Origin of the sequence: Pseudomonas sp. BP8, assembly GCF_017875955.1 — a bacterium.
Classification (GTDB): Bacteria; Pseudomonadota; Gammaproteobacteria; order Pseudomonadales; family Pseudomonadaceae; genus Aquipseudomonas.
This window is the reverse complement of record NZ_JAGINK010000001.1, coordinates 4,406,485-4,634,386: the sequence shown is the minus strand read 5'-3', so window position 1 is coordinate 4,634,386 and position 227,902 is coordinate 4,406,485. Positions and strand designations below refer to the sequence as shown.

Genomic DNA, 227,902 nt, shown 5'->3' with positions numbered 1-227,902 from the left:
GCCGAGTACGGCCTGATCGACTCGGTATACGACAAGCGGCAACTGGTCTCCTGATCCCAGGGGCCAGAGCAGGTGGGTGCCGAAAGCGCCCACCTGCGGACTTGAAAAAGCCCGCAATTGCCTTCATCTTGTGTTTCAAGCCTACCGGATTGGATCGATCGAATGACTGACACCCGTAACGGCGAGGACAGCGGCAAATTGCTCTATTGCTCCTTCTGCGGCAAAAGCCAGCACGAAGTGCGCAAATTGATTGCCGGGCCCTCGGTATTTATCTGCGACGAGTGCGTCGACCTGTGCAACGACATCATCCGTGAGGAGGTGCAGGAAGCCCAGGCCGAGAGCAACGCGCACAAATTGCCTTCGCCGAAAGAAATCAGCGGCATCCTGGACCAGTACGTCATCGGTCAGGAACGCGCGAAGAAGGTGCTCTCGGTAGCGGTGTACAACCACTACAAGCGCCTGAATCAGCGTGACAAGAAGGGCGACGAAGTCGAACTCGGCAAGAGCAACATCCTCCTGATCGGGCCAACTGGCTCGGGCAAGACCCTGCTCGCCGAAACCCTTGCACGCTTGTTGAACGTTCCGTTCACCATTGCCGACGCCACCACCCTGACCGAAGCCGGTTATGTCGGTGAGGACGTCGAGAACATCATTCAGAAACTGCTGCAAAAGTGCGACTACGACGTGGAAAAGGCCCAGATGGGCATTGTCTACATCGACGAGATCGACAAGATTTCGCGCAAGTCGGACAACCCGTCGATCACCCGTGACGTTTCGGGCGAAGGCGTGCAGCAGGCACTGTTGAAGCTGATCGAAGGCACCGTGGCTTCTGTGCCGCCGCAAGGTGGCCGCAAGCACCCGCAACAGGAATTCCTGCAGGTAGATACCCGCAATATCCTGTTCATCTGCGGTGGCGCGTTCTCTGGCCTCGAGAAGGTCATCCAGAACCGCTCCACCCGTGGCGGGATCGGCTTCAGTGCTGAAGTGCGCAGCAAGGAAGAAGGCAAGAAGGTCGGTGAATCCCTGCGTGAAGTCGAGCCTGACGATCTGGTCAAGTTCGGTCTGATCCCGGAGTTCGTTGGCCGTCTGCCGGTGCTGGCGACCCTCGACGAGCTCGACGAGGCTGCTCTGATGCAGATCCTCACCGAGCCGAAAAACGCCCTGACCAAGCAGTATGCCAAGCTGTTCGAGATGGAAAGCGTCGACCTCGAGTTCCGCAGTGATGCGCTCAAGGCCGTTGCACGCAAGGCTCTGGAGCGCAAGACCGGCGCCCGTGGCCTGCGTTCGATCCTCGAGGGCGTGCTGCTCGACACCATGTACGAAATTCCTTCGCAGAAGGAAGTCAGCAAGGTGGTGATCGACGAGAGCGTCATCGAAGGCACTTCGCAGCCGCTGCTCATTTACGAGAACAGCGAGCCGCAAGCCAAAGCCGCACCAGACGCCTGATTCGGGCTAACGGTGTGTAAAAAGAAAGGGGCCTACGGGCCCCTTTCTGCTTTTCCTGCTTCAACGCTTGTAATTTGCCAGGGCTGCCCCCACATTAGGTCCAAGCATAATTTCCACCGGTTTCCGGCCATAAAGGCCGCTGTAGAGGCGAAATCATGAAGACCACCCTCGACTTGCCTCTTTTGCCATTGCGCGATGTCGTCGTTTATCCGCACATGGTCATCCCGCTGTTTGTGGGGCGCGAAAAATCCATCGAGGCCCTTGAGGCCGCGATGACGGGCGAAAAGCAGATCCTTCTGCTCGCCCAGAAAAACCCGGCCGACGATGACCCAGGCGAAGACGCCCTGTATCGCGTCGGCACCATTGCCACCGTCCTGCAGCTGCTGAAACTGCCCGATGGTACCGTCAAGGTACTGGTCGAAGGCGAGCAGCGTGGTGCGGTCGAGCGCTTTACCGAAGTCGATGGGCACGTCCGTGCCGAAGTTAGCCTGATCGATGAAACCGACGCGCCAGAGCGCGAGTCGGAGGTCTTCGTGCGCAGCTTGCTGTCGCAGTTCGAGCAGTATGTGCAGTTGGGCAAGAAAGTCCCCGCTGAAGTGCTGTCCTCGCTCAACAGCATCGAAGAGCCAGGCCGCCTGGTCGACACCATGGCCGCGCACATGGCGCTGAAGATCGAGCAGAAGCAAGAGATTCTCGAGATCGTCGACCTGCAGACGCGCGTCGAGCACGTATTGGCCCTGCTGGATGCCGAAATCGACCTGCTGCAGGTCGAGAAGCGCATCCGTGGCCGGGTCAAGAAGCAGATGGAGCGCAGCCAGCGCGAGTACTACCTGAATGAGCAGATGAAGGCCATTCAGAAGGAGCTCGGTGACGGTGACGAGGGCCATAACGAAGTCGAAGAGCTGAAAAAGCGCATCGACGCCGCTGGCCTGCCCAAGGATGCCCTGACCAAGGCCCAGGCCGAGCTGAACAAGCTCAAGCAGATGTCGCCGATGTCTGCCGAGGCTACCGTGGTGCGCACCTACCTCGACTGGCTGGTGCAGGTGCCGTGGAAGGCTCAGAGCAAGGTGCGCCTTGATCTGGCCAAGGCCGAGGAAATCCTCGATGCCGACCACTATGGCCTGGAAGAGGTCAAGGAGCGCATCCTTGAGTACCTCGCCGTGCAGAAGCGCGTGAAGAAGATCCGTGGTCCGGTGCTGTGCCTGGTTGGCCCGCCTGGCGTGGGTAAAACCTCGCTGGCCGAGTCGATCGCTACTGCCACCAACCGTAAATTCGTGCGTATGGCCTTGGGTGGCGTACGCGATGAAGCCGAGATCCGTGGTCACCGCCGCACCTACATTGGCTCGATGCCTGGACGTCTGATCCAGAAGATGACCAAGGTTGGTGTACGCAACCCGCTGTTCCTGCTCGACGAAATCGACAAGATGGGCAGCGACATGCGTGGCGACCCAGCGTCGGCGCTGCTTGAAGTGCTCGACCCTGAGCAGAACCACAACTTCAACGACCATTACCTGGAAGTCGACTACGACCTTTCCGATGTGATGTTCCTGTGCACCTCGAACTCGATGAACATTCCGCCGGCGCTGCTCGACCGTATGGAAGTCATCCGCCTGCCGGGTTACACCGAGGACGAGAAGATCAACATCGCGGTCAAGTACCTGGTACCCAAGCAGGTCAAGGCCAACGGTTTGAAAAAGGATGAGCTCGAGGTCGACGTCAGCGCGATCCGCGACATCATCCGCTATTACACCCGCGAAGCCGGTGTGCGTGGCTTGGAGCGGCAGATTGCCAAGGTCTGCCGCAAGGTGGTCAAGGAACATACCGGGCAGAAACTGGTCAAGGTGAAAGTGGCCGGCGAACAGCTCGAGCAGTTGCTCGGCGTACGCAAGTTCCGCTATGGCCTGGCTGAGCAGCAGGACCAGATCGGCCAGGTGACTGGGTTGGCCTGGACGCAGGTGGGCGGCGAACTGCTGACCATTGAAGCGGTGGTTATCCCCGGCAAGGGGCAGTTGATCAAGACCGGTTCGCTCGGTGATGTCATGGTCGAGTCGATCACTGCCGCGCAGACTGTGGTCCGTAGCCGCGCGCGCAGCCTGGGGATTGCCAACGATTTCCACGAGAAGCGTGACGTGCATATCCACATGCCTGAAGGGGCCACGCCGAAGGATGGTCCGAGTGCCGGTATTGGCATGTGCACGGCGCTGGTTTCGGCGCTGACCCAGATCCCGGTGCGTGCAGATGTTGCGATGACCGGCGAAATCACCCTGCGGGGGCAGGTTCTGGCGATTGGTGGTTTGAAGGAAAAACTGCTCGCGGCACACCGTGGCGGGATCAAGACGGTGATCATTCCGGAAGAGAATGTTCGCGATTTGAAGGAGATTCCGGAAAATATCAAACAGGATCTTCAGATCAAACCGGTCAAATGGATTGACGAAGTCCTCCAAATTGCGCTGCAATACGCCCCGGAGCCCTTGCCAGATGTGGCTCCGGAGATTGTCGCGAAGGATGAAAAGCGCGACAGCGATGCCAAGGAAAGAATCAGCACGCACTAATACGTATCTCGCTGGGGGGCTTTCCTTGACAGTTTTTTCGGGCCCTTGTTATAAAGCGGCACGCCAGTGTCAACAGGCCACCCAGCGCTCGTTTTACACGCATTCATTACATACTTAGAAACAAACTCAAATAGAGATAAGGGGACTTCGAGTGAACAAGTCGGAACTGATTGACGCTATCGCCGCATCTGCTGACATTTCCAAAGCCACCGCCGGTAAGGCGCTGGACGCCGTCATCGAATCCGTGACCGGTGCCCTGAAGCAAGGCGACGACGTGGTACTGGTAGGCTTCGGTACTTTCTCCGTCAAGGAGCGCGCTGAGCGCACCGGCCGTAACCCACAGACTGGCAACGCGATCAAGATCGCCGCTGCCAAGGTTCCAGGCTTCAAAGCTGGTAAAGGCCTGAAAGACGCCGTCAACTAAGTCGTCTCTTCAGCCGACCCGGGCCATGCCAGGGTCGACCGCGTGACAGGCGGCGCAAACGTTGCCGCCCGACACGCTCGCTTCGAGAAGGCGCATCTTCGGATGCGCCTTTCTTCTATCAGGACTCTACCCACGCTCCGCGGTTGACGACGCAGTGGTACAACCGTTTCTGGGGGACGCATGCTGCAGAATATCAGGGACAATTCACAGGGTTGGATTGCCAAGACCATCATCGGCCTTATCGTCGTACTGATGGCGTTGACTGGCTTCGAGGCCATTTTTCAGGCCGCCAGCCATAGCCAGGACGCCGCCAAGGTAAACGGCCAGACCATCAGCCAGAACGAGCTGAGTCAAGCCGTCGACATGCAGCGCCGCCAGCTGATGCAACAGCTGGGCAAGGATTTCGATCCTGCCTTGCTCGACGAGAAGATGCTGCGCGAAGCCGCGCTGAAGGGGCTGATCGATCGCAAACTGCTGTTGCAGGGTGCTGAAGACGCCAAGTTCGCGTTCTCCGAAGCTGCACTGGATCAAGTGATCCTGCAGACGCCGGAGTTCCAGGTCGATGGCAAGTTTGACGCCAACCGTTTCGACCAGGTCATTCGCCAAATGGGCTATGGCCGCTTGCAGTTCCGCGACATGCTTGCCGAAGAGATGCTTATCGGCCAGCTGCGCACCGGCCTTGCCGGTAGCAGCTTTGTCACCGACAAGCAGGTCGACGCCTTCGCTCGCCTGGAGAAGCAGACCCGCGATTTCGCTTCGCTGACCTTCAAGGCCAACCCGGCTGCAGTAAAAGTCAGCGACGAAGAGGTCAAGGCGCACTATGACCAGCACGCCAAGGAGTTCATGACACCGGATCAGGTGGTCATCGACTACATCGAGCTGAAGAAGTCGGCATTCTTTGATCAGGTCAAGGTCGACGACGACGCGCTCAAGGCGCTGTACGAGAAAGAAATCGCCAACCTGGCCGAGCAGCGCCATGCCGCGCACATCCTCATCGATGTCAACGACAAGGTCACTGATGCTCAAGCCAAGGCGCGCATCGAAGAGATCCAGCAACGCCTGAACAAGGGTGAGGACTTCGCCACGCTGGCGAAGGAATTCTCCCAGGATCCGGGTTCGGCCAACACCGGCGGTGACCTCGGCTTTGCCGGCCCTGGCGTCTATGACCCAGCCTTTGAGGACGCCCTGTACGCGCTGAACAAGGACCAGGTTTCGCAGCCGGTACGCACCGAGTTCGGCTATCACCTGATCAAGCTGCTGGGCGTCGAGGCACCTGAAGTGCCGAGCTTTGCCAGCCTGAAAGACAAGCTCACCCGCGAGCTGAAAACCCAGCAGGTCGAGCAGCGCTTTGTCGAAGTGACCAAGCAACTCGAAGATGCTGCGTTCGAAGCGTCCGATCTGGTCCAGCCGGCGCAGGACCTGGGCTTGAAAGTGCAGACCTCGGCGCCGTTCGGTCGCGAAGGTGGCGATGGCATCACCGCCAACCGTTCGGTAGTCCAGGCCGCGTTCAGCGAAGAAGTGATCGACGAAGGCTCGAACAGCAACGCCATCGAGCTCGATCCGGAAACCGTGATCGTCCTGCGTGCCAAGGAGCACCGCAAGCCGGAGCAACTGCCGCTGGAAGCGGTGGCACAACGCATCAGCGAGCACCTGGCCAAAGACAAGGCGACTGCCGAACTCAAAGCCAAGGCGGACAAGCTGATTGCTGGCCTGCGTGACGGTTCGATCAAGCCGGATGCCAGCCACGATGGCCAGAGCTGGAAGGTCCAGGAAGCGGTCACCCGTAACCAGGAAGGCATCGAGCCGGTCGAACTGCAGGCGGTGTTCCGCCTGGCCAAGCCAGAGAGCAAGGACAAGCCGGAATTCGGCAGTGTGGTTCTGGCCGATGGCAGCCTGGTGCTGGTGCAGCTCAAAGGCGTCAACGAAGGCGCTGCGGCCACTGACGAGGAGAAGCAGCAGATTCGTCGCTACCTCGCCTCGCGTGCTGGCCAGCAGGACTTCGCGGCTTACCGCAAGCAGCTGGAAGCCACTGCCGAGATCACTCGTTACTGAGTTGAGCTTGGATAATAAAACAGGCCGCTTATGCGGCCTGTGTTGTTTCTGCAATTGCTGTGGTCAGTGCTGGCCTCTTCGCCGGCGGCACGCTCTCTCAACTAACGCTAACTCACTGATTTGACCTGATCCTGTAGGAGCGGGCTTGCCCCGCGAAACCGGTGCCATACACCGCGGGGGCTGGACCGGCCTCTTCGCGGGGCAAGCCCGCTCCTGCAGGGTTCAGCTACAGCATGAGTTCTATGAGGCCTTAACGCCGCTTACCCTCATGGTTATCCAGCGTATCCCGCGCAATCTCCCGCCCCAGGGCAATCAGCTCCGGCGCTTTGTAAAACTCGAAGAACTGGCAGACCCGCTTGGGTACGTTGATCAATACATCTGGCGGGTACCCGGCGATCTTGTACTGGGCCAGCGACGTCTGCATCACCTCGAAACTCTGGTTGATCAGGTCCAGCAATGACGCCGGGCCAACGTTGTCGATGATGAACGAGCCTGTCGCCGACTTTGGCGCGCCGCTGCTTTCGGGTGCTGCTGCCGGCTGTTGGCCTTCTGGGTTGGCCGCTTCGCTGAGCCAGGGGTTGGGCGCTGCCAGGCCATCCCCAGAGATTTCCTGCTCGATGCGGATCATCTGTTCGGCCGGCTTGCGGCGAAACGGCAAGCGTGAGCCTACCGAGTTCATCAGCGCATCAAAGCGTTTCTTGAATGCCGCCGGACGCTCGATCACCGGCAGTTGGTAGTGGTTCTGGTTGGTGGCGTTGAGGTTGACCGCGATGATCAGGTCGCAGTGGCTGGAAACCACCGGGACGATCGGCAAAGGGTTGAGAATGCCGCCGTCTACCAGCATGCGATTGCCTTGTACCACAGGCGTGAACAAGCTGGGGATCGCTGCCGAAGCGCGCATGGCCTGGTGCAGGCAGCCTTCCTGGAACCAGATTTCCTGCTGGTTGGTGAGGTCGGTGGCGACCGCCGTGTAAGGGATGCGCAGTTGCTCGATGTTGATCTCGCCGACAATCTTGCGAATCTGGCCAAACACCTTGTCGCCACGAATCGCACCGAGGCGGAAGCTGACATCGACAAGGCGCAGCACATCGAGATAATCCAGGCTCTCGATCCAGTTGCGATATTCATCCAGCTTGCCTGCGGCATAGATCCCGCCGACCACGGCGCCCATCGAGCAGCCGGCAATACAGGCAATTTCATAGCCGCGCCGTTCTATTTCCTCGATCACACCGATGTGTGCATACCCCCGTGCTCCGCCTGAGCCCAACACCAATGCGACACGTTTGCTCATGATATTCCCCCACGACTGTGCAACCATGCGTCAACAATGCACCTAATACGGCCTGTGCTTCAATGGCAGTCGCGCTGGACTACCCTGAAGAGGGCACTTTTCCAGTGTCTGCGCGTCGAACTGCCAATCTCACATTCACTTTGAGGTAATAACGATGAAAGCCTGGATCTGCCTTCCACTGATTGCCTTGGCCCTGGCTGGCTGTGCGGGCAAGACGGCCTACCGTGACAGCTGCGCGACCCAGCTGGATAGCGCCTGGAAGGAATTGGACCTGGCCAAGGCCGAGGGTTTCGCTGGCACGGTGAGTTATTCCAAGGCGCTCTCGCTACTCACGGGCGCCAAGACCCAGCAGCAGTTCGAGGGCTTCGAAGGCTGTAGCAAGAAAGCCCAGAAAGCGCGCTTCTACATTCGTGAATCCCGCGCTGGGCGTTGAACAAGGAGTGCAGCATGTCCGCCATGCTTGATCATGTGGTCGTCCAAAGCCTGACCCTGCAGGTGCGTTTGCTGGCCTGTCGCGAGCGCCTGGCCGCTGATGTCGATAGCGAAGCCCTGCACGACCTGCGTACCACCACTCGGCGCTTGCGCAGCCTCTTGCGACCGTTGCGTGGCCTGCCTGCAGTCGAACAGCTGGAGCAGGCGGCCAAGGCTCTCGGCGATCTGACCACGCCGCTGCGTGACCGTGAGGTGCTGGCTGCGCAATTGATCGAGCGCGGCGAGCAGCAGGCTGGCCAGCAACGTCTGCGGGGCAGGGCGCAGACCTTTGCCAAGGTCGCAGCCAGCGCCGAGCTGACTCGCATGCTGGCGATCGTCGATGCCTTTCCGCTGTTCTTGCGCGCCGCTGAGCGCGAAGGGTTGAGTGATGGCCTGGGCAAGCGCATCGACAAGCGCCTGAGCAAGCAGTGGCGCAAGCTTGAAGAGGGCCTGAAAGATCCGGCCCATGATCGTCATAGTCTGCGCCTGTTGATCAAGCGGGTGCGTTACGGCGATGAGGCCTATCCGCAACTCGATCATGCCGGGCGCAGGCTGCAGCGGCTGCTCAAGCGCGCCCAGGGCGATCTGGGTGATTGGCATGATCGTCTGCAATGGTTGCTGCAGGTGCCACAAAATCCCGACCTGAGCGCCTGTGCTGCTGCCTGGGAGCAGGAGCTGCACCAGGCGGAGCAGAAGTCCGACATTACCCTGAACAACCTGCAAGAGGCGCTGGCGCGCCGATAGCCCCTGCAAATGGCCGATATGCGGGCTGCCGTGCAAGCGACCTGTGGTTAACATCAGGGTCAGAGTGCTCAGCTCAGGTGTCGAGGAATCCATGAACTTCACGCAATTGCTCACAGCCCTGCGGGCGTGTCCCGAGTCTGTTACCGTCCCGGCCAGTTGGGGCCAGGGCCGCGCTGCCTTCGGCGGCCTGATGGCGGCCATGGTCTATGAAGCCATGCGCATGAAGCTGAGCGATGATCGCCCGGTCCGCTCGCTGGCGATTACCTTCGTCGGCCCCGCCGCGCCCGATGTGCCGATCAGCTTTGAAGTCGAAGTGCTGCGCGAAGGCAAGGCGGTCAGCACGTTGCTTGGCCGTGCCGTGCAGCAAGGGCAGGTGGTGACGTTGGTACAGGGCAGCTTTGGTGCAGGGCGGCCCTCGGCGGTCGATGTTGCCGCCCAGCCGGCGCTGGACATGAAACCGCTCGATCAGGCCTCTGCGGAGCTGCCCTACATCAAAGGGGTGACGCCGGAGTTCATGCGCCATGTCGCCCTGCGCTGGACCATCGGTGGGTTACCGTTCACGGGCAACAGCTCGCGGCACATGGGTGGCTGGGTACGCCTGCGAGATGTCGCTGAAGAGCCGCTCACCGAAGCACACCTGCTGGCCCTGGTCGATGCCTGGCCGCCCAGCCTGATGCCTTTCCTCAAGCAGCCTGCCGCCGGCAGTACCCTGACCTGGACCATTGAGTTCATCCAGCCTACGCCGCGCCTGAGCACCCTCGACTGGTGCCGGTATTGTGTCGAGACCGAGTATGCGCGCGATGGCTACGGGCATGCTTCGGCCGCTCTGTGGACGGCCGAAGGTGAGTTGTTGGCACTGAGCCGTCAGACGGTGACGGTGTTCGCCTAACGGTGGTGTTTGTGGCGCTCGCGCCAGGCACGCCACCAGGCGCCGCTGAGGACAAACCGCGGGAAGGTAATGAACTGCTCGGTGAGCAGCCGTTGCATGGCGTCCTTGCGGTTGGCGAAGGGTTCTGGCTGTTCGGCTTCCAGGCGATGGCCCTGGCGTTGCAGGCCGAGGCCGGCGATCAGGGCAATCACACCCACCGCAACCTGGCTCAGGTCGAGGGCAAACAGCCCGGAGAGCACCAGCAGGATGCCAATGATGAACAACGGCACGGCGATCAGGTGCAAGACCAGATTGGCCGGATGGCGGTGATTGTTGTGGTAGCCGCGCCATTGCCAGGCGGGCAGGTTGGGCAGGCGTTTGCTCATTGGACAATCCTCTCGGTCATGTCCAAAGCTTAGTGCGGCCCACGCCAGGCGGCCAATCGAGGCAGGCTATGAGCACTATAGCTTGAGCTGGCCGATGGCTTTGTTGAGTTCACCGGCGAGGGTGGCCAGCTGGTTGCTGGTGGTCGCCGAGCCCACGGTCTGCTGCACCGTCTGTTCGGTCACGTCGCGTATGCTCACTACCGCTCGGTTCATCTCTTCGGCGACCTGGCTCTGCTGCTCGGCGGCGACGGCAATCTGTGTGTTGCTTTCGCGCATCTGGGCCACGGCGCTGGTGATCTGTGCCAGGGATTCGCCAGCCTCCTGGGCCTGCCTGACGCAGTCGTCGGCCTTGAGCGAACTCTCCTGCATGAACTCGACCGCATCGCGCGTGCCCGCCTGCAGCGCCGAGACCATTTCGGTAATCTCATCGGTTGAGGCCTGCACCCGTTTGGCCAGGTTGCGTACCTCATCGGCGACCACCGCGAAACCGCGCCCCAGATCGCCAGCGCGGGCAGCTTCGATGGCGGCATTGAGGGCGAGCAGGTTGGTCTGCTCGGCAATACTGTGGATCACCCCGACCACGCTGTTGATCTTCTGGCTGTCCTCGGCCAGCTGGCGGATCATTTCGGCGGTTTGCTGAACGCCGCTGGAAAGCCCGCAGATCGAACTCTGCACCCGGCTGACCACGGCCTGACCACTGCTGGCCAGGGTATCTGCGGTTTGCGAAAGGTCGCGAGTGGCACCCGCGTGCTGGGCGATGTGGTGAACGGTGGCAGACATCTCGTTGATGGCGGTTGCGGCCTGATCGGTTTCGCTTTGCTGGCCGATCATGCCGTGGCGAACCTCGTTCATGCTGGCCGCCAGGCATGCCGCCCCCGAGTCGAGCTGGGCAGCCGTGCTGGCGGCGGTGCTGACCACGCGATGATAAGTGCCCTGCATGGCGTTGAACGCAGCCGCCATCTGGCCGACCTCATCGCCGCAGGCCAGTGGCACACGGGCTGACAGGTCGCCGGTCTTTTCCACGTGGAGCATCACGTCCTTGAGGGTGTTGAGCTGGGCGAGCAGGAAGCGGATCAGCAGTTGCGAGGCGCCGAGCATGGCCAGCATGAGAATCAGTACGCACGCAGCATAGTTGCCAAAACGCTCGAAGAACACTTCGCGCAGGCTTGGCGACTGGGCCACCACGGCTACCTGCTGCTCACCGTGGCGCACGACCTGAGCACCCAGCAAGGGGTGCTCGCCGAGCATCCAGGCATGGGGTAGATCAACCCAGCCTTGGGCGTCGCGCAGTTCCGCCAAGGGTTGCCCGGCATAGCTAGGCGTCTGGCCGGTTTGCCAACTGATTGCATTGGCTTGTTTGGGCAGGGCTTGCCCGGCGGGCCAGGCCGCGATCAGTTGCGCCTGCGCTTGAGCTGCGGCCCGTGCGCCGTCGGCACGTGCCTGTTGCTCGAGGCTGACGGCATATAGCACCAGCAACAGCGTGGTCACAAAGGCCACGGCGTTGACCGCCCAGAACTTGTACTTCAAGGAGATATTGCTAAGCCAGGCACCCATGGAAGGTCTTCTCTGAATTGAGCGGAAACAGTATTGGCAAGGTGCCATCATTGTGTCCGTTTGCTTCAGAGTGATTCTTGATATGCGTCAAGAAATCCAGGTGAGAACAGGCCTGGCCTGATGCAACATCGCCTCAAGGCAAATCAAAGAACCTGCGCGCGCACTCAGTGGTATGCCTGGCGGTTTGCTCCAGCGCCTCTCCCCGGTGCAGCGCCACCTCGCGCAATACCTCAGGCAAGAACGCCGGCTCGTTGCGGCCACTTTTCGGCTTTGGCCGCAAGCTGCGCGGCAGCAGGTAGGGTGCGTCACTCTCGAGCATCAACCGGCCTTCGGGAATGTTGCGCACCAGCGGGTGCAGGTGGGTGCCACGTCGCTCGTCGCAGATCCAGCCGGTGATGCCGATATGCAGGTCCAGGTCCAGATAGGCGAACAGCGCATCGCGCTCGCCCGTGAAGCAATGCACCACGGCGGCAGGGAGGTGGTCGCGATAGTCCTTGAGAATGGCCAGCAGGCGCTCGCTGGCATCCCGCTCATGGAGAAACACCGGCAGGCGCAGTTCGGCGGCCAGGGCCAGCTGTGCCTCTAGCGCCTGCTCTTGCAGCGGGCGAGGGGAGAAGTCGCGGTTGAAGTCCAGGCCGCACTCGCCCACTGCCTTGACCCGTGGTTGTTCAAGCAGCTGACGCAGCCGTCGTTCGCTGTCGGCATCCCAACTCTTGGCATCGTGAGGATGCACGCCGCCGGTGGCGAACAAGCGCTGGCCCGCCTCGTCGAGCTGCAGGCACAACTCCAGCGCCTGCTCGCTGACCTCCAGGCTGGTGCCCGTGAGGACCATCTGCACCACGCCCGCCTGCACGGCACGCTCGACAATGTCGGCCTGCTTGTCGTGGAAGCTGCTGTTGGTCAGGTTGACGCCAATATCGATCAGTTGCATGGTGCTACCTCGTGCCGCGGGGCGGCCAGCATAGCAAAAACTGCTAATTTCGCGAAAAAGCCAAGAACTTCAAACGTTTGCCATGGTCTTTTGAGGTCATTTGTCACCGCCATACAGGCGCCTGCCCACTGTTCTCGGACACGTCTTCGCATGCTGCGACCGTTGTTGACCCTGTTGTTGATATTCGGCCTGGTCCTGGCAGGGCCGGCTAGCGCACGCTTGCCCGGTCCGCAACAGGCGGCAACCAGCAGCCAGCCGCGTGATCTTGCGCAAATTCGCAGTACCAAGGTGTTGCGGGTGTTGGTCAATCAGAGTCGCAACAGCTCCGGCGAGATCAAGGGCGAGCCGGTGGGGGTCGAATATCATCGGTTGCGAGCACTTGAACACTACCTCAATGGCCGTGAGCGACAAGGGCAAATTATCAAGGTAAAGCTTATTCCGCGGGCCAAAGAGCAGTTGCTCGGTGCCTTGCGACGGGGCGAGGGCGACCTTGCCGCGCCGGGCGAACTGCTCGATCCGAGCCTGGTGCGCGAGGTAAGCAGCAGCGCACCGGTAGTCGACCAGGTGTCCTTGGTGCTGGTCGGGCGCAAAGGTGGGCGAAGCTTCAGCCGCGTCGAACAGTTGTCTGGGCGTACGGTCGCGCTGACCACCGCCAGTGGCGCCGGGGCGGTGATCCAGGTGCTCAACCAGCAGCTGGCCTTGCGTAAGCGTGCGCCGATCAAGGTGGAATGGGTCGACCCGACGCTGGCTGTCGAAGATGTGCTGGAAATGGTCCAGGCGGGCATCTATCAGCTGACCGTGGTGGAGCGGCCGATCGCCCAGCGCTGGGCTCGAGTGATGCCGCGCCTGTCGGTCAACACACGCCTGCGCCTGGGGCAGCCGCAGGCCGTGCGTTGGTATGTGGGGCGTGACGCGAGCATGCTGCTGGCCACGGTTGACCGTTTTCTCGCCGGCTATCGCGCCCCGGAGAACCAGGACGCCGCCTTCGAGCGCATTTATCGACGCCAGTACCGCGTGCATGACCCGTTGGCCCGACAAGACAGGCAGCGCTTGCAAGCGGTGCGAGCGGTGCTTCAGAAGCACGGCCAGGCGCAGCAGATCGACTGGCTGAACCTCGCTGCGCTAGCGTTCAAGGAGTCCACCCTCAACCCCGCCGCACGCGGTATGGGCGGCGCCCATGGGCTGATGCAGATCACTCCGGCGGCGGCGCAGCGGGTCGGAGTCAGCAATACCGCGACGGTGGATGGCAACGTCCAGGCCAGTGCGCGTTACCTGGCGCTGATCCGGCGCAAGTTCTTTGCCAGTGCGCAATTGAATGAGCGCGAGCGCATGGCGTTTATCCTGGCGGCTTACAACCTCGGGCCGGAACGGGTCCAGGCGATGCGCGCGGAGGCGCGTCGGCGTGGGCTCAACGGTAATCAGTGGTTCTTCCAGACCGAGCGCATCGCCATGGAGCAGGTGGGGATGGGTCCGGTCAACTTCGTCAACAGCGTCAACAAGTACTTCCTGGCATTCAACCGCGAGCGCACTGCGCTGGAGCGGGTGGTGAAACGCTGACCAATCAGTATCATCGATAGTAAGTACGCATTTTTTGCGATTTTACTATTTATTATTTTGATTAAGATGGCGGTCATACCCACTCAACACTGAATTGCTCAAGGAAGTCTCAACATGAACAGCACCTCCCTCAACGCCCTGTTCGCCACCCGTGCTGGCGCTGGCCTGAGCGTCATTCGCATCCTGGTTGGCGTGATCTTCATGGCTCACGGTGCGCAAAAGCTGTTCGGCCTGTTTGGCGGCTACGGCCTGGAAGGCACTGGTCAATGGATGGAAAGCATCGGCCTGGCGCCGGGCTACCTGATGGCACTGTTGTCGGGGAGCGCGGAGTTCTTCGGTGGCCTGGCCCTGGTGATCGGCCTGCTGGTTCGCCCTGCAGCACTGGCGCTGACGGCGACCCTGGTGGTGGCGATCTTCTCGGTACACATTGGCAACGGCCTGTTCATGTCCAACAACGGCTATGAATTTGCCTTGGCGCTGCTGGCCGGTACCGTGGCGGTATTGATCGAAGGCGCAGGTCGCTTCTCGCTGGACCGCTTGATTGCCCGCTGACACCGGGTTGCAACGCAAAAACGGCAAGCTGCTAGTAGCGACTACTTGCAGCTTGCCGTTTGACGCTCTAGGATAACGCTTGCGCCGATTTAAACAGCTACTTGCGGGGCGCAGGAGAGGCCTTGCTGGCCATCCGAAATACCGCTAAAGCGCTGGTTCGGTGACGCCTCCCACCGCTGCCCAGCGGGATTTGCGAGGCGGAGATATCTCCATGAGTTGTCCACGTACCAGTGTCTGCCTGACCCCCCTGCCTGTCGACCAGGCTTCTCGCACGCCGCGCATCCTGCTCGGCGGCCAGCACCAGCCCACCTTGTTGCGTCACCTCGACGGCCTGTCACGACGCAAAGGCCAGGCCCGTGCCTTCCTTATCCAGTTTGCCGACAGCTGCGGTTTGCTTGATCAATACGCGACTGATCGGTTTGATCTTGCGGTAATCCAGGCGCCTGCCGCCGGCGAGGCTGCCGAAGTTATCGGTCATCTCACCCGCATTGCCCGCCAAGGCCTGATTACCCGTGCGTGAGCGGCGTGTCGCGCTGAGGAGAACGCTGTTTGAGCACCAACATCATCACTGCCGAAGGGCATCAGGCGCTGAAGCAGGAGCTTGACCATCTGTGGCGCGTCTATCGCCCTGAAATCACCCAGAAGGTGGCCTGGGCCGCCTCGTTGGGGGATCGTAGCGAGAACGCCGATTACCAGTACAACAAGAAGCTGTTGCGCGAGATCGACCGCCGCGTGCGCTATTTGCGCAAGCGGCTGGAGGACGTCAAGGTCGTGGCCTACTCGCCGCAGCAGGAAGGCCGGGTGTTCTTTGGCGCCTGGGTCGAGATCGACAACGACGCGGGCGAGGTGTTGAAGTTTCGCGTTGTCGGCTATGACGAGATTTATGGGCGTAACGATTACATCTCGATCGACTCGCCCATGGCACGCGCCCTGCTCAAGAAAGAGGAGGGCGATGAGGTCGTGGTGCAGACGCCGACTGGCGAGGCGACCTGGTATATCGCCCGGATCCATTATGGTCAGGAGCAGGATGTGGGGTGAGGCCCTTGCAGGCGCCTCTATCCCTCGCGCAACACCGCCAGCGGGCTCGCATTCAGCGCGCGCCGTGTGCCAAACACCCCAGCCCCGCCGATCAGCACCGCACCGATCACCGGCAGCAGCAACAGCCACGGATGCGGGCTCCACTGCAAGTCAAACGCATACCGATACAGCGCCCAGCTGATCAGCTCGCAGCCCAGTGCCGCCAGCAGCCCGCTGGTCACCCCGAGCAAGCCAAACTCGATACGCCGTGCACGCACCAGCAACGGCCGCCCCGCACCCAGTGCGCGTAACAGCGCCCCTTGGCGAATGCGCTCGTCCAGCGTCGCCTGCAATCCGGCGAACAGCACCGCCAGCCCCGCCGCCAGAACAAACAGCAGTACATACTCGACCGCCACGGTCACTTGGGCGAGGATGCTGCGCAATTGCGCCAGCAGTGCGTCGACCTGAAGAATGGTCGCCGCCGGGAACGCCCGCGACAGGGCAATCACTTGTTGGTCATGCCCCGGTGCCAGGTAGAAGCTGGTCAGGTAGGTGGTTGGCAAGCCCTGCAGGGTGCCGGGTTGGAAAATCATGTAGAAGTTGGGCTGGAAGCTGTCCCAGTGCACCGTGCGCAAACTGCTCACCCGCGCCTGGCGCTGCTGACCGCCGATATCGAAGTCGAGCAGGTCGCCCAGCTTGAGGTTCAGGCTGGTCGCAAGCTCCGACTCCACCGACACCCCCGGTACAGCGTCGCTCGGCGGGTTGGGCTGCCACCAGCTACCGGCTACCAGCGCATTACCCTGCGGCAGGTCGGCGGCCCAGGTCAGGCTGAGGTCACGCTGGACGGCGCGTTCCCCGGTCGATTCCTTGCTGACCAGTTGGCGCACCGGCTCCTGGTTGATGTGGGTCAGCCGTCCTGGAATCACCGGGTACAGCGGTGCCGAGGTGGCGTTGGCTTCGCGCAGGTGCTGGGCGAAGGATTCGCGATCGTCCGGCAGGATGTTCAGGGCGAAATGATTGGGTGCATCCTTTGGCAACTGCGCCTGCCAATTGTCCAGCAGTTCGGCGCGCAGCAGTGCGACCAGGCCCATTGCCAGCAGAATCAGGCCGAATGCCAGCGCTTGGCCTGCAGCCGCCAGTGGATGCCGCAATAATTGGCCAAGGCCCAGTCGCCAGGTCAGCGGCGCGCCGGCCAGCAAACGGCGCAGACTGCGCAAGCCGAGCAGGAGCAGGCCGCCGAGTAGCAGGGCGGCAATCAAGCCGCCGCCGAGCAGGGCGAAGGTCAGGAGCAGATCAAGGCTCAGCCGCCACATGATCAGGCCCAGCGCGAACAGTGCGGCGCCGTAGACCAGCCAGCTGCTGGGCGGCACTGGAAGAAGGTCGCGGCGCAGGACCCGCAGCGGTGGCACTCGGCCGAGCGCGGCGAGTGGGGGCAGGGCAAAGCCGGCCAGCGCCACCAGGCCGGTGCCGATTCCGGCCAGTGCAGGGATGATGCCGCCCGGCGGAACGGTGCTGGGCATCAGGCCGTGGAGCAAACGGAACAGGCCCAGTTGCGCCAACCAGCCAAGCACCGCGCCTGCCATTGCCGCGACCAGGCCGAGTACGGCCAGTTGCACGCAGTACATGCCCAAGGCTTCGCGCCGGGACAGACCCAGGCAGCGCAGCAACGCGCTGGCATCCAGGCGGCGGGCCGCGTAGCGGCTGGCCGACAGCGCTACGGCAACGCCGGCCAGGAGCACGGCAACCAGGCTCGCCATGTTCAGGTAGCGTTCGGCCTTGCCCAGGGCGCCGCCGATCTGCCGGTTGCCGTCGCGGGTATCGCGCAGGCGCTGGCTGGCGGCGAGGTCCTTTTCCACCGTCTGCCGGTACTGGGCCAGTGTCTCAGGTTCACCGCGCCAGAGGTCGCGATAGGTGACGCGGCTGCCCGGCTGGATCACGCCGGTCGCTTGCAGGTCGTCAAGGTTGATCAGCACGCGCGGTGTGAGGCTGTAGAAATTATTGGCGCGGTCCGGTTCATAGGTCAGTAGCCGGCTCATGCGCAGGGTCTTCATGCCGACATCGATGCTGTCACCGATCGACAGCCCCAGTGCCACCAGCAGGCGTGGTTCGACCCAGGCCTCGCCCGCTGCCGGCCCGCCGCCGGGGGTTTCTTCGGCATAAGGCGCGCCCGCGCTGCGCAGCTCGCCGCGCAGTGGATAGGCAGCGTCGGCCGCCTTGATGCTCGACAGCTGGATGCCCGCGTCGCCGCCCACCACGCTGGTGAACTCGACCACCCGTGCATGGCGCAGGCCTAGCGCGGAGCCTGCGCTGATCTGCTCGTCGCGGGCGGGTGAGTTGCCCTGCAGCACAAGGTCGGCGCCAAGGAATTCGCTGGCGCGCAGTTGCATGGCGCCATTCAGGCGGGCGCCAAAATAGCCGATCGCGGTGCTCGCGGCGACCGCTACCAGCAAGGCGAAGAACAGCACGCGTACTTCACTGGCGCGGGCGTCGCGCAGCAGTTGGCGCAGCGCCAGGGTGCACAGGCGCAACAACGGCAATCGGGTCATCAGGGCTCCAGAGGCGCCACCAGGCGGCCAGCGTCCAGGCGGATCAGGCGACGACAGCGCTTGGCCAGGCGTTCGTCATGGGTCACCAGCACCAGGGTGGTGCCGCGTTCCTTGTTCAGGTCAAACAATAAGTCGCTGATTCGCTCGCCGGTGTGGCTGTCGAGATTGCCCGTGGGCTCGTCGGCAAACAGCACCGCTGGCTGGGCCGCAAAGGCGCGGGCGATGGCTACCCGTTGCTGCTCGCCGCCCGACAGCTGGCGCGGAGTGTGCGTCAGGCGTTTGCCCAGGCCAACCCGTTCGAGCAGGGTCCGGGCGTGCTCGCGGGCATCGCGGCGGCCCTCCAGCTCCAGCGGCAGCATGACGTTTTCCAGTGCATTGAGGCTATCGAGCAGTTGGAAAGACTGGAATACGAAGCCGACATGTTCGGCACGCACTTTGGCCCGCTGGTCTTCGTCGAGTGGGCCGAGGTCGTTGCCGGCGAGGATCACGTTGCCGGCGCTGGGGCGGTCAAGGCCGGCGAGCAGGCCGAGCAAGGTCGACTTGCCCGAGCCCGATGCACCGACAATGGCCAGGCTGTCGCCTTGCTCGAGATCGAGTGACAGTGCGTGAAGGATGGTCAGATCGCCTTCCGCGCTGGGGACCACTTTGCTAAGGTTCTGCGCAACGAGAATGCTTGGGCTCATGGAGAATCCGATGCGAGTGTGGTGGTTGAGTACCGGTCTGGCCCTGTATTGCCTGGCCCAGAGCGCAGTAGCGGGAACACTGCTGATTGTTGGCGATAGTATCAGCGCCGGTTTTGGCCTGGATACCCGCCAGGGGTGGGTTTCGTTGTTGCAGCAACGCATGCAGGACGAGGGTTTCGACGACCAGGTGATCAATGCCTCGATCAGTGGCGACACCACTGCAGGAGGCCAGGCGCGCCTGCCTGCGCTGCTTGCAGCGCATAAGCCGAGTGTCGTGGTGCTCGAGTTGGGTGGCAATGACGGCCTGCGTGGGCAGCCTCCGGAGCAATTGCAACAAAATCTTGCCTCCATGATAGAGCGCTCCCGTGCCGCCGGGGCCAAGGTGCTGTTGCTCGGCATGCGCCTGCCGCCCAACTATGGCGTGCGTTATACCACTGCGTTCGCCCAGGTCTATGAGCAGTTGGCAGCCCGCGAGAAGGTCGCGCTGGTGCCGTTTTTCCTCGAGGGTGTGGGCGGGGTGCCGGAGCTGATGCAGGCCGATGGCATCCACCCGGCCCAGGGTGCGCAGCAGCAACTGCTGGAAAATGCCTGGCCGGCGATAAAACCCTTGCTGTGACGCTTTTAACGGGGGCTGCTTTCGGATAATGTTGCGCCCCCCGTTTCGAGACCCCCCGATGCCGCGTCCTGCCTGGTCCCTGTATGCCTATCAACTGATCGAGCCCGATGAACAGCTCGACTTGTTCGCGTGTCAGGAAGTCCGCGTCCACCTGGTAGCCCGCCAACTTGAGCTGGGGGCGCCCGTCGATCGTACCTTGTGCGGTGGGTTGCTGCCCGCGCAGCCACGCTGGACCAGCGTGCCACGCACGATCAATCGCGACCGTCGGCTGTGCACGCTGTGCCGGGCGATCCTCGACGCCCAGCGCCGTGGCACCCGGCCGATCTGGCCGCAGCTCTAGCGGCGCGGGCCCTGGCTGCGCGTCAGGGCGGACCGGCGGGGCGGAACTACGGCTGCCTTTCATCATCTGAAACGCATGCAACTGGGCGATGCCTCCCGCTCATGCCGAGGGGGGTGTACAATTGATCCTCTTGACCCATCTTTCGAAGGATTTACCGGATGTTGCCGCGCATTCCCGCCGTCACCCGTAGCCTGTCCCTGGCCGCCCTGTTGGTAGCGGGCCCAGCCTGCGCGCTGGAACTGCCGTTGCCACCGCCCGGTGAAGACGTGGTTGGTCAGGTGCAGACCATCAAGGCCAAGTACGAAGACACTTTCGCCGACATCGGTACTGCCAACGACCTGGGCTACCTGGAGATGATCGCCGCCAACCCGGGTGTCGACCCGTGGCTGCCGGGTGCCGGTACCGAGATCATCCTGCCGACGCGCTACGTGTTGCCGCCAGGCCCGCGTGAGGGTGTCGTGATCAACCTGGCCGAGTATCGCCTGTACTACTTCCCGAAAGGGCAGAACGTGGTGCATACGTTCCCGCTGGGCATTGGTCGCGAGGGCTGGGGTTCGCCCATTGCCAATACCAAGATCATCGCCAAGACGCCCAACCCGACCTGGACGCCACCGGCTTCGATCCGGGCAGAGCATGCCGCCGACGGTGACATCCTGCCTACCGTGGTGCCGGCGGGCCCGGATAACCCGTTGGGGCCGTTCAAGTTCACCTTGGGTGTGCCCGGTTACCTGATCCACGGCTCCAACAAGAAGTTCGGCATTGGCATGCGCACCAGCCACGGCTGCTTCCGGATGCTCAACAACAACGTGCTGGAGTTGTCCAAGATGGTGCCGGTGGGGACGCCGGTGCGCATCATCAACGAGCCGTACAAGTTTGGCCTGAGTGCCGGCAAGGTCTATCTCGAAGCGCATACGCCACTGGACGATCATGGCGATCCGTCGGTGGTGGACAAACACACCGCGGTCATCAACGCCTTGCTCAAGCGTGAAGACCTGGCTAACAACCTGCGCATGAACTGGGACATGGTGCGGGATGTGGTGGCTGCCGAAGATGGCATGCCGGTGGAAATCGCCGTACCTGTCAGTGGCGAAGCGGGTGCGCCGATGGTCAGCAGTATCCCGGACGAACTGCAGTAAGTTCTGTGTCGTAACCTAAAGGCCTGCCAATGTGCAGGTCTTTTTGCATTTTGAATGGCGCTGTTTTGACCATGATGCAGGCATAAAAAAAGCCGACCCACTAGTGGATCGGCTTCTCAACAATCCGTGAGGATTATTACTTGCGGCTGGCTTTGTCCAGCATACGCAGAGCGCGCTCATTGGCTTCGTCAGCAGTTTGCTGAGCCTTCTGAGCGGCAGCCAGAGCGTCGTCAGCCTTACGGTAGGCTTCATCGGCACGGGCTTGGGCGCGAGCTGCTGCGTCTTCGGTAGCAGTCAGGCGAGCTTCGGTTTCTTTGGAGACGCTGCTGCAACCGGTAGCCAGAACTGCGGCCAGAGCCAGAGCAGAGAATTTCAGAACGTTGTTCATCGTGTTCCCCTTCAAGGACTTTCTATTAAATAGCCATCTCTCGGAAAAGAGAAACTGGCCGGCGTACATAGTACCCATTACTTGTAGTAAGTAAACTGACAGAGCGCAAGAACTGCAAAAAAAATGTCAACGCCGCGGCCAGCGTCACGCGTTAGCGGGGTTTTCTGAACTTTGGTTGCAGCGAACGCAAGCGATTGTACTCACGGAACTTTTTGTTGAACTAAAGGTGACTTGCACGGTCTTTCAGCGTCTTAGCAGAAGAACATCCGGTTGCTCTTGCGAGTCTGCGAATGGTGCTGGTCAAAAGCATGGCTTTAGGAATTTTTGCCTAGCAAGCTCTTGAGCAATCCTGCGTGCGGCGCCTACTATTTGAGGGTGCCCAAAATGCAGAACGACCAGGTTGCCTTGTGGTCCAAGGGGGCATGAGGGGGCGTAGAGTTTCTCCGCCGGATACATCATCGGTTAAGGTAAGGGTCTGCCCAGAAGACCTGCGAGGAGTAGTGATGAGCGAAGCGCTGACCATCCACCATGACCAGGCCGGTCATCAGTTCGAGACCAACGTGGACGGTCATCGTGCCTATCTGACGTACATGGACCTGGGCAAGCAGACGCTGGATATCTACCGCACCTTCGTGCCGAACGCCTTGCGTGGCCGGGGCATCGCCGCTGCACTTACCGAGAAGGCCCTGCGCTATGCCGATGAGATGGGCTATACGGTGATCCCGTCTTGCTCCTACGTCGAGCGCTACATGGAGCGTCAGCAGCGCCATTCAAGCAAGGCGTGAATCAGCCCGCCTGAAAGCAGGCCGTACAGGCAAAAAAACGCCGGGCAAGTTGCCCGGCGTTTTTGTGTCTGGCCTCAGCCGCGTGGGCGCTGGGGCAAGACGTCCTTGAGCTTGTTATGCATGCTGCGCACGGCTTTTTCGGTCGCGCTCCAGTCGATGCACGAGTCGGTGACCGAGACGCCGTACTGCAGGTCAGCGAGGTCTTTCGGGATCGCCTGGCAGCCCCAGTTCAGATGGCTTTCGACCATCAGGCCGATAATCGACTGGTTGCCTTCGAGGATCTGGTTGGCGACGTTCTCCATGACCAGCGGCTGCAAGGCCGGGTCCTTGTTGGAGTTGGCGTGGCTGCAGTCAACCATGATATTGGCCTTGATCTTGGCCTTGGCCAGGTCTTGCTCGCAGAGGGCGACGCTGACCGAATCATAATTGGGCTTGCCGTTGCCACCGCGCAGCACCACGTGACCGTAGGCATTGCCCTTGGTGGTGACGATGGACACGCCGCCTTCCTGGTTGATGCCGAGGAAACGGTGCGGTTTGGACACTGACTGCAGGGCGTTGATCGCCACGGTCAGGCCGCCGTCCGTGCCATTCTTGAAACCGACCGCCGAGGACAGGCCCGAGGCCATTTCGCGGTGAGTCTGCGACTCGGTGGTGCGAGCGCCGATGGCCGACCAACTGATCAGGTCCTGCAGGTATTGTGGGGAGATCGGGTCGAGCGCTTCAGTAGCGGTCGGCAGGCCCATTTCAGCCAAGTCCAGGAGCAACTTGCGGCCGATGTGCAGGCCGTCCTGAATCTTGAACGAGTCATCCAGGTACGGATCGTTGATCAGGCCTTTCCAGCCGACGGTGGTGCGCGGTTTTTCGAAGTACACGCGCATCACCAGGTACAGGGTGTCGGAAACTTCTGCCGCCAGCACTTTGAGTCGCTCTGCGTACTCGTGGGCTGCCTTGATGTCGTGGATCGAGCAGGGGCCGATGACGACGAACAGTCGATGGTCCTTGCCGTCGAGAATGTTGCGCACCACTTCGCGACCGGCAGTCACGGTCTGCAGGGCTTTGGCGCTGAGGGGGAGCTCCTTCTTGAGCTGATCGGGGGTGATCAAGGTCTCGTTGGAAGCAACGTTAAGGTCATCGATCGGTAAATCAGCCATCGTGTTACTCGTCAGGTCACGGGTGCCGGCCGCCAGCAATCCCCGTGCGGCCCAGCAGCAGATTGTTCGCAGCGGGGAGGCCGAACCTTAGCGCGTTACAGGGGGCGCGACAATGGGCTGACCCTTGTCTGCACGGGGTTTTTACCCGCAGAAGAGATTTTCAGGCTTGTGCTGCGCGCAGGCTGGCTTCGGAAAACTCGGCGGCGTGCAGGCCTACCCACTCTGCGGCAAGGGTGTCGGTCGCATGCTGGTCGAGCTCGGCCTGTGCGTGCTCAAGGCAATAGTGGCGGATCTGACAGACCTGCTCGCCCATACGGGCGCCGAACAGCGCCTGGGCATCGATGAAGGTCACGCCGATCCGGTAGCCTTCATCGAGCCTGCGGCACCAGGCGACATAGCCCGGGTAGCGCGCATCACTGCCCAGTGACGGAATCAACACCTCGATCGCCATGCCTCTGCGGTACGCGCGCGGGTGGTTGCAGGCGATACCGCCGAGCCCCTGGGTGTGCAGGTGGCGACGAAACAGGCTGGGAAACGGTCGCAGAGTCAGTTCGACCGGGATGTCGTCAGGGTGAGCCAGGTATCCGCACATACTCGACTCCGTGTCGATTATTTGACCTTATTGGCCTGAGTATAGAGACGGTTCGCAAAGCGGCTGATTTACGTGTAAAAAAATCGGACGAAAGTACATGTCCTTGAACCAGTATCCGCGGTGGGCGGGCGGCTGCTTGTCGCCAGGTTTCTCCTGCCCGGGCGCCTGTTTGGCAGCACGCCGGACGGCACGGCGACCCGGCGCGGCGCTGCTAAGCTGAACCTTGCTCTGCCGTCGCGGCAGTCGAGGAGGTCGAATGATCCGTTCCATGCTGTATGCCACCGACCTCGGTGTCTACGCACCCTTTGTCATGCAACACGCGCTGGCCTTGGCGCGGACCTTCAATGCAGAGCTGTATGTGATCCACGCGGTTGAGCCCATGGGGCAGTTTGCCGAATCGCTGCTGCAGAGTTACCTCGATGAACAGACCCTGGATCAGTTGCACAGCCAGGGCGTGAATACGGTGATGGCCAACATCGAGCAGAAAGTCCTTGAAAGCTTTCGTGACGAATTGGGCGAGGAGGCCGACCTGGCGGTGATTCGCGCGGTGCGGGTGCGCCAGGGTGATCCGGCGCAGGTGATTCTCGAGCAGGCGCAGCGGCTGAGTGTCGACCTGCTGATCTTTGGCAGCCATACCCATGGCGCCGGGGTCGATGTGCCGATCGGGCGCACGGCGGTGCGGCTGTTGCAGCTGTCGCCGGTGCCGGTGTACATGGTGCCGTTGGCGCAGCATCTTGGTCGTAGGAAAGTGTGAAGCTGGCAGTAGGCCATTCCCGACTGATGTAACAAAATAGTTCTAGATTTATTGCCAAAACCACTAATATAGTTATATATCGTCGCTGCTAGCTGCTGCTGACCTACTGCTGAACCGAGGGAAACCTATGAAGCTTCAACAACTGCGCTACATCTGGGAAGTGGCGCACCACGACCTCAACGTCTCCGCGACAGCGCAGAGCCTCTATACCTCCCAGCCAGGGATCAGCAAACAGATTCGCCTGCTCGAAGACGAGTTGGGCGTCGAGGTTTTCGCGCGTAGCGGCAAGCACCTGACCCGTGTCACTCCGGCCGGTGAGCGTATCATCAACACGGCTGGCGAGATTCTGCGCAAGGTTGAAAGCATCAAGCAGATCGCCCAGGAATTCTCCAACGAGAAGAAGGGCACCCTGTCGATTGCCACTACCCACACCCAGGCGCGTTACGCCTTGCCGCCGGTGATCAGCAGCTTCATCAAGCAGTACCCGGAAGTCTCCCTGCACATGCACCAGGGTTCGCCCATGCAGATTGCCGAGATGGCTGCCGATGGCACCGTCGATTTCGCCATTGCCACTGAAGCGCTGGAGCTGTTCGGCGACCTGATCATGATGCCGTGCTACAAGTGGAACCGCTGTGTGGTGGTGCCGCAGGGTCACCCGCTGGCCAAGCTGCCGAAGCTGACCCTTGAAGCCGTTGCCGAATACCCGATCGTGACCTATGTGTTTGGTTTCACTGGCCGCTCGAAGCTGGATGAAGCGTTCAATCATCGTGGCCTGACGCCAAAAGTGGTGTTCACCGCAGCTGACGCCGACGTCATCAAGACCTACGTGCGCTTGGGTCTGGGGGTTGGTATCGTCGCGGGCATGGCGGTCGACGCCAAGCTCGACAGCGACTTGGTGGCGCTGGATGCTAGTGAACTGTTTGAGGCGAGCGTGACCAAGATTGGCTTCCGTCGTGGCACCTTCCTGCGTGGCTTCATGTGCGATTTCATCGAGAAGTTCGCGCCGCACCTGACCCGTGAAGTGATGGCCAAGGCTATTCAGTGCCATAACAAGCAAGAGCTTGAAGAGCTGTTCCATGGGGTTGAGTTGCCAGTGCACTGATCACCTGACAGCCCTGAACAAAACCGGCCGAGTGCCGGTTTTTTTGTGGTTTTTTGTGGGGTGCTGGGAGAGATGAGCTGTTGGCTTGGCTGGCTGGTTTAGGAATTGTGGGCTTATCCATTTGATGTGGTGGAGCTGATGGCCCCTTCCGCCCTTACGGTGGGTCACTTTTTTTCTTGGAAAAAAGTAACCCAAAACCGCTTGCTCCTGCATCCGGCCCTCCGCTTCGCTGCGGGTTCCCTCGCTCCGGTCTTGCTCCGGGAGGACCGCGCTGTACGGCCCCTCCTGGGCCTCAGCGCTTTCCGGCCATCCATGGCCTCCACCTCCCTGCGCAAGACCTGCGCTCGGCCTCCTGAAGTGGCCAAGTTACGGGTGGTGTCTGGGCTGGCGTTGTTTTTGATAGTGGCGTGGGTGGTGGATATTCGGGCCTCTTCGCGGGGCAAGCCCGCTCCTACAGGTATCGCGCCGAATTTAAAATTTGCTCAATCCCTGTAGGAGCGGGCTTGCCCCGCGAAGAGGCCGGTACTGCCAATGCAAATCGCAGGGCGCAGCCCTGCCAGCCACCCCACAAATCCGCTGGTAGATAAACAAAGCGAGAGCGCAGCGATTCGCCTGCCGTTGCCCTGGCTGTTGATCTTCTCTTGCTCTTGATCTACCAGCGACTTCAGGAGCAAGACCGGAGCGAGGGAACCCCGCAGCGCAGCGGAGGGGCCGGATGCAGGAGCAAGCGGTTTTTGGTTACTTTTTTCCAAGAAAAAAAGTGACCCGCCGTAAGGGCGGAAGGGGCCCGAAAAGCCACCCCATCAAATGGATAAGCCCCCCAACCTACAAGCCCCAGCCCCAACACCCCATGAAGACCCGTTTTCGTTTACGTAGCTTCAGCGGCACCCAGTCAGCCCATCAACAATACGCAGGTGATAATCCCGGCCAGCATCAGCATTGCGTTAATCACGTACATAGCGACACCGCCAAGTCGACCACGCCAAGCCAGCCTTGCCATGAGCAGCCCACAGCACCACACCAGCAGGCTGAAGCCGACCACGAACACTACCCAGCGAAAATCCTGCGCCACCCTGTCAGCCCCCATGCACAGCGCCAGTGCGGCCATGGCCAATCCGCGTTCAGCCATGCTCCGCCGTACTTGGCGCATGATCGCCGCCTGCAGTTGCCCTGCAGCAGGAAGCCCCGGCAGCACGTACAGGTCGGCCCAGGCCGCACGACGCTGGGCATGTAGCTGAGCCAAGGCCCTGGAGGGCTGTAACACGACGAAGACCATGCAGAACACCTGGCTGGCGAATAGAAAACCATCGTCGTAAGTAGGCCCGAGCCACAGGACACATGCGCAGGTAGCCAGCACCCACAGGTGGAACAGCGCCCAGCCGCGCCAACCGTAGATCTGCCGTAGGGTCTGGCAACTACGTCCCAGTACGGCCGCCATATTGTCGAGCCGTCGCTGATCACGACACGCTTCGGCTGGCTGCTGCCCAGCGTGATCGGCTTGCCGCCAGACGGTTGATTCCGTTCGCTGAAAGGTCGCGCCTGCCGGCATCCAGGTTGTGTTGCGCGGGCGCCTGGCATGAGCGAACCACAGCCACGCCGTCATCAGCCATACCAGTGTACCGAGCGCAGCGCTGGCCAGTGGGTCGGCGACGATCGGCCAGCCGTAGCCCATCAGCATCGCTGGTACAAAGCCCAGCACGATCGGCATGCTCATCATCAATGCGCCAGTCGCCGCCCCGAGCCAGAGCGCAGCCACCAGTTGCAGCGGATCGCTTTCGGGTGGCCAGACCAGCAGGCAGATCCACGGCAATACCATGCTCAGCCCAAGGTGCAGCAGCAGAGCCGGCGCCAAGGTTCGAACGACGCCGGGTGCCCGCAGGCGAATCAGCCTGTCGGCGGTAGCGCACAGCCGCGGCGCGTGCATCAACCACCACAGCAGCGCCGCCATGCTCCAGGCCACCGGCCAGGCCAGTGAGCCCTCGCGCAGCGGCCCGAGGTTGCTGAACAAGCTGGCGGCGTACAGCGTCGCGGCCTGCACCAAAACCCCCAGGCCGAACAGCCAGGGCGACAGCAGCAGTGGGCTCAGGGCTATACCGTTCATGCCGTGAGCTCCACAAACAGATCTTCCAGCGACAGCGGCTGGGGCGTCGACGGTAAGGGCAGGGGGCATTGGGCCGGGTCGATCACCAGGGTCCATCCTCCGCTACTCAGCAGGCGCCGTGCTTTCTCTCCCGGCAAAGGTTCGGCGGGCAGTGGCTGCGCCGCGGGCCAGTGCAGGCGGCGCAGGTTCTCTTTCAGGCTGTCCAGTTCGCCTTGCAGGCGCAGACGACCACCGTGCAGCAATGCCACGTGGGAGGCCACCCGCTCCAGGTCGGAGAGGATGTGTGTCGAAAACACCACAGTGCCGCCGTGCTCGCCAGACAACTCGACGATCTCCTGCAGCAGTTCACGGCGCGCGGTAGGGTCCAGGGCGGCGGCGGGCTCGTCGAGTACCAGCAAGCGTGGGCGCGATGCCAGCGCGCGGATAATGGCCAATTGCTGGCGCTGCCCGGGCGAAAGTCGATTGATCGTTTGCTTGCGGTCCAACGCCCAGCGTACCAGCAAGCGTTCGACCAGGTGCGCATCCCAGGTCGGATACAGCCTGGCGAACAGCTCTAGCCAGGGCCCGATCTTGAGCCACTCGAGGGTGTCCAGGCGTTGCGGAACGTAGGCCAGCTGCATCTTGTCCGCATCATCCAGACCGGTAGCCGGCTTGGCGAAAATCCGCGCCTGGCCGGCATCAGGCCGCTGCAGCCCCAGCAGGCATTCGATCAAGGTGCTTTTGCCGGCGCCATTGCGGCCGAGCAGGCCGAGCACGGTGCCGGCCTCGACGCGCAGCGAGACCTCGTCGAGCGCTTTGTAGGCCTTGAACTGGCGGGTCAGCCCGCAGGCTTCGAGCGGGGCAGGGGTGTCAATCATTTCGATCCTTCGAGGGGGTGGAGTCGGTCATCAATGGCGCCAGGGCGTCGACCAGTTGAGCAAGTTCGATATCCAGTTCGCGGGCTTGGCGAGCGAGGTCGCGCAATGCCGGGGCGAGGCTGTCGAGGCGTGTCTGCAGCGTGCTCGCGCCCGGCTTGCCAGCCGCGACCTGCATGCCTTTGCCGCGCAGGCGTTCTAGCAGGCCCTGGGCTTCGAGCAGGGCGTAGGCTTTGGAAACGGTCATCGGGTTGATGGTGTGCGCTGCGGCAACCTCGCGCACCGAGGGCAACAGGGTGCCGGGCGGGCACTGTCCGGCACTGATCAGGCGGGTCAGCTGGCCGACGATCTGGCGATAGATGGGCTCAGGCGAGGCGGGCTCGATATGTAAGGTAAGGGCATCCATGTGTATTAGTGTAGCGATACACTTAGGCGCTCAGGCAAGGCCTTTCTGCTCGCGCATAAAAAAACCGGCCGTTGGGCCGGTTTTGCACGCCTGCGAATCAGGCCTTGGAGATCAGGTTGCCGGCATGTAAGCCACATTCCTTCTGCGTCGATTCCTCCCACCACCAGCGCCCTTCGCGCTCGTGCTGGTTGGGCAGCACCGGCCGGGTGCAAGGCTCGCAGCCAATGCTGATGAAGCCACGCTCGTGCAGGCTGTTGTAAGGCAGTTCGAGCATGCGGATGTAGCCCCAGACTTCTGCGCTGGACATCTGCGCCAGCGGGTTGAACTTGTACAACGGGTGCTCAGGGGTAGAGAACGCCGTGTCGAGTTCAAGTGCTGCTACCTGGCTGCGTGTGCCAGGGCTCTGGTCGCGGCGCTGGCCGGTGGCCCAGGCGCTGACGCTGGACAGTTTGCGCCGCAGTGGCTCGATTTTGCGGATGCCGCAGCACTCGCCGTGGCCATCTTTGTAGAAACTGAACAGGCCCTTTTCCTGGACGAACGGATCGAGCTTGGTGCGATCCGGGCTGAGGATCTCGATTGGCAGCTTGTACTGCTCGCGAACCTGGTCGATGAAGCGGTAGGTCTCCGGGTGCAGGCGGCCGGTGTCGAGGCTGAATACCTTGACCTGCTTGTTGAGTTTCCAGGCCATGTCCACCAGCACCACATCTTCGGCGCCGCTGAAGGAGATCCACAGGTCGTCGCCGAAGTGTTCGAAGGCGAGTTTGAGAATGTCCTGTGGGGACTTGTTGGCATAAGTCGCGGCCAGGGCGGCGACGTCGAAGGCTTGGCTCATCAGGCGGTTTCCATCGTGTGTATGGCGCTGTGCGCTCGTAATGGGCAAATGGTAACAAATAATGGCGGGATAGACGCTCTGCGAAATGGCTGGCGCGGATCAGAGCCCCTGCAGCGTTTCCATCAGTACTCGCACCTTGGCTATCGATTCTTCATATTCCGCCTCCCAGTTCGAGTCCGCCACTACCGCACCGCCGCCCCAGCAGCTGGCTTGGCCGTCCTTGATCAGCAAGCTACGGATGGCGATCGAGCTGTCCATCTCGCCGCGTACATCGATGTACAGCAGCGAGCCGCAGTACAGCGTCCGGCGCGTCGGCTCCAGTTCGTCGATGATCTGCATGGCGCGGATCTTCGGCGCCCCAGTGATCGAGCCGCCGGGGAAGCTGTCACCGATCAGGTCGAGGGCGTCCTTGTCGGCCGCCAGACGGCCGGTGACGCTGCTGACCAGGTGATGCACGTTGGGGTAGCTCTCCAGGCTGAACAGCTCCGGGACTTTTACCGAACCGATCTCGCAGGTGCGGCCCAGGTCGTTGCGCAGGAGGTCGACGATCATCAGGTTTTCCGAGCGGTCCTTGGCGCTGGCGCGCAGCTCGGCAGCGTTGCGGGCGTCCTGCTCGGGGTCGCTGGAGCGTGGGCGGGTGCCCTTGATCGGCCGGGTTTCCACCTGGCCCTGGCTGACGCGGATGAAGCGCTCGGGCGAAAAGCTCAGCAGCGCACTGCCATCGGCCAGTTGCTGGTAGCCGGAAAACGGCGTCGGGCAGGCCTTGCGCAGGGCTTGGTAGGCGCGCCATGGATCACCCTGGCAGGGCGCACGAAAGCGCTGCGTGAGGTTGATCTGGTAGCAGTCGCCGGCCTGGATGTACTGCTGCACCTGGTCGAATGCGCTGCGGTACTGGGTGGGGCTGAGGTCGCCGTGCATCGGCGCGAGCAGGTGGAAATCACCGCTGTCATCGGCCGTCGGCGCTTCGAACAGGCTGCGTAGGCGCTGCTGTTCGCTGGCCGCCAAGCTTGGGTGGAACACCAGTTGGCTGGTGCGCAACTGATGGTCGCTGACCATCGCCCAGGCATACACGCCGAGCTGGGCGTCGGCCAGGCCGAGGTCGTCCTGGGCGAGGCTGGGCAGTTGCTCCAGACGCCGGCCAAAGTCGTAGCTGAGGTAGCCGATCAGGCCGCCGGCGAACGGTAGCTCGAGGCCAGCGGGGAGTTCGGCGCGGCCGAGTTGGGCCAGGGCGCTGCGCAGGCGTTGCAGATAGTGGCGGCCGTCTTCGTCAGGCGCGGCTTGCAGGTGCTCGAGCGGCCAGGCGCTGAGCAGGTCGAAGCGGCCGCGCTCGGCGCCGGGGCGGGCACTGTCGAGCAGGACCGCCCCCGGCGCCGAGCGCACGCGGGCGAAGTAGGCTGCGGGGTCGGCTTGGTAGGGCAGAGGGTGGAGCGTACAGGTCGGCATGCGAGTGGATGGCGATGAAAAGCGAGGAGGGGATTGTAATGGGCTGTGGGAAAAGGGCCTAGCACTGGGTGCGACATTGAAAGGTCTGTTTGCCGTGTTGGGGCTGCAGAGCAGCCCCAGGAACTCACCGCGGATGCACGTGCCCGAACAAACCTTGAGAAACCCGCACACGCTGCTCGGCGTCCTCGGTCAGTCCATCCTTGGCCAAAGCCTCCAGATGCGCCTCGATGGCATGGGTACGCTGGGTCAGGCCGCAGTCGTTGGCGATCTGGATGTTCAGCCCCGGGCGCGCATTGAGCTCGAGGATCAGCGGCCCCTTCTCCTGGTCGAGGACCATGTCCACACCGATGTAGCCCAGCCCACACAACTCATAACAGCCAGCGGCCAGCTTCATGAAACCGTCCCAGTTGGGCAGTTGCACGCCGTCGACCGAGTTGGTGGTGTCCGGGTGCTTGCTGATGATGTTGTTCAGCCAGGTCCCGCGCAAGGTAACGCCGGTCGCCAGATCGACACCGACGCCGATGGCGCCCTGGTGCAGGTTGGCCTTGCCGCCCGACTGGCGGGTCGGCAGGCGCAGCATGGCCATCACCGGGTAGCCCATCAGGACGATGATGCGGATGTCGGGCACGCCTTCGTAGCTGATGCTCTTGAAGATTTGGTCCGGGGTCACCCGGTACTCGATCAGCGCGCGGTCACGGTGGCCACCCAGCGAGTACAGGCCGGTGAGGATGCTCGACACCTGGTGCTCGATCTCTTCATGGCTGATGATCTTGCCCGAGACGGTGCGATAGCGGTCTTCGAAGCGGTCGGCGATCACCAGGATGCCGTCACCGCCAGCGCCCTGCGCCGGCTTGATGACGAAATCGCTGCGCCCGCCAATGATCTCGTGAAGCTTGTCGATCTGCTTCTCGGTCTCGATCACCCCGTACATTTCCGGCACATGAATGCCGGCTTCGATCGCGCGCTCCTTGGTGATGATCTTGTCGTCGACGATCGGGTACAGGTTGCGCTTGTTGTACTTGAGGACGTAGTCCGCATTGCGCCGGTTGATACCCATGATGCCCCGGGCCTCCAGGGCTTTCCACGTCTTGATCAGGCCAAACATCAGGCGTCAGCCTTCTTCAGGAATGCCTTGAAGCGCACGAGCTCGGTCAGGCGGTAGCCGCGGTAGCGACCCATCGCCAGCATGAAGCCCACCAGCACCAGCAGTACCGCCGGGAAGGTAAAGACGAAGTAGACCAGCTCCGGCACCATCATCAGCAAGTGCGCCAGGGAGGCGGCGAACAGGGTGCCGATGGCGACTTTCATGGCATGGCCACCGCCACGTTCTTCCCAGGTGATCGACAGGCGTTCGATGGTCATGGTCAGGATCACCATCGGGAACAGCGCCACCGACAGCCCGCGCTCAAGGCCAAGCTTGTGGCTGAACAGGCTGATCGCGGCGATCAGCACCACGACGAAGGTCAGCACCACCGACAGGCGCGGCAGCATCTGCAACTTCAGGTGTTCGAGGTAGGAGCGCAGTGACAGCCCCAGCGCCGTGATCACGGTAAACAGAATGATGCCAAAGCCCAGTTGCGTCTCGCGGAAGGCGAGGGCGATCAGCACCGGCGTGAAGGTACCCAGGGTCTGAATGCCGATCAGGTTGCGCAGGACCAGAATCACCAGCACGCCGATCGGGATCATCACCATGATCATGAAGGTCTGCTGGGTCTGCAGCGGCAGGCCGTACAGGGAGTATTCGAGGAAGTCGGCGTCGGTATTCTCGTCGGTCAGCTTGGCCAGGCGGATGGCGTTCATCTCGCTGTTGTTCATGCTGAAGGTGACGTTGGCTTTCTTGCCGCCATCGACGGTGATCAGGTTGTCATCACCGGTCCACCACAGCAGGCGGTCGCTGGGCAGGCCCTGCTCGCCGGTGTCCGGGTTGAAGTACAGCCAGTCGTTGCCGTTGAAGCTGCGCAGCCACAGCTCTGGGGACTGCGGGGTGTCGGCAACCAGGCGAATGGTGTGCACTTTTTCCATCGGCACGTGGGCGATGGACAGCAGCAGGTCAATGACCTTGGCTTTGTTCAGGGCCGAGGTATCGCCGGCCAGCAGCAGCTTGACGTTGTCGTCGTTGAGGTTGTTGACCCGCTTGATGGTCTCGCCGACAAAGGTCTCGACGTCTGCCGAGTGCTGGCGGATCGGCGCCATCAGGGCTTCGGCGGCAATCTTCTCGGGGCCTTCGACCGCCAGGCTGTCGCGGAAGGTCGGGCCTTTGACGGTGGTTTTTTCATTGCTGTAGCGCTTGGTCAGCACCAGGCGGTAGTAGAGCGTCTGGTTACCGCTGGCGCGGCGCGCCGACCAGGTCACCTTGCGGTTGCCGTCGGTGCGGTTGACGCTCACCCCATAGTTGTTGGAGATGAAGCTCTCGTTCAGGCTGACATAGTCACGGCTCAGCGGCGGCACGAACATCTGCACCTTGACCGGGTCCTTGGCACTGGCGACGAACTCGACCTTGGCGTCGATGTTCCACAGGTCGTCGGTTTCGTCTTCGGTGACCGGGATGCCGAGGAAGAAGATCTGATAGGCCGTGACCGCCACGCCCAGCAACACCAGGACGGTGATGAGGACTTTGAGGTGAAGGGTAAGAGAGCGCATCGGGGTTACTCTGCTTTAGGAGCGTCGGTGGCACAGGCAGGTTTGCCGGCCGCGTATTTGAGGCTTGGATCGACCAGCGCGTCGAAGTCTTTCAAGGCCTCGGAGCCGATCAGCAGCGGGAACTGGAACGCGCTGCGGTCGGTGAGGTTGACTTCGATGGTGCGCAGGGCCCGGCCCATGCAAATGTTCAGTTCGATAACCGGCCGTGCGGTATAGGCCTTGCCTGCTTCAGCGTCATAGTCGCCGGCACGGCGCTTGATCTTGCTGACCCGGGCCAGCGGCCGTTCGATCGGGTGCGAATGCGCGGCATCGATGGCCAGGTAGAAACGTACCCAGCTTTCGCCATTGCGCTTGAAGCGCTTGATGTCGCGGGCACTCAGCGAGGCGGTCTTGGCGCCGGTATCGAGCTTGGCCGCGACCTCCAGGTCGAGATCGTTGAGGCGGGCGTATTCGTTCAGGCCGTACACGGACTTCTCGGCCGCCTGGCCAAGGGCCGGCAGCAGGGCAAGGCAGAGCAACAATAAAACGGGTGTGAGTCTCATAAATCCTGGCGCGGTGCTGTGCTGGGTTCAGGGCAAGGCGACTGGCCAAGCATCCTCGTTAATCTGTCGACACATTGAGTGGCTGACAGACTCACTGTTCATGCTCCCTCGGGAAGCGCGGCATTCTATCACGCCGATGTGTTGACGCCAGCGCGTCGCACTCTGACATCAAGCGCGCCCGGTAAGTTCGTTATTAGACAATTGTCGACAATGTTGATTTTGTCTTTGACTCAAAGCCTTCGTTTAGCTAGTTTTGCCACTATGGAAACGCAAGGTGTCGACAATATGCTTGAGCTAACCCAGGCCCCCGCTGTGGTTTCGGAAGAATCGGAAACGCTTTCCGAGAATGTCTTCCGGCGCATCCAGGCGGCTATCGTCAAAGGTGACATCGCGCCGGGTAGCAAGATCTCCGAGCCCGAGCTGGCGCGGACCTATGGCATCAGCCGCGGGCCGCTGCGCGAAGCGATTCATCGCCTCGAGGGTCAGCGCCTGTTGGTACGGGTGCCGCACGTCGGCGCGCGGGTGGTTTCCCTCAGCCAGGCCGAGCTGATCGAGCTGTACGAGATCCGCGAATCTCTGGAAGGCATGGCCTGCCGACTGGCTGCCGAGCGCATGAGTGTCGCCGAGATCGACGAGCTGCGCCGGGTGCTCGACACCCATGAGCGCGACGCGGCGTTTCAGGCCGGCCTCGGCTACTACCAGCAAGAAGGCGACTTCGACTTCCATTACCGGATCATCCAGGGCAGCGGCAACCAGACCCTGGTCCAGATGCTCTGTGGCGAGCTGTACCAGCTAGTACGCATGTACCGCATCCAGTTCTCCGCCACCCCCAACCGTCCGCATCAGGCGTTTGCCGAACACCATCGGATTCTCGATGCCATTGCCGAACGCGATGGCGAACTGGCCGAACTCCTGATGCGCCGCCACATCGGCGCATCCAAGCGCAATATCGCGCGCCACTATCAAGGCGCTGACAACAATAGCCCACGAGGTGAGTCATGACTGTGAAGAGCACGCCCGGCCAACGTTTCCGCGACGCGGTTGCCGCCGAACATCCGTTGCAGGTAGTCGGCGCGATCAACGCCAACCACGCGCTGCTGGCGCAACGCGCCGGCTTCAAGGCCATCTACCTGTCCGGTGGCGGTGTAGCGGCCGGCTCGCTGGGGCTGCCTGACCTGGGCATCAGTGGCCTGGACGACGTGCTCACCGACGTGCGGCGGATTACCGATGTATGCGATGTACCGCTGCTGGTGGATGTCGACACCGGTTTCGGCGCCTCTGCGTTCAACGTCGCGCGCACGGTACGTTCGATGAACAAATTCGGCGCGGCAGCGATCCATATCGAAGACCAGGTCGGTGCCAAGCGCTGCGGCCACCGCCCGAACAAGGAGATCGTCACCCAACAGGAGATGGTCGATCGCATCAAGGCGGCGGTCGACGCTCGCCTGGATGACAGTTTCGTGATCATGGCGCGCACCGACGCCCTTGCGGTAGAAGGCCTGAACGCTGCACTGGACCGCGCTGCCGCGTGCATCGAGGCCGGCGCCGACATGATCTTCCCGGAGGCGATTACCGAATTGCAGATGTACAAGACTTTTGCTGACCGGGTACAGGCGCCGATTCTTGCCAATATCACCGAGTTCGGCGCAACGCCGCTGTACACCACCGAAGAGCTGGCCTCGGTCGACGTGTCGCTGGTGCTGTACCCACTGTCGGCGTTCCGCGCGATGAACAAGGCGGCGGAAAACGTCTACACCGCGCTGCGCCGTGACGGCACCCAGAAAAACGTGGTCGACACCATGCAGACGCGCATGGAGCTCTACGATGCAATCGGCTATCACGCTTTCGAGCAGAGCCTCGACGCGCTGTTTGCCCAGCAGAAGGGATGAGGTAAGCCTGTTGTGGCCTCTTCGCTACAGGATGTATGAGCGCCGCTAACCCTGTAGGAGCGGGCTTGCCCCGCGAAGAGGCCACAACAGGCAACAACGATTAGCCAGCGATTCCATAACAAGTTCAATAAAGGAGAAACACAATGGCCGAAGCAAAAGTACTCAGTGGCGCAGGCCTGCGTGGCCAGGTGGCCGGCCAGACTGCCCTGTCGACCGTCGGCCAGGCCGGCGCCGGCCTGACCTACCGCGGTTATGACGTGCGCGACCTGGCCAAAGACGCCGAGTTCGAAGAAGTCGCCTTCCTGCTGCTCTACGGCGAACTGCCGACCCAGGCCGAGCTGGACGACTACAAGCGCAAGCTCAAAGGCCTGCGCGACCTGCCGCAAGCGCTCAAGGAAGTCCTCGAACGTATCCCCCGCGATGCCCACCCGATGGATGTGATGCGTACCGGCTGCTCAGTCCTCGGCACCCTTGAGCCCGAACTGACCTTCGACGCCCAGCGCGACAAGACTGACCGCCTGCTGGCGCTGTTCCCGGCGATCATGTGCTACTGGTATCGCTTCAGTCACCACGGTGTGCGCATCGAGTGCAGCACGGACCAGGACACCTTGGGCGGGCATTTCCTGCAGCTGCTGCATGGCAAGCCGCCGAGCGAGCTGCACGTCAAGGTGATGAACGTTTCGCTGATCCTGTATGCCGAACACGAGTTCAATGCGTCGACCTTCACCGCGCGGGTCTGCGCGTCGACCCTGTCCGACCTGTACTCCTGCGTAACCGCTGCCATCGGCTCGCTGCGCGGCCCGTTGCATGGCGGCGCCAACGAAGCGGCGATGGAGCTGATCGAACGCTTCCAGAGCCCGCAGGACGCCACTGCCGAGTTGCTCAGGATGCTTGAGCGCAAGGACAAGATCATGGGCTTTGGCCATGCGATCTACAAAGAGTCCGACCCGCGCAACGAGGTGATCAAGGGCTGGTCCAAGCAGCTCGCCGACGAGGTCGGTGACACCGTGCTGTATCCGGTGTCCGAAGCCATCGACAAGACCATGTGGGAGCAGAAGCGTCTGTTCCCCAACGCCGACTTCTACCATGCCTCGGCGTATCACTTCATGGGCATCCCGACCAAGCTGTTTACGCCGATCTTCGTCTGCTCACGCCTGACTGGCTGGGCGGCGCATGTGTTCGAGCAGCGCGAGAACAACCGCATCATCCGCCCGAGCGCCGAGTACGTCGGTGTCGAACAGCGCCGGTTCGTGCCGATCGAGCAGCGCTGAGCCAAGGCCTTCATCCGATCCTGTAGGAGAGCGGGCTTGCCCCGCGAAAGCGTCAGCACAACCACCTCTGTTGTCAGGGCTGACGCCTTCGCGGGTCAAGCCCGCTCCTACAGGGATGGTGCGAGCCTTCAAAAACCGTGACCGAGCCTGACTAATAATATGAACACAGCCTTCCGCAAGCCCCTGCCAGGCTCAGCCCTGGACTACTTCGACACCCGCGCCGCGGTCGAGGCGCTCAAGCCCGGCGCCTATGACGGCCTGCCGTACACCTCCCGCGTGCTCGCCGAAAACCTCGTGCGCCGCTGTGATCCGGCCACCCTCAATGCCTCGCTCGAGCAGTTGATCGAGCGCAAGCGCGACCTCGACTTCCCGTGGTTTCCGGCCCGCGTGGTCTGCCATGACATCCTTGGCCAGACCGCACTGGTCGACCTCGCCGGCCTGCGCGATGCGATTGCCGACAAAGGCGGCGACCCGGCCCAGGTCAACCCGGTGGTGCCGGTGCAGTTGATTGTCGACCACTCGCTGGCGGTCGAGTGCGGTGGTTTCGACCCGCAGGCATTCGACAAGAACCGCGCTATCGAAGACCGCCGCAACGAAGACCGTTTCCACTTCATCAACTGGACCAAGAAAGCCTTCAAGAACGTCGACGTGATCCAGCCCGGCAACGGCATCATGCACCAGATCAACCTGGAGAAAATGTCGCCGGTAATCCACAGCGACCACGGCGTGGCCTACCCGGACACCTGCGTCGGCACTGACAGCCACACCCCGCATGTCGACGCGCTGGGGGTGATCGCCATCGGCGTCGGCGGCCTCGAAGCCGAGAACGTCATGCTCGGCCGCGCCTCGTGGATGCGCTTGCCGGAGATCGTTGGCGTCGAGCTGACCGGCCGGTTGCAGCCGAACATCACCGCCACCGACCTGGTACTGGCCCTGACCGAGTTCCTTCGTCAGCAGAAAGTGGTCGGTGCCTACCTTGAGTTTCACGGTGAGGGCGCTCGGGCGCTGACCCTCGGTGACCGCGCGACCATCTCCAACATGGCCCCTGAATACGGCGCCACGGCGGCGATGTTTGCCATCGACCAACAGACCATCGACTACCTGCGCCTGACCGGCCGTGAAGAACAGCAGGTCAAGCTGGTCGAGACCTACGCCAAGGTCGCCGGCCTGTGGGCCGACAGCCTGGTCAACGCCGAATACGAGCGTGGGCTGAGCTTCGACCTGTCGAGCGTGGTGCGCAACATGGCCGGCCCGTCCAACCCGCATGCCCGCGTCGCCACCAGCGACCTCGCTGCCAAGGGTATCGCCGGTGCCTGGGAGGATGTCCCAGGGCAAATGCCTGACGGTGCGGTAATCATTGCCGCCATCACCAGTTGCACCAACACCAGCAACCCGCGCAACGTGATTGCCGCCGGGTTGATGGCGCGTAATGCCAACCGCCTGGGCCTGACTCGCAAGCCGTGGGTCAAGTCGTCGCTGGCGCCGGGCTCCAAGGCGGTCAAGCTGTACTTGCAGGAGGCCGGCCTGGAGCAGGAGCTCGAGCAACTGGGCTTCGGCATCGTCGCCTTCGCCTGCACCACCTGCAATGGCATGTCGGGCGCGCTCGATCCGCAGATCCAGCAGGAAATCATCGACCGCGATCTGTACGCCACTGCCGTGCTCTCGGGCAACCGCAACTTCGATGGGCGCATCCACCCCTACGCCAAGCAGGCCTTCCTGGCTTCGCCACCGCTGGTGGTGGCCTACGCCATCGCCGGGACCATCCGCTTCGACATCGAGAAGGATGTGCTCGGCGTGGTCGATGGCAAGGAGATCCGCCTCAAGGACATCTGGCCGAGCGATGAAGAGATCGACGCAGTGGTGCGTGCGGCGGTCAAGCCGGAGCAGTTCCGTCAGGTCTATATCCCGATGTTCGCCATCGAAGAAGACCGCGGGCCCAAGGTTGCGCCGCTGTATGACTGGCGCCCGATGAGCACCTACATCCGTCGCCCGCCGTACTGGGAAGGCGCCCTGGCCGGTGAACGCACCTTGCGTGGCATGCGCCCGCTGGCGGTGCTGCCGGACAACATCACCACCGATCACCTGTCACCGTCGAATGCGATCATGCTCGACAGTGCCGCCGGTGAATACCTGGCGAAGATGGGCCTGCCCGAGGAGGACTTCAATTCCTATGCGACCCACCGCGGCGATCACCTCACCGCGCAGCGCGCCACCTTTGCCAACCCCAAGCTGTTCAATGAAATGGTGCGCAAGGACGACGGCAGCGTGAAGCAGGGTTCGCTGACCCGGCTTGAGCCGGAGGGCAAGGTGACGCGTATGTGGGAGGCGATCGAGACCTACATGGAGCGCAAGCAGCCACTGATCATTGTTGCCGGTGCCGATTACGGCCAAGGCTCGTCGCGTGACTGGGCGGCCAAGGGCGTACGTCTGGCCGGGGTCGAGGCAATCGTTGCCGAAGGCTTCGAGCGTATTCACCGCACCAACCTGGTGGGCATGGGTGTGTTGCCGCTGGAGTTCAAGCCCGGCACCGACCGCAACACGCTCGGCCTGGATGGCAGCGAGTCCTATGACGTAGTCGGCAAGCGCACGCCGCGGGCAACCTTGACCCTGGTAGTGACCCGGCGTGATGGCGAACAGCTCGAGGTGCCGGTGACCTGCCGGCTGGATACGGCTGAAGAAGTGTCGATCTACGAGGCGGGCGGCGTGTTGCAGCGCTTTGCCCAGGACTTCCTCGAAGCGACCGCGTAAGCCACGGGGGCCGCAAAGCGGCCCCAGGGTTCCGGCAACGACAGATCAATCAGGACACCACCTCAATGGCACATGCAGCGCAAATCAGAATCCCCGCCACCTACCTGCGTGGCGGCACCAGCAAAGGCGTGTTCTTCCGCCTGCAAGACCTCCCCGAGCGCGCCCAGCAACCCGGCCCGGCACGCGACGCTCTGTTGTTGCGCGTGATCGGCAGCCCCGACCCCTACGGCAAGCAGATCGACGGCATGGGCGGCGCGACCTCCAGTACCAGCAAAACCGTGATCGTTGCCCCCAGCACCCGCCCCGAACACGACGTCGACTACCTGTTCGGCCAAGTCTCGATCGACAAGGCCTTCGTCGACTGGAGCGGCAACTGCGGCAACCTGTCGGCCGCCGTCGGCTCGTTCGCCATCAGCAGCGGTCTGGTCGACGCCGCGCGCATCCCGCGCAATGGCATTGCCACCGTGCGCATCTGGCAGGCCAACATCGCCAAGACCATCATTGCCCACGTGCCGATCAGCGACGGTGAAGTGCAGGAAACCGGTGATTTCGAGCTGGACGGGGTGACCTTCCCCGCCGCCGAAGTGCAATTGGAGTTTCTCGACCCGGCGGCTGATGAAGACGGCGAGGGCGGGGCGATGTTCCCCACGGGCAATCTGGTCGATGAGCTGGAAGTACCCGGGGTCGGCACGTTCAAGGCGACGCTGATCAATGCCGGTATTCCGACCATCTTCGTCAACGCTGCCGATATCGGTTACACCGGCAGCGAGCTGCAGGACGCGATCAACGGCGATGCCGCAGCCTTGGCGCGGTTCGAGACCCTCCGCGCCTACGGTGCCCTGCGCATGGGCCTGATCGAGCACATCGACGCCGCTGCCCAGCGTCAGCACACGCCCAAGGTCGCCTTCGTCGCGCCGCCGCTGGCCTACACTGCGTCAAGCGGCAAGGCCGTGGCTGCGGACGATATCGACCTGCTGGTGCGCGCATTGTCCATGGGCAAACTGCACCACGCCATGATGGGTACCGCCGCGGTGGCCATCGGCACTGCGGCGGCGATCCCCGGCACCCTGGTCAACCTCGCCGCCGGTGGCACGCAGCGTGCTGCGGTGCGCTTCGGGCATCCGTCCGGCACCTTGCGGGTCGGCGCCCAGGCGCAGCAGGTGAACGGCGAATGGCGCGTGACCAAAGCAATCATGAGCCGCAGCGCTCGCGTGCTGATGGAGGGCTGGGTGCGAGTGCCCGGCGACGCCTTCTAGCACGTGGCTGGCGCTCGGCTTTTTCAATCGATCCTCTGCCACAGGAAGTATGAGAGATGAGTGCCAACGTTGACCTGAACGACCGTCCGGACTACGACCGGGTGCTGCAAACCATTGCCGACTACGTGCTCGACTATCAGGTCGGCTCGGCCGAGGCGCTGGATACTGCGCGCAATTGCCTGATCGACACTTTGGGTTGCGGCTTGCTGGCGCTGCGTTTTCCGGAATGCACCAAGCACCTCGGGCCGCTGGTGGAGGGCACCGTGGTACCGCACGGCGCGCGGGTGCCGGGGACTTCCTACCGGCTCGATCCGGTCAAGGCGGCCTGGGACATCGGCTGCATCGTGCGTTGGCTGGATTACAACGACACCTGGCTGGCGGCTGAATGGGGGCACCCCTCAGACAACCTCGGCGGGATTCTGGCCGTGGCGGATCATCTTTCGCAGCGCCGAGTGGCGCTCGGTGAGCAGCCGTTGAGCATGCGCGATGTGCTCGAAGCGATGGTCATGGCCCATGAGATCCAGGGCGTGCTGGCCTTGGAAAACTCGTTCAATCGGGTGGGGCTGGATCACGTGCTGTTGGTCAAGGTGGCATCGACGGCGGTGTGCGCCAAGTTGATGGGGGCCAACCGCGAGCAGCTGCTCTCGGCCCTGTCGCACGCCTTTGTCGATGGCCAGGCGTTGCGCACCTATCGCCATGCACCCAACGCCGGCTCGCGCAAATCGTGGGCAGCCGGTGATGCGTCGAGTCGCGGTGTGCGCCTGGCGGACATCGCCTTGCGCGGTGAGATGGGCATACCAGGGGTGCTCACGGCGCCGCAGTGGGGCTTCTATGACGTGCTGTTCAGCCACACCAACAAGGACTTGGCGCTCAAGCCCGACGCGCAGCGCGGGTTCAGCCTGCCGCAGGCGTTTGCTAGCTATGTGATGGAGAACGTCCTGTTCAAGATCAGCTTCCCCGCCGAGTTCCATGCGCAGACCGCCTGTGAAGCGGCGGTGGTGTTGCATCCGAAAGTGCGCAACCGCTTGCACGAGATCGAGCGCATTGTCATCACCACCCATGAGTCGGCGATCCGCATCATCTCCAAGGTCGGCCCGCTGGCCAATGCCGCCGACCGCGATCACTGCCTGCAGTACATGACGGCCGTGCCGCTGATTTTCGGCAACCTGGTGGCGGAGCACTACGAAGACAGCTTCCACGCCGCCCATCCGACCATCGACCGCCTGCGCGAGAAGATGGAGATTGTCGAAGAGCCGCGTTTCAGCCGCGAGTACCTCGAAGCCGACAAGCGCTCGATTGCCAATGCCGTACAGGTGTTCTTCAACGATGGCAGCAGCACCGAGCAGATCACAGTGGAGTACCCGATTGGTCATCGGCGCCGGCGTGCCGAAGGGATTCCATTGCTGGAAGAGAAATTCAAGGCCAACCTCGCCACGCGCTTTGCCGGGCAACGCTGTGCCGAGATTTTTGAGCTGTGCAAGGCACAGGCGCGCCTGGAGGCGACGCCGGTGCACACGTTCGTTGATCTGTTCGTGATCTGAGTCGGTGGCCCGGCTGTCGGGGTGTTCATGCCGGCTTGCCCCGCGAACCCGCGAAGAGGCCGCTGCTGATTCACCTCAGCGAACGATCGCCGCGCGGCTCTGCTCGCCATTCACCAAGCGCATGACCCCCAGCGGATTGGCGTCCTGCAATGCTGGCGGCAGCAGCTCATCGGGGTAATTCTGCAAGCATACCGGCCGCAGGAAGCGCTCGATCGCCAAACTGCCCACCGAGGTGCCACGCGCGTCCGAGGTGGCCGGGTAAGGCCCGCCATGGACCATGGCGTCGCACACCTCGACCCCGGTCGGGTAGCCATTGAGCAACACCCGGCCGACCTTTTCCTGCAGCAGCTCACTCAGCCAGCCAGCGCTGGCAAGCTCCTCGCTTTCGCCAATCAGCGTGGCCGTCAGCTGCCCGCGCAGCGCCCTGATAGCCGCGGCCAGTTGCCCCTGGTCCTCCACTTCGATGAGCACGGTTGCCGGCCCGAACACCTCTTCCTGCAACAAAGGATCGCCACTCAGCAGCACGCTCACATCCGCCTTGAACAGCTGCGGTTGCGCCTGTCGGTCGCCCTGCGTGGCGCCCGCCAGGTGGGTCACGCCGGGGTGGCTGTGCAGGTGCTCGAGGCCGCTGCGGTAACTGGCCAGGGTGCCGTAGTTAAGCATGGTTTGCGCTGCCTGCTCAGCCATCTGCGCCTGGAACAGCTCGATGAAGTCGGCAAATGCCGCCGAGCGCATGCCGATGATCAAGCCCGGATTGGTACAGAACTGGCCACAACCCAGCGTCACCGACGCGGCCAACTCCCGCGCCAGGGTTGCGCCGCGTGCCTGCAATGCCTCGGGCAGCAGGATCACCGGATTGATACTGGACATCTCGGCAAATACCGGGATTGGCTGTGTGCGTTCGGCGGCCATGCGGCCAAGGGCCGTACCGCCTTTGAGCGAGCCGGTGAAGCCTACCGCCTGGATCGCCGGATGCTTGACCAGCCACTCACCGACACCGCCGCCATAGACCATGTTGAACACGCCGTCCGGCATGCCGCAGCGGGCCGCGGCGCGCAGGATTGCATCGGCGACCGCTTCAGCGGTGGCCATGTGCCCGCTGTGGGCCTTGAACACCACCGGGCAGCCGGCCGCCAGGGCCGAGGCGGTGTCGCCGCCGGCGGTGGAGAAGGCTAGCGGGAAATTGCTCGCGCCAAACACTGCCACCGGGCCTACGCCAATGCGGTACTGGCGCAGGTCAGGGCGCGCCAGCGGCTGGCGCTCGGGCAGCGCACGGTCGATTCGCGCACCGTAAAAATCACCCCGGCGCAGCACGTGGGCAAACAGGCGCATCTGGCCGCTGGTGCGGGCCCGCTCGCCCTGAATGCGGCCGCTGGGCAGGGCAGTCTCGCGGCACACGGTGGCGACGAAGTCATCGCCCAAGGCGTCGAGTTCGTCGGCAATCGCTTCGAGAAAGGCGGCGCGCTGCTCGGCAGGCAGATTGCGGTAAGCCGGGAAAGCCGCCGCTGCAGCGTTGCCAGCGGCGTCGACTTCAGCCTCCGTGGCTTGGCTGAACACGCCCGGCAAGGGCTCGCCGGTAGTGGCGTCGAGGCTCTTGAGCAGCAGGCTGCCTTGGGCCGAGCGCTGGCCGCCGATGTAGTTGTGACCGAGGATGCGGGTCATGCAGGCTCCTGTAACGAAAAGACAAGGGAATCAGGTAATGGCGCCGATCTGCCACGGCACGAACTCGTTCTGGCCGTAGCCGTGCTGTTCACTCTTGCTGCGCTCGCCGGAGGCGATGCTCAGCATCATTCGGTAGATATGTTCGCCGCGCTCTTCGATGGTCATGCTGCCATCGGCGATGCCGCCGCAGTTGACGTCCATGTCTTCTTCCTGGGTTTCCCACAGGCGGGTGTTGGTCGCCAGCTTGATCGATGGCGATGGCGCGCAGCCGTAGGCCGAGCCGCGGCCGGTGGTAAAGGCGATCAGGTTGGCGCCGCCGGCGACCTGGCCGGTGGCGGAAATCGGGTCGTAGCCGGGGGTGTCCATGAACACCAGGCCGTGAGCGCGCACCGGTTCGGCATACTGGTAAACATCTACCAGGTCAGAGGAGCCGGCCTTGGCTACCGCACCGAGTGACTTCTCGAGGATGGTGGTCAGGCCGCCGGCCTTGTTGCCGGCCGAGGGGTTGTTGTTCAGCTCGGCGTCCATCCGTTGGCAGTAGGCTTCCCACCAGCGAATCCGGGCGAGCAGTTTTTCGCCGACCTGCTGGCTCACCGCACGGCGCGTCAGCAGGTGCTCGGCACCGTAGATTTCAGGCGTTTCCGAGAGGATCGCCGTGCCGCCTGCAGCGACCAGGCGGTCCACCGCGTTGCCCAGTGCCGGGTTGGCAGTGATCCCCGAGTAGCCGTCCGAGCCGCCGCACTGCAGGCCTACCGTGAGGTGGCTGACGCTGACCGGCTGGCGCTCGACCTGGTTGGCTTCGGCCAGCAGCGACTTGACCTGGGCAATGCCGCTGGCAATGGTCTTCGAGGTGCCGCCGGTGCCCTGGATGGTGAAGGTGCGCAGCGCATGGCTGCTTTCCAGGCCCTGGGCGGCGAGCAGGTCGGGTATCTGGTTGGTTTCGCAGCCCAGGCCGATCAGCAGCACCGAGGCGAAATTGGCGTGCACGGCGTAGCCGCCGAGGGTGCGGCGCAGCATTGCCAGCGCCTCGCCAGCGGGATCGACCGCGCAGCCGACGCCGTGGGTCAGGGCGACCACGCCGTCGACGTTGGGGTAAGGCGCCAGGGCTCCTGTTTGTTGTTATGGGGGCGGTTGCTGATCACTTTAAATTTCCCCCGCATTGCTGCCTAATGAGAGCTGTTCACCCCGTGATAACTTTTAGTGATCCCCTATGCTGCCACCCTTGAATTCAATGGTTTCACGCCTGCGGTTGCGCCAGTTACGCCTGCTGATCAGCCTTGATGAGCTGGGCTCGATCCACAAGGCCGCCGAGGCCATGTCGATCACTCAGCCAGGGGCGACCAAGGCGCTCAACGAGATCGAGTCGACCTTTGGTGCCGTGCTGTTCGAACGCACCAGCAAGGGCCTTGAGGCGAATGACCTTGGGCGCTGTGTGGTGCGTTATGCGCGCCTGATCGGCAATGACCTGGCGCACCTGCGCGAAGAGATGCTGGGGATTCTCCAGGGACATGGCGGGCGCCTGTCGGTGGGGACGATCATGGGCGCCGTGCCGATCCTGGTCGAGGGTTTGGCGCGATTGCGCGAGAGCCAGCCGGACCTTTCGGTATCGGTCGTGGAAGACACCAGTGATCGCTTGCTTACCCTGCTTGATCAGGGCCGCCTGGACCTGGTGATCTGTCGGACCAGCGTCAGCCCGCGCCCGGCGGCGTACGAGAGCCGGGTCAAGCATCAGGAGCAATTGGTGTTGGTGGCCAACCCGGCGCATCCGCTGGCCGGCAGTGAGTCGTTGAGCCTGGCCCAGTTGGCTGATTCGCGGTGGGTGGTGTTCCCGGTGAACATGCCAATGCGGCTGACGTTGGAGCGGGAGTTTCGTGAGGCGGGGTTGAGTTTTCCGCAGTACCCGATCGAAACGTCTTCGACCTTCACTACGTTGTCGCTGTTGCTCCAGGACGCGGGGTTGCTGGCGGTGATGCCGTGGGATGTGGCAAAGGTCGCGCTTGAGCATGGCATGCTGGTGCGTTTGCCCTTGCAGCTGAAGTCGCGCAGCGAGCCGTATGAGGTGGTGACGCGGTTGGGGGTGGAGTTGAGTGTGCCGGCGCAGGTGTTGGTTGAGATATTGATGGAGTAGTGATTTTGAAGCGGGTCTGGGGCATCGCTGATGGGATGAAATCACCCGGTTAAATCAATTTGCCAAGTGCGCAAGAAGTTGCGCACTTCAAAGTCGAAAATCGCCGCTTTTTTCGGCTACAGGCCACGTAACTCAGGGCCTTCAGGCCAGTGCGCAACTTCTTGCGCAGTACTGCGCAAGAAGTTGCGCACTTTTCGAGGGTTTTTCAGCCCAATCGCCCCCTCCCGTACCCCTTGAAATCCTCAAAGCCCCGTTCTAGAGGGGTTTTTGGTTTGATGGCATGGACCTTGTAGAACGATAACGTGACCAGCGGGTGTTTTACCCGCCTGGCGACTCTATTTTTCCAGCAAGGAGCGCATCCATGGCTACGCCCGCTTACATGTCCGATACCGGTACCAAACAAGGCTTGATCACCGCCGCTGCCTTCGTGAACTTGGCTTTATGAGGGCAATGCCATGTTTGCATCCGCCAATACCGCACATTTTGAGCTGTTGATCCCCACGGTACGCAATGACTTCAAGGTACTGGCGTTTGCCGGCCGCGAAGCCATCAGCAGCCTGTATGCAATCGAGATTGAGCTGGTCAGCGAGTATCCCGATTTCGATCCGGAAAGCCTGCTCAGCCAACCGGCGTTTCTGCGCTTCGGGCTCAAGGGCGAAGGCCTGCATGGGCGCATTGAAAACGTACTCGTGGGGGAGGCCGGTAAACGTCTGACCCGCTATCACCTGAGCCTTGTGCCGGCGTTGCATTACCTGCAGTTCAGCTACAACCAGCGCATTTTCCAGCAGATGACGGTGCCGCAGATCGTCGCTCAAGTACTCAAGGGCCACGGGATTCAGGCCGACGCCTTCAGGTTTCATGTGAGTACCAGCCCCGAGCGCGAATACTGCACGCAATATGCAGAAAGCGACTTTGCCTTCGTCCAGCGGCTGTGCAGCGAAGACGGCATTGCCTGGCATCACCAACACAGCCCGGATGGCCATCAACTGGTCTTTACCGATGATCAGACCTTCTTTCCCAGACTCGGTGCAACGCCGTACCAGCAAGGCCGTGGCCTGGTGGCTGATCATCCGGTGGTCAGGCAGTTTTCCCAGCGTTTGAGTACGCGAACCAGCGCAGTCATGCGCCGGGACTACGACTTCAAACGCCCAGGCCTGTTGCCTGAGAGCCAGTTCAGCGCCGAGTACCGCCCGGCGCTCGAAGACTATCGCTACCCGGCACCGCTCACCACTGAACAGCGCGGCAAGCAACTCGCCCGCCACGCGCTGGAGCGACACCGCACTGACTATCAGTTAGCCGAGGGCCACAGCGATCAGCCGACGTTGCGCAGCGGTCACTTTCTTGAACTGGTCGAGCATCCGCGCAAGGCGTGCAACGACTTGTGGCTGTTGTTCAGCGTCATGCATGAAGGCAAGCAGCCGCAGGTGCTTGAAGAGTCGGTCACCAGCGACAGTGATTCCTCGGACGGCTTTATCCAAGGCTATCGCAACACCTTCACTGCCATCCCCTGGGATGTGTTCTACCGCCCGCCGCTGGTCACCCGTGAATCGCCGCTGGTGAGCCAGACAGCCAGGGTGACTGGCCCCGCGGGGGAAGAGATCTTCTGCGATGAATACGGGCGGGTAAAAGTCGAATTCCACTGGGACCGCGCCGAGCTGGGCAGCGACAAAAGCAGTTGTTGGCTGCGGGTCGCATCGAGTTGGGCAGGGCAGAGTTACGGTGCGGTCACCATTCCGCGGGTCGGTATGGAAGTGCTGGTGACCTTCCTCGAAGGCAATCCCGACAAGCCGATGATTACCGGTTGCGTGCGAAACACGCTGATGCCCGCGCCGTACCCCTTGCCGGACCACAAGACCCGAACCGTACTGCGCAGTCACAGTTCGCCGCACACCGGTGGCTACAACGAACTGTCGATTGAAGACCGGGCGGGGCAGGAGCTGATCTATCTTCGCGCGCAGCGCGATATGGAGCAGCGGGTCGAGCATGACAGTCGGCTGCAGGTGGGTAACGAGCGTCACGAAACCATCAAGGGCAACAGCATTGCGGTGCTTGAGGCGCAAGACCAGCGCTCTGTCGGTGCTGACCGTAAGGTGGAACTCAAAGCCAACGACTATCTGCAGGTAGCTCAAAGCAGTCATACCCGAGTCGGCCAACTACTGGCCGTCGAGGCTGGCCAGCAGGTGCACCTGAAGGCGGGCGCCAATCTGGTTCTCGACGCCGGTGTGGGTATCACGTTGAAAGCGGGCGGGCAGCACATCGTCATTGGCCCAGGCGGGATTTTCAGCAGTACTGATATTCAGATCGGCGGCGCGCCCGCAACAGGTACCGCTGCCGCGCCGGTCATGCCAGGAATGCTTGAGGGGCTATCAGCACCCACTGCACTGCCTATCCCCAGTACAGCGTTCTACCAGCAGCAAGCAGTGGCGGGTGTGCTCTTGCCCACCCCGTGCTGCCAGCTCGATGCATCAGGTCATTGCCCAATCCATCACCCCGGTACCAAGCCATGATCCAATCCATTTCCTCGCCCTTTCAGGTGCCGGTAACCCCGGGTGCCTTGTGCGTAATTCTCGACGCGAGTTTTGCTCCGCACTTGCAGACGTCTGTCGATCAGGCAATCAGCTACGGTGCAGAGCGCTGTGTGTCTCTATTCGAAAACACCCCCTACACCGCCTTGCAAAGCGCAGGGCCATTCGCCTTGCTATGCGCCGTGCCGGGTGCATTGACGGAGTACGCCTGCGGCCTGCTTGAACGGGCAGATGCCGGGTGCGTGGCCTACTTGAAGGATGACCAGTCCTTCGACCGGGCGGTTGAACATTGGCGCAGTCTGCTCACCGTCAGTACCGATGAAACACCGGCCCAGATGATGCGGTTTTTCGAACCACGCTGGCTGGAGCCGTTGCTATGCAGCCTTGATGAAGCCGAGCTGTTGCAGTTCATGGGCCCACTCACCGACATGGTTTGGCGAAATGAGCTGGGTTGGCGCCATTTGGCTCATCCGCACCCTGGATCAGAGGTCAAGACTCAAGCCACCGGCTGCTTGCACCTGAGCCACGAGCGTCAGGACGGTATGCAACTGCAGCGCTTGAAGGTACTGGCAGGCCGGTTCACCCAGGACTATCACGGCGTTCTGTCAATGGATGATCCGCTGGAGTTTGTCTATCGGCAGCTGATTGCTGCACAGCAAGCCGGATACCTGCAGGTGGCTGAGCAGGAGCGCTGGTTGCGCGTGTCGCTGAGCAAGGGCGATGACTTCTGGCATCGCTCCCCCTCTGCCGAATTACTCGCCCGCGATGACCTGAGTCTTGGCGACAAGCTGATTGAGCTCGAAGGTCTCTGAATGACAAGGACGATGATAGATGAACAGCACCTACACGGTTAAATCTGGCGACACCCTGGGGGAAATTGCCCTGCGGCATGGCGCTAAGGAATCAGAGATCACGGCCCTTAACCCGATCATCATCAACCCCGACCATATCAGGGTCGGTTGGGAGTTGAAGCTTCCCAGTGCCGCGCTCAACGCCGAACTGCCACCACCGATGCATGCAGACACTACCAGCTCGATCGCCCTCAAAGGTCAGGCTCAATGCGACGAAGAACTGGTCGATGTAGCCCACATTACCGGTGAGCCTCACTTCTATGTGTTGACCGACAAGCAGTCCAAATCACTGAAGCAAGAGATCAACGCGGTTCAGAGGCTGATGGATGATTTTCATCAGAGGCTGGCCAAGGCCTTGCCCATCACTCAGTGCAACAAGCCGCAAGACCCCCTGGCCATCTGTGCTTGTGCAGGTTGCCTCAAAGAAGCGTGGGCGGTTAAGGCTGAGGGCGCGGGGTTATTGATGCGCAAGACCCTCCCACCGCCCAGCAAGACAGCCCCCCTGACGACTGATAAAGACCTGCAGGGGCAACTCGCGTCCTTGCAGCAAGCACGTGACTGGTATCAGCGCTATACACCCAGCATTGCTGGAACAACGCGATTTGAAAGTAACTGGAAATCCTTGCAGAACAAAAAAGTTCTGGAGCTGGATACGGAAATCGGCAAATTGCGTGCGCAACTGGCAGCCCAGAAAAAACCCGAACCAGAGGACAGCTCGACGAATGCCAACAGCGCAGCACCCGCTTCGAAGCATGGTTGGGTGCGCGGCTTTGAGCGTCAGAAGGGCAAACAAACCAGATCTGGTATTGATATCGTTGAAATCATCCTGTTCAGCGACCCCACTCGGCGCCATTACATCTCGATCCCGTACCGCAATACCACAACGTGGAAAATTCGGACTTCCACGCGCGTCATGGCCGGTAAGCCATTCGGTAAACAACTGGCGACAGACCTGATAAAGGACATCAAGGAGGCGGTCAGCGCTGGGCGCAAAGCCGGGCCTCTGGGCAATCTCGAATTCAAACTCACTTCCTGGACCAGTAAGGATGACAACCTGCTCAATGCGCTGCATGGAGAGGTGCAGTGGACCTCAAATCAGAGCGATGCAGCGCCATATGCAGTATCCGCAGAAGCGCATTCAATGCGTTTTGCTGCTAATACCAGTGCTGGCGTAAACAACTGGAACCCCAGGGAAGGCAGCGTTGATATCGGGGGCAAAGGCAGCGCAGCGCTATCGATGGCCGAGGCTTCGGCGACGCTGAACCAGTTTTTCCCTGACCAAGGTGGGTATGTCGCGAACATGTCCTATCGCAATGCCGTGGGGCAAGAAGTGCTGCATCCACTGGGCGTGTTTCGCATGAGCGGAAAGTTGGAGTTGTCCTGTTTCGTTGGCGTTAGAGGGCAGGTTGAGGCCGGTGTTAAAACACAATATAAACCTTCTGAGACCCCGGCAGGCGCTACTGCATTGCTAGGTACTCCGACTATGGAAGTTGGGCCTAGCGGCAACATCGGTTTGAAGGGGGATATTTTTGCCGGGGCCCAGGCCGGAGGTGTCCTGAGCGGCGCATTGGAGTGGGTTGAACCGGATAAGCAAGGGGCGGGCGATGCCGTTTTGAGCCAAGCCAATGCAGGGAGTAGTTGGGTAAAACTGGCCGAGATCAAGGCTGAAGGGAATGTGGCGTTGGGCATTGGAGGCGCTGCGGAGGCCGGGATCAGTATTTCTCGCGACCGACTGGCATTTAATTGCAGGGCTTCCGTGGTTTTGGGCCCTGGAGCTGGTGGTGGATTCGGCGCGGTGGTGGACCTGCAGCAGGTCGGGAAACTGACTCTATTGTTTTGCAATGCGTTGGCGGCTGTGGACTACAGGTACCTGTTAGGCGTGACGGGGGAAGCTTTTGACTATATCGTCTCAGGCTTGTTCCAGGTGGCAACATCGCCTGCTAAACAGGCTATGGCAGGTTTTGAGGCGGGGCAGGAGGCGATGAGCTCGTGGTGGAAAAAACGGAAAGCTTCCAAGGCCGAGGCACATAATTTGGCCAACTATATCGTTATCCATAAATCTGAAAAAGTCATCGTTGTTAACGGCCAGCGTTTACCTTTTGGTTTGCTGCCGCCCGAAACGCTTGGTCCAATGGTCTATATTTTGACTGAGGCTTTTGTCGGTAGTTTTAATGAGCTGCAAGAACAGGCTTTGGTGATCCTATTGTCCGAAATACGCCACTGGCGACAATTTATAAAAATGCTCGAGCACTGCTCGCCTAAAGCGGAAAAGGTTAATGCTATGGGGAGTTTGGAGCGGATTAATACTTTATTGGATGGCTATCAGCAAGGTCAGTTTAATAGATTTATTGAAAGTTTGGCTGTTTATCCGTCAGCTGCTTCTACTAGATTGGCTTGGAGTTGCAGTAACGCTTGGCGCAAGGAAAAAGTGCTTTTGGCTGCTCGCAATAGCGGCAGGTATGATGGCTTGAGTTAGGTTTGGTGTTAGGTTTTTTAGATAAGGGCGCCGGTGGGCGCCTTTATCAGTGGTGTACTTTATAAGGGTTCTTGGTATTGAATTGCGCAACGAAAGCTACTCTCCGGCGAATAATATTTTCTGACGGGGTCGCTAGGAAAACGCATTACGGTACTGGCTGACAGTAATGGGCTTTCACCAATATTGGCGCCCCTGCGCGCTTTCTGCGTTCCAGTCTCTGGCCCTTGTGGATTTACGATAGGGGAGTGACGGTAGTAGTCTTCGCCGAACCAGTCGTTGACCCAGTCCGCAGCATTCCCCGAAAGGTTATAAAGTCCCAAGGGGTTAGGTAGGAAAGCATCCACAGGGAATGTATTCCGTTCATTAGGGTGAGGAAAGTTACGTCCGTAGTTTAAGCTACCATTGTCAGTGGGGAAAGCAAGGTGTTGGCCACGGTTGCGGGCTGCATATTCCCATTGCGCTTCTGTCGGTAGGTCGACAGGATAACCACTTAGTTGACCCAGCCAGCCGCAATAATCTTTGGCTTCTTGCCAGCTCTTGGTGGAAGTAGGTATATTTGGCCGGTAACGATGCTGTAAGTCTGGGCGATTTCGATGTTCCAAGCCGAATAATGGCTTTTCTTGCGCGGTGAAAAATAAATCAAAATCTGCCAGGGTTGTTTGGAATTTCGAAATATAATAGCTGCTCAGTCTGACAGGGTGAACGAAGTCATCATCGCCAAACATGGTGATGTTCCCCATCCGGTCCGGGTCTACACCGCAGGGCCAGTCGCATAGATCTGTGGGGTCATCATCATATGGCCAGCCGAAATCTCCCATCTGAAATTCACCGCCCTCGACAAAGACCATATTGTCTAGCGACTGCACGACAGTCTTCAGGATTTTTGCTCGTACCTCGGAGGAAAGGTGTGGGTAATTGTTCTCCACTGTTTTGAATATTTGGTTGACTTTCTCGGGTGATAATTTCTGGCTTATGGGGAAAGAGTGTGAGTTTCCCTGGCATGCTGTCATTAAAAATATAGTGCAAAGACCTATCGGTATTTGTTTAGTCACTGAAGTGTCCTTGTGTATTTTGGTGTGACCGCTAATGGGTATTGTTTAGCTGGTGGATGCTTGTAGTAAGGGCTCCGCTAGGAGCTTTGCCATTGGTGTACTTTATAAAGTTTCTTGGGATTGAATTGCGCAGCGAAAGCTTGTTCCAGGAAAGTAACCAGATCTGATCGGGTCGGTAGGGAAGCGCATTACGGTACTGGCTGACAGTAATGGGTCCTCACCTACATTGGCTCCTCTACGCGCTTTCTGTGTTCCCGTCTCCGGCCCCTGTGGATTTAAGATGGGTGAGTGACGGTAGTAATCTTTGCCAAACCAATCGTTGACCCAGTCCGCAGCATTCCCCGAAAGGTTGTAAAGACCCAAGGGGTTGGGTAGAAACGCATCCACGGGAAACGTATTCAGTTCATCAGGGTGTGGAAAGTTACGTCCATAGTTCAAGCTACCATTATCAGTCGGGAACGCCAGGTATTGGCCACGGTTGCGGGCGGCATATTCCCATTGCGCTTCTGTCGGTAGATCGACAGGGTAACCACTTAGCTGGGCCAGCCAGCCGCAATAATCCTTAGCTTCTTGCCAAGTTTTAGTTGGGGCAGGTAGATTTGGGCGATAAAGGAATTGCAGGTCTTCGCGCTTGCGATCTTCTGCGTCGAATACGGGTTGGCCTTGGCTCGTAAAAAATAAATCAATTTCTGCCAGCTGAACTTGGTACTTAGACAGGTGATAGCTGCTAAGCTCAACAGGATGAACGAAGTCATCATCCCCGAACATTGTAAGCCTACCCATTCGATCGGACTCTACCCTGCAGGGCCAGTCACACATATTTGTGGGGTCATCATCATACGGCCATCCAAAGTCCCCCATCTGAAACTCACCGCCCTCGACAAAGACCATGTTGTCCAGCGACTGCACGACAGTCTTCAGGATATTGGCACGTATTTCAGAGGAGAGGTGCGGGTAATTTTTCCCAATGGTGCCAAGTATTTGTTCGACTTTCTCCGGTGGCAGTTTCTGGCTTTTGGGCAATGGATAGGAGGGTCCTTGGCAACCTGCCATTAACCAAAATGTGCAAAGAGCTATTGTTATATTTTTTGTCACTGAAATATCCTTGTACGTGCTCGGCGAGATCTCCAAGCCTATCATTCCAACGCCGCCAGATGGTCAGTCCCCGACGTGATTACCAAGGAGTTAATATTAAATATTCGTGGCCTTCAAGAGAATAAACGTTGCGTTTGTGCTTCGGGTTTATAAACAGAAGCGTCCTGCTTTTTTTTCGGATATGTCTGATAGGTATCTTCTTCCCGATCGTGTGAGTATCGGGCTTTTCATCAGGAAGCTGTGCTCTCTGCAGCAAAGAAAAGTCGAAAAATTTTCTTCTTTCTCAGGTGTGGGTGGTGATTAATGATATCGCGTGAATTATCTGTCAAATCTCGGCACATACAATTGCGCACGTTTTTTGCGGTTGTAGGTGCCGTATTTTTTATTACGGCTGTATTGCTGCATGTTCAGCGAGAAGCTGAAAAGCACGGTATGGTGGAAACCATTGGGACGCTAATCGCTTTTTCATACGAGGATTGGGGTGAAGGCTTCAGAAGTAGAAATAAGTGTCCGCGCATACAGTTTTATACACAAGCTAACGTACTTGTAACCGTAGAGGGAAAACAATGCACCACTTCGTCACAGAATAAAATAGGAGATAAAGTTGCAGTTTTCTATTTGCCAGAATCTCCCGAGCACGCATTGCTGGTCGTTACCGCTGATGAATGGTTCTACGTTGTGCTGTCAATTGGATTAGGCGTGATGATGTGGATTTTCATGCTGTGCACGCCTGTGCCTGGCGAGAAAACGGAAATGAGTGAGAGGGGTTTGATTTTCTCGCTTGCAGGCATTGCCTTGGTACTAGGAGGGGTGGGTTATTGGGTGCTGCAGGATCACAAGGATAAACAGGCGAGAATGACCGAATTTACGACAGGTACTGTGATTTCTGGGGGGTCTTCTAAGCACTGTGCGTTGATCGAATTTCAGGCTGCGGATCAGCAATCCTATGACGTCAGTGCCTCCGTGTGCAGTAGCGGCTATGATCGTGGTGATAGAGTGGCTGTACGCTACGATCCGGCTAATCCTCGACATGCCATGCTTGATACCTATTGGGATGGCATGTTTCTGCCCATGATATTTTTTTCGATCAGTTTTATCTTCGTAGTGACGGTGTTGGGATTGCTCCCATGGGGCGGGCCATTTACCCGAGATACCTTCATAGACGGTTAGGCTAAAAATGCTGATTCTACTGATCAGCTGTTGCCAGGAAAACGAGCAGTAGGCGCGTGGCGATTTGCCTGCCGTTGCCGTGGCTTTACCAGCGATAACCCAAAAAAAACCCGGCATTTCTGCCGGGTTTTTTTCATCAGCTAGAAGCTCAACGCTCCTACCTGATCTTACGCCTGAACAACCGGAATCTTGGCGCTTTCCGCCGCTTCACGGAACTCGGCGATCTGGTCGAAGCTCAGGTAGCGGTAAACGTCGGCAGCCATGCTGTCGATGTCCTTGGCGTACACCAGATACTCTTCAACAGTCGGCAGCTTGCCGAGGATCGAAGCAACCGCCGCCAGCTCAGCCGAAGCCAGGTAAACGTTGGTGGCATCGCCCAGACGGTTCGGGAAGTTACGGGTCGAAGTGGAGACCACGGTCGAACCGGTCTGCACACGTGCCTGGTTACCCATGCACAGCGAGCAGCCTGGCATTTCCATGCGCGCGCCAGCCTTGCCGTAGATGCCGTAGTAGCCTTCTTCGGTCAGCTGATGGGCGTCCATCTTGGTTGGCGGAGCCAGCCACAGACGGGTCGGAATACCACCCTTGACCTTCTCCAGCAGCTTGCCGGCAGCGCGGAAGTGACCGATGTTGGTCATGCACGAACCGATGAACACTTCGTCGATCTTCTCGCCCTGTACCGAAGACAGCAGGCGTGCGTCGTCCGGGTCGTTCGGCGCGCAGAGCACAGGCTCCTTGACGTCGGCCAGGTCGATTTCGATGATCTCGGCGTACTCGGCGTCGGCATCGGCAGCCAGCAGCTCTGGATTGGCCAGCCAGGCTTCCATGGCTTGCGCACGGCGCTCCATGGTCCGTGCATCGCCGTAGCCTTCGCTGATCATCCAGCGCAGCAGGGTGATGTTCGACTGCAGGTATTCGGCAACCGCTTTTTCCGGCAGTTTGATGGTGCAACCGGCAGCGGAACGCTCGGCCGAGGCGTCGGACAGTTCGAAGGCTTGCTCGACAGTCAGCTCGTCCAGGCCTTCGATCTCGAGGATGCGGCCGGAGAAGGCGTTTTTCTTGCCCTTCTTCTCGACGGTCAGCAGGCCGTTCTGGATGGCGTAGTAAGGGATGGCATGGACCAGGTCACGCAGGGTGATGCCCGGTTGCAGTTTGCCCTTGAAGCGCACCAGGACCGACTCCGGCATGTCCAGCGGCATGACGCCGGTGGCAGCGGCGAAGGCCACCAGGCCGGAACCGGCCGGGAACGAGATGCCGATCGGGAAGCGGGTGTGCGAGTCGCCACCGGTGCCGACGGTGTCAGGCAGCAGCATGCGGTTCAGCCAGCTGTGGATGATGCCGTCGCCAGGACGCAGGGACACGCCGCCACGGGTGCGGATGAAGTCCGGCAAGGTGTGGTGGGTAGTGACGTCGATCGGCTTTGGATAGGCCGCGGTGTGGCAGAACGACTGCATTACCAGGTCAGCGGAGAAGCCCAGGCAAGCCAGGTCTTTCAGCTCGTCGCGGGTCATCGGGCCGGTGGTGTCTTGCGAACCCACAGTGGTCATCTTCGGCTCGCAGTAGGCACCTGGGCGCACGCCCTGGCCTTCTGCCAGACCGCAGGCGCGGCCGACCATTTTCTGTGCCAGGGTGAAGCCTTTGCCGGTATCGACCGGAGCTTCAGGCAGCTTGAACAGGTCGGCTGGACCCAGGCCCAGCTCGGCGCGGGCCTTGTCGGTCAGGCCGCGACCCACGATCAGCGGGATACGGCCGCCAGCGCGGACTTCGTCGAGCAGCACTTCGGTCTTCAGGGCGAAGGTGGTGACCAGCTCGTCGCTGTCGTGACGGCGTACTTCACCTTTGTACGGGTAGACGTCGATGACGTCGCCCATGCCCAGGTTGGTGCAGTCGAATTCGATCGGCAGGGCGCCGGCGTCTTCCATGGTGTTGTAGAAGATCGGGGCGATCTTGGTACCGAAGCAGAAACCACCGGCGCGCTTGTTCGGCACGTTCGGGATGTCGTCACCGAAGAACCACAGCACCGAGTTGGTGGCGGATTTACGCGACGAACCGGTACCGACCACGTCACCGACGTAGGCGACCGGGAAGCCTTTGGCACGGACCGCTTCGATTTGCTTGAGCGGGCCGACCGAACCGGGTTGCTCAGGCTCGATGCCGTCACGGGCCATCTTCAGCATGGCCAGGGCGTGCAGGGGGATGTCAGGGCGCGACCAGGCATCCGGGGCAGGCGAGAGGTCATCGGTGTTGGTTTCGCCAGGCACCTTGAACACGGTCAGGGTGTACTTCTCGGCGATCGGCGGACGCTTGGTGAACCACTCACCGGCGGCCCAGGATTCCAGTACGGCCTTGGCGTGGGCGTTGCCCGCCTTGGCTTTTTCGGCCACGTCGTGGAAGGCATCGAACATCAGCAGCGTGTGCTTGAGCTGTTCGGCCGCGACGGCGCCCAGTTCGGCGTCGTCCAGCAGCGCGACCAAGGTCTCGATGTTGTAGCCACCCTGCATGGTGCCCAGCAGCTCTGCGGCATGCTTGCGGTCGATCAGCGGGGATTGCGCTTCGCCTTTGGCGATAGCGGAGAGGAAACCGGCCTTGACGTAGGCGGCTTCGTCAACACCTGGTGGTACGCGATCGGTGATCAGTTCTACGAGGAAGGCTTCTTCGCCGGCCGGCGGATTCTTCAGCAGCTCGACCAGGCCTGCAGTCTGTTCGGCGTTCAGCGGCTGGGGCACGATACCCAGGGCGGCACGCTCTTCGATGTGTTTGCGGTAGGCTTCAAGCACAGTTATTACCCTCATCAGTGGTCCCTAAAGGGAGTCCGGGACGCTCATCCAGGATTTACAGCACCCATGCGCAATACGGCTTTTTGAGCCGCCCAGCCAGGGTTGCAGGAAATCCTTGTAGAAGCTGCTTTCAAAGTTTTACGCCTGTAGAACGGAGCGCTGATGAGGGGTTGGCGCGGTCATGCGAGGGGTGCATGGCCCGGGCCAACGCCGTTCTACCGGATTAACTGTGCTCGTGACGCTTTGAAAACAGCTTCCAACGGACATTGTTGCCTTGAAAAGGCGAAGTGATTCTACGGTAAAACCCGGACGAAAGTAAGGCTGCCCGTGCGACTTTAACGAGTGACCCTGGTTAGACAAAGGGCTAACATGGGGCCGTGTGCCACCGCCAAGCCGTTGTTTTTCCATGTCCAACCAGTCAATTAAAACCCCTTGTGTCGGGCTCTGCTCCACGGTCTACGGGGACCTTGTGTGCCGCGGCTGCAAGCGTTTCCATCACGAAGTGATTCACTGGAACGGCTACAGCGACGAGGAAAAGCGCGCCGTCTGGCTGCGGCTCGAGCAGTTGCTGGTGCAGGTGATGATGGCCAAGCTTGAAGTGTTCGACAAAGAGCGCCTGCGCCAGCAACTGGAGCAACGCTCGATCCGCTTCGTCGTGCAGCAGTCCGAATACTGTTGGGCATATCAGTTGATCGCCCGTGGCGCGCGGCTGATCCGCGACCTCGAAGCGTACGGCATGGTGCTGCTACCGGAATTTCGCGACTGGGATCTGCCGCAGTTGCGTGATGCCATCGATCGGGAGTTCTTCCTGTTGTCAGAGGCGCACTACCAGCGTTACATCGCTCCGGCCTTCCTCAGGCAGGCACTGGAGTAGGGGTTTCCCCCTGCCTGCCGCACCCGGCCACGTCTAGTGTTGATCGCTCTACGAAACTGACCAGGAGTGTCAGCATGAGCGACTACATTTATAACTCGCGGTTCAGCTTCTTGGCCCGCTGCTGGTGGCAAGGCTCCGGCAAGCGCATCGAGCCGCAGGCATGGGACAGTGCCACCGAGCACCTCGCACCGATCTGGGTACAGTTCAACGGCAATGATCGCTGGAACCGTTATCTGCTCGCCGAGCCCGACGGCGTGCTGGAAAAATCGCTATCGCCCCTTGATTACGACAATCCAAAGCATACGTACTGCGAGTTGTTCTGGTTTGGCGCCTACCAGCGAGGGTCGTACCAGCACGGTGAGCAGTGTTATTACGAGATCAGGCCAGTAGACAGAGCCTGGATGCGCCACCCCTGGGTGGTCGACTACAACTCCAGCTTTCTCTCGGGCTATGTGGGCATCTGGGGTGCCGATGAAAAGGCGGCTGCCTTGCGCAAACCGGCAGGTTCCCGACTGTGGACGCTCAATGGGTTGGACCATGAAGCGCTGAAACGAGGCACCCGGCGGTGCAATCTGGAGTGGGTCAGCGCCAGTGGCAGCAAGGTCAGGCGCTACCAGACCGACGGCATCTCCGCGCTCAATATCATCAGTGGCGAAGAAGGCCTGCTGGCGTTGGAAGTGCTGGCCATCCCTTATGAATTTGGCGAGATCTAGGCGCTGGCTGAAGCCTCCACGCGCACGCTGATAAGCGCCGCTGGAGGCCCAGGCCGGTCGGCTCAGTCGCCGGTGTATTCACAGCCGCTGGTGCAGGTCTCATGGATACGCACCTTCGACAGCTCCGGAATCAGCGGCTTGACCTGTTCCCAGATCCACTTGGCGATAACTTCGCTGGTCGGGTTTTCCAGGCCAGGGATGTCGTTCAGGTAGTTGTGGTCGAGCTGCTCGTAGAGTGGCTTGAAGATCGCCTTGATCTCGGAAAAGTCGCGGATCCAGCCGGTATGCGGATCGAGCGGGCCGGTCAGGTGCAGGGCGACCTTGAACGAATGACCGTGTAGTCGACCGCATTTGTGCCCAGCAGGCACGTGAGGCAGGCGGTGGGCCGATTCGAAGGTGAATTCCTTGAAGATTTCCACGTTGTAGAGACTCTTGAAAAAAATACTGGCGCAGATTCTACCAGCATGCCCGCTACAAGGGTTGCAGGCGTTCGTGTAGCCGCCCGGTGGCGATCAGTTCGAGCAGTTCATCACCCAGCCGCTGGCTCTCGGCGATGGCCTTGTACCAATAGCGCTTGCGGCTGGCCGCGTCGCCCATGAAACGCTTGAAGTCATTGCGGTCGGGTAGCTTGCCGTAGGGCAGGGTAGCCAGGTACTGCGGTGAGGGAGTCATCAGCAGCACGTTGTGCAAGCGGGTGGCATCACCCTTGCGCCAGGGCAGCGCTTTGTCGAACCAGCCGGGGATGACCTTGTCAGTGAAGTGCGGGTAGATCACCAGGTCGTCGCCGCGGTAAGGCAGGTCGAGGTGATAGTCGAGCAGGCCACCGTCGCGGTAGGTGCCGCTGCCGGCGCCAGGGATGTCGCGCACGCCTTGCATGACCATCGGGATCGAGCCAGAGGCGAGCAGGGCATGGCGCAGGTTGGCCTGGTCCAGGGGCAGGTAGCGTGAAGGGAAGTCGGTGAGGGTATCCAGCGGCGGCGCGGTGCGGCTGTCGTGCAGGATGATCCGTTCGAAATGCCGGCCAAGGCGCGCGCGTCCCAGCAGGTTGCTGGCGATGACCGACGACAGGCCGAGGCCGAGCCGGCCGCGGTGGTCGTCAGCGAGCAGGCCGTGGCTTTTGACCACCATGATGTTCAGCCGGTAGTGCGGGTTGGCGAGAATCTGTCCGTCCTGGCCTTGCAGCAGGTCGTCGAGCATGCGTTGGCAGCTTTGGCTGATCTCGGCCGGGGTGGCGCCCTTGGCAAAGTCCTGCTCGGTGTACAGCTCGCCCAGCCGGCGCAGGCCAGCCACAGGGTCGTCGAGGCAAGCACTGGCAAAGCGCCAGGCGCCGATCGAGGCGCCGATCAGCGCCCGCGGGCGGGGCGCCGAGGGCAACCATTCGCCGAACAGCGCCAAGTCCAGGCCTTGGATACCCAGCGGTTTTGGCCCGCCGGCAGCACCGGGCACCACGCCCACGTCAGCCGCCTGCAAGCCTCGTTCACGAATCTGGCGCAGGGCCCGCTGGCCGGCCTTGAAGGTCAGCGCGGGGGACTTGATATGGATAGCGCTCATGCACAACCTCGCAGGTAACAAGCGGATCATTATAGGGAACCGGTCGCGAATCGGCTGCGCTATCATGGCGCCAGTGTTTTCAGGTTGAGTTAAGGACCGCCGGGTAATCTTAACTCCGTAGACAACTTGAACATCTCGATGGAGAGAACCTCATGAAAACTTTGACTGCCCTGTTCACTGCCGCTGCCCTGGCTGTTGGTGCGAACGTTGCCCTTGCCGATGTTCCGGCTCACGAAATCAGCGGCCTGGAAAAAGCCGGCACCGTTCAGTCCCTGCAGAAGCTGGCAGAAGCGGCCAAGGCAAAACACCCGGGTTCGACCATCACCGATTCTGAGCTTGAGAATGAGTACGGCCGTTACATCTTCAAGGTCGAACTGCGTGATGCGCAAAACGTCGAATGGGACGTCGACCTGGACGCCAAGACCGGTGAAGTGCTGAAGGACAAACAGGACACCTGATGAACCCGCTACCGCGAAAGGCGCGCTACCTGGCCCTTGCGCTGATGACTGTCTGCTCGCTGGCGGTTGCCCGTGACCTCGACCAGGATGAAGCCCTCGAGCTGCGGCAAAAGGGCGTCATCCTCCCGCTCGAACAATTGCTGGACTCGGCCCTGGGGCGTTACCCCGGGGCACGTCTGCTGGAGGCGGAGCTGGAAGAAAAACACGGCCGCTACGAATACGAAGTCGAGCTGCTGACCCCTGCCGGGGTGGTGCGCGAGATCAAGCTGGATGCACGCAGCGGCGTGCTGCTCAAAGACGAGGAAGACGACTGAATGCGCTTGTTGCTTGTCGAGGACAATGTTCCCCTGGCCGACGAACTGACCGCCGCCCTGCAACGCCAGGGCTATGCCGTGGACTGGTTGGCCGATGGCCGCGACGCGGCGTACCAGGGCCGCAGCGAGCCTTATGATCTGATCATCCTCGACCTTGGCCTGCCCGGGCTGCCGGGGCTCGACGTGCTCGCCCAGTGGCGCGCGGCGGGGCTTGCCACGCCGGTGCTGATCCTCACTGCGCGCGGCTCGTGGGCCGAGCGTATCGAAGGGCTGAAGGCCGGCGCCGACGACTACCTGAGCAAACCCTTTCACCCCGAAGAACTGCAGTTGCGCATCCAGGCGCTGCTGCGCCGCGCCCGCGGCCTGGCCAACCAGCCCACGCTGGAGGCCGCGGGTCTGCACCTGGATGAAAGCCGGCAATGCGTCAGCCGTGAAGGCGTCGACATCCAGCTGACTGCTGCCGAGTTTCGCCTGTTGCGCTACTTCATGCTGCACCCAGGTCAGGTGTTGTCGAAAAGCCATCTGGCCGAGCACCTGTATGACGGTGAGACCGAGCGCGATTCGAACGTGCTCGAAGTGCACGTCAATCACCTGCGGCGCAAGCTGGGGCGCAGCGTTATCGAGACGCGCCGTGGCCAAGGCTACGTCTACGCCGGGAACGCTCAGTGAGGTCGATTCAGGCGCGCCTGAGCCTGGGCCTGGTGGCGGTGCTGGTGGTGGTCGGCTTGGCCCTGGCGCAGTTGTCGCTGTGGTTGTTTGAGGTAGGCCTGCAGCGTTACCTGGAAGCCGGCCTGCGCAAGGAGAGCGAGAACCTGCTGGTGGCCCTGGTGCGCGGCCCCAGCGGTTTGCAGCTGGATGAGCGGCGCGTGTCGGCGGCCTATCAGCGACCGTTTTCCGGATATTACTTTCGCATCGATTTCGATCAGGGCACCTGGCGCTCGCGCTCGCTGTGGGACCTGGACATGCCCAAGCCCGCCAAGCCCGGCCTTGAAGACACCCACGAACTGGGGCCCGAAGGCCAGCAACTGCTAGCCTTGCGCGCCGATTACCGGCGTCTGGGTCAGGACATTTCGATCAGCGTTGCCCAGGATTACTCGCCGGTGCGCCAGGGCTTTCAGCGCATGCAGCAGATTGGCCTGGGCATGGGCCTGGTGGCGCTGGTGCTGATCCTGGTGCTGCAGCGCATCACCGTGACCCGCTCGCTGCGCCCGCTGGAGCGTGCCCGCCAGCAGATCGCCCAGCTCCAGCAAGGCCAGCGCTCACAGCTGGATGCCCAGGTGCCCAGCGAACTGCAGCCGCTGGTCGACCAGGTCAACCACCTGCTGGCCCATACCGAAGACAGCTTGCGGCGGTCGCGTAATGCCTTGGGCAATCTTGGGCACGCGTTAAAAACACCGTTGGCGGTGTTGATCAGCCTGGCCTCCAGCGAGCGTCTCGACGACCTGCCTGAAGTGCGCACGCAGATGCGTGAGCAACTGGAGCAGATCCAGCAGCGCCTGAGCCGAGAGCTCAATCGCGCACGGCTGGCCGGTGATGCCTTGCCCGGGGCGCAGTTCGACTGTGACGCCGAGTTGCCGGCACTGCTCGGGACCCTGGGCATGATCCACGGTGACGGGCTGCTGCTTGAGCGCGATGTGCCGGCTGGGCTGTTGTTGCCGTGGGATCGCGAGGATCTGCTGGAACTGCTCGGTAATCTGCTCGACAACGCCTGCAAATGGGCGGACAGCGAGGTGCGCCTGGGGATTGCGCCGACAGCTGAAGGTTACCAGCTGTGGGTCGACGACGATGGCCCGGGGATTCCACAGGGTAACCGCTTGCAGGTGCTTGAGCGCGGCTCGAGGCTGGATGAGCAGGTCGATGGCCACGGGCTTGGCTTGGGCATCGTCCGCGATATCGTCGACGCCTGGGGCGGGCGGCTCGACTTGCTGGAAAGCCCGTTGGGCGGCTTGCGCGTGAGCATCGAATTGCCGCGCAAGGGGCGCTGAGCTGGCAGGCTGGACCGGTCTCTTCGCGGGACAAGCCCACGCATGGAATTAACGTTTACGACATCCTGTAGGAGCGGGCTTGCCCCGCGAAGAGGCCAGTCCAGCCACCGTGGTGCGTGGCACCGGCTTTGCCGGTTTCGCGGGACAAGCCCGCTCCTACAGGTTATGCGCCGCGAGTTCGAGACCCCCCCCAAACAGCAAAAATATTGCAGTCCAGGCGCAGTTTTTTGAATTGGCACCAAAATAGTGCGCCCGGCACAATTGCCCGCGAAACTTCCCAGTTTCCATCTCCACGGACGGAACTCCTTTGCGCTATTGCGTCTGCAATACAGGGCCCAGGCCATTACCTGCTGGGCTTTCTTTTTAAAAAAACCATAACCCATCAACCCTCCAGAACACGACCCACTGCCCGATGTCTGCCTCGCGTCCCGAAAGTCGATTGCAGCGCCTGTTACCGGCGCCCCTGAATATCCCTGCCAAAGAATGGCTGCGCGCCGGAATCGGTGCACTGCTTGGCCTGTTCCTGGCCGGCTGGCTGTGCAGCATGGCCTATGGGCCGTCGATCGCCCTGCATCTGCTCGGCCCGCTGGCCGCCACCGCAGTGCTGGTGTTTGCCGTGCACGGCGGGCCGCTGGCGCAGCCGTGGCCGGTGCTCGGCAGTTACGCCGTGGCTGGCGCGCTGGGCCTGGCGCTGCGCCACGGCTTTGGCAGTGAACTGTGGGTCGCCGCCAGTGCGCTGGGGATCTCCCTGCTGCTGATGTGCCTGCTGCGTTGCCTGCACCCGCCAGGCGGCGGTGTCGCCGTCAGCGCGGTGCTGGCCGACCCCGGGCTGGTCGCGCTGGGCGATCACCTGCTCGAGCCGATCCTGCTCAACGTGCTGATCCTGATCGGCGTGGCGGTGCTCTACCACCGCCTGACCGGTGTGCGTTATCCCAAGGCAGCACTGCCGCGCAAGGATCTGCACCACACCCAAGATCCGCTACCGAGCGCGCGGGTCGGGATCAGCAGCGCCGACCTCGACCAGGCCCTGGAAGAGATCGGCGAGTATGTCGACGTCAGTCGCGATGAGCTCGAGCGGATCATTCTGGCCACCGAACAGCATGCCTTGCAGCGCAGCCTGGGAGGCATCACGGCCGCCTCGGTGATGTCGCGCGATATTCAGTTTGCCAGCCCGCAGACGACCCTCGACCAGGCCTGGAAGATGCTTGCCAGCCATCACCTGAAGACCCTGCCGGTACTCGACGGTGGACGCCTGGTGGGCATCGTCAGCCTCAGCGATCTGCTCGCCCCGGCGATGGCCCGTGGGCGCTTCAGTTGGCGCCACCGCAAACCGGTGCTGATGGAGCAGGTGATGAGCCGTCAAGTGATCAGCGTCAGCAGCCAGCATCCGCTGGAGCGGCTGTTGCCGCTGCTGAGCGAAGATGGCCTGCACTGCCTGCCGGTGCTTGATGGCGACAGCTTGGTGGGGGTGATTACCCAGACCGACCTTATTGCCGGCCTCAAACGGCACCTGCTCAATGCCGTCGCACGGCCTTCAGATCAGCGGGTCCCAGCGTTGTGACCAGTCGCTGGCGCCGGCTGCCACCAGCTGGCGGAGGATGCCGAAGGCCTCCTGCAGCGCCGCACTGTCGCGTTTGCGCGCATACACCAGGAAGGTTGGGTAGGTGAACTCGGGCGCTTGCGGCACGCGCTCGAAGACCCCGCTGTCCAGATAGGCCTGGACCACCCGAGTGCGGAAGTAGCCGCTGCCGCCCTGATCAAGAATGAACTGCAAGGCCAGCGGCCCAAGATTGAAACTCAGCGCCGCCCGCGCGCAGTCGGGCAGGGCGGCATCGTGCTGACGCCGGAAGGCTTCGCCCCAGTCGATATAGACGTACGGCTCGGGGCGATCGACGCGGCGGATGCGGATCAGTTTTTCTTCCATCAACTGCTCGACCTGTACGCCCGGGCCGTAGCTCGGCTGATAGACCAGCGCGGCATCCAGCAAGCCCATTTCGACCTTGCGCAGCAACGACTCGCCGTCACTCACTTCGCTGCGAATCGCATGGCTGGGCAGCTCGCGGTGCAGGGCGCTGACCCAGTCGAGCAGCATCGGGTTGCCCAGGCTTACCTCGGCGCCGATGTGCAGCAGTTGCTGGCAACCCTGTGGTAGCGGCAGGTCGCGGCGGGCCGCCTCCCAGGTCTGCACCAGCTGGTTGGCGTAAGTGACGAACGCCTCGCCATCGCTGGTCAGGCTGGCACCGTTGCGGCTGCGCACGAACAACTGACAACCCAGTTGCTGCTCCAGGCGCTGCACCCGCGCAGTGATCGCGGTCTGCGAAACAAACAAGCGCTCGGCAGCGGCGACCAGGCTGCCGCAGCGGACAATTTCCAGGAAGGTACGGGCCTGATCGATGTCCATGGCTGAGCTCGTTGATTGAAGTGGCGGCTATTCTAGAGCCTTCGCGCGGGCTTGGGGTGTTCAGGCTTGGCCAATCGCCATTCGACGCCAGGCGTTCGCTGTGCGCAGCCAGTGCGATTTTGCAGGTCGGTTGTGGACTTTAGTCCCATGGCAGCGGCGGGGCGACGGTCCATACTGGAGGCTCGCCCTTCAATAACAACAAGTACCGGGTTGCGACCGCCATGACTTATCAGCACAGCTACGCACGCTCCATTGCCGACCCTGAGGCCTTCTGGGCTGAGCAGGCCGACCACCTGGCCTGGCAGCGCAAGCCGCGCCTGACCCTGCAGAACAACCCCGACGGCAGCCACCGCTGGTTTGCCGACGGTCGCCTGAACAGCTGCTACCTGGCCCTCGACCACCAGATCGAACAGGGCCGTGGCGAGCAGACTGCGCTGATCTACGACTCGCCGGTAACCGTCGCTCAGCAGGCCTTCAGCTACCTGCAGCTAAGAGATGAGGTGGCGCGCCTCGCTGGCCTGTTGCGCGAGTTGGGCGTGCGCAAGGGCGACGGGGTGATCATCTACATGCCGATGGTGCCGCAGGCGGCGATGGCCATGCTTGCCTGCGCGCGGATCGGCGCGGTGCATTCGGTGGTCTTCGGTGGCTTTGCCGCCAACGAGCTGGCGCTGCGCATCGACGATGCCCGGCCAACACTGTTGCTGACTGCCTCGTGCGGGCTGGAATTCGAGCGGGTGATCGAGTACAAGCCGCTGGTCGATCGTGCCCTGCAACTGGCCAGGCATCAGCCCCGCCAGGTGCTCGTGCTGCAGCGCCCGCAGGCCCTTGCCACCTTGCAGCCCGGTCGCGACCTGGACTGGCAGCAGGCGCTGCAGAACGCCCAGCCGGTGGCACCGGTCGAGCTGGATGCCGGCGATCCGCTGTACATCATGTACACCTCCGGTACCACCGGCAAACCCAAGGGCATCGTTCGCGAAAACGGCGGCAATGCGGTCGCCCTGAGCTTCGCCATGCGCCATATCTACGGAATGCAGGCAGGTGATGTCTGGTGGGGGATTTCTGATGTGGGCTGGGTTGTCGGCCATTCGCTGATCGTCTACGGACCCTTGATGAGCGGCTGTACCACGGTGTTCTACGAAGGCAAGCCGATCCGGACGCCGGACGCTTCGGCCTACTGGCGGGTGATCGAACAGTACCGGGTCAATGCGCTGTTCTGTGCGCCCACCGCCATGCGCGCGATTCGCAAGGAAGACCCGGACGGCCGCCTGATTGCTGGCCATGACCTGAGCTCGTTGCGCCAGTTGTTCCTGGCGGGGGAGAAGCTCGACTCCAGTACCCATGAGTGGCTGGAGCGGGTCACCGGTAAACCGGTGCATGACCATTGGTGGCAGACCGAGACCGGCTGGCCGGTGACCGCACCTTGCGTCGGCCTTGAAGGCAGCGCAGCGCGCCCCGGCTCGAGCAACCGTGCCGTGCCGGGTTACCACGTGCAGGTGCTCGATGACGAGGGTCGTGTGCTGGGGCCGAACCAACAGGGCGCGATCGTCATCGCCTTGCCTTTGCCGCCCGGCTGCAGCCAGACCTTGTGGGGCGATCACCCGCGTTATCTGCAGGCTTACCTGCAGACCTACCCTGGCTATTACCACACCGGTGATGGCGGTTATCTGGATGACGACGGGTTTGTCTACATCATGGGTCGCACCGATGATGTGATCAACGTTTCCGGCCATCGCCTCTCGACCGGTGAGATGGAGGATCTGGTCGCCCGCCACCCGGCGGTGGCCGAGTGCGCGGTGATTGGCGTGCACGACGATATCAAGGGCCAGGTGCCGCTGGCGCTGGTGGTGCTCAAAGATGGCGAGGTAGTAGCCGAGCAGCAGTTGCAGCAGGAGCTGGTGGCCAGTGTGCGCGAGCAGATTGGCGCGTTGGCGTGCTTCAGCCAGGTGCGTCGGGTCAAGCGCTTGCCCAAGACCCGTTCCGGCAAGACCTTGCGTGCCGTGCTGCGCAAGATCGCCGATGGGGTAGCGTATGTGCCGCCTTCGACCTTGGATGATCCGGCGGTGCTGGGTGAGATCGAGGCGGTGCTGGCGGATTTGCCCAGGGCAGGGTGAGGGGCTGACTCAACAAGCGCTCGGTCCGATCTGATGCAGTTGCCCCAGTCGGCTGCGACTGCGCATCAGGTCGGCAAGCGCGCCGCCGAGGCTGACTTCCAGCGACTGACGGGCGATCACCACCAGCTCGCAATCCTGGTCGTACAGCACATCGACCAGATTGACGAAGCGCTGCTGCGCCGCCAGCGAGCACTCGGCCAGATCGTCAAGGCCGTCAATGATCCAGCGCTGATAACGTCCGGCCAGTTGCAGGTAGTCCACCACTGCGGTGGGCTGCTCGCACAGGTCAGCAAAACTGAACATCACCTGCCGTGCCGCGCTGGCCTGCGCCCGCAGTGGACGATTGTTCACCTCCAGCACCACCGGCTCGGCGGCCGGCAGTGCCAGTGCCCGGCGCTGCTCGGCGTCGCCCGGCCAGACATAGTGGCCTTGGGTAAAACGCTGGTGTGCGCGGTTGGCCGGCAGGCTGCGAAAGTCGGTGTCGCCAGCCACTTGCAGAACCTGCATGCGGCCGTTGATCAAACGGATCACCGGCAGGAAGCGCTGGTGATACAGCGGGTTGGGCAGCAGCCCTTCGGGCGCATAGTTGGAGGTCAGCACAAGCAGCACGCCGCGATCGAACAACGCCGTGAACAGCCGCGTGAGCAGCATGGCATCGCCAATATCGTGCACATGGAACTCATCGAAGCAGAGCACCTGGCAGGTGCCGATCAGCTCATCGAGCGTTGCCGCCAACGCGTCGTCCAAGGCGCGGTGGCGGTGCATGCCCTGGTGCAGTCGGGCAAAGAAGTCATGAAAGTGCAGGCGACGTTTGGCCTCTAGCGGCAGTGCCTGGAAAAAACCATCAAGCAACCAACTCTTGCCTCGGCCAACCGAGCCGTGCAGGTAGAGGCTGCGCGCCTGGCCCTGATCGAGCAGCGCCAACTGCTCGGCCATGCTGGCGATGACCTGCCGCTGGCCAGCGCTCAGGGTATAGCCACGCTCGGCAGCCTTGGCGTGGAAATAACTCAGCAGTTCGCTGTCGGCAGTCAGCTCGCCGCGCAGGCGTTGGCGCAGTTGGCGCAGCGGCGCAGGTATCCAGGCAGGCAAGACTCAAGCTCCTCGGTGGATAGGGCAGGGCGCAGCGTGCGCGAGGGTGACCATTTTGACCACTAGGTAAATGCGCAGGCAACCTTTGCCCTTTGCGATAGCGCCAATAATGGGCGGCTACCGCCCAGCGGCTAGGCCTTGAGCTCGAGCTGCCGCTCGATCATGTACTTGACCGCGAGCCGGCGCTCCTTGAGACGATGCAGGTCGTCATCGCTGGCGATGCCGGCCGAGATCGCCTCGGCGGCCAGCACCTGGTTGTCGATGTCGACGTAGTCATCGAGCAGGCGGTCCAGCTTGGGGTCATGCTGGCGGCGTTGCTGGATGATTTCTCGCGGGTAGTGCAGGTCCTGATAGAGGTCGTGGGAAACTGGCATGGTGCCCTCCTGGGCATGTTTTAAATGGCTCAAGAGGTTGGAAGGGCGAGTGCGGAAGGGGTTGTAGCGGGGCGACAGGCGGTTGTGGTTTGTCTGTTTCGGCCCCTTCGTGAGGAAGCCAATACCGGCCCCCGCGGACTAACCTGCTGTTTTTTTGAGATTTTTTTAAAAAAAAGCTTTGCAGGTTCAAGGTTTGTTGTTAAAGTGCCGCGCATTCCTCGACAGCAATCAAAACTGTCACTCACGAGGGATTGTCAGAACGACAGGTGCACAGCACTCGTCGCATCCGATACAGGGGCGTCGCCAAGCGGTAAGGCAGCAGGTTTTGATCCTGCCATGCGTTGGTTCGAATCCAGCCGCCCCTGCCATTTTCCTTCCTCGTTTCACCCGCGCTTAACCTTCAAATACTCCCCACTCGCTGAACTGCACTGAGCTGAAACGGCCGAGCTTCCTGCTCAGACCGCTCCCAGCAAATCGTTCAATGCCTGCGCCAATACCTGGGCCTGCACCGGTTTCTGGATCACCAGGCTGTCCGCCAGCTCCAGTCCCTGCAACTCGGCGTAACCGGTCAGGATCACCACCGGCAACTGCGGAAAGCGTGTGCGTGCTGCCAAGGCCAGCTGGGCGCCGTTGAATTCGGGCATGGCGAAGTCTGTCAGCAGCAAATCGATATCGTCGTCGAGCAGGGCCAGCGCTTGTTCTCCGCTGTGTGCCTGGCGCACCTGATAACCCTGCAGGCGCAGCACATCGCCAATCATGTCGCGCACCAGATGGTCATCGTCGACCAGTAGTACGGTACGGTCGCGACCAGCAGCCGGCAGCGTCTGCGGCGGGCTCGAGGGCGCTGTATCAAGGTCATGCGCATGCTTGTCTGCAGGCAGGTAGACCGACACCTGCGTGCCGCGCGCCGGCGCCGTGTCGATGCGCACACCGCCACCGGACTGCTTGGCAAAGCCGAACACCTGGGCCAGGCCCAGGCCGGAACCCTTGCCGATATCCTTGGTGGTGAAGAACGGCTCGAACACTTTGCCTACCACGTCCTCACTCATGCCACAGCCGGTGTCGCGGATCGACAGCATGACGTACTCGCCGGGTTCCGGGTCTTCCGGGCGCTGCGGGCGTTCGATGACTTCGGTATTGCGCGTCGACAAGGTCAGCTGGCCACCGTCGGGCATGGCGTCGCGGGCATTGATCGCCAGGTTGAGAATGATCATCTCGGTCTGGGTCGGGTCGGTCAGTGCCCGCCACAGGCTGTCGTCCAGGTCCAGGCGCACCGAAATATTGCCACCCAGGGTCCGGCGCAGCAGCTCCTCGAGCCCGGCCAGGGTCGAGTTGAGGTTCAGTGGCACCGGCTCCAGGCGTTGCCGGCGAGAGAACGCCAGCAGCTGCGAGGTCAGTTTGGCGCCGCGCTCACCGGCTTCGCGAATGTGCTGCAGGCGGCTGCGGGCCTTGTCGAAATTGCCCTTGTCCAGATCGCGTTCAAGAAAACTCGAGCCGGTCAGGATCACCGTCAGCAGGTTGTTGAAGTCATGCGCCACGCCTGCCGTGAGCTGGCCGACGGCCTCCAGGCGCTGCATCTGCTGCAGCGCGGCCTCGATGCGTTCACGTTCGTCGATCTGGTCGCGCAGGCGCGCGTTGGCATCGGCCAGGCCCATGGCCGACTCGCGCTCGCTGGTGATGTCGCGGGCGACTACGTAGAGCAGGGTATCTTCCGGTACCACCACCCACGACAGCCAGCGCTGCTGACCGCTTGCATGCTGGATGCGGCCGACGAAGCGGGCACTGGTGCGGCCATGGTCGAGGGCGCTCACCTCGGCAATAAACGCCGTTTGGTCCTGTTCAGGCAGTAATTGCAGGAGCGAGGTCTGCACCAGCCGCTCGCGAGAGATACCCAGCGTGGCTTCCCAGGCCGGGTTGAGCGCAACAGGGGAGAGGTCCTTGTGCAGTACGGCGAGCAAGTCCTGCGACAGCTCCCACGCTCTATCGCGTTCACGGGTGCGCAACTCGACCCGCTCGCCAAGCATCTCGTTGAGCTGCTTGAGGGCCTGGGTGGCCTGGCGCTGCTGGTGGATGTCCTGCAATACGCCGGAAAAGCGCACGCACTGTTCGTCGACGAACTGCGCCTGACCGCTGCTGAGCAGCCAGCGTGGCTCCAGGCCCAGCGGCTGCGGGATGCGGAACTCGACCCGGTAGCGGCCGTCACTGGTCGGCTGCATGGCATGGTTGACTGCCTCGCGGACCAGCTCGACATCTTCGGGATAGATCCCGTCAAAGAAGATGTCCATGCTCATTTCAGTGTCGGTGGGCACGCCGAACAGGGTCTTGCAGCGGTCGTCCCAGAGCAACACGCCATCCTCGGGGTGCAAATCCCAGGTGCCCATGCCGGCCGCATCGATGGCGATGCGTGCGCGTGCCTCGACTTCAGCCAGGGCCTCTTCAGCACGCCGACGACGCTGGCGCTCGTGCACCTCGGTCAAGGCCCGGCGTACCGCCTTGGGCAACAACGGCAGGTTTTTCTTCAGCACATAATCGGTAGCCCCGAGGCGGATCATCTCCACCGCGTGCTCTTCGCCATAGATGCCGGAGAGGAAGATGAACGGCACGTCCGCAGCCAGGCGCTGGGCAATCGCCAGCACCTCGGTGCCGGATGAACCGGGCAGCACGCAGTCGCACAGGATCAGGTCAAAACTGCCCTCGCGCAGCGCGTGCTCCACGCCGATATGGTCGAACACCAGCTGCGACTGGATCTGCAGGCCGCTGCGCTCCAGGCGCAGCAAGGTTAGCTCGGCATCCATCGAGCTGTCTTCGACCATCAGCAGCCGCAGTGGGCTCGGCAGCATTGGCGCCAGGCTCAATTGTTGCCGCGCCGGTTCAGGCGCAACGAGCCGGGGGGCGGCTCGTTGAGTACCGCCCAGAACACCCCGAGGTCGGAGATTGCCGCAACGAATTCCTTGAACTCGACGGGCTTGACCACGTAGGCGTTGACCCCCAGTTCATAGGCTCGGAGCAGGTCCGGTTCTTCGCGCGACGAGGTCAGCATCACCGTCGGGATGCTGCGCAGCTCGGCGGTGGCGCGCACGTCCCTGAGCACCTCGAGGCCGTCGACCTTGGGCAGCTTGAGGTCGAGCAGGAGCACCGCCGGGTTGCCGCCGTCGCGGTCGGCATAGGCGTTGCGGCGCAACAGGTAATCGAGCGCCTCGGCGCCATCGCGCAAGACGATGACTTCGTTGGCCAGCTGGCTGCGCTCCAGCGCAAGGAGGGTCAACTCCAGGTCCCTAGGGTTGTCTTCTACCAAAAGGATTGGCTTGAGCATGATCGTACGGTTGCCTCAGGTATTGATGGGCTTGCTTGGAAGCGTGAAATGAAAGCTGGCGCCTTGGTCGATCTGGCCGTCAGCCCAGACCCGACCATCGTGCCGTTCAATGATCCGCCGCACAGTGGCCAGGCCAATGCCGGTGCCTTCGAACTCTTCCATGCGGTGCAGGCGTTGGAACACGCCAAACAGCTTGCCGGCGTAGGCCATGTCAAAGCCCACGCCGTTGTCGCTGATGAAAATCTCGGTCTCGTTTTCCAGTTGCCGCGCGCCGACGGTGATCCGTCCAGGCGAGCGGCCACGGGTGTACTTGATCGCGTTGGAAATCAGGTTGTGCAGGACCATGTTGATGAACGCCGGGTCGGCGATCACGGTCGGCAGCGGGGCGATCTCCCAGACGATTTCGCGGCCGGCCAGGTCTGGGGCCATCTCGCTGCGGATCGACGCCACCAAGGTGTTCAGGTCGACGTCTGACAAGCGCAGGGCGGAGCGGCCCATCTGCGAGAAATTGAGCAGGTTGTCCACCAGGGAGCCGGCAAAATGCGCAGATTCTTCGATGTGCTTGAGAAAACGTCGGCCGCGCTCGCTGAACCCGCCGCCCTCGATCTCGCCGAGCAGTTCGGTGTAGCCGGCAATATGCCGCAGCGGTGCGCGCAGGTCGTGTGACACGCTATAGGAGAAGGCTTCGAGCTCTTTGTTCGAACGGTGCAGTTCGCCGGCCAGCTGGGCCAGTTCTTCGGCTTTGCGCAGAACAATACCAAACACCGCACCGCGCAGTTCCTGCACGCCTTCGATGATCAGTGGATCCCAGGGCTTGCAGAAGCCGCTGAGCTGCTCTTGCCACTGTTCGAAACTGTTGCGCGGATCCAGCCAGCCCTGGGGGTTGATGTGTTTTTCCGGGCGCCCCGCCCAGTTGACGACGCGCGTCTGCTCGGGGCGGAACCAGATCAGGTAATGCGAGTGAATCTGCGAAATCGACACTGCCAGCAGCCCGCCGGCGTGCTCGGCAAGCTCCGGCAGTGCGTCGATGTCGCGGCGAATATTGTCGGTATGGAAGACCTCGCCGCGTCCTGCCAGCCAATCGACCAAGGCGTCGACTTGTGCCTGTGGCGGCGTGGTGCCGATCAGGTCGCATTGCTCGGCGGATATGACCGCCGCGCCACAGGCCCCGGCGAACTCCAGCAAGACCTTGGGCATCACCCGCAGACCTTGGCTGACGCTGTCGTGGTTGGCCATCGAGCCCAGCATCATCACACTGCGCTGGCGCATGTCGAGCAGTGTCTGGGTACTGGTATGCGCCTCGCGCGACTCGATCTGCAACGACAGCACGCTGCCCAGCAGTTCACAGGCAGTACGCGTGGGCAGGTCGACCCGGTGCGGTTGCTCATGGTGACAGGAAATCAGCCCCCACAATTGGCCATCGACCACGATCGACAACGACATCGACGCCAGGGTGCCCATGTTGCGCATGTACTGCAGGTGCACTGGCGATACCGCGCGCAGGGCCGCAAAGCTCATGTCCAGCGGCTTGCCGGTGCGCGGATTGCGGGTTGGCAGTAGCGGCGAGGCGACGTAGTTGGCGTCTTCGATCACGCGGATACGGTTGACCCGATACAACTCTCGCGCCTGACGCGGGATGTCCGAGGCCGGGAAGCACAGGCCCAGGTAGCTCGGGTAACCGGGGTCGGCGACTTCGGCGAGGACCTCGCCATTGCCCTCGGCATCGAAGCGATAGGCCTTGACCCGACCAAAGCCGGTGATGCGCTTGATCTGCAGCACGGACTGCTGGAGGAGGTCTTCAATGCAGTCGGCCTTGTGCACGCTGCTGACGAAGGCACGTACCAGCGGATAGTAGTCGCCCTGACCGGCCGGGCCGCTGGCGGCGCGCATGGGTTCGAATTCGGTGATCAGCACCTGGTCGTGGCGGTGCACCAGCACCCGCAGGCGAGGACCGCCGTGGCGCAACTGCACGTCGCCAATATGGAACGGGAAGACTTCTTCATCGGGCAGGTACTGCAGATGGGCGCGCAGGTCGAAGCCCTCGCTGACCAGCTCGGGGAAGGCACAGCCGAGCACTTCCTGGGCCGGCAGGCCGAGCCAGCGCTCAGCGTTTTCGCTGGCCTGGAGGATGCGCAGTTCCTGCTCGTCGAGCACCAGCAGGAAACCCTGCGGCTGAATGCTGCCCGGGACCTGGATCGGTTCCTGGGCACAGCGTTCGACCGCCTGGTCGAGCGCGTTCTGGGCAGTAGTCAAAGGGTTTTCTCCTGTTGGTTCCGTCCACGCATGGCGGAAGGCGCATGGCACAGGATGTTTCATAGCCACGATATCAGAATGTCTTTAGCGTTGCCGGCATATGGCCATTTGAGGGGCGAGAAGTTCAGGGGTTCGATTCAGCGATCAGAAAATTTTCCGGCTGGGGCTGTTGGGTGGCCAATCAGGGCCTCTTCGCGGGGCAAGCCCGCTCCTACAGGATTTGCACAGACCCTGTAGGAGCGGGCTTGCCCCGCGAAGAGGCCCTGATTGGCGCACCGCAAGGGTGCTAACCCCTTGTAACTAATGCCAAGGAAGGACCCCGAAGCCCTGCCACGAGTCCCCGCGACTGCTAACCTCAAACTCGTACCTACAAACAGGAATAACAAGGTGAAGGGATGCTTTGTGGCCATGTTGTCGGGCCTGTTGTTGAGCGCCAGCACCCAGGCGGCAGACTTTCTCGTAGAGGTGCGGGTGCAGGTGCAGCGGGGCTGCATGCTGGTCAACCAGCAACGTGACGCGGGTGCACAAACGCTGGGCCGGATCGACCTCGGCCAGGCCGCGCGCCTGGACGGCCCAGGTGCGCCGCTTACAGGTGTGCTCGTCAGTCAGCGCCCGCCGCGGCTGGAATGCAACCCCGATACGGCCTATCAGATTCGCGTCGATGGCGGCCAGCATGGCGGCGTCGGCGACCTGCGTTTTCTGGCCAGCGACGACCGCCAGGCCAAGCCCATCCCCTATCGCCTGTACCGTGATGCCGCCTGGCGCCAGCCGCTGAGCGTCGACACCGCGCAATCGGCGCGGGTCCCCGACAGCGGTTCGGTGGACCTGCCGCTGTATGCCCGGATCGACCGCTTGGCCTGGGTGCCGCGCCCAGGCCTGTATGGCGATCTGTTGAAAGTTACCGTCACCTGGTAAGGACACTGCCCATGGACAAGGACGTCGCACCATGAACCGCACTTCGATCCTCCTGCTCAGCCTCGGCCCCTTGCTGCTGCCCAGCAGCCTGGCGCATGGCACCAGCAGCGGTTTCATCGAGGCGCGCCTGGTGATCAGCGCGGCCTGCCAGATAAGCAGTGACCAGCAGCCCGCCACGCTCGGCAATCCGGGGCTGATGGATTTCGGTGCGCGAGGCCCGAGCTGGGACCAGCCGCTGCTTGGCCAGGTCGACGAAGCGGTCGGCGATGGCGGCCTGCAGATCAGTTGCACACCGTCGGTGCGGGCTTTCAGCGTGCGCATCAATGCTGGCCAGAACGGCAGCGACGGTGTGCGCCGGCTGAGCAATGGCCGCGAACTGATCCCCTATCAATTGGCGGTCGACCCCAATGGCAACAGCCGCTATGCGGTGGGCCAGGCGCGCAACTTCACCGTCAGCAGCACCCAGCAGATTCCCATCCCGATCTACGGCGTGGTCATCGCGCAGCCGCGCGCACTGCCCGCAGGTCTTTACGTCGACACCCTGAGCGTGACCCTGGACTGGTAGCACCCCAAGGAGATTCCCATGCGCACGAACGTCACTTGCTCCATCTTCGCCGGCCTCGGCCTTGTACTGGCCGTCCAGGCGCATGCCGAAACGGTCACCGGCTCGATCAATTCGACCTTGACCCTGACCGCGGCCTGTCAGGTCAATGGCAGCTCCGGTACCTCAGGGCTGGACTTCGGTACCCTCGATTTCGGGACCACCGATGCGTTGTTCGGCACTGCCAACGCCCAGGTCTTTGGCTCTGGCGGCGGCGCTTTGAGCGTAGTGTGCTCAAGCGGCACCACGCCCTCGATCCGCGTGCGGGCGGGGGCCAATGACGGCCAGTCGGCAGGGGGCACGCGCGCCTTGTCCGACGGCAACAACAATTATGTGCCGTACGATTTCTACACCGACGCCGGGCGTACCCAAGTGCTGGCAATCGACGGCACCATTAATTTGCCGATCAGTACCGGGGAGGCCCAGACGGTCGACCTGTATGGCCAGGCGCGCGGCAAGGCAGGGCTGCCTGCGGGCACCTACAGCGACACGGTTTCAGTCGAGCTGACGTTCTGAGTCGTGGCCGCTTGGGCGCGGTGTGGCGCGACCTGTCTGGGCATGCTGCTGGCACTGCCGCTAGGCGCTGCCACCACCAGCACGTTCCAGGTCAGCGCGCAGATCGTCGCGGGATGCCTCGTGGTGGGCGGGGTGAGCAACTACGGCACGTTGGACTTCGGCACACGGTCGGCGCTGTCCACGGCAACGCTCAGTACGTCGCTCGGAGGCACCACAGTGACCTTCCAGTGCACGCCTGGGGTAGCCCTGAGCATGGCGCTCAACGGTGGCCAGAACAGCGCCAGCGGTACCCGCAACCTCAAACGCAGCAATGGTAGCCAACTACTGGCCTACCAACTGTATCGCGACGCTGCCTTTTCGCAGGCCCTGGCTATCGGCCAGAGCGTTGCGCTCAGTTACACCGATCCGAACGCGATCAAATTGCCGGTGTACGCGCGCACTCAGTTGAGTGGGCGATTACCGGCCGGGACTTATACCGATGTGGTGCAAGTGACGGTGACCTGGTGAACAGCTCGTCGTTCATGACTAGAGCCAAAGGAGAGCGGCATGTGGGCACGCGCGAAGTGGGCGCAAGCAATGATCGGTTTACTGTGGCTGGCAAGCCTGCCAGCGGGGGCGGCAACGTCGGTGCTGATCTGGCCGATCGACCCGGTGCTTGAGGCCGACCAGAAGGCCGGCGCGCTGTGGCTGGAAAACCGTGGCTCGACGCCCGCCAACCTTCAGGTGCGGGTGTTTGCCTGGCGCCAGGGCGAGTTCGAAGAGCAGTTCCAGGCGCAACGGGAAATCATCGGCAGCCCGCCGGTTGCCAACATTGCCCCGGGGCAAAAGCAGCTGATCAGGCTAACCCGCACCGGCGTTGCGCCTGCCGGCCAAGAGCAGGCCTATCGCATCATCATCGACGAGATTCCCTCACCGATACCGGCCGACGCCGGCAGCCAGGCACCGATGGCAGCGATTCGCCTGCAGATGCGCTACTCGGTGCCGCTGTTTGTCTACGGCGAGGGCCTGTGGGGCAAGCCTGACCCGGCTGGCAAACGCAGTGCCGATGGAGTCGGCAAGCCGCAGCTGAGCTGGCGCCCGGTGACGGTGCAGGGCAAACCCTATGTCGAGCTGCGCAACACCGGCCCGGTCCATGCGCGCTTGACCGATGTGGTGCTGCAACAAGGTAGCCAGGAAAAACCCGTGGTGGAGGGCTTGCTCGGTTATGTCTTGCCGGGGGCAAGCATGCGCTGGCCGGCACCGACTGCGCTCAGTCCGGCCAGCGTACTCAAGGGCCGGGTCAACGGCCAGGACACTGCCCAGGCGATCAGCGCGGGGCGTTGAGACACCTCTGAATTGACGTCAGGGCCCATGGAGGACCCGACAATGGCTGGAAGCCGTGTGTGAAAGGACTGTTGCTGGCGACACGCCAGGTGTGGCTGGGCTTGCTGATGCTAGGGCCGGGCATGGCCGTGGCCGACAACCTGCCGCCGCCACCGGGCGAATCGGCAGCCATCGCCGATGCCACGCTGTACCTCGATCTGTTGGTGAACCAGATGCGCAAGGCTGAACTGGTCCCTGTGCAGCAGCGTGCCGGCCGGCTGTTCATTGACAGCGACGTCTTGCGCGCTGCCGGCATCAGCCTGCCGGGAGAGCCTCAGGGTGAGCTGGCCGTGGATGCCTTCCCGGCCATGCATGCCGATTACGACAGCCAGAACCAGCGCCTGTTATTGCAGGTGCCGGCAGCCTGGCTGCCCGGCCAGCAGGTGGGTGAGCGCACCCTGTACCCGGCCAGCGACGCGCAGAGCAGCTTTGGCGCGCTGTTCAACTACGACCTGTACCTGAACGACACCGACGAAGGCGGCAGTTATCTGGCCGCCTGGAACGAGCTGCGGCTGTTCGACAGCTGGGGCACTTTCACCACCACCGGGCAATGGCGGCAGTCGTTCAATAGCGCCCCCGACAGCGGTACCCGCGAGGGCTTCCTGCGTTACGACAGCACCTGGCGCTATACCGACGAACAGCGCCTGCTGACCTTTGAGGCGGGCGATGTGATCACCGACGCATTGCCCTGGAGCGGCTCGGTGCGCATTGGCGGGTTGCAACTGTCACGCGACTTTGGCGCGCGGCCTGACCTGGTCACCTATCCACTGCCGGCGTTCGCCGGCGAAGCGGCGGTGCCGACCTCGCTCGACCTGTTCATCAATGGCTACAAGAGCAGCACCACCGAACTGCAGCCAGGGCCTTACACCCTGACCAACGTGCCGTTCATCAACGGCGCCGGCGAGGCCGTGGTGGTCACCACCGATGCCTTGGGCCGACAGGTCTCGACCACCTTGCCGTTCTATGTCACCAGCAGCTTGCTGGCCGAGGGCCTGAGCGACTTTTCCGTGGCCGCCGGCAGCCTGCGCCGCGACTACGCCGTGCGCGACTTCAGCTACGGCCCGGGGGTTACCTCGGGCAGCCTGCGCTACGGTCTGAGCGACAGTTTCACCGTCGAGACCCACGCCGAAGCGGCCGAGGGCCTGATGCTGGGCGGCTTGGGCGGCAACCTGCGCCTGGGTACCTTTGGCGTGCTCAACGCCGCGGTGACGCAGAGCAGCTTTGACGGCGAGAAGGGCCAGCAGCTGGCGTTTGGTTATCAATACAACAGCCAGCGCCTGGGCTTCAGTTATCAACGCCTGCAACGCCATGGCGACTATGCCGACCTGTCTCGGGTAGACACCCCCGACATGCTCCTTTCCGAGCGCAGTGAGCAGGTCACCCTCAGCCTCAACCTGGACCGCTACGGCAGCCTGGGCGCCGGCTATTTCGACGTCAGCGCCGGCGATGGCTCGCGCACCCGGCTGCTCAACCTGAGCTGGAGCAAGCCTTTGTGGGGCGCCAGCAGCCTGTACCTGTCAGCCAATCGGGAGATCGGTGACAGCCAGTGGGCAATGCAGGCGCAACTGGTGATCCCTTTCGACCTGCTCGGCAGCCTGGCCTTGAGCATGGAGCGCAGCAAGAGTGGCGAGCGCCAGCAGCGGGTCAACTACAGCCGCTCGGCGCCGGTAGGCGGGGGTGTAGGGTTCAACCTGGGTTATGCCGATGGCGACCGCGAGGCGTATCGCCAGGCCGACGTTACCTGGCGCTTGCAGTCGGTGCAGTTGCAGGCTGGGGCTTATGGCAGCAGCGGTGCGATGACCCGTTGGGCAGATGCGACGGGGTCGCTGGTATGGATGGACGCCGGAGTATTTGCGGCCAACCGCATCGACGATGCGTTCGTCGTGGTCAGTACCGGCGGCTATGCCGATGTGCCGGTGCGCTACGAGAATCAGATCGTGGGCCGAACCGACAGCAACGGTCACTTGCTGGTGCCCTACAGCAGCGGCTACTACCGCGGCAAATACGAGATCGACCCGATGGAGCTGGCGGCCGACATTCTCGCGCCGCAAGTCGAACAACGGGTGGCGGTGCGCCGAGGCAGTGGTTACCTGCTCGAATTCCCCCTCAAGCAGGTGCTGGCGGCGAGTATTGTCCTGGTCGACGGCAATCAGCAGGTGCTCAAACTGGGCAGCCAGGTCACCCACGAAGAGAGCGGCAGCCAGGCCGTGGTGGGCTGGGACGGGTTGGTCTACCTGGAGAATCTCTCGGCGCACAACCGCCTGCGCGTGCAGGTCGCGGAGGGTGGCCAGTGCCAGGTCGAATTCGACCTGCCTGAAGGGCAGGGGCCGATCCCGCTGATCGGCCCGCTGGTGTGCCAATGAAGCGCCTTGGTCAGGGCTTGGCGCTGCTTGGTCTGCTAGTGGCTGGGCCGTCGTGGGGGCTGTGCAACATGGTCGATACCAGTCCGGTGAGCTTCGGCACGGTCAACTCGACCTTGGTCCGCAGCACAGTGCAGAGCGCCTCCAGCCTGAATGCGGGGTTGCAGTGCACCGGATCCTTGTTGAGCCTGCTGAGCGCCAACGATCACTTCTACGCCACCATCAGTTCGGCCACCGGTAGCAACGGCCTGGTTGGGCCCAGCGGCGATGTCATCCCGTACACGCTGTATGCCAATAACAGCACCAGCTTTCCGATTACCCGGGGGGTTGCCTTTGACTTCGCCCGCAATGGCATCCTGGACCTGCTCGGATTGCTCAACGGCACAACGCCCAAGACCGTGCCGATCTACCTGCGCACCAGCATCGGCGCAAATGTCGCCGCGGGCGTATACCAGGAGACACTGAACGTGGGCTGGGTGTGGAACTACTGCTCAGGGATCGGGATCGGCTCCATCTGCGTTGGTCGCGATCAAGGCTTTGGTAGCCGTACCCTGTTGGTCACCCTGACGGTGACCAACGACTGTCAGATCACCACACCCAACATCGTCTTCAACAGTGCGCCGGTGGTGAGTGGTTTTGGCACGGTGAGCCAGAGCATCAACATCTCCTGCACCAAGGGCAGTAACTACACGGTGGGGTTGGACGATGGGCAGAACGGCGCGGCGGGCAGGCGGCGGATGAAGTCGGCGGCCAACAACTACCTGGCCTATGACATTTTCAAGAGTGCCGGGGCGGTACGCTGGGGATCGCTCAGCAGTGCCAGGCGGGCGAGCAGCGATGCCAATGTGAACCCTGGGCCCGGGACGGGGACGGGCAGCCAGGTGTTCAACTATAACGCCAAGGTCTACACCGACCAGGCCACACCGCCAGCGGCGACGTATACCGATAGCGTAATCCTGGATGTGCAGTTCTAAGGATAGGTATATAGCTGTGCCGACCTCTTCGCAGGACCTGTAGGAGCGGGCTTGCCCCGCGAAGAGGCCGGAACTGTCAGCGCAAATCGCCAACCATTTTCGCCAAGGTTTCCAACACCGCCCCCGCCAACGCCTTCGAGCGCTCGCCAGACCAGCCGGTCAGCGCATTGGGCGCATCGTCATGGTCCTTGAACGGCATCTCCAGGGTCAGCGACAAGCAGTCATACGCCTGGCCCACGGCATTGCAAGCCAGGGTCATGTTGGCCTGCCCCGGCTGGTCGCGGGTATAGCCATGCACCGTTTGAAAGTCTGCGGTCACGCTGCACAACGTGCGGCGAAACTGCTCTTCGAGCTTCTCAATCCGCGGGCTGTAGCCCGGATTACCTTCACACGCCGCGGTGAATACATGCGGGATCTCTTCATCACCATGCACGTCGATGAACGCATCCACGCCGTACTGCTTCATCTGCGCCTGGGCGAAGAACACCTCGGGGCTGAATTCGACACTGGCGTCCTGCCAGGCGCGGTTGAGGTCCTTGCCCTTGAAGTTGGTGCGCAAATGGCCAAGAAAGGCGCCGTCGGGGTTCATGTTGGGGATCAGGTACAGATCGGCCTTGGCCAGCAGCGCCTGGACTGTCGCATCGTTGCCTTCGAGGCGATCGATCACGCCTTCCATGAACCATTGCGCCATGTGTTCGCCGGGGTGCTGCTGGGCGATCAGCCACAGCTTACGCTTGCCCGCAGCGCCATCGCCGGCGCGCAACAGCGGGATGTCACGGCCCTGCACACTGCGACCGCCGGCCAGCAGTTCAACCCCGGGCAACTGCCGGGCGCGTTCGATCAACTGGTTATGCCGCGCGCGCGGGTAGGGCTCGAAATAGGCGAACCACGCCTGCGGCTGCTCGGCGTTCAACTCGAACAGCAGCGCCTGGCCGTCGAACTGACTGGCGACGCGGAACCAGCGTTTCTGGTCGTAGGAGGCCACCGCCTGATAGCCGTGCCAGGCATTCTTGTAGGAAGACTGGCCAACATTGTCGAGGCTGAAGCGATGGGTCTGGCCGGTAGTCAGGCCGTCGACCTTGAAGTGGAACCACTGGAAGTGGTCACTGTGGCTATCCGGGCGGATGGCCAGGTGCACCCGGCGCGGGTCGCTGGCGTCCAGTACCTGGATATTGCCGGAATCGAAATCGCAGTCGATCTGCAGGGGGGACAGCGTCACGGTCATCGCCAGGCTCCTGTGGCTTTTGTTGTGACGTTACTCTACACCCCTGCGCCGGCGATGGGGCGCAGCAGGCGATATTGCCGCTGGCTCAGGCCCAGTAAGCCAAGGCGAGCAGGGCGGCGACGCCCAGGCTGACGGCTAGCGAACACCCTCCCAGCGACAACGCGGCCCGACCTTGCCGGTACCAGCCGTCATGGCCCAACTGGCGTGCCGGGGCAAGCAGGCTGCGCCAGCGCAGTTCGGTGTCGTGGAAGGCCTGCAGGTGCTCGGGCGCAGCATCCAGCCAGCGGCGAAAATCAATCCGCTCGCTGGCGGTTACCAACGGGCTCTGCAAGCGCACGTACCACTGGCCGGCCACGTTGGCCAGCGCATCACCACGCGGGCGGGCAGTTTGCAGCGCCTGGTTCATGTGGCGTTCGATGCTCAGCAGGGGCAGGTCGAGGCGCTCGGCCAGGCTGGCGAAATCCAGTTGATCGAGCCGGTTAAGCAAAAACACTTGCTGCACGCGCCGCGGCAGGCGCTTGAGGCTGTGCAGCAGGTCATGCTCGGTCGCGGACGATTCTGCGTGATGGGCGTGTTCAAGGGGCAGCAGCAGGCGGGTCATGTATTGCTCCTTGCTCAGGTGTAGGGGGGCATCTTCCCTGATGCGCAGCAAGCTTAATCGTAACGAGATTGATTCTCAAGTGCTGTTTGCGCAAAACGCTGTAACAACCATTCACCAAATGTCACACCTTTGCTATCATCGCGGCCATTCAAGCGGTAACCCTTCTTCATTAGCCTGAAGAGCCAAAAAAAAGACCCGGCAAAAAGCCGGGTCAAAAACCGTGATTAGCCTGATGAGGAGATAATCTGAGAGTCCGACCTAAGGTCTCCAGGTTATCCAGCGGGTCTCGCGACCTGCTGAGTGCAATAATAATCGTTATCATTTGACAGTCAAATGATATTTGTTCAATCCGGTAAAATTATTTACCGGTGCACCTCCTCTGTCCCGGCAATCGGGGCCATTGCCGTCAGTCGGCTAGCACGTACCTCCCTATACCTCCTGTGATTGAACTGCCCTCTTGTGCTCTAGCAGCGACCTGGCCATGTTGACCATGTGCATCAGCGCGAGCGTGACTTCGCGGGCCATGCCGTCTTGATGGCAGGCTGTTTCGTGCGCAGTGGCTGCAGCGCAGCGCAGTAACGCCAGCGCATGGTCGTGCGCCTCGCTGGCGGAGACGCCCGGTTGCAACGTCCAGACCTTGTTATCGAGGTTGGGCCGCGGTGGGGTGGGGTTGAGGTAATAGTCGAGCGCGCGGCGGGCGGCTTCACTGTCGAGATTTGTATCGTCGTTATTCTGCGAGTTCATCTGGTTACCTTCGATTCCCTTTCAAGGATAATGAATCCCGAGCATAGGTCAGTCTGTATTATTTCGCTCTGCCAAGATAATTCACAATGTGTATTGAACGGTTTAGTACAGTCCGTATTGTTCTGCGCATGGAAAACTGGAATGAGTTCCTCGCGCGCTACAAGCGCGAGCACAAGCTGAGTCAGATCAAGCTCGCCGAGCGCCTGCAGATGACCCAAGGTGGTGTTGGGCATTGGCTGCGGGGTACGCGCAAGCCCACCTTGAAGACCATCAACGAAAAGCTTGAAGCACTCGGGTTGGTGTACCTGAGTGCGCAGGTGATGGTGGTCGAGCGCGATGTGGTTCGCGAAAGCCAAGGCACCTATGGTGTAGGCCGGCCGCTATCGGCCGAAGCGCTGCGCTATGCCAGCTTTCGGTTTCCGCTGCTGCGCTGGGCGGATCTGCAAGGTGAGCTGCCGGCCAGCAGCGAACAGCAAGAGCAGACCGACTACTTGCCGGCGGGCAACGCCTTCTGGTTGCCGGTGGAAAACGACTCGATGAATGCGCCGAGCGGCAAGAGCGTACCCGAGGGGATGCTGGTGCTGGTCGACACGGGCCTTGAGGTTGAGCCTGGGAGGTTGGTGATTGCGCGTCAGCCGGGTAAATCAGCGGTGCTGCGCCAGCTGATCGAGGAGGGCGGGGAGCGGATGCTCAGGCCATTGAATACGCGTTATCCGACCGTGCTGTGTGAGGCCGGGTGTGAGTTTCTTGGCGTGGTGGTGCGGGTGCACGGGGTTTTCTAGGCTTGAGATTGCTGGGGCTGCTGCGCAGTCCCAGCGCGCTCAAGTCAGGCGCTATTCGACCTCAACCAGCACCGTCCCTTCACTGACCATGTCCCCCTCCTGACAGAACACCGCCTGTACTGTCCCGGCCTCGGGTGCGCGAATGCTGTGCTCCATCTTCATCGCTTCGAGCACCACCAGCGCAGTCCCGGCCTCGACCACCTGCCCAGGGGCCACCAGCACCCGCACGATACTGCCGTTCATGGGTGCACTCAGCCCGCCCTGATGGCCATGACTGGCCTGTGCCTGGCCAATGGCGTCGAATGCGCTCACCGCATGAGTGTCGCCGCCCCAACGCAGGTACAGCGTTTCGCCCCGGCGCACCGCCAGGTGCCGACGGCGCATGCCATCAAGGTCGACACACAGTTGTTCACCCTCAAGCCGCAGCGGTGACGGCGCACTGCGCTCAAGCGCCACCGCCTGATCGTGTCCGCCACTGTGCAGGTGCAGGCTGCTCCGCGCCGGCAGCCCCAGCCGCAAGCCTTCACGCGCCGCCCACGGCGAGCCCGGATCATCCTCACGTACCCGCGCCGGCTGGCTCTGCAACCAGGCCTCGGCGGCGGCCTGCCAGAAGTCGGCCGGCAACTCGCCAGGCACGGGCAGCAACTGCGCCTGATGCCGCGGAATAAACCCGGTATCGAGCTCGGCCGCAGCAAACGCCGGGTGCGCCAGGATCCGCCGGAGGAAGGCGATGTTGCTCTTCACGCCGCCAATGGCAAACTCATCGAGCATCGCCAGCAAGCGCAACCGGGCCTGCTCGCGATCCTCGCCCCAGGCGATCAGCTTGCCCAGCATCGGGTCGTAGAACGGCGACACGCTGTCGCCCTCGCTGACCCCGCTGTCGATCCGCCGGCCTTCGCCAGGCGTCGACTCGCGGTACAGCTCCAGGCGGCCGGTGGCCGGCAAGAACTCATTGGCCGGATCTTCGGCGTACAGCCGCACTTCAATGGCATGGCCCAGCAACGGCACCTGCGCCTGGTTGATCGGCAGCGGCTCGCCGCGCGCCACGCGAATCTGCCAGGCGACCAGGTCGAGGCCGGTGATCGCTTCGGTGACCGGGTGTTCTACTTGCAGGCGGGTATTCATCTCCATGAAGAAGAACTCGCCGCACGCATCCAGCAAAAACTCCACCGTGCCGGCACCGACATAGCCGATGGCCTGGGCCGCGCGCACTGCTGCCTCACCCATGGCCTGGCGCAGCTGCGGCGAGAGCCCTGGCGCCGGCGCTTCCTCGACCACCTTCTGGTGGCGGCGCTGGATCGAGCAATCGCGTTCATTGAGGTACAGGCAGTTGCCATGCTGGTCGGCAAACACCTGGATTTCCACATGGCGCGGCTTGAGTACGTACTTTTCCACCAGCATTCGCGCATCGCCAAACGACGACTGCGCTTCACGTTGCGCCGAGGCGAGGGCGTCGGCCAGTTGGCTCTCGTCCTCGACCACTTTCATGCCCTTGCCGCCGCCACCGGCACTGGCCTTGAGCAATACCGGGTAACCGATGCGCTCGGCGGCGGCGCGGAAGGTCTCCAGGTCCTGGGCGGCGCCGTGGTAGCCGGGCACCAGCGGCACGCCGGCGGTTTCCATCAGGGCCTTGGCCGCTGACTTGCTGCCCATGGCGTCGATGGCGCTGGCTGGCGGGCCGAGGAAGATCAGCCCGGCAGCTTCAATGGCACGGGCAAACCCGGCGTTCTCCGATAAAAAGCCATAGCCGGGATGGATGGCCTGGGCGCCGCTGGCCGTGGCCGCTGCCAGCAGCTTGGCGATGTCCAGATAGCTCTCGGCCGCCTTGCTGCCGCCCAGGTCGACGCGCACATCGGCCTCGCGTGCATGGCGGGCGTCGCGGTCGATGGCGCTGTGCACGGCGACCGTGGTCAGTCCCATGGCCTTGGCCGTACGCATGACCCGGCAGGCGATTTCACCGCGGTTGGCGACCAGCAAGGTGGTCAGCGGGGGAGTGCTCATGGGCGCGGTTCCTTATCAAAGTCTTGCCAGGCGGGGCGGCGCTTCTCGAGAAAGGCACGCAAGCCTTCCTGGCCTTCCGGGCTGACGCGGATGCGGGCGATGCTGTTTTCGCAGTAACGGCGCACGGCGGCGGTCAGCTCGCCATGGCCGACTTCGCGCAGCAGCTCCTTGCTGGCGCGCAGGGCTTGCGGGCTGTTGAGCAACAGGTTGTCGATCCAGGCCTCGACTTGTTGCTCGAGCTCGGCGGCCGGGTAGGCCTCGGCGAGCAGGCCCAACTCCCGCGCGCGCAGGCCGCTGAAGCGCTCGGCGGTCAGCGCATAGCGGCGGGCGGCGCGCTCGCCGATGGCTTTGACCACGAATGGGCTGATCACCGCCGGGGCCAGACCGATACGCACTTCCGACAGGCACAGCTGAGCGTCTTCGCTGCCAATGGCCATGTCGCAGCAACTGATCAGGCCCAGGGCGCCACCAAAGGCTGCGCCTTGCACCACCGCCAGGGTCGGCACCTTCAGACCGTGCAGGTTGTACATCAGCTCGCCCAGCTCGTGGGCGTCGTCCAGGTTGGTGTTGAAGTCCAGCTGCGCCGACTGCTGCATCCAGGCCAGGTCGGCGCCGGCGCTGAAGTGCCGGCCGCGGCCGCGCAGCAGGACAAAACGCAGGCTGGGGTCGGCCGCGAGCTGGTCGATGGCGACGATCAGCTCGCGAATCATTGCGGCGTTGAAGGCGTTGTTCTTGTCTGCGCGGTTCAGCCACAAGGTGGCGAAACCGCGAGGGTCCCTGATCAGTTCAAGGGTGCTGAAATCGTTCATGGGGTCACATCCGGAAGATGCCGAAGCGGCTCTGTTCGATCGGGGCGTTCAACGCGGCAGACAACGCCAGGCCGAGCACGTCGCGGGTTTGTGCCGGGTCGATGACGCCGTCGTCCCACAGCCTGGCGCTGGAGTAGTAGGGGTGACCCTGGCGCTCGTACTGATCAAGGATCGGCTGCTTGAGCCGGGCTTCGTCATCGCTGCTGAACACCTGGCCGCTGCGCTCGCTCTGCTCACGCTTGACCTGCGCCAGCACCCCGGCCGCCTGTTCGGCGCCCATCACGCCAATCCGCGCGTTGGGCCACATCCACAAGAAGCGCGGGTCGTAGGCGCGGCCGCACATGCCGTAGTTGCCAGCGCCGAAGCTGCCGCCGATGATCACGGTGAACTTTGGCACCTGGGCACAGGCGACCGCGGTGACCAGCTTGGCGCCGTGCTTGGCGATACCGCCTTCTTCGTACTTTTTGCCGACCATGAAGCCGGTGATGTTCTGCAGGAACAGCAACGGAATGCCGCGCTGGCAGGCCAGTTCGATAAAGTGCGCGCCTTTTTGCGCAGCCTCGGCGAAGAGGATGCCGTTGTTGCCCAGGATCGCCACCGGGTAACCGTGCAGGTGGGCGAAGCCGCACACCAGGGTGGTGCCGAACAGCGCCTTGAACTCATCGAACTGCGAGCCATCGACCAGGCGCGCGATCACCTCGCGCACGTCGAACGGCTGCTTGGCGTCGGCCGGTACCACGCCGTACAGCTCCTCGACGGGGTACAGCGGCATCGCCGCGGGCTGGCGTTGCAGGGTGCCGAGCTTGCGCCAGTTGAGGTTGGCCACGCTGCGCCGGGCCAGGGCCAGGGCATGCTCGTCGTTGTCGGCATAGTGGTCGGCGACGCCGCTGGTGCGGCAATGCACGTCGGCACCGCCGAGCTCCTCGGCGCTGACCACTTCACCGGTGGCGGCCTTCACCAGCGGCGGCCCGGCAAGAAAGATGGTCGCCTGCTGACGGACCATGATCGCTTCGTCGGCCATGGCCGGCACGTAGGCGCCGCCGGCGGTGCACGAGCCCATCACCACGGCGATCTGCGGGATACCCAAGGCGCTCATGTTGGCCTGGTTGAAGAAGATCCGGCCGAAGTGCTCGCGGTCGGGGAACACTTCATCCTGGCGCGGCAGGTTGGCGCCGCCGGAGTCCACCAGGTAGATGCACGGCAGCCGGTTCTGCAGGGCGATGGTCTGTGCACGCAGGTGTTTTTTCACTGTCAGCGGGTAGTAGGAGCCGCCTTTGACCGTGGCATCGTTGGCCACGATCATGCACTCGACGCCCTCGACCCGGCCGATACCGGCGATCACGCCTGCGGCGGGCACGTCTTCGCCATACACCTCATGGGCGGCCAGCTGGCCGATTTCAAGAAACGCCGAGCCTGGGTCGAGCAGGCGGTCGATGCGCTCGCGCGGCAGCAGCTTGCCGCGCGAGGTGTGCCGCTCCTGAGCCTTCGCGCCGCCGCCCTGGCTGACCTGGGCGAGCAGGCTGCGCAGGGCCTGGACTTGTTCGAGCATGGCCGCGTCATTGGCGGCGAACTCGGCCGAGCGTGGGTTGATCTGGGTATGCAGGATAGCCATTGGCGCCCGTTCCTTGTGCTCAGCGGGTTTCGTTGAACAGTTCGCGGCCGATCAGCATCCGGCGAATTTCGCTGGTACCGGCGCCGATCTCGTAGAGCTTGGCGTCGCGCAACAGGCGGCCCGCCGGGAACTCGTTGATGTAGCCGTTGCCGCCGAGAATCTGGATCGCCTCGAGGGCCATCTGGGTGGCGCGCTCGGCGCTGTAGAGAATTACCCCGGCGGCGTCCTTGCGCGTGGTCTCGCCACGGTCGCAGGCCTGCGCCACGGCATACAGATAGGCGCGGCTGGCATTGAGCTGGGTGTACATGTCGGCGATCTTGCCCTGGATCAGCTGGAACTCGCCGATGCTCTGGCCGAACTGCTTACGGTCGTGAATGTAGGGCACCACCAGGTCCATGCACGCTTGCATGATCCCGGTCGGGCCACCGGCGAGCACCACCCGCTCGTAGTCCAGCCCGCTCATCAGGACCCGCACGCCGCCATTGAGCTGGCCGAGAATGTTCTCTTCGGGCACTTCGACGTCATCGAAAAACAGCTCGCAGGTGTTCGAGCCGCGCATGCCCAGCTTGTCGAACTTGTTGCTGCGGCTGAAGCCCTTCCAGTCACGCTCGACGATGAACGCCGTGATGCCATGCGCGCCCTTGTCCAGGTCGGTCTTGGCGTAGATCACGTAGGTGTTGGCGTCGGGGCCGTTGGTGATCCAGGTCTTGCTGCCGTTGAGCACGTAGCGGTCGCCGCGTTTTTCCGCGCGCAGTTTCATCGACACCACGTCGGAACCGGCGTTGGGCTCGCTCATGGCGAGTGCGCCGATGTGCTCGCCGCTGATCAGCTTGGGCAGGTACTTGAGCTTCTGTTCATGGCTGCCATTGCGGTTGATCTGGTTCACGCACAGGTTGGAGTGCGCGCCGTAGGAGAGCGCGACCGAGGCCGAGCCACGGCTGATTTCTTCCATCGCCACCACATGCGCCAAGTAACCGAGGCCAGCGCCGCCGTATGCTTCGGCGACGGTAACGCCGAGCAGGCCCATGTCACCGAACTTGCGCCACATGTCGGCGGGGAACAGGTTGTCCTGGTCGATCTGCGCGGCGCGCGGGGCCAGTTCGGCAGCGACGAAGGTGCGCACCTGGTCGCGGAGCATGTCGATGGTTTCGCCCAAAGCGAAGTTCAGGGAGGGGTAATGCATGCGGGGGCACCTTGTTGTTCTTGAAATTGGACTACACCGTAGCTCATGGCAACACCGCCTTCCCTGTAAGAGCGGGCTTGCCCCGCGAAGGCGTCAGGTCAGACATTTCCGTCAGCCGTGCCTACGCCTTCGCGGGGCAAGCCCGCTCCTACAGGGGTAGTGGTGTGCCGTGAGCCGATGCGCTCATCACCTTTACGTTAACGTAAACCTGCCTCTGGGCACTGTCAATCCATGCATCACCTTTACGTTAACGTTAATCTGCGCCAGAGTATCCGTCGCGTATTGCAGTCATGCCCAGAACAATCACAAGAAGGGATACTCATGAGCCAACCCAGTTACACCCGAGGCCCCCAGGACAAGCCTTTGCTCGAGCAGACCATCGGCCAGGCCTTTGATGCCACGGTGGCCCGCTGCGCCGCCGGCGAGGCATTGGTCGTGCGTCACCAGGGCTTGCGCTACACCTGGCAACAACTGGCCGACGAGGTCGACCGGCATGCCCGCGCCCTGATGGCCTTGGGTATCGACACGGGTGACCGGGTCGGTATCTGGGCGCCCAATTGCGCCCAGTGGTGCATCCTGCAGTTGGCCAGCGCCAAGGTGGGCAGCATCCTCGTCAACCTCAACCCGGCCTACCGGGTCGCCGAGCTCGACTACGTGCTGCGCCAGTCGGGCTGCCGCTGGCTGGTCTGTGCCGATGCGTTCAAGACCTCCGACTACCACGCCATGCTGATCGAGCTGGTGCCCGCCTTGGCCGAGCAGGCGCCCGGCAGTTGGGCCAGCGCCACCTTGCCCGAGCTGCGCGGCGTAATCAGCTTGGCCGAGCAGCCGCCTGTCGGCTTCCTGGCGTGGCAGCAACTGGCCGAGCGGGCCGGGCAGACCGACCCGGCGGCTTACCTTGCGCGTCAGCGCAGCCTGCAGTTCGACCAGCCGGTGAACATCCAGTACACCTCCGGCACCACCGGTGCGCCCAAGGGCGCCACGCTCAGCCACTACAACATCCTCAACAACGGCTGGATGGTCGGCGAGAGCCTCGGCCTGACCGAGCGCGACCGCATGGTGATCCCGGTGCCGCTGTACCACTGCTTCGGCATGGTCATGGCCAACCTCGGCTGCATCACCCATGGCAGCACGATGGTCTACCCCAACGACGCCTTCGACCCCGAGCTGACCCTGCGTGCGGTGGCCGAGGAGCGCGCGAGCCTGCTGTATGGCGTGCCGACCATGTTCATCGCCATGCTCGACCACCCCGCACGCAACGGCCTCGACCTGTCGAGCCTGCGCAGCGGCATCATGGCCGGCGCGACCTGCCCGATCGAAGTCATGCGCCGGGTTATCGCCCAGTTGCACATGGCCCAGGTGCAGATTGCCTACGGCATGACCGAGACCAGCCCGGTGTCGCTGCAGACCGGGCCTGATGATGCGCTGGAACTGCGCGTGACCACGGTCGGTCGCACCCAGCCGCAGCTGGAAACCAAGCTGGTGGACGCGCAGGGCTGCATCGTCCCGCGGGGTGAGATCGGCGAGTTGTGCACGCGTGGTTACAGCGTGATGCTGGGTTACTGGGACAACCCGCAGGCGACGCTCGAGGCCATCGACCCGGCGCGCTGGATGCACAGCGGCGACCTGGCGGTGATGGACGAGCAGGGCTATGTGCGGATTGTCGGGCGGAACAAGGACATGATCATTCGCGGTGGTGAGAATATCTATCCGCGTGAGCTGGAGGAGTTTTTCTATACCCATCCGGCGGTGGCCGATGCGCAGGTGATCGGCATTCCGTGCAGCAGGTACGGCGAAGAGATTGTGGCCTGGATCAAACTGCACCCCGGGCACAGCGCCACGGTCGAGGAACTGCAGGGTTGGTGCAAGGCACGCATCGCACACTTCAAGGTGCCGCGGCATATCCGCTTCGTTGACGAATACCCTATGACGGTGACGGGCAAGGTGCAGAAGTTCCGCATGCGGGAGATCAGTAGCGAAGAGCTTGGTGGGAGGGGAGGGTGTTGACTGGTGTCATTTGGGGTGGGGGCTGATGGATGCTTTCGCCCTTACGGCCATGCCTTTCAAGGTCTTTGAGATATTCGTCTGGCTTGAGTAAGCCGGGGCTGCAAAGCAGCCCCAACATTCTCCAGCCATGTGCAATTCCAAAAGGCCGGCGATTCCTTGTCTATCCTTAGGCCTTCACCGGCGGCTCCTGACTAGGCGGGTCGCCCACGGTCGGCGGCATGGTCGGCTTGATCGGCAACTCGTCCGGGTCTTCTTCCGGCACGGGTGGCGGCAGGCTCGGGTCATCGATGTTCGGATCGGGTGTCTCCGGTGGAATGGGAATGTTCATGGCCTGACCTCGCTGGGGTGTTGAGAGGGTGGTAGTGGCTTTGATCAGGGTCCGCGCCATTCGCTCAATTTATTTGAACCCCTCGCGTCGCTCACGGCTCTGAACCCTTACCGCCACAAGCCAACAGGGAGCAGGTCCGATGTCTCGTAACGAGCCCTTCGAAAGCGTACCCATGGCCAATGACCACCCGGACCAGGTCGTCAGCCTGTCCCAGGCGCTGTTGGCGCCGCGCCTGGTGATCGAAGACACCATGCCGGTGCTCGACGGCGGCACCTTCGCCGCCAAGGCCGTCAGCGGCCAGCCGGTGCAGGTCACCAGCAAGGTCTACAGCGACGGCCACGACCAGTTGATGGTGGTCCTGCATTGGCGTCAGGCCCGCAGCCCGCACTGGCATGCGCTGCCCATGGTGGCCGAGGGCAATGACTTGTGGCGGGCTGAGTTCACCCCCGTCGAGCTGGGCCTGCACCTGTTCAGCATCGAAGCCTGGATCGACCCGTTCGCCACCTACTGCTACGACCTGGAGAAGAAGTTCAGCGCCGGCGTCGAGGTCAAGCTCGAGTTGGAGGAGGGGCGCCTGCTGCTGGGCAAAGGCGCAGAACGCAGCACAGGCCCGCTGCGTGAACAGATCCTGGCCCTTCAGGCGCGGCTGCCCGAGCTTGCCCAGGATGACCAGGTAGCCTTGCTGCTCGAGGCCGACACCGCGCGCCTGATGACCGAGGCCGAGCACCGCAGCTACCTCACCCGCAGCAACGAATTTCCCCTTGATGTCGACCGCCCGGCCGCGCAGTTTGCCAGCTGGTATGAGTTGTTCCCGCGCTCGATCACTGACGACCCCGCGCGCCACGGCACCTTCAATGACGTCCACCAGCGTCTGCCGATGATCCGCGACATGGGCTTTGATGTGCTGTACTTCCCGCCCATCCACCCGATCGGCAAGCAGCACCGCAAAGGCCGCAACAACGCCTTGCAGGCCGGCCCCGATGACCCGGGCAGCCCCTACGCCATCGGCAGCCATGAAGGCGGCCACGACGCGATCCATCCGCAACTGGGCAGCCGCGAGGATTTCCGTCGACTGGTAGCCGCAGCGGCCGAGCACGGCCTGGAGATCGCCCTCGACTTCGCCATCCAGTGCTCGCAAGACCATCCCTGGCTGGTCGAACACCCCGGCTGGTTCAGCTGGCGCCCCGACGGCAGTATCCGCTATGCCGAGAATCCGCCGAAAAAATACCAGGACATCGTCAACGTCGATTTCTATGCCGCCGACGCCGTGCCCTCGCTGTGGCTGGCGCTGCGTGACGTGGTGGTGGGCTGGGTCGAAGAGGGCGTGAACACCTTCCGCGTCGACAACCCGCACACCAAGCCGCTGCCGTTCTGGCAATGGCTGATCGCCAATGTGCGCAGCCAGCACCCGGAAGTGATCTTTCTTGCCGAGGCCTTCACCAAGCCGGCGATGATGGCCCGGCTGGGCAAGGTCGGCTATGCCCAGAGCTACACCTACTTCACCTGGCGCAACACCAAGCAGGAGCTGCGCGAGTACTTCGAAGAACTCAACCAGCCGCCGTGGAGCCAGTGCTACCGGCCCAACTTCTTCGTCAACACCCCAGACATCAACCCGTTTTTCCTGCAGCGCTCCGGGCGCGCCGGTTTTCTCATCCGCGCCGCGCTGGCGACCATGGGCTCGGGCCTGTGGGGCATGTATTCAGGCTTTGAACTGTGCGAAGGGGCGGCGATTCCGGGCAAGGAGGAGTATCTCGACTCGGAAAAGTACGAGATTCGCCCGCGCGATTTCACGGCCCCCGGCAACATCGTTGCCGAGATCGCCCAGCTCAACCGCATCCGCCGGCAGAACCGCGCCCTGCAGACCCACCTGGGCGTAGCGTTCTTCAACTGCTGGAACGACAACATCCTGTATTTCGCCAAGCGCACGCGTGAGCGCGACAACTACATCCTGGTCGCCATCAGCCTCGATCCGCACAACGTGCAGGAAGCGAGCTTTGAACTGCCGCTGTGGGAGCTGGGCCTGGATGACGATGCCGATACCCTCGGCGAAGACCTGATGAACGGCCATCGCTGGACCTGGCACGGCAAGACCCAGTGGATGCGCATCGACCCCGCTTACCAGCCGTTTGGCATCTGGCGCATCGAAAAAGCCCACTAAACCTCGTTGCGCCAACCCAGAAAACTTGAAAGGAGTCGCATATGGCCAAGCGTTCCCGCCCGGCAGCTTTCATCGATGACCCGCTGTGGTACAAGGACGCGGTGATCTATCAGTTGCACATCAAGTCCTTCTTCGATTCCAACAATGACGGCATCGGTGATTTCGCCGGCCTGATCAGCAAGCTCGACTACATTGCCGAGCTCGGCGTCAACACCCTCTGGCTGTTGCCGTTCTACCCCTCGCCACGCCGTGATGACGGCTACGACATCGCCGAATACAAAGCCGTGCACAGCGACTACGGCAGCATGGCCGACGCCAAGCGCTTCATCGCCGAGGCACACAAACGCGGCCTGCGGGTAATCACCGAACTGGTCATCAACCACACTTCCGACCAGCACCCGTGGTTCCAGCGTGCCCGCCATGCCAAGCGCGGCAGCAAGGCGCGGGACTTCTACGTCTGGTCGGATGACGATCAGAAATACGACGGTACGCGGATCATCTTCCTCGACACCGAGAAGTCCAACTGGACCTGGGACCCGGTCGCCGGCCAGTACTTCTGGCACCGCTTCTATTCGCACCAGCCCGACCTCAACTTCGACAACCCGCAGGTGCTCAAGGCGGTCATCGACGTCATGCGCTACTGGCTCGACATCGGTGTCGACGGCCTGCGCCTGGACGCGATCCCGTACCTGATCGAGCGCGACGGCACCAACAACGAAAACCTGCCCGAGACCCACGTGGTGCTCAAGGCGATCCGCGCCGAGATCGACGCCAACTACCCCGACCGCATGCTCCTGGCCGAAGCCAACCAATGGCCCGAAGACACCCGGCCGTATTTCGGCGAAGGCGAGGGCGACGAATGCCACATGGCCTTCCACTTCCCCCTGATGCCGCGCATGTACATGGCCCTGGCCATGGAAGACCGCTTCCCGATCACCGATATCCTGCGCCAGACCCCGGAGATCCCGGCCAACTGCCAATGGGCGATCTTCTTGCGCAACCACGATGAACTGACCCTGGAGATGGTCACCGACCGCGAGCGCGACTACCTCTGGAACTACTACGCCGAGGACCGCCGCGCGCGGATCAACCTCGGCATCCGTCGACGCCTCGCCCCCCTGTTGCAGCGCGACCGCCGCCGTATCGAGCTGCTGACCAGCCTGCTGCTGTCGATGCCGGGCACGCCAACCCTGTACTACGGCGATGAGCTGGGCATGGGCGACAACATCTACCTGGGCGACCGTGATGGCGTGCGCACGCCGATGCAGTGGTCGCCGGACCGCAACGGTGGTTTCTCCCGGGCCGACCCGCAGCGCCTGGTGCTGCCGCCGATCATGGACCCGCTGTACGGCTACCAGACGGTCAACGTCGAGGCGCAGTCGCACGACCCGCACTCGCTGCTCAACTGGAACCGCCGCTTGTTGGCGGTGCGCAACCAGCAAAAAGCGTTTGGTCGCGGCACCTTGAAAATGCTCACGCCGAGCAACCGGCGCATCCTCGCCTATATCCGCGAGTACACCGATGCCCAGGGCAATACCGAGATCATCCTCTGCGTGGCCAACGTGTCGCGTGCGGCCCAGGCTGCCGAGCTCGAGCTGTCGCAGTATGCCGACAAGGTGCCGGTAGAGATGCTCGGCGGCAGTGCATTCCCGCCCATCGGCCAGTTGCCGTTCCTGCTGACCTTGGCTCCGTACGGCTTCTACTGGTTCGTGCTGGCCGCGCGCGACCGCATGCCCAGTTGGCACATCGAGCCCAGCGAGAGCCTGCCGGAGCTGACCACGCTGGTGCTGCGCAAACGCATGGAAGAGCTGCTCGAGGCACCGGCGGTCGACACCCTGCAGGAGGCGATCCTGCCGCAATACCTGCCCAAGCGACGCTGGTTCGCCGGCAAGGAAGGGCCACTCGATCAGGTGCGCCTGCACTACGGCGTGCGCTTGGCCACGGCGACCACGCCGGTGTTGCTCAGCGAGCTGGAAGTCATCAGTGATGGTGTCGCCACGTATTACCAGTTGCCGTTCGGCTTCCTCCCCGAAGAGCAGATCAACAGCGCGCTGCCGCAGCAGTTGGCCCTGTCGCGGGTGCGCCGCGGCCGTCAGGTCGGGCTGATCACCGATGCCTTTGTGCTTGAGCCGTTCATTCGCGCGGTGCTGAGCAACTGCCAGGCTGGCACGCGCTTGCCCAGCAGCGCCGGTGAGCTGCGCTTTGAAAGCACCGAATTGCTCGCGCCGCTCGAGCTCAACGAAGACAGCGAGGTGCGCTACCTGGGCGCCGAGCAGTCCAACAGCTCGGTGGTGATCGCTGATCGGGTAGTGCTCAAACTGATTCGGCGGGTCAACCCGGGTGTCCATCCGGAGCTGGAAATGAGCGCGTTCCTGACTGCCGCCGGCTTCGCCAACATCTCGCCGTTGCTGGCCTGGGTCAGCCGCGTCGACAGCCAGGAACAGTCACACCTGCTGATGATCGCCCAGGGCTACCTGAGCAACCAGGGCGATGCCTGGGCCTGGACCCAGAACACCCTGGAGCGGGCGATCCGCGACGAAATGGAGCCCAACGGCCAGGACCTTGAAGCGCATACCGATGCGCTGGCCGAGCTCAATGGTTTTGCCGCGTTGCTCGGCCAGCGCCTGGGTGAAATGCACGTGCTGCTGGCTGCGCCGAGTGCCGACGAGTCGTTCACCCCGCGCACCAGTAACGCCGAGGACAGCCAGCGCTGGAGCCAGCAGATCAGCGCCGACCTGCACCGTGCTCTCGACCTGCTCGGCCAGCACCGCGACAGCCTCGACAGCGACAGCCAGGCCGTTATCGACGACCTCCAGCAACAACGTGACGGCCTCGCCAAACACATCGACAACCTCGCCCGGCAAGCCCAGGGTGGCCTGTTGATGCGGGTGCATGGCGACTTGCACCTGGGCCAGGTGCTGGTGGTCCAGGGCGATGCCTACCTGATCGATTTCGAAGGCGAGCCAGCGCGGCCGCTGGATGAACGGCGGGCCAAGCACAGCCCGTACAAGGATGTCAGCGGCGTGTTGCGATCCTTCGACTATGCTGCTGCGATGATCCTGCGCAGCGCCTCGGCGGTAGACCTCTCCGACGCGGCGCGCCAGGCTCGCCAGCGGGTTGCCCGGCAGTACCTGCACCAGTCGCGCCACGCCTTCGTCGAAGCCTATGGCCTGGCCACCGCCGCCATGCCCCATGCCTGGCAACAGGCCGAGGGCGAGCGCGCTGCATTGGAACTGTTCTGCCTGGAAAAAGCCGCCTACGAGATTACCTACGAAGCCGAGAACCGGCCGACGTGGCTGGCCGTGCCTTTGCATGGTTTGCATGGACTGATCAGTACCTGGGGAGAGTCATAAATGAACGCAACCACGCGTGATAACGGCGGACTTCGGCAACAGGACATCGACGCCCTGGCCCGCGCCGAGCACGCCGATCCATTTGCCGTGCTCGGCCCGCACCCGGATGGTGCGGGCGGGCTGTTCGTCCGGGCGTTTCTGCCCGGCGCGCTGAATGCCAGGCTGCTGGCACGGCATGACGGCAGCGTGCTCGTCGAAATGCAACAGGGCAGCCTGCCAGGCTTGTTCACTGCGCGGCTGGAGCGCGAGCAGGCCTATCAGCTGCAGATCAGTTGGGCGGGGGGCGAACAGGTCACCGAAGACCCCTACAGCTTTGGCCCGCAGCTCGGTGACATGGACATGTACCTGTTCGCCGAAGGCAACCACCGCGACCTGGCCGGGCGTTTTGGTGCGCAGCCGACTCAGGTTGACGGCATCGACGGCGTGCTGTTTTCGGTGTGGGCGCCGAATGCCCGGCGGGTCTCGGTGGTGGGCGGCTTCAACAATTGGGACGGCCGCCGCCACCCGATGCGCCTGCGCCATAACGCCGGGGTCTGGGAGCTGTTCGTCCCGCGCCTGGGAGTCGGTGAAGCGTACAAGTTCGAAGTGCTCGGCCGTGACGGCGTGTTGCCGCTCAAGGCCGACCCACTCGCCCGCGCCACCGAGTTGCCGCCCAGCACCGCGTCGAAGGTGGCCGGCCCACTCGAGCACCAGTGGCGCGATCAGCAGTGGATGGAGCAACGGGCCCAGCGTCACGCCTACAACGCGCCGCTGTCGATCTACGAGTTGCACATCGGCTCCTGGCGCTGCGAGCTGGATGATGGCGGTGAAGTCGCGCGCTTCTACAATTGGCGCGAGCTGGCCGAGCGCCTGGTGCCGTATGTGCAGGAGCTGGGCTTCACCCACATTGAAATGCTGCCGATCATGGAGCACCCGTTCGGCGGCTCGTGGGGCTACCAACCGTTGTCGCTGTTTGCGCCGACTTCTCGCTACGGCACGGCAGAAGACTTCGCCGCCTTCATCGATGCCTGCCACCAGGGTGGCATTGGCGTGATCCTCGACTGGGTGCCGGCGCATTTCCCTACCGATGAGCATGGCCTGGCGCGTTTCGACGGTACCGCCCTGTACGAGTACGAAAACCCCCTGGAAGGTTTCCACCAGGACTGGAACACGCTGATCTACAACCTCGGCCGCAACGAGGTGCGCGGCTTCATGCTGGCCTCGGCGCTGCACTGGCTCAAGCACTTCCACATCGATGGGCTGCGCGTCGATGCGGTGGCGTCGATGCTCTACCGTGACTATTCACGCAAGGCGGGCGAGTGGGTGCCCAACCGCCATGGCGGGCGCGAGAACCTCGAAGCGATCGACTTCCTCCGTCACCTCAATGGTGTCGTCGCCCATGAGGCGCCCGGTGCGCTGGTCATCGCCGAAGAGTCGACCGCCTGGCCCGGGGTCAGCCAGCCGACCCAGCAGGGCGGCCTGGGCTTTGACTACAAGTGGAACATGGGTTGGATGCACGACACCTTGCATTACATCCAGAGCGACCCGATTCACCGTACTCACCACCATAACGAGATGAGCTTCGGCCTGATCTATGCCTACTCCGAGCACTTCATCCTGCCGATCTCGCATGATGAGGTGGTGCACGGCAAACACTCGCTGATCGACAAGATGCCCGGTGATCGCTGGCAGAAGTTTGCCAACCTGCGTGCGTACCTGACGTTCATGTGGACTCACCCGGGCAAGAAGCTGCTGTTCATGGGCTGCGAGTTCGGCCAGTGGCGCGAGTGGAACCATGACCATCAGCTGGACTGGTACCTGTTGCAGTATTCCGAGCACCAGGGGGTGAAAACCCTGGTCAGTGATCTCAACCGGCTGTACCGCGAGCTGCCGGCACTGCATGAGCAGGATTGCCTGCCGCAGGGCTTCCAGTGGCTGATTGGCGATGACGCGCACAACAGCGTGTTTGCCTGGTTGCGCTGGAGCAGCGCTGGAGAGCCGTTGCTGGTGGTGGCCAACTTCACCCCGGTGCCGCGCCAGGGGTACCGGATTGGGGTGCCGTTTGGAGAGCGTTGGCAGGAATTGCTCAACAGTGATGCCGAGCTGTATGCCGGGTCGAATGTGGGTAACCTCGGCGCGGTAACCAGTGAGGCTATTCCTAGCCATGGGCAGCCGTTGTCGTTGGCCCTGAACCTGCCGCCGCTGGGCGTGTTGGTGATGAAACCGGCCTGATCGAGATTGGCCTGATGTGGGGCCGCAAAGCGGCCCCAGCTTCTTGACTCACCCAACAAGCTACCAGCGCATCTTCACACCCAAGCTGCCAATCAGCCCATTGAGGTCATTGCCATCCATATCACTGCTGTAGTCAGCACTGATAAACAGCGCCATGCTCGGCGTCACCCGTGCCACCAGCCCCAAACCCAATTCCACCGTGGTTGACTGGCGCGAGCTGGAAATCTTGTCGACCTGGTCCAGCTGTACGCCCTCGGAGTTCTTGAAGTCGTACCAGACGTTGGTCCGCACGTAGGGTTCGACCGGCATCCCCCGCACCTCATAGCGCCCGCTCAACTTGGCACCGACCCGTCCGCTCCAGCTCGGCTGGCTGTCGAACGCCTGCAGGGTGGTTTCCTGCACCTGGCTGCCCGGGAAGAACTGCTGGTTGATCAACTGCGCCTGCGGCTCGATCACCCAGCCACCGCCCAAGCCAATCGGGTAACCGCCTTCCAGCGAGAAGGTCATTGCATGGCCGCTGTCGTCCAGGCGCTGGCCGCTCTCGCTGCGCCCGCTGACGTCGATGCGCGTGCCCATGGCCACCGCATCCAGGTGCCAGCCCTGTTCATGGCTCATGCTCCAGTACACGCCCAGGCTTTCACCGCTGAGGTTGACTGCATTGCGCTGCTTGTCGCCGAGCAACGGCCGCATGCCGTTGAACGAGGTCTGCAGGTTGTTGTGGCCGACGAACACCCCGGCCCGGTGCACATTGCCCGCTGCCGATTCGCGCACAAACAGGTCTGGGCCGATCATCAGCTGTTGGCTGGGCGCTTCGAGCTGGTTGGGCGGCTGCGCGCCGGTGTGTGGCATGCCCGGGAAAAACTGCGCCCACTGGCTGGCGATCAGTTCCGGTGCCGGCTGCCCGTGGCGTCTGCTCATCTGCTCGGAAAACACGCTCAGCGTGTTCAGGCCCAAGCCGCTGGCGCTGACCGGTTCGAGGGTCAGCTGGGCCATCGCCGGCTGCCGCAGGAAGTTGGCGAACGGCTCTTCCTCCTGCAGTTCGAACGCAAAAGTTTCCACCGGGGTTGCCAAGAGCAGCGACGTGGAAACCGCGTAGAGAACATGATCGAGGCGCAAGGCGCGCGCAGTTCTTTTCATGGCGGTTCTCCTTTGTTTTTTGAGGTGCAGCCAAGGGACCTGGCCTGATGTCACGAGCTGTACGACAAAAACAGAGGGCGACCCAAACCAGCACGGAGAGCCTTTTCGAGCGCGCACGAAGACGCGAGCTAGAGGCCCTGCGCGAAAATTTTACTGCTGGTAGTCATCTCAGCTAAGGAGACCAGAGCGCCCGCGTCAAGAAACTGCGGGTGGTTGCCAAGAGCCTTGGCTTAGGCGCTAACTGGTTGAATTGACGGAGGAAAGCGCGGGGTATATCGAGGATCGTTATTTGCCATCAACTGGCTATGCCGAATCATTGCTAGAGCATGCTTCGATCCACAGCCAACGTGCTGCGACCGCCCCCAGTCTTAGGCCGATCATACTCTTTGAGATTTGGTCTGGCTTGAGTAAGCCGGGGCTGCTTTGCAGCCCTTTCGCGACACAAGGCCGCTCCCACAGGTACTGCGCAGTTGAGGCGTGCGCAGTACCTGTGGGAGCGGCCTTGTGTCGCGAAAGGGGCGCGCAGCGCCCCCGGTATTGCTGGCCTCCATGAGAAAATCTGGAGGTAACGCAAAGATCTTGAAGGGCTGGCTCTTATCCAGGCTCAGTCCTCTTCATGCTGCAACACCATCAACAGGAACGAGCGCCCGGTCACCTCGAACTGCGTGTCGAATTCCAGCCGCTGCGGTTTGCGCAATTGCGGTCGGTCGGTGTCGACCAGGCAGCTCCAGTATTCGCCTTCAGGCACCGCTGGCAGGTGGAACGGCACCACGTCGTGGTGGGCATTGACGATCAGCAGCACGGTTGCCTCGGCGCCTGGCCGAGCGATACCGCTGACCTGTGCGCGACCATCGATGAGCATGCCCAGGCAGCGGCCGTGCGGATCCTCCCACTGCTCGACATTCATTTCAGCGCCATCGGGCGCCAGCCAGGTAACGTCCTTGACCCCGATCGCCTCGTTGTAATCGCCGACTAGAAAGCGCGAGCGGCGCAGCACCGGGTACTTCAGGCGCAAGCGGTTCAGGCGCTTGACGAAGCCCAGCAGTTCCTTGCCGTCGTCGTCCAGCTCCCAGTTGATCCAGCCGATCTCGCTGTCCTGGCAGTAGGCGTTGTTGTTGCCGTGCTGAGTGCGGCTGAACTCGTCACCGGCAACAATCATCGGCGTGCCCTGGGCAAGCAGCAGGGTGGCGAAGAAGTTGCGCATCTGGCGCATGCGCAGGGCATTGATCTCAGGGTCTTCAGTGGGGCCTTCGGCGCCGCAGTTCCACGACAGGTTGTTGTCGGTGCCGTCCTGATTGTTCTCGTCGTTGTCTTCGTTGTGCTTGTCGTTGTACGAGACCAGGTCGCGCAGGGTGAAACCGTCGTGGGCGGTGATGAAGTTGACCGACGCATAGGGGCGCCGACCGCGGTTGTTGAACATGTCGCCCGAGGCGGTCATGCGCGCGGCAAAGTCGGCCAGCTGGCCTTCGTCGCCTTTCCAGAAGCTGCGCACGGTGTCGCGGAAACGGTCGTTCCATTCGGCCCAGCCCGGGGCGAAGTTGCCCACCTGGTAACCACCGGGGCCACAGTCCCACGGTTCGGCGATCAGCTTGACCTGGCTCAGCAGAGGGTCCTGGCGGCAGGCGACGAGGAAGCTGTGACGCTCGTCAAAGCCATCGTGGTAGCGCCCGAGAATGGTCGCCAGGTCGAAGCGGAAGCCGTCCACGCGCATCTCGCCGGCCCAGTAGCGCAGCGAGTCGGTAACCAGCTGGAGCACGCACGGATGGCTCAGGTCGAGGGTGTTGCCGGTGCCGGAATCGTTGATGTAGTAGCGTTTGTCATCGGGCATCAGCCGGTAGTACGAGGCGTTGTCGATGCCGCGCATGGACAGCGTCGGGCCTTGCTCGTTGCCCTCGGCGGTGTGGTTGTAGACCACGTCGAGAATCACCTCAAGGCCTGCGTCATGCAGGTGCGCGACCATCTCCTTGAACTCGGCGATCTTGCCGCTGGCGAGGTACTGCGGATGCGGCGCAAAGAACGCGATGCTGTTGTAGCCCCAATAATTGTTCAGGCCCTTCTGCAGCAGGTGCTGGTCGTTGACGAAGGCGTGGATCGGCAGCAGTTCGATCGAAGAGACGCCGAGGTCTTTGATGTGCTTGAGCAGTTCGTCATTGGCCAGGCCGGCGAAGGTGCCACGCAGTTTTTCCGGTACCGCCGGATGGCGCATGCTGATGCCACGGGTGTGCGCTTCATAGAGGATGGTGCGCTCCCAGGGCGTCTGCACGCGCTGGTCGCGGCCCCAGGTGAAGGCCGGGTCGATGACCTTGCATTTGGGCACGAACGGCGCGCTGTCGCGCTCATCGAACGACAGGTCGCCATCGGGGTGACCGATGGTGTAGCCGAACAACGCCTCCGACCATTGCAGGGTGCCTACCAACTGCTTGGCGTAGGGGTCGATCAGCAGCTTGTTGGGGTTGAAGCGGTGACCGTTTTCCGGCTCATAGGGGCCGTACACCCGGTAGCCGTAGACCAGCCCTGGGTGCGCGTCGGGGAGGTAGCCGTGGTAGATCTCGTCGGTGTATTCGGGGAGCTCGATGCGTTCGAGTTCGTGCTCGCCGGTGGAGTCGAACAGGCACAGCTCGACCTTGGTTGCGTTGGCCGAGAACAGGGCAAAGTTGACGCCCAGGCCGTCCCAGGTGGCGCCGAGGGGGAAGGGCATGCCTTCGCGAATGCGCGAGGGGGCGACGGAGCGGGTTTTCTTTGGGGTGCGGGGGCTCATGGCAGTCCTCGATGGCCAGGGGAAGGGGTGTTTGCGGGTTGAGCGGGTAATTCGGGGTGGCTGGTCCGGCCTCTTCGCGGGGCAAGTCGGATCGCCGCACAGCCGCTCCTACAGGGTCAGCGGCGTACACAGAACCTGTAGGAGCGGGCTTGCCCCGCGAAGAGGCCAGAACAGCCAACCAAAAATGCTCAGCCAGCAGCAGGCTTCTTGACCGCCCGAGGCTTCTTCGCCGGCGCCGGCTTATCAGCCGCCGCCGCAGCCTTTTTCGGTTGCGCCGCAGGCTTGGCCGGGGCATCAGCCTTGGGCTTGGCCGCGGCCTTCTTGCGCGGCGCTACCTTGGGCGCCAAAGCCTCGGCTTCGGCCAGCTTGCGGGCCATTGCCCAGTGGCGATCTTCCTGCCCCTCAGGTTTCCCTTCGGACTCCCAGATGTCATAGGCAAATTGGCGAATACGTTTTTCATCGACACTCATCATGACGCTCCTGATGCTCAAGATTGTTGTATCAACAGATTGACCGGAGACTCCGCCAGCACGGTGCTCAACAGCAGCTCTCTAGAAGGGCTGACCGCACGCCCGGCAAAAAGTCCAGTCCAGTTGGCAGACGACAAGGCAAACGGCACGATCAGCCGGGTATCGTCCCAGTTCTGTGCCGGGATCAAGGGTATCGAAGCGCTTCCCAGCAACGCGCTGGCCAGGCGTGGCACCACCACGATGGCGCGCTCGCCCTCGGCCGCGCGGGCAAAGGCCAGCACCTTGTCGGCATGCCGCCCCTGCACGTTCAGCGGCAGGTAGTCGCCACGCCGGAACAGGTCCGGGTAGGCCTGGCGGCAGTCCAGCACCTGGGCGATCAAGGCCTGCTTGATGCGCCCATCGCGCCAGTGTTCAAGCAAGGTTGCCAGCGGCGTGCTGTCGTCCAGGCTGGTCCGCCTCAGAGCGTAGTCCACCGGCCGCCGGTTGTCCGGATCGACCAGGCTGAAGTCCCAGTACTCGTTGCCCTGGTACAGGTCGGGTACGCCTGGCGAGGTCATCCGCAGCAGGCATTGCACCAGCCCGTTGAGCGCACCGGGGCAGGCCAGCTGGTGCGCGGCATCGGCCACGGACTTGCGCAGCTGCTGGTTCTCGGGATCCAGCAACAGACCATCGACATAGGCCGCTGCACGCTGTTCATAGGCCTCGTTGGGCGCGCTCCAGGCGCTGCGCAGCTTGGCTTCGCGCAGGGCCTTCTGCTGCCACTGGCGGATGCGTTCGGCGTACTGACGCAGCGCCGCCTGATCGTCCGGCTCTAGCGCCAACGGCCAGCTGCCAAGCAGCGTCTGCAACAGCATCAGTTCATCGCCGGGGCTCGGCGCCGGGCCGTCGTCGAGGGCCTCGCGCAGCGGTGCGGCAAGCTCGCGCCAGTGCTCGACGCGGCTGGCAAACCAGGGCCCGCGCTCACTCAGCACGGCCAAGCGGGCACGGCAATCTTCGCCGCGCTTGTGGTCGTGGGTGGCGGTGGCCAGGAGGTTGTCGGGGAAGTCGCGCAGGCGCCGCTGCGCCTCGTCATGAAACGCCTGCGGCGGGGCACTGAAGCGTTCGGCCTCAAAGCCGACGTCGTTGCGCGACAGCAGCCGGGCTGAGCGATAGAAGGCGGTGTCTTCGACGGCCTTGGCCGCGCTCGGTGCGGTCAGTTGCTGGAAGCGCACGCAGGCGTGGCGCAGGTGCTTGCGCGGCCGGCCGGGTGGCAACCGGCGCCAGGGCTCACCGCCAAGCCATTGCTCGAGCTGATCGAGCAGCGGCCAGTCGGCTTCGCTCAAGCTTGCCCGTGCGCCGAGCAGTGCCTGCTGGAAGAACCGTTCGTCTTCGGCCGGGCGGCCGAGGGCATTGATATAGGTGCGGTAAACCGGGTAGTGCTCGACGAGCGCCTGCAGCGCGCGGCGGATTGCGCCGAGGGTCAGGTCGCGGGTCATCAGGTCGTCGCGGGCCACCTGCAGCAGGGCCTGGGCCACCGATTCGCAGTCGCCGGCAAGGCTCGCGTTGAGCACCAGATGGCGCGCCTGACGGATCTCCTGCGCGTAATCAGGGCGTTCGCTGACGCTACTCCACAGTTCGCTAAGCGGCGCTTCGCCGGCCGGATCGTGCTGCAGCAGCGAGACCTGGTTCATGAACTCGTAACCGGTGGTGCCGTCAGTCAGCCAGTCCTGATGCAGGTGCTCATCGACGCCGAGAATCTTCTCCACGTAGATCGGGAAGTGCTCCACCGCAGCCTCCAGCGGCCGCCGGGCCTGCAGGCTGTCGACGCGCCGGCGCAACTTGCGGCAGTAGCCACGTGGGTCGGCCAGGCCGTCGATATGGTCGATGCGCAGGCCATCGACCAGGCCGCGTTCGATCAGCTCGAACAGCTTGGCGTGGGTCGCCTCGAACACCACCGCACGCTCGACGCGCAGGCCGCCCAGCTCGTTGATGTCGAAGAAGCGCCGCCAGTTGATGTCGTCGGCGGCCGTGCGCCAGCTGGCCAGTCGATAGGTCTGGCGTTCGAGCAGTTGATGCAGGCGCTCGAAGCCCGCCGCGCTGCGGCTGTCGAAGGCGGCCAGAGCGTCATCCAGGCTGGCTCCGGCATGAACCGTACGCGCCAGTTCGGCATGCAGGGGCAGGGCGTCGTTGAGCGGGTCGGCCGCTGCGTGCAGGCTGTTGAACTGCTGGGCCAGGGCGCGCAATTGCGGGTGCTGGCTGTGGCCGAGAATGCGCGGGTAGTCGAGCGGGCAGATCGGGAAGCGGTGCTCGTAGTGGGCGACTTCGAGCACCCCGGCTTCGCCATCGAACGTCAGCGGCAGCTCGCCGTTCTGCAAGGCTGCCCCGTAGTCGCTGCCCAGGAACGGCAGCAACAGTTGCCCGGCCAGCAACGGGTCGGCGGAGTGCCACTGGATGTCGAAAAACTCCGCATAAGGGCTGCGCCGCCCCCAGGCCAGCAGGCTCTGCCACCACGGATTATCGGCGCCGCCGACGGCCATGTGGTTGGACACGGTGTCGAGGATCAGCCCCATGCCGTGCTGGCGCAGGGCAGCTACCAGGCGCTCGAGTGCCGCTTCGCCGCCCAGCTCCGGGTTGACCCGGGTCGGGTCGACCACATCGTAGCCATGACGTGAGCCGGCGCGGGCCTTGAGCACCGGCGAAGCGTAGACGTGGCTGACGCCCAGCCGGGCAAAATAGGGCACCAGTGGCAGCGCATCATCAAGGGTGAAATCGCTGTGGAATTGCAGCCGCACGGTGGCGGTCAAGGGCTTCATCGGTCACGCTCCCAGGCTTGTTCGCGGGCCTGGGCGAGCAGCTCCAGGCGCCGTGCAGCATCGTCGTCGTCGAGCAGGTCGCGCACTGGCAAGGCAAAGCGCCGACGCCAGTTGGGATGGCCCTCGGTAGTACCGGGCAGGTTGGGCTGCTCGTCGAGGCCGAGCAGGTCTTCCAGCGGGATCAATACCAACGGTGCGCGAGTATGGCCGACGAAGCGGATCGCGGCGTCGATCACCTGCTCGTCATCGCTGAGGGTGCCGTAGCTGGACTCCAGTGTCCGCCGCAGGCCCTCGCGTTCCTTTTGCCGGTCTTGCCGCCACTGCAGCTCGGCAGGCGCATCGAGCAGGTGCAGGCGGTGGCTCCAGTCGATGTCGCGGCTCTCCAGCCAGCCGGCCAGCGGCGCCAGGTCGTGGGTGCCGGTGGTGGCCAGGGCGTGGTCCGGCCAGTCGAGGATGTGCTTGAAATGGCCGGTCGAATGCTGCTCGAAGGGCAGCACGCGCATGCCCAGCACGGCCTTGTCGGCGAGCACCTCGCGCAACCCTTCAGGCACCGTGCCGAGGTCTTCGCCGAGAATCACTGCCTGGTGGCGCACCGACTCCAGCGCCAACAGGCGCAGCAGGTCATCCAGCGGGTAGTACAGGTAGGCGCCCTCGCTGGGCTTGGCTCCGCGCGGGATCAGCCACAGCCGGCGCAGGCCCATCACATGGTCGATACGCAGGCCGCCGGCGTGCGCCAGGTTAGCCCGCAGCATCTCGATAAAGGCGCGGTAGCCGTTGCGCTTGAGGCCTTCGGGCGAAAACGCACTGATGCCCCAGTCTTGTCCGGAGCGGTTGAGAATATCGGGCGGGGCGCCCACCGTGAGCGTCGACAACAGCTCATCCTGGCGGCTCCAGGCCTGGCTGCCGGCGCCATCGGCACCCACTGCCAAGTCAGCGATCAGGCCCACCGCCATGCCGTTGCCGCGCGCCGCTTCCTGGGCGCGTTGCAGGCTGCGTTCGGTCAGCCATTGGCAGAAGGCGTGATATTCCACCCACGAGGGGTGCTCGACGGCAAAGGCTTCTACCTCGGGATGATAGGGGTCGTGCCAGGCTTCCGGCCAGTTGCGCCAGTCGGCACCGAGGCCGCGCTGCATGGCTTCGTACTGCAGCACCTCAAAGCGGCAGTGGTGCTCCAGGGCCTGGCCGCCGGCCATGCGGAAACTGTCGAAGTCATCGCGCAGCGGGTGGTTGCCCTGGCTGAAGTCTTTGTACAGGGCCTTGAGCAGACGTTGTCGGGCGTCGGCGGCGCGTGGCCAGTCGACCAGAGCTTGCTGCTCGAGCTCATCGAGGGTCGGTTGCAGTTCGCAGGTCTCGATCGCCAGACGCACTGCACGTTCACCAAGCACAGCGGCGGGGCTGGCATAGAGGCTGTTGAGCAGCAGACGGCTGGAGGGCGAGTAAGGGCTGTAGTGACGCTGGTCGGCGGCAGACAGGGCGTGGATCGGGCTGATCGCCAAGGCATCGGCGCCGCGTTCGGCGGCACTGCGCGCCAGTTGCTCGAGGGCCAGGCAGTCGCCATAGCCACCGTCGCCGGGTCGGCGCAGGCTGTACAGCTGCGCCGACAGGCCCCAGCAGCGCGCCGGTGGCTCCTCGACGGCATCTTCCAGGGCATGGCAGCGTAACGGGGCGACGGCAACGCAGAAGCTGCGCCCGTCGATGTCCAGTTGGTGGTAACCCAGCGGCAGCTTGCCAGGCAGGCACGCCTGGTCATCCAGGGTCAGTTCCAGCGGGTCGCCGTTTTCCAGCTCACAGCAGACCGGGCTGCCGGCAGCAAAGTAGCGTGCGAGGTCCAGCGGTTGCTCGATGTCGACGGTCAGCAGCGGTGGCAGGTGCTCGCTGTCTTCGACCTCCTCGAGCGCCTGCAGGCAGGCGCTGATGGCGGCGTCGTCGTCGGCCGGATGGCCAAGGCCGGCAAGCACGTTGCGCAGTACTTGATCACTGACCTGCTGCGGGCGATTGTTGGCGTCGATCCAGTCTCGGGCCAAGCCGGCACGGGCGGCCAGACGGTGCAGAGGCGTTTCGCTCATGTAGGCTCCTGGCCAGGGGGAAGCAGGCTGACCACGCAGGTGTGCGCGGCCAGGGTGGCGTCGGTATGGGCGTTGTCGCTGCTGTCGAACAGGCGGTAGGAGGCCGGTGGCAGTTTCACGGGCTGGGCATCGGCGCCGAGGTTGAGGTCGATGCGCAGCTCACTGCCATTGCCCAGTCGCCAGCGTGCGCTGAGGGCCTTGTCGCCCAGCACCTGCGCGCCGAGCGCACGGCTCCCCGGCAGGTGCGGCACGACATGCCGCCGGCGCAGTTCGAGCAGTTGCTGATAGAGGCCGTGCCAGCCGGCCAGTACCTCCTGGCGGCAGGGGCGCGAGGCATCGAAGGTTGCGGCAGCGTTGGGGTCGGGGATCTGTGCGCGCTGCTCGGGGTCGGCGAAGGCGGCGAAGTGGGCGAACTCGCCGCGCCGGCCTTCACGCACGGCGTCGGCCAACTCGTCATGGAAGTCGGTGAAAAACAGGAACGGCTTGCAGCTGCCGTCATCGTCACCCATGAACAGCAGCGGGATCATCGGCGACAGCAGCAACAGGCCGGTGGCGGCGCGCAACGCTTGCGGCGAGCAGAGTCGGCTGAGGCGCTCGCCGAGGGCGCGGTTGCCGATCTGGTCGTGGTTCTGCAAGAACAGCACGAAGGCACTTGGCGGCAGATGGCCGCTGGGTTCGCCGCGCGGCTGGCCGTGCCGGTCGGGTTCGCCCTGGAAGACGAAACCCTCGCCCAGGCAGCGTGCTAGTTGCTCGATCGGGCGGTCTTTGTAGTCTTGGTAATAGCCTTCGGTTTCACCGGTGAGCAGAACGTGCAGGGCGTTGTGGCCGTCGTCGTTCCACTGGGCATCGAAGCCCTGTTCAAGGAGGCTGGCCTGGTTGTGTTCGTTTTCCAGAACCAGCCAGATCTGCCGGTTGGACTCTTCGCGGGGCAAGCGCGGGCCCACAGTAACGGCTTTGCGCACCCTCTGCGCCAACTCCAGCAAAAAGTCAGGCTGGTCGATGGCGTGCACTGCATCCAGCCGCAGCCCATCGCAGCGGTAGTCGCACAGCCACATCAAGGCGTTCTGGATGAAGTACTCACGCACCTCGGGCCGGCGAAAATCAATCGCTGCCCCCCATGGGGTCTGGCGGTCTTCGCGGAAAAACGGGCTGGCATACTGATGGAGGAAATTGCCGTCAGGGCCGAAGTGGTTGTAGACCACGTCGACCATCACCATCAGCCCGTGGCCATGCGCCTGGTCGATCAATGCACACAGCTGCTGCGGGCTGCCATAGGTAAACTGCGGGGCAAACGGCAGCACGCCGTCATAGCCCCAGTTGCGTTCACCCGGAAACTGCCCGAGTGGCATCAGCTCGATGGCCGTGACGCCCAGTTCGGCCAGCCGCGCCAACTGCCCGGCAACGCCGGCATAGCCATCCAGTACACCGACATGCAGCTCCTGGATCACCGCCTCGTGCCAGGGCCTACCCTGCCATGGGTGCAGCCACGGATAACGCGACAGGTCGACCACCTGGCTGGGGCCGTGCACACCTTCAGGCTGGTAGCGCGAGGCCGGGTCGGCAACGCTGAATTCGTCATTGATACGGAAACGGTAGCGACTGCCCGCCTGACACGGGGCGACGGCGGTAAACCAGCCGTCGCCGTCAGGCAGCAGTTCGAGGTCGGGTAGGTGTTCCAATTGCAAGCTCACGCTGCGCGCATCCGGCGCCCAGAGGGCGAAGCGCGCCGACGTGGCGTCCAGCAAGTGTGCGCCATGCCTGTGCATCTTCAACTCCTCAATCAGTAGTGGCCGAGCTGAACCTGTTTGACCAAGTCCTCGTAGAGGTGGGCGTAGGGTTCCACCGCTTGGCACCAGTTGAAAGGTTGGGTCATGGACAGGCAGCGCATGGCGTGCAGCAGGTCCTTTTTGGCATAGACATAGAAGGCCCGACTGAGCGCTTCGCGGTAGCTCTCTACGCTGGATTCGTCGAACAGGAAGCCAGTCACGCCGTTCTCGATGGTGTCGGCCAGGCCGCCGGTATTACGCGCCACCGGCAGTGAGCCGAAGCGCTGTGCGTACATCTGGCTGAGGCCGCACGGCTCGTAGCGCGATGGCATGAGGAGGAAATCGCTGCCCGCGAACATGCGTCGGGCGTCGGTTTCGTTGAAGCCGATGCGCACGCCGATCCGGCCCGGGTGACGCAGGGCCAGCTCGCGCATGGCTTGCTCTTCTTCCGGCTCGCCGCGGCCGATGATCGCGATCTGGCCGCCTTGCTCGACGATGTAGTCGGCAACGCCCAGGGTCAGGTCGAGGCCCTTCTGGTAGACCAGCCGCGAGACCACGGCAAACAGCGGCCCGCTGGACGGCTCCAGCGCGAACAGCTCGCGCACTTGCTCGGTGTTGCGCGCCTTGCCGTCCCAGTCGTTGATGCTGAAGTTGTGGTGCAGGTGCTTGTCGGTGGCCGAGTCCCAGCTCTCGTCGATGCCATTCGGGATGCCGCCGAGCAGGCCTTGCTGGGCCTTGCTGGCGAGGAAACCATCCAGGCCACAGCCAAATTCCGAGGTAGTGATCTCCTTGGCGTAGGTGGCGCTCACGGTGGTGATGTGACTGGAGTAGGCCAACCCGGCCTTGAGGAACGACAGCTTGCCGTAGAACTCCATGCCTTCCTGCTGCATGGCGTGCGCGGGAATGGCCAGCTCCGGGCTGCAGGCGCGGCTATAGACGCCCTGGTAGGCGAGGTTGTGAATGGTGAACAGGGTCGGGGTGCTCAGGCCGCGCCAGTGCATGTAGGCCGGGGCCAGGCCCGCGGGCCAGTCATGGGCGTGGACCAGGTCGGGTTTCCAGTGCGCCATGCCTTCGCCTGCGGCGATCTCGGCTGCGGCCAGGCCCAGGCGGGCGAAGCGGATATGGTTGTCGGGCCAGTCGCGACCATTGTTGGCGCCATAGGGGGTGCCTTCGCGCTCATACAGTTCAGGGCAGATCAGCACGTAGATGACCAGGCCGTCTGCCAGGTCCATACGGCCCAGCTTGCACGGTGGCAGCGCTGCATGGCCGCCGAGTTCACCGACGATATGGATCGGGTTGTCGCTGTCGATCACCTGCGGGTAACCGGGGATCAGCACACGCACATCATGCAGGTGAGCCAGGGCACGGGGCAGGGCGGCCGACACATCGCCGAGGCCGCCGGTCTTGACCAGGTCGGCGATTTCCGACGTCACGAAGAGGACTTTGCGCTTGTTCGGGTTGTTCTGGCGCTGGGCGCCGGGTGCCTTGGCTGTCGTGGCGAAGTCCGGCTTGAGCGGCTCGCGGTTGTCCGGTTTGAATGACTCTACGTGTGGCTCGACAGCGGCACTGATCATACTTCTCTCCGTCCCTATTCTTAGCCGGGTGACTGGCACCCGCTGCAATGTTTCGTGTTGAGTCTCTCTTTATTCGGTACTGGTAACGCTATCCATGCCCAGGGTCGTGCGCGCACGCACTGCGCGGTCGGCATTCCTGCCGAAGGCGGGGTGACGGATTGGGGTAGGTGCCGTAGCTGGGAGATCCCGTTGCGCTGGCCTTACTTATTCCTGACCCGCCGCTGATTTGGAAAGTTCGACTTATTTTGCGTCGGTATTTTCCAGAGCAAATGGCGGGCCGAAACCTGAGTGTAGGAGACAAGCGGTCATAACGGTGACCCGTTGGTCACTTTCGTAATGCGGCGTAGTAGACGCAAACGTTGGCGTCTGCGCTGGCGCTGAAAAGGGGCCGAAGGGGTGATGATACGCGGGCACTTTTGCGGTGCGGTGGGGGGTGTTTGCTTGCCTCATTGGGAGGCGGACGGTGTTGGATGCACTGAAATGGTGCGTGTCAGTGCCGGCCTCTTCGCGGGGCAAGCCCGCTCCTACAGGATTGGCGCTAACCCTGTAGGAGCGGGCTTGCCCCGCGAAGAGGCCGGGAGGGTCGACTCAATAACGGCGGGTACTCATCAACTCATCCAGCACCCGCGCTGCCACGCGGAACGGCATCGACATGTGATCTTCCCCGGGTTCAACCTGGAAATCACTGCGTAGCCCATACTGCGACAGGCTTTCCAGGCGCCGCTGCAAGGCGCGCGCATCCTGGATTTCCTGCGGCATTTCCCGATCACCGATCAGCAAGGACAGGCTGCTGTGGGTCAGGTCCAGTTGCCCGGCCTGCGCACGGGTGAAGAACGTCCGCTCATGCGCCATCAGGTAGCGGTCACGCCACCACAGGCTTGGGCTGATCGCCACGACATGCTGGAACAAGGCCGGCCGGGTGAACAGCGTATACACCGCAAACATCCCGCCGAACGAATGCCCGACCAGGCTGCGCTGGTCCTGGTCAACCTTGAAGCGTGCATTGACCTTGGGCATCAGGCGCTGCTCGATGAAGTCGAGAAACAGATCCTGGCCTCCCTGCGGCGGCACATTGCGTTCGGCCGGCTGCGGCGGCGACATATCGAAGGCGCGCCGCTCGAAATCCAGCGGGGTATCACTGGGGTAACCGATGGCCACCACGATCGCCCCGCGCAAGCGCTCCTGGGCGCGCTTGGCGGCGTGCAACGCCGGGAAGTAGGCGTTGCCGTCGAGCAGGTAGATCACCGGGTAGCCGCCGGTCCAGGGCACATCACCCTCCGGCAGGCTGATCATGATGCGGTAGGAGCGGCCTTCGGCGCTTTGCATCATCCACTGCTCAGTGCCGTCGAGCCGCACCGGTTCAGCCTGGGCCAGCGACAGCCCGGCCAGCAGCCAGGCGCTCAGGCACAGCAACAATCTGCCAATCATGGGCATGCTCCTTACCAGCGGTAGCTGAGGCTGGTGATCAGGCTGCGCGCTTCGCCGCGGTAGCAGTAGCCTTGCTGGCAATTGATGTAGCGCTTGTCGAACAGGTTGCGCGCGTTGACGCCCAGGCGCACACCGTCCAGGCCGCCGCCGAAGTCGTAATGCACGCCGGCGTCGACCAGGGTGTAGCCTTCGTTTTTTACGGTGTTCAGCGCATCGCCATAGTTGCTGCCGGTGTAGCGCGCGCCAGCGGAGACGCCCAGGCCGAACGGCAGGCGGTAATCGAGCCACAGCGACGCCAGGTGGCGCGGAACGTTCATCGGTGCCTTGCCCTTGTTGCCGTCAAGGCTCTTGGTGACTTCGGCATCGTTGAAGCTGTAGCTGGCGGTCATCTTCAGACGCTCGCTGAGGTCGGACACCGCCTCCAGCTCAAGGCCGCGCGAGACCTGCTCGCCGGTGGCGATGCTGCGGGTCGCGTCGGCCAGGTCGCGGGTCAGCACGTTCTGCTGAGTGAGGTGGTAGAGCGATGCTGTGAGCAACGTCGAGCTGCCCGGCGGCTGGTACTTCACGCCGACTTCGTACTGTTCACCCTCGGTGGCTTTATACGGGCTGCCGTCGGGTTGCGCGCTGCTTTGCGGCAGGAACGAGGTGGCATAGCTGGCGTAGGGCGCCACGCCGTTGTCGAACAGGTACAGCGCACCCACTGAACCGGTGGTGGCCGAGTCGCTGTCCTTGCGGTTCTGGCTGGCGTCCAGATTGTCGCTGTGGCGCACATTCACCCAGTCTCGGCGCAGCCCGGCCGACAGGCGCCAGCGATCGATTTCGATCTGGTCCTGCAGGTACAGGCCGCTGCGGTGTTCCAAACCATCGCTATCGGCCAGTGCATCGCTGGGCCGTGGCACGAACTGGTGGTAGTCGGGATCGAAGCGGTCGATCGAGGGGCCGGGGCCCATGGCGTAGAGCAGCGAGGTGTCGATCACGGCGTAATCCCAGCCGGTCACCAGGGTGTGCTGCAGGGCGCCGGTGGCGAAGCGGCTGACCAGGCGGGTATCGCTCGACACCGACTCGAGGTTTTCGTAGAGGCCGACTGCAGTGCGGTCGAGGGTGTGACCGTCGCCGGCCTCCGAAGGCTCGAGGTACTGGTTGGTAGTGTCGACCTGGCCGTAGCGCAGGTTCTGCTGGAAGGTGAAGGTGTCGTTGAACACATGCTCGAACTCGTAGCCCAGGGTCCACTGGCGCTGCTCGAGCTTGTCGAAGTATTCGTCGCCTTGCCAGAAGTTGGTCAGGTGATCGCCGTCCTTGTAGAGCATCGGCGAGCCGGCGGTTTCCCGCTCCTGGTACTGGGCCAACACGGTCAGGCGGGTGTCGGGGTCGATCTGCCAGGTCAGCGACGGCGCGATCAGGCGCACGTCGTTGTTCAGCTGCTCGATATAGTTTTCCGCGTCGCGGTAGACGCCGACCACGCGAAACAGCAGGTCGCCCTGTTCATCCAGGCGTCCGCCAAGGTCGAACTGGCCTTGCTCGCGGTTGTAGTTGCCCGACTGGATCTGCACTTCATTCTGGGCCTGCAGGCTGGGCCGCTTGCTCACCCGGTTGACCATGCCGCCCGGGCTGATCTGCCCGTAGAGGACCGAGGCTGGGCCCTTGAGCACCTCGATGCGCTCCAGGTTGTAGGCCTCGGTCTGGTACAGCGACAGCCAGCCGCTGCCGGGTTGGCGCAGGCCGTCGAGAAAGTCGGCGGCGATGGTGGTCTCGAAGCCGCGCACGCTGATCATGTCGAAGCGCGGGTCCAGCCCGGAGCTACCTACGCGCACCCCGGCGGTATAAGCCACGGCGTCCTCGACCCGGTCGACCTTGCGGTCGGCGATCTGCTCGGCGGTGACCACGCTGATGCTCTGTGCGGTTTCCAGGATCGGCCGGTCAGTCTTGGTCGCGCTGCTGGCGTTGCTCGCGTAATAACCGCTGACGGGGCCGAAGGCGCTTTGTGTGGCGCTGGCGTCGATGTTGGTCGGTTCCAGTTGCAGGCCGGCGCCGCTTGGCGCGGGCAGCACGACGTAGCCGGAGGCGGTCTTGTGCACGGCCAGGCCGCTGCCGCTGAGCAGGTGGCTGAGGCCTTGCTCCAGTGAACCGCCGCCGGTCAGGCCTGGGCTGTTCAGGCCGCGGACCGCTTCAGGGGAGAACGACAGGGTGATCCCGGCGCGCTCGGCGAAGGTGCTCAAGGCCTGGTCGAGGGGCCCGGCAGGGATGCTCGGGGCTGACTGCGCTTCGGCCAGGGCGGTACCGGCGAACAGGCTCAGGGCCAGACACATGGCCAGTGGCAGGCTGCGGGCAGGGAAGGGCGCGAGGGGTTTGAACGGGCGGCGGTGAGGCAACATGAAAGGCGACCATTGAGGAAGAGATCATTCCTAACCGGATGAGGCTGGAAAGTCCGACAGTTTTTTTTCGGCGTCTGGCTTGAGCCCGCTGGGGGGCCCTTTCCGACCGCTAATGGCGCGGCCTGCGCTGGACCTGTGGGAGCAACTGTCTTGCACAGAACCTAAAGGCTGGCGCGATCACTGTGGGAGCGGCCTCGTGTCGCGAAAGGGGCGCGCAGCGCCCCCAGGATCGCCGGTTCCCTGCAGGCCTAGCAGGCGAATCGCTTTTTTAGACATGCACCACACGCACCCACCAGCGCGTCCGTTCAACAATGCGCACCGGCAGCAGGTGGGTAATATTGCGCAGCATCAATGCCGGCTCATCCAGGCGGAACACCCCCGACAAACGCAGCTCGGCCACCTCGCTGTCACAGCCCAGCCAGCCCTGCCGATAGCGACCGGCCTCAGCCAGGAACTCGCCCAGGCGAATATCGCTGACAATCAACAGGCCACGGCTCCAGGCAAATGGATCCAGTGCGCCGTGGCCAAGCTCGCGCATGCCGCTTGCGTCAATCGCCAGGCCGTGGCCAGCCTGCAACGTGCGGCTGCCACTGCTGGCGTTGACCAGCACCTCACCGCGCTCGACATGGACCTCGCTGTAGCCCTCATGCTCACGCAGCACTGCCCGTGCCTGCAGGCCCTCACACAACGCGAAGCGGCAGTGTGCTCGCCAGTTGGCGCCGTCCACCAACGCTTCACCCGCGCGCAAGAACAGCTCGCGGCCTTGAACGTCCAGTGCACTGTTGCTGTTCAGCGTCACCTGCGGGCCGCCGTCCAGATCGAGCTGGCGTCGCTCGCCGGTGGCAGTGGCAAAATCACTGCGCCACCCCGCAGGCGCCTGACTGACCAGCACACTGCTACTGCCCACGGCCAGGCCGACGCCGAGCAGCTTGAGCAGACGCCGACGGCTGACATCGGTTTCAGCCCGGCGTAACAAGGCGCTGGTATGGGCCGCATCGGGCAATTGGCTGGCCTGGAAGTGCCCGCTCAGTTGGCGCATGCGTTGCCAGGCCAGCTCGTGGCGGCCGTCGCGCTGACGCCAGGCCTGCAACTGCCGCTGCACATCGGGGTTGTCCGGGTATTCGCGCAGGCGCATCTGCCACTCGATGGCCTTGCACACGATCTCGTGAGGCAGGCGCTCGGCGCTGCTGGCGCTCACGGCAGGGGCTCGAAACACACGTGGTAGCAGTGCAGCAGGGCGCTGGCCACGTAGCGTTCGGCGGTGCGGCTGGAGATGTCCAACTGCTGCGCAACCTGGGCGTGAGTCAGGCCGCCCAGTTGATACAGCAGAAACGCTTCGCACACTGCGGGCTTGAGGCCGTCGAGCATCTGCGCGATTCGCTCCAGGCATTGCAGCGCCTCGTGGCGCACTTCAGGCGAGGGGCAACTGGCTTCAGGGAGCAGCGCCAGGGCGTCGAGGTAGGCGCGCTCCAGCGCATCGCGACGCCAGTGGTCGATCACCAGGCCACGAGCGATGCGCGCCAGCAAGGCTCGCGGTGCGCGGCCGCTGATGGGCTGGTCACGCACCAGCAGGCGGACGAAGGTGTCCTGGGCAAGATCCGCTGCCTGCTGCGAGCAGCCCACCGTGCGCCGCAGCCATGCATGCAGCCATCCGCGGTGGGTGCCGTACAAGACATCGAGTGGGATGATCGAATCCGTTTCATGCAGTGACATGGAACGCCCTGGGCTGACGTGAAGAAGGAGGATGAGAAGGCGCGCACCATAAACGCGAATCGTTCCCAATTCAATCTTTTTATCCAGCGCTGCAAGCGCAGGCTTGCTTTGCTGAGCCACGCACAATGGCCGCGTGGCGGCTCGGGCAAAAATAGATGGGGAGTTAATGTGAGAGCAATGTGGGAGCAAACTTAGCTCCCACCTCAGGAAAGGGATAAAATCAGGCGTTTACAGCTTTACCGTCGCTACGGCTCTGCTCCAGCAACAAGCTCAGTTGTGCCACTTGGCGCTGCAACTGGTCGCGCTCTTCCTGCAGACGACGCAGTTCATCACGGCGGACGGAGACATAAAGGGTCTGGACGGGAGTAGCTTGCATAAACGTACCCATTGCACACCTCGCAATTGGCTAGTGACTTTTTAAGCGTAGACGCTTCGCGCGGGCGCATTCTGAATTCTTTCTGCGGGCTTGGGAACTTTTTTGTTTATCGTTGTCTGCCCGTTCGTCGCTGAACCCTCGGGCGGCATGCTGGACTAATCTGGAAACCTGAACCGCCTTGTCATCCATATTCAAAGGGAGCATCGGCACATGCAATTGGGAATCGTCGGGCTGGGCCGCATGGGCGGCAATATCGCAAGACGGCTGATGCTTGCAGGGCATCGTACAGTGGTCCATGACCGCAACCGCGATGCAGTGACCACGCTGGAAAAAGAGGGCGCACAGGGTGCCCACGACCTCGGCGCCTTGATCCAGAAGCTCAAGGCACCGCGTGCGGTGTGGGTGATGCTGCCGGCCGGTGAACCGACCGAGCAGACCATCGCCCAGCTGGCTGACCTGCTCGAGCCGGGCGATGCGATCATCGACGGCGGCAATACCTTCTACAAGGACGACATGCGCCGCGCCAACACGCTGGCCAAGCGTGGTCTGCACTACCTCGACGTCGGCACCTCCGGCGGCGTGTGGGGCCTTGAGCGCGGCTACTGCATGATGATCGGCGGCGATAAAGACGTGTTTGAACGCCTCGAACCGCTGTTCAAGGCCTTGGCGCCTGGCGTCGGCGACATTCCCCGTACCCAGGGCCGCACGGGCGAGCACCAGCGCGCCGAGCACGGTTACATCCATGCCGGCCCAGCGGGTTCGGGGCACTATGTGAAGATGGTCCACAACGGCATCGAATACGGCCTGATGCAGGCCTATGCCGAGGGCTTTGACCTGCTGCGCAGCAAAGGCGGCAACGAACTGCCGGAAGATCAGCGCTTTGACCTCGACGTGGCCGAGATCGCCGAAGTCTGGCGCCGGGGCAGCGTGGTCACTTCGTGGTTGCTCGACCTTACCGCCGACGCGCTGGTCGCTGACCCGGCACTGGCCGAGTTCAGCGGCTCGGTGTCGGACAGTGGCGAAGGCCGCTGGACCATCGACGCCGCCGTCGAGCAGGCAGTGCCGGTGCCGGTGCTGTCCAGTGCGCTGTTTGCCCGCTTCCGCTCGCGTCAGCAGCAGGGCACCTTCGGCGATAAAGTGCTTTCGGCCATGCGCCTGGGCTTCGGTGGGCATGTCGAGAAGAAGCGCGAATGAGCCAACAGAAAATCCCCGCAGCACCGCCGTGCACGTTGTTCCTGTTTGGCGCCAATGGCGACCTGGTCAAGCGCCTGCTGACCCCGGCGCTGTACAACCTCAGCCGCGACGGCCTGCTCGACCGCAACCTGCGCATCGTCGGCGTCGACCATAACGCCGCCACTGCAGAGGAATTTGCCGAACGCTTGCACGCGTTCATGGCCGAGCGGGAACAAGGGGAGGGAATCCCCAAGTGCCTGGATGACAAGGTTTGGGCACGCCTGGCCAAGCGCCTCGACTACCAGACGGGCGACTTTCTCGACCCCGCCACGTACGAGGCCTTGGCCAAGCGCATCGACAAGACCAGCCATGGCAATGCGATTTTCTATCTCGCCACTTCGCCGCGCTTCTTCCCTGAAGTGGCGCAGCGCCTGGGTGATGCCGGCCTGCTCAACGAAGCTGCCGGCGGCTTTCGCCGGGTGGTGGTGGAAAAACCGTTCGGCACCGACCTGGCCAGCGCCGAAGCGCTCAATGCGCGCCTGCTCAAGGTGATGAGCGAGCGGCAGATTTACCGCATCGACCATTACCTGGGCAAGGAGACGGTGCAGAACATCCTCGTCAGCCGTTTTTCCAACGGCCTGTTCGAGTCGTTCTGGAACAACCATTACATCGACCATGTGCAGATCACCGCGGCCGAAACCGTCGGCGTGGAAACCCGCGGCGCGTTCTACGACAACACCGGTGCCTTGCGCGACATGGTGCCCAATCACCTGTTCCAGTTGTTGGCGATGGTGGCCATGGAGCCGCCGGCGGCCTTCGGTGCCGATGCTGTACGGGGTGAAAAGGCCAAGGTGATCGGTGCGATTCGCCCGTGGTCGGCAAAGATGGCCTTGAAGAACTCCGTGCGCGGCCAGTACAGCGCTGGCAAGCAAGGCCGCAAGCGCGTGCCCGGCTATCGCGAAGAGGGCAACGTGGCCAAGGACAGCCAGACCGAAACCTACGTCGCCCTCAAGGTGATGATCGACAACTGGCGCTGGGCCGGCGTGCCGTTCTACCTGCGCACCGGCAAGCGCATGAGCGTACGCGACACCGAGATCGCCATCTGCTTCAAGCCCGCGCCGTATGCGCAGTTTCGTGAGTCGGAGCTGGAGCGTCCCAAGCCCAACTACCTGAAGATCCAGATCCAGCCGAACGAGGGCATGTGGTTTGATCTGCAGGCCAAGCGGCCTGGGCCTGAGCTGGTGATGGAGAATGTCGAGCTGGGCTTTGCCTACAAGGACTTCTTCAAGATGACCCCGGCGACCGGTTACGAGACGCTGATCTACGACTGCCTGACCGGCGATCAGACCCTGTTCCAGCGTGCCGACAATATCGAGAATGGTTGGCGTGCGGTGCAGCCGTTTCTGGATGCCTGGGCCGCTGAGAGCGAAGTGCACACGTACCCGGCGGGCGAGGATGGCCCCGATGCCGGCAACGAACTGCTGACCCGTGACAAGCGCGAGTGGCATTCGCTGGGGTGAGGCCTTGGGGCCGCGCAGCGGCCCCAGCCATCGCCCATTAGTGCCGATCCAACACCCTGCAACAACAACACCGGAACTTTCACCCCAACCCAGGCAGACCAACTTAGAGACCCGCACACCCAGAAATACCTCAGCCCAAGGAGCTCCAATGCCAGCCCCGATCGAAGACTATGCCCTCTTGGGCAACTGCCGCAGCGCCGCCCTTGTCAGCCGCGACGGCTCTCTCGACTGGCTCTGCCTCCCACGTTTCGACGCCCCCGCCGTGTTCGCCGCGCTGCTCGGCAATGAAGAAAACGGCCGCTGGCGGCTGTCACCCTGCGACCCTGTCGAGCACACCCAGCGCCACTACCTGCAAGACACGCTGGTCCTGGAAACCACCTACACCACAGCCACCGGCCGCGCCCGCGTGCTTGACCTGATGCCGCTAGGCGAGACCAACTCGGTGATCCGCATCGTCGAAGGCCTGGCGGGCGAAACCAACTTCGAGATGGACCTGGTGATGCGCTTCGACTACGGCCGCAGCGTGCCTTGGGTAGAAAAACTCGACCCCTTGACCCTCAGCGCGGTGGCCGGTCCCGATCGGCTGATCCTGTGCAGCAGCGTCACCACCCACGCCCGCGACCACCACACGGTGTCGCGTTTTCGCGTCGCCGCTGGCGAGCGCCACACGTTCAGCCTGCGCCACCAGCCCTCGCACCTGCCGGTGCAGCCTGACTGCGACATCGACGACGCCCTCGAGCGCACCGTCAACGAGTGGCAAGCCTTCGCCGATCGCTGCCCCGACGTCGGCCGCTACAGCGCCCAGGTGCGCCGCTCGCTGCTGACCCTGAAGGCCATGACCTACGCACCCACCGGCGGCATCGTCGCTGCGGTGACCACCTCACTGCCCGAACGCGTCGGCGGTGAGCGCAACTGGGACTACCGCTACTGCTGGCTGCGCGACGCGACCATGACCTTGCTGGCCTTCATGAACCTTGGCTATTTCGACGAGGCCCAGGCCTGGCGCGAATGGCTGCTGCGCTCGGTGGCCGGTAACCCCGAGCAGATGCAGATCATGTACGGCCTGGCGGGCGAGCGTGATTTGCAGGAGTACGACTTGCCCTGGCTGGCCGGCTACGAGCATTCCCAGCCGGTGCGGGTCGGTAACGCAGCGGCCAGCCAGCATCAGCTGGATATCTACGGTGAACTTGCCGACGCCATGAGCCAGGCGATCAAGGGAGGCTTACCGCGCCACCCGCGCAGTGCGGCGATTGCGCGGTTGATCATGCCCTACCTGGAAGGCATCTGGCGCCAGCCAGATGAAGGCATTTGGGAGGTACGTGGCGGCACCCAGGATTTCGTCCATTCCAAGGTAATGGCCTGGGTCGCGTTTGATCGCGCGGCGGGGCTGGCGGATGCCACCGAAGAGGACCGTGAGCGTGGCCGGCACTATCGGCAGGTGGCTGACGAGATTCATCGCGAAGTGTGTGAGCGCGGCCTCGATCCGCAAGGTCGGTTTTTCGTCCAGGCTTACGGCTCGAGCGAAATGGACGCCAGTCTGTTGCAGATAGCTTTGACCGGATTCTTGCCGGCGCACGACCCACGTTTCTTGCGTACGCTTGAGCAGATCGAGCAGCGCCTGCTGAAAAAGGGCCTGTTGCTGCGTTACGACACCGACAGTTGTGGTGACGGCCTGTCACCGGGAGAGGGGACGTTTCTGGTGTGTTCGTTCTGGTTGGCCGATGTCTATGTGCTGCTCGGGCGCCATGCCGAGGCGCAGGCGTTGTACGAGCGCTTGCTCGGGCTGTGCAACGACGTGGGGTTGCTGGCCGAGCAATACGACCCGCTGGGGCAGCGCATGCTGGGTAACTTCCCGCAGGCGTTCAGCCACATCGGCATCGTCAATACCGCGTTGAATCTGCATCGGGCGCAGTGTCCGGTGCGTGATCGGGCGAGCTGTGGTTGAGTCTCGCCAGCAAAGCTGGGGGCGCTGCGCGCCCCTTTCGCGACACAAGGCCGCTCCCACAAATGACCGCGTCGCTGTCGAGACGTGTGTAGTCTCTGTGGGAGCTGTCTTGCACTGCACCTAAAGCTGGCGCGGTCCATCTCTGTGGGAGCGGCCTCGTGTCGCGAAAGGGCTGCAAAGCAGCCCCGGCGAGCTCAAGGCTAACGTCGATTCCGGATATCTTTCAATATCCCAACCCGCGTCCTACGTCACGGAATCAGATTTTCCCTATTCCGTGTAGTCCATTTCCGAATCATTCTTTTACCGCCTTTGCGCCATTGCGGTGGTTTCTTGAGCGCCCTAGTCTCGGTCCGTCGCTGCAAATTCAGCGGCCGGGTCTGCAAGCCTGGGTGTATTACGAGCCTACTGCTCACCAGTAGCCTTTGGCGTTTTTCCATGGGCTCAACTTAATGGTGGCTGTGTGTGGGTGGCCTTCGGCCAGCCGGGTTTTTGCCTCGTAATGCCCCGGTCTTGCAGACCCGCACATAGCTACCACCCATCACCTGCAAGTGATGACGTGGCGGCCAGACCAATGCATTGCGAGGTGTTTATGCGAAAGATCGTCCCCGATCCACCCCATTCCACTCTTCCCCCTCAATCCCTCGAAGACACCCTGGTCCAAGCCTCGGAGTACACCCTCTGCGCCCTGACGGTCGCCCATCAATCCATGCTGCTACTGGCCCGGTCGCCGGGCTCGATCATGTTGCTTTCAGTCATGCACGAACTTGATTCGATTCGTGCATTGGTGGAATCGGCGTTGGCGCAGGTGCAGCGGCGGGATCAGCCCGGGATGCATACGCTGCATTGACTGTTTTTTTAATCGAAGGGTGAGGTGTTTGTGAGGGCCCTGGGGGCTGCTGCGCAGCCCATCGCGGGACAAGCCCGCTCCTACAGGGATCGTGTATGGCGCTAGTTACACGGCAAACGCGGTCATTGTGGGAGCGGCCTTGTGTCGCGAAAGGGCCGCAACGCGGCCCCAGCTTTTGACTCACTCTAAGGAGTGACCAAGGTGTTCAGCCGGCGCTTCAAACGGGCTTTATTCTTTCAACCTATAACTATGTAGCTAATGCTTCTTGCAGGTGCGTCTCCATCCCTTGCTGCTTTTCCAGCTGGGCGCTTAGCTTGATCTAGGCTTGGGCGCGCCGCCGGGGTTGGCCCTCTATCGTCAAGCGACGACACCGCGTAGCCGCCGAACCCCGCCGCCCCAGCCTGGACCCTCCTATCACACACTGGCACGTCGACCGCCCGCAGGAGGGCGGCGGCGCGAAACAAAGGTGCACGTCATGAGCACTCCCTTGGATATGAACGCATTGAAGGCCCGCCAACAGGCTGCGTGGGCCAGCGGTGATTACGCGGTAATCGGTACCACCTTGCAGTTGGTGGGTGAACGCCTGGCCGAGGCCTGCGACCTGCGCTGGGACGAGCAGGTGCTGGATGTCGCGGCCGGTAACGGCAACGCCACCTTGGCGGCGGCGCGCCGCGGTTGTCGGGTGACGTCGACCGACTATGTGCCCGAGCTGTTGAAGCGCGGCGAAGAGCGCGCCCGTGCCGAACATCTGCAGGTGCAGTTTCAAACCGCCGATGTCGAAGCACTGCCGTTTGCCGATGGCGCCTTCGACGTGGTGGTGTCGACCTTCGGCGTGATGTTCGCGCCTGATCAGGCGCAAGCGGCCAAGGAGTTGGCGCGGGTCTGTCGACCGGGCGGCAGGATCGGTTTGGCCAACTGGACCCCGCAGGGCTTTGTAGGGCAGATGTTCAAGACCTTGGGCCGGCACGTACCGCCGCCGGCCGGCGCGCTCCCGCCGTCGCGCTGGGGCGATGAAGCGCAACTGCGCGAGCTGTTCGGCGAGGCCATTGGCGAGATCAAGGTCAACCGCGAGCAATTCAACTTCCGCTATCGCTCGGCGGCGCATTTCATTGATGTATTCAGGACCTGGTATGGCCCGGTGCACAAGGCGTTTGCGTCGTTGGAGAGTGGCCCTGCGGCAGCGCTGGAGCAGGATCTGAGCCAGTTGCTGAACGACGGCAATGTGGCGGGGGAGGCGTCGTTGGTGGTGCCGAGTGAGTACCTGGAAGTGGTCATCACCCGGCGCTGAGACGTTCATCGTTGGCGCAGGTACCGTGGGGGCCGCTGCGCGGCCCCGGCGGACCTATGCCGGCTACGGTAGAAGAGGTTCAAAAAGGCCCGGCCTCAAGCCGCGACCCCACGGCTGCTGCTGGCAGCCCGAGTATGGCGCAGGGTCGGTACCAGGAACGCAATCGCCAGCAGACAAGCTGCTATCAGCATCACGAATCCGCCGTCCCAGCCAAAGTGGTCCACGGTATACCCCATCGCCGCGCTCGCCGCGACCGAACCACCGAGGTAGCCGAATAATCCGGTAAAGCCGGCGGCGGTACCGGCGGCCTTTTTCGGTGCCAGTTCCAGTGCCTGCAAGCCAATCAGCATGACCGGCCCATAGATCAGGAAGCCGATGGCGAACAGCGCAGCCATGTCCACGCCAGGATTGCCCGGCGGGTTCAGCCAATAGACCAGGGTGGCCACCGTCACCAACGCCATGAACACGATCCCGGTCAGGCCGCGATTGCCACGGAAGATCTTGTCCGACATCCAGCCGCACAGCAGCGTGCCGGGTATGCCCGCCCATTCGTAGAAGAAATACGCCCACGAGGTAGTGTCGACGGAAAAGTGTTTGGCCTCCTTCAGGTAGGTGGGCGCCCAGTCCAGAACGCCATAGCGCAGCAGATAGACGAAGACGTTGGCTAGTGCGATGTACCACAGCAGTTTGTTGCACAGCACGTACTCGACGAAGATCTGCTTGGCGCTGAATTCCTTTTCGTGGCTCGCATCGTAGCCTTGCGGATAATCATTCTTGTATTGCTCCACCGGCGGCAGGCCTACCGATTGAGGGGTGTCACGCATCGCGGCAAAGGCGAATACAGCGACCAGCAGCGCCATGGTGGCGGGGACGTAGAACGCGGCGTGCCAGTCGTTGGTCCACGCCAGGCCAAGCAGGAACAGCGGCCCTATCAGACCACCGCCAACGTTGTGCGCCACGTTCCATACCGAAACCACGCCACCGCGTTCTTTTTGCGACCACCAGTGGACCATGGTTCGTCCACTCGGCGGCCAGCCCATGCCTTGGGCCCAGCCGTTGATGAACAGCAGGACGAACATGATCGTGACGCTGGAGGTGGCCCAAGGTGCGAAACCGAACACGAACATCACTGCCGCTGAGACCAGCAGTCCAAACGGCAGGAAATAGCGCGGGTTGGAACGGTCGGAGACCAGCCCCATGAGGAATTTGGACAATCCATAGGCGATGGCGACGGCCGAGATGGCGACGCCTAACTGTCCGCGCGTATAGCCCTGCTCTTCGATCAGGTAAGGCATGGCTAACGAGAAATTCTTGCGCAGCAGGTAGTAGCCGGCGTAGCCGATGAAGATACCGGCAAAGATCTGCCAGCGCAGGCGGCGGTAAGTGGTATCGACTTGGTCGTCAGGTAGCGGGGCCCGGTGTGAGGCAGGACGGAAGAAGGCAAACATGCAGACGCTCCGGATTTTTTATTAGTATGCGAAAGCGAATATTGCATTTTCGTTATGCAAATAATATGGGGTTATACCCAGTTCATATGTTGTTTTTCGAATAATGCCGACGGGTTCACATACCCGCTGCAGCTGAGTGCCGATAGCGTGCTGAGCATGACAGATGCAAATCTGCCGACCTCAACTCCAGCATTCCCTTGCCTATTGCAACGCCTGCCCGTGGTAGAAACAGCCCACCCCAACCCGCAGGGATCGCTGCAATGACGTTACCCGCCCAACCACGTTTCGGCCTGTTCTGTGTCGCCAGTTTTCTCCTTTCGATTGCCTACGGCGCAACCTTCCTGCTGTCACTGCTGGTCAGCGACTTCGGCGGCAGCGAGCGCGATGCTGGTCAGGTGTTTGCCGTGGCCATGGTCAGTACCTTGCTGGCGGTACTCGCCTCCGGGCATGTGATGCAGCGGCTGGGCGCAGCGCGCTGTATCGCCCTGGGCGCGGTGTGCCTGGTGTGCGCATCGCTGGGTTTTGCCCTGGCGCCTGGGCTCGGCCTGATGCTGCTGGGCTGCGGCCTGCTGCTCGGGGTTGGTTGGGGCATGTTCTATACGGTCGGACCGATCATGGTGGCGGCGATGGTCGAGCCAGCCCGACGCACACACTGCTTTGCACTGTTGTCCGGGAGCATGCTGGCCGGTATCGGCAGCGGGCCGTTGGCGGGCAGTTTGGCCGGGTATGCGGGCTGGCCGGTGCAGGCGGCGTTTGCCTGTGCGGCAGTCGCGGCAGCGCTTGGCGGGCTGTACTTCTGGCGGCTGGGGAGCGGCCTGCGGGGCGCAGTGCCGCAGCCGGTCGATCGGGTGCAGATCAGTTTTGCCGCGGCGGCCAGCGTGCTGCGTTCGCCCTCGGCGCTGTCGATTGTGATGGTCGGCCTGGGCGGGGCTATCTTCGGCGGCATGGGCAGCTTTCAGACCAGCTATGCGGCAAGCCTGGGGCTGGACTATGTGTTGTTCTTCGTGGGGTTCATGGGGGCGGCCATTGGCTGTCGTTTGCTGATTGCCGGTTGGGTGGTCAAACGTCATCCGTTGGCGACCTCTGCGGTGTTGACGACGCTGATGATGATCGCCGTACTGGGCTTTGGCGTGTGGGTGCACGATAGCGTCAGCTACCTGCTGACGGCGGCGCTGTTGGGTATCGGCTATGGCTTGAACTACTCGGTGATCAACGGCTTGGCGGCCAACGAAGCACCGCCGAAGCTTACCGCGCAGGCCTTGTTGCTGTTCAGCCTGGGGTACTTTGTCGGAGTGTTCGGCTTCCCCTTTATCGCAGGCAAGTTGATCAGTCAGGCAGGCGTGCAGGGCATGTTGACCAGCGTTGGCGTGATTGCCGGATTGGTCTGGGTGTTGAGCGTAGGACGCTGGTTGCGTTGGCGCTTGAGCAAGGCCGCGAGTGCGCCGAGTACCTTGTAAGAGCGGGCTTGCCCCGCGAACACCGGCGCAGCCGGTGCCAATTGTCAGCGGTGAATGGCCAGGCCTGTTCGCGGGTAAAGCTTTACCTGAGCTGCGCGCAAAACTGTTAGCCTTGAGCGGTTTCAGTCGTTTCGGACAGGCCATGGCCAATCACAAGATCGAGATCCGCCGACGCAACGTCGAGAAGATTCTGCAAGCTGCCGAGAAGGTGTTTGCCGAGAAAGGCTTCGGCGCCACCTCCATGGGCGACATCGCCGAACAGGCCGAACTGCCGCGCTCCAATCTGCACTATTACTTCAGCACCAAGGACGACCTGTACCGGGCGGTGCTGCAGGACCTGCTCGATGTGTGGAAACAGGACGCGCTGTGCTTCGAGCAGTTCGATGACCCGCGGGTGGTGCTGACCAGTTATATCCGGGCGAAAATGAGCCATTCGCGCTCGCGCTCGCTGGGCTCGAAGATCTGGGCCGAGGAGATGCTGCACGGCGCGCCGTTGCTCGGGGCGAGCCTGGACGACAACCTGGTGCCCTGGGCGCAGTTGAAGGAAGGCAAGATTCGTCGCTGGGTGGAAGAGGGGCGGATTCTGCCGGTCGAGCCTTCGGCGCTGTTGTACATGATCTGGGCGTCGACCCAGCACTATGCCGATTTTGGTTATCAGGTGGCGCTGCTCAATGGTGGCGAGGCGCTGTCGGACATGGCCTTTGAGCGGGCGGTGCAGACGGTGACCGGGGTGATCTTGCGCGGGATTGGTTTGGCGCCTTGAGGGTCAGCCCTTGCAAGGTCTTTGCGTTACCTGCGGATTTCATCATGGAGGCCGGCAATGCCGGGGGCGCTGCGCGCCCCTTTCGCGACACAAGGCCGCTCCCACAGTAGATGACGCAACGCGGTCCATTGTGGGAGCGGCCTTGTGTCGCGAAAGGGTTGCGCAGCAGCCCCAGCAATCTCCGGATATCAGCTGGCCTCACGGTAGGGGTTGCGCGGATCCTGGGTCCAGTTCAGGTATGGCTTGCCGGTCTCCTGCGGGACCATCTCGATGCAGTCTTCCACCGGGCAGGTGATCTGGCACAGGTTGCAGCCCACGCACTCCTCTTCGATCACGCTGTAGCCATGTGTACCGTCCGCTTGCAAGGTACTGCCGATGGCCTGGTGCGAGGTGTCCTCACAGGCGATATGACACCGCCCGCAGCCAATGCAGGCCTCCTGGTCGATCTTGGCAATGACCTTGTAGTTGATGTCCAGGTACTTCCAGTCCGTGGTATGCCCCACCGCCTGGCCACGAAACGCCTCCAGGCTCTGATGCCCATGCTGGTCCATCCAGCGCGACAGGCCATCCTGCATGTCTTCGACAATCCGGAAACCATGCAGCATCGCCGCCGTGCACACCTGTACCGCGCCGCAGCCCAAAGCAACGAACTCCGCCGCATCCCGCCAGTTGCCGATCCCGCCAATGCCGCAGATCGGCAGGCCGCGGGTGAGCGGGTCGCGGGCAATCTCGGCCACCATGTTCAACGCGATCGGCTTCACCGCCGAGCCGCAGTAACCGCCATGGGTGCTCTGGTCGCCGACGATCGGGTGGGCGACCATGCGCTCCAGGTCGACACTGGTGATCGAGTTGATGGTGTTGATCAGCGACACCGCATCGGCCCCGCCGCGATGGGCCGCACGTGCCGAAGTGCGGATGTCGGTGATGTTTGGCGTGAGCTTGACGATCACCGGCAGCGAGCAGTAGGTCTTGCACCAGCGGGTGACCATTTCGACGTACTCCGGCACCTGGCCGACTGCGGCGCCCATGCCGCGCTCAGGCATGCCGTGCGGGCAGCCGAAGTTGAGCTCGATGCCATCGGCGCCGGTGGCTTCGACCAGCGGCAGGATGAACTTCCACGATTGTTCTTCGCACGGCACCATCAGTGACACGATCAGCGCGCGGTCAGGCCAGTCCTTTTTGACCTGGGTGATCTCGCGCAGGTTGATCTCCAGTGAACGGTCGGTGATCAGCTCGATGTTGTTGATCCCTTGCACCTGGCGGTTGGGGCCGAAGTGCGCCGAGTAGCGCGACGAGACGTTGACCGCCGCCGGGTCTTCGCCGAGGGTCTTCCAGACCACGCCGCCCCAGCCAGCCTCGAAGGCGCGGACCACGTTGTAGGCCTTGTCGGTCGGCGGCGCGGAGGCCAGCCAGAACGGGTTGGGGGACTTGATGCCGGCGAACACGATAGACAAGTCGGCCATTTACGCAGCCTCCACATTGAGCATGAGTTGGGCATGGATGGCTTCGGCGGCCAGCTTGCCGTGTTGCACGGCCTGGACGGTGAGGTCCTGGCCCAGCGCGGTGCAGTCGCCGCCGGCGTACACGCCGGGCACGCTGGTGCACATGCTGGCGTCGACGCGGATGCGTTCGCCATCGCGCGCCAGTTGCGCGGCCAGCGGGTCGCTCAGGCTGTGCTCGTCAAAGCATTGGCCGATGGCCGTGAAGATGGCGTCGGCAGCCAGCTCGAAGTTCTCGCCAGTGTCGCTCAGGCGGCCTTCGACCAGGCCGGTGCGGGCGAAGCGCATGCCGCGCACGCGGCCATTGTCGTCGAGCAGCACGGCATCGGGGCGTGCCCAGGTGTGCAGGCGCACCTGGTTGGCCTTGGCGATGTCCTGCTCATGTTCGGTGGCGCCCATGTCGGCGTGACCCCGGCGGTACACCAGGTTGACGTCGCGGGCACCGAGGCGGCTCATCTGCACAGCCATGTCGATGGCGGTGTTGCCGGCGCCGATCACCAGGCAGCGGTCGGCCAGTGGCAGTTGGCTGAGGTCGTCGGTTTGGCGCAGCTCGCGGATGTAATCGGTCGCGGCGAGCAGGCCGGGCGCCTGTTCATCTGGCAGCCCGAGCTGGCGCACGGCATTCAGGCCGAGGCCGAGAAACACCGAGTCGTACTGCTGGTGCAGCTCGCTCAGGCTGAGGTTGTCGCCCAGGCGCTGGCCATGGCGAATCTCGATGCCGCCGATGCCGAGCAGAAACTCCACCTCACGCTGGGCGTAGTCATCCACCAGCTTGTAGCGGGCGATGCCGTATTCATTGAGGCCGCCGGATTTGTCCCGCGCCTCGAAGATCACCACATCGTGGCCATGCATCGCCAGGCGGTGCGCGCAGGACAACCCCGCCGGGCCGGCGCCGACCACGGCGATGCGCTTGCCGCTGGCCGGCGAACGTTTGAACGGGTGTTCGCTGAAACCGGCGTTGTCCAGCGCATAGCGCTGCAGTTGGCCGATCAGCACCGGTGCGCACTCCTGGGCGTTGTTACGCACGCAGGCCTGCTCGCAGAGGATTTCGGTGGGGCAGACGCGGGCGCAACTGCCGCCGAGGATGTTGGCCGACAGGATCCGCTCGGCGGCGCCTTGCAGGTTCTCGTCGCTGATGCGGTGGATGAACGAGGGGATATCGATGTCGCTCGGGCAGGCGTTGACGCACGGCGCATCGAAGCAGTACAGGCAGCGCGAGCTTTCAACGGCGGCCTGGCGGGCGGTGAGGGGCGGGGCGAGGTCGCCGAACTGCTCGGCCAACTGCTCGGCGCCACCCCGGGGGTGCGGCAAGTGGTTCAGGGCATCGATCACGGTTGTAGCCTCTCTCTGTTTTTATCTCGCACCAGGCGGCGGTTACCCGCCCGGTCCGTGCTGGGTGGATGGCAGTCAACAGCAATACGGCGCCGCCCGGCTTCTGCTGAGCCGGTGCGGCAGTGCGGGTGGTCAGCGGCTGACGGGGGTCGGTCGCTGGTGCTCGGCGCGGCGGCTGAGTACCTCGAACACCGAGGGGTAGGCCGGGCGCTCGATATAACGGCCGGCGCCGGGTTCGGCGCGCAGGTCGCCATCGGCCCAGACCACGCGGCCCTGGCTGATGGTGTGGCTGGGGATGCCGCGCACGGTGCGGCCCTCGAAGATGTTGAAGTCGACCCGCTGGTGATGGGTCTGCGCGGAGATCGTGCGCGTGCCCTGTGGGTCCCACAGCACCAGGTCAGCGTCGGCGCCGACACGGATGGCGCCTTTGCGCGGGAACAGGTTGAAGATTTTCGCGGTGTTGGTCGAGGTCAGTGCAACGAACTCATGCATCGACAAGCGCCCGCTGTTGACCCCGGCATCCCAGAGCACCGCCATGCGGTCCTCGATACCGGCGGTGCCGTTGGGAATGCGGCTGAAGTCATCGCGCCCCACGGCCTTCTGCTCGGCGCAGAAACAGCAGTGGTCGGTGGCGGTGGTGTGCAGGTTGCCCGACTGCAACCCGCGCCACAGCGCCTCCTGGTGCTCGCGTGGGCGGAATGGCGGGCTCATCACGTAGCCGGCGGCGGTCGACCAGTCGGGGTCACGGTAGACGCTGTCGTCGAGCAGCAGGTGGCCGGGCAGCACTTCGCCGTAGACCGGCTGGCCCTTGCCTCGGGCGTAGGCGATTTCGTCGAGCGCTTCGCGGGTCGACACATGGACCAGGTACAGCGGCGTGCCCAAGGTCTCGGCAATGCGAATCGCCCGGCTGGCGGCTTCACCTTCAACCTGCGGCGGACGCGACAGCGGGTGCGCCTCGGGCCCGGTCATGCCTTGGGCGAGCAGCTTCTGTTGCAGGTGGTAGACCAGCTCGCCGTTCTCCGCATGCACAGTCGGCACCGCGCCCAGTTGCAGGCAGCGCTCGAAGCTGGCCACCAGGGTGTCGTCGGCAGCCATGATCGCGTTCTTGTAGGCCATGAAGTGCTTGAAGCTGTTGACCCCGTGATGGGCGACCAGCTCGCCCATTTCTTCGGCGACCTGTTCGCTCCACCAAGTGATGGCAACGTGAAAACCATAATCGCTGGCAGATTTCTCTGCCCAGCCACGCCAGGTATGAAACGCCTCCAGCAGCGACTGCTGGGGATTGGGGATAACGAAGTCGATGATCGAGGTGGTCCCGCCGGCGAGGCCCGCGGCGGTGCCGCTGAAAAAGTCTTCGCTGGCCACGGTGCCCATGAACGGCAACTGCATGTGGGTATGCGGGTCGATACCGCCAGGCATCAGGTACTGGCCACTGCCGTCGAGGATCTCGCAGTCGGTGGGCGGGTCGAGGTTTTCGCCGATGGCGCGGATCAGGCCATCAACACACAGGACATCAGCGGGGTAGCTTTCTTCGTGGGTAACCACGGTGGCACCACGGATCAACAGGGACATGCCGTCTTCCTCGCAGGCTGACCGGTCTGAAGCCGGTTCTTGAAATTATTCGTCTGCCAGTGGCTGGAGGAAACTTGCAATCCTGTCAGACCTGACAAGAATGAAATCTAGATGCGGATCAACTATTGTTCAAGAAAATTATTTATAAGCTTATATCTTCAGTAAGTTGCTGAAATATAAGTAATTAATTTAATAATCACCAAAATGGTGAGGGGTCTCCCCAAATTGACGCACTTGACAAGAAGCCAAATTGGTCAAGATTTTCCATGCAAAATCAGCTGCTTGAATCCTGGTTTTTCAAGCGCGGGCCGCGTTGAAAAAAATCAGGCTGCACCAGATTGAAACCGGTCGCCGTGGGCCGGTGGGGTGCAAGCGGCGGGCGAGGGGCCGCTAGGGCTTTTCGTGGTTGTAGATGATTGCTTTGCAGAACAGCTAGTTACCTCCGGTCGGTGGCGGCCATTCGGGAAGGCGTTGGCCAACCCGGCACGCTTATTGAGTGGGCCCGCTGCCAGGCCGGGCCGGAGGAGCAGTACTGCTGGTGTGTGTACTCCGGCCATCGCGTTAGCCCGATGAGCGAACAACTAGAAAAAATCTGGAGAAGGCCCCATGCAACAGAGCAGATCCGAAGTGATCGAAAAGGATGGGTTGTGCGAGCTCAATGCTGGCAGTGACGTGCTCGACAGCCCCCGCTACAACCACGACATGGCCCCGACCAAGGTCCACCAACGCACCTGGAACAAGTGGCACATCACCGCCTTGTGGGTGGGCATGTCCATCTGCGTGCCTACCTACACCCTGGGCGGGGTGCTCACCGCGTACTTTGGCCTGAGCGTGGGCGAGGCGTTGCTGGCGATCCTGCTGGCCAACCTCATCGTGCTGATCCCGCTGACCCTCAACGCCTTCCCCGGCACCAAGTACGGCATTCCCTTCCCGGTGTTGCTGCGCTCATCGTTCGGCATCCTCGGCTCCAACGTGCCGTGCCTGATCCGGGCGGTGGTCGCCTGTGGCTGGTTCGGCATCCAGACGATGTTCGGCGGCCTGGCCATTCACCTGTTCCTGGGGTCGATGTTCGATGGCTGGAAAGCCCTGGAAGGGACCGGTGAGGTGATCGGCTTCATGATCTTCTGGGCGCTCAACCTGTGGGTAGTGCTGCGCGGTGCCGAGTCGATCAAGTGGCTGGAAACGCTGTCGGCGCCCCTGCTGGTGGCGGTCGGTTTCGGCCTGCTGTTCTGGGCCTTGCCGCACATGTCGATGAGCGAACTGCTGGCGCAACCGCCGAAACGCCCGGAGGGCGCCAGCGTGGTCAGTTACTTCTGTGCAGGGCTGACCGCCATGGTCGGTTTCTGGGCCACCTTGTCGTTGAACATTCCCGACTTCAGCCGCTACGCCAAGAGCCAGAAGGACCAGATCCTTGGGCAGATCTTCGGCCTGCCGCTGACCATGTTCCTGTTCGCTGCGCTGGGGGTGGTGATGACCGCTGCCTCGGCGTCGCTGGTCGGTGAAACGGTGTCTGACCCGGTCAGCCTCATCGGCCGTATCCAGAGCCCGGGCTGGGTCGCCTTGGCCATGGCCTTGATCATCATCGCCACGCTGTCGACCAACACTGCGGCAAACATCGTCTCGCCCACCAACGACTTCCAGAACATCGCCCCGCGCCTGATCGGGCGAACCAAGGCGGTGCTGCTTACCGGCGTGATCGGGCTGTTGTTGATGGGGCATGAGCTGCTGAAAAAGCTTGGCTGGATTGTTTCCGATATCAGTCTGGAGAGCGTGTATTCCAACTGGCTGCTGGGCTATTCGAGCCTGCTCGGGCCGATTGCCGGGATCATGGTGGTGGACTACTTCCTGATCCGTCGCCAGCGTCTGGATCTGGCCGGCTTGTACCGCGACGACGTCTACCCGGCCTGGAACTGGGCGGGCTTTGCTGCCTTCGCCTTGCCGGTGGCGCTGACCGTGATGTCCATCGGCAACAGCAGCTTCAGCTGGTTCTACGACTACGGCTGGTTCACCGGCTCGTTGCTTGGCGGGGGCTTGTATTACCTGCTCGGCGGCCTTGCAGGACGCAATCCGGCACGCCTGGCCAAGCCGTTGCCCTGATAGCGAGTTGGACGCTGACCCTGCAGGAGCGGGCTCGCCCCGCGAAGAGGCCGGTCCAGCCAGCGCATAACCTGATCAAAAAGAGACCCTGAGGAGACGACCGATGAAGCCTGCCAAGGATGTCCTGCAATCCACCGAGCGCCACGTCGACAGTGCGCGCCTGTGGGATTCACTGATGGAGCTCGCGCGCCTCGGCGCCACGCAAAAGGGCGGCGTCTGCCGCCTGGCGCTGACCGACCTCGACCGCCAGGCGCGCGACCTGTTCGTGCAGTGGTGCGAGGCTGCCGGCTGTAGTGTCAGCATCGATGCAGTCGGCAACATTTTTGCCCGCCGTCCCGGCCGTAATCCGGCGCTGCCGCCGGTGATGACCGGCAGCCATATCGACACCCAGCCCACCGGCGGCAAGTTCGATGGCTGCTACGGCGTGATGGCCGGGCTCGAGGTGATCCGTACCCTCAATGACCTCGGCGTTGAAACCGAAGCGCCGCTGGAAGTGGTGGTATGGACCAACGAAGAGGGCTCGCGCTTTGCCCCCTGCATGATGGGCTCGGGGGTGTTCGCGGGTAAATTCACCCTGGAAGAAACCCTGGCCAAGCCCGACGCGCAAGGGGTGACGGTCGGCGAAGCGTTGAACGCCATCGGCTATGCCGGCCCGCGCGCGGTACTGGGCCATCCGGTGGGTGCCTACTTCGAGGCGCATATCGAGCAGGGGCCGATTCTTGAGGACGAAGCGAAGACCATCGGCGTGGTCCTCGGGGCACTGGGCCAGAAGTGGTTCGACCTGACCCTGCGCGGTGTCGAAGCGCATGCCGGGCCGACCCCGATGCACCTGCGCAAAGATGCCCTGGTCGGCGCTGCTGCCGTGGTCGAAGCGGTCAACCGCACCGCGCTCGCTCATCAGCCGCATGCCTGTGGCACGGTCGGTTGCCTGCAGGCTTATCCTGGTTCGCGCAACGTCATCCCCGGCGAGGTGCGCATGACCTTGGATTTCCGTCATCTGCAGGCCGATCAGCTCGACGCGATGATTGCCGAAGTGCGCGGAGTGATCGAGGGCACCTGCGCCAAGCATGGCTTGAGTTTCGACCTGACGCCGACGGCGGACTTTCCGGCGCTGTATTTTGACCGCGGTTGCGTCGATGCGGTGCGTGACTCGGCGCAGACGCTGGGCCTGGCGCACATGGATATCGTCAGTGGGGCAGGGCACGATGCGATCTTCCTGGCCGAGCTGGGGCCGGCGGGGATGATCTTTGTGCCGTGCGAGAACGGCATCAGCCACAACGAGATCGAGAACGCCACGCCGGAGGATCTGGCTGCAGGCTGCGCGGTGCTGTTGCGGGCGATGTTGGCGGCTTCGGCGGCGATTGCCAGCGGGCGTCTGGCGGCCTAGCGCTATCGCGAAGGGAGTGGGGCCGCTGCGCGGCCCATTCCGACCGGCCCGGCGCCCCGGCAAGGCCGCCCCCAAACGCGCGGCCTCTGTGACAGCAACTGTCCTGCACAACACTCAAACGTTAGCGCGATCCCACACAGACCGCGCCAGCTTGAGGAAGGGAATACGTTGTTCCCACAGGGTCTTTTTCGCCAAACTCGATGCCACCACCCAGCGGGCGGTACAGGGTCTGATCGGTGACAGCGTCCTCGAAAAAGTTGACCAGGACCTTTCCGGGGTGGCTAAAAACACACAAGGCGAGTGGGCGGATATGGGCTTGCGATACGGCTGACTGCTCCCTATCAGTGGAGTGCATTATTCGAGCACAGGGCGCATGAAGCTGCGCTCGTAGCTCAAAATGAGGCGCTGCTCGGTGGCCAGCGCAAACGCTGCGACGCACTCCGGATCGGTTTCCGAATCCTTGCGGTACTGCTCGTAGGCCGCCAGGCTGGGGAAGCTGAACTGGCAGTAGGCGATGTTGTTGGCGCCTTCCGAGGGCAGGAAGTAACCGTGGTGGGTGCCGCCCATGCGGTTGACCAGGCGGATCCACAGGCGCGCGTAGGCTTCGAAGGCCGGGATCTGGTACGGGTCGATGACGTATTTGAGGTGACAGGTGATCATCTGCTGAGTCCTTGCTGCGATCTGGGGGCGCCTACATTACGGGCATTGAGGATCAACGTCGACGGGGGATACAGGTTGGTCATTGCGGGCCTCTTCGCGGGGCAAGCCCGCTCCTACAGGATTGGGGTCGTTCGCAGTGTGTGTTTCAACCCAATCCTGTAGGAGCGGGCTTGCCCCGCGAAGAGGCCCGCAATGACTCAATCCTGCCCACGCTGCGCCAACAACCCTCTGTATGGTGCGATTCAGAGCGATCTGTAGCTTATGCCTAATGCAACGCTGCTCTAGCATTGGCGCATTCTCACTTGAGTTTTACGCCATGGATATGCACGCACTGCTCGCCTACACCCTGGTCGCCGCGATTGCCATCGCCAGCCCCGGGCCTGCCTCCTTGATGGCGATCAACAACAGTATTCAATACGGCCCGCGCGCCACCATCTGGTCATCGCTGGGCAACGTCAGCGGGCTGTTCTGCCTGTCGGCCGCGGCCATGCTCGGCCTCGGAGCCTTGCTCGCCAGTTCCGAGTTGCTGTTCAACGCGGTGAAGATCATGGGCGCGTGCTACCTGTTTTACCTCGGTGGCAAACAACTGTTGAAAAAAAGCCCGATGCTCGCCGAACAGGGCGGAGTGGATGGCAAAGGCGGCCGGCCCACGCGCAGGAAACTCTACCAATCGGCGTTTCTGACGGCGGCGACCAACCCCAAGGCGACCATGTTCTTCACAGCGCTGTTCCCCCAGTTCATTGACCAGGGCGCCGCGCTGCTGCCGCAGTTCCTGCTGCTGACCTCGATCTTCATGGCATTGTCGCTGCTGTCACTGGCGCTTTACGCGACGTTGGCAGCGCGGGCCAAGGGTTTGCTCACTCGGCCGGCATTTTCCCGCTGGGTCGGGCGCGTGGTGGGGGTGACCTTCATCGGCTTTGGCACGGCGGTCCTGGCCATGCGTCGGCAGACCGCTTGACGACAGTCTGCCCGCGTGACTGATGCGCCCAGCCTTACAGCCAGTAGGTCACCGCCCACCAGCCCAGCCCACCCATCACCACCGTATACGGCAACGCCATCCACACCATGCGCCCGTACGACAGGCGAACCAGCGGGGCAATCGCCGAGGTCAGCAGAAACAGAAACGCCGCCTGCCCATTCGGGGTGGCCACGCTCGGCAGGTTGGTGCCGGTATTGATCGCCACCGCCAGCGTCTCGAAATGCTCGCGGCTCATGCTGCCATTGAGAAAGGCCTGCTTGACCTCGGTAATGTATATGGTGGCGACGAACACGTTGTCACTGATCGCCGACAGCAGGCCGTTGGCCAGGTACAACATGCCCGGCTGCTGCTCGGCCGGCAGCGCCAGCACGGCCGCGATCAGCGGGCTGAACAACTGCTGTTGATGGATCACCGCAACCACCGCGAAAAACACCACCAGCAGCGCGGTGAACGGCATGGCGTCCTGGAACGCGCGGCCCAGGCGGTGCTCGTCGGTGATGCCGGTAAACGCTGTGATCAGCACGATGACCATCAGCCCGATCAGGCCAACTTCGGCAATGTGCAGCCCCAGGCAGACGATCAGGATCAACGCTGCCAGGCCTTGCACCCACAGCGCCAGGCGTTGCGCCGGGGTGCGTGCGGCATCGTCCTCGGCGGCATGCGCGGCCAATACCTGGCGCACGCGTTCGGGCATCAAGCTGCCGTAACCGAACAGGCGCAGCTTTTCCAGCAGGACACAGGTCACCAGGCCCGCCGCCAATACCGGCAGCGACACCGGTGCCACCTTGAAGAAGAAGTCACTGAAGTGCCAACCCAGCTCATGGCCGATCAGCAGGTTCTGCGGCTCGCCCACCAGGGTGCACACGCCGCCCAACGCCGTGCCGACCGCACCGTGCATCAACAGGCTGCGCAGAAACGAGCGAAACTGCTCGAGGTCTTCGCGGTGCAGCTGGGCCACGTGCCGATCGCTGCCCAGTTCGGAGTCTTCCCGCGGGTTGGCCCCCGAGGCGACGCGGTGATACACCGCGTAGAAACCCACCGCTGCACTGATGATCACCGCGGTCACGGTCAAGGCATCGAGAAACGCCGAGAGAAACGCCGACAGCACGCAGAACAACAAGGCCAGGACAGCCTTGCTGCGCACGCCGAGCAGGATCCGCGAGAACAGGAACAGCAGCAGTTCCTTCATGAAGTGAATACCGGCCACCATGAACATCAGCAACAGGATCACCGGGAAGTTGTGCAGCAGCTCCTCGTACAGCGCCTGCGGTGTGGTCAGCTTCAGCAACAGCGCCTCGATCAGCAGCAGGCCGCCGGGCATCAGCGGGTAGCATTTGAGCGCCATGCCCAGGGTGAAGATGAACTCGATGACCAGTAGCCAGCCTGCGGCGACCGGGCCAACAGTGATCAAAACCAGCGGATTGAGCAGCAGGAACAGGCAGATGACGGCCTTGTACCAGAGCGGAGATTGCCCCAGAAATGAGTGGGCGAGGGTGCCGACGGGGGAGCGGGACATGGATTCGTATCCTTATAATTCTGCAGTCGCGCAAAGTGCCGCAAGCCGGCGCACGGTGCAAGGTCTGAGTCCCGCTTTTGGCACAAGTGCGGCCTCGGGGCTGCGCTATAGTCCGGCGCTGTGAACCTTTTTCCCCGAGGAGTGCCGCCCGTGACCGAGTACACCGCCTTCATGGTCGAAGTGACCGATAAAATCGCCCACGTCCAGATCAATCGCCCGGAAAAAATCAATGCAATGAACGCGGCCTTCTGGGAAGAGATTACCCAGATATTCCAGTGGATCGATGACAACGACAGCGTCCGCGCAGTGGTCATCAGCGGCGCCGGCAAGCACTTCTCGTCGGGCATCGACCTGATGATGCTGGCCTCGCTGGCCAATCAGCTGGGCAAGGATGTCGGCCGCAATGCGCGCTTGCTGCGCCGCACCATCCTCGGCATGCAGGCCTCGTTCAACGCCGTCGACAATTGCCGCAAGCCGGTCCTGGCGGCGATCCAGGGTTACTGCCTGGGCGGTGCCATCGACCTGGTCTCGGCGTGCGACCTGCGCTATTGCAGCAGCGATGCGCAGTTTTCGATCAAGGAAATCGACATGGGCATGGCCGCTGATGTCGGTACCTTGCAGCGCTTGCCGCGGATCATCGGCGATGGCGTGATGCGCGAAATGGCCTACACCGGGCGGCATGTCGAGGCCGAAGAGGCGCGCCAGATCGGCCTGGTCAATCGCGTTTATCCAGACTACGCGGCGCTGCTTGACGGAGTCTTTGCCATTGCCCGGGAAATTGCGGGAAAATCCCCCATTGCCGTGGCCGGCACCAAGCAGATGCTCAGCTATATGCGCGACCATCGCATCGACGATGGCCTGGAGTACATCGCTACCTGGAACGCCGCCATGTTGCAGTCCGAAGACCTGCGGGTCGCCGTTGCGGCCCACATGAGCAAACAGAAACCGACGTTCGCCGACTGACCAGGCCGGCGACGCGCTTCAAGGAAGCCGAACATGTCAGCACGCTGGACTAGCGCAGTACTCGACCCCAATAGCAGCGGAGGCTGGGCAGTCGCCCGCGGCCCAGAGGGTTTTCTGGTGGACGACAACGGTGCGTTGTTCCCCCGCGAGTGGCTCAAGCGGCAGGACCTGGACGTGCTCTGCGAGCATGGTATCGGTCACTTCGATGGTGAGCCGGTATTCCTCCTCGAACTGCGCAGTAGCGCCGAGCTGGCCGGTTGCGGCTGGCGCGGTCTGCGCCAGTTCATGCTCGAAGGCGATTTCGACACCTACAAGTTGCTGGGTTATGCCGCGCAGATCGGCACCTGGGCGCGCGAGCACCGTTTCTGCGGCAGTTGTGGCCAGGCCATGACCCAGATCCACTGGGAGCGGGCGATGCACTGCCAGCGCTGCGACCTGCGCAGCTACCCGCGGATCTCGCCGAGCATGATCGTGCTGGTCACTCGCGGTGACGAGATTCTCCTGGCGCGTTCACCGCGCTTCGTCACCGGGGTCTACAGCACTCTGGCCGGCTTTGCCGAGCCGGGCGAGTCGGCCGAGGACTGCCTGGTACGTGAAGTGCGCGAAGAAGTCGCGGTCGAGGTGAAGAACATCCAGTACGTCGGAAGCCAGTGCTGGCCGTTCCCGCATTCGATGATGCTCGGTTTTCATGCCGAGTACGCCGGCGGCGAGATCGTCATGCAAGCCGACGAGATCGAGGATGCGCAGTGGTTCAACGTGCACGCGCTGCCACCGCTGCCGGCCGGGCGTTCGATTGCCCGGCACCTGATCGACCTGTATGTGGCGCGTCGGTTAGGCCTGGCCGAACCAGTGCTGCCACGCTAGGCGCACGGTCAGCGCCAGTACCACGGTGATGAACACCGGGCGGATGAACTTGCTGCCGCCACTGATTGCCGTGCGTGCACCGAAAAATGCCCCGACCATCACCGAAAGGCCCATGGCCAGGCCGACGATGTAGTCGACCTGCCCGGAGAGAATGAACACCGTCAGCGCCGCGGCGTTGCTGACGAAGTTCATGCTGCGCGCCACGCCGCTGGCGCGGACCAGGTCGATCGGGTAGAGCAGCAGCGTGCTGACTGTCCAGAACGCGCCGGTGCCTGGCCCGGCGACGCCATCGTAGAAGCCCAGGGTGAAGCCCTGTGGTGCCTGCCAGGTCTTCTTGATTGGCGCATCGGCATCCAGTGGCGCCTTGGGTGTGCCGCCAAACAGCAGGTAGATGCCGCAGGCGAAGACGATCACCGGGAGCATCTTGTTCAGCCATTCGGCCGGCAGGTAGTGGGCGATCACGGCGCCGATCAATGAGCCGATCAGGGTTGCCAGCAGTGCCGGGCGCCATTGCGCGGGGTGGAACAGCTTGCGTCGGTAGTAGGCAAAGCTGGCGGTGGCCGAGCCGAAGGTCGAGCTGAGCTTGTTGGTGCCCAGCACCAGGTGCGGCGGCATGCCGGCAGTCAGCAACGCCGGGGTGGTCAGCAGGCCGCCGCCACCGGCAATGGCGTCGATGAAGCCGGCGACGAAGGCGACTGCGGCGAGGATCAGCAGGGTCAGGGGTTCTACGGACAATTCGAAAGGCATGGGGTATGGGCTTAAGCGGCAGCGCGCGGCAACAGGCCGCGCTAAAGCTTGCCATGGTAATCGTCGGGGAGAGGGGTTGCCAGTAGTGCGGCGGCTTGGGTCTGTGATCGGCGCGGATTGAGCTGGGGTCTGCTGTCATCTGTGTTGCCTGATCTGGCCTCTTCGCGGGGCAAGCCCGCTCCTACAGGTTTGGCGGTGACCATGTAGGAGCGGGCTTGCCCCGCGAAGAGGCCGGCACTGGCGAAACACCTCAGGGGGTGGACTTGCGCCGAGGCGCGCGGGGTTTGCCCTTTGCCGCCTTGGCCGGTGCTCCTGCCTTGGCCTTGCCAGCACTGCGGCGCTTTTTCTTCCAGGGTGCGGCGTTGCCCGCCAGCGGCGGCCCGCTGATGGTCATGCGCATGCCGCGGCAGCGTTCTACCAGCTTGCCCATCCAGGCCGACTGGCGGGCGACGAACTCTTCCAGGCTCATCTCGCCACTCTGCACCATGTCCAGCGCCTGTTCCCAGATCGCCGTGGTGCCGGGGTCGGCAATCGCTCGCGGTACCGCGTCGATCAGGCTGAAGGCGGCCGGGGTCGCGGCCAGAGCCTTGCCATTCTTGACCAGATAACCGCGGTCAAGCAGGCCCTGGATGATGCTGGCGCGGGTCGCTTCGGTGCCGATGCCGGTGGTTTCCTTGAGCTTCTGTTTGAGCTTGGGGTCATCCACCAGTTTGGCGACGTTTTTCATCGCCTTGATCAAGTCGCCTTCGGTAAAGGGTTTCGGCGGCTGGGTCCACAGGTCCTTGAGTTGCAGGCCATGCACGGTGCAGTCCTGGCCTTCGCGCAAGGCCGGCAAGACCTGCGCCGGAGCGGCTTCGCGGCCCTTGGCCGGGGTCAGTGCCTCGGGCAGGGCGCGACGCCAGCCGGGCTCGACGATCTGCTTGCCGACGGCGCGCAGGGCGTGCCCGGCGCAGTCGAACTCGGCCTGGGTCCGGTCGTATTCATGATTGGGCAGGAACTGCGCCAGGTAGCGAGCGCGGATCAGGGTATACACCGCCTTGTACTTGGGCGGCAGGCGCGCCGGATCGCTGGCGGCGGCGGTGGGTATGATGCCGTGGTGGGCACTGACCTTGGCGTCATTCCAGGCCCGTGAGCGGCGCTGCGGCTCGAGATAGGCCTGCAGCGGCGCCAGGCTGGCGTCGGCGCGTTGCAATGCGGCGAGGATCGCCTGCGCTTCGCCGTGCTGGCTCTGCGGCAGGTAGCCGCAGTCGCTGCGCGGGTAGGTGATCAGTTTGTGGGTTTCGTACAGGGCCTGGGCGATGTCGAGGGTTTCCTGGGCGCCCAGGCCGAACTTCTTCGAACAGACTTCCTGCAGGGTGCCGAGATCGAACGGCAGCGGCGCGGCTTCGCGCACGCGTTCGGTGGCGATCTTGCGCACCCGTGCCTGCCCGGCGCCAGCGATGGCGCTGGCCGCTTGCTGAGCCAGGCCTTGGTTGAGGCAGCGGCCCTGATCATCACAGGCGTCTTCCGGCGCACGCCACTGGGCACTGAATACGCTGCCGGCGTGTTCCAGTTGGACCTCGATGGCCCAGAACGGCACCGGCACGAAGTCGGCGATGCTGCGATCGCGGTCGACCACCAGGCGCAGCGTCGGTGTCTGTACCCGCCCGACCGGCAGCACGCCCTGGTAGCCGGACTGGCGACCGAGCAGGGTAAACAGCCGGCTCATGTTCATGCCGATCAGCCAGTCGGCGCGTGAGCGGCCTAGCGCCGAGTGGTACAGGCTGAAGGTTTCACTGCCCGGCAGCAGGCGCGCCAACGCCTTGCGGATCGAGGCATCGTCGAGTGCCGACAGCCACAGGCGCTGGATCGGCCCGCGGTAGCGGCAGTGCTCGACCAGTTCGCGGGCGATCATTTCCCCTTCGCGGTCGGCGTCGGTGGCGATGATCAGTTCGCGAGCCTCGCCCAGCAGGCGCTTGACTGCCTTGAACTGGCTGGCGGTCTTGGGCTTGACCAGCATCTTCCATTTTTCCGGGATGATCGGCAGGTCGTCCAGCGCCCAGCGCTTGTAGCGCTCGTCGTAGCTATCGGGCGGGGCGGTTTCGAGCAGGTGGCCGATGCACCAGGTCACGCAGACCTCAGTGCCTTGCCAGCAGCCATCGCCCCTGCGCGAGGCGCCGAGCACTTTGGCGATGTCTTTGGCCTGGGAGGGCTTTTCGCAGAGAAAGAGGCGCATGGCCGGGAACGCTTCATGGGCAGACGATGGGCGTTAGGATGCGCAAAGACGGAGGGTGACGCAAGGTTTATCTGTATGGATGTACAGGTCGGGTCGGTGGTTGGGGTGTCAATGAGGGCCCTGGGGGCGAAACACTAGCTCATTGAGTTAGCGAAATACCTGTAGGAGCGGGCTTGTCCCGCGAAACCGGCGAAGCCGGTGCCATACGCCACGGTGGCTGGAGCGGCCTCTTCGCGGGGCAAGCCCGCTCCTACAGGGTTTCGCTAAATCAATGAGTTAGCGTTAGCTCAGTGGGAGCGGCCCGGTGACTCAGGCGATGTCGCAGGACTCGCGGACCATGTCCACGTGCGGGATACCGGCCTCGAGAAACTCCTCGCTGACCACCCGGAAGCCCAGCCGCTCATAGAACGGCGTGGCGTGCACCTGGGCACTGAGGGTCTGCTGCTTGAGGTCGCGGTTCTGCGCCTCGACGATCACCGCATGCATCAGTGCGTCGCCAACTTTCAGCCCGCGCCAGTCTTTGAGGACCGAGACCCGGCCAATGGTGCCATCGGGCAGCAGGCGGGCGGTGCCGATCGGATAGTCGCCCTCCAGCGCCAGGAAGTGCGCAGCGCTCGAGTCGTCCGAGTCCCACTCAAGCTCTGGCGGCACGTGTTGCTCGGCGATGAACACCGCTTCACGGATGCGGCGGATATCGGCGTTGTCTTTGTGCCAGTCGGCGAGGCGAACGCTGATTTTATTCATTGGCGAATCCCAGGCTCCCTTGTTGGACCAGCTGACAGATCAGCGTGCGGCCCTCTTCGTCCTTGAGCCACTCTACAAGGTTTTCGATGTGCAGTGCATCGGCCGCGCAGATCAGCTTCAGCAGGTCGCGCAGGTGCCCCGAGAGCAGGCGGCTCTGGCCGCTGGCGAACAGCAGCAGGTTGTCATCGACTTCCGACCAGGCCAGGCGCGCGCTCGGGTTGCGGATGAGGATCGCGCCTTGCTCGAGGCTGTCGATCAGCTCTTCTTCGCTGAGCTCTTCGCCGGCGACCTGCTCGGGGTAGCGCGGCTCGGTCATGAACTGGCCGAACCAGGTCAGCAGCAGGCGCTCGTCACCCATGTGCTCGGCCAGCAGGGCCTTGAGGCGGTCGAGGGCGTCGTGCTGGATCTGGTGCGGGTCGCTGACCGGCTGGGCGTCGGCGTCGCTGTAGCGCTCTTCGTCAGGCAGGAACTGGCTGAGGAAGTCGGTGAAGTGAGTCAGCACTTCAGCGGCGCTCGGCGCGCGGAAACCGACCGAGTAGGTCAGGCAGTTGTCTTCGGCAACGCCGAAGTGGGCCAGGCGCGGCGGCAGGTAGAGCATGTCGCCGGGCTCCAGGCGCCACTCGTCGGTCTGCTCGAAGTCGGCGAGGATGCGCAGGTCGGCATGCTCGAGCAGCTTGCTGTCGCTGTTGCACTCCTGGCCGACTTTCCAGTTGCGGGTGCCGTGGCCTTGCAGCAGGAATACGTCGTAGTTGTCGAAGTGCGGGCCGACACTGCCGCCTGGGGCTGCGTAGCTGATCATCACATCATCGATGCGCCAGCTGGGCAGGAAGCGGAAGTTTTCCAGCAGTTCGGCGACTTCTGGGACGAACTGGTCGACTGCCTGGACCAGCAGGGTCCAGTCACGCTCCGGCAGGGTGGCGAAGTCGTCTTCGGTGAACGGCCCGCGGCGCAGTTCCCATGGGCGTTCGCCGTGTTCGAGGACCAGACGCGACTCGACTTCTTCTTCGAGGGCCAGGCCGGCCAGTTCGTCCGGGTCGATCGGGCTTTCGAAGTCGGTGAAGGCCTGGCGCACCAGCAGGGGCTTCTTCTGCCAGTAGTCGCGCAGGAATTCACGGGCAGTCAAACCGCCAAGCAGCTGCAGTGGAGTATCAGAATTCATGTTCAACCTATTGAAAAAACGTAGTTTTCGTCCGGGAATAAAAACGCCCGGCCAGGCCGGGCGTTGCACGCGGGCTCAGGCTTAGATGCGTTTGGCCTGGGCAGCGGCGTTACCGATGTAGGTAGCTGGGGTCAGCAGCTTGAGCTCGGCCTTGGCTTCGGCAGGCATGTCGAGGCCATCGATGAAGGTCAGCAGCGCTTCTGGCGTGATGCCCTTGCCACGGGTCAGCTCTTTGAGCTTCTCGTAGGGGTTCTCGATGTTGAAGCGGCGCATCACGGTCTGGATCGGCTCGGCGAGGACTTCCCAGCAGGCGTCCAGGTCGGCGGCGATGCGTGCGGTGTTGACTTCCAGCTTGCCGATACCCTTGAGGCTGGCTTCGTAGGCGATGACGCTGTGAGCAAAGCCCACGCCCAGGTTGCGCAGTACGGTGGAGTCGGTCAGGTCGCGCTGCCAGCGGGAGATCGGCAGCTTGCTGGCCAGGTGCTGGAACAGCGCGTTGGCGATACCCAGGTTGCCTTCGGAGTTTTCGAAGTCGATCGGGTTGACCTTGTGCGGCATGGTCGAGGAGCCGATTTCGCCAGCGACGGTCTTCTGCTTGAAGTAGCCCAGCGAGATGTAGCCCCAGACATCACGGTCGAAGTCGATCAGGATGGTGTTGAAGCGCGCGATCGCATCGAACAGCTCGGCGATGTAGTCGTGCGGTTCGATCTGGGTGGTGTAAGGGTTGAACTGCAGGCCCAGCTCGTCTTCGATGAAGGCGCGGGCGTTTTCTTCCCAGTCGATCTGCGAGTAGGCCGACAGGTGGGCATTGTAGTTGCCCACGGCACCGTTGATCTTGCCCAGCAGCGGCACTGCAGCAACCTGAGCGATCTGACGCTCCAGGCGGTAGACGACGTTGGCCATCTCTTTGCCCAGGGTCGTCGGCGAGGCCGGCTGACCGTGGGTGCGCGAGAGCATCGGCACGTCGGCGTGCTGGTGGGCGAGGGCGCGGATCGACTCGGCGATCTGGCGCATCAGCGGCAGCAGCACGTCGTCACGGCCAGCGCGCAGCATCAGGGCGTGGGACAGGTTGTTGATGTCCTCGCTGGTGCAGGCGAAGTGGATGAACTCGTTGACGTTGGCCAGCTCTGGCAGTTGGGCAGCCTGCTCCTTGAGCAGGTACTCGATCGCCTTGACGTCGTGGTTGGTGGTGCGCTCGATTTCCTTGACGCGCTCGGCGTGCTCCAGCTTGAAGTCGCTGGCCAGGGTGTCGAGGATGGCGTTGGCTTCGGCAGAAAACGCCGGCACTTCACCGATCTGTGGGTGAGCGGCCAGGCGCTGGAGCCAGCGCACTTCGACCAGGGCGCGGAAACGGATCAGGCCGTATTCGCTGAAAATGGGGCGCAAGGCCTGGGTTTTGCCGGCGTAGCGGCCGTCTACAGGGGAAACCGCAGTGAGCGAGGAGAGCTGCATGGGGTGTTCTCGGACAGTCAGGCTTTTGGAAGGGCGCATATCATACATGAAAAACGCGCCCGGGTCGGGTGGCTGACCAAAGGTCGGGCCGATTTAAAGCGTTCGGCGATCAGGTGCGCGTCATCCCGTACAGCTCATTGAGCAGCTTGCGCCGGCTGAACACCAGCTGCCAGCGATGCCCGCCGAGCTGGCGCCACAGGCGCGCGGCACGGATGCCGGCAAGCAGCAGGGCGCGGATCTTCGAGGCATTGCTGGCTTGCTGCAGGAAGCGCATGTCGCCATGCACCTGGATGCGCTGGCGCAGGGTGCTCAGGGTGTCCTGGTACAAGGCGCCACTGGATGCGATGACGTTTTCATGAACCAGGCCAAAATGATCGGCCTGGGACTGGATCTGTGGCAAACGGTTGCCGATGGTCTCGAGCAGGTCGCCGCGTTTGTTCAGTTGACGCTCAAGGCCGAGCATCGACAGGGCATAGCGCAGCGGCTCGCGCTGCAGGCTGCTGGGGTCGCGCTCGAGCGCGCCGATCAGCGCGCGGTAGCCGTCACGCAGGTTGAGGTCGTCGCCGCCGAACACCTCCAGGGTGTCCTTGGGGTCGAGCACCAGCAGGCTGCCGAGCATGCAGCCGAGGTCGGCTTCGGAGGCCTGCCCGGTACGGGCAATGCGGTCGACCAGGACCGCAGCCTGGAACACCCCACCAAGGGCAATCAATTGCTCCTGGAGGTTGCTCATGGGCGCGGGCTCCAGGGCTCGGTGGTCTCGATCACGCCGCCACCCAGGCACACCTCGCCGTCATAGAACACCACCGACTGGCCCGGGGTCACCGCGCGCTGCGGTTCGTCGAACACGGCGCGATAGCCGCTGGCCGTGCGCTCCAGGGTGCAGCCCTGGTCGCCCTGGCGGTAACGGACCTTGGCGGTCAGGCGGCGCGGCTCGCTGAGGTCGATCGGGTTGACCCAGTAGATCTCCGAGGCCAGCAGCGCACGGGAGAACAGCCATGGGTGTTCGTTGCCCTGGCCGACCACCAGCACATTGCGCGAGAGGTCTTTGACCAGCACGTACCAAGGATCGTCGCCGGCGTCCTTCAGGCCGCCAATGCCCAGACCTTGGCGCTGGCCGATGGTGTGGTACATCAGGCCGTGGTGCTGGCCGATGACTTCACCTTCAGTGGTTTCGATGTTGCCGGGCTGGGCGGGCAGGTACTGCTTGAGGAAGTCGCTGAAACGCCGCTCGCCAATGAAGCAGATGCCGGTGGAGTCCTTTTTCTTCGCCGTGGCCAGGCCATGCTTCTCGGCAATGGCACGCACTTCGGGCTTTTCCAGTTCGCCGACGGGGAACAGCGTGCGGGCGATTTCCTTGCCACCGACGGCGTGCAGGAAGTAGCTCTGGTCCTTGTTCGGGTCCAGGCCCTTGAGCAGCTCGGTCAGCTCGCCGCTGTCGCGACGGCGCACGTAGTGACCGGTGGCGATCAGGTCGGCGCCCAGCGACAGTGCGTAGTCGAGAAACGCCTTGAACTTGATTTCGCGGTTGCAGAGGATGTCCGGGTTTGGCGTGCGGCCGGCCTTGTATTCCTCGAGGAAGTGCTCGAACACGTGGTCCCAGTACTCGGCGGCGAAGTTGGCGGTGTGCAGCGTGATGCCGATGCGGTCGCACACAGCCTGGGCGTCGGCCAGGTCTTCGCGGGCGGTGCAGTATTCGGTGCCGTCGTCTTCTTCCCAGTTCTTCATGAACAGACCTTCGACCTGGTAGCCCTGCTCGATGAGCAGAAGGGCGGAGACGGAAGAGTCGACGCCGCCGGACATGCCGACGATGACGCGGGTCTTGGCGGGGTCTTTGAGTGCTGGGCTGGTCATGGCTACCGATGTGTATCAGGGAAAAAGGTCGATTCTATCAGGCCCGCTCGCGCGCGTCAGTCGCGCAGCAGGTCGAGGCTGTGCAGCGGGCCGGCGAGGTAGTCGTCGAGGCAGCGTGGTACCAGCTCGCTGCGCCAGCGTGCAGGCTCGGCCAGGAGCTGCTCGCGGGTCATCCAGACGGCGCGAACGATGTCGCTGTCCAGGCTGAGGTCGGCGTGGTGGCGCAGTGGGCGGGCGGCAAAGCAGATGCGCTGGTAGGTCACGCCGTTGCTGGGGGCGGTGTACAGGTAGATGCCGACCAAGCCGGTCAGCTCGACTTCCCAGGCGGTTTCTTCGAGTGTCTCGCGCAGTGCGGCCTGGGCCAGGGTTTCGTTGGGCTCGAGGTGGCCGGCGGGTTGGTTGAAGACGTGCTGGCCGGCTTTGAACTCTTCGACGAAGAGGAAGCGGCCGTTGTCTTCGACGATGGTGGCTACGGTGATGTGGGGTTGCCAGGTCATACGAGGGTGTCCTTTGAATCGTGGGGCCGCTGCGCGGCCCTTTCGCGACACAAGGCCGCTCCCACAGTGATCGCGCCAGCCTTCAGGTTCTGTGCAAGACAGTTGCTCTCACAGGGGCAGCGCTGAATTCGTGCGGTCTTGGTGGAGCGCCGGGCCGGTCGGAAAGGGCTGCGCAGCAGACCCCTTTGCCAGAAAGCACAAACCCCGGTGCGTGGCCGGGGTTTGTGGGATTACTTCAAGCGGACCTTACAGTGCGGCAATGGCGCTGTTGAGGGTCTGGCTTGGGCGCATCACCTTGGCGGTCAGCTCGGCATCCGGGGCGTAGTAGCCACCGATGTCGGCCGGCTTGCCCTGAACGGCGTTGAGCTCGGCGACGATGGTCGCTTCGTTCTCCGCCAGGGCCTTGGCCAGCGGTGCGAAGCGCGCTTGCAGCGCAGCGTCGTCCGACTGGGCTGCCAGGGCTTCTGCCCAGTACAGGGTCAGGTAGAAGTGGCTACCGCGGTTGTCGATACCGCCGACTTTGCGCGATGGCGACTTGTTGTTGTCGAGGAACTTGCCAGTGGCCTGGTCCAGGGTATTGGCCAGGACCTTGGCGCGTGGGTTGGCGTAGGTCTCGCCCAGGTGCTCCAGAGAAGCGGCCAGGGCCAGGAACTCACCCAGCGAATCCCAACGCAGGAAGTTTTCTTCAACCAGCTGCTGCACGTGCTTGGGTGCCGAACCGCCAGCGCCGGTTTCGAACAGGCCACCGCCGTTCATCAGCGGGACGATCGACAGCATCTTGGCGCTGGTGCCCAGTTCCATGATCGGGAACAGGTCGGTCAGGTAGTCGCGCAGGACGTTGCCGGTCACCGAAATGGTGTCCTTGCCTTCGCGGATGCGGGCCAGGGAGAACTTGATCGCCTCGACCGGTGGCAGGACGCGAATGTCCAGGCCAGTGGTGTCGTGGTCTTTCAGGTACTTCTGGACTTTCTCGATCATCACGCCGTCGTGGGCGCGGGCCGGGTCGAGCCAGAACACTGCCGGGGTGTTGCTCAGGCGGGCACGGTTGACGGCCAGCTTGACCCAGTCCTGGATCGGCGCGTCCTTGGTCTGGCACATGCGGAAGATGTCGCCCGCTTCGACGTTCTGCTCCAGGACAACCTTGCCCTTGCCGTCGACGACGCGCACGACGCCATCAGCCTTGACCTGGAAGGTCTTGTCGTGGGAGCCGTACTCTTCGGCTTTCTGCGCCATCAGGCCAACGTTCGGTACGCTGCCCATGGTGGTCGGGTCCAGCGCGCCGTTGACTTTGCAGTCTTCGATGGTGGCCTGGTAGATACCGGCGTAGCAACGGTCCGGAATGATCGCCTTGGCGTCTTGCAGCTCGCCGGCGGTGTTCCACATCTTGCCCGAGTCACGGATCATGGCCGGCATCGAGGCGTCGACGATGACGTCGCTCGGTACGTGCAGGTTGGTGATGCCTTTGTCGGAGTTGACCATGGCCAGGGCCGGACGCACGGCGTACAGGGCCTGGATGTCGGCTTCGATCTGGGCCTGCTGCTCGGCTGGCAGGTCCTTGATGCGGGCGTACAGGTCGCCGATACCGTTGTTGGCGTTGAAGCCGACGTCAGCCAGGGCGCTGGCGTGCTTGCTCAGCACTTCGCCGTAGAATGCTTCGACGATGACGCCGAACATGATCGGGTCGGAGACCTTCATCATGGTCGCCTTCAGGTGCACCGACAGCAGTACGCCGGAGGCCTTGGCATCAGCGATCTGCTCGGTGATGAAGGCTTTCAGGGCCTTGCGGCTCATGGTTGCGCAGTCGATGACTTCGGCGGCCTTGACCGCAGTTTTTTCTTTCAGAACGGTGGTGGTGCCGTTCTTGTCGACCAGCTCGATGCGCAGGCTGTCGTCAGCCTCGATCAGTGCGGCCTTTTCGCTGCCGTAGAAGTCGCCTTGGCTCATGTGAGCGACGTGCGACTTGGAGTCGGCGGCCCAGGCACCCATCTTGTGCGGGTGCTTGCGAGCGTAGTTCTTGACCGACAGCGGGGCGCGGCGGTCGGAGTTGCCTTCGCGCAGTACCGGGTTCACAGCGCTGCCCATGACGCGGTTGTAGCGCGCGCGGGAGTCTTTTTCGTCAGCGGTGGTCGGCTCGTCGGCGAAGTCAGGGATGTTGTAGCCCTTGCCTTGCAGCTCTTTGATCGCAGCCTTGAGCTGCGGCACCGAGGCCGAGATGTTCGGCAGCTTGATGATGTTGGCTTCAGGGGTGGTGGCCAGTTGGCCCAGCTCCGCCAGATGATCGGCTACCTGCTTGTCGGCGCCAAGTTGCTCCGGGAATGCCGAGAGGATACGGCCGGCCAGGGAGATGTCGCGCGTTTCGACGGCGATGTCAGCGCAAGCGGTGAACGCTTCGACGATCGGCAGCAGCGAATAGGTGGCGAGGGCGGGGGCTTCGTCGGTGAAGGTATAGATGATCTTGGAACGGGTGGGCATGCGGGTTAACTCTCTGTGTGCTGAGCGTACTCGAGTCTCGTGGTGCGCGGGTAGGCGCCTCGCTCGGGCGATGCCGTGAGCGGATAGTCGAGAGGCTGCGAGCGGTGATGGTGGATGCATCAGTCGAGCGTCAAGTGCTGAACTGCGGTAACAGCCCAGGCTTTTTGGCCATTCTTGGCCGAGGGCGAGCCGCGATTTTCCAGGGTTCGCCCCGATGACCCTGCGGTCAGGGCCGGAGTATATCAAACCCTTTGGGCTAATCAGCAAGGCCAAGTGGTATCAGGGCGTTTATAAGACCAAAGACTAAGCGGCAATGTGGCGAGATGCCGCAGGCTGGGCGGGGCGTTTTTCAGGCATTTACGCTGCCGCTGGCGATGCACAATCCTTGGCGCCAGTAACCTTGCAGGTCGGCGGATGTGGTTTAGGCTCAGTGGATCGCACGATGTCCAATCACCCGACAGCGGAGTAGTGCAAGCATGGCTTACCAGAAAATCAAGGTTCCGGCCGACGGCGCCAAGATCACCGTCAATGCCGACCATTCGCTCAACGTTCCCGACAATCCCATCATTCCTTATATCGAAGGCGATGGTATCGGCGTCGATGTTTCGCCGGTGATGATCAAGGTGGTCGATGCCGCGGTACACAAGGCCTACGGCGGCAAGCGCAAGATCGCCTGGATGGAAGTCTATGCCGGCGAGAAGGCCACTCAGGTCTATGACCAGGACACCTGGCTGCCGCAAGAAACCCTCGATGCGGTTAAAGAGTATGTGGTATCGATCAAAGGCCCGCTGACCACCCCGGTCGGTGGTGGCATTCGTTCGCTCAACGTGGCGTTGCGCCAGCAGCTCGACCTGTACGTCTGCCTGCGTCCTGTGGTGTGGTTCGAAGGCGTGCCGAGCCCGGTGAAAAAGCCTGGCGATGTCGACATGGTGATCTTCCGCGAGAACTCCGAGGACATCTATGCCGGCATCGAATGGAAAGCCGGCTCGCCTGAAGCAAACAAGGTGATCAAGTTTCTCAAGGAGGAAATGGGGGTTACCAAGATCCGCTTCGACCAGGATTGCGGCATCGGCGTCAAGCCCGTTTCCAGGCAGGGCACTCAGCGCCTGGTACGCAAGGCGCTGCAGTACGTGGTCGACAACGACCGCGAGTCGCTGACCCTGGTGCACAAGGGCAATATCATGAAGTTCACTGAAGGGGCCTTCAAGGATTGGGGTTACGAGGTGGCCAGGGACGAATTCGGCGCCGAGCTGCTCGATGGTGGCCCGTGGATGCGCTTCAAGAACCCCAGGACCGGCCGCGAAGTGGTGGTCAAGGACGCCATCGCCGATGCCATGCTCCAGCAGATTCTGCTGCGCCCGGCTGAGTATGACGTGATCGCCACCCTCAACCTGAACGGCGATTACCTCTCCGATGCGCTCGCGGCGGAAGTCGGGGGGATCGGCATTGCGCCGGGCGCCAACCTGTCCGACACCGTGGCCATGTTCGAGGCGACCCACGGCACCGCGCCCAAGTATGCCGGGCAGGACAAGGTCAACCCGGGTTCGGTGATTCTGTCTGCGGAGATGATGCTGCGGCACATGGGCTGGGTCGAGGCTGCGGACCTGATCATCAAGGGCACCAATGGCGCAATCGCAGCGAAGACGGTGACCTATGACTTCGAGCGCCTGATGGACGGCGCCACGCTGGTCGGTAGCTCAGGCTTTGGTGATGAGATGATCAAGCATATGTAAGGCAAACAAAACCGGTCGCCCTGGTAAAGAGGCGACCGGTTTTCTCGTATACCGGCAGACAGCAAGGTAAATCAGGCTTCGGCTGGGCTTCCCTCGGGTGCGGCAGTGACAGGCGCGGCTGCGCTGGCACCGGCGGCGCGGATGGCGACTGCGTGCAGCCCTTTGGGGCCTTGGATGATCTCGAAATCCACGGGTTGTCCGGCCTTGAGGGTCTTGTAACCGTCCATCTGAATCGCCGAATAATGGGCGAACAGGTCTTCGGTTTTGTCGTCTTCGTTGATGAATCCGTAGCCCTTGGCATTGTTGAACCACTTGACTTTACCGCTTGCCATCCCTATGTCCCTCTGCAAAGGACTCCATCACTGGAGTATCATCCACGTCATCCGCATACGAACCTTGCGAAAAAATCTGGTTGACTGCGCGGATCTTTATCGACCACGGTGGGTTCTTATTGGTTGTAACACCGTTTTGCCGATAGTCAAGGTCAGGCGGCGCCCGCGTCGACGGCGGCCTGAGCGGTCAACCCATTACCCTAACCTGTCGATGTGATGAAATTCTTTCCATGCATGCACACAGTCAGATTCGACTAATATTCAATCAGGATCGTCCTCAGTCCAACGAGGACGATGGCTCCGGTCTGGCGGTTCAGGAAGCCAAGCCGATCCTGCAGGCGCCACCGATGTACAAGGTGGTTTTATTCAATGATGACTACACGCCGATGGATTTCGTCGTCGAAGTGCTCGAGACGTTCTTCAGTCTGAACCGCGAGCTGGCGACCAAGATCATGCTGACCGTCCATACCGAGGGACGGGCAGTGTGCGGATTGTTTACCCGCGACATCGCCGAAACAAAGGCCATGCAGGTCAACCAATACGCCAGGGAAAGCCAGCATCCGCTACTCTGTGAAATCGAGAAGGACGGTTAATCGCCGACCACTTGGGTATGAGGTGAAGCTATGTTAAACCGCGAGCTCGAAGTCACCCTCAATCTGGCCTTCAAGGAGGCCCGTTCGAAACGTCATGAGTTCATGACCGTCGAACATCTGCTGTTGGCACTCCTTGACAATGAGGCGGCCGCAACCGTTCTACGCGCCTGTGGCGCAAACCTCGACAAACTCAAGCATGACCTGCAGGAGTTCATCGATTCCACCACGCCGCTGATCCCGGTGCACGACGAGGACCGTGAAACTCAGCCAACCCTGGGCTTCCAGCGCGTGCTGCAACGCGCCGTGTTCCATGTGCAAAGCTCGGGCAAGCGCGAAGTCACTGGCGCCAACGTCCTGGTCGCGATTTTCAGCGAACAGGAAAGCCAGGCCGTGTTCCTGCTCAAGCAGCAGAGCGTGGCGCGCATCGATGTGGTCAACTACATCGCCCACGGCATCTCCAAGGTGCCGGGACATGGGCCGAATACCGATAGCGAACAGGACATGCAGGACGAGGAGGGTGGCGAGACGTCGTCCTCCAGCAATCCCCTGGATGCCTACGCCAGCAACCTCAACGAGCTGGCCCGTCAGGGCCGTATCGATCCGCTGGTAGGGCGTGAGCAGGAAGTTGAGCGCGTTGCGCAGATCCTTGCCCGTCGGCGCAAGAACAACCCGTTGCTGGTCGGTGAGGCCGGTGTCGGCAAGACCGCCATCGCCGAGGGTCTGGCCAAGCGCATTGTTGACGGCCAAGTGCCCGACCTGCTCGCCCAGAGCGTGGTCTACTCGCTCGATCTGGGTGCGTTGCTGGCCGGTACCAAGTACCGCGGCGACTTCGAGAAGCGCTTCAAGGCGCTGCTCGGCGAGCTGCGCAAGCGCCCGCAGGCCATCCTGTTCATCGACGAGATCCACACCATCATCGGTGCCGGTGCGGCGTCGGGTGGGGTAATGGATGCTTCCAACCTGCTCAAGCCGCTGCTGTCGTCGGGTGATATCCGCTGCATCGGTTCGACCACGTTCCAGGAGTTTCGTGGCATCTTCGAGAAGGATCGGGCTCTGGCGCGACGCTTCCAGAAGGTCGATGTCTCCGAGCCGTCGGTGGAAGACACCGTGGGCATCCTGCGTGGCCTGAAGGGGCGTTTCGAGTCCCATCACCACATCGAGTACAGCGACGAAGCCTTGCGCGCCGCTGCCGAGCTGGCTGCCCGCTACATCAATGACCGGCACATGCCGGACAAAGCCATTGACGTGATCGACGAGGCGGGTGCCTACCAGCGCCTGCAGCCGGAAGAAAATCGCGTCAAGCGCATCGAAGTGGCGCAGGTCGAAGACATTGTCGCGAAGATCGCGCGTATTCCGCCTAAGCATGTCTCCAGTTCCGACAAAGAGCTGCTGCGCAACCTTGAGCGCGACCTGAAGCTGACTGTGTTTGGTCAGGATCCGGCGATCGACTCGCTGTCTACGGCGATCAAGTTGTCGCGTGCCGGCCTCAAGGCGCCAGACAAGCCTGTGGGTTCGTTCCTGTTCGCCGGCCCTACCGGTGTCGGCAAGACCGAGGCTGCGCGTCAGCTGGCCAAGGCGCTGGGCGTTGAATTGGTGCGCTTCGACATGTCTGAGTACATGGAGCGGCATACCGTTTCGCGGCTGATTGGTGCACCGCCGGGCTACGTTGGTTTCGATCAGGGCGGTTTACTGACCGAAGCGATTACCAAGCAACCGCACTGCGTATTGCTGCTTGACGAGATCGAGAAGGCGCACCCGGAAGTCTTCAACCTGCTGTTGCAGGTGATGGACCACGGCACCCTGACCGATAACAACGGGCGCAAGGCGGACTTCCGCAACGTGATCCTGATCATGACCACCAACGCCGGCGCCGAAACCGCTGCGCGGGCTTCGATCGGCTTTACTCACCAGGACCATGCGTCCGACGCGATGGAAGTGATTCGCAAGAGCTTCACGCCGGAGTTCCGCAACCGCCTGGATACCATTATCCAGTTCGGTCGCCTGAGCCACGAGACGATCAAGAGCATCGTCGACAAGTTCCTTATCGAGCTGCAGGCTCAGTTGGAAGACAAGCGTGTGCTGCTTGAGGTCAGTGACGAGGCGCGGGGCTGGTTGGCGGCCAGTGGCTATGATGTGCAGATGGGTGCACGGCCGATGGCGCGGCTTATCCAGGACAAGATCAAGCGGCCTTTGGCTGAAGAGATCCTGTTTGGTGAGCTGGCTGAGCATGGTGGTGTGGTGCACATTGAGCTGCGGGATGATGAGTTGGTGTTCGACTTTGAAACCACGGCTGAGGTGGCTTGATCGCTAGATCCGGGGCCGCTTGGCGGTCCCGGAACGGATTGGTGGGGTGGGGGTGGGTCTTGTGTGGTGGGGCTTATCCATTTGATGTGGTGTAGCTGCTGGCCCCTTCCGCCCTTACGGCGGGTCACTTGTTTTCTTGGAAAAAAGTAACCAAAAACCGCTTGCTCCTGCATCCGGCCCCTACGCTTCGCTTCGGGGTTCCCTCGCTCCGGTCTTGCTCCGGGAGGACCGCGCTGTACGGCCCATCCTGGGCCTCAGCGCTTTCCGGCCATCCATGGCCTCCACCTCCCTGCGCAAGACCTCCACTCGGCCTCCTGAAGTCGCTGGTAGATCAAGAGCCAGATCAAGAGCAAGATCAACAGCCAGGGCAACGGCAGGCGAATCGCTGCGCTCTCGCTTTGTTTATTTACCAGCGGATTTGTGGGGTGGCGGGGCAGGGCTGCGCCCTGCGATTTGCATTGGCAGTACCGGCCTCTTCGCGGGGCAAGCCCGCTCCTACAGGTATTGCGCAAATTTTGAATTCGGCGCAAATCCTGTAGGAGCGGGCTTGTCCCGCGAAGAGGCCCGAATATCCACCACCCATGCCACTATCGAAGACAACGCCAGCCCAGACACCACCCGTAACTTTGCGACTTCAGGAGGCCGGAGTGCAGGTCGCTGGTAGATCAATAGCAAGATCAAGATCAACAGCTAGGGCAGCGGCAGGCGAATCGCTGAGCGCTCGCTTTGTTTGTTTGCGAGAGGATTTGTGGTGTGGCTGGCAGGGCTGCGCCCTGCGATTTGCATTGGCAGTACCGGCCTCTTCGCGGGGCAAGCCCGCTCCTACAGGATTTACGCAAATTTTGAATTCGGCGCCATACCTGTAGGAGCGGGCTTGCCCCGCGAAGAGGCCCGAATATCCACCACCCATGGCACTATCGAAGACAACGCCAGCCCAGACACCACCCGTAACGTCGCGACTTCAGTAGGCCGAGTGCAGGTCGCTGGTAGATCAATAGCAAGATCAAGATCAACAGCCAGGGCAACGGCGGGCGAATCGCTGCGCTCTCGCTTTGTTTGTTTACGAGAGGATTTGTGGTGTGGCTGGCAGGGCTGCGCCCTGCGATTTGCATTGGCAGTACCGGCCTCTTCGCGGGGCAAGCCCGCTCCTACAGGATTTACGCAAATTTTGAATTCGGCGCCATACCTGTAGGAGCGGCGGTGCGGCGATCCGACTTGTCCCGCGAAGAGGCCAGAATGTCCACCCCAACTGCCACTATCAAAAACAACGCCAGCCCAGGCTCCGCCCGTAACTTCGCGACTTCAGGAGGCCGAGTGGAGGTCTTGCGTAGGGAGGTGGAGGCCAGGGATGGCCGGAAAGCGCTGAGGCCCAGGATGGGCCGTACAGCGCGGTCCTCCCGGAGCAAGACCGGAGCGAGGGGACCCGGAGCGCAGCGAAGGGCCGTATGATGGAGCAAGCGGTTTTTGGTTACTTTTTTCCAAGAAAAAAAGTGACCCGCCGTAAGGGCGGAAGGGGCCAGTGGTGCCACCACATCAAATGGATAAGCCCACGATGCCTAAGCCCGCCAGCCAGCCAGCCAAGCCAAGCCAACAGATCATATCCCTCAACACTCCGCGCAAAACCACAAAAAAGCCCGGCACATTGGCCGGGCTTTTTCATGGCTGGAGCTTAACGGGCGCGGTAGGTGATGCGGCCCTTGCTCAGGTCATAAGGCGTCAGCTCGACGCGGACCTTGTCGCCAGTGAGAATACGGATGTAGTTCTTGCGCATTTTCCCGGAGATATGCGCGGTTACGACGTGCCCATTTTCCAACTCCACGCGGAACATGGTGTTGGGCAGGGTGTCGACGACAGTGCCTTCCATTTCGAAGCTGTCTTCTTTCGACATGCAGTAAAGCCCTCGGTATCCAGTGTAGGCCCGACGCGCAACTGCACCGGGCAAAAAAGTGGCGTGGATTATGCCCGAAAAGAGTATTTCAAGCCAATGCTTTCAATTGAGGCTGACCCAACGTTGGTTGATCAGCAGTTCGATGGGGCGGTACTGGGTCTTGTAGTTCATCTTCTTGCAGTTCTTGATCCAGTAGCCAAGGTAGACCGCTTCGAGGTTTAGCCGCAGGGCTTCGGTGATCTGCCAGAGAATGGCGAAGCGCCCCAGGCTGCGGCGCTCTTCATCAGGCTCGTAGAAGGTGTAGACCGCAGAAAGCCCGTTGGGCAGCATGTCGCAGACGGCAATCGCCAGCAGACGACCCTCGAGGCGAAACTCGTAGAACCAGCAGAATGGCAGATCGCGCACCAAAAAGGTGGAAAACTGATCGCGACTGGGTGGATACATGTCGCCATCACTGTGGCGCTGCTCGATATAGCGCCGGTACAGGTCGAAATATTCTTCCTTGAACGCCGGGCGTGCGGCGGTCACGGTCAAGTCGCTGTTGCGCTTGAGAATTCGTCGTTGCTGGCGGTTGGGGATGAACCGCGCAGTGGGGATGCGTGCCGGTACACAGGCGTTGCAGTTCTGACAATGCGGGCGATAAAGGTGATCGCCGCTACGGCGAAAGCCCATCTCCGACAGGTCGGCATACACATGCACGTCCATCGGCTGGCTAGGGTCGAGGAACAGCGTAGTGGCCTGTTCGTCCGGCAGGTAGCTGCAGGAGTGGGGTTGAGTGGCATAAAACTTCAACCGCGCCAACTCTGTCATGATCAACCCCTCGGCAAGACTTTGCATTAAGTGTAAGCCAGCTCTGCAAACTCGCCTAGCGAACCCAGCTGGCGCTGCTGGGCTGATCGAGGTGGCGCGCCAGATGGTCGGCAAAACTGTCGCGGCTGATCGCTCGGGCGCCGAGGCTATGCAGGTGGTTGGTCGGCATCTGGCAGTCGATCAGGGCAAAACCGGCTTGGCGCAGGTGCTCGACCAGGGTCACGAAACCGACCTTGGAGGCATTGTCGGCACGGCTGAACATCGACTCACCGAAAAACAGCTGGCCCATCGCCAGGCCGTACAGGCCGCCCACCAGCTCACCGTCTAGGCGCACTTCAACCGAGTGGGCGATGCCGCGCCGGTGCAGCTCGCAGTAGGCGGCGCGCATGGTGTCGGTGATCCAGGTGCCGTCGGCGTAATCGCGTGGTGCGGCGCAGGCCGCGATGACTGCGGCGAAGTCCGTGTCGAAACTGACCTGGTAGCGGCCTTGGCGGATCAGCTTGGCCAGCGAACGCGACACGTGCAGCTCTTCGGGAAACAGCACGGTGCGTGGGTCGGGTGACCACCAGAGGATCGGCTGGCCGTCCTGGTACCAGGGGAAGCAGCCATGGCGGTAGGCCTGGATCAGGCGCTCAGGGGTCAGATCACCGCCGGCGGCGAGCAGGCCGTTGGGCTCCTGCAGGGCCTTTGCCAGCGGCGGGAAGGTCAGCGAGTCGCGGGTCAGCCAGGTGAGCATGGGCGTCCAATGCGGTGGGGGAGGGGAGGGAGGCCAGCATGGCGCGAGCGGGAATCGAGGTCAATCATGGCCATGGGGGGTAGATTTCCTACACATTAATCAGCTATCCGGCACCATCTGCACGCTTTGTTGTCACACCTGTGCAAAAACACAGCATAAGCCTTTGTCACAAAAGAAAATGCATGCTCAAATTGCACGCATAGAAGATTGCCTCCTCACGCCGTCTCTGGCGTGCCGCCCATGGCGGCTGGCGGGCAGTAATGTTAAAAGTAGTGGTTCATTGGCCGAACACCGGGTCGATCACTACTGGACGCGCAGCAAGCGCAGGAATAGACGCGTTTTGAAGAAATCCACCGCAACTCCGCCCCCTCTGCCTGTGCCCCTGTGGCGTCAGCAGCTGCACTACCGCCTCAAGGAAGGTGCGCTGATCGCCGTCGGTGCCCTGTGCCTGTACCTGTGGATGGCCCTGCTGACCTACGACACGGCCGACCCGGGCTTCACCCATACGAGCAATGTCGACCAGGTGCAGAACGCCGCCGGCCGCGCCGGTGCCTACTTCGCCGACATCCTGTTCATGGTGCTGGGCTATTTCGCCTATATCTTCCCGTTGCTGCTGGCAATCAAGACCTGGCAGATCTTCCGCGAACGGCACCAGCCGTGGCAGTGGAGCGGCTGGCTATTCTCCTGGCGGCTGATCGGGCTGGTGTTCCTGGTGCTGTCGGGCGCGGCGCTGGCGCATATCCATTTCCACCCGTCGGCGAGCCTGCCGTTCTCCGCCGGGGGCGCCCTGGGCGAAAGCCTTGGCGACCTGGCGCGCAACCTGCTGAACGTGCAGGGCAGCACGCTGATGTTCATTGCCTTGTTCCTGTTCGGCCTGACCGTGTTTACCGACCTGTCGTGGTTCAAGGTCATGGACCTTACCGGCAAGATCACCCTCGACCTGTTCGAGCTGGTGCAAGGCGCGGCCAATCGCTGGTGGGAGGCGCGCAACGAGCGCAAGCGCCTGGTAGCCCAGCTGCGCGAAGTGGATGAGCAGGTCAATGTCGTGGTCGCGCCGGTGGTTGCCGACAAGCGTGAGCAGGTCAAGGCCCGTGAGCGCATCATCGAGCGTGACGATGCCCTGACCAAGCACGTTGCCCAGCGCGAACAGCAGCCGGCACCGGTGATCATGCCGGCGCCGGTCAAGGCGCCCGAGCCGAGCAAGCGGGTGCAGAAAGAAAAACAGGCCCCGCTGTTTGTCGACAGCGCGGTCGAGGGCACCCTGCCGTCGATCTCCATCCTCGACCCGGCAGAAGAAAAGAAGATCGAATACTCGCCAGAATCGCTGGCCGGCGTCGGCCATCTGCTGGAAATCAAGCTCAAGGAGTTCGGCGTCGAAGTCTCGGTCGACTCGATTCATCCGGGCCCGGTGATTACCCGTTACGAGATCCAGCCGGCCGCAGGCGTCAAGGTCAGCCGCATCTCCAACCTGGCCAAGGACCTCGCCCGTTCGCTGGCGGTGACCAGCGTGCGGGTGGTCGAGGTGATCCCTGGCAAGACCACGGTCGGCATCGAGATCCCCAACGAGAACCGGCAGATGGTGCGTTTCTCCGAAGTGCTTTCGTCGTCGCAGTACGACGAGGCCAAGTCGCCCGTCGCCCTGGCCCTGGGCCACGACATCGGCGGCAAGCCGGTGATCACCGACCTGGCCAAGATGCCTCACTTGCTGGTGGCCGGTACCACCGGTTCGGGTAAGTCGGTGGGGGTCAACGCGATGATCCTGTCGATCCTGTTCAAGTCCGGCCCGGAAGACGCGCGACTGATCATGATCGACCCGAAGATGCTCGAATTGTCGATCTACGAAGGCATTCCGCACCTGCTCTGCCCGGTGGTCACCGACATGAAGGACGCCGCCAACGCGCTGCGCTGGAGCGTGGCCGAGATGGAGCGGCGCTACAAGCTGATGGCAGCGATGGGCGTGCGTAACCTGGCCGGCTTCAACCGCAAGATCAAGGACGCCCAGGAAGCTGGTGAAGTCATCCACGACCCGCTGTTCCGCCGCGAAAGCATGGATGACGAGCCACCTGCACTGAAGACCCTGCCGACCATCGTGGTGGTGGTCGACGAGTTCGCCGACATGATGATGATCGTCGGCAAGAAGGTCGAAGAGCTCATCGCTCGGATCGCGCAGAAGGCCCGTGCGGCCGGTATCCACCTGATCCTCGCCACCCAGCGGCCCTCGGTTGACGTCATCACCGGCCTGATCAAGGCCAACATTCCGACCCGCATGGCGTTCCAGGTGTCGAGCAAGATCGACTCGCGGACCATCATCGACCAGGGCGGCGCCGAGCAGTTGCTCGGCCACGGTGACATGCTCTACATGCCGCCGGGCACCAGCCTGCCAATCCGCGTCCACGGTGCGTTCGTCTCCGACGAAGAGGTCCACCGCGTGGTCGAGGCGTGGAAACTGCGTGGCGCGCCGGACTACAACGACGACATCCTCAGCGGCGTCGAAGAAGCCGGTAGCGGCTTTGACGGTGGCGGCGGTGGCGGCGACAGTGATGATGCCGAAACCGATGCCCTCTACGACGAGGCCGTGCAGTTCGTCCTGGAAAGCCGTCGCGCGTCGATTTCCGCGGTGCAGCGCAAGTTGAAGATCGGTTATAACCGCGCCGCGCGGATGATCGAGTCGATGGAGATGGCCGGCGTCGTCACCCCGATGAACACCAACGGCTCGCGCGAAGTGATTGCTCCGGGCGGCCCACGCGACTAATGATCACCTTGCCGGGCGCCAACGCTGGGGCCCGGCCCATTCACTGTTCTACGAGGATTCCCATGCGCGCGATTCGCATGCTGTTGGTTTCTGCCCTGACCTTGGGCACCCTGTCGGCTCAGGCCGGTGAGCAGGACGTGGCGCGTTTGACCCAGTTGCTCGAGAAGTCGCAGACCATCGAGGCCAACTTCTCCCAACTGACCCTGGATGCCGGCGGCACCAGCCTGCAGGAGACCACAGGCAAGATGACGGTCAAGCGTCCTGGCCTGTTCTACTGGCACACCGATGCTCCCCAGGAGCAGGTGGTGGTGTCGGATGGCAAGAACGTGACCCTGTGGGACCCGGATCTGGAGCAGGCCACCGTCAAGAAACTCGACGTGCGCCTGAACCAGACCCCGGCGCTGCTGCTGTCGGGCGATGTGTCGAAGATCAGCCAGAGCTTTGACATCGTCTCCAAGGAGCAGGGCGAGGTCATGGACTTCACCTTGAAGCCGAAAACCAAGGACACCCTGTTCGACTCGCTGCGCGTATCATTCCGCAAGGGCCTGATCAACGACATGCAACTGATCGACAGTGTCGGCCAGCGCACCAATATCCTGTTCAATGGGGTCAAGGCCAACCAGGCCGTCCCGGCGGACAAGTTCCAGTTCAAGATCCCGGCTGGCGCAGACGTCATCCAGGAGTAACGAGAGAGCGTCATGGACCTGTTTCGAAGCGAACCCGTCGCCCAGCCCCTGGCCGCCCGCCTGCGCCCGTCCAACCTGGACGAGTATGTCGGTCAGGAGCATCTGCTGGCCCGGGGCAAGCCGCTACGCGAAGCGCTGGAGCAGGGTGCGCTGCACTCGATGATCTTCTGGGGCCCGCCCGGGGTGGGCAAGACCACCCTGGCGCGGCTGCTGGCGCAGTTCTGTGATGCTCATTTCGAGACGGTTTCAGCGGTACTGGCCGGGGTCAAGGAAATCCGCCAGGCGGTCGAGGTGGCCAAGCAGCAAGCCGCCCAGTACGGCCGGCGGACCATCCTCTTCGTTGACGAAGTCCACCGCTTCAACAAGTCCCAGCAGGATGCCTTTCTGCCGTTCGTTGAAGACGGCACGCTGATCTTCATCGGCGCGACCACCGAGAACCCGTCCTTCGAACTGAACAACGCCTTGCTCTCGCGGGCCCGCGTCTATGTGCTCAAGAGCCTGGACGAGGCAGCCCTGCGCAAGCTGGTCGACCGCGCCCTGAGCGAGGAGCGCGGCTTGGGCAAGCGCCAGCTGACGGTTGGCGACGAGGCGTTCAAGATGCTCATGGCCGCCGCCGACGGCGATGGCCGGCGCATGCTCAACTTTCTCGAAAACGCCTCTGACCTTGCCGACGATGGCAGTGAGATCGACGTCGAGATGCTGCAAAGCCTGCTCGGCGACAGCCGGCGCCGGTTCGACAAGGGCGGTGAGGCGTTCTATGACCAGATTTCTGCGCTGCACAAGTCCGTGCGCGGCTCCAACCCCGACGGCGCCTTGTACTGGTATGCGCGCATGCTCGACGGCGGCTGTGACCCGTTGTATATCGCCCGCCGGGTCGTGCGCATGGCCAGTGAGGATATCGGCAACGCCGACCCTCGGGCCTTGAGCCTGTGCCTGGCGGCCTGGGATGTGCAGGAGCGCCTCGGCAGCCCCGAAGGCGAGCTGGCCGTAGCCCAGGCGATCACTTACATCGCTTGCGCGCCGAAGAGCAATGCGGTGTACGTCGGCTTCAAGACCGCCCTGCGCGAAGCGGCCGAGCACGGCTCGCTGGAGGTGCCACTGCACCTGCGCAATGCACCGACCAAACTGATGAAGCAGCTCGGCTATGGCGAAGAATACCGCTATGCCCATGACGAGCCGGATGCCTACGCCGCCGGTGAAGACTACTTCCCGGATGCGTTGGAGCCACGCGCCTATTACCAACCGGTACCGCGCGGTCTGGAACTGAAAATCGGTGAAAAGCTGCGCCACTTGGCCGAGCTCGACCGCAACAGCCCGCGGCAACGGAGAAAGCCGTGATTGCCCTGATTGCCGCTGTCAGCGCGGGCGGCGTAGCCGGCACGCTGTTGCGCTTCGCCACCAGCAACTGGGTCAGCGCCCACTGGCCACGGCACTTCTATCTCGGTACGCTGGCGGTCAATCTGGTTGGCTGCCTGCTGATCGGCCTGCTCTATGGCTTGTTCTTGCACAAGCCGATGGTGCCGGTCGAACTGCGCGCCGGGCTGATCGTCGGCTTTCTCGGCGGCCTGACCACCTTTTCTTCTTTTTCGCTGGATACCGTACGGCTCCTGGAAAACGGGCAGATACCGCTTGCCTTGGGCTATACCACTATCAGCGTCATCGGCGGGCTGCTCGCGACGTGGGCCGGCCTGTCTCTAACCAAATTCTGAACCACACACACATAACGAGAGAACGATATGCTCGATGCCAAACTGTTACGCGGCCAACTTCAGGAAGTGGCGAACCGCCTGGCCTCCCGTGGCTTCAGCCTGGATGTCGCGCGCATCGAATCACTGGAAGAACGCCGCAAGGCGGTGCAGACCCGCACCGAGCAACTGCAGGCCGAGCGTAATGCCCGTTCCAAGTCCATCGGTCAGGCCAAGGCCAAGGGTGAAGACATCGCCCCGTTGATGGCTGAGGTCGAGGGCATGGCCAATGAGCTGGCCGCCGGCAAGAACGAGCTGGACAGCATTCAGGCGGAACTGGACGGTATCGTCCTGACCATCCCCAACCTGCCGGACGAAAGCGTGCCGGTCGGCCCGGATGAAGACGCCAACGTCGAAGTGCGCCGCTGGGGCACGCCGCGCCAGTTCGACTTCGAGGTCAAGGACCACGTTGCGCTGGGTGAACTGACTGGCGGCCTGGACTTCGAGACCGCGGCCAAGCTGTCTGGCGCTCGTTTCGCCTTGCTGCGCGGCCCGATTGCCCGCCTGCACCGCGCACTGGCCCAGTTCATGATCAACCTGCACACCAGCGAGCACGGTTACGAGGAGGCCTACACCCCGTATCTGGTGCAAGCGCCAGCCCTGCAGGGCACTGGCCAGCTGCCGAAGTTCGAGGAAGACCTGTTCAAGATCACCCGCGAGGGCGAAGCGGACTTCTACCTGATCCCGACCGCCGAAGTGTCGCTGACCAACATCGTTGCCGGCGAGATCATCGACGCCAAGCAGATGCCGATCAAGTTTGTCGCCCACACGCCGTGCTTCCGCAGTGAAGCGGGTGCTTCGGGTCGCGATACCCGCGGGATGATCCGTCAGCACCAGTTCGACAAGGTCGAGATGGTTCAGATCGTCGAGCCGGCCAAGTCGATGGAAGCCCTCGAAGGCCTGACCGCCAACGCCGAGCGCGTGCTGCAGCTGCTTGAGCTGCCGTACCGGGTGCTGGCCCTGTGCACCGGCGACATGGGCTTCAGCGCAGTCAAGACCTACGATCTGGAAGTCTGGGTGCCAAGCCAGGACAAGTTCCGCGAGATCAGCTCCTGCTCGAACTGCGGTGACTTCCAGGCGCGCCGTATGCAGGCGCGCTGGCGTAACCCGGAAACCGGCAAGCCGGAGCTGGTGCACACCCTCAACGGTTCGGGCCTGGCGGTTGGCCGTACCCTGGTTGCGGTGCTCGAGAACTACCAGCAGGCCGACGGTTCGATCCGCGTCCCGGACGTGCTCAAGCCGTACATGGGTGGCGTTGAGGTCATCGGCTAAATGGATTACCTGCCGCTGTTCCACAAGCTGCAGGGCGGCCGGGTATTGGTCGTCGGCGGTGGTGAAATCGCTTTGCGCAAGGCGCGGTTGCTGGCTGACGCCGGCGCCGCGCTGCGCGTGGTGGCGCCAGACGTCGACGGTCAACTCGCAGCCATGGCCCGTGAGGGAGGTGGCGAGGTCCACGTACGTGGCTATCAAGTCGCCGACCTCGAGGGTTGCCGGTTGGTGATCGCCGCCACTGACGACCCTGCGCTCAACGCCCAGGTCTCAGCCGAGGCCCAGGCGCGCAGCCTGCCGGTCAACGTGGTAGATGCGCCGGCCCTGTGCACGGTGATCTTCCCGGCGATCGTCGACCGCTCACCGCTGGTGGTGGCCGTTTCCAGTGGCGGCGATGCGCCGGTGCTGGCGCGGTTGATCCGCGCCAAGCTGGAAACCTGGATCCCCTCCACGTATGGCGAACTGGCCGGTCTGGCGGCGCGTTTTCGGCACAAGGTGAAAACCCTGTACCCGGACGTCAACCAGCGGCGGGGCTTCTGGGAGACGGTCTTCCAAGGGCCGATTGCCGAGCGCCAGTTGGCCGGGCAGGGGGCTGAAGCAGAGCGTTTGTTGCAGGCGATGGTTGACGGTGCGCCGGTGCAGCAGGGCGGTGAGGTGTACCTGGTCGGTGCCGGACCGGGTGATCCGGACCTGCTGACCTTCCGTGCCTTGCGCCTGATGCAGCAGGCCGATGTGGTGCTCTATGACCGATTGGTGGCGCCGGCGATCATCGACATGTGTCGGCGTGATGCCGAGCGTATCTACGTCGGCAAGCGCCGTGCGGATCATTCCGTGCCGCAGGAGCAGATCAACCAGCTGTTGGTCGATCTGGCCAAGCAGGGCAAGCGGGTGTTGCGCTTGAAGGGTGGTGATCCGTTCATCTTCGGCCGAGGTGGCGAAGAGATCGAAGAACTGGCCGAGCATGGCATTCCGTTCCAGGTGGTGCCGGGCATTACTGCTGCCAGTGGCTGCTCTGCGTATGGCGGGATTCCGCTGACCCATCGTGACTATGCCCAGTCGGTGCGCTTCGTGACCGGTCATCTCAAGGACGGTACCAGCAATCTGCCCTGGAATGACCTGGTGGCGCCTGCGCAGACCTTGGTGTTCTACATGGGGTTGGTTGGCTTGCCGACCATCTGTGCCGAGCTGATCCGCCATGGCCGCGCGGCCAGCACGCCGGCTGCGCTGGTGCAGCAGGGCACTACCCGCAACCAGCGGGTGTTTACCGGGACCCTGGCGGATCTGCCAGACTTGGTTGCCCGGCATGAAGTACATGCGCCGACCTTGGTGATTGTCGGCGAAGTGGTGCAGTTGCGCGAGAAGCTGGCCTGGTTTGAAGGGTCTCAGGACTAGTGCAGTTGGGGCTGCTGTGCAGCCCTTCGCGGGGCAAGCCCGCTCCTACAGGATCTGCGTCTCTCACACCAACGCAGATCCTGTAGGAGCGGGCTTGCCCCGCGAAGGGCCGCACAGCGGCCCCAATTTCTTCAGCAGACGCCGTGTTTACCCGCGCTGCCAGATCCCACGCCCTACCAAGCGCTCCCGATCATGCGCCAAACCAAAGTCCTGCAACGGCCCCTTCGGCACAATGCCATTCGGGTTGATGGTCTTGTGGCTCAGGTAATAGTGCTTCTGAATGTGCTCCATATCCACCGTCCCTGCCACTCCCGGCCACTGGTACAGCTCGCGCAGCCAGTTGGACAGGTTCGGGTAGTCGCTCAGGCGGCGCAGGTTGCACTTGAAGTGGCCGTGGTACACCGCATCGAAGCGCACCAAGGTGGTGAACAGGCGCACATCGGCTTCGGTCAGGTGTTCGCCTGCCAGGTAGCGCTGGCGGCTGAGCAGGTCTTCCAGGTGGTCCAGTTCGTTGAACACTTCGTCGAAGGCAGCCTCGTAGGCATCCTGCGAGGTGGCGAAGCCTGCGCGGTACACGCCATTGTTAACTGTTGGGTAGATCCGCCCGTTCAAGTCGTCAATGGTGGTACGCAGCGCTTCAGGGTAGAGGTCCAGGCGGTTGCCGGTGAGCTCGTCGAAGGCGCTGTTGAAGATGCGGATGATCTCGGCCGACTCGTTGTTGACGATGCGCTGTTCCTGCTTGTCCCACAGCACCGGTACGGTAACCCGGCCGGTGTAGCTCGGGTCGTCCTGGGTATAGCGCTGGTGCAGGTAATCGAAGCCGTCGAGCTTGTCGCCGGTGGAGCCTTGCGCTTGGTCGAAGGTCCAGCCGTGTTCGCCCATCAGCCAGCTCACCACTGAAACGTCAATCAACGGCTCCAGACCTTTGATGGCGCGCAGGATCAGCGTGCGGTGAGCCCAGGGGCAGGCCAGCGAAACGAACAGGTGATAACGCCCAGCTTCAGGGGCAGGCAACTGATTGCGGCGTTGTGCGTTCTCGCGCTGGAACGCGCCGTCCTTGCTGGTCTGGTACCACTGGTCATGCCAGCGGCCGTCAATCAAAAGACCCATGGTGAGCTCCTCGGAACAAAGTGGTTTGTCGTTGGAGCCCAGTCTAGGGATTATCGTTCGAATAAATAGCGCAAAGACTGCACTGTTCCTATCGGTTTATTCGATGTCTTTGCGGGCAGCCCAATAGCGCTTGGCGGTTGCGAACGCCTGCTCGCGCTGCTCACCCAAGCCGCGCAGGGCGAGGGCAATGGTCGCCAGCACGGCTTTCTCGCCATAGCTGTCTTGCGCTTCGCCGCGCCATACCGCCAGCAGCTGCTCGGGTTCGAGGCTGGCAGGTTTGACATGGCGCTGGGCGCTCATCGCTGGCCATTCTTCATCCCAGTTGGCGCCACCGGAGGTGCCGTACAGGTGGCTGGCGACGTCCGGATTGATCTCGATCTCGCCACCATCACCCTTGATCACCAGCGCATGATCGCCGAGCAAGCGGCTGGCCTCGCGGTGCACTGCCTGGTAGCCAGGGTGGAAGATGCTCTGCAGGCCGCAGCGCGCGCCCAGCGGGTTGAGCACGCGCGCCAGCGAGTGGATCGGCGAGCGCAAGCCGAGAGTGTTGCGCAGGTCGATCATCCGTTGCAATTGCGGCGCCCAGTCCTGCAGCGGGAAAAACGCCAGGCCCTGTTCATCGAGGGTAGTGGCCAGCGCCTGCCAGTCGCGGCACAGCGGGATCTCCAGCAGGCTCAGCAATTGCTCGGTATACAGGCGACCCGCCGTGTGTGCGCCACCGCCGTGGAGCATGATGCGCACGCCGTTGCCGGCAAGACACTTGGCCGCCAGCAGGTACCACGGCAGGTGGCGCTTCTTGCCGGCATAGCTGGGCCAGTCGAGGTCGACGGCGATCTGTGGTGCCTGCAGGTGAGCGCGCAGGGCCTCGGTGAAGCCGGCCAGCTCTTCGGCACTCTCTTCCTTGTGCCGCAACAGCATCAGAAAGGCCCCGAGCTGGGTATCCTCGACCTTGCCTTCGAGCAGCAGGGTCATCGCAGCGCGGGCCTCTTCGCGGGTCAGGCCGCGGGCGCCGCGCTTGCCTTTGCCGAGGATGCGCACGAATTCGGCAAAGGGATGCTCTGCCGGGGTTTCCAGGGTCAGTGGGCGAAGTGCGGGGGGCGAGAGTTCGGTCATATGCAATTGGTCGGCTTGGGCAGGCCCGCCAGCTTGGCGGCAAGTTTGGCGGGAGTGCCGTTGAACAGGCGATTGAGGTGCGGGCTGTTGCCTTTTTCCGGGCCCAGCTTGAGCGCGGTGTATTTGATCAGCGGGCGAGTGGCCGGCGACAGTTCGAATTCCTGATAGAACTGGCGCAGGACCTCAAGGATTTCCCAGTGGTCAGCGCTCAGGACGATAGCTTCGCGTCTAGCCAGGGCCTCGGCGACCACCGGAGACCAGTCTTGCAGGTCGACCAGAAAGCCGTCCTTGTCCAGGGCGATCTGCCGATCGCCGACAGTCAGGGTATTCATAGCCAGCTGTTTACCTTGTCGTATTGCAGCGACAGCTCGACAAACGTGGGGTAGTCCACCGCCTTGGCCAGGGTGCTGTCGATGGCGCGGGCCTGCAGGTCCTCAGCGAGGACGTACAGGCGGTTTTCCAGCTGCGCCGCCTGCAACAGTTGCTGCGGCTGGGTACCGTCACGCAGGGCGTACGCCGCATCGCCGCAGAGCAGCAGGGCGTCGTGCGTGCCGATCAGGCGCAGGCAGCTGGCCAGTCGGCTGTCGCCGAAAGGCGAGTGGGCAATTACATGCAGGGTCGTCATCAGAGTGTTACCACCTGGTCATAACGGCCAATCAGCGCGGCCAGGGCCGTGTCGTCCAGCACCTCGACCGGCAGCGCCAGGCTGCCAGCATCCAGGCTGCGTTCGGCGAGGCTGTGACCGCAAGCGAACAACGCGTCGACGCCGAACATCGGCAGCGCCTGCAGGTTGGCGGCGAGGTTTTTCTGCTGCAGCGTGGCGGGTTGCTGGGCGTCGTCGAGCTGGAAGACGCCGTCATCGAGAAACAGCATGCCCAAGGGCAGGTCGAATGCACCACCGGCCAGGGCGATGTCGAGTGCCTCGCGGGCGGACGGGCCATTCCAGGGGGCCTGGCGACTGATGATCAACAAGGATTTGGCCATTTCAATCACCTCCGAAACAGACCAGGCGGTCGGCAAGCTGGGCCGCCTCGTGCAGTTGGCCCAGGCCAGACAGTTCCCAAGGCGCCGGCAGGTTCACGGCGGGGCGCTGGTAGCGGTTGGCTTCGGTTGCATCCAGTACGCCACGGCGCAGCGCCGCGGCAATACAGACCACCGCGTCAAGCTGGTGGGCATCGATAAAGGCGCGCCACTGCGCGGCCACGTCCAGTTCATCCTGGGGGGCGACGATATTGGCCGAAGCGCTGTGCACCCCGTCCTGATAGAAGAACAGCCGGGCAATCTCATGCCCGCCGGCCAGGGCCGCTTCGGCGAAGCGCAGCGCGCGGCGCGAGGAGGGCGCATGGGCCGGGGAAAAAACCGCGATGGCGAATTTCATGGGAGGCTCTTGCAACGTGATGGCGCCATGATAAAGCAAAAAAGCCCGCGTCTGTCGGCGCGGGCTCTTGCTGGATCAGCCGGGGTTTAGTGCTGGTCCTTGCTCTCCGGCAGGAACCAGTTCAGCACCAGAGCGCAGATCCCCCCAGTGGCGACACCTGACTCGAGCACGTTGCGCAGTGCCGACGGCATGTGCGCGAGGAACTCCGGTACTTGTGCCACGCCCAGGCCCAGCGCCAGGGACACAGCAATGATCAGCAGCGCGCGGCGATCCAGACGGGTGCTGGCGAGGATGTTGATCCCCGAAGCCGCCACCGCCCCGAACATGACCATCGCCGCGCCACCCAGTACCGGCTCCGGCACCGCCTGGATAACCCCGGCAACGCTTGGGAACAGGCCCAGCAGCACCAGCATGGCAGCAATCCAGATGCCGATATGGCGGCTGGCGATACCGGTCAGCTGAATCACGCCGTTATTCTGGGCGAAGATCGAGCTGGGAAAGGTGTTGAACACACCGGCCAGCAGCGAGTTGGCGCCGTTGACCAGCACACCGCCTTTGATCCGCTGCATCCATACCGGGCCTTCGACGGGCTCGCGCGACACTTTACTGGTGGCGGTGACGTCACCGATGGCTTCCAGCGAGGTCACCAGGTAGATCACCAGCATCGGGATGAACAGCGCCCAGGAGAAGCTCAGGCCAAAGTGCAGCGGCATCGGCACCTGGAACAGCGCCGCTTCGTGCATGCCGGTGAAGTCCAGGCGGCCCAGGTAACCGGCCAGTACGTAGCCCACGGCCAGGGCGATGACGATGGCGCAGCTGCGCATCCACACCACCGGGATCCGGTTGAGTACGACGATAATTGCCAGCACCACGCCTGACAGCAGCAGGTTCTCGCCATTGGCGAAGGTGCCATTGGCCATCGCGGTAAAGCCGCCGCCCATGCTGATCAGGCCGACCTTGATCAGGGTCAGGCCGATCATCAACACGACGATACCGGTGACCAGCGGGCTGATCAGGCGCTTGATGAACGGCAGGATGCGCGATACGCCCATCTCGATGAACGAGCCAGCGATGACCACACCGAATATCGCGGCCATCACGCCCTCGACCGGCGTGCCCTGTTTGACCATCAACGCGCCGCCGGCAATCAGCGGCCCAACGAAGTTGAAGCTGGTGCCCTGAACAATCAGCAGCCCTGCGCCAAAGGGGCCGAAACGCCGGCACTGGACGAAGGTGGCGATACCCGAGATGACCAGCGACATCGACACGATCAGGTTGGTATCACGCGCCGACACGCCCAACGCCTGACAGATCAACAGGCCCGGGGTAACGATCGGTACGATGATGGCCAGCAGGTGTTGCAGCGCAGCCAGCATGCCGATCAGCGGCCGCGGCTTGTCCTCTAGTCCAAGGACCAGTTCATTGGCAGGCGTTGCCGCGCCTGGCCCTTGTTCGATTGAACTCATGGGAGCTGCCCCGGAAGAAAAAAGGAGCGCATTCTACGGGGCGCTTGGCGATTGGGGTAGGCCTTGAGCGCATTTGTCGCGAGGACCGGCTCTTTCAAGGGCTTTGCATTACCTCCAGATTTCATCATGGAGGCCCGCACCTCTGTTTGAGCAACTGTCTTGAATAAAACCTGAGCGTTAGCGCGATCACTGTAGGAGCGGCCTTGTGTCGCGAATTGAGGGCGCAGCCCTCACCGGCATCACCTCCAGATACGATCCGTTCGCCCACTGAATCCGGTCACGACTGTCTTGGCTTCATCTCACCAATTGCGTCAAAGAAAACGTGCACGCCTGGTAAGGACAACCGGCGATTTCCCGCCTTGGGATTGTGTGTGGTTGTGAGTCAGTTGGTGAGGGCTTCGCCCTCATTTCGCGACACAAGGGGTGCGCAGCACCCCCGGCATTGCTGGCCTCCATGATGAAATCCAAAGCTAACGCAGAGACCTTGAAAGGGATGGCCGTAAGGGCGGAAGGGGCCAGTGCGGCCACCACATCAAATGGATAAGTCCACAATTCCAAAGCCAAGCCAACAGTTCATCACCCGCAACATTCCGTGAAGAACCCAAAAAAAAGCCCGCCGAAGCGGGCTTTCCCTGGCAGATCAACGATCAGTCATCACGACCCATGATGCCGAACAGCTGCAGCAGGCTGATGAACAGGTTGTAGATCGAAACATACAGGCTGACGGTTGCCATGATGTAGTTGCGCTCGCCGCCATGGATGATGGCGCTGGTCTGGAACAGGATGCAGACCGACGAGAACAGCACGAAGCCGGCGCTGATCGCCAGTTGCAGGCCGCTGATCTGGAAGAAGAAGCTGGCAACGACGGCGCCCAGCAGGACAAAGAAGCCTGCAGTGATGAAGCCGCTGAGGAAGCTCATGTCTTTGCGGCTGATCAGCACGTAGGCCGACAGACCACCAAACACCAGTGCGGTCATGGCGAACGCCGAGCTGACCACTTCAGCGCCACCGGCCATGCCGAGGTAGCGGTTGAGGATCGGGCCAAGGATGAAGCCCATGAAGCCGGTGAGGGCGAAGGTGGAGACCAGGCCCCAGACCGAATCACGCAGCTTGTTGGTCAGGAAGAACAGCCCGTAGAAGCCGATCAGTACAACGAAGATGTTCGGGTAGCCGACGCGCATCTGCTGCGCGACGAAGGCCATCACACCGCTGAAGGCGAGGGTTAGCGCCAGCAGGCTGTACGTGTTGCGCAGGACTTTGCTGACCTCGCGCTGCTCGACCTGCTGGCCGTGTTGTACGGCATAATCCTGTTCGCGCATGGCGACACTCCTGTGGGGTTGAAACCTATGGATGCTCAGAGCATACCAGAGCCGTTGAAGCCCGCGACACAGAGAGTTTGACAGCTTGTTTCATTACGGTATTATGGCGGCCGCAAAAAGCAGTTCCGGAAGCGTGGCCGAGTGGTTTAAGGCAACGGTCTTGAAAACCGTCGATGGGCAACTATCCTAGAGTTCGAATCTCTACGCTTCCGCCACATTCAGTACAAAAAGCCCTGACTCGTCAGGGTTTTTTGCGTTTTGGAGGCCTGAAAAAGCGATGCTCAGGCGCAGCAGGAGCCGGTCTCCAGACCGCCTCAAGGTCAGGATTGCCCAGGTATCTCAAGGAAGAGTGCAATGAACAAACTCAAGGCCCTAAACGCCGTCACCACGCGCTACCTCAGCCGCTTTTCCCGAAAGCAGTTCTTCTTCGCGTTCGCCGTGACCACGGCCATCAACTTCTGGCTGTCCTTCACCGTCGGCGAATACTCCTCGATCTACCTGTCCATCCTCGGCGGCTGGTTCTTTGGCATGATGTTCATCAAGCGCGAGTCCGTTAAGTGACAGGCATGTGCGTCATTCGTTAGTTTCCCCGCAGCCTTGGCGATCTCAGGTCACTGTTCTGCCTGAATTTTGTACAAACTCTCCTGCTTGTCATCCGGACACTGGCCAGTGGTCTGATTCCAGGTCATTTGCCGTTGTATGGCGTTGCGCAAATGCCGTGCCGGGCTAAGGTGGGATGACAATGTATAAGACTAAAGTCGTAGGAGGGGCGGCATGCGGATTCGAGGTGACGTGTACTGGAATTGGGCTGACCCGATGCTCCACCATCGGACCCACGAGCAGACGCTGGACGACGGTACTCACATCGATGTGCAAGTTAGGTTGTCACGCACGGGTAGCACGCAAATGTTCGTCGGTGTCTATGCTGCAAGCGGCATGGCACTGCATGAGGAGGCATTCGATTCGAGGCCTGGCGAATCAATGACCCGCGCCTTGGCCTGGGGGGTGGGGTTGGCAAGGCGGTACGCCACTCAAGGCCGTCAACCCAGTAGGCAGGGCCTGGCGTCAAGGAATTACGAGGCGTGAGGACTGCAAGTGGCTGGCGGCTGAAGCAGGCAAGCCAACCTCCTGTCGGATCCTGCCTCTGAAGAGCACTTGGCATTGCTTGAAATCAACTCACGCCTGCGCTGTCACACCTTCCTTCTGGTAACCTACTGCTCAATTGTTTTGCCATTCGAGCACTGGGTGCGGAACGCTCAGATTTGAACGCTCACATTAAGGGAAGGGAAATTCGCCATGACCGCCACAGACCGTCTCAGCCTGCTTCAGTTCGAGCATTTAAGCTTGGGCGGGGATGCTGCCGCCCAGTTCGCCATTTCGGTTAACGCGCTACGTGCGCTGAAACTGCTTGAGCGCTACGAACATCCCGCTGCCCTGTACCTGGGAGACATCGCTGATGCTGGCGATCGCGAGGAGCTGTTGGGCGCCAAGAGCCTGGGTCTTGGTTTCACGCAGGGGTTGCTCGCCGCCAAAGTGATCGTGAAGTCGGAAGGCGAGAGCCTTCGCCGGATTTTCCTCGAGGCCGCTGAGCGCGCGCTGGCAGGTCTTGAAGGCAAGTCCGAATAGGCGGTGCAGCGGAGCATGTGCCCCTGACCGACCGCCCATTTACGTTCAGCCTCCTTCCTCTTGCAGAATTTGACGTCGGTGACCCGCCGTGTTGCTTGTCAGTCATGCGGCGAGCATCAGCGCTTGATCTTTCATTTCCTTGATCTGTTTCAATCAGGTCATGTGGGCGGCAACGTGCCAGCCTTCTCACTGCAACGTCGTTGGCTTGAATTCACCTTTCAGGCTGGCGAGTGCAGCCTCTATGCAAGCAATGATCGGTGCAAGGTCTTCGGCGTCTTGATGATGCCCCGTGGCCCTGAACTGGTCGCGCTGCTGGCGCAGGTTGAGCAGGACTTTCTGCAGTGCGATAGCGGAGCTATTGAACGTTTCCATGTGTGTCTCTGAGTGCTGGCGTCCGTGCCGTTGTAGGAAAACACGGACCGTATCAGTTCAATTCAATGCGCGATAACTGCGTTTTCATACAGTCTGATGTAGGTCGTAGTATCTGTCCTACTTGAGCATCTGAAACTTCCTACAAGCTAACCAGAGTGCCCATTTCTATTTATGTGGAAGGGGCAAGCGCAAACCCTCTGGCTGTCGCGCTCCGGCTGTTTCGCACAGTTTTCTTGCTGACGTTGCTCAGGCAGGAGCGCCGCGGGCGTACCGCAGGGATGATGAAACGATATGTTGCAATTGGCCTGCTGGACGCACGGTCGGACCGATGCATCGGCGCGGCGTTGGTCGGCGGTGATCAACCCACAGCCATCAGTTGCGCTAGCATGTTGGCCTTCTTCACATCACGGACAGGTACATGAGCACTCCGACCTTTCGCCAGGCCACCTCGCACGATGTGGATCGCTGCTTCCAGATCGAAACCAGCGCCTATGAGGGCGACGAAGCCGCGACCCGCGAGAAGATCGCCACGCGCATCGCGCAATACCCCGAGGGCTTTTTGATACTCGAACTCGATGGGCAAGTGGTCGGTTTCATCAACAGCGGGTGTGCCGAGCAGGTGGTGATGTCCGATGAGGCCTTCAAGGAACTGGTTGGCCATGATCCACAGGCGGCTAACGTGGTGATCATGTCGGTGGTGGTCGACCCTGCCTTTCAGGGCCGAGGTTATGCCGGGTTGCTGATGGCGCGCTTTGTCGAGCAGATGCGCGATCGCGCCAAGGCCACCATCCACCTGATGTGCAAGGACCGGCATGTTGGCTTGTACGAGAAGTTCGGCTACCGCTATGTGCAGCCGTCGGCCTCTGATCATGGTGGCATGGCCTGGCACGAGATGGTCATGGTGCTCTGAGCGCACTGCGTCGGGTTATGTCGAATGGCCTGATAGGATCGGCAGTTTGCCGCAGCCAAGGAGAGGCTTGTGAAGTACGTCGTGATCAAAGGGCATCGCAGCGAGTATCCGCGTCCGATTCGTTTTGCCAAGGGCGAAATGCTGGCGATCGGTCAGCGTTATGAAGGTGAAGAGTCCTGGCAGGACTGGTACCTGTGCAGTTGCGCGGGGCAGGAGGCGGGCTGGGTCCCTGCACAGGTGATCGAGCGCCTGAGTGTCGCGCAGGGCAGGGCCCTCGAGCAGTACTCGGCGCATGAGCTTGATGTAGACCCAGGGCAGTTGGTCGAGGGCTTGCGTCTCTTGAATGGCTGGGTGTGGTGCCGTCGCCAGGTCAATGGTGAACTGGGCTGGTTGCCGGCTGAAAAGCTGCGGGCGCTGGGCTGATTGTGCCAGGTGCCAGGGCTGGCCTCTTCGGGGGGCGAGCCCGCTCCTCCAGCTACGGCGCTGGGGCGATAGCTCATCTGATCTGCTTTTTTTCTTCCAACCTGCATCTGTAACCGTATCAGCTCAATAACCGAAAATACTGCTCAGGCCCAACCTTCTCGTCATCTCACTGTAGAGGTTCCAATGAGCAAGCTCGCTCTGTTTCTGGGTGGTTTTCTGCTGCTGACAATCCTGATTGGTCTGCTCGGGACGATCCCGCCAAGCTGAACCACTTCGCCAATCCATCGGCCCGTCCCTTCAGCGGACGGGCCTGATCCGCTACGTTGATGCCCCTCTTTTCTACAGCGCAAACAGGCCAGCGCGGCGTTGCTGCGTGTGCGATAAGTCGTTCTTTGCCATGGGAATTCTGTCCACAGAAAACGTGGGTAGGTCTGTGGATAAATCGCTGTAAGTAAGGCCGTTGGCGGGCTCTGTTAAATTGAGCAGAAAATGAACAGTGGTTTCGCCGCAACGGCCTTCATGGATTCACGGCTGAGCCCGGCGCAGCGCCTGGAGCAGATCGCGGACCCGCGCGGGCAGATCACCGGAAGGGTACACCGCATGCATTTGCGGGTCTTGGCCGCTGCTCGAGGTCAGGCGGTAGGCGGGGCACACCCGCACCAGCTTGCCAGCCTTGACTTGCGGCTCGGCCAGCCAGTCGGCCAGGCGGGCGATGCCGGCACCGGCCAGCGCGCTGTGATACACCGCGCTGCCCGCGCTCAGGCGCAGGCTTGGGCGCGGCTGCAGGCGGGTGATGCGGCCCTCGCGACAGAAGTGCCAGGCTTTGAGAATGCGCGGCGCGGTGTGCAGGATCAGGCCATGCTCGCTCAGTGCCTCGGGCTCATGCGGGGTGCCTGCGCGGGCAAGGTAATCAGGGCTGGCATACAGGTGGCGGCGATACGTCCACAACGGGTAGCCGATCAGCTCACTGGATTGGGGAAAGGCGCCGCGCACGACAAAGTCCAGCTTGCCCTGCAGTGGGTCGAGGTTGAGATCGCTGAACTGCACATCGAGGGTGACGTGTGGATGGCGTTGGGTAAACGCTGCCATTACTCCAGGCAGTACCTGCTGCGCGAACAGTTCAGGCGCGGCGAAGCGGATCCAGCCCTGAGCCGTGCCGGTCAAGGCTGCCAGTTCGTCGGCGGCGTCGCGTTGCACATCCAGCAAGCGCTCAGCATGGGGCAGCAGTCGCTCGCCGGCCTCGGTCAGCGATACGGTGCTGGCGCTACGGTTGAGCAGCTTGCTTCCGGCATTGTCTTCCAGCGCCTGCACCGCACGCGTCACAGCGCTGGGTGAACGGCCCAGGGCACGGGCGGCGGCGACAAAGCTGCGCTTGTGCGCAACGCTGACGAAGGCCTGGATTTCACGCAGCATGTCCAATGCCATGCAGGGCTCCTTGTTGCAGTTTTCGCAATATGGCATTTCAACACAGTGGCACCGTTTTGATTAGCCTTGGCTGCTGATTTCACTGCCTGGAGCCCCGTCATGATGGATATCGTCCTGTTGTCATTGTTTGCCTTTGCCGCCGGCCTGATCGATGCCGCGGTAGGCGGCGGCGGGCTGATCCAGATTCCGGCACTGTTCAACGTGCTGCCCAGCGCGCAGCCGGCGGCCTTGCTCGGTACCAACAAGCTGGCGTCGGTGTGCGGTACGGCGTTTGCGGCGCGCTCGTTCATTCGCAAGGTCAGCCTGGACTGGGGGCTGATCGTGCCGGCCGCGGCAAGTGCCTTCGTCATGTCATTTGCGGGGGCTGCGACCGTGTCGCTGGTGCCGCCGAGCGTGATGCGCCCTGCGGTGCTGGTGATGATCGTGCTGATGGCGGTGTACACCTTCTGCAAGAAAGACTTCGGCACCCTGCACGCGCCAGCGCGGATTGGCCGCAAGGAGCAATGCCTGGCGGTGCTGATCGGCGGCGCCATCGGCTTCTACGATGGCCTGTTCGGGCCAGGCACCGGCAGCTTCCTGATCTTCCTGTTCATCCGCTTCTTCGCGCTGGATTTTCTCCATGCCTCGGCCTCGGCCAAGCTGGTCAACATTGCTACCAACCTGGCCGCGCTGGTGTTCTTCATCCCCTCGGGCAACGTGCTCTATGCCATTACCTTGCCGATGGCCGTGTGCAACGTGCTCGGCGCGCTGACAGGGACCTGGCTGGCGGTGCGCAAGGGTGCAGGGTTTGTCCGCGGGCTGTTCCTGATCCTGCTGTGCGTATTGATCGCCAAGCTGACATGGGACCTGCTGGTCGGCTGAGTCAGATCACCTCTAGCTGCGCTTCTGCCTGCTCGACACGGTTGCGCCCGTGCGCCTTGGCTCGGTACAGCGCCTTGTCGGCGCGGGCCAGGAGCACATCCAGGCTCGGTGCCGGGGTGTCGGCGGTGCACCCGTCCAGGCCGATGCTGACCGTGATCTGCAGGCGTGGGTCGGCGTGGGTCAGGTGCAGGTCCTGCACTGCGCGGCGCAGGCGCTCGGCGGTAAATTTGGCACGCTCGGGCGCGAGCCCGGGAATGATCACCACGAACTCTTCGCCGCCCAGCCGGGCAAACAGTTCGCCGTTTTGCAGTTGATCCTGCAGGGTGCGGGCGAACGTGCGCAGCACCTCATCACCGACGCCGTGGCCATGGCGGTCGTTGATCAACTTGAAGTGGTCGATATCGAGCATCATCAGGGTCAGCGGCAAGGCCTGCGCATGCTGCTGGCGGCTATCGAGCAAGGCCCTCGCGCGGCGGGTGAAAGCGCTGCGGGTCAAGGTGCCGGTCAGGTGGTCGATGGTCGCCTGGTGCTCGAGGCGCTTGAGCAGGCTGCGGTTGGCACTGCTGACGCAGGCGACCAGCAACGGGCCGAACACCAGCATGGCGATGCCGAGGCGCGCCGACATCAACGTGGATACCCCGAGTACGCTCTGCGGCACGCTGAAATGCATGAGGTTCTGCGCCACTGCGACGATCAGCGTACTGCCGGCGATGAGCGCCAGCAGCGAGAGCAGGAACGGCGAGTAGCTCCACGCGCACCACAGTAGCGCGGCGATCGGGAAGGCAATTGCCCCTGGCCCGCCAAACGCGATGCTGACCGCCAGCGAAGCCAGCAGGACCAGCAGCGGCGCCAGGCGAATGGCGTGGCCGCCGCCGCGTAGCAATGCGCGCCTGCTGGGCGCGGTCAGCAGCGCCGGGAGGATCAGCACGCTGGTGGAGAATTGCTCGCTGAACCAGGCCAGCCAGGTGGCGCGCATCGATTGCTGAAACCAGGGTGCAGCCATCAGGCAGGCCATGCTGGCGGCCACTACCGCGCCCGCAGCGCAGGCGCCGAACACGCACAGCACACCATGCGGGGTGCGCAGCCGCTGATGCATGCGCGGCAGGCGTGAGAGCAGCAGCCAGATGCTGACGATCACCCCCAGGTTGCACAGGTTGAACCACAGCGCTGGCAACCAGCGGCTGCCGCAGGCGAGGTCGGCGCTGACCATCGCCAGCCACACTACGCTGAAACCAATGGGGCCGGCCTGGCGGGGATAGCGCAGCAGCACTCCGGCCAGCACGGCGTTGACCGGCCAGAACAGCGAGAGCGATTCGATAGGGCGGGCGAGGATACCGCCCAGGGTCAAGGCCAGGGTCAGGCCAAACAGGGCAAGTTGCGGCATCAGACGGGCGTGCGCTGGAAAAACCATGAGCTCTACCGGCAAGCGGAGACAGAATCCAGGACAACGACTGCGGGCACCTGGGACATAGTGGCGTCAGTGTGTTTGCACAGCCTCGTTGATGTCAATTGGATGGTATGGCAACACGAGCATCGTCGACGATGCCTTTGTGCCGCAGACCCTGAGGGGGGCGTTCACAGCGGGAAAATCCACGGCACCATGATCACGGTGACCAGCATCACCAATAGGGTGAACGGCACACCGACTTTGATGAAGTCGGCAAAGCGGTACTGCCCTGGCCCCAGCACCAGGGTGTTGACCGGCGACGACACTGGCGTCATGAACGCCGCAGAGGCCGCCAGTGCCACGGTCATGGCGAAGGGATACGGTGACATGCCCAGTTGGCTGGCGGTGCTGATCGCCACCGGCGCCATCAGTACGGCGGTGGCGGTGTTGGAAATGAACAGACCGATTACCGCTGTTACCGCAAACAGGCAGGCGAGAATCGCGCTCGGCCCGGCGCCGCCGAGCACGCTGACCAATCCACCCACCGCGAGGTCGATGCCGCCGGTCTGCTGCAGGGCCAGGGCAAAGGGTAGCATGCCGACGATCAGCACCAGGCTCTGCCAGTGGATGGCGCGGTAGGCGCTGTTCATGTCGATGCAGCGCCCGGCGCCCATCAGCAGGCAGCCGATCAGCGCTGCAATGACATTGGGTACCGCGCCGCTGACCATCAGCCCGACCATCACCGCCAGGCTGATCAGCGCATACGGCGCGCGAGCGCGGGCCGGCGCCACCTGGTCGATCTCGGCAGGCAGGCTCAGCACGAGGAAATCTTTCGGCTGGCTTTGCAGTTGGCGCACGGCTTTCCATGGGCCGACCACCAGCAGGGTATCGCCCAGGCGCAGCTTCTCTTCGACCAGTTGCTCCTCGATCGCACTTTGCTCGCGGCGCAGGCCGACCACGTTGAGGTCGTAGCGGCTGCGGAAGGTGAGCTCGAGAATGCTCTTGCCGATCAGTTGCGAGCCGGGCGGCAGCGACACCTCGGCCATGCCCAGTTCCTGCGATTGGTCGATGAAGTAGGCGGCCTTGAAGTGCAGCGGCTCGAGCAGCATGCTCTGGCACAGGCTGCGCAGGTCATCGCGGTTGGCGAACAGATCGAGCAGCAGTACGTCGCCCTGGTGCAGTACGGTGCTCGAGTCGGCGCTGATCACCCGGGTGGTGAATTTGTGTTGACGCTCGATGCCGATCACGTTGGCACCATGCCGGGTACGCAATTCCAGCTCGCCCAGGCTATGGCCGATCAGCGGCGAATGGGGGCGGATGCGCAGGCGCCGCTCACGGCCGTTGAGCTTGTAGTCGAGGACCAGGTCGAGCAGGGTGCGCCGGGATTCCACGCGCCCGTCCTTGCGCACTTCGCCATTGAGCCAGCGCCGTGTCAGCAGCATGTAAGCCACACCCAGTACCAGTACCACCAGGCCGAACGGGGTAAAGCTGAAGAAGCTGAAGCCTTGTTCGCCATGGCGCACCAGTTCGCTGTGCACCACCACGTTGGGCGGTGTCGCCACCAAGCTGAGCATGCCGCTGATCAGGCCGGCAAAGCTCAGCGGCATCATCAGCCGGCTTGGCGACAGTTGCAGGCGTGCAGCAATGCTCAACACGACCGGAATGAAGATCGCGACCACCCCGGTAGAACTCATCACCGAGCCCAGGCCCGCCACCGACACCATCAGCAGGACCAGCAGGCGCGCCTCGCTGTTGCCGGCGCGGGCGCTCATCCATTCGCCGATGCGGTAGGCGATGCCGGTGCGCACCAACCCTTCGCCAATCACGAACAGCGCGGCAATCAGCACCACGTTGGGGTCGCTGAAACCGGCCAGGGCTTGTTCGATGGTGAGGATGCCGGTCAACGGCAGGAGGACGATCACCAACAGCGCGACCACGTCCATGCGCGGGCGATTGAGGATGAACAGGATGACGACGACGGCCAGCAGGCCAAGGACCGTGAGCAGCTCAGGGTTCATGGGGAGGGGGTGATCCTTCACTCAAGGGGGCACGTTAAAGACAGTAGCAGTCAGTGTGCCATTGCAGAGTGAAGCAGGTGTTGATGTGTTGCAGTGTTTGCAGCGGTGTTTTGTGTCAGTGCGGGCCTGTTTGCATGGCACGCACTGACACAGCAATCATCAGTGACGATGACGGCGCTTGTGTTTCTTGCTCTTGCCGCCGTCGCCCAGGTGGTTGCCGATGGCACCGCCGGCTGCACCGCCAAGGCCAGCGCCGACGGTGGAACCGGTCGAACCGCCGAGCTTGCCGCCCAGCAACGAGCCGCCGGCCGAACCCAGGCCGCCACCCAGTGCCGCCTCGGTGCGGTTGCCCTTGCGTGCACCGACCGCACTGCCTGCAGCGCCACCCAGGCCAGCGCCTATCGCGGCACCGGTGCTGCCGCCCATCTGCTGGCCGACAACGTTGCCCAGCGCACCACCCAGGCCGCCGCCAATGGCGGCAGTGCCGTCACCGGCAAAAGCGCCTTGGCACAGCAGCAGGCCCAGAGCAAGGGAAGGCAGAGTCAGACGCATGATCATGAACCTCGAAGGAATCATCAAAGTAGAGGGAGGCCGCAGGAGGCGCGGCACATCAGGGTTGGGAAGACGCTTTAGCGGTAGCTGCGGTCACGGTCGCGGCGATCATCGTTGTCGCGGTCGCCACGGTGGTGATGGCCGTGACCTCGGTCGCGGTCGCGGTAGCCACCATCATCGTCATGGTAGTGGTGGCTGTGGCAGCCGGCCGCGAGCAGCATGGCGGCAATCAAAGGGAGGCTTGCAAGGCGAATGAACACGATATAGGTCCTTGATCCGCAAAGGTTTACTGGGTAACTGATCAGACCGGGTTCGATCCATTTGGTTTCTCCAGCGGTAGAATTTTTTTCATCCCGGGCGAGCCTTTGGCGCCTGGCGGCTGCTGGTCTGGCTCGCTCGGTCATGGCCGGGCTGCGCGCCGAGGCCTAGACTTGTCGCCAGGCCGCAGCAAAGATGGCCAACTGCCACACGGTGACACTGATGATTGCCCATACGCCTACGCTGTTCGCCGCCGTTGCGCTGGTCGCGACCATCCTTGCCTTTTGCCTGCTGCTGGTAGGTCGACTCAACCGTCATGACAATTTGCTCCTGACCGGGTGCGGATTGCTCGCACATGCCTTGGCCTATGTCAGTTACACGCTTTACGCGCAAGCGCCGCTGTGGCTCAGTTATGGCGTGGGCAACAGCCTGCTGTCACTGGCCTTGGCGTTCTATTCGGCAAGCTTGTTTCGCGTGCGTGAGCAGCGTGTGCCGTGGCACTCCCTGTTCATCGTGCCGGTGTGCCTGCTGGTAGGGCTGATGCTGCTGCTCGACACCCTCGAGCCACGCATGTTGCTGGCCACCCTGGTGTTGATGTTGCAGTGTTCGCTGTTGCTGGGCTGGGCCTGGCGCCCCGTCGAGCGGCCAGGGCGGGCGCACCTGCTGCTGGTGATCGGTTCGCTGATCAGCCTGGTCGGCCTGGGCATGCGCGCAGTCGCGGTGGTGATGGGTGATGCAAGTGACATGCGCTATGACACCAGCAATCTGAAACAGACGGTCTCGGTCGCGATTGGTACGGCGACGGTGATGATGTACTTCATGGGGCTGGTGCTGATGGCCAAGGAGCGCAGCGAGTCGCGCTTGCAGCACTTGGCCCTGCGCGATGTGCTGACTGGCACCTACAACCGTCGGGCGATACTCGAACGCTTCGCAGCAGAGCTGCAGCGCGGGCGAAGCGAGCAAAGCAGCCTGGCGGTAGCGATGATCGATATCGACCACTTCAAGCGGATCAATGACCTGCATGGCCACTTGGCCGGTGACGAGGTCTTGTGCCACTGCGTGCGGCAGTTGCAGCAGCGCTTGCGATCAGGAGACAGCCTCGGGCGTTATGGCGGCGAAGAGTTTCTCTTGCTGTTGCCGCAAACGGATCGCGACGGCGCCATGAGTGCGCTGCAGGGCTTGCGAGAGGCTATTGCGCAAAGCCCGGCGCGGTTCGCCGGCGATGTGATCGAGCTGCGCTTCAGTGTGGGCTTGTGGTGCGGCGTGCCGAGCCTGGAAGACAGCGCCGCAAGCCTCCTTGGCCAGGCGGATGCGGCGCTTTACCAGGCCAAGGCGGGTGGGCGCAATGCCGTGCACATGGCGCCCGAGCCTCTGGCCTGTTAGATCAGGAGCCGGAATGGATCGCCAGGACCACGCCGTTGGTGGTCTGCACCAATACGTAGTGATCGCCCATTTTTACCCAATGGCTTTCTTTTTCCGGGGCGGGCAGGCCTTTGGCTTTCCAGTCGCTTATTGCCGCATCATCACGCTTGTATTGGTCGGGGGCTTTGTCGCCAACCTGGAGTTCGCGGTTGTGGGTTTCCGGGGCGGTGATGCTCTCCTCGGTGCTTTGCGCCGCGTTGGCTACCAGCGGCAGGCAGGGCAGGGTGGCGGTGAACAACAGGGCAGACAGCAGTGGACGCAGTTTCATGCGCGATCTCCTAATGGCAATGCTTACCTATCTGCGACAACAGGCAGCGTCCGACAATTCACTCGCGATGGCGAGCAGTGCTAGAGTCGCGTTCTTTTTTGCCCCGAGGATCGAACATGCGAGCAATTCTGCCGGTGGCCGCAGCGCTGATGCTGATCGGCTGTGCGTCATCGACCATGGACGCCGCACGCAGCGGCGCGCCGACCGCGCAGCTGGCGTCGCACAAGGCTCCTCAGCGGGTTGCCGAATGCATCCAGTTCAGCTGGCAGGAAGAAGCAGTGTTCGGCGACGACGCCAGTGGTTACCTGCAGCCGCGCGCGCAGGGTGGTTTTACCGTGTACACCCGCGAGGCCGAGTCTTTCGCCGACATCTATCCTGATGCCGGCGGGACTCGCGTCGACTACTACGCGCAAAAAGCCGACACTCCGGCCCTGCGCCGGCGGGCGGCCGCGGCGACCTGCTTGTAACGCTAGGCTTTCAGCAGCGCTGGGGCGCTGCACGCCCCTTTCGCGACATAAGGCCTCTCTCATGGAACTAACGCTAAATCATTGAGTTAGCAGGATCCTGTGGGAGCGGCCTTGTGTCGCGAAAGGGCTGCAAAGCAGCCCCAAAAGTCTCAAATCATGCGCAATTCCAAGCCCCTTATCAGGACAGGAAACCGCCGTCGACGTTGAGCGCCGTGCCGGTGGTGTAGCTGGACGCCTCACTGGCCAGGTACAGCACTGCGCCGGCCATCTCGCTCGGCGCGGCGACACGCTTGAGCGGGATCTGCTGCAGGGCTGCAGTAAGGATGCTGTCGTTCTTCACCAGTGCCGAAGCGAACTTGGTGTCGGTCAACCCCGGCAGCAAGGCGTTGCAGCGGATACCGAACTGGGCGCATTCCTTGGCAAACACCTTGGTCATGTTGATCACGGCCGCCTTGGTCATCGAGTAGACCCCCTGGAACAGCCCAGGCGACACGCCATTGATCGACGCCACGTTGATGATGCTGCCCGCGCCGTTCTCGCGCATCAGCTTGCCGGCCTCGACCGACATGAAGAAGTAGCCGCGGATATTGACGTCGACGGTCTTCTGGAAAGCACCAGGATCGGTGTCCAGCACGTTGCAGAACTGCGGGTTGGTGGCGGCGTTGTTGACCAGGATGTCGAGCCGGCCGAACTGTTCGCGGATGTCGGCGAATACCTGCTGGATCTGCTCCAGCTCGCCAATGTGACACGCCATTGCCGTGGCCTTGCCGCCGGCGGCGATGATCGCATCGGCCACGTGCTGGCAGCCTTCGAGCTTGCGGCTGGAGACGATCACGTGCGCACCTTGCTGGGCCAGCAGGTGGGCAATGGCTTCGCCAATACCGCGGCTGGCGCCGGAGACGAAGGCGATCTTGCCGTCGAGGTCGAACAGTTGCGTCTTGGACATGCTGTTTTCCTTGTTGTCTGTCGTCAGAGTGCGGACTTGCCGATCACCTGCAGGGCCATCTGTTCCAGCAGCCGGTTCATCTGAATGAACTGCGCGAAGCGTTTGTCCTGGGTCTGGCCGTGGTGGAAACGGTAGTAGATCTGCTGCACGATCCCGGCCAGGCGGAACAGGCCGTAGCAATAGTAGAAGTCGAAGTTGTCGATGACGATGCCAGCGCGTTCTGCATAGTAGTCAACGAACGCCCGCCGGCTGAGCATGCCCGGGGCATTGCTGGGTTGGCGGCGCATCAGTTGCATGGGCGCCGGGTCGCCGGCTTCGATCCAGTAGGCCAGGCTGTTGCCCAGGTCCATCAGGGGGTCACCAATCGTGGTCATTTCCCAATCCAGCACGCCGATGATGCGCATCGGGTTGGCGGCGTCGAGGATGACGTTGTCGAAACGATAGTCGTTGTGCACGATGGCCGGGCGCGGGTGGTCGGCGGGCATCTTCTCGTGCAGCCAAGCGATCACCTGCTGCCAGCGCGGCGCGTCGTCGGTCAGGGCTTTTTCATAACGGCTGGTCCAGCCTTCGATCTGGCGCTGCACGTAGCCCTGTGGCTTGCCCAGGTCGGCCAGGCCGCAGGCGTCGTAATCGACCTGGTGCAACTCGACCAAGCGGTCGATGAAGCTCTTGCACAAGGCCTCGGTGCGAGCAGCGTCAAGGCCTAGCTCGGGCGGCAGGTCCGAGCGCAGGATGATCCCCTTGACCCGGTCCATCACATAGAACTCGCCGCCGATCAGCGACGCGTCGGTGCAGTGCACGTAGGCCTTGGGGCAGTAGGGGAAGCCGTCGTTGAGCTGGTTGAGGATGCGAAACTCACGGCCCATGTCGTGCGCAGACTTGGCTTTGTCACCGAACGGCGGGCGCCGCAGGACGAACTCGCGGTTTGCATAACCGACCAGGTAGGTGAGGTTGGAGGCGCCGCCCGGAAATTGACTGATGGCCGGTGTCCCTTCAAGCCCTGTTATGTGGGCCTTTAGGTAGCGATCGATGACGGCCGCATCAAGTTCTTCGCCGGGGCGTACCTGGGTGGACTGGTCGGTGAGCGTCATGCGTTATCCTTATTCTCGACTTCGAGGATTATTGGCTAATCTAATTGGCCTTCCGTAGTGGTACAAGCGTGCCAAGCTTGATATAGGTGCGCGTGTTGCAGGCTGATCACCGCGCCTGATGGCGCGGCCTGAAGCCGGTAAATCCGGTGCAGGCGCTGCGGGCAAAAAAAAAACCGAAGCCCCTAGAGGCTTCGGTTTTTTTGTCACTGGCGGTTGCCGAACCTTAGCCCGGGAACAGCTCGCTGAGCTTCATCGACAGCATCATGTCGCCTTCGACGCGCAGCTTGCCGCCCATGAACGCCTGCATGCCGTCGGTTTCGCCGGTGACGATGCCTTTGAGGGTCTCGCTGTCGAGCACCAGGGTGCAGTTGGCGTCTGGGTTCTCGCCTTCTTGCAGCTCGCAGGTGCCGTCCTTGACGATCAGGGCAAAATGTTTGTCTTCGTCAGTGATGTTGAAGCCGAACACCAGGTCCAGGCCGGCGGCGGCGGCGGGATCGAACTTTGCTTTCATCGCTTCGACGGCTTTAGCTACATCGCTCATGGCGTATTCCTTGTTAAGTAAGATTCGCGTCCGCAGGGACACAACAAGCCGGGCTCATCTATAGGTGATGAGCTCCGGCGCCTTCAACAGCTGCACGTGGGCTTGGCAGTTGAAGGAAGCCAGTGCCACGTCGTTGCCGCGAAACTTCAGCTGGCTGAGCGACGTGTTGATAATCTGCCAGTTAAGCGTGAACGCTTGGCTGGGGGTAATCCGTGTTACCAGGTGGAGCAGGGCAGCGATACCGCCGCCGGAGGTAAAAATGGCGATATTGTCGCCGCTTGCAGCACCCGCAAGGATGCGCTGCAGGCCACTTGCTATACGCGACGTGAAGGCCACCCAGCTCTCCAGGCCATCGTCCGGGTGCTGGCCGTCGTACCAGCGTTGCACCATCAAGGCGAACAGGCGCTGGAACTCACTGCGATGTTGTGCAGCATTGCGCAGGATGTGCAGCGCCTCCGGTTCATCCGGCAGTAGGCTCGGCAACAGCGTGCGAATTACCCCGTCAGCATCGAACTCGTTGAACGCCGGGTCGGTCTCGACGGCGGGCACCGGGCAGCCGTTGGCGCTCATCGCCGCCAGGGCCAGCCTTGCGGTGTCTTGCTGGCGGCGCAGATCGCCAGCTACGCAGCGATCAAGACGCAGGCCGAGGCGGGCCAGGTGATCACCCAGTGCCTGGCTCTGGCGTACCCCCACCGGTGAGAGCACGTCATAGTCGTCGGCACCAAATGAGGCTTGGCCATGTCGGATCAGGTAGATGCTGCCCACGTGGTTGTCCGGCCTGCTGGAAGTTGCTGGGAGGTTAGGATGCGCCAGAGAGGCTGTCAACGAAAAAACATACAAGCGTTTGAAAAGCTTGTTTGAACTGTGTTGCCAGCGTTTTCCCCGGCTGGCAGCACCCCGAGCGCACCGGTATGCTTGCATCAATTACGCGCCGCACAGGCGCTGGTCTATCAAGGAGTCAACGTGGAGTTTCTTGCTGAATACGCAAGCTTTCTCGCTAAAACCGCCACCCTGGTTATTGCTATCCTGGTGGTGCTTTCGGCTATTGCCGGCTTGCGTGGCAAAGGTCGGCGCAAGCCTGGCGGGCAGTTGCAGGTCACCCGCCTCAACGATGCCTACAAAGAATTGCGCGAGCGCCTGGAAGCCGGCTTGCTCGACAAGGCCCAGCTCAAGGCCCTGCGCAAGCAGCAGGCCAAGGCAGACAAGCAACTGAAGAAGAGCAAGGCCGAGGAGAAGGGCCGGGTCTTCGTGCTGGATTTCGATGGTGATATCAAGGCGTCGGCCACCGAGAGCCTGCGTCACGAAATCACTGCGTTGCTGACCCTTGCCACCCCGCGCGATGAAGTCGTGCTGCGCCTGGAGAGTGGTGGTGGTCTGGTACACAGCTACGGCCTGGCTGCGTCGCAGCTGGCGCGCATCCGCCAGGCGGGCATTCCGCTGACGGTGTGCATCGACAAGGTCGCCGCCAGCGGCGGCTACATGATGGCGTGCATTGGCGAGAAGATCGTCAGTGCGCCGTTTGCCGTGCTCGGCTCGATCGGCGTGGTGGCGCAATTGCCGAATATCAACCGGCTGCTGAAAAAGCACGACATCGACTTCGAAGTGCTCACTGCCGGCGAATACAAGCGGACCCTTACCGTGTTTGGCGAAAATACCGAGAAGGGCAGGGAGAAGTTCCAGGAAGACCTCGACATCACCCATCAGCTGTTCAAGGACTTTGTCGGCCGCTATCGCCCGCAACTGCACATTGATGAAGTGGCGACCGGAGAGGTCTGGCTGGGTGTCGCTGCCCTGAACCGCAACCTGGTCGATGAACTGGGCACCAGTGACGAGTACCTCAGCACCCGCGCTCGCGAAGCCAACCTGTTCCATCTGCATTTTGCCGAGCGCAAGAGCCTGCAGCAGCGTATTGGCATGGCTGCCAGCGGCGCGGTCGAGAACACCCTGGTGGGTTTGTGGAGTAAACTCGGCCGCTTGCGCTAACACCTTGAACCCCTTGAAGATTTTTTCTGATCAGGGGGTTGCAAGGTTAATCGAATGCAGACATAATGGCGTCCATTGAAGCGCAGCAAGCTTGAAAAAGCCCTGAAGTTTCAAGGAGATAGCTTAGCGAAAGCGGCTAGATCCAACCTTGAGGCCGAGTAGCAAAGTGGTTATGCTCCGGATTGCAAATCCGTCTACGCCGGTTCGATTCCGACCTCGGCCTCCATATTCGAAAGCCCCGCAGATTAACGTCTGCGGGGTTTTTCTTTGTGGGTCGGAAAAAGCAGGAGTTGCGAAGCTTCAGTCTTTCCAGGGCTTTGCTATCGCGGCGAGTCGGCGGTAAATCCTCTCATTTCGTTGTTCTAAGACAGGCGCATTACCCTGAAATGCGCTATTGCTGAAAACTGGGTAGTCGATTGAGTAGGAGGTTCCATGAAGCAAATGCTATGGGGTGCCGTGCTGGTGTCGGTCGCAGGTTTTGCCAATGCGGGGATCCCGCTGGTCAATGCCACCTGTCCAGGGGGCATCGAGGTTCACGCCGATGAAGGCGGGCCGGTCTATATCAATGGCAAGGAGGCCAAGCTGAAGAAATTCAGCGACACCTACTTCGAGGCCAAGGGCGGTGGTGTCACTGTCTCGCTCATGGTTAACCCTGACGGTGATGCGAGCGTGTCCTATACCGGTAAGGCCGGGGCAAACGGGGTGTGCGAGTTGACCGAGCAGGATTGATACGAGGGCGCTGCAGCGCAACTTCATCGTGCGCCATTTTGCTGAGATCTGCCGAAAATGTGGGTCGATCAGGCTTTATTTGCCTTTTAAACCTGCGATTGCACTCAACGGTGTATAGTGTCGGGCGAGTCCTCTGTCTGGGTGGCTCATCAGTGAGGTGTCAGCATGTCCCATTCTGCGGCCAATCAGGCTCAACAGCGTTTGAATGAGCAAGTCGAGCAGTTCCTCTCCAAGGGTGGCACGATCAAGGAGGTTGCCAGAGGTGTCAGTGGCTTCAATCCTGCGGCTCCCAAGGTGCACTGGACCAAAGCCCAAGCCGCGAAAGCGTGATTGGCGTGTGCCTGTCCTGATGCCTTCTGGCGCGCCACGCAAGGTGGCTTAGCGCTGGGGGGCTGTTTTTTTAAGGCGTTGCGGTTTGACGCCTGAGGAGCAGCCATGGAAAGCGAGCCAACCAACAGTGAACTGGCCTTGCATATCGGCATCGATGAGGCGGAGGTTGAGCGCTACCGCGGTGATACTTTCCGTCTGGGTGACGGCTCCTGGCTGATCCATTTTGCCTTTGTCATGCCCAAGGAGCTTCGTCAGCGGTTTACGGGCAGCTTCACCGTGCGCGTTGACAGGACCGTTGCGGATCCACGGCGGGTCGATTACCTCTAGGTTTATATCTTTAGTATTAACGCTTGATGAATATCAAGAGCGTTGCCATGCCTGTGATGTGGCAAAATGATGCCGTAGTATCATCACGGCACGAGGCAGCCAAGGTAATGAAGGTCAAGGTGGTAAATGTTGTAGTGGGGGCGCTGGTGCTGTGGGTGGGGGGGCTGTGTTTGTTGGTGGCAGTCATCTGGGATGTAGACGTGCCTGATTTTTCGATAGTGAGCAGCAATGTGTGGGTGCAGCGTGCGGGGTTGTTACTGGCGCTGACGACTGCTTTCATGATTGGTCGTGGCAGGCGCAGCAGGGTGTAGCACCTGGCAGCGGTGTTCGCCTGCCGGATAAAAGAAAACCCGCCAGCTAGGGCGGGTTTAAAGAACGTACGAAGCAGATTCAGTGTGCCTATCGGGTTGTCAGAAATTCGTGAAGAACATGTCGGCGGTCTGTCGATGAGGACTGTTCTTTGCGCTGAGGCCACTTCGTGTTCTTGCCAATTCCTGTGAGCTAGAAAAGATCTTCGCGGATTATTCGGGGGGCTTTGGTTTGGCTTGGGGGTTGAATTGTGGGCTTATCCATTTGGTGTGCTGGCGCTGCTGGCCCCTTTCGCCCTTACGGCGGGTCACTTTTTCTTGGAAAAAAGTAACCAAAAACTGCTTGCTCCTGCATCCGGCCCTTCGCTGCGCTGCGGGTCCCCTCGCTCCGGTCTTGCTCCGGGAGGACCGCGCTGTACGGCCCATCCTGGGCCTCAGCGCTTTCCGGCCATCCATGGCCTCCACCTCCCTGCGCAAGACCTCCACTCGGCCTCCTGAAGTCGCTGGTAGATCAAGATCAAGATCAACAGCCAGGGCAACGGCAGGCGAATCGCTGCGCTCTCGCGTTGTTTATTTACCAGCGGATTTGTGGGGTGGCTGGCAGGGCTGCGCCCTGCGATTTGCATTGGCAGTCCCGGCCTCTTCGCGGGGCAAGCCCGCTCCTACAGGGATTGCGCCGAGTTCAAAATTTGCGCAATCCCTGTAGGAGCGGGCTTGCCCCGCGAAGAGGCCCGAATATCCACCACCCATGCCACTATCGAAGATAACGCCAACCCAGGCGCCGCCCGCAACCGGGGGAGCCAGGGCAACGGCTGGCGAATCGCTGCGCTCTCGCTTTGTTTATTTACCAGCGGATTTGTGGGGTGGCTGGCAGGGCTGCGCCCTGCGATTTGCATTGGCAGTACTGGCCTCTTCGCGGGGCAAGCCCGCCTACAGGTACTGCGCAGAATTCAAATCTGCGCCAATCCTGTAGGAGCGGGCTTGTCCCGCGAAGAGGCCCGAACATCCACCCCACCTGCCACTATCGAAGACAACGCCAGCTCAGGCGACGCCCGTAACTTGGCGACCTCAGAAGGCCGAGTGGAGGTCTTGCGCAGGGAGGTGGAGGCCATGGATGGCCGGAAAGCGCTGAGGCCCAGGAGGGGCCGTACAGCGCGGTCCTCCCGGAGCAAGACCGGAGCGAGGGGACCCGGAGCGCAGCGGAGGGCCGGATGCAGGAGCAGGCGGTTTTTGGTTACTTTTTTCCAAGAAAAAAAGTGACCCGCCGTAAGGGCGGAAGGGGCCAGTGGCGCCACCACATCAAATGGATAAGCCCACACCCCACACCCCACACCCCTAAAACCCAGCTGCCCTAAAATCCGCGAAAAACCAAAAAAGCCCGCCATGATGGCGGGCAATAACGCTTGAAGGGAGAAGCCTCATCCTGGTCCGCACAGGTTAAGCCAGCGTTAACTCCCCCAGCGATTGACCGCGGCCAATGATCAGCCTATATAGGCGTCCACATTTCAGGAGCCCGGCATGCACAACGAAGACGACCTTCCCGAACCGGAACACGATCATCTGCTCGATCACGAATTTCTCTATGAAGACCACGATCCCGAGGCAGACGCCCAAGGCGCCGAGGATGACATCGAGATCGAGGAAGATGAAGACACCCTCGATGACTGCGACGACGACAATCATCCCGCCTGGCACGACGACGTCGACGACTAGGTACCGCTGCGGGCACGCCAATCATGCCCGCAACCTCGGCAGGGGCTAGCGGCGATCCAGCGAGAACCGCCCGGCACCCGTCACGGCCAGTAACAGCAGCCCACCGATGATGCTCAGGTTTTTGAAGAACTGAGTCATGTTGGCGCTGCGTTCAGGGTCGACCATGTTCCAGTACGGGTGGCCAATCAGCGCTGTGCCCAACACGAACAGGGCGAACAGGAACGCCAGCGGACGGGTGTAGAAGCCCAGGATCAGCACGATGGCGACGAAGAACTCCATGATCACGGCAATCGCCGCCGCCAGTGTCGGCGCAGGCGCGCCCAGTGAGCCAAGGTAGGCCACAGTGCCTTCAAAGCCGGTCAATTTGCTCCAGCCAGAGATGACGAACAAGAGCATCAGCAGAATGCGCGCAAGCAGGATGATCGCATCACGTTGGCCGTCGAACAGGGAGTAGCGCATGGCAGCGTTCCAGTGGACCGAGACATGTTCCACTCTAGCAGTTGGTGTGCAAATTGCCGTCGGACACGAAAAAGGCGCCACATGGGCGCCTTTTCAGAGAAGATTGGTGCGAGTGGCGGGACTCGAACCCGCAAGGCTCACGCCGACAGATTTTAAGTCTGCTGTGTATACCAATTCCACCACACTCGCACGCTTGAAAGGGCCCGTAAGACCGGCACGCTTCTACAGGAAGGGCCTTGCAATCAAGCGCGTTTTATAACCCATCGTTATAGCCGCGTCAACCAAGCGCCTGATATCAAAGCATATTTGACTGCGGATGTAGGTGACTTGGGTCGCACCGGGGAAGAGCGTGTCTACCAAACGCCGCTGAAGACACTTCGCTTCGCCGCCCAAGGGCGAGTAGACTCGAGTAGACTCAAGACAACGCTAATCTGTCCTTCCTTTGCGGTGCCCGTGGAGCTTGCATGGTTTCAAACGACCGCCTGGACCAGTCCGAAATGCCGCCGAACCGTTATGAACAACTCGTTCAATCGGTGGTGGATTACGCTATTTACATGCTTGACCCTACTGGTCGCGTGGTCTCGTGGAATGCCGGTGCCGAGCGCATCAAGGGCTATCGGGCCGAAGAAGTGATTGGCCGTCATTTCTCTTTGTTCTTCACCGCCGGGGACTGCGCCGATGGGCGTCCTGAGCTATTGCTGCGCCAGGCACTCGATCAGGGCGTGGCCCAGGACGAGGGCTGGCGAGTGCGCAAGGACGGCACACAGTTCTGGGCCTTGGCAGCGCTGGATGTGATCCGCGACGAGCAGGGGCAAGTGCTTGGCCTGGCCAAGGTTACCCGTGACATCACCGATCGGCGGGAGTCAGCCCTGCAGCTGGATGCAGTGCGCGCCCAACTGTTTCAGGCGCAGAAGCTCGAGGCGCTGGGGCAGCTTACCGGCGGCCTCGCCCACGACTTCAACAACCTCCTGACCATTATCCTCAGCTCTGCTCGCCTGGCCATTGGCAGCCAGGATCCTGCGCGGATCCAGCGTTTGCTCGAGCACATTCTCGACGCCGGCCAGCGCGGCACCGAGCTTACCCAGCAGCTCTTGAGTTTTGCCCGCCACCGTCAATTGAGCGTCACCCGCATAACCCCAGCAGAGTTGGTCGATTCGACGCTAGGCCTGTTGGCCCATGCGTTGCCCAGCGAAATAACGCTGGAGGAGCACCAGCAGGTGGGAATGCCCAAGGTCGACGCCGATGCCGGGCAACTGCAGATGGTCTTGCTCAACCTGTTGTTCAATGCCCGAGACGCCATTGAGGGTGAGGGTTGCATCCGCCTCGAGGTGGACTGTGTCGAGCTGGCAGGTGAGATAGACGGCTTGCACGGTCGCTTCGTGCGTTTCAACGTGCATGACAGCGGGCCGGGGATTGATCCGCAGGTGCTGCCGCGGATTTTCGAACCGTTTTTCACCACCAAGGCTTTCGGCAAGGGTACTGGTCTTGGTCTGAGCCAGGTGTATGGCTTTGCCAAGCAGAGCAATGGCGCCATCTGCGTGGCCACTCGGTTGGGCGAGGGCACGTGCATGAGCCTTTACCTGCCGGCCGCTAAGGATGCCCTGTAACGCGACATCCAACAGGTATGCAGCATGGTAGAAGCACTCAAGCGACTGACCACGGCAATCGAGGGGCTGGATGTCTTGCTCCAGGGCGGGCTGGTATCCGGGTCCTCTTACATCATTCAGGGCCCGCCGGGCGCGGGCAAGACGATCCTCGCCAACCAGCTTGCCTGGGGCCATGTGCGGGACGGCGGTCGCGTGTTGGTGGCGACCCTGCTCAGCGAATCCCACGAGCGCTTGTTCCAGTACCTGTCGACCCTGGAGTTTTTCGATCAGCACCTGGTCGGTGACCAGATCCAGTTCGTCAGCGCCTTTGATACCTTGCAGCAGGAAGGCCTGGATGCGGTGGTTCGCCTGCTGCGTCAGGAGATCGTTCGCCAGCAGGCGACGCTGCTGATTGTCGATGGCCTGCTCAATGCGCGGGTGCGCGCTGAAACCACGCTGGATACCAAGAAGTTTGTCTCTGAGCTACAGGGGCATGCGGCCTTTGCCGGTTGCACGGTCTTGCTGCTGACCAGCTCACGCCTGCAGGAGGGCAGCCCTGAACACACCATGGTCGATGGCGTCATCGAACTGGGCGAGACGCTGGTGGGCAGCCGTGCCGTGCGCCATGTCCAGCTGCGCAAGACCCGCGGTAGCGCCGCGTTGTCGGGGTTGCACGAATGCTTGATCGATAGCACAGGGCTGAAGGTCTACCCGCGCCTGGAGGCCTTGTACAGCCACCCCAGCCATCCCGGTTCGGCTGCGCTCAGCCGGACTACCACAGGCTTGCCGGCTCTGGACGAAATCCTCGGTGGTGGCCTTGCGCTCGGCTCCACCAGCCTGGTGATGGGCCCCTCGGGGATCGGCAAGACGTCCCTGGGGCTGGCGTTTTTGTCGGCCTCGACCGTGCAGGCGCCTGGTTTGCATTTCGGTTTTTATGAATCACCTGAACGTCTGCGCCTGAAGGCGACGGCGCTCGGCTATGACTTCGCAGCGCTGGAGCAATCGGGCGCGTTGCAGTTGAGCTGGCAGCCGACTACCGAAGGCCTGCTCGATCAGGTCGGCGCGCGCTTGTTGGCGCAGGTCGAAGCCACGGGGGCCAAGCGCGTGGTGATCGACAGCCTCGGTGCATTCAGCCGACTTGCTGTCGACACCGGGCGGCTCAATGGCTTTTTCCGCGCCTTGATGGGCGAGTTGCGGGCGCGTGATGTAAGCATTCTGATGACCTGGGAGATGCGCGACCTGTTCGGCGCGCAGATCAATGCGCCCGCGCCAGACCTGTCGAGCATCGTCGACAACCTGATGCTGACCCGCTTTGTCGAAATGGACGCGCATCTGCGGCGTATGCTGTCGGTCCTCAAGGTGCGCGACAGCGACCATGACCCAGCACTTCACGAGCTGTGCATGGGCGCTGCGGGCATTACCCTGCACAAGGCGTTCGAGGGCGCCAGCGGGGTGCTCTCCGGTACGCCCGTGCCGCAGGAGGATGGGTGATGGAAGCCCGATGAATACCATTCTGATCGTCGATGACGAATACCTGATCGTCGAAATCCTCGCGTATGCGCTGGAGGATGAGGGCTATCAGGTGGAAAAGGCGGGTGATGGGCTCAAGGCGCTCGAGGCCTTGAAGGAGAAACGGGTTGACCTGGTGATCACCGACTTCATGATGCCCAGGAAAAATGGCGAGGAGTTGGCCAGGGCGATCCGCAGCGAGCTGCTGCTGGAAGACCTGCCGGTCATTCTCATGAGTGGCGCGCAAGCCAGCCAGGCGAGCCCCGAACTGTTCGTGGCAGTGTTTGAAAAACCCTTCAATCCACTAGAATTGATCGCCAAGGTGCGGGAACTGCTGGGCGGCTGAAGGCCAGGAGAAGTCCCGCATCGGCGGGCCGATCGGTCAAGCGCATCCGTGCGGCCTCGAGCGATGCAGATCAATATTGATCGTCGTGTTTTTCTGGCGCTGGGTTGCCAGCCTGGATACGTTTGAAAATCTCTTCACGGTGCACCTGAACGTCCTTTGGTGCATCGATGCCGATCCTCACTTGCATCCCTTTGACGCCCAGAATGGTGACTTTGATGTCATCGTTGATGACGATGCTTTCGCCAACCTTGCGGGTGAGTATCAGCATGTAGTTCTCCTTGGTAATGATGAAAACCGTGCAGTCAGTTACCGCACCGGCGGGAGCGTGTCCCTCTTCCTTCTTATTAAAGACGCTTTCGGCGGATAGTAATTCCCCCGCAGACAAAATCTGTTACTTGTCTCTAGTTGCAGGTGCCGATTCAAACCGCTTTGGCATGATCGGCGGAGGTGCTCGGTGGCAAGAATAGGGGGCTTACGCCCAGATGGGAAATTTCTCTGCTTGATAGTCAGGATAGTCACGCTCAATCGACGCTTTGCAGGTCTTGCAGAAAGCGCAGCAAGGCCACTTCTTCCTGCTCCAGGCCTTTGCGCACGCGGGCGCGTGGCAAGCCTGCCAGCCGGCCAAGATGAAAGTGCTCAAGCACCGCCGGGTGAATGTAGCAGCGCCGACACACCGCCGGCGTGTTGCCCAGGCGCGAGGCGACCTGCCGGACGATTTCGGCCACCTGGCGCTTGGCTTCGCTGTCCGGCTCCCAGGCCAGCGGCCGCAGCAGGCTCAGTGCCAGGCTGCTGCCTGCCCAGGTGCGGTAGTCCTTGGCGGTAAAGTCGGCGCCGGTCAGTTGCTGGAGGAACAGGTTGATCTCGCTGGAACCGATGCTGTGGCGCTGCCCCTCGGCGTCGAGGTATTGGAACAACGCCTGCCCAGGCAGCTCCATGCAGCGCTTGACCAGCGTGGCCAGGCGTCGGTCGCGCAGGGTGACGCTGTGCTCGACGCCGCGCTTGCCGCGAAACTCGAAGCGAATGGTGCTGCCTTCGACCTTGACGTGGCGGGTACTGAGCGTGGTCAGCCCATACGACTTGTTGTCGCGCAGGTACTGGCGGTTGCCGATGCGGATCAGCGTGCTGTCGAGCAGGCTGACCACCAGCGCCATGACCTTCTCCCGATCCAGGCCCGGTCGCGCCAAGTGGCCGTCGAGCTGCTTGCGCAGCTTGGGCAGGACTTGGGCAAAAGCCAGCATCCGGCCATATTTGTGTTCATCGCGCAGCGTGCGCCATTCGGCGTGATAGCGGTACTGCTTGCGACCGCGCGCATCGCGGCCAGTGGCCTGCAGATGGCCCTGCGGGTCGGCGCAGATCCACACGTCGGTATAGGCCGGGGGGATCACCAGCGCCGCGATGCGCGCCAGGGTTTCGCTGTCGGCAATGCGCTTGCCGTCGGCATCCAGGTAGATGAAGCGGTCACGCCAGCGCCGCCGGCTCAGGCCGGGCTGGCTGTCGTCGACATAGTGCAGGCTGCGGGGCAGGGGGCAGTCGGACATAAGGCGGCATCCATCGCTCAGGTACCTGCTCAATGGACAACGGCCAAGCCGCTGATGCTCAGAGTAAAAGTGCGACTGACTTGATCTGCGCCCAGAGCATCTGCCCCGGCCGCAGGCCGAGCTGATCCGCCGAGTAGCGGGTGATACGTGCCAACAGTGCAGCTCCGGCGGCGTCCAGGCTGACCAGCACATGCGCGGGGTTATCGGCCTCGCGGTACTCGCGAACCCTGACCGGCAGGCGATTGAGGATACTTGAGGCGGTGTCCGCGCCCAGCGCCAGGCTGACGTCGCGCGCCTGCACCTTGAGTCGGTGAGTGCTACCCACCGTCAGCGACGGATGGGCGATGCGCAGCAGTTGCCCGTCACTGCCTGGCAGGCGCAGGTCGAACAGTTGGTAGTGCGGATCATGGCCGACGACCACGCCTTCGAGCACCACCCCGGCGTCATCGCCTTGGGCCAGTGACAGGTCGAGGCGGGCCAGGGTCTCGCCGATCGGGCCGCTGGCCATGGCCTTGCCTTGCTCGAGCAGGACCAGGTGGTCGGCCAGGCGCGCTACTTCATCCTGGGCGTGGCTGACATAGACCACGGGGATCTCCAGCTCATCATGCAGTCGCTCCAGGTAGGGCAGGATCTCCCGCTTGCGTGGGCCGTCGAGGGCGGCCAGCGGTTCGTCCATCAGCAGCAGGCGCGGGCTGCTGAGCAGGGCACGGGCGATGCCTACTCGTTGCGCTTCGCCACCTGACAGGGTCGCGGGGCGGCGTGCGAGCAAGTGACCGATGCCCAGCAGGGTGCAGGCCTGCTCAAGGCTTACCTTGCGCTCGCTGGCCGCAATCCGCCGCCAGCCGAACTCCAGGTTGCCGCGCACCGACAGGTGCGGGAACAGGCTGGCCTCCTGGAACACGTAGCCCACCGGTCGCTGGTGCGGGGCCATGAAATAGCCGCGGATACTGTCTTCCCATACCTCACCATTGACTTCGATATAGGCGCTGGCGGCCCGCTCCAGCCCGGCCAGGCAGCGCAGGCAGGAGGTCTTGCCAGAACCGGAGTGGCCAAACAGCGCGCTGATCCCGCGCCCTGGCAGCTGCAGGTCGACATCCAGGGTGAAATCGTCGCGCCCAAGGCGCAGCCGCGCCAGTATTGATGAACTCATCTCAGCTCCAGCCCGCCTTGCCGCGGCGGCCTGCATAGAGCAGGAGCAACACCAGGAAGGAAAACACCAGCATCGATCCGGCCAGCCAGTGTGCTTGCGAATAGGCCATGGCCTCGACGTGATCGAAGATCTGCACCGAGACCACGCGGGTCTTGTCGGGAATATTGCCACCGATCATCAGCACCACGCCGAACTCGCCCACGGTGTGGGCAAAGCCGAGGATGCTGGCGGTGATGAAGCCCGGCCGGGCCAGCGGCAGTACCACATGCACAAAGGTATCCCAAGGGCTGGCGCGCAGGGTTGCCGCCACTTCCAGGGGCCGTTGGCCGATAGCGCTGAAGGCATTTTGCAGCGGCTGCACCACGAATGGCATGGAATACACCACCGAGCCGATTACCAGCCCGGTAAAGCTGAACACCACCGTGCCCAGGCCCAGCGCCTGGGTTGCCTGGCCGAGCCAGCCGTGCGGGCCGAGGGCGATCAGCAGGTAGAAGCCGATCACCGTCGGCGGCAGGACCAGTGGCAGCGCCACTACTGCGCCGAGCGGTCCCCGCAGCCACGACCGCGTGCGCGCCAGCCACCAGGCGATGGGCGTGCCCACCACGAGCAGGATCAAGGTGGTCAGGCTGGCCAGTTTGACGGTCAGCCAGATCGCCCCGAAGTCACTGGCGTCGAGCGGCATCAGATTTCATAGCCGTAGGATTTGATCACGGCAGCGGCTTTCGGGCCTTTGAGGTATTCGACCAGTGCTTGGGCGGCCGGGTTGTCCTTGCCCTTGTTGAGGATCACGGCGTCCTGCTTGATCGGGTCGTGCAGGTCGGCGGGTACGATCCAGGCCGAACCGTTGTCGATCTTGCCGTCCTTGTAGATCTGCGACAGGGCGACGAAGCCCAGCTCGGCGTTGCCGGTGGATACGAACTGGAACGCCTGGGTAATGTTCTGCCCCTCGACGATCTTGGCTTTGGTGGCCTCGGTGAGCTTGAGCTTGTCCAGCACCTGGGTGGCGGCCAGACCGTAAGGCGCGGCTTTCGGGTTGGCAATGGACAGGTGCTGGAACTCATTTTTTTTCAATACAGCGCCTTGGGCGTCGACGTAGCCAGGTTTGGCCGACCACAGTGCCAGGGTGCCGATGGCATAGGTAAAGCGTGAGCCCTTGACGCTGTCGCCTTCGCTTTCGAGCTTGGCCGGGGTGCTGTCGTCGGCGGCGAGGAACACTTCGAACGGCGCGCCGTTCTTGATCTGCGCATAGAACTGGCCGGTGGAACCAAAGGCTGCGACCAGTTTGTGCCCGGTATCTTTCTCGAAGTCCTTGGCGAGGGCCTGGATCGGCGCGGTGAAGTTGGCGGCGACCGCGACCTGGACTTCGTCGGCCCAGGCAGTGTTGCAGGAGATCAGCGTGGCCAGGGCGGTGGCGGCCAGGTGGGGCAAGCGTAGACGCATGGAAGCAGCTCCTGAGGGGCAGGTTATCGTTATGTGGCTGACTATATAGCGATAACCTGTTGGTCGGGAAGGGTTGAGCGCTGTGCCGGGGACATGTATTGATTCAGCGGGCCTCTCGCGATTCAAGACCACAGGGGCTTTACAGGGGTTTTTGGATGGCGTCTGGCTGGAGAATGCCGGGGCTGCTTTGCAGCCCTTTCGCGACACAAGGCCGCTCCCACAGGGACAGCGCCGTCATCAAGGCATGCGCAGAACCTGTGGCAGCGGCCTTGTGTCGCGAAAGGGGCGCGCAGCGCCCCCAGCATTTCAAAGGTATCCCTCAGCGCCCGACCCGCGCCAACGCCTGCCCGGCAATCTGCCGGGTCAACTCGCCGGCCGGCATGCGCCGCCCCAGGCGCAATGCCTGCCCCGACCACAGATTGCTGAACTCACTGCTGCCCTGCGCTTCACTGATGGCCCGCAGCGGCATCAACGCGCCTCCCGCCAGCGGAAAACGCGGCGCCAGGTCGCTCATCGGCCCCAGTTCGCGCATGATCCGGTTGTTGATCCCGCGTGCAGGGCGCCCGGTAAACAGGTTGGTCAACGCGGTATCACTGGCGGAGGCCGTTTCCAGGGCCTGGCGATGCGCCGCGGAAACCTTCGCCTCCGGGCAGAACAGATACGCCGTGCCGATCTGCACCGCCGAAGCGCCCAGCGCCAGTGCCGCGACCAGGCCGCGGTGATCGGCGATGCCGCCTGCGGCAATCACCGGCACCTGCACGGCATCGACAATCTGCGGCACCAGGGCAAAGGTGCCGATCTGGCTGGTGATGTCCTCGCTCAAGAACATCCCGCGATGCCCGCCGGCTTCAAAGCCCATGGCAATGATCGCGTCACAACCACGGGCTTGCAGCCACAGCGCTTCCTCGACCGTGGTTGCACTCGACAGCACCTTGGCGCCAGTCGCCTTGACCCGTTGCAGCAGGTCGGCGGGCGGCAGGCCGAAGTGGAAACTGACCACCTCTGGACGCAACTGCTCGATCAGCTGGCAGCTCTGCTCATCGAACGGTGCACGGTTGGACACCGGCGTAGGCGCATCGTAGTCGGCACCGATTTCTTCATAGTAGGGCTTGAGCGCCTGCTTCCAGCGCGCCGCATGCGCAGCGTCTGGCGCGGGCGGCTGGTGGCAGAAGAAGTTGAGATTGAGCGGCCCCGCGCAATCGCTACGAAATGCCAGGACCTCGCTGCGCACCTGGTCATGGCTGAGCATCGCGCAGGGCAGGGCAGCGAGCCCGCCCGCATTGCCCACGGCAATGGCCATGGCTGAGCCGGTGGCACCCGCCATGGGCGCCTGCAGAATGGGCAACTCGATGCCCAGCAGATCGAGGATGCGGCGGTCTGGCCAGGTACTCATGCGGACTCCTTGGGCGGCGGGGCTAGCTCACTACAGGGCTTTGCTGACCTTGATGTCGCTGATCTTCTCGGCGTCGTCGCCATGGATCTTGTGCAGTGCTGCCTTTGCCTGTTCTTCGGAATTGTCCGACATCAGGGCGAAATCCCAACGGCGTTCGCCGTCGAGTTTGTAGTTGATTACGTACTTGATGGTCTCGGTCATGACGGCTTATCTCAATTGCGACGAAGAGCGACGAATGATCTTGATCTTGTGGGTGAAGGTTGGCTTGCGCGTCACCGAAATCGGCCGCGGGGTCACCGTATCGAGGGTGATGTTCCAGAAGCCGGTGCTCGGCACGGTGATCTTGGCCGGGAACTGATCGAAGGCGCCGCCATGATAGGTGTGACGGCCGCCATTCTTGAAACTGCGGAAGTTGGCGTCGTTCATCAGGCGGATGTTGCAGCGCTGGGAACACTCGATAACGACGATGTCGTCCTCATTGAGGTGCTCGCGCTGGTGTACGAATTTCATGTGATGCTCCGCAAGGTTTGATTCTGCAAATGCGAAAGATATCACGATGTAAGGGTACACTCCCGCCCCGCATGGCCGGGCTGGGATAAATCCGCCAAAGCAGGGAGCAAACCTGCCCCGCCGTTGTCATACAGATTCTTTCAAGGCAGAGGTATACCGAATGAAGTGGGTGGTGGCGGCGATCAGCTTGACCCTGGGCGGCTGCGTGAGTGTCTCGGAACTGGAGCAGTCGCGAGAAACCATGGATGTGATGTCTGGCAAGACACCACGTGAGTATGCCGATTGCATCAAGGCCGAACTGGCCTCAAGCCGTGACGCGCTGGTGGAAGAGCAGCGTGGTGATGGCCTGCGCCTGATCGTCCCGCAGAAGCTGACGGCAGGTGCCGGCCCGGCGGCGTTGCTGGACATCGACAAGCGTGGCAGCGGCAGCAGCATCAAGCTGCACGAGCGCTTGAACAACTTCCCCCTGCGCCTGGGCGACGTGCGTACCGCCACGACCAAGTGCATCTCAGGATCTTGATCCAGCTCAGCTAATCATCGATTAAAAGGCAAATTGCCATCTTCTTGTCCGGTAGGCGTTGTTCGCCGCCGGGGGATAAGCCTAGTATTTTCTGGCTTATACCTTTTAAGCCTAAGCTTATAACAAGGAAATGGAGTGTCCCTGATGATACCGTTGAGGCGCGTCGCGATCGGCACCTTGCTGATCCTGGCCTGGCCTGCGGCGCATGCCGCCGATGGCCAGAAAATCTTCACTCAAGGCGGGCAGAACCCCGCGGCCCTGGCCTGCCTGGGCTGCCACGGCGCGGATGGCAAAGGCATCGCCGCCGCAGGCTTCCCGCGTTTGGCCGGCCTTCCGGCCGGTTACCTGAACAAGCAACTGAATGACTTTCGCAGCGGCAGTCGCAAGCAGGCGGTGATGGAGCCGCTGGCCAAGGCGTTGACCGCCGAGGAGGCCACGGCTGTCAGTGCCTACCTGGCCGATTTGCCCAGCGATGCTGCGCCTGACCTGCGCCGGCAACAGATTGCCACTGACCCGGTGTCGCGGCTGGCGCTGTATGGCGACTGGAGTCGGCAGATCCCTGGATGTGTGCAGTGTCATGGGCCAGGTGGCAGTGGCGTTGGTGAGCACTTCCCGCCGTTGGCCGGCCAGCCCCAGGGCTACCTGGTGGCGCAGCTCAATGCCTGGCGCGAGGGTAGCCGTCGCAACGACCCCAACCAACTGATGGTCGGCGTGGCCAAGGCCATGACCGATGCCGAAATCACCGCAATCGCGGCATTTTTCGCCCATCCGCTGAGTCAGGAGGTCAAGCCATGAAACCCATAATTGCAGCCGTGTTGCTGGTGGCCGTGGGCAGCTCACAGGCCGCTCCGATCGCCATGGAAGATCAGTCTCAGCTCAAGGTCGGCCAAGCGCAGGCAACGGCTCAGTTCAGTCCGCCCGCAGAAGACCAGTTGCCTGATAACGCCTTTGGCCAGATGGTACGCGAGGGCCATGCGCTGTTTGTCGATACCCGGCGGTTGATGCCCGAAGCGGTGGGTAACGGTATGAACTGCAGCAACTGTCACCTCGACCAGGGGCGCATGGCGTTTTCTGCGCCGCTGTGGGGTGCGTATCCGATGTATCCGGCGTATCGCAAGAAGAACGACAAGGTGAATACCTTCGCCGAACGCATCCAGGGGTGTTTCCAGTTCAGCATGAACGGCAAGCCGCCGGCGGCCGACAGCCAGCAGATGACCGCATTGAGTGTCTATTCCTACTGGCTGTCGACCCAGGCGCCGACAGGGGTCGAGATCGCTGGCCGTGGCTATCCGGAGGTAGCCCAACCCAAGGCTGGCTACGACTTCAAGCGCGGCCAGCAGGTGTATCAGGCGCAATGCGCCATCTGTCATGGCGACAAGGGTGAGGGCCAGCAGGTTGCAGGCGAATACGTGATGCCGCCGCTGTGGGGCAAGGATTCCTACAACTGGGGCGCCGGGATGCACCGGATCAATACCGCGGCGTCGTTCATCAAGTACAACATGCCGCTGGGCCGGCCGGGCAGCTTGAGCGATCAGCAGGCGTGGGACGTTGCTGCGTGGATCAACCGCCACGAAAGGCCGCAGGATCCGCGCCTGGTCGAGGGTTCGGTGGAGAAGACCCGGGTGAAGTTCCATGCCAATGACGGCGTCAATCTGTATGGGCAGAAGGTTGATGGCGTGGTGATCGGGCAGGGGATGTAATGGCCGCGGGATGGCCCTGCGATAGCCTCGGCACAGGCCATATGATGCTAGAACGTGGCTGCCGGCCGGTGCTGTTCGGCGGGGCAATATTTACGATTCATCGGAACTAACTACACTGGGTTATCTCTATCATGGCATCGGTCGCCACAGGCGGGGCATTGTAAGGTGCGTGCCGCCTGATTAGACTGCGCCAAATTCGTACGCTAAGCCCTTGTTAAGGACGTATATGATCAAGAAATGCTTGTTCCCGGCAGCCGGTTACGGCACCCGCTTCCTGCCCGCTACCAAAGCCATGCCCAAGGAAATGCTGCCGGTGGTGAACAAGCCACTGATCCAGTATGGCGTTGAAGAGGCACTGGAGGCTGGCCTGAGCGAGATCTCCATCGTTACCGGCCGCGGCAAGCGTGCTCTGGAAGACCATTTCGACATCAGCTACGAGCTGGAAAACCAGATCAAGGGCACCGACAAGGAAAAATACCTGGTCGGTATCCGTCGCCTGCTGGACGAGTGCTCGTTCTCCTACACGCGCCAGACTGAAATGAAAGGCTTGGGCCACGCGATCCTCACCGGTCGCCCACTGATCGGCGACGAGCCGTTCGCGGTCGTGCTGGCCGATGACCTGTGCGTCAACCTCGACGGTGACGGCGTGCTGCAGCAGATGGTCAAGCTGTACAACCAGTTCCGTTGCTCGATCGTGGCCATCCAGGAAGTCGATCCGCAGGAAACCAACAAGTACGGGGTTATTTCCGGCGAAATGATCCGCGACGATATCTACCGCGTGAACAGCATGGTCGAGAAGCCTGCACCAGAAGATGCACCGTCCAACCTGGCGATCATCGGCCGCTACATCCTGACCCCGGACATCTTCAAGCTGATCGAAGAAACCGAGCCAGGCAAAGGCGGTGAGATCCAGATCACCGATGCGCTGATGAAGCAGGCGCAGAACGGCTGCGTGATTGCCTACAAGTTCAAGGGCAAGCGCTTTGACTGCGGTGGTGCCGAAGGCTACATCGAAGCAACCAACTTCTGCTTCGAGAACTTCTACAAGACCGGCAAGGCTTACTGAGCCGCCCGCTGACACCAGCATTCACGCTGCCTGTTGCAGCGTGAAGCTTGCAGCCAAGTAGAAAAACGGCCACCCTCGGGTGGCTTTTTTTGTGGAGTCTGGATTGTGGCCTACGATTTTGATCTGTTCGTGATTGGTGCCGGTTCCGGCGGTGTGCGTGCCGCGCGTTTCGCGGCGGGTTTCGGCGCGAAGGTTGCCGTGGCTGAAAGCCGCTACCTGGGCGGTACCTGCGTCAACGTCGGCTGCGTGCCGAAAAAACTGCTGGTGTACGGCGCGCACGTCGCCGATGAGCTGGAGCAGGCCGCAGGTTTCGGCTGGACCCTCGAAGAAGGGCATTTCGACTGGGGCACGCTGATCGCCAACAAGAACCGCGAGATCGAACGCCTCAATGGCATCTATCGCAACTTGCTGGTCAATAGTGGCGTGACCTTGCTCCAAGGCCATGCGCGCATCACCGCCGCGAATGAGGTCGAGGTCGAAGGCCAGCGCTACAGCGCCAAGCATATTCTGATCGCCACCGGTGGCTGGCCACAGGTGCCGGATATCCCCGGCAAGGAACTGGCCATCACCTCCAACGAGGCGTTCTACCTCAAGGAATTGCCGCGGCGCATCCTGGTGGTGGGCGGCGGCTACATCGCCGTCGAGTTTGCCGGCATCTTCCAGGGGCTGGGCAGCGCGACCAGTTTGCTCTACCGCGGTGACCTGTTCCTGCGCGGTTTCGATGGCTCGGTGCGTACCCACCTCAAGGAAGAGCTGGACAAGCGCGGCCTCGACCTGCAGTTCAACAGCGATATCCAGCGCATCGATCAACTCGAGGATGGCAGCCTCAAGGCCAACCTCAAGGACGGTCGCGAGCTGATCACCGACTGCGTGTTCTATGCCACTGGGCGCCGGCCGATGCTGGACAACCTGGGCCTGGAGAACACCGGCGTCGAGCTCGACCCGCGCGGCTATGTGCGGGTTGACGAGCAGTACCAGACCACCGAGCCGTCGATCCTGGCGATCGGCGATGTCATCGGCCGGGTTCAGCTGACTCCGGTAGCGCTTGCCGAAGGCATGGCCGTGGCGCGCCGTCTGTTCAAGCCCGAGCAGTACCGGGCGGTGGACTACCAGAACATCCCCACCGCGGTGTTCAGCCAGCCGCCGATTGGCACGGTTGGCCTGACCGAGGAGCAGGCGCTGGAAGCCGGGCACAAGGTGCAGATCTTCGAAAGCCGCTTCCGGGCGATGAAGCTGACCCTGACCGATATCCAGGAAAAGACCCTGATGAAGCTGGTGGTGGACGCCGAGACCGACAAGGTTCTGGGTTGCCACATGGTCGGCCCGGACGCTGGCGAGATCATCCAGGGGTTGGGTATCGCGTTGAAGGCCGGCGCGACCAAGCAGCAGTTCGACGAGACCATCGGCGTGCACCCGACGGCGGCTGAAGAGTTCGTCACCATGCGGACCGTTACCCGCTGATACCGCGCCGCTTGACTTGATGCTGTTCACTCAAGAATGCCGGGGCCGCGTTGCGGCCCTTTCGCGACACAAGGCCGCTCCCACAATGTCCGCGCTTGCCCAGCCCTTGAATGCGGCGCATACCCTGTAGGAGCGGGCTTGCCCCGCGAAGAGGCCCTCACTGCCACCGCACAATACCTGCGCAATGCTTTGCTCAGCTCAATCCCTTCTATTAATAAACCCCGGTTATAGCCAAAACCAATCGTCAGCATGAGCTTTGCCAATGAGCCTTCCCCGGGATCATTCGTTAGGATTCTCTCCGTCAACGAATTCAAACCCCATGAAGGAACACATCTCATGCCTATCATCAACAGCCAAGTCAAACCGTTCAACGCAACTGCCTTCCACAACGGCGAATTCGTTCAGGTGAGCGAAGCCGATCTGCAAGGCAAGTGGTCTGTCGTGTTCTTCTACCCAGCCGACTTCACCTTCGTCTGCCCAACCGAACTGGGCGACCTGGCCGACAACTACGCTGAGTTCCAGAAGCTGGGCGTCGAGATCTACGGCGTGTCGACCGACACCCACTTCACCCACAAAGCCTGGCACGATACTTCGGAAACCATCGGCAAGATCAAGTACCCGCTGATCGGTGACCCGACCCACGTCATCTCGCGCAACTTCGACGTGCTGATCGAAGAAGCCGGCCTGGCCGATCGCGGTACCTTCGTGATCAACCCGGAAGGCCAGATCAAGATCGTTGAAATCAACGACGGCGGTGTAGGCCGTGACGCCAGCGAGCTGCTGCGCAAGGTCAAGGCTGCCCAGTACGTTGCCGCCCACCCAGGCGAAGTCTGCCCGGCCAAGTGGAAAGAAGGCGAAGCCACCCTGGCCCCTTCGCTGGACCTGGTTGGCAAGATCTAAGATCGTGCGCCAATCGCGGGCGGTGAGCAGCCGCCAAAGCTGAAGTACTCCCCGCCCCGCCAAACGCCCGGGCACTGTTGCCTGGGCGTTTTTGTATCTGCAGATTGAACAAGGAATCGCCCGTATGTTGGACGCCACGCTTAAATCGCAACTGAAAACCTACCTGGAGCGGGTCACCCAGCCGATCGAGATCGTTGCCTCCCTCGACGACGGCGCGAAGTCCCGCGAATTGCACGACCTGCTGGTGGAAATCGCCGGCCTGTCCAACCTGATTACCTTGCGCAAGGACGGCAGTGACGCCCGTCGCCCATCGTTCTCGCTCAACCGCCCGGGTGCTGATATCGGCCTGCGCTTTGCCGGCATCCCCATGGGCCATGAGTTCACCTCGCTGGTGCTGGCGCTGCTGCAAGTTGGCGGCCACCCGTCCAAGGCCAGCGCCGAAGTGATCGAGCAGATCCAGGCGCTGCAAGGTGAGTTCACCTTTGAAACCTACTTCTCGCTGTCGTGCCAGAACTGCCCGGACGTGGTCCAGGCGCTGAACCTGATGGCGGTGCTCAACCCCAACGTGCGCCATGTGGCCATCGACGGCGCGCTGTTCCAGGACGAGGTCGAGACCCGCAAGGTCATGGCCGTGCCAAGCATCTACCTCAACGGTGAGGTGTTCGGTCAGGGCCGCATGGGCCTGGAAGAAATCCTCGGCAAGATCGACACCAGCGCTGGCAGCCGTCAGGCGGAGAAGATCAACGCCAAGCAGGCCTTCGACGTGCTGGTGGTCGGCGGTGGCCCAGCCGGCGCCGCAGCAGCTATCTATGCCGCGCGCAAAGGCATTCGTACTGGCGTTGCTGCCGAGCGTTTTGGCGGCCAGGTGCTCGACACCATGGCCATCGAGAACTTTATTTCAGTGCAAGAGACCGAAGGCCCGAAACTCGCCTCGGCGCTGGAAGAGCACGTCAAGCAGTACGACGTCGACATCATGAACCTGCAGCGTGGCGAAGCGCTGATCCCGGCCGTTGCTGGCGGTCTGCACGAAGTGCGCCTGGCCAGCGGAGCCTCGCTCAAGGCCAAGACGGTGATCCTCGCCACCGGTGCCCGCTGGCGCGAAATGAACGTGCCGGGTGAGCAGCAGTACCGCGCCCGTGGCGTTGCCTACTGCCCGCACTGCGACGGGCCGTTGTTCAAGGGCAAGCGTGTGGCGGTGATCGGCGGCGGCAACTCCGGTGTCGAAGCGGCCATCGACCTCGCGGGTATCGTGGCTCAGGTGACCTTGATCGAGTTCGACAGCCAACTGCGCGCCGATGCCGTGCTGCAGCGCAAACTGCACAGCCTGGCCAACGTCAAGGTGATCACCAGCGCGCTCACCACTGAAGTGCTGGGTGATGGCGAGAAGGTCAACGGCCTGCGCTACAAGGACCGCAGCAGCGATGAGCTGCATGACCTGGCACTGGAAGGGATCTTCGTGCAGATCGGCCTGCTGCCCAATACCGATTGGCTCAAAGGTACGGTCGAGCTGTCGCCACGCGGCGAGATCATCGTCGATGCCAAGGGCCAGACCAATATTCCTGGGGTGTTTGCCGCGGGTGATGTGACCACTGTGCCGTATAAGCAGATCGTGATTGCGGTGGGTGAGGGGGCCAAGGCTTCGTTGTCGGCCTTTGATCACCTGATCCGAAGCTCCGCGCCGGCGTGAGTCGGGTAGCTGGGTGAGCAAACGCCGCCTGTATGGGCGGCGTTTTTTTGTCTGGGTTTTGCGGTGGCAGTAGCGGCCTCTTCGCGGGGCAAGCCCGCTCCTACAGGTATTGCGCAAATTCTGAATTCGGCGCAATCCCTGTAGGAGCGGGCTTGCCCCGCGAAGAGGCCGCTACTGCCAGCTATAGTGAGACAGACTAAGTCCGGAGCCGACCGATGACCCTGATCAGCCGCGAACCCTGGTGGCTAGTACCACCCCAACCCGGGCAACAGGAGCAGGACCTGCACTGGGGCTACCTGGAAATCTACGCCGACGGCCGTACCGTATTCGTCGACCAGCGCCCCAGCGACAAGGAGCTGGCCGAGCGCAAAAGCTGTCGCAATTTCCCCAAAGCCGACAGCGCCTGAATCAACCCTCGAGCTGGGCCAGTCGCTCTTCCAGCGCAGCGATGCGCGCCTCGAGCGCTTCAATGCGCTCTTCCGCCACGCTGCCAGCGCTGCTGCGCTCAGTGGCGCCTTGCTGGCGTGCCGCGAGAATCGCTTCGATCTCCGCCGGATCACCCAAGGCGTGCGTGTAGCGGTCTTCACGCTGACCGGCCTGGCGTGGCAGGTGGACGGCCTGGCCCCGCGAAATCAGGCGCTCCAGTTGATGCTGGACCTGATCGCCATCTTCGAACTCATGCAGGCGATTGCTGCGCGTCAACAGCTCATTGATGGTTTGCGGCCCGCGCAAGAACATCAACCCCATCAGGATCAACTGCGCCGGTACCAGCTCCAGAGCCTTGTCCACCCTTTGTTCCCAACGATCGGCACGGCTGCCCATCTGCAGGCGGGTCAGGCCTTGCCCTTCGAGCGCGCGCAGGGCTTGGCCGACCTGACCGGGAGAGAGGTTCATGACTGGCTCGCGGCTGGTCTTCTGGTTGCAGGCCAGGACCAGGGCATTGAGGGTCAGGGGGTAGCTTTCAGGGCTGGTGGCCTGCTTTTCGATCAGCGCGCCGAGAATACGGATCTCGGTGCTGTTGAAGCGGCCTTCACTGGCGGTTTGGTGTTCTGACATGGCCCTGTCTCGATGCGAGGAAAGGCCTCTAGCCTAGGTAAAGCTGCGCACTTAAGCAATTGCCACAACACGGCCGCTGTGAGAGCGGCCGTGTATAGCGTGAGAGGCGCAAAACGCCCCAGGCAATCTCAGGCGTTGCGCCGTTCCTGCGCCTTGCACGCAGCCGCGGTAAAGATCACATCGGTCGAAGAATTGAGCGCCGTTTCGGCCGAATCCTGCAGCACGCCAATGATGAAGCCGACCGCCACCACTTGCATGGCGACTTCGCTGGGAATACCAAACAGGCTGCACGCCAGCGGAATCAGCAACAACGAGCCGCCCGCCACCCCTGACGCGCCGCACGCGCAGACCGCAGCTACCACGCTGAGCAGCACGGCGGTTGGCATATCGACGGTGATACCCAGGGTATGTACCGCTGCCAGGGTCAGGACGGTGATGGTAATGGCCGCGCCGGCCATGTTGATGGTTGCGCCGAGCGGGATCGACACCGAATAGGTGTCCTCATGCAGGCCGAGTTTTTCCGCCAGTGCCATGTTGACCGGAATGTTGGCTGCTGAGCTGCGGGTGAAGAACGCTGTGATACCGCTCTCGCGCAGGCACATGAGCACCAGCGGGTAGGGGTTGCGGCGAATCTTCCAGAACACGATCAGCGGGTTCATCACCAGCGCGACGAACAGCATGCAGCCAATCAATACCGCGAGCAGGTGCAGGTAGCCGAGCAGGGCGTCCAGGCCGGACTGGGCGAGGGTCGAGGCGACCAGACCGAAAATACCCAGCGGTGCAAAGCGGATAACCACGCGCACGATCAGGGTGACGCCTTTGGACAGGTCGTCGACCACCGTACGGGTGGCGTCGCTGGCATGGCGCAGGGCGATGCCCAGGCCGATCGCCCAGGTCAGCACACCGATGAAGTTGGCGTTGAGCAGTGCTGCTACCGGGTTGTCGACGGCGCTCAACAGCAGATTCTGCAGCACCTCAGTGATCCCGCCGGGCGCGCTGAGGGCGGTTTCGCTGCTAGTGAGTACCAGGTTGGAAGGGAACGCCATGCTGGCGACCACGGCGACGACCGCTGCGGCAAAGGTGCCCAGCAAGTACAGCCAGAGGATCGGCCGGATATGGGTCTCCTGGCCGTGGCGGTGGTTGGCGATCGACGCCATGACCAGGATGAACACCAGGATCGGTGCCACCGCCTTCAGGGCGCTGACGAACACTTTGCCAAGAAACCCGACATCGCCGGCCACGGTAGGGGCGAGCAGGGCCAGGGCGATGCCGGCGACCAGGCCGATGACGATCTGGGTGACCAGGCTGGTGCGGTTGAGCAGACGAAGGACAGGGGACATGTGCAGCGCAATCTCAGGGAATTGGACGGGCGCGACTTTAACATAGACCTTTATCGGGCTGTTCTCTCCCACAGGTGTGGCGTCGCTTGTGAGGCAGGCGCGCTGTCTGTGGGAGCGGCCTTGTGTCGCGAAAGGGGCGCGAAGCGGCCCCAACTACAGCCACCGCTAAATCACCAGTGAAACAACTCCCGCCGCGCCCCCTCGGTAATCGCCACAATCCCCGGATGCTTGACCTTGCGCTCCACCGAAATCGCATAAAACGATTCGTTCACCGCCTCGGTCTGCCCGATCAGCACCACCCTATACTGCCGGCACACCTCTTCGGCAATCACGCTCGGCGCCACAAAGATGCCGCTGCCCGACTGCCCAAACGCCTGCATCAGCGCGCTGTCATCGAACTCACCAATGATCCGCGGCTGCACCTGCTGCTCCGACAACCAGCGCAGCAGGCGGCTGCGCACCACGGTCTCCTGGCCCGGAATCAACAGTGGCGCGTCATCCAGGCAAGCCGGAAACGGCTGGCCGTAGCGCTCGGCGAGGGCAGGGGTGGCAAAGAAGCTCAGGCCGCACTCGCCCAGCTTCTGGCTATAACCCTTGATGTCCAGGTGGCTGGGCATCGGGCTGTCGGAAATCACCAGGTCCAGACGCTGGATGGCCAGGTCAGCCAGCAGGCGTTCCAGTTTGTCTTCCCGGCAATTGATGCGCAGTACACCATCAAGCTCCATGGTTGGCGCCAGCAGGCGATAGACGATGGATTTGGGCACCACATCGGCCACGCCCACACGAAACAGGATCTGCTCCTGAGGGCCGGCGCGGAGCATGGCCTCCAGCTCGCTGCCGATCTGGAACATCTGCTCGGCATACACCAGGGTTTGCCGACCCGTCTCGGTCAGTTCCAGTTGACGCCCAACCCGTTGAAACAATTCCAGGCCGTAGGTCTGCTCGAACAGGCTGATCTGCCCGCTGATGGTCTGCGGGGTGAGGTTCAATTGTTCGCTGGCGCGCACGATGCTGCCGCTCCTGGCGACCACCCAGAAGTAATGCAGCTGGCGGTAATTGAGCATGTGGCGTTTTTCCGGATTCGTTAAAACCGAAGTATAACCGCTAAAAAAACGAATTTTCCGGATGTTTCCGCTTCACTAGAATGCGTGCCATAAGGCGCCGCGTGCGCCTAACGGACAAGACAAGTGAGGAACCCATGCTACAACTGAAATCCATCGGCACCCCGTTGGTGCTGGCCCTGGCCCTGTTTACCCTGGCAGGATGCGATCAGGCGGAAAAATCTGCCCAGCAAATGCTCGACCAGGCGGCCGAAACCGCCAAGCAGGCGATCGACAAGACCAACGATGCAGCCCAGCAGGCTTTGAACGAGGCCATTGGCGGCGAGGGCGAGAAGTCGGCCAAGCCTGGCAATGACCAGGACAAGACCCAGGACATCTGACCCCAAGACTTGAAACAGGATTGATTCATGGAATATTTGCTGGAACTCGCCGCAAGCCCGACCGCCTGGGTTGCCTTGGCCACCCTGGTGGCGATGGAAGTCGTACTGGGTATCGACAACCTGATCTTCATCTCGATCCTGACCAACAAGCTGCCGATGGAATACCGCTCCAAGGCCCGTCGGATCGGTATCAGCATGGCCCTGATCATGCGCCTGGCGCTGCTCAGCACCGTGGCCTGGATCGTGCAGCTGACCGATCCGGTTGTCGAGGTGTTTGGTAATGCCTTCTCCTGGAAGGACATGATCCTGATCGCCGGTGGCTTGTTCCTGTTGTGGAAAGCGACCAAGGAGATCCACGAGAGTGTCGACCCGCACGGTGCCAAGGAAGAGGCCAAGGTCTCCAACACGGTTACCCTGGGCTTTGCCGCGGCGATCTTCCAGATCCTGCTGCTGGACATCGTCTTCTCGGTCGACAGCATCATTACCGCCGTAGGCATGACCGAGCACCTGCCGATCATGATCATCGCCGTAGTGGTTGCCGTGATCGTGATGATGGTGGCGGCCGACCCGCTGGCCAACTTCATCAACGACAACCCGACCGTGGTGATGCTGGCGCTGGGCTTCCTGATCATGATCGGCATGACGCTGATCGCCGAAGGCTTCGGCGCGCATGTGCCTAAAGGCTATGTATACGCAGCAATGGCCTTCTCGACCGCGATCGAGATGCTCAACATCTTTGCTCGCCGGGCACGTATGAAGCGTGAAGCCGCAGAAGGTTGATGCAACAGCTGGGGCGCTTTGCGCCCCTTTCGCTACACAAGACCGCTCCCACAGAGACCGCGTACGCCACTTGAGCTACGCGGTCCATCCCTGTGGGAGCGGCCTTGTGTCGCGAAAGGGCAGCGCAGCTGCCCCAAATTCTCAGTTCAATGCGCAGTAGCCCGGCGTACTGGCGCATGTTTAGGCCGAACCTGCGGCGGCAGGTGATGTTGCGAATGCCTGCGCACAATGCGCAGAACCCCCCAGAGCATGGCGGCTGCGACGCTGATCCACATGCCCACCAGCATTAGAATTGCCATTGTCAGGCTCATGTGTGCCTCCCTCTCTCCGGCCAGCCCCAGGCTCGCCTTCCAGACACTGCTTTAGTCTAGCTCGACGACTGTGACGTTCCATTGATCTTAGGTCTAAGGCTTGGTCCGATTCGCTACAAGGCTTTGTCGGACTATACCCATGGCCGCGTCCGACCTATGATCAGTGTCCATCGCCGGGCGCTGTCTGCCGGGCTTCGAAACAAGCGAGTGCCCATGCTGCAAGCTCCGTTCAAGTCGTTGCTCAACCACCCGCGTCGAGTCATCGCGGCCTGCCTGGTGGCCGTTGGCCTGGCGGGGTGCGCCAGCGGCCCGCCCCCTGTGGCCAAGGGCCTGCCTCAGCGGGTCGAGATCAGCAGCGTGCCGTTCTTTCGTGGTAACGCCAATCACAGTGGCGCAATGGCCTTGGCCGGTATCCTCTCGCAACAAGGGGTGCGCATCACCCCAGGCTTGCTCGATAAACCGTTGAAGTTGCCAGAAGGCGCCGATGCCCTGGAAACCTCGATGCCGGCAGTCGCACGCGATTACGGCATGGTCGTGTATCCGCTGGACAAGCGCCTGGACGCCTTGCTCGCGCAGGTAGCGGCGGGCAATCCGGTGCTGTTGCGCTATCAGGAAGGTTCGGCCTGGTGGAGTGAGCCGCGCTATGCGGTCCTGGTCGGCTACGACAGCTACAAGCAGCGCGTGCTGCTGCGTTCAGGCATGCATCGCCGGCAACTGATGGCGTTCGATGATTTTCAGGAGGCGTGGCAGGCGCAGGGGAGTTGGGCGGTGCTGGTCCAGCAACCGCGGCAACTGCCGGCCCAGGTGGACCGCCAGCGCTGGTTGAAAGCTGCCGATGAACTGGCCCGGGCAGGCCAGGAGATGGCAGCCAGGCAGGCTGTCAGCAGCCTCGGGCAGTAACTGCATGTACCGGCCTTGTCGCAGGGAAGCCCGCGACAAGGTCGGTAATGCATCAGAAGCCCAGGCGATCGCGCAGGCTGTAGTACCAGGCGCCCATTGCACTGAACGGCACACGCAGCATTTGCCCACCCGGGAACGGGTAGTGCGGCAGCCCGGCAAAGGCATCGAAGCGTTCAGCCTGGCCACGCAGGGCCTCGGCCAACACCTTGCCGGCCAGGTGGGTGTAGGTCACGCCGTGGCCCGAGCAGCCCTGCGAGTAATAGATGTTGTCGCCGATACGGCCGACCTGCGGCAGGCGCGACAGGGTCAGCAGGAAGTTGCCGGTCCAGGCGTAGTCGATCTTGACGTCTTTCAGTTGCGGGAAGGCCTTGAGCATCTTCGGCCGAATGATCGCCTCGATGTTGGCCGGGTCGCGCGCACCGTAGACCACGCCACCGCCGAAGATCAGGCGCTTGTCGCCGGTCAGGCGATAGTAGTCGAGCAGGTAGTTGCAGTCTTCGACGCAGTAGTCCTGCGGCAGCAGCGTGCGGGCCAGCTCGTCGCTCAGCGGCTCGGTGGTGATCACCTGGGTACCGCACGGCATCGACTTCGAGGCCAGTTCCGGCACCAGGTTGCCCAGGTAGGCATTACCGGCAACGATGATGTACTTGGCGCGGACCTTACCCTGCGGAGTATGCACGACCGGGTTGGCGCCGCGTTCGATGCGAATGGCCGGGGTCTGCTCGTAGATCACGCCACCGAGCGATTCGACTGCAGCCGCTTCGCCCAAGGCCAGGTTGAGCGGGTGAATGTGACCGCCGCTCATGTCCAGCATGCCGCCTAAGTAGCTGTCGCAGGCGACCACTTCACGGATGCGCTTCTGGTCCATCAGCTCCAGTTGGGTGTGGCCGTAGCGTTCCCATAGACGCTTCTGCGATTCCAGGTGACCCATCTGTTTAGGCGTCAGGGCGGCGAACACGCCCCCGTCTTTGAGGTCGCACTGGATGTTGTACTTGGCGACGCGCTCGCGAATGATCCGGCCGCCTTCGAAGGCCATCTCGCCCAGCAGCTGTGCCTGGCGTGGACCCACGGTGCGCTCGATGACGTCGATGTCGCGGCTATAACTGTTGACGATCTGCCCGCCGTTGCGGCCCGATGCGCCGAAGCCGACCTTGGCAGCTTCTACCACGGTCACCTTGAAGCCGTTTTCAAGCAGGAACAGTGCGCTGGACAGGCCGGTGTAGCCCGCGCCGATCACGCAGATGTCGGTTTCCACCTCACCCTGCAGCGCCGGACGCGGCGGCACCGGGTTAGCCGAGGCGGCGTAGTAGGACTGGGGGTAGGGGGTATTGGCCATGCTCGAGAAACCTCGTGTTTTATATTTTTAACGAATGTACCGATGCTATCAATAATAATAAACACCCGCTAGTCGTATGGTGAAAATCCTTTACGAGGTGCCGCGCCTGAGCATTGCGTAAATATTTTTAAGATTCAGTGGCTTAGCGTGAAAAAAACAGTTGACACCCATTATGGATTGGGTAGAATGCGCCCCACACGACAGGCACATAGCTCAGTTGGTTAGAGCACCACCTTGACATGGTGGGGGTCGTTGGTTCGAGTCCAATTGTGCCTACCAAACCTAAGAAGGGCGATCCGCAAGGATCGCCCTTTTTGCATTCTGGCGATGGGATTCCCGGCCGGCTGCTCTATAGAGTGGGTTGTGCAAAGTTTTTGATTTTTCTGAAAAAAACGCTTTACAGCATCTCGTTTCACTCGTAATATGCGCCCCACACGACAGGCACATAGCTCAGTTGGTTAGAGCACCACCTTGACATGGTGGGGGTCGTTGGTTCGAGTCCAATTGTGCCTACCAAACTTAAGAAGGGCGATCCGAAAGGATCGCCCTTTTTGCATTTGCCGTTTCGGCGCTGAAACACCCTGCGGCAGCCTGGTCGTCGGCGTCGGCTAGTCGCCATGTTAGACTGCGCCCCTTCGAATCTGGAGATACACGCGTGCGTAATCTGGCGGTGGTAATGGCGGTGCTGGCCCTGGCGGGATGTAACAACGAGGTCGACGGCGTGCATAAAAAGGTGGCCGAGCACCTGAGCAATCCCAAGACCGCCAAGTTCGCCAACGTGCGTTTCGATAATCAGGGCTCCATCTGTGGCCAGTTCCGCGGCAAGGACGACGCCGGCGTGTTCGAGGCCTACCGCAGCTATGTGGCGATCAAGCGCGATGGCCAATACGAAATCATCATCGACGATACCGGCAACAACCTGCGTATTCGTGAGGTGTGTGGTGGTGCCGACCTGCAGCGTCGTGCAGAAGCCGTGGCGGATCAGCCGGCGCCGCAGGGCTGGGATGTCGAAGTGGTGCAGGGGCCGAACATGGGTGCCTTGAGCGACATGACCGCACGCTTGATCGAGAAGGGCATCCCGTCGTCGGTGGAGTACCGCGACGGCAAGCCAGTGGTGCTGATGGGGCCGTTTGCGACCAAGGCCGAGGCTGAGGCGCGCAAGGCGGATGTCATGGCCCGCCAAGGTACTGACTCGGTGGTGATCCAGCACGGCGTGCAGCGCTGATCGCTGTGGCCAGTGCTTGCCGGGTTATCAGGCCGGCACTGGCACACTGAACCCAGGCTGTTCCATAACGTCCGTCCCGGCTATGCTTGGTCTGGGACAGCGCTGAGCAGGGAGGGGCCTCATGTCTACACTGGAGCGGGCCATCGTAGTGGCCGCCAGAGCGCATGAAGGGCAATACGATAAGGGTGGGTCGGCGTATATCCTCCATCCATTGCGGGTAATGATGCGGGTCTCGACACCAGAGCAGCGAATCGTCGCCGTGCTCCATGATGTGCTGGAAGACACTCCGTTGACCGTGTCCGATCTGGCGCGTGAAGGCTTCCCACTGAAGATCCTTGCCGCGTTACTGTCCTTGAGCCGCCGTCAAGGCGAAAGCTACGAAGCGTTCGTGGTGCGTCTGGGTGATGATCCGTTGGCGCGCGAGGTCAAGCTGGCCGATCTGGCTGATAATAGCGACCTTAGCCGTATTCCCAGTCCTGGCCCTGCGGATCTGGCCCGGTTGACCCGTTACCAGGAGGCCAGTGCCTATTTGCAGGCACTGGTGTGAGTTTCTTCCGGGAGTAAGCGCAAAAACGCTAACTCATTGATTTATAGAAACTTGCCCCGCCCTTCAGGCTGCGCTGTCGCTTAGAGAATAAAGTCCGTAAATGCGGCGCATACCCTGTAGGAGCGGGCTTGTCCCGCGAAGAGGCCAGCCCGGCCACGGTGGTGTATGGCACCGGCTTTGCCGGTTTCGCGGGACAAGCCCGCTCCTACAGGGTTTGTATAAATCAATGAGTTAGCGTTTGATCTGTGGGAGATTGCCCCGCCCATCAGGCTGCGCCGTCGCGTAGAGAATAAAGTCCGTAAATGCGGCGCGTACCCTGTAGGAGCGGGCTTGTCCCGCGAAGAGGCCAGCCCGGCCAAAGTGGTGTATGGCACCGGCTTTGCCGGTTTCGCGGGACAAGCCCGCTCCTACAGGGTTTGTATAAATCAAGGAGTTAGCGTTTGATCTGTGGGAGATTGCCCCGCCCATCAGGCTGCGCCGTCGCGTAGAGAATAAAGTCCGTAAATGCGGCGCGTACCCTGTAGGAGCGGGCTTGTCCCGCGAAGAGGCCAGCCCGGCCACGGTGGTGTATGGCACCGGCTTTGCCGGTTTCGCGGGACAAGCCCGCTCCTACAGGGTTTGTATAAATCAATGAGTTAGCGTTTGTTCTGCGGGAGATTGCCCCGCCCATCAGGCTGCGCCGTCGCGTAGAGAATAAAGTCCGTAAATGCGGCGCGTACCCTGTAGGAGCGGGCTTGTCCCGCGAAGAGGCCAGCCCGGCCAAAGTGGTGTATGGCACCGGCTTTGCCGGTTTCGCGGGACAAGCCCGCTCCTACAGGATTCGAATAATCCCCCGGAAAAGCATGGCTTTATCGACAGTTGCCAGCCTTACGATATCCCGCCGCCTGCGCTTGTGATTCAGACGCGAACGAAACACGATTTTTTGCAGCCACCTGGCTGTAGCCAGGGCACCCGCTCGGCAGGTGATAGAGGTGGCTGTTCTGGTTACCAACAATCGCCCCACCGGTGCTCCCGGCGCTACTCGCCAGCGACGGCTGCGCCGCCGGACGTGCCGCTTTGGCCGGTACTGCGCTCACTACACCGTCACCCACCGGCTTGTAGCCCGGCGTCCAGCTGCGCTCGCCGGTCACAAACGGATTGGAGTGGCCCATCACCGCGGCGATGCGCCGGTCACGTTCCTTCTCCCACTTGCTCACCGGGTGTTGTTTGTCCCAGGCCATCAGCAACTGCTGCTGTTGACGAGACATGCTCAACTGATAACGGTCGAACATATAAAAGGTAGTGCGGGCCACCAAGCCTTTAACTTCATCGCGCGGTTCAGCTGCGCGCTGGTTGAAGTCCACGCGGGTTTTGCACTGGCCATATTGCGGGCTGACACCAGACGCCATCCCATAGTTGAAGTTGCTGCGGTCGCCATTCACTTCGCCCACCGCCGGGTACAGGTTGAACAAGTCGGCTTCCATGGCCTTGAATACCGGATCGTCATCGGCGCAATGTTCACGCCCGCCGTTCTGCCAGCACTGGCGCTGGTGGCCGAACGTCCAGGCCGGGACGATGTGTTCCCACTCGGTCCGTTCGGCGCGGCTCTGCTGTTTGCGCGTTTCGTAGCCACACGAGGCGGGATCGATACGCCCCCCCGACTTGCCCACCCAGGTCCACTTGCAGCCACAATAAAGATCGCCCATGGCGCTGTTCGCCTGGTCGAGATAGATCTTTTGTTTGGCGACAACCTTGGCTTCGGTAAAGGTGGCGGGCGGGTTGGCAAAGGCGGGGCTGATAAATGAGAAGGCGAGCGCTACTACAGACAACAATGTTTTCATGAGGTAAGCATTTTCAAGAGCGAGAGGAGGTATACAAGCGCTGGCCAAAGCGGTGCAGTTAGCAATGACCGCGCTGTGGGACAGGCACTTTCAAACTAAGTTCTGAAGTGCCTGCAGATGAACAAGCAGCTAAGTGCAGTCAGTCTTCTTTCGGTACTGTCCAGAAGATCTGCACGCCACCGTCATCGCGGTAGGCGAGGGTGACGTTATCGTTTTCAGCGATCTCTTCGAGCAGGGTCGCCCAGTCGTCAGGCGCTTCGTGCTCCAGGCGGAAGATCAACGCAGCGCGGCTGCGCTGGGCGAGGGGGTTGTTGATGATTTTCTGAATGCGCTCGCCGAGTTGCTGGTAAGAAGTCGGAGCGGCTTGAGAGGTAGCGGCCATGGGGGGGCTTATCCTTGTTGTTTTGCTGTATGCGCATACAGTATTTCACTGTAGGTTTTTTCGCAACAGGCTGTCAGGCGAAATGCCAACAAGGTTAGGGCGGGGCGGGGAGTGTATGTGCAACTGTCTTGCACTAAACCTCAAACTGGCGCGGTCTTTGTGGGAGCGGCCTTGTGTCGCGAAATGAGGGCGAGGTTCTCACCTGCTGACTCACAACCAAACACAATCCCACTGTGTGATCCCGGTGAGGGCTGCGCCCTCATTTCGCGACACAAGGCCCATCCCACAGAGACCGCGCATGCCTCAAGGCTGGCGCTGCGTTTGTGGGAGAGACCTAGTGACGCGGCCTAGCGAGAATCAATATTCCCAGAAGATCCGCTGCAGCTCTTTGCTGTCCTGCGTCTTGGTCATTGCGACCATGGCCAGGATGCGCGCTTTCTGTGGGTTCAGGTCGTGCGCCACGACCCAGTCGTTCTTGTCGTCAGGCTGCTCGGCATTGCGCAGTACGAAACCACCCTGGTTGACGTGCGACGAGCGAATGATCTGCACGCCGTTCTTGCGCAGCTCCTGCAGGGCAGGGACTACCCGCGAAGACACCGAGCCATTGCCAGTGCCCGCATGGATCAGCGCCTTGGCGCCGTTCTGTGCCAGCGCCTTGTAGGCCGTGTCGGTCACGTTGCCATAACCGTAGGCGATGTCGACTTGCGGCAGGGTAGTGATCTGCTTGATGTCGAACTCCGAGTTCAGGGTGTGGCGCTTGGCTGGCAGGCGGAACCAGTACGACTTGCCTTCCACGACCATGCCCATCGGGCCCCAGGCGCTCTTGAACGCTTCGGTCTTGATGTTGACCGACTTGCTCACATCACGACCCGACTGGATCTCGTCGTTCATGGTGACCAGTACGCCCTTGCCACGCGACTCCTTGTTGCTGGCCACGGCCACGGCGTTGTACAGGTTGAGCATGCCGTCAGCCGACATTGCCGTGCCTGGGCGCATGGAGCCGACCACCACGATCGGCTTGTCGGTCTTCTCGACCAGGTTGAGGAAGAAGGCGGTTTCTTCCAGGGTGTCGGTGCCATGGGTGATGACAATGCCATCAACGTCGGCGCTGTCGGCCAGTTCGGCGACGCGCTTGCCCAGTTTCAACAGGTCGTCGTTGGAAATGCTCTCGGAAGCAATCTGCATCACCTGCTCACCGCGCACATTGGCGATGTCGGCAAGCTCAGGCACGCCCGCGATCAGCTTGTCGATGCCGAGCTTGGCGGCCTGGTAGGTGGCGCTGTTGGCAGCGCTGGCGCCTGCGCCGGCAATGGTGCCGCCGGTGGCGAGGATGACCACGTTGGCCAGTTTCTGCTGCTGTTCGGCTTCCTTGGCGCTAACGAAGGTAGGCAGGGCCAGCAGAAGGGCGAGGGCGCAGGGGGCGAAGGATTTCAGTGCGGAGTTCATCATTATTGTTGTCTCGATCATCCTGGTGAGATTTTTTAGTCGCGCAACTGCATAGGCAGGTTTCGTACCAAGCGCGGGTTTTAGCCCCGTTGCTGCGGAAGATGCGGCGCCTGTGGGGCGGGCTGGTAAGCGAATGGAGGCGTAGCAGGCGCGATTCATTCGGTTGCCCGAACAAGCCTAGGTAAAGATGTTCGGTTTTCCG

Annotated in this window: 204 protein-coding genes, 6 tRNA genes and 2 pseudogenes (1 of these 212 cut by a window edge); 106 read left to right on the top strand and 106 right to left on the bottom strand. The window is 62.4% G+C overall.

All coding sequences use genetic code 11. The features are described 5' to 3' along the window. From clpP to J3B00_RS20285, 5 genes are all read left to right on the top strand, one after another. A protein-coding gene (gene clpP, locus J3B00_RS20305) for an ATP-dependent Clp endopeptidase proteolytic subunit ClpP (RefSeq protein WP_209870961.1) crosses the window boundary here: on the top strand, positions 1-54 show its 3' end. It extends 588 nt beyond the left edge of the window; the window shows 54 of its 642 coding nt (coding positions 589-642); the start codon falls outside the window, past its left edge; the stop codon is at positions 52-54. A gap of 108 nt (positions 55-162) precedes the next feature. Further along, the gene (clpX, locus tag J3B00_RS20300; RefSeq protein ID WP_209870957.1) at positions 163-1,446 is read left to right on the top strand and encodes an ATP-dependent Clp protease ATP-binding subunit ClpX; all 1,284 of its coding nucleotides are present in this window, start codon (positions 163-165) and stop codon (positions 1,444-1,446) included. Positions 1,447-1,601: 155 nt separating this feature from the next. Then, the gene (gene lon / locus J3B00_RS20295) at positions 1,602-3,998 is read left to right on the top strand and encodes an endopeptidase La (RefSeq protein ID WP_209870954.1); all 2,397 of its coding nucleotides are present in this window, start codon (positions 1,602-1,604) and stop codon (positions 3,996-3,998) included. Positions 3,999-4,149: 151 nt separating this feature from the next. After that, on the top strand, positions 4,150-4,422 hold the full coding sequence (hupB, locus tag J3B00_RS20290; protein ID WP_119140201.1) for a nucleoid-associated protein HU-beta: 273 nt from the start codon (positions 4,150-4,152) through the stop codon (positions 4,420-4,422). A 180-nt stretch (positions 4,423-4,602) separates the two neighbouring features. Further along, the gene (locus J3B00_RS20285; protein ID WP_209870950.1) at positions 4,603-6,474 is read left to right on the top strand and encodes a SurA N-terminal domain-containing protein; all 1,872 of its coding nucleotides are present in this window, start codon (positions 4,603-4,605) and stop codon (positions 6,472-6,474) included. 250 nt (positions 6,475-6,724) lie between these two features. Here J3B00_RS20285 and J3B00_RS20280 read toward each other — a convergent pair whose 3' ends face one another. After that, positions 6,725-7,765 (bottom strand): patatin-like phospholipase family protein, encoded by a 1,041-nt coding sequence (locus J3B00_RS20280; protein WP_209870946.1) that lies wholly within the window; start codon positions 7,763-7,765, stop codon positions 6,725-6,727. Between the two features lie 154 nt (positions 7,766-7,919). Here J3B00_RS20280 and J3B00_RS20275 point away from each other — a divergent pair, with 154 nt between their 5' ends. The 3 genes from J3B00_RS20275 to J3B00_RS20265 all read left to right on the top strand — a co-directional run bounded on the left by J3B00_RS20275 (position 7,920) and on the right by J3B00_RS20265 (position 9,869). Beyond that, the gene (locus tag J3B00_RS20275) at positions 7,920-8,198 is read left to right on the top strand and encodes a hypothetical protein (protein WP_209870943.1); all 279 of its coding nucleotides are present in this window, start codon (positions 7,920-7,922) and stop codon (positions 8,196-8,198) included. 14 nt (positions 8,199-8,212) lie between these two features. Beyond that, positions 8,213-8,980, top strand: a complete 768-nt coding sequence (locus J3B00_RS20270; protein ID WP_209870940.1) for a CHAD domain-containing protein — start codon at positions 8,213-8,215, stop codon at positions 8,978-8,980. Between the two features lie 91 nt (positions 8,981-9,071). Next, positions 9,072-9,869: a thioesterase family protein gene (locus tag J3B00_RS20265; RefSeq protein ID WP_209870937.1), complete on the top strand. Its 798-nt coding sequence runs from the start codon at positions 9,072-9,074 to the stop codon at positions 9,867-9,869. Here the strand turns inward: J3B00_RS20265 and J3B00_RS20260 are convergent. From J3B00_RS20260 to J3B00_RS20250, 3 genes are all read right to left on the bottom strand, one after another. Next, positions 9,866-10,234 (bottom strand): Mpo1-like protein, encoded by a 369-nt coding sequence (locus J3B00_RS20260; RefSeq protein WP_209870933.1) that lies wholly within the window; start codon positions 10,232-10,234, stop codon positions 9,866-9,868. The two genes, J3B00_RS20265 and J3B00_RS20260, sit on opposite strands and share 4 nt — an antisense overlap. A 75-nt stretch (positions 10,235-10,309) precedes the next feature. After that, positions 10,310-11,788, bottom strand: coding sequence for a methyl-accepting chemotaxis protein (locus J3B00_RS20255; protein WP_209870930.1), 1,479 nt, complete (start codon positions 11,786-11,788; stop codon positions 10,310-10,312). A gap of 133 nt (positions 11,789-11,921) precedes the next feature. Further along, on the bottom strand, positions 11,922-12,719 hold the full coding sequence (locus J3B00_RS20250; RefSeq protein ID WP_209870927.1) for a TatD family hydrolase: 798 nt from the start codon (positions 12,717-12,719) through the stop codon (positions 11,922-11,924). 150 nt (positions 12,720-12,869) lie between these two features. On the opposite strand from J3B00_RS20250, the gene J3B00_RS20245 reads away from it, so the two are divergent. The 4 genes from J3B00_RS20245 (at position 12,870) to greB (ending at position 15,866) form a co-directional block, all read left to right on the top strand. Continuing rightward, positions 12,870-14,276 carry a transglycosylase SLT domain-containing protein gene (locus J3B00_RS20245; protein ID WP_209870924.1) on the top strand — a complete coding sequence of 469 codons (1,407 nt, stop codon included), beginning with the start codon at positions 12,870-12,872 and terminating at the stop codon, positions 14,274-14,276. A gap of 114 nt (positions 14,277-14,390) precedes the next feature. Beyond that, entirely contained in the window at positions 14,391-14,828 is a 438-nt protein-coding gene (locus J3B00_RS20240; RefSeq protein ID WP_209870922.1) for a DoxX family protein, read from the top strand. A gap of 211 nt (positions 14,829-15,039) precedes the next feature. Beyond that, positions 15,040-15,348 carry a hypothetical protein gene (locus J3B00_RS20235; RefSeq protein ID WP_209870919.1) on the top strand — a complete coding sequence of 103 codons (309 nt, stop codon included), beginning with the start codon at positions 15,040-15,042 and terminating at the stop codon, positions 15,346-15,348. A 29-nt stretch (positions 15,349-15,377) separates the two neighbouring features. Beyond that, positions 15,378-15,866, top strand: a complete 489-nt coding sequence (gene greB, locus J3B00_RS20230; RefSeq protein WP_209870916.1) for a transcription elongation factor GreB — start codon at positions 15,378-15,380, stop codon at positions 15,864-15,866. A gap of 17 nt (positions 15,867-15,883) precedes the next feature. Here the strand turns inward: greB and J3B00_RS20225 are convergent, their stop codons facing one another. Continuing rightward, positions 15,884-18,391, bottom strand: a complete 2,508-nt coding sequence (locus J3B00_RS20225; RefSeq protein ID WP_209870912.1) for an ABC transporter permease — start codon at positions 18,389-18,391, stop codon at positions 15,884-15,886. Next, entirely contained in the window at positions 18,391-19,074 is a 684-nt protein-coding gene (locus J3B00_RS20220; RefSeq protein ID WP_209870909.1) for an ABC transporter ATP-binding protein, read from the bottom strand. The genes J3B00_RS20225 and J3B00_RS20220 overlap by 1 nt, the downstream gene beginning before the upstream one ends. Positions 19,075-19,084: 10 nt before the next feature. On the opposite strand from J3B00_RS20220, the gene J3B00_RS20215 reads away from it, so the two are divergent. The 3 genes from J3B00_RS20215 (at position 19,085) to J3B00_RS20205 (ending at position 21,166) form a co-directional block, all read left to right on the top strand. Further along, entirely contained in the window at positions 19,085-19,690 is a 606-nt protein-coding gene (locus J3B00_RS20215) for an arylesterase (RefSeq protein ID WP_209870906.1), read from the top strand. A gap of 58 nt (positions 19,691-19,748) precedes the next feature. Next, positions 19,749-20,030 (top strand): hypothetical protein, encoded by a 282-nt coding sequence (locus J3B00_RS20210; RefSeq protein WP_209870902.1) that lies wholly within the window; start codon positions 19,749-19,751, stop codon positions 20,028-20,030. A 158-nt stretch (positions 20,031-20,188) separates the two neighbouring features. Further along, complete coding sequence (locus tag J3B00_RS20205) at positions 20,189-21,166, top strand: L,D-transpeptidase family protein (protein ID WP_209870899.1); 978 nt, start codon at positions 20,189-20,191, stop codon at positions 21,164-21,166. Positions 21,167-21,302: 136 nt separating this feature from the next. On the opposite strand, the gene oprI is transcribed toward J3B00_RS20205, so the two are convergent. Beyond that, positions 21,303-21,554, bottom strand: a complete 252-nt coding sequence (gene oprI, locus J3B00_RS20200; protein ID WP_003259780.1) for an outer membrane lipoprotei OprI — start codon at positions 21,552-21,554, stop codon at positions 21,303-21,305. A gap of 503 nt (positions 21,555-22,057) precedes the next feature. Between oprI and J3B00_RS20195 the strand changes: the two genes are divergently transcribed. Continuing rightward, on the top strand, positions 22,058-22,339 hold the full coding sequence (locus J3B00_RS20195; RefSeq protein WP_209870895.1) for a GNAT family N-acetyltransferase: 282 nt from the start codon (positions 22,058-22,060) through the stop codon (positions 22,337-22,339). Positions 22,340-22,413: 74 nt separating this feature from the next. On the opposite strand, the gene J3B00_RS20190 is transcribed toward J3B00_RS20195, so the two are convergent. Beyond that, complete coding sequence (locus J3B00_RS20190) at positions 22,414-23,490, bottom strand: 3-deoxy-7-phosphoheptulonate synthase (protein ID WP_209870892.1); 1,077 nt, start codon at positions 23,488-23,490, stop codon at positions 22,414-22,416. A 160-nt stretch (positions 23,491-23,650) separates the two neighbouring features. Beyond that, complete coding sequence (locus J3B00_RS20185; RefSeq protein WP_209870888.1) at positions 23,651-24,082, bottom strand: PilZ domain-containing protein; 432 nt, start codon at positions 24,080-24,082, stop codon at positions 23,651-23,653. Between the two features lie 256 nt (positions 24,083-24,338). Between J3B00_RS20185 and J3B00_RS20180 the strand changes: the two genes are divergently transcribed. Together J3B00_RS20180 and cysB are read left to right on the top strand one after the other, a co-directional pair. After that, positions 24,339-24,836, top strand: coding sequence for a universal stress protein (locus tag J3B00_RS20180; protein WP_209870885.1), 498 nt, complete (start codon positions 24,339-24,341; stop codon positions 24,834-24,836). 127 nt (positions 24,837-24,963) lie between these two features. Then, entirely contained in the window at positions 24,964-25,938 is a 975-nt protein-coding gene (cysB, locus tag J3B00_RS20175; RefSeq protein ID WP_209870882.1) for an HTH-type transcriptional regulator CysB, read from the top strand. 892 nt (positions 25,939-26,830) lie between these two features. Here cysB and J3B00_RS20170 read toward each other — a convergent pair. The 8 genes from J3B00_RS20170 to J3B00_RS20135 form a co-directional block, all read right to left on the bottom strand. Continuing rightward, positions 26,831-28,039 (bottom strand): hypothetical protein, encoded by a 1,209-nt coding sequence (locus J3B00_RS20170; protein ID WP_209870879.1) that lies wholly within the window; start codon positions 28,037-28,039, stop codon positions 26,831-26,833. Continuing rightward, positions 28,036-28,896 carry an ABC transporter ATP-binding protein gene (locus J3B00_RS20165; RefSeq protein WP_209870875.1) on the bottom strand — a complete coding sequence of 287 codons (861 nt, stop codon included), beginning with the start codon at positions 28,894-28,896 and terminating at the stop codon, positions 28,036-28,038. Before J3B00_RS20165 ends, J3B00_RS20170 begins: the two co-directional genes overlap by 4 nt. Then, complete coding sequence (locus J3B00_RS20160; protein ID WP_209870872.1) at positions 28,889-29,299, bottom strand: GntR family transcriptional regulator; 411 nt, start codon at positions 29,297-29,299, stop codon at positions 28,889-28,891. The genes J3B00_RS20165 and J3B00_RS20160 overlap by 8 nt, the downstream gene beginning before the upstream one ends. A gap of 97 nt (positions 29,300-29,396) precedes the next feature. Continuing rightward, positions 29,397-30,131, bottom strand: a complete 735-nt coding sequence (locus J3B00_RS20155) for a phosphoadenylyl-sulfate reductase (RefSeq protein WP_209870868.1) — start codon at positions 30,129-30,131, stop codon at positions 29,397-29,399. Positions 30,132-30,230: 99 nt separating this feature from the next. Continuing rightward, positions 30,231-31,574, bottom strand: coding sequence for an aminodeoxychorismate synthase component I (pabB, locus tag J3B00_RS20150; protein ID WP_209870865.1), 1,344 nt, complete (start codon positions 31,572-31,574; stop codon positions 30,231-30,233). Between the two features lie 124 nt (positions 31,575-31,698). Next, positions 31,699-32,679 carry an alpha-L-glutamate ligase-like protein gene (locus J3B00_RS20145; RefSeq protein ID WP_209870862.1) on the bottom strand — a complete coding sequence of 327 codons (981 nt, stop codon included), beginning with the start codon at positions 32,677-32,679 and terminating at the stop codon, positions 31,699-31,701. Then, positions 32,679-34,214 (bottom strand): inactive transglutaminase family protein, encoded by a 1,536-nt coding sequence (locus J3B00_RS20140; RefSeq protein ID WP_209870857.1) that lies wholly within the window; start codon positions 34,212-34,214, stop codon positions 32,679-32,681. The genes J3B00_RS20145 and J3B00_RS20140 overlap by 1 nt, the downstream gene beginning before the upstream one ends. A gap of 5 nt (positions 34,215-34,219) precedes the next feature. Then, complete coding sequence (locus tag J3B00_RS20135) at positions 34,220-34,756, bottom strand: ATP-dependent zinc protease (RefSeq protein ID WP_209870855.1); 537 nt, start codon at positions 34,754-34,756, stop codon at positions 34,220-34,222. 285 nt (positions 34,757-35,041) lie between these two features. Here J3B00_RS20135 and J3B00_RS20130 point away from each other — a divergent pair, with 285 nt between their 5' ends. From J3B00_RS20130 to prpD, 6 genes are all read left to right on the top strand, one after another. Then, the gene (locus J3B00_RS20130; protein ID WP_209870852.1) at positions 35,042-35,758 is read left to right on the top strand and encodes a GntR family transcriptional regulator; all 717 of its coding nucleotides are present in this window, start codon (positions 35,042-35,044) and stop codon (positions 35,756-35,758) included. Further along, complete coding sequence (gene prpB, locus J3B00_RS20125; protein ID WP_209870848.1) at positions 35,755-36,645, top strand: methylisocitrate lyase; 891 nt, start codon at positions 35,755-35,757, stop codon at positions 36,643-36,645. Before J3B00_RS20130 ends, prpB begins: the two co-directional genes overlap by 4 nt. 143 nt (positions 36,646-36,788) lie before the next feature. Continuing rightward, a complete protein-coding gene (gene prpC, locus J3B00_RS20120) occupies positions 36,789-37,916 on the top strand; it encodes a 2-methylcitrate synthase (RefSeq protein ID WP_209870845.1) in 1,128 nt (375 codons plus the stop codon). Positions 37,917-38,075: 159 nt separating this feature from the next. Then, entirely contained in the window at positions 38,076-40,664 is a 2,589-nt protein-coding gene (acnD, locus tag J3B00_RS20115; protein ID WP_209870842.1) for a Fe/S-dependent 2-methylisocitrate dehydratase AcnD, read from the top strand. A gap of 65 nt (positions 40,665-40,729) precedes the next feature. Further along, positions 40,730-41,920, top strand: coding sequence for a 2-methylaconitate cis-trans isomerase PrpF (gene prpF, locus J3B00_RS20110; protein WP_209870839.1), 1,191 nt, complete (start codon positions 40,730-40,732; stop codon positions 41,918-41,920). Between the two features lie 56 nt (positions 41,921-41,976). Next, positions 41,977-43,461, top strand: a complete 1,485-nt coding sequence (prpD, locus tag J3B00_RS20105; protein WP_209870836.1) for a 2-methylcitrate dehydratase — start codon at positions 41,977-41,979, stop codon at positions 43,459-43,461. 75 nt (positions 43,462-43,536) lie between these two features. Here prpD and J3B00_RS20100 read toward each other — a convergent pair whose 3' ends face one another. Both J3B00_RS20100 and J3B00_RS20095 read right to left on the bottom strand, forming a co-directional pair. Beyond that, entirely contained in the window at positions 43,537-45,123 is a 1,587-nt protein-coding gene (locus J3B00_RS20100; RefSeq protein ID WP_209870833.1) for an aldehyde dehydrogenase (NADP(+)), read from the bottom strand. Positions 45,124-45,153: 30 nt separating this feature from the next. Next, positions 45,154-46,227 (bottom strand): annotated as a pseudogene (locus J3B00_RS20095) (UxaA family hydrolase); the annotation flags it as partial. Between the two features lie 106 nt (positions 46,228-46,333). Between J3B00_RS20095 and J3B00_RS20090 the strand changes: the two are divergent. From J3B00_RS20090 to J3B00_RS20070, 5 genes and pseudogenes are all read left to right on the top strand, one after another. Further along, positions 46,334-47,251 (top strand): LysR family transcriptional regulator, encoded by a 918-nt coding sequence (locus tag J3B00_RS20090; protein WP_209870829.1) that lies wholly within the window; start codon positions 46,334-46,336, stop codon positions 47,249-47,251. Positions 47,252-47,612: 361 nt separating this feature from the next. Then, positions 47,613-47,678, top strand: a pseudogene (locus J3B00_RS20085) (type VI secretion system tube protein Hcp); the annotation flags it as partial. Positions 47,679-47,706: 28 nt separating this feature from the next. Continuing rightward, complete coding sequence (locus J3B00_RS20080) at positions 47,707-49,758, top strand: type VI secretion system tip protein VgrG (protein ID WP_209870825.1); 2,052 nt, start codon at positions 47,707-47,709, stop codon at positions 49,756-49,758. After that, complete coding sequence (locus tag J3B00_RS20075) at positions 49,755-50,588, top strand: DUF4123 domain-containing protein (protein ID WP_209870822.1); 834 nt, start codon at positions 49,755-49,757, stop codon at positions 50,586-50,588. The genes J3B00_RS20080 and J3B00_RS20075 overlap by 4 nt, the downstream gene beginning before the upstream one ends. A 19-nt stretch (positions 50,589-50,607) precedes the next feature. Continuing rightward, positions 50,608-53,103 carry a LysM domain-containing protein gene (locus J3B00_RS20070; RefSeq protein WP_209870819.1) on the top strand — a complete coding sequence of 832 codons (2,496 nt, stop codon included), beginning with the start codon at positions 50,608-50,610 and terminating at the stop codon, positions 53,101-53,103. Positions 53,104-53,162: 59 nt separating this feature from the next. Here J3B00_RS20070 and J3B00_RS20065 read toward each other — a convergent pair whose 3' ends face one another. After that, positions 53,163-54,155, bottom strand: a complete 993-nt coding sequence (locus J3B00_RS20065; protein ID WP_348635968.1) for an SUMF1/EgtB/PvdO family nonheme iron enzyme — start codon at positions 54,153-54,155, stop codon at positions 53,163-53,165. Positions 54,156-54,257: 102 nt separating this feature from the next. Beyond that, entirely contained in the window at positions 54,258-55,286 is a 1,029-nt protein-coding gene (locus tag J3B00_RS20060) for an SUMF1/EgtB/PvdO family nonheme iron enzyme (protein WP_245362597.1), read from the bottom strand. Between the two features lie 267 nt (positions 55,287-55,553). On the opposite strand from J3B00_RS20060, the gene J3B00_RS20055 reads away from it, so the two are divergent. Further along, positions 55,554-56,420, top strand: a complete 867-nt coding sequence (locus J3B00_RS20055) for a DUF3592 domain-containing protein (RefSeq protein ID WP_209870816.1) — start codon at positions 55,554-55,556, stop codon at positions 56,418-56,420. Positions 56,421-56,587: 167 nt separating this feature from the next. Here J3B00_RS20055 and acnB read toward each other — a convergent pair whose 3' ends face one another. Continuing rightward, a complete protein-coding gene (gene acnB, locus J3B00_RS20050) occupies positions 56,588-59,197 on the bottom strand; it encodes a bifunctional aconitate hydratase 2/2-methylisocitrate dehydratase (protein WP_209875016.1) in 2,610 nt (869 codons plus the stop codon). Between the two features lie 406 nt (positions 59,198-59,603). On the opposite strand from acnB, the gene J3B00_RS20045 reads away from it, so the two are divergent. Beyond that, positions 59,604-60,071, top strand: coding sequence for a DUF1289 domain-containing protein (locus tag J3B00_RS20045; protein ID WP_209870813.1), 468 nt, complete (start codon positions 59,604-59,606; stop codon positions 60,069-60,071). Positions 60,072-60,145: 74 nt separating this feature from the next. After that, positions 60,146-60,784: a hypothetical protein gene (locus J3B00_RS20040; protein ID WP_209870810.1), complete on the top strand. Its 639-nt coding sequence runs from the start codon at positions 60,146-60,148 to the stop codon at positions 60,782-60,784. A gap of 62 nt (positions 60,785-60,846) precedes the next feature. Here the strand turns inward: J3B00_RS20040 and queD are convergent, their stop codons facing one another. Together queD and J3B00_RS20030 are read right to left on the bottom strand one after the other, a co-directional pair. Beyond that, a complete protein-coding gene (gene queD, locus J3B00_RS20035; protein WP_209870807.1) occupies positions 60,847-61,203 on the bottom strand; it encodes a 6-carboxytetrahydropterin synthase QueD in 357 nt (118 codons plus the stop codon). Positions 61,204-61,255: 52 nt separating this feature from the next. Beyond that, positions 61,256-62,335: a patatin-like phospholipase family protein gene (locus tag J3B00_RS20030; RefSeq protein ID WP_209870803.1), complete on the bottom strand. Its 1,080-nt coding sequence runs from the start codon at positions 62,333-62,335 to the stop codon at positions 61,256-61,258. Between the two features lie 152 nt (positions 62,336-62,487). Between J3B00_RS20030 and J3B00_RS20025 the strand changes: the two genes are divergently transcribed. From J3B00_RS20025 to J3B00_RS20005, 5 genes are all read left to right on the top strand, one after another. Further along, positions 62,488-62,793, top strand: a complete 306-nt coding sequence (locus tag J3B00_RS20025; protein WP_209870799.1) for a PepSY domain-containing protein — start codon at positions 62,488-62,490, stop codon at positions 62,791-62,793. 44 nt (positions 62,794-62,837) lie between these two features. After that, entirely contained in the window at positions 62,838-63,107 is a 270-nt protein-coding gene (locus J3B00_RS20020) for a PepSY domain-containing protein (RefSeq protein WP_245362877.1), read from the top strand. Further along, a complete protein-coding gene (locus tag J3B00_RS20015; protein WP_209870792.1) occupies positions 63,108-63,776 on the top strand; it encodes a response regulator transcription factor in 669 nt (222 codons plus the stop codon). It begins immediately after the preceding gene. Then, positions 63,773-65,092: a sensor histidine kinase gene (locus J3B00_RS20010; RefSeq protein ID WP_209870789.1), complete on the top strand. Its 1,320-nt coding sequence runs from the start codon at positions 63,773-63,775 to the stop codon at positions 65,090-65,092. The genes J3B00_RS20015 and J3B00_RS20010 overlap by 4 nt, the downstream gene beginning before the upstream one ends. Positions 65,093-65,504: 412 nt before the next feature. Next, positions 65,505-66,653: an HPP family protein gene (locus J3B00_RS20005; protein ID WP_209870785.1), complete on the top strand. Its 1,149-nt coding sequence runs from the start codon at positions 65,505-65,507 to the stop codon at positions 66,651-66,653. On the opposite strand, the gene J3B00_RS20000 is transcribed toward J3B00_RS20005, so the two are convergent. Then, positions 66,627-67,493 carry a LysR family transcriptional regulator gene (locus tag J3B00_RS20000; RefSeq protein WP_209870782.1) on the bottom strand — a complete coding sequence of 289 codons (867 nt, stop codon included), beginning with the start codon at positions 67,491-67,493 and terminating at the stop codon, positions 66,627-66,629. The genes J3B00_RS20005 and J3B00_RS20000 overlap by 27 nt on opposite strands. Before the next feature lie 221 nt (positions 67,494-67,714). Here J3B00_RS20000 and J3B00_RS19995 point away from each other — a divergent pair, with 221 nt between their 5' ends. Beyond that, positions 67,715-69,604 carry a propionyl-CoA synthetase gene (locus J3B00_RS19995; protein WP_209870779.1) on the top strand — a complete coding sequence of 630 codons (1,890 nt, stop codon included), beginning with the start codon at positions 67,715-67,717 and terminating at the stop codon, positions 69,602-69,604. Positions 69,605-69,613: 9 nt separating this feature from the next. Here the strand turns inward: J3B00_RS19995 and zapE are convergent, their stop codons facing one another. Beyond that, complete coding sequence (zapE, locus tag J3B00_RS19990; RefSeq protein ID WP_209870775.1) at positions 69,614-70,693, bottom strand: cell division protein ZapE; 1,080 nt, start codon at positions 70,691-70,693, stop codon at positions 69,614-69,616. Between the two features lie 131 nt (positions 70,694-70,824). Next, positions 70,825-71,067 (bottom strand): DUF465 domain-containing protein, encoded by a 243-nt coding sequence (locus J3B00_RS19985; protein WP_209870772.1) that lies wholly within the window; start codon positions 71,065-71,067, stop codon positions 70,825-70,827. A gap of 293 nt (positions 71,068-71,360) precedes the next feature. Between J3B00_RS19985 and J3B00_RS19980 the strand changes: the two genes are divergently transcribed. Continuing rightward, a tRNA-Gln gene (locus tag J3B00_RS19980) sits at positions 71,361-71,435 on the top strand. 87 nt (positions 71,436-71,522) lie between these two features. Here J3B00_RS19980 and J3B00_RS19975 read toward each other — a convergent pair. The 3 genes from J3B00_RS19975 to J3B00_RS19965 are packed head-to-tail and all read right to left on the bottom strand — an operon-like array spanning position 71,523 to position 76,633. After that, positions 71,523-73,907 carry a response regulator gene (locus J3B00_RS19975; protein ID WP_209870767.1) on the bottom strand — a complete coding sequence of 795 codons (2,385 nt, stop codon included), beginning with the start codon at positions 73,905-73,907 and terminating at the stop codon, positions 71,523-71,525. 11 nt (positions 73,908-73,918) lie between these two features. Next, positions 73,919-74,380, bottom strand: coding sequence for a response regulator (locus tag J3B00_RS19970; RefSeq protein ID WP_209870764.1), 462 nt, complete (start codon positions 74,378-74,380; stop codon positions 73,919-73,921). Positions 74,381-74,395: 15 nt separating this feature from the next. Next, positions 74,396-76,633, bottom strand: a complete 2,238-nt coding sequence (locus tag J3B00_RS19965) for an ATP-binding protein (RefSeq protein ID WP_245362595.1) — start codon at positions 76,631-76,633, stop codon at positions 74,396-74,398. Between the two features lie 408 nt (positions 76,634-77,041). Between J3B00_RS19965 and J3B00_RS19960 the strand changes: the two genes are divergently transcribed. The 7 genes from J3B00_RS19960 (at position 77,042) to J3B00_RS19930 (ending at position 83,361) form a co-directional block, all read left to right on the top strand. Beyond that, a complete protein-coding gene (locus J3B00_RS19960; protein WP_209875013.1) occupies positions 77,042-77,548 on the top strand; it encodes a spore coat U domain-containing protein in 507 nt (168 codons plus the stop codon). A 31-nt stretch (positions 77,549-77,579) separates the two neighbouring features. Next, positions 77,580-78,113 carry a spore coat U domain-containing protein gene (locus J3B00_RS19955; RefSeq protein WP_209870758.1) on the top strand — a complete coding sequence of 178 codons (534 nt, stop codon included), beginning with the start codon at positions 77,580-77,582 and terminating at the stop codon, positions 78,111-78,113. A gap of 18 nt (positions 78,114-78,131) precedes the next feature. Continuing rightward, complete coding sequence (locus tag J3B00_RS19950) at positions 78,132-78,665, top strand: spore coat U domain-containing protein (protein WP_209870754.1); 534 nt, start codon at positions 78,132-78,134, stop codon at positions 78,663-78,665. Positions 78,666-78,707: 42 nt separating this feature from the next. Beyond that, positions 78,708-79,172, top strand: a complete 465-nt coding sequence (locus J3B00_RS19945; RefSeq protein ID WP_209870751.1) for a spore coat U domain-containing protein — start codon at positions 78,708-78,710, stop codon at positions 79,170-79,172. Between the two features lie 39 nt (positions 79,173-79,211). Beyond that, positions 79,212-79,988: a molecular chaperone gene (locus J3B00_RS19940; RefSeq protein WP_209870747.1), complete on the top strand. Its 777-nt coding sequence runs from the start codon at positions 79,212-79,214 to the stop codon at positions 79,986-79,988. Between the two features lie 107 nt (positions 79,989-80,095). Beyond that, complete coding sequence (locus J3B00_RS19935; RefSeq protein WP_209875010.1) at positions 80,096-82,390, top strand: fimbria/pilus outer membrane usher protein; 2,295 nt, start codon at positions 80,096-80,098, stop codon at positions 82,388-82,390. Next, entirely contained in the window at positions 82,387-83,361 is a 975-nt protein-coding gene (locus tag J3B00_RS19930; RefSeq protein WP_209870744.1) for a spore coat U domain-containing protein, read from the top strand. Before J3B00_RS19935 ends, J3B00_RS19930 begins: the two co-directional genes overlap by 4 nt. Positions 83,362-83,437: 76 nt before the next feature. On the opposite strand, the gene J3B00_RS19925 is transcribed toward J3B00_RS19930, so the two are convergent. The 3 genes from J3B00_RS19925 to J3B00_RS19915 form a co-directional block, all read right to left on the bottom strand. Then, positions 83,438-84,586 carry a M14-type cytosolic carboxypeptidase gene (locus J3B00_RS19925; RefSeq protein WP_209870742.1) on the bottom strand — a complete coding sequence of 383 codons (1,149 nt, stop codon included), beginning with the start codon at positions 84,584-84,586 and terminating at the stop codon, positions 83,438-83,440. Positions 84,587-84,671: 85 nt separating this feature from the next. Then, positions 84,672-85,187, bottom strand: coding sequence for a DUF4880 domain-containing protein (locus J3B00_RS19920; RefSeq protein WP_209870738.1), 516 nt, complete (start codon positions 85,185-85,187; stop codon positions 84,672-84,674). A 429-nt stretch (positions 85,188-85,616) separates the two neighbouring features. Continuing rightward, entirely contained in the window at positions 85,617-85,931 is a 315-nt protein-coding gene (locus tag J3B00_RS19915; RefSeq protein WP_209870735.1) for a hypothetical protein, read from the bottom strand. 128 nt (positions 85,932-86,059) lie between these two features. On the opposite strand from J3B00_RS19915, the gene J3B00_RS19910 reads away from it, so the two are divergent. Beyond that, positions 86,060-86,713 (top strand): S24 family peptidase, encoded by a 654-nt coding sequence (locus J3B00_RS19910; protein ID WP_209870731.1) that lies wholly within the window; start codon positions 86,060-86,062, stop codon positions 86,711-86,713. 51 nt (positions 86,714-86,764) lie between these two features. Here J3B00_RS19910 and J3B00_RS19905 read toward each other — a convergent pair whose 3' ends face one another. Genes J3B00_RS19905 through J3B00_RS19890 form a run of 4 tightly spaced genes read right to left on the bottom strand, consistent with a single transcriptional unit; the run spans position 86,765 to position 92,318 of the window. Next, positions 86,765-88,714 carry an acetyl/propionyl/methylcrotonyl-CoA carboxylase subunit alpha gene (locus J3B00_RS19905; protein WP_209870728.1) on the bottom strand — a complete coding sequence of 650 codons (1,950 nt, stop codon included), beginning with the start codon at positions 88,712-88,714 and terminating at the stop codon, positions 86,765-86,767. Continuing rightward, a complete protein-coding gene (locus J3B00_RS19900) occupies positions 88,711-89,523 on the bottom strand; it encodes a gamma-carboxygeranoyl-CoA hydratase (protein WP_209870723.1) in 813 nt (270 codons plus the stop codon). The genes J3B00_RS19905 and J3B00_RS19900 overlap by 4 nt, the downstream gene beginning before the upstream one ends. Before the next feature lie 4 nt (positions 89,524-89,527). After that, complete coding sequence (locus J3B00_RS19895; protein ID WP_209870720.1) at positions 89,528-91,135, bottom strand: carboxyl transferase domain-containing protein; 1,608 nt, start codon at positions 91,133-91,135, stop codon at positions 89,528-89,530. A gap of 19 nt (positions 91,136-91,154) precedes the next feature. After that, positions 91,155-92,318 (bottom strand): isovaleryl-CoA dehydrogenase, encoded by a 1,164-nt coding sequence (locus tag J3B00_RS19890; RefSeq protein WP_209870717.1) that lies wholly within the window; start codon positions 92,316-92,318, stop codon positions 91,155-91,157. 321 nt (positions 92,319-92,639) lie between these two features. Between J3B00_RS19890 and J3B00_RS19885 the strand changes: the two genes are divergently transcribed. After that, positions 92,640-94,322 carry an AMP-binding protein gene (locus tag J3B00_RS19885; protein ID WP_209870714.1) on the top strand — a complete coding sequence of 561 codons (1,683 nt, stop codon included), beginning with the start codon at positions 92,640-92,642 and terminating at the stop codon, positions 94,320-94,322. Positions 94,323-94,488: 166 nt separating this feature from the next. On the opposite strand, the gene J3B00_RS19880 is transcribed toward J3B00_RS19885, so the two are convergent. Continuing rightward, positions 94,489-94,650 (bottom strand): hypothetical protein, encoded by a 162-nt coding sequence (locus J3B00_RS19880; protein WP_162838450.1) that lies wholly within the window; start codon positions 94,648-94,650, stop codon positions 94,489-94,491. 139 nt (positions 94,651-94,789) lie between these two features. Between J3B00_RS19880 and J3B00_RS19875 the strand changes: the two genes are divergently transcribed. The 3 genes from J3B00_RS19875 to glgB are packed head-to-tail and all read left to right on the top strand — an operon-like array spanning position 94,790 to position 102,372. Beyond that, complete coding sequence (locus J3B00_RS19875) at positions 94,790-96,808, top strand: alpha-1,4-glucan--maltose-1-phosphate maltosyltransferase (RefSeq protein WP_209870711.1); 2,019 nt, start codon at positions 94,790-94,792, stop codon at positions 96,806-96,808. Between the two features lie 41 nt (positions 96,809-96,849). After that, on the top strand, positions 96,850-100,161 hold the full coding sequence (treS, locus tag J3B00_RS19870) for a maltose alpha-D-glucosyltransferase (protein ID WP_209870707.1): 3,312 nt from the start codon (positions 96,850-96,852) through the stop codon (positions 100,159-100,161). Beyond that, positions 100,162-102,372 carry a 1,4-alpha-glucan branching protein GlgB gene (gene glgB, locus J3B00_RS19865; protein WP_209870704.1) on the top strand — a complete coding sequence of 737 codons (2,211 nt, stop codon included), beginning with the start codon at positions 100,162-100,164 and terminating at the stop codon, positions 102,370-102,372. Positions 102,373-102,432: 60 nt separating this feature from the next. Here the strand turns inward: glgB and J3B00_RS19860 are convergent, their stop codons facing one another. The 12 genes from J3B00_RS19860 to J3B00_RS19805 all read right to left on the bottom strand — a co-directional run bounded on the left by J3B00_RS19860 (position 102,433) and on the right by J3B00_RS19805 (position 120,836). Next, a complete protein-coding gene (locus tag J3B00_RS19860) occupies positions 102,433-103,509 on the bottom strand; it encodes an autotransporter domain-containing protein (RefSeq protein ID WP_209870701.1) in 1,077 nt (358 codons plus the stop codon). Between the two features lie 604 nt (positions 103,510-104,113). Next, positions 104,114-106,267 carry a glycogen debranching protein GlgX gene (gene glgX, locus J3B00_RS19855; protein WP_209870698.1) on the bottom strand — a complete coding sequence of 718 codons (2,154 nt, stop codon included), beginning with the start codon at positions 106,265-106,267 and terminating at the stop codon, positions 104,114-104,116. Positions 106,268-106,455: 188 nt separating this feature from the next. Further along, positions 106,456-106,740 carry a DUF2934 domain-containing protein gene (locus tag J3B00_RS19850; RefSeq protein ID WP_209870693.1) on the bottom strand — a complete coding sequence of 95 codons (285 nt, stop codon included), beginning with the start codon at positions 106,738-106,740 and terminating at the stop codon, positions 106,456-106,458. Between the two features lie 14 nt (positions 106,741-106,754). Further along, positions 106,755-109,529 (bottom strand): malto-oligosyltrehalose synthase, encoded by a 2,775-nt coding sequence (locus tag J3B00_RS19845; RefSeq protein WP_209870689.1) that lies wholly within the window; start codon positions 109,527-109,529, stop codon positions 106,755-106,757. Then, positions 109,526-111,595 carry a 4-alpha-glucanotransferase gene (gene malQ / locus J3B00_RS19840; protein ID WP_209870685.1) on the bottom strand — a complete coding sequence of 690 codons (2,070 nt, stop codon included), beginning with the start codon at positions 111,593-111,595 and terminating at the stop codon, positions 109,526-109,528. The genes J3B00_RS19845 and malQ overlap by 4 nt, the downstream gene beginning before the upstream one ends. After that, the gene (gene treZ, locus J3B00_RS19835) at positions 111,592-113,361 is read right to left on the bottom strand and encodes a malto-oligosyltrehalose trehalohydrolase (RefSeq protein WP_209870681.1); all 1,770 of its coding nucleotides are present in this window, start codon (positions 113,359-113,361) and stop codon (positions 111,592-111,594) included. Before treZ ends, malQ begins: the two co-directional genes overlap by 4 nt. A 14-nt stretch (positions 113,362-113,375) precedes the next feature. Next, positions 113,376-114,935: a glycogen synthase GlgA gene (glgA, locus tag J3B00_RS19830; RefSeq protein ID WP_209870678.1), complete on the bottom strand. Its 1,560-nt coding sequence runs from the start codon at positions 114,933-114,935 to the stop codon at positions 113,376-113,378. A gap of 588 nt (positions 114,936-115,523) precedes the next feature. Continuing rightward, on the bottom strand, positions 115,524-116,363 hold the full coding sequence (locus J3B00_RS19825; RefSeq protein WP_209870674.1) for an alpha/beta hydrolase-fold protein: 840 nt from the start codon (positions 116,361-116,363) through the stop codon (positions 115,524-115,526). A gap of 11 nt (positions 116,364-116,374) precedes the next feature. Then, the gene (locus tag J3B00_RS19820) at positions 116,375-118,735 is read right to left on the bottom strand and encodes a TonB-dependent siderophore receptor (protein ID WP_209870671.1); all 2,361 of its coding nucleotides are present in this window, start codon (positions 118,733-118,735) and stop codon (positions 116,375-116,377) included. 268 nt (positions 118,736-119,003) lie between these two features. Further along, positions 119,004-119,933: a DUF4880 domain-containing protein gene (locus J3B00_RS19815; protein WP_348635967.1), complete on the bottom strand. Its 930-nt coding sequence runs from the start codon at positions 119,931-119,933 to the stop codon at positions 119,004-119,006. Further along, positions 119,930-120,448, bottom strand: a complete 519-nt coding sequence (locus tag J3B00_RS19810) for a sigma-70 family RNA polymerase sigma factor (protein WP_209870668.1) — start codon at positions 120,446-120,448, stop codon at positions 119,930-119,932. Before J3B00_RS19810 ends, J3B00_RS19815 begins: the two co-directional genes overlap by 4 nt. Positions 120,449-120,668: 220 nt before the next feature. Continuing rightward, positions 120,669-120,836 (bottom strand): DUF6026 family protein, encoded by a 168-nt coding sequence (locus J3B00_RS19805; protein WP_245362594.1) that lies wholly within the window; start codon positions 120,834-120,836, stop codon positions 120,669-120,671. 177 nt (positions 120,837-121,013) lie between these two features. Here J3B00_RS19805 and gnd point away from each other — a divergent pair, with 177 nt between their 5' ends. The 5 genes from gnd to J3B00_RS19780 all read left to right on the top strand — a co-directional run bounded on the left by gnd (position 121,014) and on the right by J3B00_RS19780 (position 127,597). After that, a complete protein-coding gene (gnd, locus tag J3B00_RS19800; protein WP_310195870.1) occupies positions 121,014-122,018 on the top strand; it encodes a phosphogluconate dehydrogenase (NAD(+)-dependent, decarboxylating) in 1,005 nt (334 codons plus the stop codon). Continuing rightward, complete coding sequence (zwf, locus tag J3B00_RS19795; RefSeq protein ID WP_209870662.1) at positions 122,015-123,517, top strand: glucose-6-phosphate dehydrogenase; 1,503 nt, start codon at positions 122,015-122,017, stop codon at positions 123,515-123,517. Before gnd ends, zwf begins: the two co-directional genes overlap by 4 nt. A gap of 148 nt (positions 123,518-123,665) precedes the next feature. After that, positions 123,666-125,462, top strand: coding sequence for a glycoside hydrolase family 15 protein (locus tag J3B00_RS19790; RefSeq protein WP_209870659.1), 1,797 nt, complete (start codon positions 123,666-123,668; stop codon positions 125,460-125,462). Between the two features lie 589 nt (positions 125,463-126,051). Next, complete coding sequence (locus J3B00_RS19785; RefSeq protein WP_209870656.1) at positions 126,052-126,309, top strand: hypothetical protein; 258 nt, start codon at positions 126,052-126,054, stop codon at positions 126,307-126,309. A gap of 475 nt (positions 126,310-126,784) precedes the next feature. Then, positions 126,785-127,597 (top strand): class I SAM-dependent methyltransferase, encoded by an 813-nt coding sequence (locus J3B00_RS19780; protein ID WP_209870652.1) that lies wholly within the window; start codon positions 126,785-126,787, stop codon positions 127,595-127,597. 95 nt (positions 127,598-127,692) lie between these two features. Here J3B00_RS19780 and glpT read toward each other — a convergent pair whose 3' ends face one another. Next, on the bottom strand, positions 127,693-129,045 hold the full coding sequence (gene glpT, locus J3B00_RS19775; protein WP_209870649.1) for a glycerol-3-phosphate transporter: 1,353 nt from the start codon (positions 129,043-129,045) through the stop codon (positions 127,693-127,695). A 260-nt stretch (positions 129,046-129,305) separates the two neighbouring features. Between glpT and J3B00_RS19770 the strand changes: the two genes are divergently transcribed. Together J3B00_RS19770 and J3B00_RS19765 are read left to right on the top strand one after the other, a co-directional pair. After that, positions 129,306-130,502, top strand: a complete 1,197-nt coding sequence (locus tag J3B00_RS19770; RefSeq protein ID WP_209870646.1) for an MFS transporter — start codon at positions 129,306-129,308, stop codon at positions 130,500-130,502. Positions 130,503-130,644: 142 nt separating this feature from the next. Continuing rightward, positions 130,645-131,265, top strand: coding sequence for a TetR/AcrR family transcriptional regulator (locus J3B00_RS19765; RefSeq protein ID WP_209870642.1), 621 nt, complete (start codon positions 130,645-130,647; stop codon positions 131,263-131,265). A gap of 188 nt (positions 131,266-131,453) precedes the next feature. On the opposite strand, the gene preA is transcribed toward J3B00_RS19765, so the two are convergent. The 3 genes from preA to hydA all read right to left on the bottom strand — a co-directional run bounded on the left by preA (position 131,454) and on the right by hydA (position 135,668). After that, the gene (preA, locus tag J3B00_RS19760) at positions 131,454-132,728 is read right to left on the bottom strand and encodes an NAD-dependent dihydropyrimidine dehydrogenase subunit PreA (RefSeq protein ID WP_209870638.1); all 1,275 of its coding nucleotides are present in this window, start codon (positions 132,726-132,728) and stop codon (positions 131,454-131,456) included. Continuing rightward, complete coding sequence (locus J3B00_RS19755) at positions 132,729-134,096, bottom strand: NAD(P)-dependent oxidoreductase (protein WP_209870634.1); 1,368 nt, start codon at positions 134,094-134,096, stop codon at positions 132,729-132,731. Between the two features lie 132 nt (positions 134,097-134,228). Beyond that, entirely contained in the window at positions 134,229-135,668 is a 1,440-nt protein-coding gene (gene hydA, locus J3B00_RS19750) for a dihydropyrimidinase (protein WP_209870631.1), read from the bottom strand. A 606-nt stretch (positions 135,669-136,274) separates the two neighbouring features. Here hydA and J3B00_RS19745 point away from each other — a divergent pair. Both J3B00_RS19745 and J3B00_RS19740 read left to right on the top strand, forming a co-directional pair. Continuing rightward, a complete protein-coding gene (locus tag J3B00_RS19745; protein ID WP_209870628.1) occupies positions 136,275-137,765 on the top strand; it encodes an NCS1 family nucleobase:cation symporter-1 in 1,491 nt (496 codons plus the stop codon). A gap of 103 nt (positions 137,766-137,868) precedes the next feature. Further along, on the top strand, positions 137,869-139,152 hold the full coding sequence (locus J3B00_RS19740; protein WP_209870625.1) for a Zn-dependent hydrolase: 1,284 nt from the start codon (positions 137,869-137,871) through the stop codon (positions 139,150-139,152). A gap of 354 nt (positions 139,153-139,506) precedes the next feature. On the opposite strand, the gene J3B00_RS19735 is transcribed toward J3B00_RS19740, so the two are convergent. After that, positions 139,507-139,812 (bottom strand): NIPSNAP family protein, encoded by a 306-nt coding sequence (locus J3B00_RS19735; RefSeq protein ID WP_209870621.1) that lies wholly within the window; start codon positions 139,810-139,812, stop codon positions 139,507-139,509. Between the two features lie 316 nt (positions 139,813-140,128). Here J3B00_RS19735 and J3B00_RS19730 point away from each other — a divergent pair, with 316 nt between their 5' ends. After that, the gene (locus J3B00_RS19730) at positions 140,129-140,770 is read left to right on the top strand and encodes a LysE family translocator (protein WP_209870617.1); all 642 of its coding nucleotides are present in this window, start codon (positions 140,129-140,131) and stop codon (positions 140,768-140,770) included. 34 nt (positions 140,771-140,804) lie between these two features. Here the strand turns inward: J3B00_RS19730 and nhaB are convergent, their stop codons facing one another. After that, the gene (gene nhaB / locus J3B00_RS19725) at positions 140,805-142,307 is read right to left on the bottom strand and encodes a sodium/proton antiporter NhaB (protein ID WP_209870613.1); all 1,503 of its coding nucleotides are present in this window, start codon (positions 142,305-142,307) and stop codon (positions 140,805-140,807) included. 150 nt (positions 142,308-142,457) lie between these two features. On the opposite strand from nhaB, the gene J3B00_RS19720 reads away from it, so the two are divergent. Together J3B00_RS19720 and nudC are read left to right on the top strand one after the other, a co-directional pair. Continuing rightward, a complete protein-coding gene (locus tag J3B00_RS19720; RefSeq protein WP_209870610.1) occupies positions 142,458-143,270 on the top strand; it encodes a crotonase/enoyl-CoA hydratase family protein in 813 nt (270 codons plus the stop codon). Positions 143,271-143,303: 33 nt separating this feature from the next. After that, positions 143,304-144,134, top strand: a complete 831-nt coding sequence (nudC, locus tag J3B00_RS19715) for an NAD(+) diphosphatase (protein ID WP_209870607.1) — start codon at positions 143,304-143,306, stop codon at positions 144,132-144,134. Here nudC and J3B00_RS19710 read toward each other — a convergent pair. The 9 genes from J3B00_RS19710 to J3B00_RS19670 form a co-directional block, all read right to left on the bottom strand. Beyond that, complete coding sequence (locus J3B00_RS19710) at positions 144,102-144,881, bottom strand: TSUP family transporter (protein ID WP_209870603.1); 780 nt, start codon at positions 144,879-144,881, stop codon at positions 144,102-144,104. The genes nudC and J3B00_RS19710 overlap by 33 nt on opposite strands. Before the next feature lie 250 nt (positions 144,882-145,131). Then, complete coding sequence (locus tag J3B00_RS19705; protein WP_209870598.1) at positions 145,132-147,096, bottom strand: DNA topoisomerase III; 1,965 nt, start codon at positions 147,094-147,096, stop codon at positions 145,132-145,134. 309 nt (positions 147,097-147,405) lie between these two features. Continuing rightward, entirely contained in the window at positions 147,406-147,840 is a 435-nt protein-coding gene (locus J3B00_RS19700) for a GNAT family N-acetyltransferase (RefSeq protein ID WP_209870595.1), read from the bottom strand. Further along, positions 147,833-148,999 carry a cupin domain-containing protein gene (locus tag J3B00_RS19695; protein ID WP_209870591.1) on the bottom strand — a complete coding sequence of 389 codons (1,167 nt, stop codon included), beginning with the start codon at positions 148,997-148,999 and terminating at the stop codon, positions 147,833-147,835. Before J3B00_RS19695 ends, J3B00_RS19700 begins: the two co-directional genes overlap by 8 nt. An 81-nt stretch (positions 149,000-149,080) precedes the next feature. Beyond that, positions 149,081-150,451: an adenylosuccinate lyase gene (purB, locus tag J3B00_RS19690; protein ID WP_209870587.1), complete on the bottom strand. Its 1,371-nt coding sequence runs from the start codon at positions 150,449-150,451 to the stop codon at positions 149,081-149,083. Positions 150,452-150,560: 109 nt separating this feature from the next. Further along, a complete protein-coding gene (gene hflD / locus J3B00_RS19685) occupies positions 150,561-151,181 on the bottom strand; it encodes a high frequency lysogenization protein HflD (protein WP_209870584.1) in 621 nt (206 codons plus the stop codon). After that, a complete protein-coding gene (gene mnmA / locus J3B00_RS19680) occupies positions 151,178-152,302 on the bottom strand; it encodes a tRNA 2-thiouridine(34) synthase MnmA (RefSeq protein ID WP_209870580.1) in 1,125 nt (374 codons plus the stop codon). The genes hflD and mnmA overlap by 4 nt, the downstream gene beginning before the upstream one ends. A 56-nt stretch (positions 152,303-152,358) precedes the next feature. After that, complete coding sequence (locus tag J3B00_RS19675) at positions 152,359-152,799, bottom strand: NUDIX hydrolase (RefSeq protein WP_209870577.1); 441 nt, start codon at positions 152,797-152,799, stop codon at positions 152,359-152,361. 246 nt (positions 152,800-153,045) lie between these two features. Beyond that, complete coding sequence (locus J3B00_RS19670; protein ID WP_209870574.1) at positions 153,046-155,271, bottom strand: NADP-dependent isocitrate dehydrogenase; 2,226 nt, start codon at positions 155,269-155,271, stop codon at positions 153,046-153,048. A 476-nt stretch (positions 155,272-155,747) separates the two neighbouring features. Here J3B00_RS19670 and icd point away from each other — a divergent pair, with 476 nt between their 5' ends. Next, positions 155,748-157,004, top strand: a complete 1,257-nt coding sequence (icd, locus tag J3B00_RS19665; RefSeq protein WP_209870570.1) for an NADP-dependent isocitrate dehydrogenase — start codon at positions 155,748-155,750, stop codon at positions 157,002-157,004. Between the two features lie 71 nt (positions 157,005-157,075). Here icd and cspD read toward each other — a convergent pair whose 3' ends face one another. Further along, positions 157,076-157,336 carry a cold shock domain-containing protein CspD gene (cspD, locus tag J3B00_RS19660; RefSeq protein ID WP_209870566.1) on the bottom strand — a complete coding sequence of 87 codons (261 nt, stop codon included), beginning with the start codon at positions 157,334-157,336 and terminating at the stop codon, positions 157,076-157,078. A gap of 230 nt (positions 157,337-157,566) precedes the next feature. Between cspD and clpS the strand changes: the two genes are divergently transcribed. Beyond that, positions 157,567-157,929: an ATP-dependent Clp protease adapter ClpS gene (clpS, locus tag J3B00_RS19655; RefSeq protein ID WP_144188006.1), complete on the top strand. Its 363-nt coding sequence runs from the start codon at positions 157,567-157,569 to the stop codon at positions 157,927-157,929. 30 nt (positions 157,930-157,959) lie between these two features. Beyond that, the gene (clpA, locus tag J3B00_RS19650; RefSeq protein WP_209870562.1) at positions 157,960-160,230 is read left to right on the top strand and encodes an ATP-dependent Clp protease ATP-binding subunit ClpA; all 2,271 of its coding nucleotides are present in this window, start codon (positions 157,960-157,962) and stop codon (positions 160,228-160,230) included. A gap of 1,669 nt (positions 160,231-161,899) precedes the next feature. Here the strand turns inward: clpA and infA are convergent. The 3 genes from infA to aat all read right to left on the bottom strand — a co-directional run bounded on the left by infA (position 161,900) and on the right by aat (position 163,664). Beyond that, positions 161,900-162,118, bottom strand: coding sequence for a translation initiation factor IF-1 (gene infA / locus J3B00_RS19645; RefSeq protein WP_002553999.1), 219 nt, complete (start codon positions 162,116-162,118; stop codon positions 161,900-161,902). A 102-nt stretch (positions 162,119-162,220) separates the two neighbouring features. Continuing rightward, complete coding sequence (locus J3B00_RS19640) at positions 162,221-162,928, bottom strand: arginyltransferase (RefSeq protein ID WP_209870559.1); 708 nt, start codon at positions 162,926-162,928, stop codon at positions 162,221-162,223. A 55-nt stretch (positions 162,929-162,983) separates the two neighbouring features. Further along, positions 162,984-163,664, bottom strand: a complete 681-nt coding sequence (gene aat / locus J3B00_RS19635; RefSeq protein ID WP_209870556.1) for a leucyl/phenylalanyl-tRNA--protein transferase — start codon at positions 163,662-163,664, stop codon at positions 162,984-162,986. Positions 163,665-164,004: 340 nt separating this feature from the next. Between aat and ftsK the strand changes: the two genes are divergently transcribed. From ftsK to cysG, 6 genes are all read left to right on the top strand, one after another. Continuing rightward, complete coding sequence (gene ftsK, locus J3B00_RS19630) at positions 164,005-166,416, top strand: DNA translocase FtsK (RefSeq protein ID WP_209870552.1); 2,412 nt, start codon at positions 164,005-164,007, stop codon at positions 166,414-166,416. 62 nt (positions 166,417-166,478) lie between these two features. Further along, positions 166,479-167,102, top strand: coding sequence for an outer membrane lipoprotein chaperone LolA (lolA, locus tag J3B00_RS19625; protein WP_209870549.1), 624 nt, complete (start codon positions 166,479-166,481; stop codon positions 167,100-167,102). Positions 167,103-167,114: 12 nt separating this feature from the next. After that, positions 167,115-168,440 carry a replication-associated recombination protein A gene (locus J3B00_RS19620; protein WP_209870545.1) on the top strand — a complete coding sequence of 442 codons (1,326 nt, stop codon included), beginning with the start codon at positions 167,115-167,117 and terminating at the stop codon, positions 168,438-168,440. Further along, on the top strand, positions 168,437-168,811 hold the full coding sequence (crcB, locus tag J3B00_RS19615) for a fluoride efflux transporter CrcB (protein ID WP_209870542.1): 375 nt from the start codon (positions 168,437-168,439) through the stop codon (positions 168,809-168,811). The genes J3B00_RS19620 and crcB overlap by 4 nt, the downstream gene beginning before the upstream one ends. A gap of 27 nt (positions 168,812-168,838) precedes the next feature. After that, a complete protein-coding gene (serS, locus tag J3B00_RS19610; RefSeq protein WP_209870538.1) occupies positions 168,839-170,119 on the top strand; it encodes a serine--tRNA ligase in 1,281 nt (426 codons plus the stop codon). Next, positions 170,120-171,508, top strand: coding sequence for a siroheme synthase CysG (gene cysG / locus J3B00_RS19605; protein ID WP_209870535.1), 1,389 nt, complete (start codon positions 170,120-170,122; stop codon positions 171,506-171,508). 147 nt (positions 171,509-171,655) lie between these two features. On the opposite strand, the gene J3B00_RS19600 is transcribed toward cysG, so the two are convergent. The 8 genes from J3B00_RS19600 to J3B00_RS19565 all read right to left on the bottom strand — a co-directional run bounded on the left by J3B00_RS19600 (position 171,656) and on the right by J3B00_RS19565 (position 177,894). Next, positions 171,656-172,618, bottom strand: a complete 963-nt coding sequence (locus tag J3B00_RS19600; protein ID WP_209870530.1) for a glutathione S-transferase family protein — start codon at positions 172,616-172,618, stop codon at positions 171,656-171,658. A gap of 96 nt (positions 172,619-172,714) precedes the next feature. Next, positions 172,715-173,731, bottom strand: a complete 1,017-nt coding sequence (locus tag J3B00_RS19595; protein WP_209870527.1) for a glycosyl transferase family protein — start codon at positions 173,729-173,731, stop codon at positions 172,715-172,717. After that, positions 173,728-174,063 (bottom strand): TusE/DsrC/DsvC family sulfur relay protein, encoded by a 336-nt coding sequence (locus tag J3B00_RS19590; RefSeq protein WP_209870524.1) that lies wholly within the window; start codon positions 174,061-174,063, stop codon positions 173,728-173,730. Before J3B00_RS19590 ends, J3B00_RS19595 begins: the two co-directional genes overlap by 4 nt. After that, positions 174,060-174,356, bottom strand: coding sequence for a sulfurtransferase complex subunit TusB (gene tusB, locus J3B00_RS19585; protein WP_209870521.1), 297 nt, complete (start codon positions 174,354-174,356; stop codon positions 174,060-174,062). Before tusB ends, J3B00_RS19590 begins: the two co-directional genes overlap by 4 nt. Next, positions 174,356-174,715 carry a sulfurtransferase complex subunit TusC gene (gene tusC / locus J3B00_RS19580; protein WP_209870518.1) on the bottom strand — a complete coding sequence of 120 codons (360 nt, stop codon included), beginning with the start codon at positions 174,713-174,715 and terminating at the stop codon, positions 174,356-174,358. The genes tusB and tusC overlap by 1 nt, the downstream gene beginning before the upstream one ends. Before the next feature lies 1 nt (position 174,716). Further along, on the bottom strand, positions 174,717-175,109 hold the full coding sequence (tusD, locus tag J3B00_RS19575) for a sulfurtransferase complex subunit TusD (protein ID WP_209870513.1): 393 nt from the start codon (positions 175,107-175,109) through the stop codon (positions 174,717-174,719). An 86-nt stretch (positions 175,110-175,195) separates the two neighbouring features. Continuing rightward, positions 175,196-176,575, bottom strand: a complete 1,380-nt coding sequence (locus J3B00_RS19570) for a uracil-xanthine permease family protein (RefSeq protein ID WP_209870510.1) — start codon at positions 176,573-176,575, stop codon at positions 175,196-175,198. Between the two features lie 647 nt (positions 176,576-177,222). After that, on the bottom strand, positions 177,223-177,894 hold the full coding sequence (locus J3B00_RS19565; RefSeq protein WP_119140474.1) for a Bax inhibitor-1/YccA family protein: 672 nt from the start codon (positions 177,892-177,894) through the stop codon (positions 177,223-177,225). Positions 177,895-178,021: 127 nt separating this feature from the next. Between J3B00_RS19565 and J3B00_RS19560 the strand changes: the two genes are divergently transcribed. The 4 genes from J3B00_RS19560 to J3B00_RS19550 all read left to right on the top strand — a co-directional run bounded on the left by J3B00_RS19560 (position 178,022) and on the right by J3B00_RS19550 (position 179,520). Continuing rightward, positions 178,022-178,109: transfer RNA gene (locus tag J3B00_RS19560), tRNA-Ser, on the top strand. Positions 178,110-178,248: 139 nt separating this feature from the next. Then, the gene (locus J3B00_RS19555; RefSeq protein ID WP_209870506.1) at positions 178,249-178,455 is read left to right on the top strand and encodes a hypothetical protein; all 207 of its coding nucleotides are present in this window, start codon (positions 178,249-178,251) and stop codon (positions 178,453-178,455) included. Positions 178,456-178,668: 213 nt separating this feature from the next. Continuing rightward, positions 178,669-178,980: a hypothetical protein gene (locus tag J3B00_RS26750; RefSeq protein ID WP_245362593.1), complete on the top strand. Its 312-nt coding sequence runs from the start codon at positions 178,669-178,671 to the stop codon at positions 178,978-178,980. Between the two features lie 210 nt (positions 178,981-179,190). Then, on the top strand, positions 179,191-179,520 hold the full coding sequence (locus tag J3B00_RS19550; protein ID WP_209870503.1) for a hypothetical protein: 330 nt from the start codon (positions 179,191-179,193) through the stop codon (positions 179,518-179,520). A gap of 186 nt (positions 179,521-179,706) precedes the next feature. Here J3B00_RS19550 and J3B00_RS19545 read toward each other — a convergent pair whose 3' ends face one another. Then, positions 179,707-179,892 carry a hypothetical protein gene (locus tag J3B00_RS19545; protein WP_209870499.1) on the bottom strand — a complete coding sequence of 62 codons (186 nt, stop codon included), beginning with the start codon at positions 179,890-179,892 and terminating at the stop codon, positions 179,707-179,709. A 418-nt stretch (positions 179,893-180,310) separates the two neighbouring features. Between J3B00_RS19545 and J3B00_RS19540 the strand changes: the two genes are divergently transcribed. Both J3B00_RS19540 and J3B00_RS19535 read left to right on the top strand, forming a co-directional pair. Next, positions 180,311-180,802 (top strand): GNAT family N-acetyltransferase, encoded by a 492-nt coding sequence (locus J3B00_RS19540; RefSeq protein WP_209870497.1) that lies wholly within the window; start codon positions 180,311-180,313, stop codon positions 180,800-180,802. Between the two features lie 69 nt (positions 180,803-180,871). Further along, positions 180,872-181,225 (top strand): SH3 domain-containing protein, encoded by a 354-nt coding sequence (locus J3B00_RS19535; protein WP_209870494.1) that lies wholly within the window; start codon positions 180,872-180,874, stop codon positions 181,223-181,225. Positions 181,226-181,750: 525 nt separating this feature from the next. Here J3B00_RS19535 and J3B00_RS19530 read toward each other — a convergent pair. After that, positions 181,751-182,650, bottom strand: a complete 900-nt coding sequence (locus J3B00_RS19530; RefSeq protein ID WP_209870490.1) for a LysR family transcriptional regulator — start codon at positions 182,648-182,650, stop codon at positions 181,751-181,753. A 99-nt stretch (positions 182,651-182,749) separates the two neighbouring features. Here J3B00_RS19530 and J3B00_RS19525 point away from each other — a divergent pair, with 99 nt between their 5' ends. Beyond that, entirely contained in the window at positions 182,750-183,511 is a 762-nt protein-coding gene (locus J3B00_RS19525) for a TSUP family transporter (protein ID WP_209870486.1), read from the top strand. Between the two features lies 1 nt (position 183,512). Here J3B00_RS19525 and J3B00_RS19520 read toward each other — a convergent pair whose 3' ends face one another. The 4 genes from J3B00_RS19520 to J3B00_RS19505 all read right to left on the bottom strand — a co-directional run bounded on the left by J3B00_RS19520 (position 183,513) and on the right by J3B00_RS19505 (position 187,728). Next, a complete protein-coding gene (locus J3B00_RS19520) occupies positions 183,513-184,937 on the bottom strand; it encodes a GGDEF domain-containing protein (protein WP_209870481.1) in 1,425 nt (474 codons plus the stop codon). Positions 184,938-185,086: 149 nt separating this feature from the next. Continuing rightward, positions 185,087-186,916: an SLC13 family permease gene (locus J3B00_RS19515; protein WP_209870476.1), complete on the bottom strand. Its 1,830-nt coding sequence runs from the start codon at positions 186,914-186,916 to the stop codon at positions 185,087-185,089. Between the two features lie 159 nt (positions 186,917-187,075). Beyond that, positions 187,076-187,468, bottom strand: coding sequence for a bacteriocin (locus tag J3B00_RS19510; RefSeq protein ID WP_209870473.1), 393 nt, complete (start codon positions 187,466-187,468; stop codon positions 187,076-187,078). Between the two features lie 77 nt (positions 187,469-187,545). After that, positions 187,546-187,728, bottom strand: a complete 183-nt coding sequence (locus J3B00_RS19505; protein ID WP_245362592.1) for a hypothetical protein — start codon at positions 187,726-187,728, stop codon at positions 187,546-187,548. A gap of 220 nt (positions 187,729-187,948) precedes the next feature. Here J3B00_RS19505 and J3B00_RS19500 point away from each other — a divergent pair, with 220 nt between their 5' ends. Further along, positions 187,949-189,109, top strand: coding sequence for a GGDEF domain-containing protein (locus J3B00_RS19500; RefSeq protein WP_209870470.1), 1,161 nt, complete (start codon positions 187,949-187,951; stop codon positions 189,107-189,109). A gap of 1 nt (position 189,110) precedes the next feature. Here the strand turns inward: J3B00_RS19500 and J3B00_RS19495 are convergent, their stop codons facing one another. Beyond that, complete coding sequence (locus tag J3B00_RS19495; RefSeq protein WP_209870467.1) at positions 189,111-189,416, bottom strand: RcnB family protein; 306 nt, start codon at positions 189,414-189,416, stop codon at positions 189,111-189,113. A 116-nt stretch (positions 189,417-189,532) separates the two neighbouring features. Between J3B00_RS19495 and J3B00_RS19490 the strand changes: the two genes are divergently transcribed. Beyond that, on the top strand, positions 189,533-189,883 hold the full coding sequence (locus tag J3B00_RS19490; protein WP_209870465.1) for a hypothetical protein: 351 nt from the start codon (positions 189,533-189,535) through the stop codon (positions 189,881-189,883). A gap of 178 nt (positions 189,884-190,061) precedes the next feature. On the opposite strand, the gene J3B00_RS19485 is transcribed toward J3B00_RS19490, so the two are convergent. The 4 genes from J3B00_RS19485 to J3B00_RS19470 form a co-directional block, all read right to left on the bottom strand. Next, positions 190,062-190,829 (bottom strand): SDR family oxidoreductase, encoded by a 768-nt coding sequence (locus tag J3B00_RS19485; protein ID WP_209870462.1) that lies wholly within the window; start codon positions 190,827-190,829, stop codon positions 190,062-190,064. 23 nt (positions 190,830-190,852) lie between these two features. After that, on the bottom strand, positions 190,853-191,920 hold the full coding sequence (locus J3B00_RS19480) for a phosphotransferase family protein (protein ID WP_209870460.1): 1,068 nt from the start codon (positions 191,918-191,920) through the stop codon (positions 190,853-190,855). 223 nt (positions 191,921-192,143) lie between these two features. Beyond that, positions 192,144-192,461, bottom strand: a complete 318-nt coding sequence (locus tag J3B00_RS19475; protein ID WP_209870456.1) for an SCP2 sterol-binding domain-containing protein — start codon at positions 192,459-192,461, stop codon at positions 192,144-192,146. A 54-nt stretch (positions 192,462-192,515) separates the two neighbouring features. Then, positions 192,516-193,226: a histidine phosphatase family protein gene (locus tag J3B00_RS19470; protein ID WP_209870452.1), complete on the bottom strand. Its 711-nt coding sequence runs from the start codon at positions 193,224-193,226 to the stop codon at positions 192,516-192,518. Positions 193,227-193,424: 198 nt separating this feature from the next. Here J3B00_RS19470 and sohB point away from each other — a divergent pair, with 198 nt between their 5' ends. From sohB to J3B00_RS19435, 7 genes are all read left to right on the top strand, one after another. Next, entirely contained in the window at positions 193,425-194,444 is a 1,020-nt protein-coding gene (sohB, locus tag J3B00_RS19465) for a protease SohB (protein ID WP_209870448.1), read from the top strand. Positions 194,445-194,596: 152 nt separating this feature from the next. After that, positions 194,597-194,670, top strand: a tRNA-Cys gene (locus tag J3B00_RS19460). Positions 194,671-194,876: 206 nt separating this feature from the next. Next, a complete protein-coding gene (locus tag J3B00_RS19455; RefSeq protein WP_209870444.1) occupies positions 194,877-195,173 on the top strand; it encodes a hypothetical protein in 297 nt (98 codons plus the stop codon). 165 nt (positions 195,174-195,338) lie between these two features. Next, complete coding sequence (locus J3B00_RS19450; protein WP_209870442.1) at positions 195,339-195,503, top strand: hypothetical protein; 165 nt, start codon at positions 195,339-195,341, stop codon at positions 195,501-195,503. A gap of 105 nt (positions 195,504-195,608) precedes the next feature. Then, positions 195,609-195,830 carry a hypothetical protein gene (locus J3B00_RS19445; RefSeq protein WP_209870439.1) on the top strand — a complete coding sequence of 74 codons (222 nt, stop codon included), beginning with the start codon at positions 195,609-195,611 and terminating at the stop codon, positions 195,828-195,830. A gap of 26 nt (positions 195,831-195,856) precedes the next feature. Beyond that, a complete protein-coding gene (locus J3B00_RS19440; protein WP_209870437.1) occupies positions 195,857-196,141 on the top strand; it encodes a hypothetical protein in 285 nt (94 codons plus the stop codon). Positions 196,142-197,656: 1,515 nt separating this feature from the next. Then, on the top strand, positions 197,657-197,851 hold the full coding sequence (locus J3B00_RS19435; RefSeq protein WP_209870433.1) for a hypothetical protein: 195 nt from the start codon (positions 197,657-197,659) through the stop codon (positions 197,849-197,851). 45 nt (positions 197,852-197,896) lie between these two features. Here J3B00_RS19435 and J3B00_RS19430 read toward each other — a convergent pair whose 3' ends face one another. Both J3B00_RS19430 and J3B00_RS19425 read right to left on the bottom strand, forming a co-directional pair. Further along, a complete protein-coding gene (locus J3B00_RS19430; protein WP_119140537.1) occupies positions 197,897-198,310 on the bottom strand; it encodes a DoxX family protein in 414 nt (137 codons plus the stop codon). Between the two features lie 104 nt (positions 198,311-198,414). Further along, positions 198,415-198,499, bottom strand: a tRNA-Leu gene (locus J3B00_RS19425). A 275-nt stretch (positions 198,500-198,774) separates the two neighbouring features. On the opposite strand from J3B00_RS19425, the gene J3B00_RS19420 reads away from it, so the two are divergent. The 3 genes from J3B00_RS19420 to J3B00_RS19410 are packed head-to-tail and all read left to right on the top strand — an operon-like array spanning position 198,775 to position 201,751. Then, positions 198,775-199,917, top strand: a complete 1,143-nt coding sequence (locus J3B00_RS19420; protein WP_209870429.1) for a PAS domain-containing sensor histidine kinase — start codon at positions 198,775-198,777, stop codon at positions 199,915-199,917. Positions 199,918-199,941: 24 nt separating this feature from the next. Next, entirely contained in the window at positions 199,942-201,387 is a 1,446-nt protein-coding gene (locus J3B00_RS19415; RefSeq protein ID WP_209870426.1) for an ATPase domain-containing protein, read from the top strand. 10 nt (positions 201,388-201,397) lie between these two features. Next, complete coding sequence (locus J3B00_RS19410; protein WP_209870423.1) at positions 201,398-201,751, top strand: response regulator; 354 nt, start codon at positions 201,398-201,400, stop codon at positions 201,749-201,751. Positions 201,752-201,821: 70 nt separating this feature from the next. Here J3B00_RS19410 and csrA read toward each other — a convergent pair whose 3' ends face one another. The 8 genes from csrA to J3B00_RS19370 all read right to left on the bottom strand — a co-directional run bounded on the left by csrA (position 201,822) and on the right by J3B00_RS19370 (position 207,782). Next, positions 201,822-202,019 (bottom strand): carbon storage regulator CsrA, encoded by a 198-nt coding sequence (csrA, locus tag J3B00_RS19405; RefSeq protein WP_209870419.1) that lies wholly within the window; start codon positions 202,017-202,019, stop codon positions 201,822-201,824. Positions 202,020-202,272: 253 nt separating this feature from the next. Further along, on the bottom strand, positions 202,273-203,289 hold the full coding sequence (locus J3B00_RS19400) for a DNA topoisomerase IB (protein ID WP_209870415.1): 1,017 nt from the start codon (positions 203,287-203,289) through the stop codon (positions 202,273-202,275). 58 nt (positions 203,290-203,347) lie between these two features. Beyond that, positions 203,348-204,439, bottom strand: a complete 1,092-nt coding sequence (gene modC, locus J3B00_RS19395) for a molybdenum ABC transporter ATP-binding protein (protein WP_209870412.1) — start codon at positions 204,437-204,439, stop codon at positions 203,348-203,350. 1 nt (position 204,440) lies between these two features. Beyond that, positions 204,441-205,121 (bottom strand): molybdate ABC transporter permease subunit, encoded by a 681-nt coding sequence (modB, locus tag J3B00_RS19390; protein WP_209870409.1) that lies wholly within the window; start codon positions 205,119-205,121, stop codon positions 204,441-204,443. Next, positions 205,121-205,879, bottom strand: a complete 759-nt coding sequence (gene modA, locus J3B00_RS19385) for a molybdate ABC transporter substrate-binding protein (protein WP_209870406.1) — start codon at positions 205,877-205,879, stop codon at positions 205,121-205,123. Before modA ends, modB begins: the two co-directional genes overlap by 1 nt. 319 nt (positions 205,880-206,198) lie before the next feature. Beyond that, a complete protein-coding gene (locus J3B00_RS19380) occupies positions 206,199-207,272 on the bottom strand; it encodes a nitronate monooxygenase (protein WP_209870403.1) in 1,074 nt (357 codons plus the stop codon). A gap of 30 nt (positions 207,273-207,302) precedes the next feature. After that, entirely contained in the window at positions 207,303-207,473 is a 171-nt protein-coding gene (locus J3B00_RS19375; protein WP_209870400.1) for a hypothetical protein, read from the bottom strand. 6 nt (positions 207,474-207,479) lie between these two features. Continuing rightward, positions 207,480-207,782: a DUF1883 domain-containing protein gene (locus J3B00_RS19370; RefSeq protein ID WP_209870398.1), complete on the bottom strand. Its 303-nt coding sequence runs from the start codon at positions 207,780-207,782 to the stop codon at positions 207,480-207,482. Positions 207,783-207,942: 160 nt separating this feature from the next. Here J3B00_RS19370 and J3B00_RS19365 point away from each other — a divergent pair, with 160 nt between their 5' ends. From J3B00_RS19365 to J3B00_RS19330, 8 genes are all read left to right on the top strand, one after another. Beyond that, positions 207,943-208,302 carry a hypothetical protein gene (locus tag J3B00_RS19365; RefSeq protein ID WP_209870393.1) on the top strand — a complete coding sequence of 120 codons (360 nt, stop codon included), beginning with the start codon at positions 207,943-207,945 and terminating at the stop codon, positions 208,300-208,302. A 144-nt stretch (positions 208,303-208,446) separates the two neighbouring features. After that, positions 208,447-209,097 carry a c-type cytochrome gene (locus J3B00_RS19360; RefSeq protein WP_209870390.1) on the top strand — a complete coding sequence of 217 codons (651 nt, stop codon included), beginning with the start codon at positions 208,447-208,449 and terminating at the stop codon, positions 209,095-209,097. Then, on the top strand, positions 209,094-210,002 hold the full coding sequence (locus J3B00_RS19355) for a c-type cytochrome (protein ID WP_209870387.1): 909 nt from the start codon (positions 209,094-209,096) through the stop codon (positions 210,000-210,002). The genes J3B00_RS19360 and J3B00_RS19355 overlap by 4 nt, the downstream gene beginning before the upstream one ends. Positions 210,003-210,228: 226 nt before the next feature. Continuing rightward, positions 210,229-211,068: a UTP--glucose-1-phosphate uridylyltransferase GalU gene (gene galU / locus J3B00_RS19350; protein ID WP_209870383.1), complete on the top strand. Its 840-nt coding sequence runs from the start codon at positions 210,229-210,231 to the stop codon at positions 211,066-211,068. Positions 211,069-211,173: 105 nt separating this feature from the next. Continuing rightward, positions 211,174-212,529 (top strand): glutathione-disulfide reductase, encoded by a 1,356-nt coding sequence (gene gorA, locus J3B00_RS19345; RefSeq protein ID WP_209870381.1) that lies wholly within the window; start codon positions 211,174-211,176, stop codon positions 212,527-212,529. 336 nt (positions 212,530-212,865) lie between these two features. Continuing rightward, on the top strand, positions 212,866-213,429 hold the full coding sequence (ahpC, locus tag J3B00_RS19340) for an alkyl hydroperoxide reductase subunit C (protein ID WP_186556717.1): 564 nt from the start codon (positions 212,866-212,868) through the stop codon (positions 213,427-213,429). Positions 213,430-213,553: 124 nt separating this feature from the next. Beyond that, entirely contained in the window at positions 213,554-215,116 is a 1,563-nt protein-coding gene (gene ahpF / locus J3B00_RS19335; protein ID WP_209870378.1) for an alkyl hydroperoxide reductase subunit F, read from the top strand. Between the two features lie 215 nt (positions 215,117-215,331). Beyond that, positions 215,332-215,523 (top strand): hypothetical protein, encoded by a 192-nt coding sequence (locus J3B00_RS19330; RefSeq protein ID WP_209870375.1) that lies wholly within the window; start codon positions 215,332-215,334, stop codon positions 215,521-215,523. Position 215,524: 1 nt separating this feature from the next. Here the strand turns inward: J3B00_RS19330 and J3B00_RS19325 are convergent, their stop codons facing one another. From J3B00_RS19325 to nhaR, 3 genes are all read right to left on the bottom strand, one after another. Continuing rightward, positions 215,525-216,172 (bottom strand): DUF480 domain-containing protein, encoded by a 648-nt coding sequence (locus tag J3B00_RS19325; RefSeq protein ID WP_209870372.1) that lies wholly within the window; start codon positions 216,170-216,172, stop codon positions 215,525-215,527. 128 nt (positions 216,173-216,300) lie between these two features. Next, the gene (sstT, locus tag J3B00_RS19320; RefSeq protein ID WP_209870367.1) at positions 216,301-217,512 is read right to left on the bottom strand and encodes a serine/threonine transporter SstT; all 1,212 of its coding nucleotides are present in this window, start codon (positions 217,510-217,512) and stop codon (positions 216,301-216,303) included. Between the two features lie 170 nt (positions 217,513-217,682). Beyond that, positions 217,683-218,576, bottom strand: a complete 894-nt coding sequence (gene nhaR, locus J3B00_RS19315; protein WP_209870364.1) for a transcriptional activator NhaR — start codon at positions 218,574-218,576, stop codon at positions 217,683-217,685. Positions 218,577-218,710: 134 nt separating this feature from the next. On the opposite strand from nhaR, the gene J3B00_RS19310 reads away from it, so the two are divergent. Together J3B00_RS19310 and J3B00_RS19305 are read left to right on the top strand one after the other, a co-directional pair. Next, on the top strand, positions 218,711-218,953 hold the full coding sequence (locus tag J3B00_RS19310) for a hypothetical protein (RefSeq protein ID WP_209870361.1): 243 nt from the start codon (positions 218,711-218,713) through the stop codon (positions 218,951-218,953). A 27-nt stretch (positions 218,954-218,980) separates the two neighbouring features. Continuing rightward, positions 218,981-219,733, top strand: a complete 753-nt coding sequence (locus J3B00_RS19305) for a TerC family protein (RefSeq protein WP_209870358.1) — start codon at positions 218,981-218,983, stop codon at positions 219,731-219,733. Between the two features lie 146 nt (positions 219,734-219,879). Here J3B00_RS19305 and J3B00_RS19300 read toward each other — a convergent pair whose 3' ends face one another. Further along, on the bottom strand, positions 219,880-220,044 hold the full coding sequence (locus tag J3B00_RS19300) for a hypothetical protein (RefSeq protein WP_209870354.1): 165 nt from the start codon (positions 220,042-220,044) through the stop codon (positions 219,880-219,882). A gap of 156 nt (positions 220,045-220,200) precedes the next feature. Between J3B00_RS19300 and J3B00_RS19295 the strand changes: the two genes are divergently transcribed. Next, positions 220,201-220,944 carry a peptidase C39 family protein gene (locus J3B00_RS19295; protein ID WP_209870351.1) on the top strand — a complete coding sequence of 248 codons (744 nt, stop codon included), beginning with the start codon at positions 220,201-220,203 and terminating at the stop codon, positions 220,942-220,944. A gap of 52 nt (positions 220,945-220,996) precedes the next feature. Here the strand turns inward: J3B00_RS19295 and J3B00_RS19290 are convergent, their stop codons facing one another. After that, positions 220,997-222,280 (bottom strand): FAD-binding oxidoreductase, encoded by a 1,284-nt coding sequence (locus tag J3B00_RS19290; RefSeq protein ID WP_209870348.1) that lies wholly within the window; start codon positions 222,278-222,280, stop codon positions 220,997-220,999. Between the two features lie 202 nt (positions 222,281-222,482). On the opposite strand from J3B00_RS19290, the gene J3B00_RS19285 reads away from it, so the two are divergent. The 4 genes from J3B00_RS19285 (at position 222,483) to J3B00_RS19270 (ending at position 224,052) form a co-directional block, all read left to right on the top strand. Next, positions 222,483-222,559, top strand: a tRNA-Val gene (locus J3B00_RS19285). Between the two features lie 160 nt (positions 222,560-222,719). Then, positions 222,720-222,796: transfer RNA gene (locus J3B00_RS19280), tRNA-Val, on the top strand. Positions 222,797-222,935: 139 nt separating this feature from the next. Next, on the top strand, positions 222,936-223,505 hold the full coding sequence (locus J3B00_RS19275) for an SPOR domain-containing protein (protein ID WP_209870344.1): 570 nt from the start codon (positions 222,936-222,938) through the stop codon (positions 223,503-223,505). A 121-nt stretch (positions 223,506-223,626) separates the two neighbouring features. Next, positions 223,627-224,052 carry a GTP pyrophosphokinase gene (locus tag J3B00_RS19270; RefSeq protein WP_209870340.1) on the top strand — a complete coding sequence of 142 codons (426 nt, stop codon included), beginning with the start codon at positions 223,627-223,629 and terminating at the stop codon, positions 224,050-224,052. Between the two features lie 848 nt (positions 224,053-224,900). Here J3B00_RS19270 and J3B00_RS19265 read toward each other — a convergent pair. The 3 genes from J3B00_RS19265 to J3B00_RS19255 form a co-directional block, all read right to left on the bottom strand. Next, on the bottom strand, positions 224,901-225,872 hold the full coding sequence (locus J3B00_RS19265; protein WP_209870335.1) for an endonuclease: 972 nt from the start codon (positions 225,870-225,872) through the stop codon (positions 224,901-224,903). A gap of 139 nt (positions 225,873-226,011) precedes the next feature. After that, a complete protein-coding gene (locus J3B00_RS19260; protein ID WP_209870332.1) occupies positions 226,012-226,254 on the bottom strand; it encodes a DUF1654 domain-containing protein in 243 nt (80 codons plus the stop codon). Positions 226,255-226,611: 357 nt separating this feature from the next. Continuing rightward, the gene (locus J3B00_RS19255) at positions 226,612-227,700 is read right to left on the bottom strand and encodes an asparaginase (protein WP_209875004.1); all 1,089 of its coding nucleotides are present in this window, start codon (positions 227,698-227,700) and stop codon (positions 226,612-226,614) included. Between the last annotated feature and the right edge of the window lie 202 nt (positions 227,701-227,902).

Bases quoted from the DNA above. Each gene is read 5' to 3' on its own strand.
- J3B00_RS19895 (WP_209870720.1), bottom strand. From the start codon at position 91,135: ATGGCTATCCTGCATACCCAGATCAACCCACGCTCGGCCGAGTTCGCC.
- J3B00_RS20055 (WP_209870816.1), top strand. From the start codon at position 55,554: ATGATATCGCGTGAATTATCTGTCAAATCTCGGCACATACAATTGCGC.
- J3B00_RS19925 (WP_209870742.1), bottom strand. From the start codon at position 84,586: ATGACCGTGACGCTGTCCCCCCTGCAGATCGACTGCGATTTCGATTCC.
- J3B00_RS19490 (WP_209870465.1), top strand. From the start codon at position 189,533: ATGCGAGCAATTCTGCCGGTGGCCGCAGCGCTGATGCTGATCGGCTGT.
- J3B00_RS20080 (WP_209870825.1), top strand. From the start codon at position 47,707: ATGTTTGCATCCGCCAATACCGCACATTTTGAGCTGTTGATCCCCACG.
- J3B00_RS19970 (WP_209870764.1), bottom strand. From the start codon at position 74,380: ATGCTCAAGCCAATCCTTTTGGTAGAAGACAACCCTAGGGACCTGGAG.
- cysB (WP_209870882.1), top strand. From the start codon at position 24,964: ATGAAGCTTCAACAACTGCGCTACATCTGGGAAGTGGCGCACCACGAC.
- J3B00_RS20180 (WP_209870885.1), top strand. From the start codon at position 24,339: ATGATCCGTTCCATGCTGTATGCCACCGACCTCGGTGTCTACGCACCC.
- nhaR (WP_209870364.1), bottom strand. From the start codon at position 218,576: ATGCTCAATTACCGCCAGCTGCATTACTTCTGGGTGGTCGCCAGGAGC.
- preA (WP_209870638.1), bottom strand. From the start codon at position 132,728: ATGGCCGACTTGTCTATCGTGTTCGCCGGCATCAAGTCCCCCAACCCG.
- J3B00_RS19670 (WP_209870574.1), bottom strand. From the start codon at position 155,271: ATGCCCACCCGTTCCAAGATCATCTATACCTTCACCGACGAAGCCCCC.
- J3B00_RS20255 (WP_209870930.1), bottom strand. From the start codon at position 11,788: ATGGGTGCCTGGCTTAGCAATATCTCCTTGAAGTACAAGTTCTGGGCG.
- J3B00_RS20135 (WP_209870855.1), bottom strand. From the start codon at position 34,756: ATGAGACTCACACCCGTTTTATTGTTGCTCTGCCTTGCCCTGCTGCCG.
- J3B00_RS20280 (WP_209870946.1), bottom strand. From the start codon at position 7,765: ATGAGCAAACGTGTCGCATTGGTGTTGGGCTCAGGCGGAGCACGGGGG.
- J3B00_RS19475 (WP_209870456.1), bottom strand. From the start codon at position 192,461: ATGAGCGATGTAGCTAAAGCCGTCGAAGCGATGAAAGCAAAGTTCGAT.
- J3B00_RS20140 (WP_209870857.1), bottom strand. From the start codon at position 34,214: ATGCGCTCTCTTACCCTTCACCTCAAAGTCCTCATCACCGTCCTGGTG.
- J3B00_RS19910 (WP_209870731.1), top strand. From the start codon at position 86,060: ATGGAAAACTGGAATGAGTTCCTCGCGCGCTACAAGCGCGAGCACAAG.
- J3B00_RS19730 (WP_209870617.1), top strand. From the start codon at position 140,129: ATGGATATGCACGCACTGCTCGCCTACACCCTGGTCGCCGCGATTGCC.
- J3B00_RS19495 (WP_209870467.1), bottom strand. From the start codon at position 189,416: ATGAAACTGCGTCCACTGCTGTCTGCCCTGTTGTTCACCGCCACCCTG.
- J3B00_RS19945 (WP_209870751.1), top strand. From the start codon at position 78,708: ATGCTGCTGGCACTGCCGCTAGGCGCTGCCACCACCAGCACGTTCCAG.
- J3B00_RS19825 (WP_209870674.1), bottom strand. From the start codon at position 116,363: ATGATTGGCAGATTGTTGCTGTGCCTGAGCGCCTGGCTGCTGGCCGGG.
- J3B00_RS19740 (WP_209870625.1), top strand. From the start codon at position 137,869: ATGAAGCCTGCCAAGGATGTCCTGCAATCCACCGAGCGCCACGTCGAC.
- glpT (WP_209870649.1), bottom strand. From the start codon at position 129,045: ATGTTTGCCTTCTTCCGTCCTGCCTCACACCGGGCCCCGCTACCTGAC.
- J3B00_RS19935 (WP_209875010.1), top strand. From the start codon at position 80,096: ATGCTAGGGCCGGGCATGGCCGTGGCCGACAACCTGCCGCCGCCACCG.
- J3B00_RS19455 (WP_209870444.1), top strand. From the start codon at position 194,877: ATGAAGCAAATGCTATGGGGTGCCGTGCTGGTGTCGGTCGCAGGTTTT.
- J3B00_RS20075 (WP_209870822.1), top strand. From the start codon at position 49,755: ATGATCCAATCCATTTCCTCGCCCTTTCAGGTGCCGGTAACCCCGGGT.
- J3B00_RS19360 (WP_209870390.1), top strand. From the start codon at position 208,447: ATGATACCGTTGAGGCGCGTCGCGATCGGCACCTTGCTGATCCTGGCC.
- J3B00_RS19290 (WP_209870348.1), bottom strand. From the start codon at position 222,280: ATGGCCAATACCCCCTACCCCCAGTCCTACTACGCCGCCTCGGCTAAC.
- J3B00_RS20165 (WP_209870875.1), bottom strand. From the start codon at position 28,896: ATGATTGACACCCCTGCCCCGCTCGAAGCCTGCGGGCTGACCCGCCAG.
- J3B00_RS20015 (WP_209870792.1), top strand. From the start codon at position 63,108: ATGCGCTTGTTGCTTGTCGAGGACAATGTTCCCCTGGCCGACGAACTG.
- sstT (WP_209870367.1), bottom strand. From the start codon at position 217,512: ATGTCCCCTGTCCTTCGTCTGCTCAACCGCACCAGCCTGGTCACCCAG.
- J3B00_RS19805 (WP_245362594.1), bottom strand. From the start codon at position 120,836: ATGGGTACGTTTATGCAAGCTACTCCCGTCCAGACCCTTTATGTCTCC.
- J3B00_RS19305 (WP_209870358.1), top strand. From the start codon at position 218,981: ATGGAATATTTGCTGGAACTCGCCGCAAGCCCGACCGCCTGGGTTGCC.
- J3B00_RS19380 (WP_209870403.1), bottom strand. From the start codon at position 207,272: ATGAGTACCTGGCCAGACCGCCGCATCCTCGATCTGCTGGGCATCGAG.
- J3B00_RS19515 (WP_209870476.1), bottom strand. From the start codon at position 186,916: ATGAACCCTGAGCTGCTCACGGTCCTTGGCCTGCTGGCCGTCGTCGTC.
- csrA (WP_209870419.1), bottom strand. From the start codon at position 202,019: ATGCTGATACTCACCCGCAAGGTTGGCGAAAGCATCGTCATCAACGAT.
- J3B00_RS19450 (WP_209870442.1), top strand. From the start codon at position 195,339: ATGTCCCATTCTGCGGCCAATCAGGCTCAACAGCGTTTGAATGAGCAA.
- J3B00_RS20250 (WP_209870927.1), bottom strand. From the start codon at position 12,719: ATGCAACTGATCGATATTGGCGTCAACCTGACCAACAGCAGCTTCCAC.
- J3B00_RS19960 (WP_209875013.1), top strand. From the start codon at position 77,042: ATGTTGTCGGGCCTGTTGTTGAGCGCCAGCACCCAGGCGGCAGACTTT.
- modA (WP_209870406.1), bottom strand. From the start codon at position 205,879: ATGCGTCTACGCTTGCCCCACCTGGCCGCCACCGCCCTGGCCACGCTG.
- J3B00_RS20235 (WP_209870919.1), top strand. From the start codon at position 15,040: ATGAGTTGTCCACGTACCAGTGTCTGCCTGACCCCCCTGCCTGTCGAC.
- tusC (WP_209870518.1), bottom strand. From the start codon at position 174,715: ATGGCCAAATCCTTGTTGATCATCAGTCGCCAGGCCCCCTGGAATGGC.
- J3B00_RS19510 (WP_209870473.1), bottom strand. From the start codon at position 187,468: ATGCGTCTGACTCTGCCTTCCCTTGCTCTGGGCCTGCTGCTGTGCCAA.
- J3B00_RS19355 (WP_209870387.1), top strand. From the start codon at position 209,094: ATGAAACCCATAATTGCAGCCGTGTTGCTGGTGGCCGTGGGCAGCTCA.
- J3B00_RS19695 (WP_209870591.1), bottom strand. From the start codon at position 148,999: ATGAATTCTGATACTCCACTGCAGCTGCTTGGCGGTTTGACTGCCCGT.
- clpX (WP_209870957.1), top strand. From the start codon at position 163: ATGACTGACACCCGTAACGGCGAGGACAGCGGCAAATTGCTCTATTGC.
- J3B00_RS20090 (WP_209870829.1), top strand. From the start codon at position 46,334: ATGCTGCCACCCTTGAATTCAATGGTTTCACGCCTGCGGTTGCGCCAG.
- J3B00_RS19595 (WP_209870527.1), bottom strand. From the start codon at position 173,731: ATGACCGAACTCTCGCCCCCCGCACTTCGCCCACTGACCCTGGAAACC.
- J3B00_RS19525 (WP_209870486.1), top strand. From the start codon at position 182,750: ATGATGGATATCGTCCTGTTGTCATTGTTTGCCTTTGCCGCCGGCCTG.
- lon (WP_209870954.1), top strand. From the start codon at position 1,602: ATGAAGACCACCCTCGACTTGCCTCTTTTGCCATTGCGCGATGTCGTC.
- J3B00_RS19985 (WP_209870772.1), bottom strand. From the start codon at position 71,067: ATGCCAGTTTCCCACGACCTCTATCAGGACCTGCACTACCCGCGAGAA.
- J3B00_RS19850 (WP_209870693.1), bottom strand. From the start codon at position 106,740: ATGATGAGTGTCGATGAAAAACGTATTCGCCAATTTGCCTATGACATC.
- cysG (WP_209870535.1), top strand. From the start codon at position 170,120: ATGGATTACCTGCCGCTGTTCCACAAGCTGCAGGGCGGCCGGGTATTG.
- J3B00_RS19875 (WP_209870711.1), top strand. From the start codon at position 94,790: ATGTCTCGTAACGAGCCCTTCGAAAGCGTACCCATGGCCAATGACCAC.
- J3B00_RS19735 (WP_209870621.1), bottom strand. From the start codon at position 139,812: ATGATCACCTGTCACCTCAAATACGTCATCGACCCGTACCAGATCCCG.
- J3B00_RS19440 (WP_209870437.1), top strand. From the start codon at position 195,857: ATGAATATCAAGAGCGTTGCCATGCCTGTGATGTGGCAAAATGATGCC.
- oprI (WP_003259780.1), bottom strand. From the start codon at position 21,554: ATGAACAACGTTCTGAAATTCTCTGCTCTGGCTCTGGCCGCAGTTCTG.
- J3B00_RS19415 (WP_209870426.1), top strand. From the start codon at position 199,942: ATGGTAGAAGCACTCAAGCGACTGACCACGGCAATCGAGGGGCTGGAT.
- J3B00_RS19555 (WP_209870506.1), top strand. From the start codon at position 178,249: ATGAACAAACTCAAGGCCCTAAACGCCGTCACCACGCGCTACCTCAGC.
- J3B00_RS19710 (WP_209870603.1), bottom strand. From the start codon at position 144,881: ATGCCTTTCGAATTGTCCGTAGAACCCCTGACCCTGCTGATCCTCGCC.
- J3B00_RS19480 (WP_209870460.1), bottom strand. From the start codon at position 191,920: ATGACGCTCACCGACCAGTCCACCCAGGTACGCCCCGGCGAAGAACTT.
- J3B00_RS19790 (WP_209870659.1), top strand. From the start codon at position 123,666: ATGCCAGCCCCGATCGAAGACTATGCCCTCTTGGGCAACTGCCGCAGC.
- J3B00_RS20005 (WP_209870785.1), top strand. From the start codon at position 65,505: ATGTCTGCCTCGCGTCCCGAAAGTCGATTGCAGCGCCTGTTACCGGCG.
- J3B00_RS20100 (WP_209870833.1), bottom strand. From the start codon at position 45,123: ATGACCCGCATCCTCGGTCACAACTACATCGGCGGCCAGCGCTCGGCC.
- J3B00_RS20145 (WP_209870862.1), bottom strand. From the start codon at position 32,679: ATGTTTGGCCTGATCAAGACGTGGAAAGCCCTGGAGGCCCGGGGCATC.
- J3B00_RS19410 (WP_209870423.1), top strand. From the start codon at position 201,398: ATGAATACCATTCTGATCGTCGATGACGAATACCTGATCGTCGAAATC.
- J3B00_RS20025 (WP_209870799.1), top strand. From the start codon at position 62,488: ATGAAAACTTTGACTGCCCTGTTCACTGCCGCTGCCCTGGCTGTTGGT.
- J3B00_RS19890 (WP_209870717.1), bottom strand. From the start codon at position 92,318: ATGCATTACCCCTCCCTGAACTTCGCTTTGGGCGAAACCATCGACATG.
- J3B00_RS20020 (WP_245362877.1), top strand. From the start codon at position 62,838: ATGACTGTCTGCTCGCTGGCGGTTGCCCGTGACCTCGACCAGGATGAA.
- J3B00_RS19530 (WP_209870490.1), bottom strand. From the start codon at position 182,650: ATGGCATTGGACATGCTGCGTGAAATCCAGGCCTTCGTCAGCGTTGCG.
- J3B00_RS19550 (WP_209870503.1), top strand. From the start codon at position 179,191: ATGACCGCCACAGACCGTCTCAGCCTGCTTCAGTTCGAGCATTTAAGC.
- J3B00_RS19545 (WP_209870499.1), bottom strand. From the start codon at position 179,892: ATGGAAACGTTCAATAGCTCCGCTATCGCACTGCAGAAAGTCCTGCTC.
- J3B00_RS19915 (WP_209870735.1), bottom strand. From the start codon at position 85,931: ATGAACTCGCAGAATAACGACGATACAAATCTCGACAGTGAAGCCGCC.
- prpC (WP_209870845.1), top strand. From the start codon at position 36,789: ATGGCCGAAGCAAAAGTACTCAGTGGCGCAGGCCTGCGTGGCCAGGTG.
- J3B00_RS19845 (WP_209870689.1), bottom strand. From the start codon at position 109,529: ATGAAGCCCTTGACCGCCACCGTGCGGCTGCAATTCCACAGCGATTTC.
- J3B00_RS19955 (WP_209870758.1), top strand. From the start codon at position 77,580: ATGAACCGCACTTCGATCCTCCTGCTCAGCCTCGGCCCCTTGCTGCTG.
- aat (WP_209870556.1), bottom strand. From the start codon at position 163,664: ATGCTCACCTGGCTGACCCGCGACTCGCTGACCTTCCCGCCGCTGGCA.
- J3B00_RS20170 (WP_209870879.1), bottom strand. From the start codon at position 28,039: ATGAACGGTATAGCCCTGAGCCCACTGCTGCTGTCGCCCTGGCTGTTC.
- J3B00_RS20195 (WP_209870895.1), top strand. From the start codon at position 22,058: ATGAGCGAAGCGCTGACCATCCACCATGACCAGGCCGGTCATCAGTTC.
- J3B00_RS20040 (WP_209870810.1), top strand. From the start codon at position 60,146: ATGAGCGACTACATTTATAACTCGCGGTTCAGCTTCTTGGCCCGCTGC.
- treS (WP_209870707.1), top strand. From the start codon at position 96,850: ATGGCCAAGCGTTCCCGCCCGGCAGCTTTCATCGATGACCCGCTGTGG.
- nhaB (WP_209870613.1), bottom strand. From the start codon at position 142,307: ATGTCCCGCTCCCCCGTCGGCACCCTCGCCCACTCATTTCTGGGGCAA.
- J3B00_RS20185 (WP_209870888.1), bottom strand. From the start codon at position 24,082: ATGTGCGGATACCTGGCTCACCCTGACGACATCCCGGTCGAACTGACT.
- J3B00_RS19920 (WP_209870738.1), bottom strand. From the start codon at position 85,187: ATGACCCGCCTGCTGCTGCCCCTTGAACACGCCCATCACGCAGAATCG.
- nudC (WP_209870607.1), top strand. From the start codon at position 143,304: ATGTCAGCACGCTGGACTAGCGCAGTACTCGACCCCAATAGCAGCGGA.
- J3B00_RS19940 (WP_209870747.1), top strand. From the start codon at position 79,212: ATGTGGGCACGCGCGAAGTGGGCGCAAGCAATGATCGGTTTACTGTGG.
- J3B00_RS20205 (WP_209870899.1), top strand. From the start codon at position 20,189: ATGTTGCCGCGCATTCCCGCCGTCACCCGTAGCCTGTCCCTGGCCGCC.
- J3B00_RS19900 (WP_209870723.1), bottom strand. From the start codon at position 89,523: ATGAACGATTTCAGCACCCTTGAACTGATCAGGGACCCTCGCGGTTTC.
- icd (WP_209870570.1), top strand. From the start codon at position 155,748: ATGGCTTACCAGAAAATCAAGGTTCCGGCCGACGGCGCCAAGATCACC.
- J3B00_RS19860 (WP_209870701.1), bottom strand. From the start codon at position 103,509: ATGAAAAGAACTGCGCGCGCCTTGCGCCTCGATCATGTTCTCTACGCG.
- J3B00_RS20275 (WP_209870943.1), top strand. From the start codon at position 7,920: ATGAAAGCCTGGATCTGCCTTCCACTGATTGCCTTGGCCCTGGCTGGC.
- J3B00_RS19300 (WP_209870354.1), bottom strand. From the start codon at position 220,044: ATGAGCCTGACAATGGCAATTCTAATGCTGGTGGGCATGTGGATCAGC.
- J3B00_RS26750 (WP_245362593.1), top strand. From the start codon at position 178,669: ATGCGGATTCGAGGTGACGTGTACTGGAATTGGGCTGACCCGATGCTC.
- J3B00_RS19820 (WP_209870671.1), bottom strand. From the start codon at position 118,735: ATGTTGCCTCACCGCCGCCCGTTCAAACCCCTCGCGCCCTTCCCTGCC.
- prpF (WP_209870839.1), top strand. From the start codon at position 40,730: ATGGCACATGCAGCGCAAATCAGAATCCCCGCCACCTACCTGCGTGGC.
- J3B00_RS19365 (WP_209870393.1), top strand. From the start codon at position 207,943: ATGAAGTGGGTGGTGGCGGCGATCAGCTTGACCCTGGGCGGCTGCGTG.
- J3B00_RS19330 (WP_209870375.1), top strand. From the start codon at position 215,332: ATGACCCTGATCAGCCGCGAACCCTGGTGGCTAGTACCACCCCAACCC.
- J3B00_RS19745 (WP_209870628.1), top strand. From the start codon at position 136,275: ATGCAACAGAGCAGATCCGAAGTGATCGAAAAGGATGGGTTGTGCGAG.
- J3B00_RS20160 (WP_209870872.1), bottom strand. From the start codon at position 29,299: ATGGATGCCCTTACCTTACATATCGAGCCCGCCTCGCCTGAGCCCATC.
- J3B00_RS19995 (WP_209870779.1), top strand. From the start codon at position 67,715: ATGACTTATCAGCACAGCTACGCACGCTCCATTGCCGACCCTGAGGCC.
- J3B00_RS19570 (WP_209870510.1), bottom strand. From the start codon at position 176,575: ATGAGTTCAATCGAACAAGGGCCAGGCGCGGCAACGCCTGCCAATGAA.
- J3B00_RS19590 (WP_209870524.1), bottom strand. From the start codon at position 174,063: ATGAATACCCTGACTGTCGGCGATCGGCAGATCGCCCTGGACAAGGAC.
- glgX (WP_209870698.1), bottom strand. From the start codon at position 106,267: ATGAGCCCCCGCACCCCAAAGAAAACCCGCTCCGTCGCCCCCTCGCGC.
- J3B00_RS19950 (WP_209870754.1), top strand. From the start codon at position 78,132: ATGCGCACGAACGTCACTTGCTCCATCTTCGCCGGCCTCGGCCTTGTA.
- J3B00_RS19265 (WP_209870335.1), bottom strand. From the start codon at position 225,872: ATGAAAACATTGTTGTCTGTAGTAGCGCTCGCCTTCTCATTTATCAGC.
- J3B00_RS20260 (WP_209870933.1), bottom strand. From the start codon at position 10,234: ATGAGCAAACGCCTGCCCAACCTGCCCGCCTGGCAATGGCGCGGCTAC.
- lolA (WP_209870549.1), top strand. From the start codon at position 166,479: ATGCGCGCGATTCGCATGCTGTTGGTTTCTGCCCTGACCTTGGGCACC.
- cspD (WP_209870566.1), bottom strand. From the start codon at position 157,336: ATGGCAAGCGGTAAAGTCAAGTGGTTCAACAATGCCAAGGGCTACGGA.
- J3B00_RS19325 (WP_209870372.1), bottom strand. From the start codon at position 216,172: ATGTCAGAACACCAAACCGCCAGTGAAGGCCGCTTCAACAGCACCGAG.
- tusB (WP_209870521.1), bottom strand. From the start codon at position 174,356: ATGACGACCCTGCATGTAATTGCCCACTCGCCTTTCGGCGACAGCCGA.
- infA (WP_002553999.1), bottom strand. From the start codon at position 162,118: ATGTCGAAAGAAGACAGCTTCGAAATGGAAGGCACTGTCGTCGACACC.
- J3B00_RS19620 (WP_209870545.1), top strand. From the start codon at position 167,115: ATGGACCTGTTTCGAAGCGAACCCGTCGCCCAGCCCCTGGCCGCCCGC.
- J3B00_RS19810 (WP_209870668.1), bottom strand. From the start codon at position 120,448: ATGTCACTGCATGAAACGGATTCGATCATCCCACTCGATGTCTTGTAC.
- glgA (WP_209870678.1), bottom strand. From the start codon at position 114,935: ATGATCAGTGCCGCTGTCGAGCCACACGTAGAGTCATTCAAACCGGAC.
- J3B00_RS19905 (WP_209870728.1), bottom strand. From the start codon at position 88,714: ATGAGCACTCCCCCGCTGACCACCTTGCTGGTCGCCAACCGCGGTGAA.
- modB (WP_209870409.1), bottom strand. From the start codon at position 205,121: ATGCCGCTCGACGCCAGTGACTTCGGGGCGATCTGGCTGACCGTCAAA.
- prpB (WP_209870848.1), top strand. From the start codon at position 35,755: ATGACTGTGAAGAGCACGCCCGGCCAACGTTTCCGCGACGCGGTTGCC.
- modC (WP_209870412.1), bottom strand. From the start codon at position 204,439: ATGAGTTCATCAATACTGGCGCGGCTGCGCCTTGGGCGCGACGATTTC.
- ahpC (WP_186556717.1), top strand. From the start codon at position 212,866: ATGCCTATCATCAACAGCCAAGTCAAACCGTTCAACGCAACTGCCTTC.
- J3B00_RS19765 (WP_209870642.1), top strand. From the start codon at position 130,645: ATGGCCAATCACAAGATCGAGATCCGCCGACGCAACGTCGAGAAGATT.
- J3B00_RS20245 (WP_209870924.1), top strand. From the start codon at position 12,870: ATGCTGCGACCGTTGTTGACCCTGTTGTTGATATTCGGCCTGGTCCTG.
- zwf (WP_209870662.1), top strand. From the start codon at position 122,015: ATGAGCCAACAGAAAATCCCCGCAGCACCGCCGTGCACGTTGTTCCTG.
- J3B00_RS20155 (WP_209870868.1), bottom strand. From the start codon at position 30,131: ATGAGCCAAGCCTTCGACGTCGCCGCCCTGGCCGCGACTTATGCCAAC.
- J3B00_RS20130 (WP_209870852.1), top strand. From the start codon at position 35,042: ATGCTTGAGCTAACCCAGGCCCCCGCTGTGGTTTCGGAAGAATCGGAA.
- J3B00_RS19500 (WP_209870470.1), top strand. From the start codon at position 187,949: ATGATTGCCCATACGCCTACGCTGTTCGCCGCCGTTGCGCTGGTCGCG.
- J3B00_RS19640 (WP_209870559.1), bottom strand. From the start codon at position 162,928: ATGACAGAGTTGGCGCGGTTGAAGTTTTATGCCACTCAACCCCACTCC.
- clpA (WP_209870562.1), top strand. From the start codon at position 157,960: ATGTTAAACCGCGAGCTCGAAGTCACCCTCAATCTGGCCTTCAAGGAG.
- J3B00_RS20225 (WP_209870912.1), bottom strand. From the start codon at position 18,391: ATGACCCGATTGCCGTTGTTGCGCCTGTGCACCCTGGCGCTGCGCCAA.
- J3B00_RS20030 (WP_209870803.1), bottom strand. From the start codon at position 62,335: ATGAGCGCTATCCATATCAAGTCCCCCGCGCTGACCTTCAAGGCCGGC.
- J3B00_RS20210 (WP_209870902.1), top strand. From the start codon at position 19,749: ATGCCGCGTCCTGCCTGGTCCCTGTATGCCTATCAACTGATCGAGCCC.
- clpS (WP_144188006.1), top strand. From the start codon at position 157,567: ATGCATGCACACAGTCAGATTCGACTAATATTCAATCAGGATCGTCCT.
- J3B00_RS20215 (WP_209870906.1), top strand. From the start codon at position 19,085: ATGCGAGTGTGGTGGTTGAGTACCGGTCTGGCCCTGTATTGCCTGGCC.
- prpD (WP_209870836.1), top strand. From the start codon at position 41,977: ATGAGTGCCAACGTTGACCTGAACGACCGTCCGGACTACGACCGGGTG.
- J3B00_RS20220 (WP_209870909.1), bottom strand. From the start codon at position 19,074: ATGAGCCCAAGCATTCTCGTTGCGCAGAACCTTAGCAAAGTGGTCCCC.
- mnmA (WP_209870580.1), bottom strand. From the start codon at position 152,302: ATGACCAGCCCAGCACTCAAAGACCCCGCCAAGACCCGCGTCATCGTC.
- acnD (WP_209870842.1), top strand. From the start codon at position 38,076: ATGAACACAGCCTTCCGCAAGCCCCTGCCAGGCTCAGCCCTGGACTAC.
- J3B00_RS19600 (WP_209870530.1), bottom strand. From the start codon at position 172,618: ATGGGTCTTTTGATTGACGGCCGCTGGCATGACCAGTGGTACCAGACC.
- J3B00_RS19445 (WP_209870439.1), top strand. From the start codon at position 195,609: ATGGAAAGCGAGCCAACCAACAGTGAACTGGCCTTGCATATCGGCATC.
- glgB (WP_209870704.1), top strand. From the start codon at position 100,162: ATGAACGCAACCACGCGTGATAACGGCGGACTTCGGCAACAGGACATC.
- J3B00_RS20070 (WP_209870819.1), top strand. From the start codon at position 50,608: ATGAACAGCACCTACACGGTTAAATCTGGCGACACCCTGGGGGAAATT.
- tusD (WP_209870513.1), bottom strand. From the start codon at position 175,109: ATGAAATTCGCCATCGCGGTTTTTTCCCCGGCCCATGCGCCCTCCTCG.
- J3B00_RS19880 (WP_162838450.1), bottom strand. From the start codon at position 94,650: ATGAACATTCCCATTCCACCGGAGACACCCGATCCGAACATCGATGAC.
- J3B00_RS19705 (WP_209870598.1), bottom strand. From the start codon at position 147,096: ATGCGCCTCTTTCTCTGCGAAAAGCCCTCCCAGGCCAAAGACATCGCC.
- J3B00_RS19435 (WP_209870433.1), top strand. From the start codon at position 197,657: ATGCACAACGAAGACGACCTTCCCGAACCGGAACACGATCATCTGCTC.
- hydA (WP_209870631.1), bottom strand. From the start codon at position 135,668: ATGTCCCTGTTGATCCGTGGTGCCACCGTGGTTACCCACGAAGAAAGC.
- J3B00_RS19400 (WP_209870415.1), bottom strand. From the start codon at position 203,289: ATGTCCGACTGCCCCCTGCCCCGCAGCCTGCACTATGTCGACGACAGC.
- galU (WP_209870383.1), top strand. From the start codon at position 210,229: ATGATCAAGAAATGCTTGTTCCCGGCAGCCGGTTACGGCACCCGCTTC.
- J3B00_RS20000 (WP_209870782.1), bottom strand. From the start codon at position 67,493: ATGGACATCGATCAGGCCCGTACCTTCCTGGAAATTGTCCGCTGCGGC.
- J3B00_RS20285 (WP_209870950.1), top strand. From the start codon at position 4,603: ATGCTGCAGAATATCAGGGACAATTCACAGGGTTGGATTGCCAAGACC.
- malQ (WP_209870685.1), bottom strand. From the start codon at position 111,595: ATGAGCGAAACGCCTCTGCACCGTCTGGCCGCCCGTGCCGGCTTGGCC.
- J3B00_RS19270 (WP_209870340.1), top strand. From the start codon at position 223,627: ATGTCTACACTGGAGCGGGCCATCGTAGTGGCCGCCAGAGCGCATGAA.
- ahpF (WP_209870378.1), top strand. From the start codon at position 213,554: ATGTTGGACGCCACGCTTAAATCGCAACTGAAAACCTACCTGGAGCGG.
- J3B00_RS20190 (WP_209870892.1), bottom strand. From the start codon at position 23,490: ATGGCTGATTTACCGATCGATGACCTTAACGTTGCTTCCAACGAGACC.
- J3B00_RS19485 (WP_209870462.1), bottom strand. From the start codon at position 190,829: ATGTCCAAGACGCAACTGTTCGACCTCGACGGCAAGATCGCCTTCGTC.
- J3B00_RS19370 (WP_209870398.1), bottom strand. From the start codon at position 207,782: ATGAAATTCGTACACCAGCGCGAGCACCTCAATGAGGACGACATCGTC.
- J3B00_RS19310 (WP_209870361.1), top strand. From the start codon at position 218,711: ATGCTACAACTGAAATCCATCGGCACCCCGTTGGTGCTGGCCCTGGCC.
- pabB (WP_209870865.1), bottom strand. From the start codon at position 31,574: ATGCCGACCTGTACGCTCCACCCTCTGCCCTACCAAGCCGACCCCGCA.
- J3B00_RS19780 (WP_209870652.1), top strand. From the start codon at position 126,785: ATGAGCACTCCCTTGGATATGAACGCATTGAAGGCCCGCCAACAGGCT.
- J3B00_RS19540 (WP_209870497.1), top strand. From the start codon at position 180,311: ATGAGCACTCCGACCTTTCGCCAGGCCACCTCGCACGATGTGGATCGC.
- J3B00_RS19930 (WP_209870744.1), top strand. From the start codon at position 82,387: ATGAAGCGCCTTGGTCAGGGCTTGGCGCTGCTTGGTCTGCTAGTGGCT.
- J3B00_RS19675 (WP_209870577.1), bottom strand. From the start codon at position 152,799: ATGACCTGGCAACCCCACATCACCGTAGCCACCATCGTCGAAGACAAC.
- J3B00_RS19975 (WP_209870767.1), bottom strand. From the start codon at position 73,907: ATGCTGCCGAGCCCACTGCGGCTGCTGATGGTCGAAGACAGCTCGATG.
- treZ (WP_209870681.1), bottom strand. From the start codon at position 113,361: ATGCACAGGCATGGCGCACACTTGCTGGACGCCACGTCGGCGCGCTTC.
- J3B00_RS19770 (WP_209870646.1), top strand. From the start codon at position 129,306: ATGACGTTACCCGCCCAACCACGTTTCGGCCTGTTCTGTGTCGCCAGT.
- J3B00_RS19375 (WP_209870400.1), bottom strand. From the start codon at position 207,473: ATGACCGAGACCATCAAGTACGTAATCAACTACAAACTCGACGGCGAA.
- J3B00_RS20045 (WP_209870813.1), top strand. From the start codon at position 59,604: ATGTCCAACCAGTCAATTAAAACCCCTTGTGTCGGGCTCTGCTCCACG.
- J3B00_RS19255 (WP_209875004.1), bottom strand. From the start codon at position 227,700: ATGAACTCCGCACTGAAATCCTTCGCCCCCTGCGCCCTCGCCCTTCTG.
- serS (WP_209870538.1), top strand. From the start codon at position 168,839: ATGCTCGATGCCAAACTGTTACGCGGCCAACTTCAGGAAGTGGCGAAC.
- J3B00_RS19420 (WP_209870429.1), top strand. From the start codon at position 198,775: ATGGTTTCAAACGACCGCCTGGACCAGTCCGAAATGCCGCCGAACCGT.
- J3B00_RS19700 (WP_209870595.1), bottom strand. From the start codon at position 147,840: ATGAATAAAATCAGCGTTCGCCTCGCCGACTGGCACAAAGACAACGCC.
- J3B00_RS19260 (WP_209870332.1), bottom strand. From the start codon at position 226,254: ATGGCCGCTACCTCTCAAGCCGCTCCGACTTCTTACCAGCAACTCGGC.
- J3B00_RS19885 (WP_209870714.1), top strand. From the start codon at position 92,640: ATGAGCCAACCCAGTTACACCCGAGGCCCCCAGGACAAGCCTTTGCTC.
- J3B00_RS20240 (WP_209870922.1), top strand. From the start codon at position 14,391: ATGAACAGCACCTCCCTCAACGCCCTGTTCGCCACCCGTGCTGGCGCT.
- purB (WP_209870587.1), bottom strand. From the start codon at position 150,451: ATGCAGCTCTCCTCGCTCACTGCGGTTTCCCCTGTAGACGGCCGCTAC.
- J3B00_RS20270 (WP_209870940.1), top strand. From the start codon at position 8,213: ATGTCCGCCATGCTTGATCATGTGGTCGTCCAAAGCCTGACCCTGCAG.
- hflD (WP_209870584.1), bottom strand. From the start codon at position 151,181: ATGAGCAACCTCCAGGAGCAATTGATTGCCCTTGGTGGGGTGTTCCAG.
- J3B00_RS19430 (WP_119140537.1), bottom strand. From the start codon at position 198,310: ATGCGCTACTCCCTGTTCGACGGCCAACGTGATGCGATCATCCTGCTT.
- J3B00_RS19565 (WP_119140474.1), bottom strand. From the start codon at position 177,894: ATGCGCGAACAGGATTATGCCGTACAACACGGCCAGCAGGTCGAGCAG.
- J3B00_RS19785 (WP_209870656.1), top strand. From the start codon at position 126,052: ATGCGAAAGATCGTCCCCGATCCACCCCATTCCACTCTTCCCCCTCAA.
- J3B00_RS20265 (WP_209870937.1), top strand. From the start codon at position 9,072: ATGAACTTCACGCAATTGCTCACAGCCCTGCGGGCGTGTCCCGAGTCT.
- J3B00_RS19295 (WP_209870351.1), top strand. From the start codon at position 220,201: ATGATCAGTGTCCATCGCCGGGCGCTGTCTGCCGGGCTTCGAAACAAG.